At 68.7% G+C, this 222,643-nt stretch carries 224 protein-coding genes, 4 tRNA genes and 1 other RNA gene (2 of these 229 running past the window's edge); 122 read left to right on the top strand and 107 right to left on the bottom strand.

What is annotated here, in order from left to right; all coding sequences use genetic code 11:
• The 3 genes in view from purF to arfB are tightly spaced (at most 32 nt apart) and all read left to right on the top strand, a layout consistent with a single transcriptional unit that may run on beyond the window.
• Positions 1-179 carry the end of an amidophosphoribosyltransferase gene (purF, locus tag AMYAL_RS0115920; RefSeq protein ID WP_020632297.1) on the top strand. The gene continues 1,360 nt to the left of window position 1, outside the view, so the window shows 179 of its 1,539 coding nt (coding positions 1,361-1,539); its start codon lies beyond the left edge, outside the window; it ends in the stop codon at positions 177-179.
• Positions 180-209: 30 nt separating this feature from the next.
• Positions 210-1,280: a phosphoribosylformylglycinamidine cyclo-ligase gene (gene purM / locus AMYAL_RS0115915; RefSeq protein ID WP_026467128.1), complete on the top strand. Its 1,071-nt coding sequence runs from the start codon at positions 210-212 to the stop codon at positions 1,278-1,280.
• A gap of 32 nt (positions 1,281-1,312) precedes the next feature.
• Positions 1,313-1,744 carry an alternative ribosome rescue aminoacyl-tRNA hydrolase ArfB gene (arfB, locus tag AMYAL_RS0115910; protein WP_209447238.1) on the top strand — a complete coding sequence of 144 codons (432 nt, stop codon included), beginning with the start codon at positions 1,313-1,315 and terminating at the stop codon, positions 1,742-1,744.
• Here arfB and AMYAL_RS0115905 read toward each other — a convergent pair.
• The 6 genes from AMYAL_RS0115905 to AMYAL_RS0115880 form a co-directional block, all read right to left on the bottom strand.
• On the bottom strand, positions 1,733-2,467 hold the full coding sequence (locus AMYAL_RS0115905) for a GNAT family N-acetyltransferase (RefSeq protein WP_245192927.1): 735 nt from the start codon (positions 2,465-2,467) through the stop codon (positions 1,733-1,735). The two genes, arfB and AMYAL_RS0115905, sit on opposite strands and share 12 nt — an antisense overlap.
• 37 nt (positions 2,468-2,504) lie before the next feature.
• The gene (locus AMYAL_RS0115900; protein ID WP_020632293.1) at positions 2,505-3,275 is read right to left on the bottom strand and encodes a GNAT family N-acetyltransferase; all 771 of its coding nucleotides are present in this window, start codon (positions 3,273-3,275) and stop codon (positions 2,505-2,507) included.
• A 177-nt stretch (positions 3,276-3,452) separates the two neighbouring features.
• Positions 3,453-4,103: a VanZ family protein gene (locus tag AMYAL_RS0115895; protein WP_020632292.1), complete on the bottom strand. Its 651-nt coding sequence runs from the start codon at positions 4,101-4,103 to the stop codon at positions 3,453-3,455.
• Between the two features lie 223 nt (positions 4,104-4,326).
• Positions 4,327-5,226 carry a Gfo/Idh/MocA family protein gene (locus AMYAL_RS0115890; protein WP_026467127.1) on the bottom strand — a complete coding sequence of 300 codons (900 nt, stop codon included), beginning with the start codon at positions 5,224-5,226 and terminating at the stop codon, positions 4,327-4,329.
• 50 nt (positions 5,227-5,276) lie between these two features.
• Entirely contained in the window at positions 5,277-6,137 is an 861-nt protein-coding gene (locus AMYAL_RS0115885; RefSeq protein WP_084702122.1) for a 3-hydroxybutyryl-CoA dehydrogenase, read from the bottom strand.
• Positions 6,138-6,225: 88 nt separating this feature from the next.
• The gene (locus AMYAL_RS0115880; protein WP_020632289.1) at positions 6,226-6,411 is read right to left on the bottom strand and encodes a DUF3073 domain-containing protein; all 186 of its coding nucleotides are present in this window, start codon (positions 6,409-6,411) and stop codon (positions 6,226-6,228) included.
• Positions 6,412-6,618: 207 nt separating this feature from the next.
• Between AMYAL_RS0115880 and AMYAL_RS0115875 the strand changes: the two genes are divergently transcribed.
• Positions 6,619-7,518, top strand: a complete 900-nt coding sequence (locus AMYAL_RS0115875) for a DUF8083 family protein (protein WP_020632288.1) — start codon at positions 6,619-6,621, stop codon at positions 7,516-7,518.
• Here the strand turns inward: AMYAL_RS0115875 and AMYAL_RS0115870 are convergent.
• The 3 genes from AMYAL_RS0115870 to ygfZ all read right to left on the bottom strand — a co-directional run bounded on the left by AMYAL_RS0115870 (position 7,515) and on the right by ygfZ (position 10,345).
• The gene (locus tag AMYAL_RS0115870; RefSeq protein WP_020632287.1) at positions 7,515-8,462 is read right to left on the bottom strand and encodes an asparaginase; all 948 of its coding nucleotides are present in this window, start codon (positions 8,460-8,462) and stop codon (positions 7,515-7,517) included. The genes AMYAL_RS0115875 and AMYAL_RS0115870 overlap by 4 nt on opposite strands.
• Positions 8,459-9,022, bottom strand: a complete 564-nt coding sequence (locus tag AMYAL_RS0115865) for an RsiG family protein (RefSeq protein WP_020632286.1) — start codon at positions 9,020-9,022, stop codon at positions 8,459-8,461. The genes AMYAL_RS0115870 and AMYAL_RS0115865 overlap by 4 nt, the downstream gene beginning before the upstream one ends.
• A gap of 195 nt (positions 9,023-9,217) precedes the next feature.
• On the bottom strand, positions 9,218-10,345 hold the full coding sequence (gene ygfZ, locus AMYAL_RS0115860) for a CAF17-like 4Fe-4S cluster assembly/insertion protein YgfZ (RefSeq protein WP_026467126.1): 1,128 nt from the start codon (positions 10,343-10,345) through the stop codon (positions 9,218-9,220).
• Positions 10,346-10,375: 30 nt separating this feature from the next.
• On the opposite strand from ygfZ, the gene AMYAL_RS0115855 reads away from it, so the two are divergent.
• Complete coding sequence (locus tag AMYAL_RS0115855) at positions 10,376-11,230, top strand: aminodeoxychorismate lyase (RefSeq protein ID WP_026467125.1); 855 nt, start codon at positions 10,376-10,378, stop codon at positions 11,228-11,230.
• On the opposite strand, the gene AMYAL_RS0115850 is transcribed toward AMYAL_RS0115855, so the two are convergent.
• The 9 genes from AMYAL_RS0115850 to AMYAL_RS0115805 form a co-directional block, all read right to left on the bottom strand.
• Complete coding sequence (locus AMYAL_RS0115850; protein WP_020632283.1) at positions 11,223-11,636, bottom strand: hypothetical protein; 414 nt, start codon at positions 11,634-11,636, stop codon at positions 11,223-11,225. The genes AMYAL_RS0115855 and AMYAL_RS0115850 overlap by 8 nt on opposite strands.
• Positions 11,624-12,496, bottom strand: coding sequence for a 5-oxoprolinase subunit C family protein (locus tag AMYAL_RS0115845; RefSeq protein ID WP_020632282.1), 873 nt, complete (start codon positions 12,494-12,496; stop codon positions 11,624-11,626). Before AMYAL_RS0115845 ends, AMYAL_RS0115850 begins: the two co-directional genes overlap by 13 nt.
• Entirely contained in the window at positions 12,493-13,104 is a 612-nt protein-coding gene (gene pxpB, locus AMYAL_RS0115840) for a 5-oxoprolinase subunit PxpB (RefSeq protein ID WP_020632281.1), read from the bottom strand. Before pxpB ends, AMYAL_RS0115845 begins: the two co-directional genes overlap by 4 nt.
• A 9-nt stretch (positions 13,105-13,113) precedes the next feature.
• Positions 13,114-13,737, bottom strand: coding sequence for a heme-binding beta-barrel domain-containing protein (locus AMYAL_RS0115835; RefSeq protein ID WP_020632280.1), 624 nt, complete (start codon positions 13,735-13,737; stop codon positions 13,114-13,116).
• A gap of 326 nt (positions 13,738-14,063) precedes the next feature.
• On the bottom strand, positions 14,064-14,372 hold the full coding sequence (locus tag AMYAL_RS0115825) for a DUF1416 domain-containing protein (protein ID WP_020632279.1): 309 nt from the start codon (positions 14,370-14,372) through the stop codon (positions 14,064-14,066).
• The gene (locus AMYAL_RS0115820; RefSeq protein WP_020632278.1) at positions 14,372-15,208 is read right to left on the bottom strand and encodes a sulfurtransferase; all 837 of its coding nucleotides are present in this window, start codon (positions 15,206-15,208) and stop codon (positions 14,372-14,374) included. The genes AMYAL_RS0115825 and AMYAL_RS0115820 overlap by 1 nt, the downstream gene beginning before the upstream one ends.
• A 21-nt stretch (positions 15,209-15,229) precedes the next feature.
• The gene (locus tag AMYAL_RS0115815) at positions 15,230-15,664 is read right to left on the bottom strand and encodes a DUF4395 domain-containing protein (protein ID WP_020632277.1); all 435 of its coding nucleotides are present in this window, start codon (positions 15,662-15,664) and stop codon (positions 15,230-15,232) included.
• Positions 15,665-15,893: 229 nt separating this feature from the next.
• Complete coding sequence (locus AMYAL_RS0115810) at positions 15,894-16,316, bottom strand: TlpA family protein disulfide reductase (protein WP_026467123.1); 423 nt, start codon at positions 16,314-16,316, stop codon at positions 15,894-15,896.
• A gap of 6 nt (positions 16,317-16,322) precedes the next feature.
• A complete protein-coding gene (locus tag AMYAL_RS0115805; protein ID WP_020632275.1) occupies positions 16,323-17,219 on the bottom strand; it encodes an LmeA family phospholipid-binding protein in 897 nt (298 codons plus the stop codon).
• Between the two features lie 143 nt (positions 17,220-17,362).
• Here AMYAL_RS0115805 and AMYAL_RS0115800 point away from each other — a divergent pair, with 143 nt between their 5' ends.
• The 6 genes from AMYAL_RS0115800 (at position 17,363) to pstB (ending at position 23,248) form a co-directional block, all read left to right on the top strand.
• The gene (locus AMYAL_RS0115800; RefSeq protein ID WP_020632274.1) at positions 17,363-18,115 is read left to right on the top strand and encodes a winged helix-turn-helix transcriptional regulator; all 753 of its coding nucleotides are present in this window, start codon (positions 17,363-17,365) and stop codon (positions 18,113-18,115) included.
• A 66-nt stretch (positions 18,116-18,181) separates the two neighbouring features.
• Positions 18,182-19,057 (top strand): mycothiol synthase, encoded by an 876-nt coding sequence (gene mshD / locus AMYAL_RS0115795; RefSeq protein ID WP_020632273.1) that lies wholly within the window; start codon positions 18,182-18,184, stop codon positions 19,055-19,057.
• Between the two features lie 229 nt (positions 19,058-19,286).
• The gene (pstS, locus tag AMYAL_RS0115790) at positions 19,287-20,414 is read left to right on the top strand and encodes a phosphate ABC transporter substrate-binding protein PstS (RefSeq protein WP_020632272.1); all 1,128 of its coding nucleotides are present in this window, start codon (positions 19,287-19,289) and stop codon (positions 20,412-20,414) included.
• Positions 20,415-20,623: 209 nt separating this feature from the next.
• Positions 20,624-21,541, top strand: a complete 918-nt coding sequence (gene pstC, locus AMYAL_RS0115785; protein WP_026467122.1) for a phosphate ABC transporter permease subunit PstC — start codon at positions 20,624-20,626, stop codon at positions 21,539-21,541.
• Between the two features lie 2 nt (positions 21,542-21,543).
• Positions 21,544-22,461 carry a phosphate ABC transporter permease PstA gene (gene pstA / locus AMYAL_RS0115780; protein WP_020632270.1) on the top strand — a complete coding sequence of 306 codons (918 nt, stop codon included), beginning with the start codon at positions 21,544-21,546 and terminating at the stop codon, positions 22,459-22,461.
• A gap of 10 nt (positions 22,462-22,471) precedes the next feature.
• Entirely contained in the window at positions 22,472-23,248 is a 777-nt protein-coding gene (pstB, locus tag AMYAL_RS0115775) for a phosphate ABC transporter ATP-binding protein PstB (RefSeq protein ID WP_005152681.1), read from the top strand.
• Between the two features lie 478 nt (positions 23,249-23,726).
• Here pstB and phoU read toward each other — a convergent pair whose 3' ends face one another.
• From phoU to AMYAL_RS0115745, 5 genes are all read right to left on the bottom strand, one after another.
• A complete protein-coding gene (gene phoU / locus AMYAL_RS0115770) occupies positions 23,727-24,389 on the bottom strand; it encodes a phosphate signaling complex protein PhoU (RefSeq protein WP_020632269.1) in 663 nt (220 codons plus the stop codon).
• A gap of 80 nt (positions 24,390-24,469) precedes the next feature.
• Positions 24,470-26,479 (bottom strand): LCP family protein, encoded by a 2,010-nt coding sequence (locus AMYAL_RS0115765; protein ID WP_245192926.1) that lies wholly within the window; start codon positions 26,477-26,479, stop codon positions 24,470-24,472.
• A gap of 218 nt (positions 26,480-26,697) precedes the next feature.
• A complete protein-coding gene (locus tag AMYAL_RS0115755) occupies positions 26,698-27,426 on the bottom strand; it encodes a GGDEF domain-containing protein (RefSeq protein WP_020632266.1) in 729 nt (242 codons plus the stop codon).
• A 65-nt stretch (positions 27,427-27,491) separates the two neighbouring features.
• Positions 27,492-28,103, bottom strand: coding sequence for an isopentenyl-diphosphate Delta-isomerase (gene idi / locus AMYAL_RS0115750; protein ID WP_020632265.1), 612 nt, complete (start codon positions 28,101-28,103; stop codon positions 27,492-27,494).
• Between the two features lie 57 nt (positions 28,104-28,160).
• Positions 28,161-28,994, bottom strand: coding sequence for an alpha/beta fold hydrolase (locus tag AMYAL_RS0115745; protein ID WP_020632264.1), 834 nt, complete (start codon positions 28,992-28,994; stop codon positions 28,161-28,163).
• Between the two features lie 157 nt (positions 28,995-29,151).
• Here AMYAL_RS0115745 and AMYAL_RS0115740 point away from each other — a divergent pair, with 157 nt between their 5' ends.
• A complete protein-coding gene (locus tag AMYAL_RS0115740; RefSeq protein WP_245192924.1) occupies positions 29,152-29,346 on the top strand; it encodes a hypothetical protein in 195 nt (64 codons plus the stop codon).
• Positions 29,347-29,398: 52 nt separating this feature from the next.
• Here the strand turns inward: AMYAL_RS0115740 and dusB are convergent, their stop codons facing one another.
• Positions 29,399-30,544, bottom strand: coding sequence for a tRNA dihydrouridine synthase DusB (gene dusB, locus AMYAL_RS0115735; protein ID WP_026467121.1), 1,146 nt, complete (start codon positions 30,542-30,544; stop codon positions 29,399-29,401).
• A 249-nt stretch (positions 30,545-30,793) separates the two neighbouring features.
• Here dusB and AMYAL_RS0115730 point away from each other — a divergent pair, with 249 nt between their 5' ends.
• Positions 30,794-32,044, top strand: coding sequence for an ATP-binding protein (locus tag AMYAL_RS0115730; protein ID WP_039794000.1), 1,251 nt, complete (start codon positions 30,794-30,796; stop codon positions 32,042-32,044).
• Between the two features lie 21 nt (positions 32,045-32,065).
• On the opposite strand, the gene AMYAL_RS49235 is transcribed toward AMYAL_RS0115730, so the two are convergent.
• The gene (locus tag AMYAL_RS49235) at positions 32,066-32,311 is read right to left on the bottom strand and encodes a hypothetical protein (protein ID WP_143267736.1); all 246 of its coding nucleotides are present in this window, start codon (positions 32,309-32,311) and stop codon (positions 32,066-32,068) included.
• 200 nt (positions 32,312-32,511) lie between these two features.
• Between AMYAL_RS49235 and uppS the strand changes: the two genes are divergently transcribed.
• The 3 genes from uppS (at position 32,512) to AMYAL_RS0115710 (ending at position 35,759) form a co-directional block, all read left to right on the top strand.
• Complete coding sequence (gene uppS / locus AMYAL_RS0115720) at positions 32,512-33,270, top strand: polyprenyl diphosphate synthase (RefSeq protein ID WP_020632258.1); 759 nt, start codon at positions 32,512-32,514, stop codon at positions 33,268-33,270.
• 72 nt (positions 33,271-33,342) lie between these two features.
• Positions 33,343-35,313 (top strand): DUF2339 domain-containing protein, encoded by a 1,971-nt coding sequence (locus AMYAL_RS0115715; protein WP_026467119.1) that lies wholly within the window; start codon positions 33,343-33,345, stop codon positions 35,311-35,313.
• A 44-nt stretch (positions 35,314-35,357) separates the two neighbouring features.
• Positions 35,358-35,759, top strand: coding sequence for a TIGR03667 family PPOX class F420-dependent oxidoreductase (locus tag AMYAL_RS0115710; protein ID WP_020632255.1), 402 nt, complete (start codon positions 35,358-35,360; stop codon positions 35,757-35,759).
• On the opposite strand, the gene AMYAL_RS0115705 is transcribed toward AMYAL_RS0115710, so the two are convergent.
• Positions 35,756-36,307, bottom strand: coding sequence for a superoxide dismutase family protein (locus AMYAL_RS0115705; protein WP_026467118.1), 552 nt, complete (start codon positions 36,305-36,307; stop codon positions 35,756-35,758). The genes AMYAL_RS0115710 and AMYAL_RS0115705 overlap by 4 nt on opposite strands.
• A 120-nt stretch (positions 36,308-36,427) precedes the next feature.
• Here AMYAL_RS0115705 and AMYAL_RS0115700 point away from each other — a divergent pair, with 120 nt between their 5' ends.
• Both AMYAL_RS0115700 and AMYAL_RS0115695 read left to right on the top strand, forming a co-directional pair.
• Complete coding sequence (locus AMYAL_RS0115700) at positions 36,428-37,402, top strand: DMT family transporter (RefSeq protein ID WP_209447237.1); 975 nt, start codon at positions 36,428-36,430, stop codon at positions 37,400-37,402.
• On the top strand, positions 37,347-37,811 hold the full coding sequence (locus AMYAL_RS0115695) for a DUF6328 family protein (protein WP_020632252.1): 465 nt from the start codon (positions 37,347-37,349) through the stop codon (positions 37,809-37,811). Before AMYAL_RS0115700 ends, AMYAL_RS0115695 begins: the two co-directional genes overlap by 56 nt.
• A gap of 15 nt (positions 37,812-37,826) precedes the next feature.
• Here AMYAL_RS0115695 and AMYAL_RS0115690 read toward each other — a convergent pair whose 3' ends face one another.
• On the bottom strand, positions 37,827-38,327 hold the full coding sequence (locus AMYAL_RS0115690; protein ID WP_020632251.1) for a hypothetical protein: 501 nt from the start codon (positions 38,325-38,327) through the stop codon (positions 37,827-37,829).
• Between the two features lie 78 nt (positions 38,328-38,405).
• Here AMYAL_RS0115690 and AMYAL_RS0115685 point away from each other — a divergent pair, with 78 nt between their 5' ends.
• Both AMYAL_RS0115685 and helR read left to right on the top strand, forming a co-directional pair.
• The gene (locus tag AMYAL_RS0115685) at positions 38,406-40,220 is read left to right on the top strand and encodes a LamG-like jellyroll fold domain-containing protein (protein WP_020632250.1); all 1,815 of its coding nucleotides are present in this window, start codon (positions 38,406-38,408) and stop codon (positions 40,218-40,220) included.
• Positions 40,221-40,409: 189 nt separating this feature from the next.
• Entirely contained in the window at positions 40,410-42,614 is a 2,205-nt protein-coding gene (gene helR / locus AMYAL_RS0115680) for an RNA polymerase recycling motor ATPase HelR (RefSeq protein ID WP_280632806.1), read from the top strand.
• 66 nt (positions 42,615-42,680) lie between these two features.
• Here helR and AMYAL_RS0115675 read toward each other — a convergent pair whose 3' ends face one another.
• The 9 genes from AMYAL_RS0115675 to AMYAL_RS0115635 all read right to left on the bottom strand — a co-directional run bounded on the left by AMYAL_RS0115675 (position 42,681) and on the right by AMYAL_RS0115635 (position 50,829).
• Entirely contained in the window at positions 42,681-43,175 is a 495-nt protein-coding gene (locus AMYAL_RS0115675) for an Lrp/AsnC family transcriptional regulator (RefSeq protein WP_026467116.1), read from the bottom strand.
• A gap of 168 nt (positions 43,176-43,343) precedes the next feature.
• Complete coding sequence (gene lysA / locus AMYAL_RS0115670) at positions 43,344-44,687, bottom strand: diaminopimelate decarboxylase (protein ID WP_020632247.1); 1,344 nt, start codon at positions 44,685-44,687, stop codon at positions 43,344-43,346.
• Positions 44,688-44,829: 142 nt separating this feature from the next.
• On the bottom strand, positions 44,830-44,988 hold the full coding sequence (locus AMYAL_RS49870; RefSeq protein WP_020632246.1) for a DUF6307 family protein: 159 nt from the start codon (positions 44,986-44,988) through the stop codon (positions 44,830-44,832).
• A 9-nt stretch (positions 44,989-44,997) separates the two neighbouring features.
• Positions 44,998-45,177 (bottom strand): RGCVC family protein, encoded by a 180-nt coding sequence (locus tag AMYAL_RS0115660; RefSeq protein WP_020632245.1) that lies wholly within the window; start codon positions 45,175-45,177, stop codon positions 44,998-45,000.
• The gene (locus tag AMYAL_RS0115655; RefSeq protein WP_020632244.1) at positions 45,174-46,199 is read right to left on the bottom strand and encodes a fatty acid desaturase family protein; all 1,026 of its coding nucleotides are present in this window, start codon (positions 46,197-46,199) and stop codon (positions 45,174-45,176) included. The genes AMYAL_RS0115660 and AMYAL_RS0115655 overlap by 4 nt, the downstream gene beginning before the upstream one ends.
• 435 nt (positions 46,200-46,634) lie before the next feature.
• Positions 46,635-47,570 (bottom strand): dihydrodipicolinate synthase family protein, encoded by a 936-nt coding sequence (locus tag AMYAL_RS0115650; protein ID WP_039793999.1) that lies wholly within the window; start codon positions 47,568-47,570, stop codon positions 46,635-46,637.
• Positions 47,571-47,851: 281 nt separating this feature from the next.
• The gene (locus AMYAL_RS45920; RefSeq protein ID WP_020632242.1) at positions 47,852-48,940 is read right to left on the bottom strand and encodes a chitinase; all 1,089 of its coding nucleotides are present in this window, start codon (positions 48,938-48,940) and stop codon (positions 47,852-47,854) included.
• A 155-nt stretch (positions 48,941-49,095) separates the two neighbouring features.
• Positions 49,096-49,566, bottom strand: a complete 471-nt coding sequence (locus AMYAL_RS0115640) for a heme-degrading domain-containing protein (RefSeq protein WP_026467115.1) — start codon at positions 49,564-49,566, stop codon at positions 49,096-49,098.
• Between the two features lie 33 nt (positions 49,567-49,599).
• Positions 49,600-50,829: a M20 metallopeptidase family protein gene (locus AMYAL_RS0115635; protein ID WP_020632240.1), complete on the bottom strand. Its 1,230-nt coding sequence runs from the start codon at positions 50,827-50,829 to the stop codon at positions 49,600-49,602.
• A 76-nt stretch (positions 50,830-50,905) separates the two neighbouring features.
• Between AMYAL_RS0115635 and AMYAL_RS0115630 the strand changes: the two genes are divergently transcribed.
• The 3 genes from AMYAL_RS0115630 (at position 50,906) to AMYAL_RS0115620 (ending at position 52,155) form a co-directional block, all read left to right on the top strand.
• Positions 50,906-51,388: a tRNA adenosine deaminase-associated protein gene (locus AMYAL_RS0115630; protein WP_026467114.1), complete on the top strand. Its 483-nt coding sequence runs from the start codon at positions 50,906-50,908 to the stop codon at positions 51,386-51,388.
• 23 nt (positions 51,389-51,411) lie between these two features.
• Complete coding sequence (locus AMYAL_RS0115625; protein WP_026467113.1) at positions 51,412-51,864, top strand: nucleoside deaminase; 453 nt, start codon at positions 51,412-51,414, stop codon at positions 51,862-51,864.
• 84 nt (positions 51,865-51,948) lie between these two features.
• Entirely contained in the window at positions 51,949-52,155 is a 207-nt protein-coding gene (locus AMYAL_RS0115620; protein ID WP_020632237.1) for a CsbD family protein, read from the top strand.
• 48 nt (positions 52,156-52,203) lie between these two features.
• Here the strand turns inward: AMYAL_RS0115620 and AMYAL_RS0115615 are convergent.
• Both AMYAL_RS0115615 and AMYAL_RS0115610 read right to left on the bottom strand, forming a co-directional pair.
• Positions 52,204-52,291: transfer RNA gene (locus AMYAL_RS0115615), tRNA-Ser, on the bottom strand.
• A gap of 42 nt (positions 52,292-52,333) precedes the next feature.
• A complete protein-coding gene (locus AMYAL_RS0115610; protein ID WP_026467112.1) occupies positions 52,334-52,885 on the bottom strand; it encodes a DUF305 domain-containing protein in 552 nt (183 codons plus the stop codon).
• Positions 52,886-52,978: 93 nt separating this feature from the next.
• Between AMYAL_RS0115610 and AMYAL_RS0115605 the strand changes: the two genes are divergently transcribed.
• Positions 52,979-53,422 (top strand): limonene-1,2-epoxide hydrolase family protein, encoded by a 444-nt coding sequence (locus AMYAL_RS0115605; protein ID WP_020632235.1) that lies wholly within the window; start codon positions 52,979-52,981, stop codon positions 53,420-53,422.
• Positions 53,423-53,587: 165 nt separating this feature from the next.
• On the opposite strand, the gene AMYAL_RS0115600 is transcribed toward AMYAL_RS0115605, so the two are convergent.
• On the bottom strand, positions 53,588-53,770 hold the full coding sequence (locus AMYAL_RS0115600) for a hypothetical protein (protein ID WP_020632234.1): 183 nt from the start codon (positions 53,768-53,770) through the stop codon (positions 53,588-53,590).
• 124 nt (positions 53,771-53,894) lie between these two features.
• The gene (locus AMYAL_RS0115595; protein ID WP_026467110.1) at positions 53,895-55,223 is read right to left on the bottom strand and encodes a BNR-4 repeat-containing protein; all 1,329 of its coding nucleotides are present in this window, start codon (positions 55,221-55,223) and stop codon (positions 53,895-53,897) included.
• A gap of 173 nt (positions 55,224-55,396) precedes the next feature.
• On the opposite strand from AMYAL_RS0115595, the gene AMYAL_RS0115590 reads away from it, so the two are divergent.
• The gene (locus tag AMYAL_RS0115590) at positions 55,397-57,874 is read left to right on the top strand and encodes an endonuclease/exonuclease/phosphatase family protein (RefSeq protein WP_342364860.1); all 2,478 of its coding nucleotides are present in this window, start codon (positions 55,397-55,399) and stop codon (positions 57,872-57,874) included.
• Between the two features lie 314 nt (positions 57,875-58,188).
• On the opposite strand, the gene AMYAL_RS50335 is transcribed toward AMYAL_RS0115590, so the two are convergent.
• From AMYAL_RS50335 to AMYAL_RS0115540, 8 genes are all read right to left on the bottom strand, one after another.
• Positions 58,189-58,614 (bottom strand): hypothetical protein, encoded by a 426-nt coding sequence (locus AMYAL_RS50335; RefSeq protein WP_026467108.1) that lies wholly within the window; start codon positions 58,612-58,614, stop codon positions 58,189-58,191.
• Positions 58,566-58,928 carry an LLM class flavin-dependent oxidoreductase gene (locus tag AMYAL_RS50330; protein WP_026467107.1) on the bottom strand — a complete coding sequence of 121 codons (363 nt, stop codon included), beginning with the start codon at positions 58,926-58,928 and terminating at the stop codon, positions 58,566-58,568. Before AMYAL_RS50330 ends, AMYAL_RS50335 begins: the two co-directional genes overlap by 49 nt.
• 268 nt (positions 58,929-59,196) lie before the next feature.
• Positions 59,197-59,568, bottom strand: a complete 372-nt coding sequence (locus tag AMYAL_RS0115565) for a hypothetical protein (RefSeq protein ID WP_020632229.1) — start codon at positions 59,566-59,568, stop codon at positions 59,197-59,199.
• Entirely contained in the window at positions 59,561-62,302 is a 2,742-nt protein-coding gene (locus AMYAL_RS0115560) for an FtsK/SpoIIIE domain-containing protein (RefSeq protein ID WP_020632228.1), read from the bottom strand. The genes AMYAL_RS0115565 and AMYAL_RS0115560 overlap by 8 nt, the downstream gene beginning before the upstream one ends.
• A 15-nt stretch (positions 62,303-62,317) precedes the next feature.
• Entirely contained in the window at positions 62,318-62,563 is a 246-nt protein-coding gene (locus tag AMYAL_RS0115555) for a hypothetical protein (RefSeq protein WP_016337967.1), read from the bottom strand.
• Positions 62,564-62,565: 2 nt separating this feature from the next.
• A complete protein-coding gene (locus AMYAL_RS0115550; RefSeq protein WP_005167132.1) occupies positions 62,566-62,826 on the bottom strand; it encodes a hypothetical protein in 261 nt (86 codons plus the stop codon).
• A 140-nt stretch (positions 62,827-62,966) separates the two neighbouring features.
• Positions 62,967-63,051: transfer RNA gene (locus AMYAL_RS0115545), tRNA-Ser, on the bottom strand.
• Between the two features lie 72 nt (positions 63,052-63,123).
• Positions 63,124-63,870, bottom strand: coding sequence for a PP2C family protein-serine/threonine phosphatase (locus AMYAL_RS0115540; RefSeq protein ID WP_020632227.1), 747 nt, complete (start codon positions 63,868-63,870; stop codon positions 63,124-63,126).
• Between the two features lie 77 nt (positions 63,871-63,947).
• On the opposite strand from AMYAL_RS0115540, the gene AMYAL_RS0115535 reads away from it, so the two are divergent.
• The 5 genes from AMYAL_RS0115535 to AMYAL_RS0115515 all read left to right on the top strand — a co-directional run bounded on the left by AMYAL_RS0115535 (position 63,948) and on the right by AMYAL_RS0115515 (position 73,091).
• Positions 63,948-65,606, top strand: a complete 1,659-nt coding sequence (locus tag AMYAL_RS0115535) for an N-6 DNA methylase (RefSeq protein WP_020632226.1) — start codon at positions 63,948-63,950, stop codon at positions 65,604-65,606.
• Positions 65,606-66,490, top strand: a complete 885-nt coding sequence (locus tag AMYAL_RS0115530) for a serine/threonine-protein kinase (protein ID WP_020632225.1) — start codon at positions 65,606-65,608, stop codon at positions 66,488-66,490. Before AMYAL_RS0115535 ends, AMYAL_RS0115530 begins: the two co-directional genes overlap by 1 nt.
• A 94-nt stretch (positions 66,491-66,584) precedes the next feature.
• A complete protein-coding gene (locus AMYAL_RS0115525) occupies positions 66,585-67,241 on the top strand; it encodes a L,D-transpeptidase (protein ID WP_020632224.1) in 657 nt (218 codons plus the stop codon).
• A gap of 122 nt (positions 67,242-67,363) precedes the next feature.
• Positions 67,364-70,186: a PQQ-dependent sugar dehydrogenase gene (locus tag AMYAL_RS0115520; protein WP_020632223.1), complete on the top strand. Its 2,823-nt coding sequence runs from the start codon at positions 67,364-67,366 to the stop codon at positions 70,184-70,186.
• A gap of 85 nt (positions 70,187-70,271) precedes the next feature.
• Positions 70,272-73,091 (top strand): PQQ-dependent sugar dehydrogenase, encoded by a 2,820-nt coding sequence (locus AMYAL_RS0115515; RefSeq protein WP_039793996.1) that lies wholly within the window; start codon positions 70,272-70,274, stop codon positions 73,089-73,091.
• A gap of 374 nt (positions 73,092-73,465) precedes the next feature.
• On the opposite strand, the gene AMYAL_RS0115510 is transcribed toward AMYAL_RS0115515, so the two are convergent.
• Complete coding sequence (locus AMYAL_RS0115510; protein ID WP_020632221.1) at positions 73,466-74,989, bottom strand: 3-hydroxyacyl-CoA dehydrogenase; 1,524 nt, start codon at positions 74,987-74,989, stop codon at positions 73,466-73,468.
• A 170-nt stretch (positions 74,990-75,159) separates the two neighbouring features.
• On the opposite strand from AMYAL_RS0115510, the gene AMYAL_RS0115505 reads away from it, so the two are divergent.
• The gene (locus AMYAL_RS0115505) at positions 75,160-75,354 is read left to right on the top strand and encodes a hypothetical protein (RefSeq protein ID WP_020632220.1); all 195 of its coding nucleotides are present in this window, start codon (positions 75,160-75,162) and stop codon (positions 75,352-75,354) included.
• Between the two features lie 9 nt (positions 75,355-75,363).
• Positions 75,364-75,987: a TetR/AcrR family transcriptional regulator gene (locus tag AMYAL_RS0115500; RefSeq protein WP_020632219.1), complete on the top strand. Its 624-nt coding sequence runs from the start codon at positions 75,364-75,366 to the stop codon at positions 75,985-75,987.
• Here AMYAL_RS0115500 and AMYAL_RS0115495 read toward each other — a convergent pair.
• The gene (locus tag AMYAL_RS0115495; protein WP_026467105.1) at positions 75,971-76,660 is read right to left on the bottom strand and encodes a TetR/AcrR family transcriptional regulator; all 690 of its coding nucleotides are present in this window, start codon (positions 76,658-76,660) and stop codon (positions 75,971-75,973) included. The genes AMYAL_RS0115500 and AMYAL_RS0115495 overlap by 17 nt on opposite strands.
• A 117-nt stretch (positions 76,661-76,777) precedes the next feature.
• Here AMYAL_RS0115495 and AMYAL_RS0115490 point away from each other — a divergent pair, with 117 nt between their 5' ends.
• Positions 76,778-77,239 (top strand): nitroreductase family deazaflavin-dependent oxidoreductase, encoded by a 462-nt coding sequence (locus AMYAL_RS0115490; protein ID WP_020632217.1) that lies wholly within the window; start codon positions 76,778-76,780, stop codon positions 77,237-77,239.
• A gap of 79 nt (positions 77,240-77,318) precedes the next feature.
• On the opposite strand, the gene AMYAL_RS0115485 is transcribed toward AMYAL_RS0115490, so the two are convergent.
• The 3 genes from AMYAL_RS0115485 to AMYAL_RS0115475 all read right to left on the bottom strand — a co-directional run bounded on the left by AMYAL_RS0115485 (position 77,319) and on the right by AMYAL_RS0115475 (position 79,421).
• On the bottom strand, positions 77,319-77,525 hold the full coding sequence (locus tag AMYAL_RS0115485; RefSeq protein ID WP_020632216.1) for a hypothetical protein: 207 nt from the start codon (positions 77,523-77,525) through the stop codon (positions 77,319-77,321).
• Between the two features lie 67 nt (positions 77,526-77,592).
• Complete coding sequence (locus AMYAL_RS0115480) at positions 77,593-78,249, bottom strand: response regulator (RefSeq protein WP_020632215.1); 657 nt, start codon at positions 78,247-78,249, stop codon at positions 77,593-77,595.
• Positions 78,246-79,421 (bottom strand): sensor histidine kinase, encoded by a 1,176-nt coding sequence (locus AMYAL_RS0115475; protein WP_020632214.1) that lies wholly within the window; start codon positions 79,419-79,421, stop codon positions 78,246-78,248. Before AMYAL_RS0115475 ends, AMYAL_RS0115480 begins: the two co-directional genes overlap by 4 nt.
• Before the next feature lie 126 nt (positions 79,422-79,547).
• Here AMYAL_RS0115475 and AMYAL_RS45910 point away from each other — a divergent pair, with 126 nt between their 5' ends.
• On the top strand, positions 79,548-80,546 hold the full coding sequence (locus AMYAL_RS45910; RefSeq protein ID WP_020632213.1) for an ATP-binding protein: 999 nt from the start codon (positions 79,548-79,550) through the stop codon (positions 80,544-80,546).
• On the opposite strand, the gene AMYAL_RS0115465 is transcribed toward AMYAL_RS45910, so the two are convergent.
• Positions 80,540-81,169, bottom strand: coding sequence for a hypothetical protein (locus tag AMYAL_RS0115465; RefSeq protein WP_020632212.1), 630 nt, complete (start codon positions 81,167-81,169; stop codon positions 80,540-80,542). The two genes, AMYAL_RS45910 and AMYAL_RS0115465, sit on opposite strands and share 7 nt — an antisense overlap.
• 169 nt (positions 81,170-81,338) lie before the next feature.
• Here AMYAL_RS0115465 and AMYAL_RS0115460 point away from each other — a divergent pair, with 169 nt between their 5' ends.
• Together AMYAL_RS0115460 and AMYAL_RS0115455 are read left to right on the top strand one after the other, a co-directional pair.
• On the top strand, positions 81,339-82,088 hold the full coding sequence (locus AMYAL_RS0115460; protein WP_020632211.1) for a response regulator transcription factor: 750 nt from the start codon (positions 81,339-81,341) through the stop codon (positions 82,086-82,088).
• Positions 82,066-83,538: a sensor histidine kinase gene (locus AMYAL_RS0115455; protein ID WP_026467104.1), complete on the top strand. Its 1,473-nt coding sequence runs from the start codon at positions 82,066-82,068 to the stop codon at positions 83,536-83,538. The genes AMYAL_RS0115460 and AMYAL_RS0115455 overlap by 23 nt, the downstream gene beginning before the upstream one ends.
• Before the next feature lies 1 nt (position 83,539).
• On the opposite strand, the gene AMYAL_RS0115450 is transcribed toward AMYAL_RS0115455, so the two are convergent.
• Positions 83,540-84,430 (bottom strand): serine/threonine dehydratase, encoded by an 891-nt coding sequence (locus AMYAL_RS0115450; RefSeq protein WP_020632209.1) that lies wholly within the window; start codon positions 84,428-84,430, stop codon positions 83,540-83,542.
• 45 nt (positions 84,431-84,475) lie between these two features.
• Here AMYAL_RS0115450 and ffs point away from each other — a divergent pair.
• Positions 84,476-84,572, top strand: an RNA gene (ffs, locus tag AMYAL_RS48200) — signal recognition particle sRNA small type.
• A gap of 262 nt (positions 84,573-84,834) precedes the next feature.
• Here the strand turns inward: ffs and AMYAL_RS0115445 are convergent.
• Positions 84,835-85,668 (bottom strand): spermidine synthase, encoded by an 834-nt coding sequence (locus AMYAL_RS0115445; RefSeq protein WP_020632208.1) that lies wholly within the window; start codon positions 85,666-85,668, stop codon positions 84,835-84,837.
• Positions 85,669-85,698: 30 nt separating this feature from the next.
• Between AMYAL_RS0115445 and AMYAL_RS0115440 the strand changes: the two genes are divergently transcribed.
• On the top strand, positions 85,699-87,750 hold the full coding sequence (locus tag AMYAL_RS0115440; RefSeq protein ID WP_026467103.1) for a DNA polymerase III subunit gamma and tau: 2,052 nt from the start codon (positions 85,699-85,701) through the stop codon (positions 87,748-87,750).
• A 30-nt stretch (positions 87,751-87,780) separates the two neighbouring features.
• Here AMYAL_RS0115440 and AMYAL_RS45905 read toward each other — a convergent pair whose 3' ends face one another.
• Complete coding sequence (locus AMYAL_RS45905) at positions 87,781-88,629, bottom strand: N-acetylmuramoyl-L-alanine amidase (RefSeq protein WP_020632206.1); 849 nt, start codon at positions 88,627-88,629, stop codon at positions 87,781-87,783.
• 89 nt (positions 88,630-88,718) lie between these two features.
• On the opposite strand from AMYAL_RS45905, the gene AMYAL_RS0115430 reads away from it, so the two are divergent.
• Both AMYAL_RS0115430 and recR read left to right on the top strand, forming a co-directional pair.
• Positions 88,719-89,075, top strand: coding sequence for a YbaB/EbfC family nucleoid-associated protein (locus AMYAL_RS0115430; protein ID WP_007035126.1), 357 nt, complete (start codon positions 88,719-88,721; stop codon positions 89,073-89,075).
• A gap of 1 nt (position 89,076) precedes the next feature.
• Positions 89,077-89,673: a recombination mediator RecR gene (gene recR / locus AMYAL_RS0115425; protein WP_005166260.1), complete on the top strand. Its 597-nt coding sequence runs from the start codon at positions 89,077-89,079 to the stop codon at positions 89,671-89,673.
• A 269-nt stretch (positions 89,674-89,942) separates the two neighbouring features.
• Here recR and AMYAL_RS0115420 read toward each other — a convergent pair whose 3' ends face one another.
• Positions 89,943-90,233 carry a hypothetical protein gene (locus tag AMYAL_RS0115420; protein WP_157358208.1) on the bottom strand — a complete coding sequence of 97 codons (291 nt, stop codon included), beginning with the start codon at positions 90,231-90,233 and terminating at the stop codon, positions 89,943-89,945.
• Positions 90,234-90,327: 94 nt separating this feature from the next.
• Positions 90,328-91,440 (bottom strand): UDP-N-acetylglucosamine 2-epimerase, encoded by a 1,113-nt coding sequence (locus AMYAL_RS0115415; protein WP_020632204.1) that lies wholly within the window; start codon positions 91,438-91,440, stop codon positions 90,328-90,330.
• Positions 91,441-91,501: 61 nt separating this feature from the next.
• Between AMYAL_RS0115415 and AMYAL_RS0115410 the strand changes: the two genes are divergently transcribed.
• From AMYAL_RS0115410 to AMYAL_RS0115355, 12 genes are all read left to right on the top strand, one after another.
• Entirely contained in the window at positions 91,502-92,518 is a 1,017-nt protein-coding gene (locus tag AMYAL_RS0115410; RefSeq protein WP_026467101.1) for a glycosyltransferase family 2 protein, read from the top strand.
• A complete protein-coding gene (locus AMYAL_RS0115405; protein ID WP_020632202.1) occupies positions 92,515-93,813 on the top strand; it encodes a polysaccharide biosynthesis protein in 1,299 nt (432 codons plus the stop codon). The genes AMYAL_RS0115410 and AMYAL_RS0115405 overlap by 4 nt, the downstream gene beginning before the upstream one ends.
• A gap of 62 nt (positions 93,814-93,875) precedes the next feature.
• Positions 93,876-95,852, top strand: a complete 1,977-nt coding sequence (locus AMYAL_RS0115400) for a DUF6541 family protein (RefSeq protein ID WP_020632201.1) — start codon at positions 93,876-93,878, stop codon at positions 95,850-95,852.
• 59 nt (positions 95,853-95,911) lie between these two features.
• Positions 95,912-96,613, top strand: coding sequence for a glycosyltransferase family 2 protein (locus tag AMYAL_RS0115395; RefSeq protein ID WP_093976596.1), 702 nt, complete (start codon positions 95,912-95,914; stop codon positions 96,611-96,613).
• Positions 96,614-96,625: 12 nt separating this feature from the next.
• Complete coding sequence (locus AMYAL_RS0115390) at positions 96,626-97,063, top strand: DUF2304 domain-containing protein (protein ID WP_020632199.1); 438 nt, start codon at positions 96,626-96,628, stop codon at positions 97,061-97,063.
• A gap of 101 nt (positions 97,064-97,164) precedes the next feature.
• The gene (locus AMYAL_RS0115385; protein WP_020632198.1) at positions 97,165-97,650 is read left to right on the top strand and encodes a hypothetical protein; all 486 of its coding nucleotides are present in this window, start codon (positions 97,165-97,167) and stop codon (positions 97,648-97,650) included.
• 231 nt (positions 97,651-97,881) lie between these two features.
• On the top strand, positions 97,882-99,555 hold the full coding sequence (locus AMYAL_RS0115380; RefSeq protein ID WP_483413472.1) for an ABC transporter substrate-binding protein: 1,674 nt from the start codon (positions 97,882-97,884) through the stop codon (positions 99,553-99,555).
• A gap of 87 nt (positions 99,556-99,642) precedes the next feature.
• On the top strand, positions 99,643-100,644 hold the full coding sequence (locus AMYAL_RS0115375; protein WP_026467097.1) for an ABC transporter permease: 1,002 nt from the start codon (positions 99,643-99,645) through the stop codon (positions 100,642-100,644).
• The gene (locus AMYAL_RS0115370; RefSeq protein WP_020632195.1) at positions 100,641-101,576 is read left to right on the top strand and encodes an ABC transporter permease; all 936 of its coding nucleotides are present in this window, start codon (positions 100,641-100,643) and stop codon (positions 101,574-101,576) included. Before AMYAL_RS0115375 ends, AMYAL_RS0115370 begins: the two co-directional genes overlap by 4 nt.
• Positions 101,577-101,583: 7 nt before the next feature.
• Positions 101,584-102,579, top strand: a complete 996-nt coding sequence (locus tag AMYAL_RS0115365; RefSeq protein WP_020632194.1) for an ABC transporter ATP-binding protein — start codon at positions 101,584-101,586, stop codon at positions 102,577-102,579.
• Positions 102,576-103,694: an ABC transporter ATP-binding protein gene (locus AMYAL_RS0115360; protein ID WP_020632193.1), complete on the top strand. Its 1,119-nt coding sequence runs from the start codon at positions 102,576-102,578 to the stop codon at positions 103,692-103,694. The genes AMYAL_RS0115365 and AMYAL_RS0115360 overlap by 4 nt, the downstream gene beginning before the upstream one ends.
• Before the next feature lie 144 nt (positions 103,695-103,838).
• The gene (locus tag AMYAL_RS0115355) at positions 103,839-104,480 is read left to right on the top strand and encodes an SDR family oxidoreductase (RefSeq protein ID WP_084702121.1); all 642 of its coding nucleotides are present in this window, start codon (positions 103,839-103,841) and stop codon (positions 104,478-104,480) included.
• On the opposite strand, the gene AMYAL_RS0115350 is transcribed toward AMYAL_RS0115355, so the two are convergent.
• Positions 104,473-105,036 (bottom strand): CGNR zinc finger domain-containing protein, encoded by a 564-nt coding sequence (locus AMYAL_RS0115350; RefSeq protein WP_020632191.1) that lies wholly within the window; start codon positions 105,034-105,036, stop codon positions 104,473-104,475. The two genes, AMYAL_RS0115355 and AMYAL_RS0115350, sit on opposite strands and share 8 nt — an antisense overlap.
• An 86-nt stretch (positions 105,037-105,122) precedes the next feature.
• Here AMYAL_RS0115350 and AMYAL_RS0115345 point away from each other — a divergent pair, with 86 nt between their 5' ends.
• Together AMYAL_RS0115345 and erm are read left to right on the top strand one after the other, a co-directional pair.
• Positions 105,123-105,821 (top strand): SDR family oxidoreductase, encoded by a 699-nt coding sequence (locus AMYAL_RS0115345; RefSeq protein WP_020632190.1) that lies wholly within the window; start codon positions 105,123-105,125, stop codon positions 105,819-105,821.
• A gap of 184 nt (positions 105,822-106,005) precedes the next feature.
• Complete coding sequence (gene erm, locus AMYAL_RS0115340; RefSeq protein WP_020632189.1) at positions 106,006-106,734, top strand: 23S ribosomal RNA methyltransferase Erm; 729 nt, start codon at positions 106,006-106,008, stop codon at positions 106,732-106,734.
• Here the strand turns inward: erm and AMYAL_RS0115335 are convergent.
• Positions 106,637-107,560: an EamA family transporter gene (locus AMYAL_RS0115335; RefSeq protein ID WP_020632188.1), complete on the bottom strand. Its 924-nt coding sequence runs from the start codon at positions 107,558-107,560 to the stop codon at positions 106,637-106,639. The two genes, erm and AMYAL_RS0115335, sit on opposite strands and share 98 nt — an antisense overlap.
• 87 nt (positions 107,561-107,647) lie before the next feature.
• On the opposite strand from AMYAL_RS0115335, the gene AMYAL_RS0115330 reads away from it, so the two are divergent.
• A complete protein-coding gene (locus tag AMYAL_RS0115330) occupies positions 107,648-108,586 on the top strand; it encodes a LysR family transcriptional regulator (protein WP_020632187.1) in 939 nt (312 codons plus the stop codon).
• On the opposite strand, the gene AMYAL_RS0115325 is transcribed toward AMYAL_RS0115330, so the two are convergent.
• Complete coding sequence (locus tag AMYAL_RS0115325; RefSeq protein ID WP_026467096.1) at positions 108,543-109,148, bottom strand: TetR/AcrR family transcriptional regulator; 606 nt, start codon at positions 109,146-109,148, stop codon at positions 108,543-108,545. The genes AMYAL_RS0115330 and AMYAL_RS0115325 overlap by 44 nt on opposite strands.
• Positions 109,149-109,206: 58 nt before the next feature.
• Between AMYAL_RS0115325 and AMYAL_RS0115320 the strand changes: the two genes are divergently transcribed.
• A complete protein-coding gene (locus tag AMYAL_RS0115320) occupies positions 109,207-109,851 on the top strand; it encodes a peroxiredoxin-like family protein (RefSeq protein WP_020632185.1) in 645 nt (214 codons plus the stop codon).
• A gap of 337 nt (positions 109,852-110,188) precedes the next feature.
• On the opposite strand, the gene leuA is transcribed toward AMYAL_RS0115320, so the two are convergent.
• Entirely contained in the window at positions 110,189-111,946 is a 1,758-nt protein-coding gene (gene leuA / locus AMYAL_RS0115315; protein WP_039793994.1) for a 2-isopropylmalate synthase, read from the bottom strand.
• A gap of 244 nt (positions 111,947-112,190) precedes the next feature.
• Between leuA and AMYAL_RS0115310 the strand changes: the two genes are divergently transcribed.
• From AMYAL_RS0115310 to AMYAL_RS0115300, 3 genes are read left to right on the top strand one after another with little or no spacing between them, the layout of a single operon-like run.
• Positions 112,191-112,556 (top strand): hypothetical protein, encoded by a 366-nt coding sequence (locus tag AMYAL_RS0115310; RefSeq protein ID WP_020632183.1) that lies wholly within the window; start codon positions 112,191-112,193, stop codon positions 112,554-112,556.
• A 35-nt stretch (positions 112,557-112,591) separates the two neighbouring features.
• Positions 112,592-113,197 carry a chemotaxis protein CheB gene (locus AMYAL_RS0115305; RefSeq protein WP_020632182.1) on the top strand — a complete coding sequence of 202 codons (606 nt, stop codon included), beginning with the start codon at positions 112,592-112,594 and terminating at the stop codon, positions 113,195-113,197.
• The gene (locus AMYAL_RS0115300; RefSeq protein ID WP_020632181.1) at positions 113,194-115,047 is read left to right on the top strand and encodes a CheR family methyltransferase; all 1,854 of its coding nucleotides are present in this window, start codon (positions 113,194-113,196) and stop codon (positions 115,045-115,047) included. The genes AMYAL_RS0115305 and AMYAL_RS0115300 overlap by 4 nt, the downstream gene beginning before the upstream one ends.
• Before the next feature lie 4 nt (positions 115,048-115,051).
• Here AMYAL_RS0115300 and AMYAL_RS0115295 read toward each other — a convergent pair whose 3' ends face one another.
• Positions 115,052-115,810 carry an ANTAR domain-containing protein gene (locus AMYAL_RS0115295; protein WP_020632180.1) on the bottom strand — a complete coding sequence of 253 codons (759 nt, stop codon included), beginning with the start codon at positions 115,808-115,810 and terminating at the stop codon, positions 115,052-115,054.
• A gap of 129 nt (positions 115,811-115,939) precedes the next feature.
• Here AMYAL_RS0115295 and AMYAL_RS0115290 point away from each other — a divergent pair, with 129 nt between their 5' ends.
• A complete protein-coding gene (locus tag AMYAL_RS0115290) occupies positions 115,940-116,830 on the top strand; it encodes an ANTAR domain-containing protein (RefSeq protein ID WP_020632179.1) in 891 nt (296 codons plus the stop codon).
• On the opposite strand, the gene AMYAL_RS0115285 is transcribed toward AMYAL_RS0115290, so the two are convergent.
• Entirely contained in the window at positions 116,823-117,416 is a 594-nt protein-coding gene (locus AMYAL_RS0115285; protein ID WP_020632178.1) for a hypothetical protein, read from the bottom strand. The genes AMYAL_RS0115290 and AMYAL_RS0115285 overlap by 8 nt on opposite strands.
• A gap of 9 nt (positions 117,417-117,425) precedes the next feature.
• Positions 117,426-118,265: a helix-turn-helix transcriptional regulator gene (locus AMYAL_RS0115280; protein WP_020632177.1), complete on the bottom strand. Its 840-nt coding sequence runs from the start codon at positions 118,263-118,265 to the stop codon at positions 117,426-117,428.
• A gap of 103 nt (positions 118,266-118,368) precedes the next feature.
• Between AMYAL_RS0115280 and AMYAL_RS0115275 the strand changes: the two genes are divergently transcribed.
• Positions 118,369-119,838, top strand: a complete 1,470-nt coding sequence (locus AMYAL_RS0115275; RefSeq protein ID WP_020632176.1) for an MFS transporter — start codon at positions 118,369-118,371, stop codon at positions 119,836-119,838.
• Here the strand turns inward: AMYAL_RS0115275 and AMYAL_RS0115270 are convergent.
• The gene (locus tag AMYAL_RS0115270; RefSeq protein ID WP_020632175.1) at positions 119,799-120,395 is read right to left on the bottom strand and encodes a nitroreductase family protein; all 597 of its coding nucleotides are present in this window, start codon (positions 120,393-120,395) and stop codon (positions 119,799-119,801) included. The two genes, AMYAL_RS0115275 and AMYAL_RS0115270, sit on opposite strands and share 40 nt — an antisense overlap.
• Positions 120,396-120,676: 281 nt before the next feature.
• On the opposite strand from AMYAL_RS0115270, the gene AMYAL_RS0115265 reads away from it, so the two are divergent.
• Positions 120,677-121,942 (top strand): aspartate kinase, encoded by a 1,266-nt coding sequence (locus AMYAL_RS0115265; RefSeq protein ID WP_020632174.1) that lies wholly within the window; start codon positions 120,677-120,679, stop codon positions 121,940-121,942.
• Entirely contained in the window at positions 121,942-122,982 is a 1,041-nt protein-coding gene (locus tag AMYAL_RS0115260) for an aspartate-semialdehyde dehydrogenase (RefSeq protein ID WP_026467094.1), read from the top strand. The genes AMYAL_RS0115265 and AMYAL_RS0115260 overlap by 1 nt, the downstream gene beginning before the upstream one ends.
• A gap of 436 nt (positions 122,983-123,418) precedes the next feature.
• Here the strand turns inward: AMYAL_RS0115260 and AMYAL_RS0115255 are convergent, their stop codons facing one another.
• Together AMYAL_RS0115255 and AMYAL_RS0115250 are read right to left on the bottom strand one after the other, a co-directional pair.
• Positions 123,419-124,525, bottom strand: coding sequence for a DUF4034 domain-containing protein (locus AMYAL_RS0115255; protein WP_020632172.1), 1,107 nt, complete (start codon positions 124,523-124,525; stop codon positions 123,419-123,421).
• 9 nt (positions 124,526-124,534) lie between these two features.
• Positions 124,535-126,034 carry a M48 family metallopeptidase gene (locus tag AMYAL_RS0115250; RefSeq protein WP_020632171.1) on the bottom strand — a complete coding sequence of 500 codons (1,500 nt, stop codon included), beginning with the start codon at positions 126,032-126,034 and terminating at the stop codon, positions 124,535-124,537.
• Between the two features lie 239 nt (positions 126,035-126,273).
• Between AMYAL_RS0115250 and AMYAL_RS0115245 the strand changes: the two genes are divergently transcribed.
• Positions 126,274-127,464, top strand: coding sequence for an RtcB family protein (locus AMYAL_RS0115245; protein ID WP_020632170.1), 1,191 nt, complete (start codon positions 126,274-126,276; stop codon positions 127,462-127,464).
• 72 nt (positions 127,465-127,536) lie between these two features.
• Entirely contained in the window at positions 127,537-127,908 is a 372-nt protein-coding gene (locus tag AMYAL_RS0115240) for a hypothetical protein (RefSeq protein ID WP_020632169.1), read from the top strand.
• A gap of 6 nt (positions 127,909-127,914) precedes the next feature.
• On the opposite strand, the gene AMYAL_RS0115235 is transcribed toward AMYAL_RS0115240, so the two are convergent.
• Complete coding sequence (locus tag AMYAL_RS0115235) at positions 127,915-129,066, bottom strand: MFS transporter (RefSeq protein ID WP_084702319.1); 1,152 nt, start codon at positions 129,064-129,066, stop codon at positions 127,915-127,917.
• 268 nt (positions 129,067-129,334) lie between these two features.
• Between AMYAL_RS0115235 and AMYAL_RS0115230 the strand changes: the two genes are divergently transcribed.
• Positions 129,335-130,777 carry a catalase gene (locus AMYAL_RS0115230; RefSeq protein WP_020632167.1) on the top strand — a complete coding sequence of 481 codons (1,443 nt, stop codon included), beginning with the start codon at positions 129,335-129,337 and terminating at the stop codon, positions 130,775-130,777.
• Positions 130,778-131,222: 445 nt separating this feature from the next.
• A complete protein-coding gene (locus AMYAL_RS0115225) occupies positions 131,223-131,753 on the top strand; it encodes a hypothetical protein (protein ID WP_026467092.1) in 531 nt (176 codons plus the stop codon).
• 103 nt (positions 131,754-131,856) lie between these two features.
• Here AMYAL_RS0115225 and AMYAL_RS0115220 read toward each other — a convergent pair whose 3' ends face one another.
• Complete coding sequence (locus AMYAL_RS0115220; RefSeq protein WP_020632165.1) at positions 131,857-132,903, bottom strand: alpha/beta hydrolase; 1,047 nt, start codon at positions 132,901-132,903, stop codon at positions 131,857-131,859.
• A 148-nt stretch (positions 132,904-133,051) separates the two neighbouring features.
• On the opposite strand from AMYAL_RS0115220, the gene AMYAL_RS0115215 reads away from it, so the two are divergent.
• From AMYAL_RS0115215 to AMYAL_RS0115190, 6 genes are all read left to right on the top strand, one after another.
• Complete coding sequence (locus AMYAL_RS0115215; protein WP_020632164.1) at positions 133,052-133,627, top strand: NADPH-dependent FMN reductase; 576 nt, start codon at positions 133,052-133,054, stop codon at positions 133,625-133,627.
• Positions 133,628-133,763: 136 nt separating this feature from the next.
• On the top strand, positions 133,764-134,186 hold the full coding sequence (locus tag AMYAL_RS0115210) for an organic hydroperoxide resistance protein (RefSeq protein WP_005166417.1): 423 nt from the start codon (positions 133,764-133,766) through the stop codon (positions 134,184-134,186).
• A 55-nt stretch (positions 134,187-134,241) separates the two neighbouring features.
• Complete coding sequence (dps, locus tag AMYAL_RS0115205) at positions 134,242-134,718, top strand: DNA starvation/stationary phase protection protein Dps (protein WP_020632163.1); 477 nt, start codon at positions 134,242-134,244, stop codon at positions 134,716-134,718.
• Positions 134,719-135,464: 746 nt separating this feature from the next.
• Positions 135,465-136,838 (top strand): glutamate decarboxylase, encoded by a 1,374-nt coding sequence (gene gad / locus AMYAL_RS0115200; protein WP_020632162.1) that lies wholly within the window; start codon positions 135,465-135,467, stop codon positions 136,836-136,838.
• Positions 136,839-136,900: 62 nt separating this feature from the next.
• A complete protein-coding gene (locus tag AMYAL_RS0115195; protein ID WP_020632161.1) occupies positions 136,901-137,527 on the top strand; it encodes a TIGR03085 family metal-binding protein in 627 nt (208 codons plus the stop codon).
• A gap of 10 nt (positions 137,528-137,537) precedes the next feature.
• On the top strand, positions 137,538-137,723 hold the full coding sequence (locus AMYAL_RS0115190) for a 2-hydroxymuconate tautomerase (RefSeq protein WP_020632160.1): 186 nt from the start codon (positions 137,538-137,540) through the stop codon (positions 137,721-137,723).
• A gap of 189 nt (positions 137,724-137,912) precedes the next feature.
• Here AMYAL_RS0115190 and AMYAL_RS0115185 read toward each other — a convergent pair whose 3' ends face one another.
• Positions 137,913-139,757 (bottom strand): prolyl oligopeptidase family serine peptidase, encoded by a 1,845-nt coding sequence (locus AMYAL_RS0115185; protein WP_020632159.1) that lies wholly within the window; start codon positions 139,755-139,757, stop codon positions 137,913-137,915.
• Between the two features lie 39 nt (positions 139,758-139,796).
• Here AMYAL_RS0115185 and AMYAL_RS0115180 point away from each other — a divergent pair, with 39 nt between their 5' ends.
• The gene (locus AMYAL_RS0115180; protein WP_020632158.1) at positions 139,797-140,489 is read left to right on the top strand and encodes a class I SAM-dependent methyltransferase; all 693 of its coding nucleotides are present in this window, start codon (positions 139,797-139,799) and stop codon (positions 140,487-140,489) included.
• Between the two features lie 300 nt (positions 140,490-140,789).
• On the opposite strand, the gene AMYAL_RS0115175 is transcribed toward AMYAL_RS0115180, so the two are convergent.
• The 3 genes from AMYAL_RS0115175 to AMYAL_RS0115165 form a co-directional block, all read right to left on the bottom strand.
• Positions 140,790-140,863, bottom strand: a tRNA-Pro gene (locus tag AMYAL_RS0115175).
• 28 nt (positions 140,864-140,891) lie between these two features.
• Positions 140,892-141,818: a metallophosphoesterase gene (locus AMYAL_RS0115170; RefSeq protein ID WP_020632157.1), complete on the bottom strand. Its 927-nt coding sequence runs from the start codon at positions 141,816-141,818 to the stop codon at positions 140,892-140,894.
• A 285-nt stretch (positions 141,819-142,103) separates the two neighbouring features.
• A complete protein-coding gene (locus AMYAL_RS0115165; protein ID WP_020632156.1) occupies positions 142,104-144,281 on the bottom strand; it encodes a transglycosylase domain-containing protein in 2,178 nt (725 codons plus the stop codon).
• Between the two features lie 350 nt (positions 144,282-144,631).
• Between AMYAL_RS0115165 and AMYAL_RS0115160 the strand changes: the two genes are divergently transcribed.
• On the top strand, positions 144,632-144,949 hold the full coding sequence (locus AMYAL_RS0115160) for a WhiB family transcriptional regulator (RefSeq protein ID WP_020632155.1): 318 nt from the start codon (positions 144,632-144,634) through the stop codon (positions 144,947-144,949).
• 62 nt (positions 144,950-145,011) lie between these two features.
• Here the strand turns inward: AMYAL_RS0115160 and bagB are convergent, their stop codons facing one another.
• From bagB to AMYAL_RS0115140, 4 genes are all read right to left on the bottom strand, one after another.
• Positions 145,012-146,142 (bottom strand): ATPase BagB, encoded by a 1,131-nt coding sequence (gene bagB / locus AMYAL_RS0115155; RefSeq protein ID WP_020632154.1) that lies wholly within the window; start codon positions 146,140-146,142, stop codon positions 145,012-145,014.
• Positions 146,142-147,146 carry an ATPase BagA gene (gene bagA, locus AMYAL_RS0115150; RefSeq protein ID WP_020632153.1) on the bottom strand — a complete coding sequence of 335 codons (1,005 nt, stop codon included), beginning with the start codon at positions 147,144-147,146 and terminating at the stop codon, positions 146,142-146,144. Before bagA ends, bagB begins: the two co-directional genes overlap by 1 nt.
• Positions 147,147-147,168: 22 nt before the next feature.
• Positions 147,169-147,417 (bottom strand): hypothetical protein, encoded by a 249-nt coding sequence (locus AMYAL_RS0115145; protein ID WP_020632152.1) that lies wholly within the window; start codon positions 147,415-147,417, stop codon positions 147,169-147,171.
• Between the two features lie 162 nt (positions 147,418-147,579).
• Positions 147,580-148,524 (bottom strand): esterase/lipase family protein, encoded by a 945-nt coding sequence (locus AMYAL_RS0115140; RefSeq protein WP_020632151.1) that lies wholly within the window; start codon positions 148,522-148,524, stop codon positions 147,580-147,582.
• Positions 148,525-148,653: 129 nt separating this feature from the next.
• On the opposite strand from AMYAL_RS0115140, the gene sp36 reads away from it, so the two are divergent.
• From sp36 to AMYAL_RS0115105, 7 genes are all read left to right on the top strand, one after another.
• On the top strand, positions 148,654-148,815 hold the full coding sequence (gene sp36, locus AMYAL_RS49230) for a Sp36 family protein (protein ID WP_157358207.1): 162 nt from the start codon (positions 148,654-148,656) through the stop codon (positions 148,813-148,815).
• A 12-nt stretch (positions 148,816-148,827) separates the two neighbouring features.
• Entirely contained in the window at positions 148,828-149,283 is a 456-nt protein-coding gene (locus tag AMYAL_RS0115130) for a RidA family protein (RefSeq protein WP_020632149.1), read from the top strand.
• On the top strand, positions 149,283-149,912 hold the full coding sequence (locus tag AMYAL_RS0115125) for a hypothetical protein (RefSeq protein ID WP_020632148.1): 630 nt from the start codon (positions 149,283-149,285) through the stop codon (positions 149,910-149,912). Before AMYAL_RS0115130 ends, AMYAL_RS0115125 begins: the two co-directional genes overlap by 1 nt.
• A 38-nt stretch (positions 149,913-149,950) precedes the next feature.
• Positions 149,951-151,096 carry a hypothetical protein gene (locus tag AMYAL_RS0115120; protein ID WP_020632147.1) on the top strand — a complete coding sequence of 382 codons (1,146 nt, stop codon included), beginning with the start codon at positions 149,951-149,953 and terminating at the stop codon, positions 151,094-151,096.
• Positions 151,097-151,185: 89 nt separating this feature from the next.
• Entirely contained in the window at positions 151,186-151,998 is an 813-nt protein-coding gene (locus tag AMYAL_RS0115115) for an NUDIX hydrolase (protein ID WP_020632146.1), read from the top strand.
• The gene (locus tag AMYAL_RS0115110) at positions 151,995-152,765 is read left to right on the top strand and encodes an MBL fold metallo-hydrolase (protein ID WP_020632145.1); all 771 of its coding nucleotides are present in this window, start codon (positions 151,995-151,997) and stop codon (positions 152,763-152,765) included. Before AMYAL_RS0115115 ends, AMYAL_RS0115110 begins: the two co-directional genes overlap by 4 nt.
• The gene (locus tag AMYAL_RS0115105; RefSeq protein WP_020632144.1) at positions 152,762-153,013 is read left to right on the top strand and encodes a glutaredoxin family protein; all 252 of its coding nucleotides are present in this window, start codon (positions 152,762-152,764) and stop codon (positions 153,011-153,013) included. Before AMYAL_RS0115110 ends, AMYAL_RS0115105 begins: the two co-directional genes overlap by 4 nt.
• 329 nt (positions 153,014-153,342) lie before the next feature.
• On the opposite strand, the gene dnaN is transcribed toward AMYAL_RS0115105, so the two are convergent.
• The 4 genes from dnaN to AMYAL_RS0115085 all read right to left on the bottom strand — a co-directional run bounded on the left by dnaN (position 153,343) and on the right by AMYAL_RS0115085 (position 157,439).
• Positions 153,343-154,407 carry a DNA polymerase III subunit beta gene (dnaN, locus tag AMYAL_RS0115100; RefSeq protein ID WP_020632143.1) on the bottom strand — a complete coding sequence of 355 codons (1,065 nt, stop codon included), beginning with the start codon at positions 154,405-154,407 and terminating at the stop codon, positions 153,343-153,345.
• Between the two features lie 9 nt (positions 154,408-154,416).
• Positions 154,417-155,679: an MFS transporter gene (locus tag AMYAL_RS0115095; protein WP_020632142.1), complete on the bottom strand. Its 1,263-nt coding sequence runs from the start codon at positions 155,677-155,679 to the stop codon at positions 154,417-154,419.
• Positions 155,680-156,353: 674 nt separating this feature from the next.
• Positions 156,354-157,028: a Crp/Fnr family transcriptional regulator gene (locus AMYAL_RS0115090; RefSeq protein ID WP_003081747.1), complete on the bottom strand. Its 675-nt coding sequence runs from the start codon at positions 157,026-157,028 to the stop codon at positions 156,354-156,356.
• 159 nt (positions 157,029-157,187) lie between these two features.
• On the bottom strand, positions 157,188-157,439 hold the full coding sequence (locus tag AMYAL_RS0115085; RefSeq protein WP_005166943.1) for a hypothetical protein: 252 nt from the start codon (positions 157,437-157,439) through the stop codon (positions 157,188-157,190).
• 237 nt (positions 157,440-157,676) lie between these two features.
• On the opposite strand from AMYAL_RS0115085, the gene nth reads away from it, so the two are divergent.
• From nth to AMYAL_RS0115065, 4 genes are read left to right on the top strand one after another with little or no spacing between them, the layout of a single operon-like run.
• Positions 157,677-158,360 carry an endonuclease III gene (gene nth / locus AMYAL_RS0115080; RefSeq protein WP_020632141.1) on the top strand — a complete coding sequence of 228 codons (684 nt, stop codon included), beginning with the start codon at positions 157,677-157,679 and terminating at the stop codon, positions 158,358-158,360.
• The gene (locus tag AMYAL_RS0115075) at positions 158,357-158,953 is read left to right on the top strand and encodes a TlpA family protein disulfide reductase (RefSeq protein WP_020632140.1); all 597 of its coding nucleotides are present in this window, start codon (positions 158,357-158,359) and stop codon (positions 158,951-158,953) included. The genes nth and AMYAL_RS0115075 overlap by 4 nt, the downstream gene beginning before the upstream one ends.
• Positions 158,950-159,657, top strand: coding sequence for an NUDIX hydrolase (locus AMYAL_RS0115070; RefSeq protein WP_020632139.1), 708 nt, complete (start codon positions 158,950-158,952; stop codon positions 159,655-159,657). The genes AMYAL_RS0115075 and AMYAL_RS0115070 overlap by 4 nt, the downstream gene beginning before the upstream one ends.
• Positions 159,658-159,663: 6 nt before the next feature.
• Positions 159,664-160,848, top strand: coding sequence for a MarP family serine protease (locus AMYAL_RS0115065; protein WP_020632138.1), 1,185 nt, complete (start codon positions 159,664-159,666; stop codon positions 160,846-160,848).
• Here the strand turns inward: AMYAL_RS0115065 and AMYAL_RS0115060 are convergent.
• The 4 genes from AMYAL_RS0115060 to nhaA are packed head-to-tail and all read right to left on the bottom strand — an operon-like array spanning position 160,841 to position 163,919.
• Complete coding sequence (locus AMYAL_RS0115060) at positions 160,841-161,248, bottom strand: DnaJ family domain-containing protein (protein WP_020632137.1); 408 nt, start codon at positions 161,246-161,248, stop codon at positions 160,841-160,843. The genes AMYAL_RS0115065 and AMYAL_RS0115060 overlap by 8 nt on opposite strands.
• Positions 161,245-162,168, bottom strand: coding sequence for an alpha/beta fold hydrolase (locus AMYAL_RS0115055; protein WP_020632136.1), 924 nt, complete (start codon positions 162,166-162,168; stop codon positions 161,245-161,247). The genes AMYAL_RS0115060 and AMYAL_RS0115055 overlap by 4 nt, the downstream gene beginning before the upstream one ends.
• A gap of 11 nt (positions 162,169-162,179) precedes the next feature.
• On the bottom strand, positions 162,180-162,668 hold the full coding sequence (locus AMYAL_RS0115050) for a phage holin family protein (protein ID WP_020632135.1): 489 nt from the start codon (positions 162,666-162,668) through the stop codon (positions 162,180-162,182).
• Positions 162,669-162,719: 51 nt separating this feature from the next.
• Complete coding sequence (gene nhaA / locus AMYAL_RS0115045) at positions 162,720-163,919, bottom strand: Na+/H+ antiporter NhaA (protein WP_020632134.1); 1,200 nt, start codon at positions 163,917-163,919, stop codon at positions 162,720-162,722.
• Between the two features lie 207 nt (positions 163,920-164,126).
• Between nhaA and AMYAL_RS0115040 the strand changes: the two genes are divergently transcribed.
• Positions 164,127-165,587, top strand: coding sequence for a peptide MFS transporter (locus tag AMYAL_RS0115040; RefSeq protein ID WP_020632133.1), 1,461 nt, complete (start codon positions 164,127-164,129; stop codon positions 165,585-165,587).
• Positions 165,588-165,673: 86 nt separating this feature from the next.
• Here AMYAL_RS0115040 and AMYAL_RS0115035 read toward each other — a convergent pair whose 3' ends face one another.
• The gene (locus AMYAL_RS0115035) at positions 165,674-166,393 is read right to left on the bottom strand and encodes a VIT1/CCC1 transporter family protein (RefSeq protein WP_020632132.1); all 720 of its coding nucleotides are present in this window, start codon (positions 166,391-166,393) and stop codon (positions 165,674-165,676) included.
• A gap of 97 nt (positions 166,394-166,490) precedes the next feature.
• The gene (locus AMYAL_RS50960) at positions 166,491-166,658 is read right to left on the bottom strand and encodes a hypothetical protein (protein ID WP_342364859.1); all 168 of its coding nucleotides are present in this window, start codon (positions 166,656-166,658) and stop codon (positions 166,491-166,493) included.
• Between AMYAL_RS50960 and AMYAL_RS50955 the strand changes: the two genes are divergently transcribed.
• Positions 166,648-166,836, top strand: coding sequence for a hypothetical protein (locus tag AMYAL_RS50955; RefSeq protein ID WP_020632130.1), 189 nt, complete (start codon positions 166,648-166,650; stop codon positions 166,834-166,836). The genes AMYAL_RS50960 and AMYAL_RS50955 overlap by 11 nt on opposite strands.
• On the opposite strand, the gene AMYAL_RS0115020 is transcribed toward AMYAL_RS50955, so the two are convergent.
• The gene (locus AMYAL_RS0115020) at positions 166,833-167,513 is read right to left on the bottom strand and encodes a DUF2848 domain-containing protein (protein ID WP_020632129.1); all 681 of its coding nucleotides are present in this window, start codon (positions 167,511-167,513) and stop codon (positions 166,833-166,835) included. The genes AMYAL_RS50955 and AMYAL_RS0115020 overlap by 4 nt on opposite strands.
• A gap of 108 nt (positions 167,514-167,621) precedes the next feature.
• Between AMYAL_RS0115020 and AMYAL_RS0115015 the strand changes: the two genes are divergently transcribed.
• The gene (locus AMYAL_RS0115015; protein WP_020632128.1) at positions 167,622-168,926 is read left to right on the top strand and encodes an MFS transporter; all 1,305 of its coding nucleotides are present in this window, start codon (positions 167,622-167,624) and stop codon (positions 168,924-168,926) included.
• Entirely contained in the window at positions 168,923-169,258 is a 336-nt protein-coding gene (locus AMYAL_RS0115010; protein WP_020632127.1) for a cupin domain-containing protein, read from the top strand. The genes AMYAL_RS0115015 and AMYAL_RS0115010 overlap by 4 nt, the downstream gene beginning before the upstream one ends.
• Before the next feature lie 57 nt (positions 169,259-169,315).
• Here the strand turns inward: AMYAL_RS0115010 and AMYAL_RS0115005 are convergent, their stop codons facing one another.
• Positions 169,316-169,810, bottom strand: coding sequence for a DUF6319 family protein (locus AMYAL_RS0115005; protein WP_026467089.1), 495 nt, complete (start codon positions 169,808-169,810; stop codon positions 169,316-169,318).
• 122 nt (positions 169,811-169,932) lie between these two features.
• Here AMYAL_RS0115005 and AMYAL_RS0115000 point away from each other — a divergent pair, with 122 nt between their 5' ends.
• The gene (locus AMYAL_RS0115000; RefSeq protein WP_039793981.1) at positions 169,933-170,535 is read left to right on the top strand and encodes a PadR family transcriptional regulator; all 603 of its coding nucleotides are present in this window, start codon (positions 169,933-169,935) and stop codon (positions 170,533-170,535) included.
• Positions 170,532-170,972 carry a nitroreductase family deazaflavin-dependent oxidoreductase gene (locus AMYAL_RS0114995; RefSeq protein ID WP_020632124.1) on the top strand — a complete coding sequence of 147 codons (441 nt, stop codon included), beginning with the start codon at positions 170,532-170,534 and terminating at the stop codon, positions 170,970-170,972. The genes AMYAL_RS0115000 and AMYAL_RS0114995 overlap by 4 nt, the downstream gene beginning before the upstream one ends.
• Positions 170,973-171,135: 163 nt before the next feature.
• Here the strand turns inward: AMYAL_RS0114995 and acs are convergent, their stop codons facing one another.
• Both acs and AMYAL_RS0114985 read right to left on the bottom strand, forming a co-directional pair.
• The gene (gene acs, locus AMYAL_RS0114990; protein WP_020632123.1) at positions 171,136-173,130 is read right to left on the bottom strand and encodes an acetate--CoA ligase; all 1,995 of its coding nucleotides are present in this window, start codon (positions 173,128-173,130) and stop codon (positions 171,136-171,138) included.
• A gap of 100 nt (positions 173,131-173,230) precedes the next feature.
• Complete coding sequence (locus AMYAL_RS0114985; RefSeq protein WP_020632122.1) at positions 173,231-173,809, bottom strand: GNAT family N-acetyltransferase; 579 nt, start codon at positions 173,807-173,809, stop codon at positions 173,231-173,233.
• Positions 173,810-173,924: 115 nt separating this feature from the next.
• Between AMYAL_RS0114985 and AMYAL_RS0114980 the strand changes: the two genes are divergently transcribed.
• The 5 genes from AMYAL_RS0114980 (at position 173,925) to AMYAL_RS0114960 (ending at position 179,169) form a co-directional block, all read left to right on the top strand.
• Positions 173,925-174,422: a phosphoribosyltransferase gene (locus AMYAL_RS0114980; RefSeq protein WP_007028464.1), complete on the top strand. Its 498-nt coding sequence runs from the start codon at positions 173,925-173,927 to the stop codon at positions 174,420-174,422.
• Positions 174,419-175,150: a Fic family protein gene (locus AMYAL_RS0114975; protein WP_020632121.1), complete on the top strand. Its 732-nt coding sequence runs from the start codon at positions 174,419-174,421 to the stop codon at positions 175,148-175,150. Before AMYAL_RS0114980 ends, AMYAL_RS0114975 begins: the two co-directional genes overlap by 4 nt.
• An 88-nt stretch (positions 175,151-175,238) precedes the next feature.
• Positions 175,239-175,997: a 3-hydroxybutyrate dehydrogenase gene (locus tag AMYAL_RS0114970; protein ID WP_020632120.1), complete on the top strand. Its 759-nt coding sequence runs from the start codon at positions 175,239-175,241 to the stop codon at positions 175,995-175,997.
• Between the two features lie 23 nt (positions 175,998-176,020).
• Positions 176,021-177,337 (top strand): MFS transporter, encoded by a 1,317-nt coding sequence (locus tag AMYAL_RS0114965; protein ID WP_020632119.1) that lies wholly within the window; start codon positions 176,021-176,023, stop codon positions 177,335-177,337.
• Positions 177,334-179,169 carry a helix-turn-helix domain-containing protein gene (locus AMYAL_RS0114960; RefSeq protein ID WP_020632118.1) on the top strand — a complete coding sequence of 612 codons (1,836 nt, stop codon included), beginning with the start codon at positions 177,334-177,336 and terminating at the stop codon, positions 179,167-179,169. Before AMYAL_RS0114965 ends, AMYAL_RS0114960 begins: the two co-directional genes overlap by 4 nt.
• On the opposite strand, the gene AMYAL_RS0114955 is transcribed toward AMYAL_RS0114960, so the two are convergent.
• Complete coding sequence (locus AMYAL_RS0114955; RefSeq protein ID WP_020632117.1) at positions 179,147-179,731, bottom strand: nitroreductase family protein; 585 nt, start codon at positions 179,729-179,731, stop codon at positions 179,147-179,149. The two genes, AMYAL_RS0114960 and AMYAL_RS0114955, sit on opposite strands and share 23 nt — an antisense overlap.
• A gap of 4 nt (positions 179,732-179,735) precedes the next feature.
• Positions 179,736-181,007 (bottom strand): alpha/beta hydrolase family protein, encoded by a 1,272-nt coding sequence (locus AMYAL_RS0114950; protein WP_020632116.1) that lies wholly within the window; start codon positions 181,005-181,007, stop codon positions 179,736-179,738.
• Positions 181,008-181,125: 118 nt separating this feature from the next.
• Between AMYAL_RS0114950 and AMYAL_RS0114945 the strand changes: the two genes are divergently transcribed.
• A complete protein-coding gene (locus tag AMYAL_RS0114945; protein WP_020632115.1) occupies positions 181,126-181,980 on the top strand; it encodes an extracellular catalytic domain type 1 short-chain-length polyhydroxyalkanoate depolymerase in 855 nt (284 codons plus the stop codon).
• On the opposite strand, the gene AMYAL_RS0114940 is transcribed toward AMYAL_RS0114945, so the two are convergent.
• Positions 181,957-182,262, bottom strand: a complete 306-nt coding sequence (locus AMYAL_RS0114940) for an ArsR/SmtB family transcription factor (RefSeq protein ID WP_020632114.1) — start codon at positions 182,260-182,262, stop codon at positions 181,957-181,959. The genes AMYAL_RS0114945 and AMYAL_RS0114940 overlap by 24 nt on opposite strands.
• A 51-nt stretch (positions 182,263-182,313) precedes the next feature.
• On the opposite strand from AMYAL_RS0114940, the gene AMYAL_RS0114935 reads away from it, so the two are divergent.
• A complete protein-coding gene (locus AMYAL_RS0114935; protein ID WP_026467088.1) occupies positions 182,314-183,483 on the top strand; it encodes an MFS transporter in 1,170 nt (389 codons plus the stop codon).
• A 94-nt stretch (positions 183,484-183,577) separates the two neighbouring features.
• On the opposite strand, the gene nicT is transcribed toward AMYAL_RS0114935, so the two are convergent.
• From nicT to AMYAL_RS0114900, 7 genes are all read right to left on the bottom strand, one after another.
• Positions 183,578-184,681: a Nickel transporter NicT gene (gene nicT, locus AMYAL_RS0114930; RefSeq protein WP_020632112.1), complete on the bottom strand. Its 1,104-nt coding sequence runs from the start codon at positions 184,679-184,681 to the stop codon at positions 183,578-183,580.
• A gap of 74 nt (positions 184,682-184,755) precedes the next feature.
• Complete coding sequence (locus AMYAL_RS0114925; RefSeq protein WP_020632111.1) at positions 184,756-185,685, bottom strand: N-acetylmuramic acid 6-phosphate etherase; 930 nt, start codon at positions 185,683-185,685, stop codon at positions 184,756-184,758.
• A 17-nt stretch (positions 185,686-185,702) separates the two neighbouring features.
• Positions 185,703-186,701: a MurR/RpiR family transcriptional regulator gene (locus tag AMYAL_RS0114920; protein ID WP_026467087.1), complete on the bottom strand. Its 999-nt coding sequence runs from the start codon at positions 186,699-186,701 to the stop codon at positions 185,703-185,705.
• A gap of 210 nt (positions 186,702-186,911) precedes the next feature.
• Positions 186,912-188,687, bottom strand: coding sequence for a serine hydrolase domain-containing protein (locus AMYAL_RS0114915; RefSeq protein ID WP_020632109.1), 1,776 nt, complete (start codon positions 188,685-188,687; stop codon positions 186,912-186,914).
• Positions 188,688-188,698: 11 nt separating this feature from the next.
• Positions 188,699-189,967: an exo-beta-N-acetylmuramidase NamZ family protein gene (locus tag AMYAL_RS0114910; protein WP_020632108.1), complete on the bottom strand. Its 1,269-nt coding sequence runs from the start codon at positions 189,965-189,967 to the stop codon at positions 188,699-188,701.
• A complete protein-coding gene (locus AMYAL_RS0114905) occupies positions 189,964-191,769 on the bottom strand; it encodes a glycoside hydrolase family 3 protein (protein WP_020632107.1) in 1,806 nt (601 codons plus the stop codon). Before AMYAL_RS0114905 ends, AMYAL_RS0114910 begins: the two co-directional genes overlap by 4 nt.
• Before the next feature lie 576 nt (positions 191,770-192,345).
• The gene (locus AMYAL_RS0114900; RefSeq protein WP_020632106.1) at positions 192,346-193,143 is read right to left on the bottom strand and encodes an HAD family hydrolase; all 798 of its coding nucleotides are present in this window, start codon (positions 193,141-193,143) and stop codon (positions 192,346-192,348) included.
• Positions 193,144-193,728: 585 nt separating this feature from the next.
• Here AMYAL_RS0114900 and ssd point away from each other — a divergent pair.
• The 8 genes from ssd (at position 193,729) to AMYAL_RS0114860 (ending at position 199,171) form a co-directional block, all read left to right on the top strand.
• Positions 193,729-194,802, top strand: coding sequence for a septum site-determining protein Ssd (gene ssd / locus AMYAL_RS0114895; protein WP_020632105.1), 1,074 nt, complete (start codon positions 193,729-193,731; stop codon positions 194,800-194,802).
• Positions 194,799-195,941 (top strand): TadA family conjugal transfer-associated ATPase, encoded by a 1,143-nt coding sequence (locus AMYAL_RS0114890; protein ID WP_020632104.1) that lies wholly within the window; start codon positions 194,799-194,801, stop codon positions 195,939-195,941. The genes ssd and AMYAL_RS0114890 overlap by 4 nt, the downstream gene beginning before the upstream one ends.
• Positions 195,938-196,678 carry a type II secretion system F family protein gene (locus tag AMYAL_RS0114885; protein ID WP_020632103.1) on the top strand — a complete coding sequence of 247 codons (741 nt, stop codon included), beginning with the start codon at positions 195,938-195,940 and terminating at the stop codon, positions 196,676-196,678. The genes AMYAL_RS0114890 and AMYAL_RS0114885 overlap by 4 nt, the downstream gene beginning before the upstream one ends.
• Positions 196,672-197,250 carry a type II secretion system F family protein gene (locus AMYAL_RS0114880; RefSeq protein ID WP_020632102.1) on the top strand — a complete coding sequence of 193 codons (579 nt, stop codon included), beginning with the start codon at positions 196,672-196,674 and terminating at the stop codon, positions 197,248-197,250. The genes AMYAL_RS0114885 and AMYAL_RS0114880 overlap by 7 nt, the downstream gene beginning before the upstream one ends.
• A gap of 15 nt (positions 197,251-197,265) precedes the next feature.
• Positions 197,266-197,439 carry a DUF4244 domain-containing protein gene (locus AMYAL_RS48415; RefSeq protein WP_020632101.1) on the top strand — a complete coding sequence of 58 codons (174 nt, stop codon included), beginning with the start codon at positions 197,266-197,268 and terminating at the stop codon, positions 197,437-197,439.
• On the top strand, positions 197,439-197,771 hold the full coding sequence (locus AMYAL_RS0114870; RefSeq protein ID WP_020632100.1) for a TadE family type IV pilus minor pilin: 333 nt from the start codon (positions 197,439-197,441) through the stop codon (positions 197,769-197,771). The genes AMYAL_RS48415 and AMYAL_RS0114870 overlap by 1 nt, the downstream gene beginning before the upstream one ends.
• A complete protein-coding gene (locus AMYAL_RS0114865; protein ID WP_020632099.1) occupies positions 197,768-198,124 on the top strand; it encodes an Rv3654c family TadE-like protein in 357 nt (118 codons plus the stop codon). Before AMYAL_RS0114870 ends, AMYAL_RS0114865 begins: the two co-directional genes overlap by 4 nt.
• A 420-nt stretch (positions 198,125-198,544) precedes the next feature.
• A complete protein-coding gene (locus AMYAL_RS0114860; RefSeq protein WP_020632098.1) occupies positions 198,545-199,171 on the top strand; it encodes a bifunctional DNA primase/polymerase in 627 nt (208 codons plus the stop codon).
• Between the two features lie 13 nt (positions 199,172-199,184).
• Here AMYAL_RS0114860 and AMYAL_RS0114855 read toward each other — a convergent pair whose 3' ends face one another.
• Positions 199,185-201,650 (bottom strand): DEAD/DEAH box helicase, encoded by a 2,466-nt coding sequence (locus AMYAL_RS0114855; protein ID WP_020632097.1) that lies wholly within the window; start codon positions 201,648-201,650, stop codon positions 199,185-199,187.
• A 320-nt stretch (positions 201,651-201,970) separates the two neighbouring features.
• On the opposite strand from AMYAL_RS0114855, the gene AMYAL_RS0114850 reads away from it, so the two are divergent.
• From AMYAL_RS0114850 to AMYAL_RS0114835, 4 genes are all read left to right on the top strand, one after another.
• The gene (locus AMYAL_RS0114850; RefSeq protein WP_020632096.1) at positions 201,971-204,265 is read left to right on the top strand and encodes a sodium-translocating pyrophosphatase; all 2,295 of its coding nucleotides are present in this window, start codon (positions 201,971-201,973) and stop codon (positions 204,263-204,265) included.
• A gap of 117 nt (positions 204,266-204,382) precedes the next feature.
• Positions 204,383-204,949 carry a hypothetical protein gene (locus tag AMYAL_RS0114845; RefSeq protein WP_245192919.1) on the top strand — a complete coding sequence of 189 codons (567 nt, stop codon included), beginning with the start codon at positions 204,383-204,385 and terminating at the stop codon, positions 204,947-204,949.
• Between the two features lie 103 nt (positions 204,950-205,052).
• Entirely contained in the window at positions 205,053-205,637 is a 585-nt protein-coding gene (locus tag AMYAL_RS0114840; protein WP_020632094.1) for a hypothetical protein, read from the top strand.
• A gap of 34 nt (positions 205,638-205,671) precedes the next feature.
• The gene (locus AMYAL_RS0114835) at positions 205,672-206,283 is read left to right on the top strand and encodes a hypothetical protein (protein ID WP_039793978.1); all 612 of its coding nucleotides are present in this window, start codon (positions 205,672-205,674) and stop codon (positions 206,281-206,283) included.
• Between the two features lie 56 nt (positions 206,284-206,339).
• Here AMYAL_RS0114835 and AMYAL_RS0114830 read toward each other — a convergent pair whose 3' ends face one another.
• The gene (locus AMYAL_RS0114830; protein ID WP_020632092.1) at positions 206,340-207,152 is read right to left on the bottom strand and encodes a S1 family peptidase; all 813 of its coding nucleotides are present in this window, start codon (positions 207,150-207,152) and stop codon (positions 206,340-206,342) included.
• A 269-nt stretch (positions 207,153-207,421) separates the two neighbouring features.
• Here AMYAL_RS0114830 and topA point away from each other — a divergent pair, with 269 nt between their 5' ends.
• The 7 genes from topA to AMYAL_RS0114795 all read left to right on the top strand — a co-directional run bounded on the left by topA (position 207,422) and on the right by AMYAL_RS0114795 (position 217,383).
• Positions 207,422-210,328, top strand: a complete 2,907-nt coding sequence (gene topA / locus AMYAL_RS0114825) for a type I DNA topoisomerase (RefSeq protein ID WP_020632091.1) — start codon at positions 207,422-207,424, stop codon at positions 210,326-210,328.
• 231 nt (positions 210,329-210,559) lie between these two features.
• Positions 210,560-211,351, top strand: coding sequence for an ESX secretion-associated protein EspG (locus tag AMYAL_RS0114820; protein WP_020632090.1), 792 nt, complete (start codon positions 210,560-210,562; stop codon positions 211,349-211,351).
• Positions 211,344-212,117: an ESX secretion-associated protein EspG gene (locus AMYAL_RS0114815; RefSeq protein ID WP_020632089.1), complete on the top strand. Its 774-nt coding sequence runs from the start codon at positions 211,344-211,346 to the stop codon at positions 212,115-212,117. Before AMYAL_RS0114820 ends, AMYAL_RS0114815 begins: the two co-directional genes overlap by 8 nt.
• A gap of 22 nt (positions 212,118-212,139) precedes the next feature.
• Positions 212,140-213,363 carry a hypothetical protein gene (locus tag AMYAL_RS0114810; RefSeq protein WP_020632088.1) on the top strand — a complete coding sequence of 408 codons (1,224 nt, stop codon included), beginning with the start codon at positions 212,140-212,142 and terminating at the stop codon, positions 213,361-213,363.
• A gap of 13 nt (positions 213,364-213,376) precedes the next feature.
• Complete coding sequence (locus tag AMYAL_RS0114805) at positions 213,377-213,979, top strand: hypothetical protein (protein WP_245192917.1); 603 nt, start codon at positions 213,377-213,379, stop codon at positions 213,977-213,979.
• Between the two features lie 144 nt (positions 213,980-214,123).
• Positions 214,124-216,178, top strand: a complete 2,055-nt coding sequence (locus AMYAL_RS0114800; protein WP_020632086.1) for a bifunctional MFS transporter/dTMP kinase — start codon at positions 214,124-214,126, stop codon at positions 216,176-216,178.
• Positions 216,175-217,383, top strand: a complete 1,209-nt coding sequence (locus AMYAL_RS0114795) for a DNA polymerase III subunit delta' (RefSeq protein ID WP_020632085.1) — start codon at positions 216,175-216,177, stop codon at positions 217,381-217,383. The genes AMYAL_RS0114800 and AMYAL_RS0114795 overlap by 4 nt, the downstream gene beginning before the upstream one ends.
• A gap of 354 nt (positions 217,384-217,737) precedes the next feature.
• On the opposite strand, the gene AMYAL_RS0114790 is transcribed toward AMYAL_RS0114795, so the two are convergent.
• Positions 217,738-219,420, bottom strand: coding sequence for a hypothetical protein (locus AMYAL_RS0114790; protein ID WP_026467082.1), 1,683 nt, complete (start codon positions 219,418-219,420; stop codon positions 217,738-217,740).
• Positions 219,421-219,560: 140 nt separating this feature from the next.
• Between AMYAL_RS0114790 and AMYAL_RS0114785 the strand changes: the two genes are divergently transcribed.
• Positions 219,561-219,634, top strand: a tRNA-Thr gene (locus AMYAL_RS0114785).
• A gap of 95 nt (positions 219,635-219,729) precedes the next feature.
• On the opposite strand, the gene AMYAL_RS0114780 is transcribed toward AMYAL_RS0114785, so the two are convergent.
• The gene (locus tag AMYAL_RS0114780) at positions 219,730-220,356 is read right to left on the bottom strand and encodes a TetR/AcrR family transcriptional regulator (RefSeq protein ID WP_020632083.1); all 627 of its coding nucleotides are present in this window, start codon (positions 220,354-220,356) and stop codon (positions 219,730-219,732) included.
• 44 nt (positions 220,357-220,400) lie between these two features.
• Between AMYAL_RS0114780 and AMYAL_RS0114775 the strand changes: the two genes are divergently transcribed.
• The 3 genes in view from AMYAL_RS0114775 to AMYAL_RS0114765 are tightly spaced (each overlapping or abutting the next) and all read left to right on the top strand, a layout consistent with a single transcriptional unit that may run on beyond the window.
• Positions 220,401-221,327 (top strand): alpha/beta hydrolase, encoded by a 927-nt coding sequence (locus tag AMYAL_RS0114775; RefSeq protein ID WP_209447235.1) that lies wholly within the window; start codon positions 220,401-220,403, stop codon positions 221,325-221,327.
• A complete protein-coding gene (locus AMYAL_RS0114770; protein ID WP_020632081.1) occupies positions 221,324-222,139 on the top strand; it encodes an SDR family NAD(P)-dependent oxidoreductase in 816 nt (271 codons plus the stop codon). The genes AMYAL_RS0114775 and AMYAL_RS0114770 overlap by 4 nt, the downstream gene beginning before the upstream one ends.
• Positions 222,139-222,643, top strand: the 5' portion of a protein-coding gene (locus AMYAL_RS0114765) for a hypothetical protein (protein WP_020632080.1). Its footprint extends 425 nt past the window's final position; only the first 505 of its 930 coding nucleotides appear in the window; it begins with the start codon at positions 222,139-222,141; the stop codon falls past the right edge of the window. The genes AMYAL_RS0114770 and AMYAL_RS0114765 overlap by 1 nt, the downstream gene beginning before the upstream one ends.

Raw genomic sequence — 222,643 nt, 5'->3', positions numbered from 1 at the left:
CGGAGCAGCCGAAGTCGCGGTTGTGCACCGCTTGCTTCTCCGGCGAGTACCCGATCGCGCTTCCCGAAGACGCGATGATCGGGAAGCACCTGCTGGAAAGCCTGGACTCGGTCAATGGCGCGGCGAAGCCCGTCAGCCCTGCCGGGTACGGTGCTGAAGACGCCATCCGGCGTCCCTAGTCCTTTCTTCCAGAGTTGGAGTCCGCTTCCGTGAGCGAGTCCACGAGCGCCACGTACGCCGCCGCCGGGGTCAGCATCGACGCCGGTGACAAAGCCGTTGAGCTGCTCAAACCACACGCCGAGAGGGCCACGAGGCCCGAGGTGATGGGTGGGGTCGGCGGTTTCGCCGGGCTGTTCTCCCTGAAGCTGGACAAGTGGAAAGAGCCGGTGCTGGCCTCGTCGACCGACGGGGTCGGCACCAAGATCGCCGTCGCGCAGGCGCTCGACAAGCACGACACCCTCGGCATCGACCTGGTCGCGATGGTCGTCGACGACCTGGTCGTCACCGGTGCCGAGCCGCTGTTCATGCAGGACTACATCGCCGTCGGCAAGGTCGTGCCGGAGAAGATCGCGGCACTGGTCGGCGGCATCGCCGAAGGCTGTGTCCAGGCGGGCTGCGCGCTGCTCGGCGGCGAGACCGCCGAGCACCCCGGCCTGATGGGCGAGCACGACTACGACCTTTCGGGCACCGGCGTCGGCGTCGTCGAAGCGTCGAAGGTGCTCGGCCCGGAGCGGGTCCGCCCCGGCGACGTCGTCATCGCGCTCGGGTCGTCCGGCCTGCACTCCAACGGTTACTCGCTCGCCCGGCATGTCCTGCTGGACATCGCGCGCATGCCGCTCGACGGGCACGTCGAAGAGTTCGGCCGCTCGCTGGGCGAGGAGATGCTGGAGCCGACCAGGATCTACGCGAAGGACTGCCTCGCACTGGTGGCCGAGGCCGACGTCCGCACGTTCGCGCACGTCACCGGCGGCGGACTGGAGCAGAACCTCGCCCGCGTCATGCCGCGCGGCCTGGTCGCCCGGCTCGAACGCGGCACCTGGACCCCGGCGCCGGTGTTCGCGCTGATCGGCCACCGCGGCAAGGTGGAGCGCGCCGAACTGGAGAAGACGTTCAACATGGGCGTCGGCATGGTCGCGATCGTCGGCCCCGACGACGTCGACCGTGCGCTCGCGATGCTGACCGCGCGGCACGTGCCGTCGTGGATCCTCGGCGACGTGCAGCCCGCGGAGGACCCGGACGGCCCGCGCGCCGTGCTCTCCGGTGACCACCCGCGTTTCTGAATCTGGTTGAGCCAAGGTGACACACTGGGTCCGTGGCTGATGACGTGGTGATCGGCACCCGGTTCGTGATCCCTGGTGCCGAATTGAGCGAACGGTTCTCCCGGTCGTCGGGTCCGGGTGGGCAGGGCGTGAACACCACGGACTCGCGGGTCGAGCTTTCCTTCGACGTGGCCGGTTCGGCTTCCGTCCCGGAACATCTCCGGGCCCGGATGCTGGACCGGCTTTCGTCGCGTCTCGTCGACGGCGTCGTCACGATCGCCGCGTCCGAACACCGCTCCCAGCTGATGAACCGGGAAGCCGCGCGGGCGCGCCTGGTGATGTTGCTGCTGGACGCGTCGGCGCCCCCGGCCGCCAAGCGGCGTCCCACCAAACCTTCGAGAGGTTCGAAGGAACGCCGCCTGGCCTCGAAGAAGCGCCGCGGCGACGTCAAGAAGTCACGCCGCGGCGGTTTTTCAGACGAGTGACAGTCGCACGCTTTCGGCCACGGTCTTGAAACCGACCGGGCCGTAGACGGGTTCCCGCTGCCCGAGAGCCGGTATCAGGAACACCGATCGGGCACCGCGGGCGTGAGCTTCACGGGTCAGATACTCGGCCATCGCCCCGGCGATCCCGCGGCTCCGGTACTCCGCGATCACCGCGATCCCCTGGATCTCGCTCGCGCCGTCGATGATCCCCGTCGCGACCCCGCCGCCGACGACCTCGCCGTTCTCGGCGACAGCCATCACCGAGGTGCTTTCGCCGCTCAGCTGACTCGGGAACGGGTCGACGTGCTCGTCGGGATCTGCCTCCCCGAAGGCCACATTCTGCGCCCGGATCATCTTCCGGAACTCATCGACGGTCTTCGGGACGACCAGGCTGATCCCGGCCGGTTTCGGTCGTTCGACGACCTGCTCCGGAGTGCAGATCATGAACGGGAGCCCCCGCTCCGGCGTGTAACCGCACTGGACAAGCACGGCTTCAGCAGCCGGAACGGCTTCGCGCAGGAAGTCCAGATTCGGCACGCGCCCGCGCCTGCGGAACGCCTCGGTGAGCCGGGCCACCTCGTCCTCGGTGGGAACGGCACCGAAGTCGGGGATCGCGTAGTTGCAGCCGCAGTAATCGCTCTCGGGGTCGAACATGGCCAGGAACGGCCCGACCCGCTCGGTTTCGTGGAACTTCGCCGCGGTGATGCGGAGGTAGGACTGCACAGAACGAATCGTCTCGGAATGCACTGGTGAGAGCCCTTCAGACGGTTTCCCGGACGACGGACAGGTGCACGCATTCGGCCGCGGTTGTGAAGCCGACCCGGCCGTAGACGCGTTCCGCCTGACCGGCGCCCGGTGTCAGGAACACCGAGTCGCCGCCACGGGCGTGGGCCTCACGTGTCAAATGCTCCGTGATCGCCGCGGCGATCCCACGCTGCCGATATCCGTCGAGAACCCCGATCCCGGCGATCTCGCTCGCGCCGTCGAGGATCGCCGTCGCGACCCCGCCGCCGACACAGTCACCGGTTTCGGTGAGCGCCATGACCGAGATCATCTCGCCGCTCAGCTGGGCGGGGGACGGTTCGACCTGCTCACCAGGGTCGGGTTCGCCGAACGCCAGGTTCTGCGCGCGGATCATCAGCCGGAGTTCGGCGGGGGTGACGGGCGTCTTCAGGACCGCCCCGGCGGGAATCGGCTGCTCGACGACCTGCCCCGGCGGGCAGACCATCAACGGGATCCGCCGTTCCAAGGTGTAGCCGCCTTCGACGAGCACGGCCTCTGCCTCGGGAACGGCCTCGGTCAGGAACTCCAGTCGCGGCGTGAGCCCGCGCGCGCGGAACGCCTCGGTCAGCTTCGCGACGTCCTGCGCGGTGGGCGTTCCGCCGTTGTCCGGGATCGCGTAGTTGAGGAACATGTGGTCGTTCCCGGTCGTGTAGGTGGCCAGGAACGGCCCGATCCGCTCGGTTTCGCGGAACTTCGCCGCGGTGGTGCGAAGGTAGGACTGCAGAGCACGAATGTTCTCGGAATGCACTGGTGAAAAGCCTTTCAGGCAAGAAGAAGGGACGCACGGGAGAACCCGCGTGCGTGTGAAGCTGGCGTGGGCGCCGGCTAGCTCGTGCCGACGCCGCTGAAGGCGTCAGACATGAGGCATCCCTCTTTCCCGATAGGCAGGGCTTTCGCGCTCACCTTCGCATGGAGGTCAATCGAATTACCGCCGCTGGGGATGCGCGATGCTCGAATACCGCTCGTCCCACACCGACCTCGGGACCCGCATCCGCACGGGGGCGTCGCACACCCGCCGGACCTGCGCCGGGATCTTCACCGGGGGCCGGACGTCCAAGCGGTGCCAGAGCCGTCTGCTCACCGCGGCGCCGATCACGGCGCCGAGGGTGTTCAGCAGGATGTCGTCGGCGGAGGTCACCCTGCCCGCCTGTATCAGATATTGCGTACCCTCCACCAGCACCGAGACGGCGAGCGCGCCCAGCGCGATCCGGCCAAGTGAACGCAGACGACGGGAGCGCAACGGGAGCAGCGCACCGAGCGGGCTCAGCATGAGGACGTTGCCCAGCACCTGCCAGAGATTGGCGCCGTCGCTCAACGCGAGCCGCAGATCGGTGCCGGGTTCGAGGTTCAGCGTGCTGCCTTTGGCACCGGTCACCGGCATCGTGACCAGGCACAACACCAGAAAACAGGTCAATGCGAGAGCCATGTCCACGGCGGCGGTCGCCGACGCGGTGAAACGGTCTGCTTGTCTTCGCCGTCGATGCGCCGCGAGCAGCGGCCACCCGAGCAAAGCGTAGGGAATCGCGGTGATCGTCAAGGGGATCATCGCGCCGAAAGCGCGGAGCAGCTCGCTCATGGCCCTTCCTTTCCGGAGCGCTCAAGATCACCTTCGCATCACAAGATCGGCTCGGCATGACGGAGCGGCCGCTCTAAGAGGTGATCTTTTCCGGTAGCGGAAAGGGGTTTCCCATGCTTGTGACCGTCCACAAAGGAACCTGTGGACAAACCTGTGGATGGCCGCGAAGTAACCGGAAGAAGGTGTTATCCCACAAGGAAAAGCCTTGTGGGTGACCTGTGTACTACTTGCCGTGTCCGGCGAGCTCGCGTGCGCGTTCGATCAGCTTCTGCAGGTGCAGTCCCCGGCGCACGTCACAGGGGTGGGACGTCGTCCCGCTCGCGGCCATCGCGGCGAAATCGTCCAGGAGCGCGGTGTACGACTCACCGGCCGACCCCGGTTTCCGTCCCAGGGTGCGATAGCCGTGCTCGCCGTAAACGGACACTTCGACGACCGTCGGCTGGATCGGCAGCCGCAACGACAGGGTCGCCGTACTGGTCGCGCCACCCGCGTGGGCGAACAGGAACTGCCACAGATCGTCATCGGTCCGGTCGGCGGCGAGCACCTCGGTGATCTCGCCGAGCGCCGCGTCCAGCAGATCGAAGGCATGCGGGCCGATGTCGGCGAGCGCGCCGGAGTCGTGCCGCCACGCCGAAGACTGATATTGGCCGCCGAGCAGCGCGCCCGAAAGCCACCGCGCCCCGCCGCCCCGCCAGCCGCCCGTCTCCTTGATCCCGTCGAGCCACTCGCGGGTCATCGGCGAAAAACGCAAGGTCAGGACCACGAGAGCGGCCACGCCGGCGGCGTCGACCGCGTCCGCGAGCCGACGCGCGCCGTCGAGATCCGCGGCGATCGGCTTCTCCAGGATCAGATGCTTGCCTGCCTCGGCCGCCTTGACCGCCAGCTCCGCCTGAACGGCGGGCGGCACGGCGAACGCGACAGCGTCCACCTGGTCGAGCAGCTCCTCGAAGCTGTCGACGGCCTGGGCGCCATGCGCGTCAGCCAGCTCTTTCGCGGCTTCGGGACGCCTGGTCCAGACCGTGCTCAACGTGGTACCGGGGTGTTCAGCGAGACCCGGCGCGTGCACCGTCTTCGCCCACGGCCCCGCCCCGACCAGACCTGCGCGCAGCTGTCCCTGTCCCACGACCCCGAGTCTAGGGCCCCGCAACCAGTCACCTGCTTGCGGTGTTCAGGTCAGGAGTAGCTGTAGAACCCGCGGCCGGTCTTCTTGCCGAGCAGGCCGGCGTCGACCATGCGCAGCAGCAGCGGCGGCGAGGAGTACAGCGGCTCCTTGAACTCGGCGTACATCGAGTCCGCGATCGCCTTGATGGTGTCCAGGCCGATCAGGTCCGACAGCCGCAGCGGCCCCATCGGGTGCGCGGTGCCCAGCTCCATACCGCGGTCGATGTCCTCCGCCGACGCGAAGCCCGACTCGATCATCCGGATCGCCGAAAGCAGATACGGCACGAGCAGCGAGTTCACGATGAACCCGGCGCGGTCCTGCGACCGGATCACCGTCTTGTGCAACGCCGTCGTCGCGTGCTCCTCCGCGCGGCGGGCGGTGTCTTCGCTGGTCAGCAGCGAGGGCACCAGCTCGACGAGCGGCAGCACCGGGACCGGGTTGAAGAAGTGGATACCGATCACCTGCTGCGGGCGGTTGGTCGCCATCCCGAGCTTCATGATCGGGATCGACGAGGTGTTGGACGCGAACACCGCGTCCTCACGCTCGACGATCTTGTCCAGCGACCGGAACACCTCGACCTTGGCCTGCTCCTGCTCCAGGATGGCCTCGATCACGAGGTCGCGGTCGGCGAACTCGCTCATCTCGGTGGTGAAGCGGAGCCGCCCGAGCGCCGAGTCGGCGTCTTCCTGCGAGAGCTTCCCGTTCTTGACGCCGCGTTGCAGCGACTTCTCGATCCGCGCCCGCCCGGAGTCCAGCGCCGGCTGGTTCACCTCGGTGATGATCACGTCCAGACCGGCACGTGCGTGCACCTCGGCGATACCCGAGCCCATGAGCCCGGCTCCGATGACACCTACCCGCGTTACGTCCGACACGGCACCCTCCTCGTATTTTGGGCAGCACGCGACACGCGAGGGTGGACCACGGGGTTCAGCCCGTCCCACCCTCGCGTGTCACGCCTGCTCAGCGGCGGTATTCGTCGTACCCGTCGTACGGGTCGTCGTCATCCCGCTTGTCGTCCTCGTGCCCGTAATCCGAGGAACTACTGGACAGCTCGCGCTGCAAAGCATCGAAGTCGGTTTCGTGCGAGCTGTACTTGAGCTCGCGCGCCACCTTCGTCTGCTTGGCCTTAGCCCGGCCGCGCCCCATGGCTCGACCCCCTCGCACAGGGGCGGGGCGGCCGGGGGAATCGGCGGCCCCGCATCGTCTCGACAATTATTTCCTGCTGACACCGTACCGTGTCCGGGGGGTTGGATGCGACGTGGCACGGTGTGCCGGTGGCGACAGTGTTCACCGAACGCCGGTTACCGGCCGGTCGGTGGCGATAGTCGCAGGTCGGCGTGTCACGATGCTCCTGTGCCCCGTCCGTTCGCGGCTTATCTCCGCGTCTATGAGCCCCTGGTCGCGCTGGGGGACCCGCCGGACGAACGCCTGCTCGAGGCCGTCGAAGCGGCCCGGCTCGATCGTTCGGCCGCGGGGATACGCGAGCAGGCACTGTGGCTCAAGTCACAGCACGTCGGGCGGCTGTTGCCCGCCGAACTCGAGGACGGCAGGGCCGCGCCCAGCCTCGTCACCGACGTTCTCGTCCTGGACCCAGAAGACGTGCCGGAGGGTGAGCACGGCGACGCCGGTCCGGGGCCGCTGATCTGCCCGATGGAGATCCGCGCCCGCTCGGCCGCGGCGCTGGTGACCTTCCTCGGCGACGCGCATCCGGCGCTGAAGAACGCGGTGCTCGACGCGGGCGGCGCTTCGTTCGACATGATCCGCTCGCGCGCGAAGTCCGCGATCGGCGATCTGTCCGCCTCGGCCTCGCACACGCTCTCGACGACGTGGACCGTCCCGCTCCCGTGGTTCGTGCTGTTCGATCCCGGAATGCGCCGGGTCAAACTGGGCAAAGGCCGCGAAGACCCCGAACGCGAGGTGTCGTGGCGGGTCTCCATCGCCGACGCGCGGCATCGCGCCCGCGAGGTCGGGGACCTGCTCGAAGCGACCTTCGGCGACTCAGCGCCCGGCCGGGTGCTGCTCGAGACGCGACGCTGGCTCGACAGCTTCCACCCAGGTTCCGCGGTCGAACTCGACTACGGCGGCCTCGTGCAACTCTTCGCCGACTCGATCCTGCAGGCCGACACGACCGCCGAAGAGGTTCACGACATCCTCGACGCGCTCCGCACCGGCAACGTCGACGAGCTGGCGGAACTGTTCGCCGACCTGCGGGACTTCTGGGGAGACCTGGCCGCGCGGGAACGCTCGAACTAGCCGAAGAGACCGGCGACGACCCTCAGCTCGCCGACCGGCTTCCCACCGCCCAAGACCGCGTTGCGAGCGAGGTCGCCTGCCTCCTCGCCAGGGTCGATGCCGAGGTGGCGCAGGGTCGCGAGCAGCAGCGGGATCCGTGCCCTGGCGTTGCCGTCGTCGATTTTCAGCGCCAGCGCGGTGCCGTCCGGGAGGGCGAACGCGTGCACTCCCTCGGCGCCGCCCTTCGAGAGCAGGCCGTCCACGCCGCGCATCAGCACGGTGTCTTCGCGGCCGGTGCCCGCGACCTGCCACGGATACGCGCGGACGGCGTCCGCGACCCGGCGGTCCGGGCCGCCCATCGCGGTGACCAGCCTTCCGAAGGAACGAGCGAGGCCGGTGAGGGAGAACGCGAACAGCGGGGCGCCGCAGCCGTCGACGCCGACGGTCTCGATCGTCTCGCCGGTGAGGTCGGCGATGGTGGCCTGGATGACCTTCTGCAGCGGGTGGGTCGCGGCCGCGTAGTCCTCGGTCGGCCAGCCGAGCTGGGCGCAGGTCGTGAGCATCGCGGCGTGTTTGCCGGAGCAGTTCATGGCGGCGCGGCGTTTCCCCGACGCGGCCACGGCCAGCATGCTCGGCTCGTGCAGCGGGAAGGCGGGCGGGCAGGCCAGCGCGTCCTCGGTCAGGTCCGCGCGGGAAAGCATCGACAAGGCGCCCTCGACGTGGCCGGGCTCGCCGTTGTGCGACCCGCAGCCCAGCGCGAGGTCCTCGTCGTCGATGGTGAGGCCGGCGCGCAGCATCCCGACGGCTTGGAGTGGCTTGTTGGACGAGCGCGGGTACACCGGGCGCTCGATGTCGCCCGCGGAGAACCGCACCGATCCGTCCGGGGCGGTGATCACGAGCGCGCCGCGGTGCGTGCTCTCCACGAAACCGGAGCGGACGACCTCGACCAGGACGGGATTCGTCACTCGAGCCCGCCGCGTTCGGTGTCGAGCAGGTCGTCGACCGACGCCGTGCCCTTGCGGTAGCGGGTCGCGATCTCGGCGTTGATCGTGTCCATCACGCCCTGCACCTCGCGGCGGTACGAAGAGACCGAGACCTCTTCGTCGGCGTACCTGTTGAGGGCGTTGACCAGCTTCTCGTCCGAGAGCGTGCTGACGTCGGAAAGGTCTGTGTCACCGATGAGCGCCTCGGCGAACCGCCGGTGCTCGCCCGCGCGGGACGGTTCCAGCCGCTGATGCCTGCCCGAACCCGTGGCCGGGCCGATCGCGTTGTCCGCCAGTATCGCGGCCAGCCGCTCGACGACGCTGCTCTCGCCGCCCGAACTCCGGCGCTCCTGCTCGGCCCGCACGATGTCGATCCGCGCGTGCAGCAGGCGCCGAAGATACGACAGGTCGGTCTCCTCCTGCGCGGCCTCGTCACGGCGCTCGCGCAGCACGGAAAGAGTCAGCTCGCCGAGGTCGCTGAGATACCCAGGGCCGAGCACGCGGTCGATACGACGGCGACCACCGGGCCGGACTTCGATCACGCGCGTAGCTTATCGCGCTCCGGCCGAAATGTTCCGGAGGGAGCGATACCACAAGGATCTCTGCCCCTCCCGACACCCTCCTTTGCGCTGCCGCTCCTTCGGACTCCGCCAGCAGGTCAGAAGGTGGCGAAGGGCCCCTTCCCTACCCTCAAGGTAGGCAAGGAGGCCTTCACGGCACGAAAGCGCAAGTAGTCCTCAGCCCCGCAGCCGCTGGGCGGCCTCCCGGCCCGGAGCGGGGGCCTCGCCCGGCACCGAGTCCGGATCGATGGCCGCCTGCACGACCCGGTCCTCGGCGCCGACCAGCAGTTCGGCTCCCGGCCGCGTCGAGCGTTTGACCAGTGCCAGCGCGATCGGCCCCAGCTCGTGATGCTGCACCACGCTCCCGACGCGCCCGACGGTCCGCTCGCCGAGAACCACCGGGTCACCGGTTTCCGGGGTGATCTCCGGCGAACCGTCCAGATGCAGCAGCGCCATGTACCGCGGCGGCCGCCCGACGTTGTGGACCTTCGCGACGGTCTCCTGCCCGCGGTAGCAGCCCTTCGCCACGTGCGCGGCGGAGTCGACCCAGTTCACCTCGTGCGGGATCGTGCGCTCGTCGGTGTCGATTCCCAGCCGCGGCCGCAGCGACTCGACCCGCAGCGCGTCGAACGTCCAGCTGCCCGCCGGGCGCGCGCCGGCGTCGGTCAGGCGGCGCCACCAGTCGGCGAGTTCGGCGCGGGGCACGGCGAGGTCGACGCTGTGCCGTCCCGGCCACGGCATCCGCCGCGCGAAACCGCCGGGGATCGGCGCGACGGAGTACGCGTCCGAGTCGAGCGAGACATCCACGGAGGCCAGCACCCGGTCCGCGTCGGGGCCGAGGACGGTCAGCAACGCCAGTTCGGCAGAGGCATCGCGGATGTCCACTTTGGACCAGAACTTCATCGCTTCGAGGTATTCGAGCAGAGTCTGCTTGCCGCCGGACGGCAACGCGCTGGACGCCACCGCGCCCCTGTCGCTGTCCAGGAAAACCGTGCCGTCCGAGTGCGCGACGACCATGTGGGTGTCGACGCGGCCTTGGCTGTCCAGCACGAGCGCCTCGGTGCCGGTGCCCTCGGCGAGCCCGGTGACGTGCTGCGAGATCACCAAATGCAGCCAGGACAACCGTTCTTCCCCGGTCACGGCCAGGATCTCGCGGTGCGAACGGTCGATCACGACCGCGCCGCGCGCCGCGGTCCGTTGCTCGGCGAACGGGTCTCCCCAATGCCACGGGACACCCTCCTCCGGATGCCCGTCGGGTGCCGCGATCGGTCCGGGAAGGTCGAGCAAGGGGGAGCGGTAGGGCATGAAACCCATGCTAGTGAGTACCGTGTCCCCATGCGCGTGCTTGCCTTTCTCGACGGGACCCTGGCCGACCCCGAAGCCGCTCACCTGCGGGTAGACGATCTTGGACTGCTTCGCGGCGACGGCGTGTTCGAGACGATCCTCGTCGTCGACGGACGCCCCCGTGAGCTCCGCCCGCATCTCGAGCGGCTGGCCCGTTCCGCGGCCATGCTCGACCTGCCGGAGCCGGACCTCGCGGACTGGGAACGCGCCGCGCAGGCGGTCATCGACAACTGGTCCGGCCCCGCCGAGATCGCCCTGAAACTGGTGTACACCAGGGGAATCGACGGCGATCCGGAAGCGAAGCCGTTCGGGTTCGCGCTCGGGGTGGAGATCGACGAGAAGGTGCTGCGGGCCCGTGTCGAAGGCGTCGCGGCGATCACCCTCGAGCGCGGTATCGAGCCCGAACTCGCCGAGCGCGCGCCGTGGCTGCTGCTGGGCGCGAAGTCGATTTCGTACGGCGTCAACATGGCCGCGCTGCGTGAGGCAGGCCGCCGTGGCGCGAGCGATGTGATTTTCACCGCCGCCAACGGTTCGGTCTTCGAAGGGCCGACTTCGACGGTCGTCCTCGCGAAGGACAAGACGCTCTACACGCCGCCGGCGACCATCGGCATCCTGCCGGGGACGACGCAGGCCGCGCTGTTCCGGGGTGCCGAGCGGGCGGGCTGGTCGGTCAAGGTCGAGCCGCTTCAGGTCTCGGACCTCACCGAGGGCGAAGGGCTGTTCCTCGCCTCGTCGGTCCGCAAGCTGACCAGGGTGCACACGCTCGACGGCGTCGCGCTCACCGACTCCAGCGCCATCCATGCCGAGCTGGCCGCCGCGTACGAGAGCGAGTACGCGATCAGTTGAGCTGACTGATGATCAGCAGATGCGGCAGGATCTCTTCTTCGCGGTAGGCCGCGATCTTGTGGTGCCCGTCGAGGATCACCGCCGCGTCGGCGGTCTCCAGTACGACCGCGACCGGCCGGTGCCCGCTCTTGATCGCCGTCCGGTAGTAGCCGACCCGTGAGACGTCGGCGGGCGGCCAGTCGGCGCTCGGGGTCAGGTAGCGGTCCTCGGCCAGCCGTTCGGGGCCGGTGACCTGGTACTCGCCGTCGGAGAAGAGATCGAGAAGCGGGCGGAGCGTGTCGCCGAGCGGACGCCGCATCTGACCGGTGGCCAGCGCGATCCGCAGCGACTGCGGCAGTTCGGGCTGCGAAGGGACCGAATTCGTGTCGATGACACCTGTGCCACCGTCGACCTTTACCTGTTCCACACTCTCGTGGACGAGTGAAAGCGGAGAAGGGTTCCGGGACGGGCCTGCGCGAGTGCCGGGAGTGACGCCCGTCTCACCACCGCCGCCACCGGATAACCACCGGTAGTCGGATGATCCGCCAGGAAAACGACCGGCAACCCGTTCGGCGGAACCTGGATGGATCCGGTCAGCAGGCCTTCGCTCGGTAGCTCCTGCTCGACGTACTCGTCCTCGCGAGCCAACGCGGAGCCGTCGAGCCGGAGCCCGACGCGGTTGGACTCCGCCGTCACCGTCCACGTCTTCGCGAGCCCGGCCGCCAGGTCCGCGAACCAGTGCGCCCGCGGTCCAGGGTCGACAGTCACGGCCAGCTCCGCCGGAGCGACCGTGGGCAGCACGACGTCGGCGCCTCCGGGCAAGGACGGTGTGCCGAGCGGGAGGACGTCGCCCGTCTTCAGCGGCGTGGGCCCGATCTCCGAAAGGACGTCCCGCGACCGGCTGCCGAGTTCGGCGTCCACCACGATCCCGCCGGAAACCGCCAGGTAGCACCGCAATCCGGTGGCGGGCGCGCCGATCGCCACGACCTGGCCCTCGGCCAGCCACACCGGAGCGTGCGAGCCGACGGCGCGCCCGTCGACCTCCACGTCGACGGCCGGGCCGGTCACCGCGATCGTGCAGGACGCCGTCGCGCGCAGCCGCAGCCCGCCGAATAGGCACTCGACGCCCGCGGCGCCCTCGTCGTTGCCGACGAGCCGGTTCGCCAGTCGCAGCGCCGGGACGTCCAGCGCACCGGACGGCGGGACGCCGAGATGCGCGTAGCCGGGCCTGCCGAGGTCCTGGACCAGCGCCAACGGGCCAGGCCGGACCACTTCGAGCGCCCTCATCGGGCACTCCGGAACCGCACCCGGTCGCCGGGCGCCAGCAGCGCGGGCGGATCGGCGCGTGAATCGAACAGGACGGTCCGGGTGTGGCCGATCAGCCGCCAGCCGCCGGGCGAGACCCGCGGGTACACCCCGGTGAACTCGCCCGCGATCCCGACCGAACCCGGCGGCACACGGGTGCGCGGAGACGGCAGCCGCGGCTGCCGGAGTGGTCCGGGAAGTCCGGTCAGGTAACCGAAACCGGGCGCGAAGCCGGTGAAGGCCACGGTGTAGACGGTGCCGGTGTGCAGCCGGACGACGTCCTCGGCGGACACTCCCGCGTCCCGCGCGACGAGTTCGAGGTCTTCGCCGTCGTAGGTGACGTCGAGGGTGATTTCGCGGGCTTCGCCTTCCGGCGGATGTTCGAGATCCGCGTCGGAGAGGAGCTCACGGACGGCGGCGAGGGCGCCCGAGCCAGGGGTTTCCACCACGAGCAGGCTGCGGGCGCCGGGGACGAGTTCGGTGATCCCGGACGGGCGCGCGGACGAGATCGTGGCGTGCGCCGCGATCGTCTGGGTCAGGGAATCGCAGTCGAGCAGGGCGGCGTGCTCGCCGTAGGCACGCCACCGCACGGGAAACGGTCAGCCCACCACGCGACGCAGCAGCGCCGACGTGTGCGGCTGCAGTTCCTGGCCCATCATGGCGCGCTCCTCGACGTAGCCGAGTTCGCCGTTGACGATGCCGTAGAGCCGCGAAGAGGCCGTGACGTCCTTGGCCGTCGAAGTGCGGACGACGGCGTCGGTGCCCAGCTCCCAGGCCGGAACCGAGGCCTGGCCGCGCGGCTTGCCGTAGAAGAGTTCCACGATGCCGGTGTTGTGGGTCAGCAGCAGTTCGATCGTGTCGTCTGCCTGCGGGCGCCAGAACCCGGATTCGCGCGCGGCGGGACGGATGACCTTCCCGTCCTCGTCGAGCAGCCAGGCGCGCGCCTCGTGCGTGAGGAACGGGCGGCCGTCGTGCGCGATGGTCAGCTGCATGCCGAACCGGTACGGGCCGTCGATGGTCGGGTAGTCGACCTCGCCTTCACCGCGCCACACGCCGACGAGCGGCAAGAGCGCCAGGCAGGCGTCATTGAGGTTCGGACCCTCGCGCAGATTCGCCGTGTCGCCCGGAATGGGCATGTCGTCGAACTGGGGAAGGTTGCGCTCGCGCGTGCTTTCCGCGCGCTTCTCCGCGGCCTGGATGGCCTCGTCGCCACTCGCCGTCATGGGTCAGCGCTGGTCCGCGTAAAGCCGGTAGACGACGTACACGGCGAACCAGGTGATCGCGACGCCCGCGAGCACCAGCAGGGTCGTAAACAGGATCTCCACGCCACGCACTTTAGTCGCTACCTGGAAGCACAGCCCCGCGAAGGGGTGGTGGTAGTGCCCACACGGTCTCCCAAAGGGCGCTCCGCGCCCGGCGGAGACTTCACGTCGCGCGCCTCTTTTGGGCCGGAGGCCCACGGAAACGCGATGAAGGGGCGCCCTCCGCGCTCACCGTGAGGTGAATGCGGAACGACGCCCCTTCGGCGCGTTTTCCGTCAGCGCGCGACCTATGACACAGCGATGGCCAGCTGGTGTACGCCGGGACCCTGGGCGGTCACGGACGCTTCGCCGTTGCCGGAGCGGTGCAGCGCGCGCACCGTCCAGTCACCGGGGGCCGCGTAGAAGCGGAAGTCGCCGTCGGCCGACGAGACGACTTCGCCGGTGAAGTCGCCGCCGCCGTCCAGCAACCGCACGAAGGCGCCGCCGACGGGCCCTTCCGCGCCGGTCACCTTGCCTGCCAGCACGACCTGGCCGCGGGTGTCGTAATCGGCGGGCGTGGCCTCCTGGACCGGTGCGCCGCAGCTGTCGTCAGCCATCACTTAGCTCCCAACTCGACCGGCACGCCGACGAGCGAGCCGTATTCCGTCCATGAACCGTCGTAGTTCTTGACGGCGTCGTAGCCGAGGAGCTCGTGCAGCGCGAACCACGCGATGGACGAACGCTCCCCGATGCGGCAGTACGCGATCGTGGACTTCGACTCGTCGAGGCCCTCGTCGGAGTACAGCTCCTTGATCTCGCCCTCGGTCTTGAAGGTGCCGTCCTCGTTCGCGACCTTCGCCCACGGGACGTTCAGCGCGCCGGGGATGTGGCCGGGGACCTGCGACTGCTCCTGCGGCAGGTGCGCCGGGGCGAGCAGCTTGCCGGAGAACTCGTCGGGCGAGCGCACGTCGACGAAGTTGCTGGCGCCGATGGCCTGGACGACCTCGTCACGGAACGCGCGGATCGAGAGGTCCTGCTCCTTGGCCTGGTACGTGGTGGCCTCGCGCTTGACCTCTTCCGAATTCAGCTCGCGGCCGTCGAGCTCCCACTTCTTGCGGCCGCCGTCGAGCAGCTGCACGTTCTCGTGCCCGTAGAGCTTGAAGTACCAGTACGCGTACGCGGCGAACCAGTTGTTGTTGCCGCCGTAGAGAACCACGCGGTCGTCGTTCGAGACGCCCTTCTCCGAGAGCAGCTTCTCGAAGCCCTCCTTGTCGACGAAGTCGCGGCGCACCCCGTCCTGCAGGTCCTTGCGCCAGTCGAACTTCACCGCACCGCGGATGTGTCCGTTGTCGTACGCGGTCGTGTCCTCGTCGACCTCGATGAACACGACACCCGGCGTGTCCAGGTTCTCCTCGGCCCACTGGGTGGTGACCAGGACGTCTTCACGGCTCATGGAGCTGACTCTCTTTCTGGGTTAGGACGCGCGAGGGCTGGGGCTGAAACGCTTGATGAGCAGGTACATCTCGCAACCGAGACAGAAGTTGAACGCCGCGTTGAGGAACGCCGCGAACAGCGCGAACGCCGTCGCGACCAACCCGAGCGCGGGCAGGTCCGCGGCGAAACCGACGGTGCCGACGACGGCGAACACGAAACCGACGGCCTGCGCGAACCGCAGCGGGGCGGCGTCCTCGCGTTCCGTCGCCGGGCCGAGCCGCGGCGCGATCAAGTAGCGGTAGACCAGGGAATACGGCGCCGGCTTCAGGCCGACGAAGGCGCCGATCGCGAACACCACCGCCTGCGCCGCGAGCAGCGGCCACCACTGGGTGACGAGCACGACCGCGAGCACGACCGTCGTCAGGATGGCGGCGAAACGCGGACCACGGGGGTCGACGGCCGGTCCTGCGGACATGGTTCCTCCTGCGAACGAGAGGGAAAGAGATGCGTGCCGGGCACGCGCGGCGGCTTCGAAGGCGCGATCAGCAGGCCGGACACAGGCTGCTGCGAACGCGGCACAGATCCACTGCGCGGCGCTGGGTCAGCAAGGTTCGGGGCAGCCTGTTCACGGGTGCGAGGGTACGCAGAGCTCCCTCAGGTTGGGAACCGTGTTCACACCTTGGGACGCTTCCCAAAATTCGGGATCAGGCGTTCGCCAGATGGGGCTTCAGGGCTTCGAGAAGCTCCTGACCTCGGGGAACGCCGCCGACACGGAAGACCTCCCGGCCGTCCGGCGTCAAGGCCAGCGTCGTCGGAGTCCGCAATACCGAAAGTGCCTGTGCGACTTCGGGGGTCTCGGTGACGTCCAGATCGACGTGCGTGAGGCCGTCGGTCTTCTCCGCGAGCGCCGACAGGATGACGCGGGTGTGGCGGCACGGCGCGCAGAACGTGGTGGAGATCTGGACCAGGGTGACACCTTCGGCCGCGAGGGCGCCCGAGACGCGCTCCGGGAGGTTCTTCACGTCAGACGCCTTCGCGGCCCTGATCCGGCCGTTGCGCGCTTGCAGCAGCGCGCCCGCGACCCCGCCGAGCACCAAGACGCCCAGCAGCACCCACACTCCGGTCAAATCCGCTCACCCCTGGGGCTTCGCTCCGCTGAAGGCGACGTTCTTGCCTTCGCCCTTGATGGTCACCGAACCGCTGTTCACGCGCACCGACGTCGGGGTCACCGAGAACGGCATCGCGCCGGTGTCGATGGTCGCGTTGAAGTTCGGCAGCAGCGCGTCCTGCACCGCCTGGGGAACGACGGTGGTCTCCTTGTCATTCCCGAACTGCAGCCGCTTCGGCTCGAGACGGATCTTCTGCCCGTCCAGTTCGATCATCGCGAAGCAGAAGATCTCCACCTTCTGCCCGGCGATCTGCACGTTGCCCGAGACCCGGATCCCGGCGCTGGAGGAGTCCACCGGCTCGCCGTTCTCGTTGGTGGTCGTCGTGGGCTTCGTCTCGCCCTGCCCGCTGTCGCCGTTGCGGACGTAGTCCTCGGTGACCGGCTCGATCTTCAGGTTCTCGATCTTGTTCAGCGGCGCCTGCCTGGCGATGTCGGCGGCCTTGACGATCACCTCGCCCTTGAGCGTGCCGATGGTGATCGCCTTGGTGTTGCCGGACGTCAGGTCCGAGAGCGGCGCCGTGACGTCGCTCATGTCGGCGTTGAAGTCCACGTCGTTCAGCTTCGGCGGGACGGCGACGCCCTGGGCGTTGATGGTGATGTGACTGTAGTCACCGGAGAGGGCCTGCGTGAGGAACGGGAAACCGTGCACCGTGACCGCCGGATCGTTGGCCAGCTTCAGCTGTTCACGGGCCTTCTGGGAGATCGTGTGCTCCGCGAACGCGGCCGCCCCGAAATCGGCCCCGACCAGCAGGACCAGCAGGACGGCGAGGGCGATCAGCCAACCCCGGCCACGCCGCTTCGGTCGCTTGGCGGACCGGCCGGGGGACGGTCGGTCGTCACGCGCCACGGGCCTGCTCACCATCGCGTCAAATCTCCTTCTTGAACCTCTTTGGCCAGGTGTGATCGATCCAGCACAGGGTAGGTACCCGGCTGTTCACCCGCTATTCTCACTAAGCACCGGCTGTAGCCACGTACGAGGCGACTACGAGTTAGGGCGGTGCGGCGATGAGCCTGGACCTTCTGGTGTTGACTGCGGAACCCGATGCGACCGCGGTGCTGCCCGCCCTGGATCTGCTGCCCCACACCGTACGCGTCCGCGCTCCAGAGGTGACCGCGCTGCTCGACGCCGGCCACCGCGACGTCATCGTCCTCGACGCGCGCACCGATCTCGCCTCCGCGAAGAGCCTCTGCCGCCTGCTCAAGGGCGCCGGTGAGGACGAGACCTCCACGCCGGTCATCGCCGTCGTCGGCGAAGGCGGGCTGGTCGCGGTCAGCGCGGAATGGCGCACCGACGACATCCTGCTTCCGACGGCGGGGCCCGCCGAGGTCGACGCCCGGCTGCGGCTGGCCACCACCCGCGACGGCGGCGTCCCGCAGGTCGACGCCGAGCTCCGGGTCGGCGAACTGGTCATCGACGAGGCGACCTACACCGCGAAGCTCCGCAAGCGCACTCTCGAACTCACCTACAAGGAGTTCGAACTCCTCAAGTACCTCGCGCAGCACGCCGGCCGGGTGTTCACCCGCGCCCAGCTGCTGCAGGAGGTCTGGGGCTACGACTTCTTCGGCGGCACGCGCACGGTCGACGTCCACGTCCGGCGCCTGCGCGCCAAGCTGGGGCCGGAGCACGAGCAGATGATCGGGACCGTGCGCAACGTCGGCTACAAGTTCGAGCGGCCGTCCAAGGGGGCCGCGGCCAAGCCGCAGGCCATCGCCCCGGACGCGAGCGTCTACGAGCCGAGCGGGTTTTCCGCGCACTGAATCCCTCCCCTTCTTGTCTGACAAGACGTCCAGGCGGTGACCGGGTTCCCCGGTAGGGTCGATTTCATGCTCGATCTGACTTGGACCGGTGAACCGGAAACGGAAGAGGTCCACGACTTCCTCCTCGCCGTGCGCGAGGCCGACGGCGATCCCCTGGACACCGGTTTCCCCGGTGGACAGCATCTTCTGGGTCATGTCGACGGCGAGCTGGTCGCGTACGCGCACCTCGACACCGAAGGCGACTCGCACGGCAACCAGGTCGCCGAACTGTTCGTCCACCCCGCGCACCGGAGAGCCGGTCACGGCAGGGCGCTCACCAGGGCGCTCGTCGAACACGTCGACGGGAAGCCGCTGCGTGTCTGGGCGCACGGGGATCACCCCGCCGCCGTCCACATCGCCGGGACCGAAGGCTTCGAGCGTGCCCGCGAACTGCTGATCCTGCACGTGGACGTCGAGACGGCCGACTGGCCGGAACCTGCGACGCGCGAAGGGGTCACGCTGCGCACGTTCGTTCCCGGCCAGGACGAGGAAGCGATGGTCCGCGTCAACGCGCGTGCCTTCGATTGGCATCCCGAGCAGGGCGCTTTGACCGCCGACGAGGTCCGTGCGACCGAGAAGGAAGCCTGGTTCGACCCCGAGGGCTTCTTCCTCGCGGAGTCCGGCGGCGAGGTCGTCGGCTTCCACTGGACGAAGATCCACGAGGCGGTCCCCGGCCGGTTCGGCGGCGAGCCCGCCGGTGAGGTCTACGTCGTCGGCATCGATCCGGACGCCCAGGGCGGCGGCCTCGGGAAGGCGCTCACCCTCGCCGGGCTGCGGTATCTCCGTGATCGTGGACTGGGGCAGGTGATCCTGTACGTCGAGGGTGACAACGTTGCCGCCCTCGCGGTCTATTCGAAGCTCGGCTTCACCCGATACGAGGTCGACGTCCAGTACGCTCGGTAACCGCGTTCACACGTGCGGCACTTGACCGGTCACGGAGAGCAGACGCGCAGGTCACGGCCGGGACACGGCCCACTTTCGGAGTAGTCGCGCTGCTCACATCGGCCGCCTTGTTCACTTGTCGTTCATCCTTAGACGGTCGCCTGTCCACTGTCGGTGCTTAATGTCCGGGTCCGGAAGGAACGCTCCCGTTCCACCGATCCGGCGAAAGTCTCCCAGTGGAGGAAATGCAGTGAAGATCATGCGGCCCGCAGGCGCGATCGGCATCGTGGCCACCGCCGCCCTCGTGCTCGGCGCGTGCGGATCCGACCCGTCGGCGACCAAGCCCCAGAACTCGGGTGCCGCTTCCGCGCCCAACGGGACGGCCGGCGTCGAATGCGGCGGCAAGAACCCGCTTTCGGCCGAGGGTTCGTCCGCGCAGAAGACCGCGGTCGACATCTTCGTGCAGCAGTACGCCGCCAAGTGCGCCGGCCAGAAGGTGAACTACAACCCCAGCGGTTCCGGCGCGGGCATCAAGCAGTTCAACGCGAACCAGGTCGACTTCGCCGGTTCGGACTCGCCCCTCAAGGACGGCGAGGAGGCCGACAAGGCCAAGGCCCGCTGCGCCTCGGACGCGTGGAACCTGCCGCTCGTCATCGGCCCGGTCGCCGTCGCGTACAAGGTCTCCGGTGTCGACAAGCTGACCCTGACCCCCGAGGTCACCGCCAAGATCTTCAACGGCGGCATCACCAAGTGGAACGACCCGGCCATCAAGGCGGTCAAGGGCAACGAGGCCGTCAACCTGCCGGACAAGGCGATTCAGGTCATCTCGCGCTCTGACGAGTCGGGCACCACCGACAACTTCCAGAAGTACCTGAAGGCCGCCTCGAAGGGCGCCTGGACCCAGGGCGACGGCAAGAAGTTCGCCGGTGGCGTCGGTAACGGTGCCGAGAAGTCCAACGGTGTGGCCAGCGCGGTCAAGGCCACCGACGGCGCCATCACCTACGTCGAGTCCGCGTTCGCGAAGGACGGCATCAACGCCGCCCTGATCGACAGCGGCTCCGGCGGTGTCGAGCTCACCGCGGCGAACGTCGCCAAGGCCCTCGACGCGGCGAAGTTCAAGAAGGAGGGCACCAACGACCTCGCGCTGGACCTGAACGCGATCTACTCCAGCAACGTCGCCGGTACCTACCCGATCATCCTCGCCACCTACGAGATCGTCTGCTCGAAGTACGCCGACGCCGAGGTCGCCAAGGCCGTCAAGGCGTTCCTGAACGTCGCCGCCACCGACGGTCAGAAGCCGCTCTCGGACAAGGGCTACGTGCCGATCCCGCAGAGCCTGCAGGACAAGGTCCTGACCGCCGTCAAGGCCATCGCCTGACCCTGTTGCCGATCTTCCGGTTGATCAGTAAACAGGCTGGACAGAAGTAGTCGATGAGCGATTCGTCTTCGCCCAGAACGCCCACCGGCGACCCCGGTGGGCGTTCTGGCGTCCGCGAGACCTTCACGGAGGACCCGATTTCGGAGCAACCTGCCGCGTCACCGCCCGAGAAGTCCTCGGTGCCACTCGCGAGCCCCAATTCCCGGACGGTGCGGCCCGGTGACCGCATCTTCCAGTTCCTGACCACCGGAGCCGGCGTCTTCGTCGTCTCGCTGATCGGCCTGATCGGGCTGTTCCTGCTGGTGCAGGCCATCCCGGCGCTCCAGGCCGACAACGTCAACTTCCTGACCAGCCAGGTCTGGCAGACCGAGCCGAACGACATGAAGTTCGGCATCATGGGCCTGCTGCTGGTCACGGTCTACTCGGCGCTGCTGGCCCTGATCATCGCGATGCCGATCTCGCTCGGGATCGCCCTCTTCCTCACCCAGTACGCGCCGAAGCGGCTGGCGAAGCCCTTCGCCTACGTGATCGACCTGCTCGCCGCGGTCCCCTCGATCATCTACGGCCTGTGGGGCCTGATGGTCTTCGCGCCGACCATCGAGCCCTTCTCCCAGTGGGTCAACGACACCTTCTCGTGGATCCCGCTCTTCGCGGCGGGCAACGTCTCGCCGGACTTGCGCGGCACGATCTTCACCGCGGGCATCGTGCTCGCCGTGATGATCCTGCCGATCATCACCTCGCTGTCGCGTGAGGTGTTCGAGCGGACCCCGACCCCGCACATCGAAGGCGCGCTGGCACTGGGCGCCACCCGCTGGGAGGTCATCCGCACCACGGTGCTGCCGTTCGGCAAGGCCGGCTACATCGGCGCTTCGATGCTGGGCCTCGGCCGCGCGCTCGGCGAGACGATCGCGCTCGCGATCATCCTGACCGGCGCGGTGGGCCGCGAGTTCACCTGGAGCCTCTTCGACGGCGGCGCCACCTTCGCCTCGAAGATCGCGGCGGACTACGCGGAACTCAACAACGAGATCTCGGCGGGCGCGTACATCGCGGCCGGTCTGGTGCTGTTCCTGCTGACGTTCATCGTCAACTTCGCCGCGCGATCCATCATCGCCAAGAAGGGGGACTGAGCATGTCCACCACGCTCGAGAAGACCCCTGCCACCACCCCCGCCTTCCAACAGGTCAGCCTGGCGAGGAAGACCAAGAACGGCCTCGCGACCGTCCTGATCTGGATGTCGTTCCTGGTCGCCGTCGTGCCGCTGGTGTGGCTGCTGGCGACGGTGGTCATCAACGGCATCAAGCGGATCCCCTACAGCAACTGGTGGACCGAGGACTTCGGCTCGGTGCTGTCGGACGAGGTCGGCGGCGGCGTGCTGCACGCCGTCATCGGCTCGGTGCTGCAAGGCCTGGTCTGCGCGATCATCGCGGTCCCGATCGGCATGCTGGTCGCGATCTACCTGGTCGAGTACGGCCGCGGCAGGCTCGCGAAGATCACGACCTTCATGGTGGACATCCTCTCCGGTGTCCCCTCGATCGTCGCCGCGCTGTTCATCTACGCCCTGTGGATCACGACGTTCGGCCTCCCGCGCAGCGGTTTCGCCGTGTCGCTCGCCCTGGTGCTGCTGATGATCCCGGTGGTCGTGCGTTCGTCGGAGGAGATGCTGCGGATCGTCCCGGACGACCTGCGTGAGGCCTCCTACGCGCTCGGCGTGCCCAAGTGGAAGACGATCATGAAGATCGTCCTGCCGACCGCGCTGTCCGGCATCATCGGCGGCATCATGATGGCGCTCGCCAGGGTCATGGGCGAGACCGCGCCGCTGCTGGTCCTCGTGGGCTACTCCGCCTACGTGAACTGGGACATCTTCGGTGGCGAGCAGGCCGCACTGCCGCTTCTGATGAACAACGAACGGGTCAGCAACCCGTTCGACGAAGGTACCGTCGCGTTCGACCGGATCTGGGGTGCCGCGCTCACCCTGGTGCTGATCATCGCGATCGTGAACCTCCTCGCCATGCTCTTTGCCCGTCTTGTCGCCCCGAAGAAGAAGTGAGCTGTTTGAGATGGCCAAACGAATCGACGTCAAAGACGTGGACATCTACTACGGCAAATTCCACGCCGTGGACGGCGTCACCCTCTCGGTGCCGCCGCGGAACGTCACCGCGTTCATCGGCCCGTCGGGCTGCGGCAAGTCGACGGTGCTGCGCACGCTGAACCGTATGCACGAGGTCATCCCCGGCGCCCGCGTCGAGGGTGAGGTGCTGCTCGACGGCGAGGACATCTACGGCGCCGGGGTCGACCCGGTGCAGGTCCGCCGCACGATCGGCATGGTGTTCCAGCGGCCCAACCCGTTCCCGACGATGTCGATCCGCGACAACGTCGTGGCGGGCCTGCGCCTCGGCGGCACCAAGGGCAAGAAGGAGCTCGACGAGGTCGCCGAGCGTGCCCTGCGCGGCGCGAACCTGTGGAACGAGGTCAAGGACCGGCTGAACAAGCCCGGCGGCGGCCTCTCCGGTGGTCAGCAGCAGCGGCTCTGCATCGCGCGGGCGATCGCCGTGCGGCCGGACGTGCTGCTGATGGACGAACCGTGCTCCGCGCTCGACCCGATCTCGACGCTGGCCATCGAGGACCTGATCGGTGAGCTCAAGAAGGAGTACACGATCGTCATCGTGACGCACAACATGCAGCAGGCGGCGCGGGTCTCGGACCAGACCGCGTTCTTCAACCTGGCGGGCGTCGGCCAGCCGGGTCGCCTGGTGGAGCTGAACGACACCGAGAAGATCTTCTCGAACCCGGACGAGAAGGCCACGGAGGACTACATCTCCGGCCGGTTCGGCTGAGTCGCGCGGCGGGTGCCCGCTCGCGCGGGTCGTGAGTGGCGTTTCGGGTTCTCTTGGGCAGGATGGCCAAGTTGTCCTGTCGGATGGCCAGGTCAACGCTTGTCGGGGTGACCGCTACTGCCGGCTGGGCAGGTGGTCTCGCCGGACGGTGTTGTGAAAGCCACTTTCGCAACCTTCAGCGTTGCGAAAGTGGCTTTCACAACATCGCCCCCGGCTCAGCGCGCTCCGACGGGTTCGGGTGTCGCGAAAGCCACTTTCGAGACATCAGGCGTCCCGAAAGTGGCTTTCGCGACACCCGCCGAAGCCGCCAGACGCACGAGCAGCCGGGCACGCCACGTTTGCCTCACCCCTCAGTAACCTGAATCGCCGCTCACGACCAACCCGCCCCATGCCGACATGCCGAAGGGGCCCTTCACCGCATCTGATGCGGTGAAGGGCCCCTTCGGCACGTCTTATGCGGGGAAAGCCCCCTCAGCCCCTACAGCTCGTCGGGGCCGTAGCCGGGCATCTTGCCGGTCACCACGAAGATCATCCGGCGCGCGACCGAGACGGCGTGGTCGGCGAAGCGCTCGTAGAAGCGGCCCAGCAGGGTGACGTCCACGGCCGCGGCGACGCCGTGGTCCCAGTTCCGGTCCATGATGACCGTGAACAGGTGCTTGTGGATCTCGTCGACCTCGTCGTCGTCCGACTCGATCGTGCGGGCGGCCTCGACGTCCTTGGACTTGATGACCTGCTCGGCCTGCCGGGCCAGCTTGACGGCGACTTCGCCCATCTTGGCGAAGTCGCCTCGCACGGCCTCGGGCAGCACGGGGTCGGGGTGACGGCGGCGCGCGGCCTTGGCCACGTGCAGCGCCAGATCGCCCATCCGCTCCAGGCTTTCCGCCGCGTGGATCGCGGCGAGGACGGTCCTCAGGTCGGTCGCGACGGGCGCCTGCAGGGCGAGCAGCGCGTACGCCTGCTCCTCGCATTCGGCGCGCGCGTCGTCGACCTTCGCGTCGTCGCTGATCACCTGTTCTGCGAGTCCGAGATCGACCTCGAGCAGCGCACGGGTCGCCCGCTCCATCGCGTCGGCGACCTGGAGGGACATGCTCGCCAAGTTCTCGGCGAGCTGTTCGAGTTCGACATGGTAAGCCTCACGCATGGCCCAACCCTACGGGGAAGAGGGTCCAAAAGCCGCATCCCAGAGTGAACCTGACGTGAACCCGGACTAACGAATGATCCTCAGCCTGAGCTGCCGCTCTTCTTGGGGTCGCCGGACTTGGCGGAGCCGCTCGAAGCGCCCTCGGTGTTGCCCGCCGGGGGTGCCGGGGCCTTCTCTTCCAGCGGCGTGTTGTTGATCAGCGCCTGGAAGAGCGTTTTCGACTTGCTCTGCAACAGCACCTCGTTGCCGCGCTTGTTCGCCTCTTCGGTGGTGGGCACGGTGAGGAACTTGACCTTGTCCGAGCCCATCCCGTTCATCGACTTCGCCAGCGTCATCATCTGCTTGATGCCGAGGTTCTCGCCGAAGGTGGCCTTGGCGAACGCGTCGATGAAGCCGCTGAGCTTGCCGGTGTCGAGGATGACGTCCTTCGACATCACCGTCTTCAGCAGCGCGCCGAGGAAGGCCTGCTGCCGTTTGATCCGGCCGTAGTCCGACGTCGGGTCGCCCTTGACGTGCCGCGCCCGGACGTAGTTCAGCGCCTGGTCGCCGGAGATCCGCACCTCGCCCGCCTGCGGGATGACCATGCCGAGGGTGTCGTCGTCGATGGGCTTCTCGTTGTAGACGGTGACGCCCTGCACGGCGTCGACCATGGACTTGAAGCCGTTGAAGTCGATCCCGACGAAGTGGTTCATCTTCATGCCGGTGATCTGCTGGATGACCTTCGTGACGCACTGCGGGCCGCCGACCGCGTAGGCGGTGTTCAGCTTCGTGATCTTCTGCGCAGGCGAGGTCTTGTCCGTGTACGACGACGTCGCCGGGTCCCACCGCTTGCATTCGGGACGGCTGATCTCGAGGTCGCGCGGGAAGGACACCATGACGACGCGCTGCCGGTCGGCGGGGACGTGCGCGATCATGACCGTGTCCGAACGGGCGCCGGGGTTGCTTTCCGCGTCGCCGACGCCGTCTTCGGCGGACGCGCCGTCACGGCTGTCGGAGCCGACCATCAGGAAGTTCTCGTCGCCGGTCTGGCCCGCCGCGTCCTGGATGTCGGCGGAGTCCTCGTCGAGCGAGGCGACGGTGTTGAACTTCGCGTCGAACCAGGTCTGGGCACCCCATGCCGAGCCGATGGAGAGGAACACGAGCGCGGCGGCCACGGCGGCCGTGATCCGGCCCGCTTTGGCCGACTGCCTGGTCTTGCGTTCCTTCTTCTCCTGCAGACGGGTCTGCGGGGAGGACTGCTCGGCGGCTTCGGCAGGCTCGGAATCGGTGGTCGTGACCACCCGCTGCAGCGCGGTGCGCGTCTGCTCCAGCAGCGCGGCTGGACGGGAAGCGAGCCGTTCGCGGCGCTCGCGCTTCTTGGCCTCTTCGGCTTCGAGCTCGTCGTGCGCGGCGGAGAACCGGGCGAGCGTGTGGTCGATCTTGCGCTTGGTGATCGTCGCGTCGTCGATGGCCTCTAGCTCGTCGGTCATCGTGAGCCGGTCCATCTCGGACCGCGGCGGGACGCCGGGTGACAGGGACGGCGCCGGTGCCGGTGCCTGCTGGACCGGTCGCTGAGCAGGGCGGCGGGGACGACGCGGTGGTGCCGGGACCGCGGGCTGCTGCTGCGCGCCGGGGTTCACCACCGGAGGACGACGCTGCGTCGGTGCCTCGGGGCTGGGCGCTGCCTGTGGGGCGCGGCGCGGCTGGCGCGCCCGAGGCGGGCGCTGGGCGTCGGCAGGCGGCGGTGTCTGGGCCTGAGGTGTCTGAGTCTGGGGTGTCTGGGCCTGCGGCGCGGCGGGAGGCGCCGGGGTGTCGGCGGGAGCGGCCGGACGGGGGCGCCGCGGTGCGGGCGGTTCCGCCCGGTTCGCGCGCGGGGCGGGTCTCGGAGGCTCGGGCGCGGGCTCGTCCTGCCGGAGACGGCGCGGAGCGGGAGCCTCGGCGGCGGGGTCGAAGATCGGGCGTTCACCCGTATGACGTGCGACGACGTCGGAAACGCTGATCCCGCCGTGGGTTTCCATCGAGCGTCGACGGCTCCGGCGGCCTCGCTCACCGGCACTTCTGTCGGTGTGGCTGTGGCGACCGGTCCCCGTGGTGTGGTGCTCGTCGGGCACTCGGTCTCCTTTCACATGCTGGCGTCGAAGCTCTTTCGTTATCGTACGGACACCTCAGGTTCGTGACGACAACCATCCCGGAATTTTCTTCACCCAAGGTACCGATAAGCGCCGAACGGTCCATGCGATCGGGTGAGCGGTCCCGGTTAAAGCTGCGTTAAAAGGTTCGAAACCGTCACGCAGAGTGCGACTTGTGTCGGTGTTGCCCCAGTGAGTGGCTACGCGCCCGCGGACTCGGCGGCGTTCATCGGTTGAGGAATCATCCGCGAAGATTCTTTATCCTGATACGCCACTTTGTTCCGGCCGGCCCGTTTCGCCATATACAACAAAGCGTCGGCGTGGCGCAACTGTCGTTCCGGTTCCACCGCGCGACCGGGTTCCGTGCGGCCCTCGTGCGCTAGCCCCACGCTGATCGTCACCGAAAGGCCGCGCCGGATCCGGCGCCACGGATGGCGGGCCACCCGGATGCGGGCGGTGTCGGCGATCCGCACCGCGCGGGCGGCGTCCACATCCGGGATGACCAGCGCGAACTCTTCGCCGCCATAGCGGGCGCAGAACGCTTCCGGCGGAAGTCCCTGCTGAAGCAGGTCGGCCACTTCGCGCAGCACCCGGTCGCCGACCAGATGCCCGAAAGTGTCGTTGACGTCCTTGAACAGGTCGAGGTCGACCAGTGCGATCGCGATCCCCGGCGGGCCGCGGTGGTCGACGGCCGGGCCGTGCAGCCACTGGTCGAGGTAGCGGCGGTTGTAGCTGGACGTCAGCGTGTCCCGCAGGCTGCCGGCGCGGGCGAGGTCGAAGGCGGACTTGAGGTGGTGGTAGGCGCGCCGCCAGTCACCTTGGGTGGCGAGTACTCCGGCGATCGACTCGTGGAGGCTGAGCAGATCGGTGGACGGCGCGCTCGGTGGGAGCGCGGCCTCGTCGTCGGCTACCACGCCCACCTCCGCCACGAATTGGTTTTCGTCGTATAGGAGGGATCTCTTGAGGTGTGAGTACGGGCCAAAGTGAATATCGCTCAAGAGGACGACGGATCCGCCCCATTGTCACGCACCGAAGTACCGTTCTGTAAGGCCGAAAACGGCTCGAAGTCTTTGAGCTGCGAAAACTGATCCTTCGCCCAGTAACTCACGTCAGTCACATCGTCATTCAGCAACAGTGCGTAATCGTTCCAGCTCACCCAGCGCCAGTCGCCCACTTCATCCGGATGCGGTCGCGGGTCTTCGTCGACCCAGGCGACGAAGACCGGGCAGAACTCGTTCTCGATCACGCCTTCGAACGGTGGCGTGGAGTAGCGGTACGCCGGAAGGACACAGCGGAGCCCGGCCAGCCGGGGCAGCCCGAGCTCGAAGGCGGCGCGGCGCCGGACGGCCTCCTCGATCGGCTCACCCGGCGCGGGGTGCCCGCAGACACTGTTGGTCCAGACGCGGGGCCACACCTTCTTCGACGCGGCGCGGCTGGTGATCAGCAGGGCCTGGTCGCTGCTGCGCAACAGATAGCAGGAGAACGCCAGGTGCAGCCGGGTGTTCTCGTGGTGCGCGGCCAGTTTGGGCGCGGTTTCGCCGGTCGGCTCGCCCTCTTCGGTCACGTAGACGATGCGTTCGGTGTCCACTTCGGTCGTGTTGTTCACCGGGCCACTGAACCACCAGGCTCGCTGTAACCGGTACCGCGACCAGAGTTACCCCTGTTAGTGGGATGAAAGGTGCTCCACTAGCAAAGAAGTGACGGCCTCGGGTGCCTCTTCCACCACCCAGTGTGAGGCGTCCTCGATCATCTCGAAGCGGTACGGGCCGGTGACCCGGTTCGCGGTGTCGAGCGCGGCCGTCGAACCGAAGGCGGCGTCCTCCGTGCTCCAGATGTAGAGCGTCGGAACCTCGATCGGGCCGATCTTCCCGCCGGGACGGCCGGCGCGGTACCAGTTGAGCGCGGCGGTGAGCGCGCCCGGTTCGGACAGGCGCTGGACGTACTCGTCGATCTTGCTCGGCGGCACCTTCCAGTCGAAGATGCGGCGCAGCGCGTCGGCGTTGTTGTCGAGCATCCGCCGTTCGGTGACGCGGGTCTGCCGCCATTCGGTCATGTACGCCGAGCGGAGATGCTGGTCCTCGTCGGTCTTCATGGCTTCCGCGAGCGCCGCCGGATGCGGCGTCGAGACGACGGCGAGGCTGCGAAGCCGACCGGGATGCGCGTCGGCCGTCCACCACGCGACAGCGCCGCCCCAATCGTGCCCGACGAGATCGAATTCGTTCCACCCCAAACGATCCGCGATCGCGAGGACGTCGCCGACGAGGTCGTCGATCCCGTATTCCGACGCCTGTTCCGGCCGGACGTCGGGTGAGTAGCCACGCTGATCCGGTGCCACCGCGCGATAGCCGAGCACGCCGAGCGTCGCGACCTGGTGCTCCCATTCCACCGCGGCCTCGGGAAACCCGTGCAGCAGCAGGACAGGACGGCCGTCTTCGGGGCCGGCCGCGATGGCGTCGAAGGAACCGGCGGCGGTGGGGATGCTGAGCTGCTCGATCACGAGGCCGACTCTACGGGCCACCGGTTTCGGGCAGGCGGCAAGGGATTGACGGCGGATGTCCGATTCGTTCTCATGAGCGCCGCGGCCGATCTTCGGCCGCACTGGGGAAACTGGGGTAATACATGTCGAACAGTTGGAGGCGCCGGCGAATGTCGCGGTGGCCGAAGGGGCGCCGGTTTCGGTCGCCGGGGTCTGTGACGGGAATCCGGGCTGCCGGCTCGGGCCGTATTCCAGCCTGAGCAGTTGCCAGATCGAGCAGAGCAATATGGCCCGGTACTACACGATCACCATGCGGTGCTTCGAGGTCGACACCGGCCAGTGGAAGTTCGCCTACAAGACCAGGGGCACCTGAGTCGTGAACGAAAACGCTCCCGCCGGCCGGTCCGGCGGGAGCGTTCTTCGGTTCAGCCCCCCGAGTGCATGTCCTCGGTCTCGGGGACGCAGTCGTCGTCCGGGTCGTCGAGCCAGCCGTGCGGCAGCGTGACCTTGCCCGGCGACCCCTGCCGCCCGCGCGGTCCGTCGGCGTTGTCGGGGAACGGCGCGTCGTGGTCAAGGCGGCCGATGAGATCGTCGAGTTCGGCCAGGCCGGACACCATCGCGAAGCCGCGGCGCAGTTCGGAGCCGACCGGGAAGTTCATGAAGTACCAGGCCATGTGCTTGCGGAGGTCGCGCAGTGCCTTGGTCTCGCCGTCGTGCTGGATGAGCAGTTCGGCGTGCCTGCGCAGCACCTTCGCGACCTCGCCGAGATTCGGCGGTGTCGGCAGCGGGCGCCCGGCGAAGGCGGCTTCCAGCTCGCCGAACAGCCACGGCCTGCCCAGACAGCCGCGGCCGACCACGACACCGTCGCAGCCGGTCTCGTCGACCATGCGCAGCGCGTCCGCGGCAGAGAAGATGTCACCGTTGCCGAGCACCGGAATGGTGGTGACGGCTTCCTTGAGCGCCGCGATCTTCGTCCAGTCGGCCTGGCCGGAGTAGCGCTGCGCGGCGGTGCGCGCGTGCAGGCTGACCGCCGCCGCGCCCTCGGCCTCGGCGATGCGCCCGGCGTCGAGATACGTCAGGTGGTCGTCGTCGATGCCGACCCGGAACTTGACCGTGAACGGCACCCCCGCCTCGGCCGCGGCCTTCGACGACTCGCGCACGATGTCGGCGAACAGCTTGCGCTTGAACGGCAACGCCGCGCCGCCGCCCTTGCGCGTCACCTTCGCCACGGGGCAGCCGAAGTTGCTGTCGATGTGGTCGGCGAGCCCTTCGCCGGTGATGATGCGGACGGCCTCGGCCATCGTCTTGGGGTCGACCCCGTAAAGCTGCATCGACCTGGGCTTTTCGTTCTCGCCGAAGGTCATCATGTGCATCGTGCCGGGGTGGCGTTCGACCACCGCGCGGGCGGTGATCATCTCGCAGACGTAGATGCCCGCGCCGTACTCCTGGCACAGCTGCCGGAACGCGACGTTGGTGATGCCCGCCATGGGAGCGAGCACGACCGGGGGATCGACCTCGTAGGGGCCGATCTTAAGGCTGGGCTTGCTCAGGGTGGCAGTCACGTCCTCCATTGTCGCCTGTGGTGTCTGTCACTCGCAGGTGGGCCGGTCTCCCTCGCGTGAGACTCAAGGTTCGGCTTGGCACGGCCGATACGAACGGAAGTCCGGTGTGAGCGGGTCCGGCTGCGTGGTCGGCCGCTCTTCAGCGTGAAGACGCGTCGGCAAATTCACGAGCGGTCTGTCGGCAGATCAGCGACCAGAGCTTCGGCAGATCAGCGGAGAACTGTTCGGCAGATCCACGGAATACTGTAGGGTCGAGTCGTGCATGGACCTGATGGCTACCTTCCGCGCAAGGCCGCTGACATGGTCGCGGAAGCTCTTGGTGACACCCGTGTGGTCATCCTCAACGGGGCACGTCAAACGGGTAAGAGCACTCTTGCCGAGTGGTGTTTGCGCGATCATCCGGACGGCGTGCGGCGCTATCTGGATGATCCTCGGACGAGGGCTTCGGCCGCGGCGGATCCAGTGGCTTTCCTGGACGCGCCGGGAGCCATGCTCATCGATGAAGTCCAGCGAGTCCCGGAACTGTGGTTGACCATCAAGCACATAGTGGACCGCGATCCTCGCCCAGGGCGTTTTCTGCTGACCGGTTCTGCCCGGCTCCTCGGATTGAGCCAGCTTCCCGATTCCCTGCCAGGACGCTCGGAGACGATCGAACTGTTCCCCTTGTCCCAAGGGGAGATCGGCGGCGGACCTGACGGTTTCGTCGACGCCGCGTTCGCGCACGGCAGTCGATTGCGAGCAACCTCCTCTCCGGCATTGCGCCGACGCGACTATCTGGCTCTCGCCACTCGTGGCGGATATCCCGAAGCCGTTCGTCGCGAAACTCCACGGCGACGTGCTCAGTTCTTCAGGTCGTATCTCGACGACATCATGAGCCGGGATGTGCATCAAGTCGCGGACATCCAACGCGTCTCCGACATGCGGCGTCTCATCGGAACGCTCGCGGCGCAGTCCGGCGGCTTGCTCAACTACAGCCGTCTCTCGTCGGATCTGGCGCTTCCAGCGTCGACTGTCCGCGATTACGTCGGACTCCTCGAACTGATTTACCTGATCCGGCTGATTCCAGGATGGTCGGCGAACGCGACGACCAGGGCGGTTGCCACACCGAAGCTGGTGTTCAACGACGTGGGCCTCGCCGGGCACTTGATCTCCGGCGTCACCAACGACGTCACGACAGGTGGACTTGTCGAGACATTCGTCATCGGCGAACTCGCGCGCCAGATCACCTGGAGTCAGACGATGCCCCGTCTGTATCACTACCGTGATCGTGACGGCTACGAGGTTGACGCGATTTTGGAGGACAACGCAGGTCGCGTGGTCGCTATCGAGGTGAAGGCCGCCGAAACCGTCCGCGCCGATGATTTTCGTTCGATTCGGGTCCTTCAGCGACGACTGGGTGATCGGCTTCGTGCCGGTTTCGTCCTCTACTGCGGCGACCAGCAGCTTCCTTTCGGGGACAACCTCGCTTGCTTCCCGATCAGCGCGCTATGGACCACTCCGCCGGAGTGAGCCCTGGATGGCGAGGGCTCCTCAGGACGACTTGGCCAACTGGCTGACCCGCTGGAACGACATGCCGAGGACTTCACCGGCTTCGCACTGTGAAACGCCGAGCGCGAGGAGTTCCTGAACAGCCGCACGGTGTTCAGTGGCGGCCTCGGCCTGCTTTCGCTGAGCCTCTTCGCGCAGGACTTCAGCGCGGGCTTGGTGGTCCTTCACCGAATTCGGCAGATGTACTTCGAGGTGCAGGTCGTACTCGTGGCCCTTGGCGCCGTCCATGATCTCGTTGGCCCTTCCCGCTCGCGTTGCCGCCTGGCGGCGACCGCGATCTTCTTGATGACCTCTCGTCTCTTCATGACAGATGTCTCGGCGGGGCTGGACGCAACCGTCAAGGGCGGACTGGACAGTTCGTGAGATGAGGTGAAAATCGTCCACTTGTCGCCGCCGCGCAAGTCTCCGATTTCGGTAGTTTCGCTTCCATGAGCGTCCGAACCAGACTCGACGACCTCTACGCGCGACGCCTCCGCAACCGCCTCCGCCAGGGCCCGCTGCCCCGGCACATCGGCGTGATCATCGACGGCAATCGCCGGTGGGCCCGGCAGATGGGCTTCGAGGACGTCCGTGAAGGGCATCGGCACGGCGCCCAGCAGATCGCGCGGCTGATGTCGTGGTGCGAGGGCCTCGGTATCGGGCACGTGACGGTGTACCTCGCCTCGGTCGACAACCTGACGAAGCGCGCGTCGCCGGAGATGGCCTTTCTGATGCAGGTGATCGAGGACGTCGTCCGTGACCGGCTCACCGCACCGGGCGCGAACTGGCGCGTCGAGCCGGTGGGGCGACTCGACATGCTGCCGTCGTCGACGGCCGAGGTGCTGAAGCGGGCCGAAGAGGACACTCGCGGTGCGACGGGGCCCGAGCTGACCCTCGCCATCGGGTACGGGAGCCGCGAGGAGATCGTCGACGCCGTCCGTGACCTCGTGCTCGAAGAGGCGGCGAGCGGCAGGTCACTGGCGGAGATCGCCGAAACGGTTTCCGTGGACGCACTCGACGAGCATCTGTACACGGCGGGCAGTCCCGAACCGGATCTGATCATCCGGACCAGCGGGGAGGTCCGGCTTTCCGGGTTCCTGCTGTGGCAGGCCAAGGATTCCCAGCTGTACTTCTGCGACGCCAACTGGCCGGGCTTCCGGTATCTCGACCTGCTGCGGGCGCTCCGAAGCTGGGCGCGATCACGATGATCTTGCAGGTCGCGACCACATCGTCATCACGATTGAGTAGTGCTACGGATCCCTCGGCGGCCCTCAAGCCGCATGCTGATCGCCATGACCACCGATGGGGATGTGCTCCTCAGGCTCGCCGGGGAGATCGACGACCTTGGGGCCCGCCTCGCGCGGGTCGGTACGGAGCTGAGGACAGTCCGGCCCGGAGCGGAGCCGGCGCGCGAAGAGACAGCTGAGCAGGCGCCCCAAGAGCCCGCCGCGCAGCCCGAGCCCGCCGCACAGCCGCAGCCCGAGCAGCCCGCCGCACAGCAGGCCCCGCCGCAGCAGACACCGCCGCACCAGGCAGCGCCGCACCAGGCACCGCAGCCGCAGGTGCCGCCGCAGCAGCACCAGGTGCCCCAGCAGCCGTACCCGCGCTACTTCACACACCCGCAGCACCCGCAGTACCAGTCCCAGTACCAGCAGGCCCAGTACGCGCAGTGGCAGCGCCAGCAGCCACAGCAGCCGTACCGCCCGTATCAGCCTGCCCCGAGGGTCACGCTCGCCGAGAAGCTGAGCAAGGAAGGCGCCGGCAGCAGGCTGCTGGCCTGGGTCGGCGGCGCGATCACGCTGCTCGGTGTCGTGCTGTTCCTGGTGCTCGCCATCCAGCGCGGCTGGTTCGGCCCGCTGCCGCGGGTGATCGGCGGCGCCGTGCTCGGAGCGGCACTGGTCGGGATCGGCCTGCGGCTGCACCGCACCCCGGCGGGCCGGACGGGCGCCTTCGCGCTCGCCGCGACCGGGATCGGGGCGTTGTACCTCGACGCCATCGCCGCGACGACGATGTACGAATACCTTCCGGCCTACGCCGGTCTCGCCATCGGGCTGCTGATCGCGGTCGGCGGGTTGCTGCTGGCCGTGAAGTGGAAGTCTTCGCTGCTCGCGACGGCCGTCGTGCTCGGCTGTGTGATCTGCGCGCCGATCATCACGCAGGGGTTCATCCCGGAGCTGGTCGCGTTCCTGCTCGTGGTCCAGATCGCCTCGACGCCGGTGCAGCTGCGCCAGTCGTGGCCATCGGTCGCGGTCGCCGCCGGGATCCCGCCGCTGGTCGCGTCGGTCTTCAGCACCGCGTTCACCGGTTTCGGCGGCAGCACGGCCAACACCGCCGCCGCGCTGGCCGCGGGCGCCGTGGGTCTCGCGCTCGCCCTGATCGTCACCCTCAAACGTCCGGGTGACGCCGCCGCGTTCGCCTTGCTCGCCGTCGCCCCGGCGCCGTCGTTGCTGGCCGCGCTGTTCCTCCCGAAGACCGCGGCCGTGCTCGTCACCGCGTCGGTCACCTTGGTGCTGCTCGGGGTGTGGGCGGCCGGGCAGTGGCTCGACGGCTGGATCGGCGAACTCGCGGGTGCCGCCGGGCTCCTCGCGTCCTTGCAGACGACGATGACGCTCTTCGACGGCAGCGCCCGTTCCGCGATCCTGATCGGTGAAGGTGTCTTGCTCGCCCTGGTCGCGCTGTGGACGAAGAAGCACGTGGCGCTCGCCGGCGGGCTGGTCTTCGCGGTGATCGGCGGCCTGAACGCGCTGGCCTTCGACGTCCAGCCGACGCTCTTCTTCGTGATCTGGGACCGGCCTGCCGGCCGCCTCGCCACCGGCTTGCTGGTGTCCGTCGCGATCCTGGCCGTCTCGATCACGCTTCCGTGGGTCGCGCACCGGCTCGGGCTGTTCAAGGCCGCGTCGGAGAACCTCGTGCCGTGGCTCTTCGCCGGGGTCGTCGCGCTCTACGGCGCCGCCGCGATGGTGCTGTGCGGCGCGTTGCTGGCCGTGCCCGGCCGCTCGGGTTTCCTGCTCGGGCACGTGGTGATCACGGTGTCCTGGACGGTCGCCGCGCTCGTGCTGCTCATCCGCGGCATCTCGGTGGTCGGCCTGCGGGTGATCGGCCTGGTGCTGGTCGGCGCGGCGGTGCTGAAGCTGGTCCTGTTCGACCTCTCCGCGCTCGACGGCCTTGCCAGGGTCGCCGCCTTCCTCCTCGCCGGTCTGGTGCTGCTCGGCGCGGGGACGCGGTACGCGAAACTCGTCGCATCTCGCTAGGCGGACGCGGAAGAAAAGCCGCCGGGTCGCGGTTGGTCGCTTTTATGAGCTACCAACCCGACCCGCGGCTCGCCGAGCGGGCGAAGGAGAGCGTTGCCTGGCTGACCACCATCAGCCCGAAGGGCCGTCCTTCGCCCCGACCGGTGTGGTTCGTGCTCGACGGTGAGGACATCGTCCTCTTCAGCCAGCCGGACACGGCGAAGACGCGGCACATCGAAGCCAATTCCGAAGTCAGCCTCCACTTCAACAGTGACGAGCACGGCGGCTCGATCCTGGTGATCGGCGGCCGGGCCGAGATCCTGCCGGACGGTCTCCCCTCGGAGCAGCCGGGCTTCCTCGCCAAGTACGAGAAGCACTACCCGGCGATCGACTACGACGTACCGAAGTTCGACCGGGAGTACCACGTCCGGATCAGGATCCGGCCCGAACGGTCTTGGGGCTTCTAGAAACCGACGGTGACACAGGCCAGCCGGGCCCCCGCGGTCCCGGCGTGGCCGGGGTCGGTGTGCGTATGCGTTTCGTGGATCACGATCGAACCCGCCCGCCGGTCGGTGAACGTCCAGTCCACTTTGGACACGGCGGCGCCGCGGCCGGTGGCGTCGGTGGTGAGGTCGAGCCAGATCTCGTTGCGGGGGTTGGCGTAGGCCGGATCCACCGACGGCTTCACCGGGTCTTCGACGTTCTGGTAGTGCGGTCCGGCGAGATCACCGGTGGCACCACACGGCTTCGTGTGCGCGTGGGCGCCGTATTCGCGGTTGGGCAGCAGACCGGTCACGAGTACCGCGGTCGAGGTGCCGTGAGCCTTGGAGGTCAACCCGAAAACGTGCGCGCGGGAGCCTGCCGGCACCAGGTCCGGTTTGTAGATCGTGAGACCGCTCTTGGCGGTGATGACGTGAACACGGGATCCGGGGGTGGCGGTGGCCGCCCCGGCGCCGGAAGTGAGCGCCAGTGCGGCGGTGGACAGGGCCAAAACTAGTACGGGGACGGGGCGCATGCCCCTTGCCTAGTCCGCACGAATCGGACACGCCAGACAGGTCACTCGGTCGGGCGATCATTCTCAAACTATGAGCAGAGTGCGCGCCAGCGTCCGTTGAGGGCGGTGGCGGGGGCATGGATGGAAGGACAAGTGAGTAGCAACCCTCCGGATCGTACTTGGCTGGTCGCGGTGGCCGCCGCACTTTGGGGCACAGACGGGCTTTTGCGGCTCCCGCTCGCCGAGGCGCTCCCTGCGGCCACGGTCGTCTTCTGGGAGCACCTGCTCGTGGTACTCGTGCTGAGTCCCCTCATTCCCGGTGCTTTCCGCGCACTGCGCCGGTGCGGGCCGCGGGAATGGCTGGCCGTGCTTGCCATCGGCGGCGGTTCCTCCGCGCTCGCGACGGCGATGTTCACCGCGGCTTTCAAACTCGGCGACCCGGTGACGCCGTTGGTGCTCCAGAAGCTCCAGCCGGTTTTCGCCGTGCTGGCGGCATATTTCGTACTCCGTGAGCGAGTCCGTCCGGGGTACGCGTTCTTCGCGATCCCGGCGCTGCTCGGCGCTTGGCTGCTGGCGTTCAAGGATCCGCTGAACATCCAGCTGGCCGCCGCGAAGGCGGCGCTGCTGGCGATCGGCGCGGCCGTGCTGTGGGCGGCGGGCACGGTGCTCGGACGGCTGCTCTCCACCGAGCTGGCGCCGAAGGAGGTCACCACCCTGCGCTTCACCGTCGGTCTTCCGGTCGCGGCGGGCATCGTGGCGTACCAGGGCGGCGGGTTCGCGGTCGGCTGGGACAACGCGCTCGGCCTGATCCTGCTCGCGCTGGTCCCCGGCCTGCTGGCGCTGAGCCTGTACTACCTGGGCCTCCGGTCGACACCGGCCGCCAGGGCGACACTGGCGGAGCTGGCGTTCCCCGTCACGGCCGCCGTGATCGGCGTATCGTTCCTGAACGCGCAGCTGTCCGGTACGCAGTGGCTGGGCCTCGCCGTCGTGGTCCTGTCGGTGACCTCGCTCGGCTGGCACGAGAAGGTCACGCGTCAACCGATGGTCTTGGAGCCGCCGCATGGTCGAGCACACCGGCGAGACGAAGAACGAACGCCTGACCCGCAACGTCAGTGAGCTCCTGCAGGAACTCCGCGTCGCGCAGGCGGGCGTCCAGATCCTCTTCGGTTTCCTGCTCACGGTGGTGTTCACCGACGAGTTCCACGAGGCGAGCGGGTTCGAGAAGTCCGTTCACCTGGCGGCGGTCGTCCTCACGGTCTGCTCGACGGTGCTCCTGACGGCGCCCGCCGCGTGGCACCGGCTGCTGTTCCGCACCGGCAACCGCGAGCGGATCCTCACCTACGGCAACCGGTCCGTCCTGATCGGGCTCGGCTGCCTCGCGGCCGCGATCACCACGACCGTCGCGCTGATCGCCAAGGTCGTCTTCGGCCCGGTCGCCATGACGATCCTCGGCGTGGTTTCGGGCGTGCTGTTCGTCGGCATGTGGTTCGTCGTGCCGAAGCTGATCGACGGGAGCGGCGGCTGATCGCGGGGTGTCGTCCTACGGCAGGCCGAACGCGGCCCGCGACACCGTTCCAGGGTCGTCCGGGCTCGCACCGTCGATCACCCGGCGGGCACCGACCCACGAGAACATCGCCTTGACCGAACGCGAGTAGCCCGCGCCGCCCTCCGCGATCTTCCGGTCGATCACCCGGTACCCGCCGGGAGTGCGTTCGACGCGGTAGACCATCGGCTGTCGGCGGAATCCACCGCGCGTGACGAGCCCGTCGCCTTCCTTCGCGACCTCGTCGCAGTTCGCGACCAGGCCTACCCTGACCTGATCGCCGTCCGTGCGGGTCTCGATCACCTTCTGTGTGCACACCCAGCGGATCTCCGCGCCGCCGGAACCGGCGAGCGCGCGCAGATGCTCGTCGATCGGAGGCAGCGCCTCCCGCGCGACGGTGTCGTCCACCGACGGCATTTCGTCCACGATCCACCAGGCGGCCGCGGTCACCACGACACCGACCCCGGCGAGCACGGGCCAGCGTTTGACGTTCCCCATGGTGACGAAGCTACCGAGCGGGGCAAGTGTTCACCCGCGGTTCGGGACGCGTTGCCTGGGCGACCGTAGGTTTCGGCCGTGAACGACTCCTCCAGACGGACCTTCCTGCGCGGTGCGGGCCTGCTCGGCGCCGGTGCGGCGGCGTCCGCGTTGCCCGTGCTCGGCGCCCCGGCGGCTTCGGCGACCTTCGGCCGTCACGGCCCGGACGCCGAAGACGGCTGCTTCACCCTCGCGGTCCTGCCCGACACCCAGTACCTCTTCGACGCCGACCGCGGCGACCCCGCTCCCTTGGACGCCACGTTGCGCTACGTCACCGGCGGTGACGAGAACATCGTCTTCCTGGCACATCTCGGCGACCTCACCGAGAACGGGCAGCGGGGCGAGTTCGACCAGATCAGCCGGTCCTTCCAGCAGCTGGACCGGTGGCGGTTCCCGTACAGCACCCTGGCAGGCAATCACGACATCAAGTCCTCGACCGACGACCAGCGCGGCCGCACGCCGTACCTCGACGCGTTCGGACCGCAGCGGCAACGGGGTTCGCGGACCTTCCGCGGCGCGAGCCCGGACGGCTACAACAGCCATCACGTGTTCCGCGCGGGCGGCCGTGAGTGGCTGCTGCTCGCGCTTGACTGGCGGCCGTCGGCGGGCGGGCTGGAATGGGCGCGGTCGGTGCTGGCGCGGAATCCGCGGCTTCCGGCGATCCTGACCATCCATGAATTGGTATGGGCCGACGAGGCCGGTCAGGCGCAGCTTTCCGAGTTCGGGCAGAAGGTGTGGGACGAGCTGATCGCCGGGAACGACCAGATCTTCCTGACGCTCAACGGGCACTACTGGCCGCCGGGCCGCGCGGTGAAGCGGAACAAGGCCGGCAACGACGTCCATCTGCACATCACCAACTACCAGGACCGCTACTACGGCGGCAGCGCGATGATCCGGCTCTACCGGTTCGACCTCGCGCGGAACGTGATCGACGTCCGCACGTTCTCGCCGTGGCTGGCCGATCAGGCGCCCCGGCTGAACGAGCTGCAGCGACAGGAGATCGAGCGCACCGGCCCGTCGGACTACTTCAGCCTGGAGATCGACTTCGACACCAGGTTCGCCGGTTTCGCGCCCGTCCCGGTCCCGCCCGCGCGGCCTGCCGAACGGCAGCTGATCCGCGGGACCGTGGCGTACTGGCGGTTCGAAGGCCGCGACGGCGCGCCCGTCGACGGGGTCCGCGACCTTTCGGGCCGGGGCAACGACCTGGTCCGGGTGACCCTGCCCGGCAGCGCGGCGGAAACGCTGCGGTTCTCCGGTGAGTTCTCCGGGCGGCAGCCGTCGAGGTCGAGCCTGAAGTTCGACGGCGGCAAGAAACCGGCCCGCGGCGCGTATCTGCGCACGGCGGACTCCGCGCCGATGAACGCGGAGACGTTCGCGCGCGGCTACACCGTCGAGGCATTCGTGAAGCTGCCCGAGGATTTCAAGGACGGCAAGCATTCCTGGGCCGCGATCTTCGGCAGGCAGGGCTCGGGCGGCAAGGCGGGCAAGACCGGCGACGATCCCGGCGAGCCGTCGGCCACACTGTCCCTTTCGGACGGTGCGGCGTTCCAGTGGGCGGTGTTCCCGGTGAACCAGAACGGGATCTCGACCGCGTGGGGACATGAGCTGGCCTTGAAGGAATGGATCCACGTCGCCGCCGTCAACGACGGCAGGCGGACGACGCTCTACGTCGACGGCTGCCCGGTGCTGCGGAACCCGAAGACGGCCGCGGCGGGGATCGCGAACCCCGGTGGCTCCTGGCTGATCGGCGCCTACGCCTACGACTCGATCGTCGAGCAGGCGTTCCACGGCTGGCTGGGTGACGTCCGCGTGGTGGGGAGGGCGCTGGAGCCGCGCGAGTTCATGCTCGGCTGAGCGCTGCGGATCGTGCGCGGTAATGGTGGATGTCCGTCCCCATTATCGCGCACGATCGTTTCCCGAGGAATGCGGGGTCCCTCTTGACAAGGGGTGGACAATAAAAAATCGGCGTCCGATCAGCAGTGCTCGTTCAAACACTGATCAGTACGCCGAATGTGTTGTCAGTCTAACCGCTGTGAGGGGAACTTGTCAAATCAGGGGTACGACGAGGAATTGCGATCCGAACAGGAGTACATCACGTCGCTCTACGAGCGGCTCGACACCGAACGTACGCGGGTGAGCGACGCGTATGCCGGTGCACTGCGGGGAGAAGGCCTCGCACTGTCCGACCGGGAAGTCTCCGTCGGCACGAAGGCACGCGAGATGGCCAGGCTGAAGATCGCGGACGAAGGCCTTTGTTTCGGCCGTTTGGACGCCCTTTCGGGAGAACGGACGTACGTCGGCAGGATCGGCCTTTTCGACGAAGGCGGCGACTACGAACCTTTGGTGCTGGATTGGCGGGCGCCGGCGTCGCGCCCGTTCTACTGCGCGACCGGCGCTTCCCCTGAAGGAATGTCGCGGCGCCGCCAATTCCGCACTCTCGGCCGCAAGGTCCTCGAGTTCAGGGACGAGGTCTTCGGCCGACCGGACCCGGCTGGGGAACGGGGCGACGTCGCGCTGCTGGCGGCGGTCAACGCGCCGCGCGGCGAGGGGATGCGGGACATCGTCGCGACGATCCAGGCCGAGCAGGACGAGATCATCCGGCTCGACCACGCGGGCGTCGTCGTCGTGGAGGGCGGCCCCGGCACCGGCAAGACCGTGGTGGCGCTGCACCGGGTGGCGTACCTGCTGTACACGAAACGGGAGCGCATGGAACGCCGCGGCGTGCTCGTGGTCGGGCCGAGCACCGGCTTCCTCGACCACATCGGCCGCGTCCTGCCGTCGCTCGGCGAGACCAGCGCCGTCTTCGCGACGCCCGGCGGCCTGGTTCCCGGCCTGCGCACCGAACGCGAGGATCCGCCGGAGGTGCAGCGGATCAAGGGTTCGCTGGCGATCCTGGACGTGCTCGCGGCGGCGGTGACGGACCGGCAGGAACTGCCTGCCGTGCCGGAGCCGATCGAGCTCGACGACGTCACCGTGCCGCTGGACGCCGAGGTCGTGGCGGCCGCGCGCGAGGTCGCCCGTGACAGCGGCCTGCTGCACAACGAGGCGAAGGCCGTCTTCGAACGCGAGGTCATCGCCGCGCTCACCACGCGCGCCGTCGACCGGATCGGCGCGGGCTGGCTGCCGAAGGACGACAAGCACACCCGCCCGGAAATGCTCAAGAACCTCCGGCGCGACCTGGAGGGCAGCGTGGCGCTCGGCGCGGTGCTCGACCGCCTCTGGCCGGTTCTGACGCCACAGCGGCTGCTCGCCGACCTCTACGCCTCGCCGGAGCGGTTGCGGGCGGCAGGGGCCGATCCGGCGCTGTTCCGCGAGGACGCGGCCGCGTGGACGGTGTCCGACGTGCCGCTGCTGGACGAAGCCGTCGAACTGCTCGGCTGGGACGATACCGCCGGGCGGCGGGCCGAAGAGCGGCGGCAGCTGGCACAGAAGGACTACGCCGAGCGGGTACTGGAACTCATCGAGGTCGAAGAGGACCACGACGACTACGAGTTCGCGCTTCGCCCGACGGACGTGCTGAAGGCCGAGGACCTGGCGGAGCGGTTCGCGAAACGCGACGATCGGGACCTGGCCGAACGCGCCGCCGCCGACCGGGAATGGACCTACGGCCATGTCGTGGTCGACGAGGCGCAGGAACTGTCCGAAATGGACTGGCGGGTGCTGATGCGGCGCTGTCCCAGCCGGTCGTTCACCGTGGTCGGCGATCTCGCGCAGCGTCGTTCGCCGTCCGGCGCGCGGTCGTGGGACGCGATGCTCTCCCGGTACGTCGCCGATCGGTGGGTGTACCGGAAGCTGACCGTCAACTACCGGACGCCGTCGGAGATCATGGCGGTGGCGGCCGCGCTGCTGGCGAGTTTCGCCCCCGATGTCGTCCCGCCGGAATCCGTGCGGTCGTGCGGCGTGCGGCCGTGGGCCCGTCGACTGTCCGAAGTGGACATCGAGGCGGCGGTCGCGGAGTTCGTCCGCGAGGAATCGGGACGTGCGGGGACAGCGGTCGTCATCGGGCCGCCAGGAGTGCCGGGTGCCATCGCGCCGTCCGCGGCGAAAGGGCTGGAGTACGACGCCGTCCTGGTGGTGGAGCCGGAGCGGATCCTCGCGGAAGGCACGGGCGGTGAGGCGGAACTGTACGTCGCGTTGACCCGTGCGACGCAGCGGCTCGGGGTCCTGCACGGCGGCCCGCTGCCGAAAGTCCTCCGCGGTCTTGATTCCGGGCGGCGGACTCCCGACGCGTATCTGCGTTGCGTCTAGGGGGTGCCAAGGCGCCGTGAGTGTTCTGGCGACCCCAGAACACTCACGACTCCCCCCCCAACGGGGCTACCTGGTCAGATTTCCCCAGGCGTATGTCTGTTTTGCGAGTTTCAGGTAAACCAGTGTTTCGGTGCTGACGACACCCGGAATGGGCCGGATGTCGTCGTTCAGCACACTCAAGAGATGCTCGTCGTCCCGGCAGGCGACCTCGGCGAGCAGGTCGTAACCTCCCGCTGTGAGCACGACGTAATGGACGTCCGGCAATCCGGAGAGCTGGTCGGAGACAGCTCGCGGATCGCCTTGGACTCTGATCGCGACCATCGCCTGACGGCCGAGCCCGACGTTCGCCGGATCCGTGACCGCGACGATCTGCATCGTCTCGTCCCGCAGCAGCCGCTGGACGCGCTGCCGTACGGCACCCTCCGACAGTCCGACGGCCTTGGCCAGTGCCGTGAACGAGGCCCGCCCGTCGACTTGCAACAGGGCGATCAGAGTGCGATCGGTATTGTCCAAACCTCTAGGTGTGCGCTGCTCCATCTGCGCGCGTGGTTCGTCACCCATGCCGTCCCTCCCTTTGTTTCGGCATGCGATTCTTGTCGCGCAGCGTATCGATCAATGTCCAGAATGCTACCGCCGTTAAGTTGTTTGTCGCGATTCTCTTTCCCGGCACTCTCGTGCGAAGGATTCTGTCGCCTGACAGGGTGGGTGCCGAGGTTTTCGGACGACGAGTCAGCCCAGATCGCGTTTCAGCAGGTCTTCCTCGGTTTCACGGCGTACGAGCAGGGTCGCCGTGCCGCGGGAAACGCCGACGACGGGCGGCCTGCCGACGAGGTTGTAATTCGACGCGAGCGAGTGGTGGTATGCCCCGGTGCACGGGACGGCGAGCAGATCGCCGGGGTGGACGTCGTCGGGGAGCGCGAGCCCGTCGGCGAGGACGTCGCCCGATTCGCAGTGCCGTCCGACCACCGTCATCGGCCGCCTGACCGAGCGGCTGCGCCTGCCGATCAGGCGCGCGGTGTACGCCGCTCCGTAGAGCGCGGGCCGCGCGTTGTCGCTCATTCCGCCGTCGACGGCGACGAACGTGCGCGAACCGCGTTTCACCGCGCAGACCCGGTACACGGTGATCCCCGCCGGGCCGACGATCGCGCGGCCCGGCTCGATCGTCAATTTCGGCGACGGGAAGCCGTGCGACGCGCATTCGTAGGCGAGCGCGACCCGGAGGCGGCGCACATAGCCGTCGATGTCGAATCCCGTGTCGCCGGGCAGATAGCGGACGGCGTGCCCGCCGCCGAGGTCCAGCTCCCGCAAGGTGACGCCGTGGGTCTCGCGGAGCCCGGCGAGCACCCCGATCATCTTGCGGGCGGCCAGTTCGTAGAAGTCCACACGGGACACCTGCGAACCGATGTGGCAATGCAGCCCGACGAGGCGCAGCCCCGGCTGCGCGAGCACGGCGGAAACGGCGCGGCCGAGGTTGTCACGGACCTCCTCACGCAGCGAGAAGCCGAATTTCTGGCCTTCGGTGCCGGTGGTGATCGCCGCGTGCGTGCCTGCCGAGACGTCGGGTGTCACGCGGATCAGCACCTGCTGCGCGCCGGTGGCCAGCGCGCCGAGCTGCTCGATCTCGTCGAGCGAGTCCACCACGATCCGGCGGACGCCGTAGGACAGCGCGGCCTTGAGGTCTTCGGGGGTCTTCGCGTTGCCGTGCAGCAGGATCCGCTCGGCGGGGAAGCCGACCGACCGCGCCACCGCGATCTCGCCCGCCGAGCAGGTGTCGAGGGAAAGGCCCTCCTCAGCGACCCAGCGCAGCACCGCGCGGGTGCACAGCGCCTTGCTCGCGTACGCCACCTCGGCGTCCGGAAGTGCCCGGCGGTACGCGCGGGCGTTCTGCCGGACCTCGTCCTCGTCGAGCAGATACGCCGGGGTCCCGAACCTCGCGGCCAGATGGGACACCGGCGCGCCGGCGAACAGCAGTTCCCCGCCGGGCCCGAGCCGGGTGCTCCGCGGCCAGACACCGGGTTCGAGGAGGTCGGCGGCCTCGCAACCGAGGCTGGGCAGGAGCTCGCTGAGCGTCACGGTTACCTCCGTGTCGATCGGTCAGTGCTCGCCCCAGCACAACTCCGATCGGCCCGGCCCGGCCGCTCCGGCAACGTCTCCCTGACGCGTTCCGGGTGCTCGCTGACGCCTTGTTAACGCGCGAGTAACCCCGGCCACACCGTCAGCGGACGTGCTCCGGGACGGTGTCGAGCGCCCGCACCATGTGCACGGCCAAGGCGAACGCCGCCTCGTTGTCGAGGTCGGTGTGCTCGGTGACGATCTTCTTCACGGTGTCGACCCGGATCTCGTAGCGGGAGACGGGGACGGTGTCGGCGTTCATGGTGATCCCCTATTCGGTTGTTTCGGGTTTCGTGGCGCAGGTACAGCCGCGGCTGAAGCTGCCTGCCGCGGTGGCGAGGCAGAACCGCCTCGCGATCACGTCGTGCAGGGACAGCGGATGCGGGCAGCACGGGCACCGGTCGTCGGCCGCGGGCTCGGCCACGTCGCCGAGGGACCGGACGGAGGTCATCGCACCGCCACCGGTTGAGCGCGCAACGGCGCCCCGACTTCGTGCAGGTGCCGGAGGACGTACCCGTAGGACGCCGCCCAGCCGCACTGTGCGTAGTCGATGCCGTGCTTCGCGCAGAACTCCCGGACGATCACCTGCGCGTGCTTGAGGTTCGGCCGGGCCATGTTCGGGAACAGGTGGTGCTCGATCTGGTAGTTGAGGCCGCCGAGGGCGAAGTCCACGACCGGACCGCCGCGCACGTTGCGCGAGGTGAGCACCTGCTTGCGCAGGAAGTCGAGCTTGTGCCCTGCCGACAGCGTCGGCATGCCCTTGTGGTTCGGGGCGAACGAGCAGCCCATGTACACGCCCCAAAGGCATTGGTGCACGGCGATGAAGACGAAGCCGACCCCTGGCGAGAGGACCACGAACACCGCTGTCAGGTACGCGGCGAGGTGAGCGAGCATCAGCGCCGATTCGAGCTTCCGGCGCTTGAAGCCGCGTTGGAAGATCGCCGTCACGCTCGACACGTGCAGGTTCAGGCCTTCCAGCAACAGCAACGGAAAGAACAGGAACGCCTGGTACTTGGCCATCCAGCGCAGGAAACCGCGGCGTTCGGCGCCCTGGGCCTTGGTGAAGATCAGGGCCGCGAGGTTGACGTCCGGGTCCTCGTCCTCGTGGTTGGGATTCGCGTGGTGCCGGTTGTGCGTTCCGAGCCACCAGCCGTAGCTGAGGCCGGTCAGTCCACCGTGGACGAAACCGGTGACGTCGTTCGCCTTGCGGCCACGGAAGATCTGTTTGTGTCCCGCGTCGTGGCCGATGAAGGAGAGCTGGGTGAACATCATCGCGAAGAACGCGGCGAGGAACAGCTGCCACCAAGAGTCGCCGAGGTGGGCGAAGGCGACCCAGCCGCCCGCGAAAGCGAGCAGGTTCAAGAAGATCTTCGTCGCGTAGTACACGCGCCGCCGTTCGAGCAGACCGGCCTCTTTGACCAAATGGGACAGTGCGGCGAAGTCGCTGCCCTGCCTCGTCTGTGTGGAGGTCATGGGAGATCACACCGTTCTGGTTCGTGAAAGTGGGCAATCCAGCAACGGTTTTCAGAACACCGAAAGGGTCCGGTCCGGCCGAGAAAGGCACTGGTACCACAACACGCCACGGACGCTCCGTGGTCTTCTTCCAGCGTCCCACGCCGGCGGTGCGGAAAGCAATTCACCGAAGCAGCACGATCTGGCGTACAGTCGAGGTCATCGAGGGAAACTTCCCCCGGTTCCGTCCGGTCGCGAGGCTCGACCGGAGGCAGGAGCGCCGGCCAGAAATCGATCCTCCGCGTTCATGGTCCCGCCGGCTCCGCCGGTGAGCAGCCGCCCGCCGCGCCTCACAGCGCGCCCCGAGGCGCCCATCAGGGCCACGCCGCGCTCATCGATACCCGGTCTCTGACCTGTCGCCGTGTGCACGTCCGTTCCCGGCGGGCGTGCACACGGTCAGAAGACATTCCGGTGCGGCGGCCGGTTTTCGAGCGCTTCGGCGACCTTCCCGCGTTCTTCACCGGTCAGCGGGCGGCTCGGCGGACGGACGTCGCGGCGGCACAAGCCCAGCTGCGCCAACGCTTCCTTCACCACGCTCACGTTGTTGGCGTTCCCGTCCGCGGCCCGCAGTTCCTCGAAGGGCCGGACACGTTCCCAACAGGCCATCGCGGCGCCGAAGTCTCCGTCCCGCAGCGACCGGAACATCTCCAGCGAGAGCGACGGCGCGACGTTCACCAGTCCCGAAGTGAACCCGGTCGCGCCGACGGCGAAGTAGCCCGGTGCCGACAGCTCCGCCAGCCCGGCGATCCACACGAAGCGCGCGAGCCCCGCGTCCCGCGCCACCGACGCGAACCGCACCGGATCCGGCACCGCGTACTTCACCCCGATGACGTTCTCCGCGGCGTCGCCGAGCCTGGCCAGCTGCTCGCCCTCGATCCGCGCGTCGCGTACGTACAGCACGACACCCAGTTCCGGGACCGCGGCCGCGATGGCGCGGTGGTATTCGACCCAGCCCTCCGCCGAGACGTACGGGTGCACCGGCTGATGGATCATGATCAGGTCCGCGCCCGCCTCCCGCGCGTGCCGTGCCGCGCCGATCGCGGTCCCGAGGTCGTGCCCGACGCCGGCGACCACACTCGCCCGCCCGGCCGCCGCCTCGACCGTCAGTTCGAGGCAGCGCCGCGCCTCGGTCACGTCCAGCGCGTAGAACTCGCCGGTGTTGCCGTTCGGTGTCACGACCTCGACGCCGGCGGTGATCACCCGGTCCACCAGCTTCACGTAGGTCTCCGGAGCCACGGCGCCGTCGGCGTCGAACGGTGTCACCGGGATGGCCACGACCCCGGACAGCCGCCGTTTCCGCTCGTCGAACCGCGCTGAGGAGATCACTGGCATGTCCGATCTGATATATGATGTGACGTCTCACGGTAGCACGGTGAGGTATTGGGGCGGGCGTCCTGAATCTTGGGACGGGTGACTCGATGTCGTGTCCCGAAGGGTCCCTTCAGGACGTTCAACGTCTTAAAGGGGGCTTTCAGGACAGCCGGCGTAGCGGCTCAGGACACCTGGCATGTCTGTAGACGGTGTCGGTGACTCTGCGCGACACTGGGCCTGTTGGCGTCGACCCTGTGGATTTCGGTGCGTTGGATGACCAGAAATCCACACACCTCGCGGACTCAGCCGAAGTAGGAGTTGAAGTTCTTCGAGAACTCCCAGCCGCTGAACTTGTCCCAGTTGATCGACCACGTCATCAGCCCGCGAAGCGCCGGGAAGGTGCCGTGCGGCTTGTAGGCGCCGCAGCCGCTTCCCTTGATCAGGCAGTCCAGCGACGCGCGCACGTCGGACGGCGTCGTGTGCCCGTTGCCCGCCGAAGGGGCGGCGGGCAGGCCGATCGCGACCTGTTCCGGCTTCAGCGCGGGGAAGACGTTCCCGGCGTCGCCCGCGACGGGGAAGCCGGTGAGCACCATGTCGGTCATCGCCGTGTGGAAGTCCGCGGTCCCCATGGTGTGGTACTGGCCGTCGAGCCCCATGATCGGGCCGGAGTTGTAATCCTGGACGTGCAGCAAGGTCAGCGAGTCCCGTAGCGCGTGGATCACCGGGAGGTACGCCCCCGACCGCGGATCGGCGCTCCCGCTCGCGCCAGGGCCGTAGAACTGGTGGCCGAGCTGGACGAAGAACGTCTCCGGCGCCATCGTCAGCACGAAGTCGTTGCCGTACTTGGCTTTCAGCGTCTTCAGCGCGGAGATCAGGTTGGCCACCACGGGGGTCGTCGGGTTCTTGAAGTCGGTGTCGCCCGCGTTCAAGGACAGCGAGTGGCCCTCGAAGTCGATGTCGATCCCGTCCAGGCCGTACTTGTCGATGATCGCGCTCGCCGAACTGACGAAGGCGTCCCGCGCGGCGGCGGTGGTCAGCTGCACCTGGCCGTTCTGGCCGCCGACCGAGACGACCACCTTCTTGCCCTTGGCCCGTTGCGCCTTGATCCCGGCGATGAACTCCGCCTCGGATTCGACGCCGGGGCATTCCGCCGCCGGGCAGAGACCGAACCGGAGTTCGCCCGAGGTCACGGAGGTCGGCTCGGCGAAGGCGAGGTCGATGATGTCCCAGTCATCGGGCACGTCGGCGATCCGGGTGTAGCCGGAACCGTTCGCGAAGCTCGCGTGCAGATAGCCGACCAGGGCGTTGGCCGGGATCGAGGCCTGGGCCGTGGCGGGCATCAGCAGGCCCAGCAAGAGGAAAACGATGCCGACGGCGGCATTCCGGCGCATGGGGACTCCCTCGGGTGTGGTTCAGGTCACGTCAGGGATTGGACTAGACCACTACGAGTTTGTCAAGAAATCACCGGAGCTCGTCCGGTTTTGCCGCCATCGCACGGAGTTGTCCACACGTGAACAACCTGTGGACAACTCCGTGGATTGTCCACTTAGGACAGTGTGGCGAGGAAGGTTTCCAGTTGCTCGACGACGAACGCGTGATCGTCGGCCTGCGGCAGTCCTGAGATGCCGACCGTGCCGACCGGGCCCACGCCGTCGACGATCACCGGGAACACGCCGCCGTGCGCGGCGTAGAGGTCCGGATCGAGGCGGGAGTCGGCCTCGAACGTCGTGCCTTTCGCGCGGAACCGCTCGCCGACGAGGAACGAGCTGTGCCCGTAGCGGTCGACGACGCGGCTCTTGCGGTCGATCCACGCGTCGTTGTCGGCCGACGTGCCCGGCAACGCCGCGTGGAACAGCCGCTGGCCGCCGCGGCGCACGGAGACCGTCACCGGGAGGGCGCGGTCCCGTGCCGCCGCGAGCAGGTGGGCGCCCAGCTTCAGCGCGGTCTCGTTGTCGAACCGGCGGAAGACCAGGCGCTCCTCCTGTGCGGCCAGGACGGCAAGGGTGTCATCGCTCATGACACCCATTAAATCAACACTGTTGTGTAATGGCTACCGAAGTGCGTCCAGCGCGAACGCCGCGTACATCGCGACACCGTTGGCCATCGCGTCCTCGTCGAAGATCACGCGGTTCGAGTGGTTCGCCTCGACCGTGGCCGGGTCGGATCCGGGCGGGGCGGCGCCGAGGAAGGCGAAGGCACCCGGAACGCGTTGCAGGACATACGAGAAGTCCTCCGCGCCCATCACCGGGTGCTCCATGAACTCGGAGTTCTCCGCACCGAGGACCTCGGCCGCCAGCTCCAGTACCCGGCCCGCGACCTGCGGATCGTTCACCGTCGTCGGGTAGCCGGCGGGCACTTCGGCGTGCACGCGGACGCCGTGCGCCGCGCCGATCGCCTCGCACACCTTCGGCAGCTCCTCGCGCACGAACGCCTGCGTCCGCTCGGACAGCGTGCGGATCGTGCCCTCCATGAACGCTGTCTCCGGGATGATGTTCGTCGCGGTCCCGGTCTCGATGCGGGTCACCGAGACCACGGCGGGCTCGAACACGCTCACCTTGCGGGTCACCATCGTCTGCAGCGCGGTCACCATCGCGGCCGCCGCCGGCACCGGGTCGATCGCCTGGTGCGGCGCCGAGCCGTGCCCGCCCCGGCCGGTGACGGTGACGTGGAAGGTGTTCGCCGACGCCATGATCGGACCGGGCCGCGTCTGCACGACGCCGGTCGCGGCCGAGGTGAAGATGTGCAGGCCGAACGCCTTCACGACCCGTTCGCCTGCGGCGTCGAGCACGCCTTCGTGGATCATGTGGCGCGCGCCGTGCTCGCCCTCCTCGCCGGGCTGGAACATGAACACCACCGACCCGGCCAGCTCGTCGACGTGCTCGCTGAGCAGCCGCGCGGCCGACGCCAGCATGGCGACGTGGGTGTCGTGCCCGCAGGCGTGCATCGCTTCGTCGTCTTCGGAGGCGAAGCCGAGGCCGGTGTCCTCGTGCAGCGGAAGCGCGTCCATGTCGCCGCGGAGCAGGATCGCCGGGCCCGGCTTCCCTCCCCGCAGGACGGCGGTCAGCGAAGTGGTCGATTTGCCCTCGACGATCTCCAGCGGCAGGCCGTCGAGGGCTGCTTTGATCGAGGCCTGGGTCTTCGGCAGATGGAGGCCGATCTCCGGATTCCGGTGGATCTCACGGCGGAGTCCTACGGTTTTCGTCTGAAGAGCGCGGGCTTCGTCCAGCAAACCGGCGAAGCGCGCATCGGGGAGCGTGGGCAGGTCGGTCGGTCCGGTCATGTCTCGATAGTGGCGCATGCGGCGCTTCGGGCGCACCGTGCGTGCGTTCCGAATGCGGGCGGAATACGGTGTGCGCATGGCGGTGCAAGAGCCGATCACGGGGTTCGCGGTGGCCGTGGTGCGGGAGGACGGTCGGTGGCGGTGCAGCTCTCTTGATCCGGGGGCACTCGCCGAGCTCGACGCTGCGATCACCGAGCTGGGAAAACTGCGTTCGACCGGTGCCGCGTTCGGCCTGCTGGCGATCGACGACGAGTTCTTCGTGATCGTCCGGCCGAGTCCGAGAGGACCGTCGCTGCTGTTGTCCGACGCCGCCGCGGCGCTCGACTACGACATCGCCGCCGACGTGCTCGACGTGCTGAGAGTCGACCCCCCGGACGAGGACGACGACGCGGTCTGGCCGGAAGGCGATCTGGAGATCCTGGCCGATCTCGGCCTGCCGGGGGCGGAGCTGCAGGTGATCGTCGGCGAGGTCGACCTCTATCCGGACGAACAGCTCCAGATGGTCGCGCAGCGGTGCGGATTCGCCGCCGAGTTCGCCAAGATCCTGGACGAGATCTGAGCCCCGCCGCCTCCGCCGCCGACATCGCCGCCGTCCAGGCGGCGATCGATGCGGCGCGAGGTGCGGGCGACGACGTGCCGATCGGCGCCGTCGTCCTGTCCCCGGACGGGACCCCGCTCGCTTCCGCGCGCAACGCCCGCGAAGAGCTCGGCGACCCGACGGCGCACGCGGAGATCCTCGCGCTGCGCGCCGCGTCCGAGATCTACGGCGACGGCTGGCGGCTCGAAGGCTGCACGCTCGCGGTGACGCTGGAGCCGTGCACGATGTGCGCCGGGGCGCTCGTGATGGCCAGGGTCGCGAAGCTCGTCTTCGGCGCCTGGGAGCCCAAGACCGGGGCCGTGGGTTCGTTGTGGGACGTCGTCCGCGACCGGCGGCTCAGCCACCGCGCGGAGGTCGTCGGCGGCGTGCTGGAGCCCGAATGCGCGGCCCTGCTCGAAGACTTCTTCCACGGGCGACGGGGTAACCGCACCGGGTGACAGATGTGTCGGTCCCGGTAGGACGGGTAACCCTCCGATAGGCGGCCGCAAACGGTGGCCGCGGTCGAAGGAGGAACACCCGCCATGAGCGTTTTCGACAAGGCGAAGGACAAGGCCGAGCAAGCCATCGGCGCCGCCAAGGAGAAGCTCGGCGAGAAGACCGGCAACCAGGACCTGGAGAACTCGGGCCGGGCGGACCAGACCGAAGGCCAGGTCAAGGAGGCCGGACACGATCTGCGCGACCGCGCCGAGAGTGGCGTCCAGGACCTCAAGGACAAGTTCACCAAGTAGCCCTCACGCGGAAGAGCCCGGTCTCCGTGGAGACCGGGCTCTTCGCTGCGGTGGCGGTGGGATTTGAACCCACGGACGGTTATTAGCCGTCACACGATTTCGAGTCGTGCTCCTTCGGCCGCTCGGACACGCCACCGCCGAGAACAATACCGGAGGGCTCTCCGGGACCTTCAGGGGGTCAAGAAAGCTGCGCGGTGATCTCGTCGATCGCCGCCGTCTGGTTCTCCACGATCTCCTGCGCGAGCGCCTTGGTCTCGGCGTGTTCGCCCGACGACAGCACGGTTTTGGCCATCGCGACGCCGTTGCGCAGATGCTCGGCCATCAACGGGAGCCACGTCTTGTCGAACTCGGCGCCGGTCAGGTTCTGCAGCGAGGCGACCTGCCCGGCGGTGATCATCCCCGGCATCGCGTGCCCGGCGTGGCCCGCCGCCGGGAGTACGGCCGCGTTCCACGACTGCAGCCAGCCGGTCATCGTCTGGACCTCCGCGGACTCGGCTTTCACGATCTTGGCCGCGGTCGCCTTCACGTATTCGGAAGCCGACCGTTCCGAGGCGAGGTTCGCGACCTGGATCGACTGCTGGTGGTGCGGGACCATCTGTTGGGAGAAGGTGACGTCGGCCTGGTTGGCGCCCGGAGCATTCGTCGCCGGTGCCGCGCCCGTGGCCGTCGAGCAGCCCGCGAGCACCCAGACGACCAGCCCGAACAGTGCCATCGGCAGTCGCCGTCGCATCGATACCTCCGTAGTCAGGGGAAACCGGGCCCTCCGTTCTGTGATACGGCTGTGACCTTCCGGCGGTTCAAAACCGGATTAGCCTTGGGCGGCATGACGGATCCGAAGACCGTGGTGACCGGTTTCCTTCAGGCCCTCGAAGAGCTCGACATCGACCGCGCGCTGGGCTTCGTGGCGATCGATATCGTCTATCAGAACGTCCCGCTTCCCGCCGCCCGTGGCCTTTCGGCGGTGGAGAAACAGTTGCGCGCCATGGCCCGCTACGGCAGCGGGTTCGAGGCGCGCACCCACCACCTCGCCGCGGACGGGCCGATCGTGCTCACCGAGCGCACCGACGTCCTCCGGCGCGGTGCGTGGGAGGCGGAGTTCTGGGTGTGCGGCACGTTCGAGGTGCGCGACGGCCGGATCGTGCTGTGGCGCGACTATTTCGACTGGACGACCTTCCTGGCCGCGAGCGCGAAGGGCGCGGGCAAGGCGGCGGTCGCCGGGGCGAAGTCGCTCATCGGGAAGTACAAGGCGCGGCACGAACTCACGTGACTCGCGTGTGCGGCGGTTGATCACGCGAGATCCGTCTCTGATCACGCGAGTGCGGCGAGGCGTGAAACGACACACCGCCGGTGTACGGGCTCCGTCCTCCCCCGACGGGTCCCGTGCACCGGCGGTGCGCCCCCAGTTCCCCCCGCTCACTCTCCCCGGTGAGCGTCAGAAACTCATGTGCCGATCCGCGAGCCGCTCGCCCATGTCGGCTTCGCGCAGTACGGCGTCCAGTCTCGCTCCGCCGAAGTGGGCCACCGGACGGCCCCCGCGTTTCCGGTCGCGCAGATCGACGGCCAGCGCGATGCTCAGCAGCAGAACCAGTGCCGTACCGACGATGAGCCAGCCCATCGGACACCTCCTCCGGCGACATGAGGGAGGATTTGTGTCCTCGCTCACGTCGCCAAGGTAGCTCCGGAAATGCCAGGTTGAACCCGGACTTGAGGTTCATTTAAGGCAGCGGAACACCAATGGGCTATTTCCGGGGTGTCCCCGCCACGTAAATGTCACCGTCGGCCACGGAGACGTCACGCGCGCTGGACGCGCCGGTCGCGAGAATGCGCGCGGGGTCCCGGAAGCCGGCGATCACCTCGACGCGCTGGACCGGTTTCGGTGTGGTGATCACGGTTTCCGGCTTCCAGACCCGTCCGTTCTCGAGCAGGAACGTCTCGATGCCCGGTTGCCCGTCGCGGGTTCCGTAAACGCGCCAAGTGCCGCCGGTGAGCGGTTCGATCTCGCGCAATCGGAGTCCGTTCGCGACTTCGCGCACTTCCCAGTTCCGGCCGTTCCAGGCGCCCGCGAAATCGCGCGGCGAGCCGGCGGCGTCGAACTGGAACCAGGTGACGAACGGTTTGCCGTCGCGCTGGGTGCCTGCCTGCAGGATGTAGTCCGGCGACTTGAGCCCGCCGGGCAGTTCGAGCGGGGTTTCGACGACCTTGAGGTACCGCTCCTGCTCGGCGTCGTCGACCTGGGTGCCGAGGTCGCGGCCCGCCGCGGAGAAGAAGCGCAGGGTGTGGACGTCGAACGACAGGTAGTAGACGTTCCGGTGGTAGACGTCGTGCTTGTGCTGGTCCGGCCCGCCGCCCGCGAGCGTGTAGACGAACTGGATCCGCCCGGACGACGGCAGGTAGCGCAGCTGCCCGACGTAGACCTCGTCCATGTGGTCGGCCCGGCCCAGCGAGCCGAACGCCCACTGCTTACCGGTCAGCTGCACGGAGTTCTTCCACGTCTTCCCGTCGTCGCGGGAGACGATGTACTTCATCGGACGGAAGTCCGGGGCGGCTCCGGGATCGAGTTCGTTCGTGGTTTCGCGGTAGAACATGAATAGCGTGCCGTCGGCGGTCTTGACCGGCATCGGGTAGCTCGCCGAGTCACCCGCGGCGACCTCGGTGTCGGTCCAGGTGCCGTCGAGTGAATGGGCCAGCGACGCGCGGCTGATCACGGTCCGCGTGTTGTGCATGCCGCGGAAGATCAGCAGGTGGCCGTCGCCCGCCAGCAGCATCGTCGGGTAGTTGTGCGGGTCGGACTCGCCGTCGGCGATCTTCTTCGGCGCGGTCCAGGCGCCGGTCCGGTGGTCGTAGGCCTGGACGTAGGTGTCCGCGGCCTTGCCGGACCACGAGATGAACGTCTTGCGTGAGACCGGGTCGAAGACCCCGCCCGCGTTCGGACGGCGGTCGGTGCGGGACGCGACCGTGCTCGCCGGGATCATCACCTCGAACGCGGTCTTTTCCGGCGGCTTGGCCGCCGCCTGGGGAACCGGGATGACGAGACCTGCCATGACGAGCGCGCAAAGAAGTCCGCGCATGAAGACGCCTCCTGGTGTATCGCAGGCGGCGGACTTTGATCTTCTCACGCGAGAACACGGCGGAACCAGCGGCCGAACGGGCTAGCGGTGACGAATCGTTGTCTTGTCGTCTTCCTCATTTCACTTGTTCGGGGGAGTATTCCTCGACCGATCTTGCGAAAAGGGGACTCAGCGTGACCATTTCCCGACGTGCTGCCCGGAGACGGGCCCTGACCGCGGCCGTTGCCTCCGGGCTGGTCGTGAGCGGTGTCTCCGCTCCGGCCGCGCTCGCCGCGCCCAGTGCCGACGCCGTGATCGCCGAGGTCTACGGCGGTGGCGGCAACTCGGGCGCCACGCTGACGAACGACTTCGTCGAGCTCGCCAACCGCGGCGCGGCCGCGGTCAGCCTCGAAGGCTTCAGCGTCCAGTACGCGTCCGCGTCGGGGAACAGCTGGCAGGTCACGCCGCTGACCGGCACTGTCGCGCCCGGCGCGCGGTACCTCATCGCGCAGGCGAAGGGCGCGGGCGGCACCGTCGCGCTCCCGACACCGGACGCCACCGGCTCGCTGGCCCTGTCCGCGACCGCCGGCACCGTCGCGCTCGTCCAGGGCGCCACGGCCCTGACCTGCAAGACCGCCGCCGACTGCGCGGCCGACAGCCGGATCAAGGATCTGGTCGGCTTCGGCCCGGCCGCGGTCATCCGTGAGGGGACCGCGGCGCCCGCGCCGTCGAACACCGCGTCCGTCGCCAGGGGGACGACGCTCGCCGACACCGACGACAACGCCGCCGACTTCACCTCCGGCGCGCCCACCCCGACGAACAGCAAGGGTGAGACGCCGGGTGAGACCGGCCCGCCGGCGGTGACCGCCAAGATCCACGACATCCAGGGCACCACCCGGATCTCGCCGTTCAAGGACCGGAAGGTCGCCGGGGTCACCGGCGTCGTGACCGCGATCCGGAGCTTCGGTTCGGCCCGCGGGTTCTGGATCACCGACACCGCCCCCGACGCCGACCCGCGCACCAGCGAGGGCCTGTTCGTCTTCACCGGCTCGACCACGCCCGCTGTGGCCGTCGGCGACGCGGTGACCGCCACCGGCACCGTCCGCGAGTTCTACCCGGACGCCCCGGCGACCTCGCCGTACCAGTCGCTCACCGAGCTGACGAGTGCACAGTGGACGGTCGATTCGAGCGGGAACGCGCTTCCCGCGCCGACCGTCGTCACGCCGGACTCGGTCCCGGACACCGTCGCCCCCGCGCCGGGCGGCAGCATCGAGCCGCTGCCGCTGGAGCCCGCGAAGTACTCGCTGGACTTCTGGGAGTCGCACGAAAGCGAGATGGTCAGCGTCTCCGACGCGCGCGTCGTCGGCCCGACGTCGTCGTTCAACGAGCTTTACGTGACCACCAAGCCGAAGCAGAACCCGAGCGTTCGCGGCGGCTCGGTGTACCTGGACTACGACCGGCTCAACACCGGCGTGCTCAAGGTGGCGTCGCTGATCCCGTTCGCCGAGCAGCCGTTCCCGAAGGTCAACACCGGCGACGTGCTCACCGGCGAGACCTCCGGCCCGGTCGAGTACAGCAACTTCGGCGGCTACACGCTGTTCGCGACCAAGCTGGGCGCCGCCAAGGACAACGGGCTTCAGCGCGAGAGCACCCGTGCGCAGCGCAGCGGTGAGCTTTCCGTGGCCACCTACAACGTCGAGAACCTGTCTGCTTTGGACAGTGACGAGAAGTTCGGCGAGCTGGCGAAGGCCATCGCCACCAACCTGGCGAAGCCGGACATCCTGAACCTGGAAGAGATCCAGGACAACAACGGGCCTGCGAACGACGGCACCGTCGTCGCGGACCAGACCCTGAAGAAGTTCGTCGACGCGATCGTCGCCGCCGGTGGCCCGCGCTACGAGTGGCGTCAGATCGACCCGGAGAACGGCAAGGACGGCGGCCAGCCGGGCGGCAACATCCGCGTCGGCTTCCTGTTCAACCCGGCACGGGTGTCCTTTGTGGACCGCAAGGGCGGCGACGCGACCACCCCAGTCGACGTGGTCAAGGAGCGCGGCAAGACCCACCTGACCGTCTCACCCGGCCGGGTCGACCCGCTGAACGAGGCGTGGGAGGCCAGCCGCAAGCCGCTCGTCGGCGAGTTCGTCTTCCAGGGTCGCACGGTGTTCGTCATCGCGAACCACTTCAACTCCAAGGGCGGCGACCAGCCGACCCACGGCCGCAACCAGCCGCCGGTCCGGAGTTCCGAGGTGCAGCGGGCCAAGCAGGCGACCGTCCTGCGGGGCTTTGTCGACAAGCTGCTCGCGTCGGACAAGAACGCGAACGTCGTCGTGGCCGGTGACCTGAACGACTACCCGTTCTCGCCCGCCGTGAAGACGCTGACCGCCGGCGGTGCGCTGAAGGACCTCATCGCGTCGCTGCCGGAAAGCGAGCGGTACAGCTACGTCTTCGAGGGCCAGTCGCAGGTGCTGGACCACATCCTGGCGTCGAAGGCGCCGCGCGGGGCCGACTACGACGTCGTCCACCTGAACGCGGAATTCGCGAAGCAGGCGAGCGACCACGACCCGCAGGTGCTGCGGTTCCGGCCGAGCGCGGGCAACCCCGTCCAGGACGCGTTCTACGACCTGGCGGACTACCTGGAGAAGGTGCTCGGCCCTTACCTGCCTAAGCCCTGACCCACCCGCGTTCAGTCATCTGTTTGCGTAGTCCGTGAAGGCCTCCTTGAGAGACTCAGAGTCCCTCAAGGAGGCCCGGTATTCGTTCACCTGTGCCTGACCTGCGCGAGGGTGATGGTTGCGCGGGTGTATTCCGGTCACCGACCTTGATCAACGGAGGATTCGGGACACTCAACGTCCCCGATCCTCCGTTGATCAAGGTCGTGCCTGCCATGCCTGTGGCAGACAACCCGACGGGGGAGGATTCCGGACGTTCAACGGCCGGAATCCTCCCCCGTCGACCAGAGCCCGCCTGTGAAGGATTGAGACGCTCACTATCCCAAATCCCTCATCAACGAGACCGAGCGTGGAAGATTCAGGACGTTGAACGTCCCAAATCCTCCACACCCGACCGCCAACCGCACCAATGGGTAAGCAAATACTGGTCCCTCAAGGAGGCCTTCACGGACTTCAGGCGTACTTTCAGGTGCCGCGGAGTTCGGCGACCGCCGGAGCGAAGGCGTCGAGGGCCGAGCGTTGATCTTCACGTACGAGAGGCTCAGCGTCTCCCGCCGGGAACGCAGCACGTCGGCCGCTTCGGCGGGATCGCCGGGCAGTACGGTGACCGCGCCGGCGGCGGCGAGGTCGGGTGCGTCGACGCCGAGCGCCTGCCGCATCCACGGGGTGGGCTCGGCGCCGATCGCCAGCAGATTCAAACCCAGCTCGATGTCGCCGAAGCGGTCTCCCGCCGAGCTGCGCACGAGGTCCACAATGGACTGGCGACGGCGGCGTCGCTCAGCGGCGGCAGGGCGGGCGAGATGATGTCGGCCTTCCTGGCCGCGAGATCCAGCACCTTGGGGCCCGCTCCGCTGATCAGCAGGGGCGGCCGGTCCCGTGCGACGGTCAGCTGGTCCACCGTCGCGGCGAGTTCGGCGAGCCGCTGGGAGCCGGTACCGAACGGGCGTTTCAGTCCGGCGGCGACGGTCTCCGCTCCCGGCCGCCCGGTGCCGATGCCGAGTTCGAACCGGCCGCCGGACAGGGTGTGCAGGCTGCCAGTCCAGCTGGTATCGGTCACGGAAGGCGTCGGCCAGCACGAACGTGCCGAAGCGCAGTTCCGAGGTCGCCGCGAAACCGGCCGGAAGCACGGCGAGCGGGTCGAGTCCGCCGATCGGGTCCGGGACCAGCATCGTGTGGTAGCCGAAGGACTCCGCCCGGCGCGCGAGGTCGGTGAACGACCCGAGTTCCGGGTTCACCGCGGCGACGACGCCGAAGCGGAACGGTCTGGTGGTCATGACCACCATCGTGCCCGCGTCCGGTCCTGGAAGCCCTTCGCCCGGAGCGAACTAGGAGCGTTTCGCGCGCCACCCCAGGGAAAGGACGGCTTTCACGAGTTCCTGGTAGCCCGGTTTGACCTCTTCCAGGTACTTCTCCAGGTACGCGGCTCGCGCGGTCGGCACCGGCTGCGGGTCTTCGCCATCCGGCAGCCAGGTCAGGCCTTCGACGTTGTGCTGCGCCATCTTCCACCACCGGGAAGCCCGCTCGGCGGCGCGCTGCTCGCGTTCGGCGGCGTCCGCGACGGCCTGGTGTGCCTCGGCGAGCCGGGCCTCCAGGTCGTCCGCGCGGGCGATCTCCCAGCTCCGGAGGTTCTCCGCCGAGGCGCGGGCGAGGCCGACGATCTCCTTGTACCGCATGGCCGCGGTGGTGCCGTCATCCATCGAGAAGCCCTTCCGGACGCTGGAACGGGATGATCACCTCAGGGGCGCCGTGGGTGGTGCGGTCGAAGAACAGGGCCCGCCCCGGCCGCGGCGACCAGTGCACGACCTGTCCGGCGGCGAACGGTGACAGCTCGTTGCCCTGGACGTCCAAAGCCGCCCAGGTGCCGATGTCGTCCGTGCCCGCGAAACCGAGCGTGTCCTTCAGCCGCGCGATGCTGCGCCACCAGCCGATGGTGTGGACGCCGTGCGTCGGCCCCTGCTTCAGCAGCACCCGCAGCTGGTCCAGGCCGCTCTTGAGCTGTCCTGGCGCCTTGGCCTCCAAGGCGGGGATCGACGCGTCGACGCCGTACAGCAGCAGCACCTGCGCCCTGTCCAAAGAGGACAGGTTCTCCGCGATATCGATTACCCGGCCGGGCAGATCGTCGACCAGTTCCGCGCGGTGTCCTTCCGCCTCCAGTCGCTCGGCCAGTTCTTGCACCGCCGGGACCGACGCGTCGATGGGGCACGACAGCACGAAATCCACCGACCCCTCAGCGTGCTGTTTCGCCAGGGATCGCGCGGCGGAGTCCATGATGGACAGTGCCTCCGCGGTGGCCGCGCCGAGGACGGCGATGTTCCGTCCCGGCGCCTTCGGCAGGTCGACCCCGCAGGCGGCCTCGTCGACGTCGATGGACTGGCCGAGCAGCGCGCGCGGCTTGCTCGTCAGCTTCAGGTCGGTGAAGGCGGGGAACTGTTCCAGCACCGGGAAATGCGCGCCGTCGAACAGCCGGGGCCGTTTGAACGACTCCGAGTACCGCTCCCAGAGCCGGTGCTGCAGCTTGTTGAAGACGTCCTTGCTGCTCGCGTCCGGTACGTGGGCCAGCTGGTTCCCGTGCGCCACCCCGGAATCGTGGTTGATCACCGCGTGCCACTTCGGCGCCGAAACGGCCGCGTTGTTGGTCTCGGACAGCACGCGCCGCGCCTTCGGCATCGCGATCCGCAGTGTGCACTGCTCGAATACGGCGGGTTTGCCCCAGAACGCCTCGATCCCGGCGACGTCCTGGCTCGCCAGCACCAGATGGATGCCCTGCGACCGGCCTCGCCGCGCGATGTCCTCCAGCAGCTGGGTCGCCGTCGCCGTGACGCCGTCGCGGCCGGCGAACAGGTACTGGAATTCGTCGATCACCGCGACGATCCGCGGCCAGTGCCCGCCGGGGTCCTGTTCGCGCAGGTCCGCGAGGTTGGTGACCTCGTGCAGTTTCGCCGCGGCCGACCGGCGGCGCAGCTCGTCGGCGAGGTAGCGCAGCAGCGCCAGGCCGAACTCGCGGTCGGTGTTGACGTTGACCCCGATGAGCTTGGCGTGCGGCAGCCAGCTGGCGTCCCGCCGCCCCGGCGCGAGCCCGGCGAACGACACGCCCTCCTTGAAGTCCAGCAGGTACAGCGCGAGCTCGTCCGGCGAGTACCGCGCGGCGAAGCTGCCGAGCAGCGAATACAGGAAGTTCGTCTTCCCCGAACCGCTCGGCCCGCCGATGAGCACGTGCGGGCTGGCGTCGCCGATGACGACCTCCACCGCCTCGCCCTCGAAGAACCCGACCGGCGCCCGCAGTTCCCGCGCCGAACTCTCCTTGCCCAGTTCGGTGGGCAGGAGGTCGGCGAACGCGCGGGGCCCGCCCTGTTTGGCGATCAGGGCCTCGGCGATCCGCCCGGCGGCCCGGATGACCTGCCCGGACGGCATCGGCGGATCGAGGTCGACGGTGAGGTCGGGGCCGGTCATGCTGCTGATCGCGCGGCGGTCGTCGAGCAGGCTCAAGGTTTCCACCGACGTCGACAGCATGGTCGGCACGTCGATCAGGATCAGGCAGATCCCGGCGGCCAGCGCCCCGGTGGCGACGCGTTTCAGTTCGCGGGCGCGCTCCGGTTCGAGGGTCTCCCCGTTGCCGTAGAGCACCGCGACGCGGAAGGGCTCGACGCGCTGGCCGCTCGCCCGCCGGATCTCCCGCAGCGACGTGTGCCCCGCCTGCATCCCGGTCGCGTGGATGCGGCGGATGTGCCCGGCCAGTTCGTCGAGGAGGTCTTCGAGCCGCCCTGGGTCGTACAGGGTGAGCGCGCTCGTGCGGCTCAGCGGGTAGAGGTCGGGCAGGATCGCGGTCAGCTGCCCGACGTCCCACAGGTGGATGCGCACCGCGCCGGGTTCGAACGTGCTCAGGACCCGCATCAGCAGGTTCTGCACGATGCCGTCCACCGCGGTTCTGGTCTTCGGCGCCGACGTGATGAACAGATGGGACTCGTCGAGCAGGGGCATCGCGACGTCGAACGTGCGCGGGACGTCCGTGCCCGGCACGGTCGCCGACCCGACCCGCCACAGCCCCGGCGCGGTGATGCCGGGATTCCCGCCGACCCGCCCGAGCCAGTTGCCCGGCTGCTGGCTCGCGGGGCCCGGCGCGTTGTGCGCGACGAGCTCCCGCAACGCGTTCGGGCCCGCTTCCCACTCCGCGTAGAACTGGCCGCGCACGCTGGAGAGCAGGCCGAACACCTCGGTCGAGGCGGGATGCCGCGCCCATTCGGCGTACTGCTCCGAGGTGGAGTTGTTCATCCCCACCCGGACTATGTGCTGTTCGAGTTCCAGTTTGGCCAGTTCCGCCTCGGCCGCTTGGCGGGTTCCGGCGGCGGCGCCGAGGACGAGCCCGATCTGGTGCCGGACCCGATCCAGCGCCGTGGTGACGCGATTGCGCTGTTCACTCGCTTTGCTGCCCATACCGGCTCGCCGATCTCAGAGGCGTGATTGGTAACCGCTGACCAGGTCGTCAGCGGCGGAGAGGCGCGTCAGGAGGTTCTCCATTCCCTCGTCGGCCTGTGCCAGCTGTGGAGGCACCCAAGGGACGGCTTGGGCCTGCGGCTCCACGATGGCGCGCCGGGACTCCTCCAGCAGGCTCCTGGCCCGCTCGGCATGGGCACGGCCGTCGGCGAGGCCGGTTTGGACGGCCGTCAGCAGCTGGTGCAGCTCTTCGAGGTACATCGTCAGAGGCGGGTCGAGTACGACTCGGCCGACGAGATGCCGGCCTGGATGGTGCTCTGCATTCCGGTGATGCCCTGCAGGGCTTCGGCGAGAAGCCCGTGCGCCTGGCTCACCTCGTGCTGGGTGCTGCCTTGGGTGGCCTGTGAAAGGGAAAGCTGGGCTTCTTCGAGAGACTGCGCTGCCTGCTGAAGTGCGGCGATACTCGCGGATGCCTTCTCGTTCGCGAGCGCGATACCAGCGCGGATCTCTTCGACTCCGGCCATTTTGGCGGACTCCTTGGGACGTCGGGGGCTGGAACGACCACACTTAAACTTAGCGTGATCATCTGACTCTGTTAAGTGAAGGTCCTGCGAAGTAATCAACAAGGCCCCGGACATCGAGACGTCCGGGGCCTTGCCGAGGGCGGAGGATACAGGATTCGAACCTGCGAGGGCGTGAACCCAACACGCTTTCCAAGCGTGCGCCTTAGGCCGCTCGGCCAATCCTCCGTGGGGAACTTTACCGGATGCCCGTTCGCCCCTTCGAAGGCGGGTCTGACCTGGCTTTCCGGCTGGTAGGGCTCATGCGGGCGAGGGGGCGAGCACGTCGGCGACGACGCAGGTGATGTTGTCCGGTCCGCCGCCTTCGTTGGCCAGGTCGATCAGCCTCGGGACGGTCTCGGCGGGGTCCTGGAAGGCGCCGAGGACGTCCTTGATAACGGTTTCGACAACCGTTGCCGTCAACCCATCCGAGCACAGGAGAAGACGGTCGCCGGGGGCGGCGTCGAAGGCCCAGATGTCCGCTTCGCCGCTTCCGGTGCTCAGAAGGGCCTTCATCAGAAGTGAGCCGCGAGGGTGTCCCTCGACCTCTGAGGGGTCGATGCGCCCGTCGTCCGCGAGGGCCTGCGCGAGGGTGTGGTCGCGGGTGAAGCGCTGAAGCGTGCCGTCGCGGAGGAGGTATCCCTTGGAGTCGCCGATGTGGACGGCGGTGAAGTGCGCGCCGTCGAACAGCAGGGCCGTCAGAGTGGTGCCCATGCCGTGGGTCTCGGGCTGTTCCTCGGCCGTCGCGGCCAGCCGGTCGTCGATGGCGCGAAGGCCGCCGGAGAGCACCTCGAACAGGTCGACCTCCGCGAGGTCGAAACCGCGGAGATCCAGGTCGAGCCGGGACAGGACGCCCACCGCCTCGGCGCTGGCCACCTCGCCGTGCGGCTGGCCGCCGATGCCGTCGGCGACCGCCAGCATCCTCGCGCTGGCGTAGACCGAGTCCTGGTTGACCTGGCGACGCTGCCCGATGTCCGAGCCGGCGGCGTACCGAAGGGTGTACCTCATGGTCCCCAGTAAAGCAGTTGTGTACTGAGTTCACAAACATAGGGCTGGAAAGGTCAACTGTCGGCTACGATACGGCGATGGAGGAGCAAGCCGCCGTGAGCGCGGCGGACATCGCCCGGATCGCCGGTGTCGGCCGCGCCGCCGTGAGCAACTGGCGTCGACGTTACGGAGATTTTCCGCCGCCCGTCGGCGGGACGGCGTCGAGCCCCCTCTTTTCCCTGGTCGGCGTCGAAAACTGGCTGCGTGAGCGCGGCAAACCGTTCGAAATATCGCTCGGTGACCGAGTCTGGCAGCGGCTGCGGAACCTCGGCGACGACCTGTCGCTCGGCGACCGGGTCGGCCGGGTGGCCACCTTCCTGTCGCGGCGAGGTGCCGAGGAATGGACCTTCTCGCCCCGATACGACGACGCCGAGCTGCTCGAACTGCTGGACCGCTTCGCCGGGGAACGGGGCGCGCGCGAGGCTCTCGAGTTCCTGTGCGAACGCTATGTCGAGGCGCACTCCCGTCAGCTGTCCGTCACCCCGGAGCCGGTGGCCGCCTTGATGGCCAGGCTCATCGGTCCCGATCCCGGCGTCGTCCTCGATCCCGCGTGCGGGCTCGGGACCCTGCTCCTCGCCTCCGGCGGGACCCGGCTGCTCGGCCAGGTCGACGACATGACGACCTCGTGCATCGCCGCGCACCGGCTGCTGCTCGCGGGCGCGGACATGGAGATGTACGGCGCGGGCGCCCTCTTGTCGGACTCCTTCGAGGGGCTCCTCGCGGACGCCGTCGTCTGCGATCCGCCGTTCAACGAGCGGGAGTGGGGCTACGACGAACTCGTCGGCGACCCGCGCTGGGAGTACGGCCAGCCGCCGCGCGGCGAACCGGAACTGGCCTGGGTTCAGCATTGTCTCGCGCATGTGAAACCCGGCGGGCTGGTCGCGATCCGCATGCCGCCCGCCGCCGCCGGGCGCCGGACCGGACGGCGGATCCGCGGGAACCTGTTGCGGGCCGGGGCCTTGCGCGCGGTGGTGACGGTCGGCGGGGCGGATCTCTGGCTGCTGCGGCGGCCGGAACCCGGTGAGCGGCCGCCGTCCCGACTGCTCCTGCTGGCCGATCCGTCCACCGTGGAGGAACAGTGGCGGGACCACCTGCGCGGCGCCGAGGTGCCGGGCGCGGTCCGGATCATCGACCTGCTCGACGAGGAGATCGACCTTTCCCCGGCCCGGTACCAGGCACGAAACGAACACGCGGGCGAGGCCTTCCTCGAAGTGCGGCGGCATTTCGAGGGGATCCGGCCGGAACTGCCGTCACTGGCGGTGTCCGGCGGGAAGGCCGCGTTCACCACGATCGGAGAGCTGCTGAAGTCCGGTGTCCTCACGGTGCCGGAAACGGTGGAGGAGGGGGACGTCCTGGCGTCGCCCGCCGTGCCCGCGTATGTCCACAATGGAGCTTCGTTCGCGGCGGAGCCGACGATGTCCAAGTACCGCGTCGATCCCGAACGGCTGGACGCCGCGTTCCTCGCCGGCTGCCTGCGCGCGGCCGGGGCGCTGGCACCGACCTCGTCGACCAGGATCGACCTCAGGCGCACCCGGATCCCGCGCCTGCCGATCGAAGCCCAGCGGGCCCACGGGGAGGCGTTCACCCGGCTCGCCGCCTTCGAGGACGCCCTGCGCGAGGCGGCGGAATCGGGCCTGGAGCTGGTGAGACTAGGCTTGGCGGGACTCACCGAAGGACAGCTCAAGCCGGAGAACTAGTGCTGATCGCGGACCGTTACGAACTCGACGAGCTGCCGCTCGGCCGCGGTGGGATGGGCGCGGTCTACGCGGGCCACGACCGGCACCTCGGCCGCCGCGTCGCGGTGAAGTTCCTCGGGCTTCCCGGTGGCCCGGACGCCGAACTCGAACAGCGTTTCATCCGCGAGGCGCGGATCCTCGCCACCCTGGAACACGCGGGCGCGCCGACGTTGTACGACTTCGGCACCTACGACGAGCGGTTGTACCAGGTCATGCAGTTCATCGAGGGCGTGACCGTCGCCGATCTCGCCGCCGAACACGGGCCGCTGCCGGTGCCGTGGGCGGCCGCGATCGCGGCACAGGCCTGCGCCGTGCTGTCCGCCGCGCACGCGCTTTCCATCTGTCACCGCGATCTCAAGCCCACCAACCTGATGCTGTGTCCCGACGGCAGCGTGAAGGTGCTCGACTTCGGGCTCGCGATGCTGCGCGAGACCGACGTCGCCCAGTTCACCCGTGCCGGGCAGATCCTGGGCACCCCCGCGTACATGGCGCCCGAGCAGATCCAGCGCGGCATCGCCGGACCGCGCAGCGATCTGTACGCGCTGGGCTGTGTCCTGCACGAAATGCTGACCGGCAGGCAGCTGTTCACCGGTCCGACGGCGTACGCGGTGTTCGAGAAGCAGGTCAAGGACAGCCCGGCCGAAGTGGACGGTGTCCCGGACGGACTGAACGCGCTCCTCGCGGATCTGCTGGAGAAAGATCCGGAACGACGCCCCGCCGACGCGGACGAACTGTTCGGCAGGCTGGCCGTGTTCGCGCGGGACTTGCCGCCGCTGCCGGGGTATCTGGACGAAGGCGCCAATCCGGGCCGGATGTACGCGCGGGTCGTCGGCCGCGTGCCCTGAGATGTGATCGTGACCTTCCGATCAACAACCCCGGACCGGTGAGTTCCGTCTTTACCCATGTCAGACGGACCACGGACAATCGGGGGTAAGGGTTGTGAAGAAGTTCCTGGTGGGGGTGACCGCACTGGCCACGGCACTGGTGCTGACCGCGTGTTCCGGCAACTCCGGCGGTGGCGCGCCCGGTGGCGGCGCCGTCGCGCAGGGCGACCCGGCTGGCGGGACCACGACCACGTCCGCGCCGGTTCCGACCTCCTCGTCCGCCGCGCCGACCACGTCGTCCCAGCCCTCGAGCAGCAGCAGCTCATCGCCGAAGCCGACACCCTCGAAGCCCAAGCCGACGCCGAAGCCCACGCCGAAACCGGAAGTCAAGCCCGCCGCGAACGCCACCGACGTACCGTGCAAGGCCGCGCTGGCCTCGCCGGGGGTGAGCGCCTGCGTGGACCTCTCCGCGCTGAAGACGTGGCTGCTGCAGGACGGCAAGGTCATCTACGGCCCGGTCAAGCAGCTGCCCGGCAAGAAGGGGCACGTCACCCCGACCGGCGTCTTCCACGTCACGGGCAAGGTCAAGAACTACCACTCCAAGGAGTTCGACGCGCCGATGCCGAACTCGGTGTTCTTCCTGCCGGGGATCGCCTTCCACACCGGCAGCCTCTCGGTGTACTCGCACGGCTGCGTCCACCTGTCCGCGGCGGCTTCGCAGAAGTACTTCACGACCCTGCAGAGCGGCGACGTTGTGCAGGTCGTGGCCTGATCGCTCCGCCGCGTGACGATCATTGCGGTTCGATTGCTTTGAGATAAATGAAAGCTCCTGGCGGCAATAACGCGGGCTTCCCCGGCGACGTGCCATGACACGTCGAAACCGGGGAAGCGCCGATGACCAGGAGCCGGGCACTCACTCACACCTTCGCCGCACTGTCGATTTCTCTCCTGCTTCTCCCTGGATGGGTGGGCGCTCCGGAAGCGACCGGGGTGCCCACTCTGCCGTCCGGCTTCGTCCTGCGTGACCAGCCGAGCGGTCAGGCCGCCTTCGACCTGACCGATTTCGCTTACCTGCCGGACGGTTCCGTGCTCAGCACCGGCAAGAGCGGCAAGGTCGCCTGGGTGCCCGTGACCGGTCAGGCACGGACGCTGGCGACCCTGCCCGTCCACGCCGGCGGTGACCTCGGCCTGGTCGGCCTCGCCGTCGCCCCGGATTTCGCCACGTCGCGCCAGATCTATCTCGCGCGGTCGTTCGACACGAGCGGCGGCGCGTTCACCATGCGGGTGGCGCGCTGGACGGTGACCGGCACGGACGTCCCGACCGGCCTCGCGAACGAACGGGTGCTCGTCGATCTCCCCGGTTTCTACGACGTCCACGGCGTCACGGGACTTGTCGCGGCGGCCGACGGGACGTTGTGGATCTCCATCGGCGACGCCGCCGACTTCACCAGGATGGATCCGGGCGCGTTGCGCTCTCTCGACCTCGATCAGCTCTACGGCAAGATCCTGCACGTCACCCCGGACGGCGCCGGTGTCCCCGGAAACCCGTACTACTCCGTGTCGGCACCGGATTCGAACCGCTCCAAGGTCTTCTCCAGCGGGTACCGCAGCCCGTTCCGGTTCTCCCTCGATCCGCGCCTCGGCCTGCCGGTGGTCGGTGACGTCGGCTGGAACACCTGGGAAGAGGTGGACGTCGTGAAGCCGGGGGCGAACCACGCCTGGCCCTGCTGGGAAGGGAACGCCCCGACACCGGGGTACTCCGGGCTCGCGGGGTGTGCGGGTGTCGTCAACACGCCGCCGATCACCGCCTACCACCACGGTTCCGGCGCCGACGAAGGAAACAGCGTCACCGCCGGGATCGTCTACAGTGGATCGTCCTATCCGGACGAATACCGGGGCGCGTTCTTCTTCGGCGACTACGTCACGCAGAAGATCTGGACGATGACCTACGACAGCCAGGGCAGGCTCGTCCAGCCGCCGCAACGGCCGCCGAAGTTCACCGGGGTGGGCGGCCCGGTCAAGTTCGCGGCCGCGGCGAACGGCGACATCGTGTACGCGGACATCCACACCGGGAACCTGCGGCGGCTCAGTTATCCGGGGACGAACGCGGAACCGGTCGCGGTGGCGACGTCGAGCACCGACCCGTCGACCAGGACGGTGACCTTCGACGGCACCGGCTCCTACGACTTCGACGGCGATCCGCTGACCTACCAGTGGGACTTCGGCGACGGCACGAGCCAGGCCGGCGTCCGGGTGAGCCATGCCTACGGGACCGGAGTCACACGGGCGACAGCGCGCCTCACCGTCACCGACCGGCTCGGCGCCTCCGACGGCACGGACGTCGTCGTGGTGCCGGGAAACCACTCGCCGGAGCTGGTGCTGACGGATCCCGGCTCGCGGACCTTCGCGGTCGGGGAACCGGTCGTCGTCGGCGCGGTGGCGACCGACGCCGAGGACGGTGTCCTGCCGGTCGGCTGGACCACGCTGATCCGGCACTGCCCGGAAGAGGCGACCTGTCACGCGCATCCCGGTCCGCCGGGCAGCGGCCCGGTGCTCACGACGCCCTTCACCGACCATCAGGACTCACGGGTCGAGATCACCGCGAGCGTGACCGACAGTGCCGGGGTGACGTCGAGCCGGACCTATGTCGCCATGCCGCGTGAGCACCGGCTGACGTTGACCTCGAACGTTCCCGCGGCGCTGGGCATCCCGGCGGAGGGCGGGGTCGGCACCGCGATGGTGACCGAGGGCGCGACGTTCGAGGTCGTGGCGGAGGAGATCGCCGCGGACGGTGCTTCGACGTTCGCGAACTGGTCCGACGGGCGGACCTCGCGCACGGTGACCATCACCGTCCCGGCGCACGACCTGACCATGGCCGCGAACTACCTCACCCCGATCGACAAGCGCTACCGCGACGAACCCGCGCTGCGGCAACGGCTCGGCGCGCCGACCGGGCCGGAGGTCACCGACGGGACCGTGCGCTACCGGCCGTACACGAACGGCAGGCTCTACTGGAGCACCGAGACCGGCGTGAAGGAGATCGAGGGCCAGATCCTGGCGAAGTATCTCGGCCTCGGCGGGCACCGGAAGTTCGGTCCACCCGCGACCGACGAGACCGCCACCCCGGACGGGACCGGCCGCTTCAACCACTTCCCGGACTGGCCGGGCACCCTGCGGTCCTCGATCTACTGGACGCCGTCGACCGGCGCGCATCCGGTGTACGGGCGGATCCGGGTCAAATGGGAGGCGCTGGGCTGGGAGACGGGTCCGCTCGGCTATCCCACGACGGACGAGACCTCCACTCCGGACGGTGCGGGCCGGTTCAACCACTTCAGCAAGAACGCGTCGATCTACTACACGGTGCAGACCGACGCGCACGCGATCTGGGGCCGGATCCGCGTCCGATGGGAGGCGCTCGGCTGGGAGACGGGTCCGCTCGGCTATCCCACGACGGACGAGACCTCCACTCCGGACGGTGCCGGCCGGTTCAACCACTTCACGAAGGCGGGCTCGGTCTACTGGACGCCGTCGACCGACTCGCACGCGATCTACGGGGCGATCCGGCAGCGCTGGGCCGCGCTCGGCTGGGAGCGGTCGTACCTGCGCTACCCGACGACGGACGAGTTCACCATCCTCATCGGACGCCAGAACAGCTTCCAGGGCGGCTACGTCACCTGGAACCGAAGCACGGGCCAGGTGATCGACCGACGGTGGTGATCACAGTTCGATAAAGGCACTCGAAAGTGTGAAATGCCCAGCTTGACCCTGTCGATGAGACGTTCGACTGGGGAAAGGGGCTTACGTGCCTTCGAGATTCCGTGCGCTCTGTCACGCCCTCGTGACGCTGCTGATAGTGACCTTGCTGGTGCCGTTGACGTCCACAGTGGCGTCCGCGGCGCCCGTCCTGCCGCCCGGCTTCGTCCTGCGTGATCAGCCGAGCGGACAGGACCCGCTCGACCTGACCGACTTCGCCTACCTGCCCGACGGCTCGATGCTGACCACCGGGAAGCAGGGCAATGTCAGCTGGGTGTCCACCACCGGCCAGGCGCAGAAGATCGCCACCCTGCCCGTGCGCAGCACCGGTGACCTGGGGCTGGTCGGGATCGCGATCGCGCCCGACTACGCCACCTCCCGCGTGATCTACACGGCTCGCGCGATCGACGTCCCCGGTGGCATCTCGCTGCGGGCTTCGCGCTGGACGGTGTCCGGCACTGCCCAGCCGACCGGGCTGACCGCGGAGAAGGTGCTGGTCGAGGGGCCCGCGAACACCGACATCCACGGCATCACCGGCGTCGTGGCCGCCCCCGACGGCACGGTGTGGGTTTCGACCGGCGACAGCTCCCGCTTCCAGGGACAGGCCGACCCGTTCGCCCTCAATGTGCGTGACCTCGACAAGATCTACGGCAAGATCTTCCACGTCACCGCGGACGGCGCCGGCCTGCCGGACAACCCCTACTACACCGCGGCGACCCCGAACTCGTTGCGCTCCAAGGTCTTCGCGAGCGGCTTCCGCAGCCCGTTCCGGTTCAGCCTCGACGCCAGCACCGGTCTGCCGGTGGTCGGCGACGTCGGCTGGGGCACCTGGGAAGAGATCAACTTCGTCCAGAAGGGTGCGGACCACGGCTGGCCGTGCTTCGAGGGCAACCAGCCCGCCGACGGCTTCTCCGCGATGGCGGCGTGCGCATCGGCGGTGAACACCCCGCCGATGCTGGCTGTCCGCCACGGCACGGGCATCGACAACGGCAACAGCATCACCGCCGGTATTGTCTACAATGGAGAGTCGTACCCGGAGGAATACCGGGGCGCGTACTTCTTCGGCGACTACGCCACCGAAAAGCTGTGGACGGCCAAGTACGACACGCAGGGCCGGGTCGTCCGCCCGCAGGAGACGCCGCCGAAGTTCACCGGCATCGGCGGTCCGGTCAAGTTCCTGGCCGCGGCCAACGGCGACATCGTCTACGCCGACATCTACAGCGGCAAGCTGCGAAGGCTCAGCTACACCACCGGGAACAAGGCGCCGGTCGCGGTGGGCACGTCCGAGACGGACCCCGAAACCCGCACGGTCTCCTTCGACGGCAGCGGTTCTTACGACTTCGACGGCGATCAGCTGACCTACGAGTGGGACTTCGGCGACGGCACCACCGGCACCGGGGCGAAGGTCAGCCACACCTACGCGGCGGGCCTGGAGAAGTTCACCGCGAAGCTGACGGTGAAGGACGGTCTGCAGGCCGTCGGGAGCGCGGAAATCGCCGTGGCGCCGGGGAACCACTCGCCGAAACTGACCATGACCGACCCCGGTGAGCACTTGTTCGCGGTCGGCGAGCAGGTCAAGGTCGGCGCGACCATCACCGACGCCGAGGACGGCGACCTCCCGGTCACCTGGAGCACACTGGTCCGGCACTGCCCGGAGAACGCGGTCTGCCACGCGCATCCGGACCAGGGTGCCACCGGTCCCGAATTCACCATGCCGTTCACCGACCACACGGACTCCAACCTGGAGTTCACCGCGTCGGCGACCGACAGCGCCGGCGTCAAGGTCTCGAAGACCTACGTCGCGAAGCCGAAGGAACACCGGCTCACGCTGACCAGCAACGTCGCCGCGGCGCTCGGCATCACGCCGGAAGGCGGGGCCGCTTCGGCGATGGTGGTCGAAGGCGCGACCGTGGAGATCCAGGCGGCCGAGGTCGCTTCGGACGGTTCGTCGACCTTCACCGGCTGGTCCAACGGGGCCACCGGGCGGCTGACGAACATCACCATGGGCGCTGCCGACCAGACGATCACGGCGAACTACATCACCCCGATCGACAAGCGCTACCGCGACGAACCCGCGCTGGCGCAACGACTCGGCGCGCCGACGGCCCCCGAAGCCGTCGACGGCACGGTCCGCTTCCGCGCCTACGAGCGCGGACGGCTGTACTGGTCGAAGGAAACGGGCGTCAAGCAGATCGAGGGCGAGATCCTCAAGAAGTACCTCGCCGCCGGTGGGCACGTGAAGTTCGGCCCGCCCGCGACCGACGAACAGTCCACTCCGGACGGTGTCGGCCGGTACAACCACTTCCCGGTCTGGCCCGGCGTCCTCCAGACGTCGATCTACTACACCGTGAACACCGGGGCGCACCCGGTCTACGGCAGGATCCGGCAGAAGTGGGCATCGCTCGACTGGGAGCGGGGGCCGCTGGGCTACCCGAGCACCGACGAGGCGGGCACGCCGGACGGGATCGGCCGCTACAACCACTTCAGCAACGCCGCCTCGATCTACTACACCGTCGAGACGGACGCGCGGGCGATCTACGGGCGGATCCGCGCCCGGTGGGAAGCGCTCGGCTGGGAATCCGGGCCCATGGGGTACCCGACCATGGACGAAGCGGCGACGCCGGACGGTGTCGGCCGGTACACCCACTTCACCAAGGGCGGTTCCATCTACTGGTCGATGGCGACCGACTCGCACGGTGTGTGGGGCGAGATCCGCAAGCGCTGGGCCGCGCTCGGCTGGGAGCGGTCGTACCTGAAGTACCCGACCACCGACGAAATCGGCGTCACCGGTGGGCGGCAGAACAACTTCCAGGGCGGGTACGTGTTCTGGAACGCCGCCAACGGCGCGGTGACCGACCGTCCCTGGTAAGCGGTAAGTCCGTGAAGGCCTCCTTCGCTACCTTGAGGGTAGGGAAGGGGGCCTTCACGGCCTTTGCCGTGAGGTAAGGCGAGGACTGAGTACCAGCCGCTCTTCCGGCGATCATGCGGGCCCTGACGCGCGTTGCGAAAGCCACTTTCGCAACGTTGAGGGTTGCGAAAGTGGCTTTCGCAACAGCCTGCTGGTCCCTCAAGGGGGCCTTCACGGACTTCTGCCGGGCTCGCCCGTGACCGGTGTCGCGAAAGCCACTTTCGGGACATCAGACGTCGCGAAAGTGGCTTTCGCGACGTGCTTCGGTCACAGAGCCCGAGAGCGTCCCCGGTGTTCACTGGCTCGCATTGCCGTGAAGGCCTCCTTCGCGCTGCTCAGCCGAGCAGATCCGCCGGTGAGGTGCCCGCCGAAGTGAGCGGCAGCCCGAGCGCGACCCGTTCGGTGAGCCAGCCGCTCGGGCGGTAGCGCTGGTCCCCGGTGCTCGCGACGAGCCCCCGCAGGACCTGCAGCACGAGGTCCGCACCCGCTTCTTCGCCCCACGCCAGCGGTCCGCGCGGGTAGCCGAGGCCGAGCCGGACGGCGGTGTCGATGTCCTCCGGGGTCGCGAGCCGCTGCCCGGCGATGAAGCAGGCGGTGTTGACGATCGACGCCAGCAGCCGCTGCGCGATCGGCGCCGGGCCGTCGCGGACCACGGTCACCGGCAGCCCGGTCGCGGCGAGCGCGCCCCAGGCGATGCGGCCGGCGGCCGGGTCGAGCGCGGGGTGCACCGAAAGCGTCAGGCGTTTCCGGTAGCCGCCGAGCGGATCGACCCCGACGACCCGTTCCACCGGGAAGCCCGCGGCGAGCGCGGTGTCCACAGTGGACGCTCCGGTCGGGCTGACGATCAGGACCGTGTCCGGGTAGGCGGAGTGCACGACCTGGATTCCCGCCGCCGAGAGCAGCGTGCCGAGACGTTCGTCGTCGACCCACACCGGGGTGTTCGGGGCTTCCGGCGCGGCCGGTTCCGGCTCCACCTGCTGTTGCCCGTCGACATAACGGTAGAAGCCCTCGCCGTTCTTGCGCCCGAACAGCCCGGCGGCGACGCGGGGACGCGTCAGCCACGACGGCCGCAGCCGCGGTTCGCCGTGGAAACCGCTCCAGATGCTTTCCAGTACCGCGTGCGAGACGTCGAGACCGGTGAGGTCGAGCAGTTCGAACGGGCCGAGTTTCAGGCCGAGCACGTCACGCGCGACGCGGTCCACCTCGGCCGGGGTCGCGATCCCTTCGGCGAGGATCTGCAGCGCCTCGGTGCCCAGCCCCCGTCCGGCGTGGTTGACCAGGAAACCGGGGGCGTCGCGGGCGAGTACGGGTTCGTGTCCCCAGCCGCGGACGAGTTCGGTCACGGCGGGCGGCAGCCAAGCGGCGGTCCGTGCGCCGGGCACGATCTCGACCAGCCGCATCAGCGGGACCGGATTGAAGAAGTGGAGCCCGAGCAGCCTGCCGGGATCGGTCAGCGCGGCCCCGATCTCGGTGACCGACAGCGAACTGGTGTTGGTGGCGAACACGGTGTCCGAGCCGCAGACGCGTTCCAGTTCGGCGAACAGCGCGCGTTTGATCTCCAGATCCTCGCGGACCGCTTCGACGACGAGGTCGACGCCGTCGGCAGGGGCCAGCGGGCCGTCGGCGGCGATCAGCCTCCCTTTCGCGGACTCGGCGGCTTCTTCGGTGATCTTGCCCTTCGAAGCGAGCTTGCCGAGCATCGCGCTGACGTGGTCGATGGCCTCGCCGACCGCCTCGGGCCGGGCGTCGGCGAGCTCGACCTCGAGCCCAGCCGTCACGGCGAGCTGGACGATGCCCCGGCCCATCACCCCGGTTCCGATCACCCGGATCCTGCCGACCTGCTTCGCCCACTTCTCCACCGCGAGCCGCCTTTCCCTCGATGTCGTCCCCGGCGTGACGCTAGCCGCCACGCCGATATCTCGCCCGGAAGGGTGATCCGTGCCCCGCCCGGCGTAAGGCCACCGAGCCGTCGCGGTCCCATCCGCGAAAACCGAGTGTTCCGCGCACCACCCCCGAAGGGAAACCTCCCATGGCCACCGTCCCCGCCGCCGCAGCCGTCCGGACCACGCCGTTGCTCCTCGTCGCCGTCCTCTTCGGCGCCGTCGCCGCGTTCCTCGCCAGCCAGGCGTTGTGGCCGCTCACCGCGCTGGCCGTGGTGGTCGCCGTCGCCGTCCTCGCGGGCGGGGTGTGGATGACCGGCCGTAAGGAAAGCCGCGAACTCTAGGATCGACGTGTGACGGCGAAACGCTTGACGCGGGAAGAAAGCCGCGAGCAGACCAGGCAGCGCTTGCTCGCGGCGGCCGCCGAGCTGTTCTCCGAACGAGGGGTCAACGGCACGTCCGTCGAGCAGATCGCCGAACGGGCGGGCTTCACGCGCGGCGCCTTCTACGGCAACTTCGACGGCAAACACGAACTGGTCGTCGAACTGCTGCGCCGCCGGACCCAGCGTGAGGCCGAGGAGGTCACCGCGCTGGGCGAGGGTGTCGGCTCGTTCGCCGAGATGATGGACAGACTGCGCGGCTGGAACGTCGAGCGCGCGGAACACCTCGACGGCTGGCTGACCCTGCGCACCGAGCTGGCCCTTTACGCGCTGCGGAATCCCGAGGCGCGGCCGCTCGTCGGCGAAGGCGAGAAGTCGACAAGGGCGCTGCTGGAGACCTCGGTCCGGACCGAACTCGCCGCGCGGGGCGCGCAACCGCCCGCCGACCCGGCCTTCCTCGCGTTGATCCTGCACGCGCTCGAGGACGGTCTCCTGCTGCAGCGCTTCCTCAGCCCGGAGGGGACCGGCGACGAGGACGTGGTGGACGCCGTCCAGTTGCTGATGCGGTCGTGGACCGCGCTCAGCCGGTCATCCTGATCCCGGTGAACTCCGCCATCTGACGGATCCCGTGCGCGAAGAAGGCGTCCGACGGGTCGACGGAGCCGACGTACTGGCCGAACAGCTCGAAGTTGATCATCCCGAACAGCTGGGTCCACGCCATGATCAGCCGGGAAGCCGTTTCGGGGGCCAGGGTGATCTGGAGGATTCCGGTGACGGCGTCGAGCTGCTGAAGGAGCTCGGCGGGCATTTCGCCGACCTCGGTCTCGACCCGGAGGTTCGCGTCGCGCAGGACCGCGACCAGCGCGAACGCCACCCGTCCGGCGGGCGCCACGGTGTCCTGCGGGGCCTGGTAGCCGGGGATCGGCGAGCCGTAGATCAGCGCGTACTCGTGCGGGTGCGCCTTCGCCCAGGCGCGGACCGCGAGCCAGATCGACTCCCACCGTTCCAGTGACGCCTTCTCGGGGTCGTCGGCGGCTTCGGCGGCCTCGCCGACAGCGTTGTAGGCGTCGACGATCAGGGCCGTCAGCAGCTCCTCGCGGCTGGAGAAGTACCGGTAGAGCGCGGACGAGACCATGCCCAGCTCCCGCGCGACGGCGCGGAGCGAAAGGCCGAGCGCGCCGACTTCGGCGAGCTGTCGGCGGGCTTCGTCCTTGATCTCGCGGGTGAGCTCGGCGCGGGCGCGTTCACGCGCGGTCTGGGTGGCAGCCATGCTCTCACTGTAGAGCATCGCACCTAAATGAGAGCAGTGCTCTTGACACGATGCACCGCCCTGGTGTTCACTGCTCTTAACAGAGAGCACTGCTCTCCTGGACTTCAAGGAGACGAGATGACCGCCGCCACCGGTACCTACAACGCCACCCGCTACATCAAGCCCGCCAAGGCGACCAACGCGTTCCACCAGAGCGTTCTCAAACTGACGAAGCTCGGCGTCAGCATCATGGGCAGCCGGGTGCTTTCGATCCGCGGTCGCAAGAGCGGCGAGCTGCGCTCGGTCCCGGTCAACCTGCTGAAGCTGGACGGCGAGCGCTATCTGGTCGCGCCGCGCGGTGTCACGCAGTGGGTGCGCAACCTGCGTGCCGCGGGGGAGGGACAGCTCACCGTCGGCCGTCGCACCGAGACGTTCACCTACCTCGAACTCGCCGACGACGAGAAGCCCGAGATCCTGCGCGCCTACCTCAAGCGCTGGAAGTTCGAGGTCGGGGTGTTCTTCGACGGTGTCGACGCGAAGGCCTCCGACGAAACGCTCCGGGAGATCGCGCCCGGCTACCCGATCTTCAAGATCGCCTAGCCTCCGGCCCGGTCCGCATGTCTCCAGCGCCTCGCACGGGACGCTCGCCGTCTCGAACGTGGCGCTCGGGGCACGACCCTCAGTCGTCGGTAGGTGTCCGTGGGGCCCGGCGGGCGGTGGCCGCCACCAGCACCACCCCGACCAGGAACGCGACGAGCCCGATCAGGAACCACAGTTTCTGCCCGGTCATGAAGCTGCCTGTCAGCACTCCGGCGCCCTGGAGCACCCAGACGCCGCCCACCAGCAGGAAGACCAGCCCGATCGTGAGCGTCACCCAGCGTTTCATATCCGGCTCCCGGCCTCGACGTTCCCTGCGGCGATTCTGGCATCGGCGGCCCGGCCGGGCGAACCGATCACCGGCCGCCGACGAGACCGTTGCGGTAGGCGTAGACCACGGCGTGCACCCTGTCCCGCAATCCGAGCTTCGCGAGGATCCGGGAAACGTGGGTCTTCACCGTCTCTTCGCCGACATGCAGTCGCGTCGCGATCTCCGCGTTGCTGGAGGCGCCGGCGACCAGCAGGAGAACTTCGCGTTCGCGTGAGGTGAGCCGTTCGAGTTCCGCCGGTTCGGCGGCGGCAGGTTCGATGCTGGTGGCGAAGGTCGACACGAGCCGCCGGGTCACCGTCGGGTCGATCAGCGCGTCGCCGCGCGCGGCCACTCGCATGGCCGAGACGAGTTCTTCGGGGGCGAGGCTCTTCAACAGGAACCCGCTCGCGCCCGCCCGCAGCGCGCGGTAGACGTACTCGTTGGAGTCGTACGTCGTCAGCACGAGGACACGGGTGTCGTTGCCGGGCGCGGACATGATCGCCTCGGTCGCGGCCAGCCCGTCCAATTTGGGCATCCGGACGTCGAGTACGGCGACGTCCGGGCGCAGCGCGGCCGCTTGCGCGACGGCCTCGCGCCCGTCGGCGGCCTCGCCGACGCAGGCGAAATCCGCCTGGGTGTCGAGCACCGCGCGCATCCCGGACCGGAACATCGCGTGATCGTCCGCCAGCAGTACCCGGATCACTCCGCCTCCAAAGGAAATCCGACTCGAACCCGCCAGTGCCACCCGTCGTCGAGCGGCCCGCATTCCGCCTGCCCGCCGAACAACGCGACCCGCTGCCTGATCCCGGCGAGGCCGCGTTTCGTCGACTCGGCCGACGGGCGCCGGGCCGGGCGGCCGATCTCGTTCGTGATCGAGAGGACGATTTCCGTCTGCCGGTAGGTGAGGTCGATCCGGACCGTTCCGCCGGAGCCGTGCCGGAGTGCGTTCGTCAGCGCTTCCTGCGCGATGCGGTACAGCGCGATGTCCACCGAGCCGGGGAGTTCCCGCGGCCCGCCGTTGCTGGTCAGCCGCACGGGCAGGCCGGCGGTGCGGAGGTTGTCGAGCAGTTCGTCGAGGTTGTCCAGCCCCGGCTGTCGTTGCGCGTCGTCGTTCTCCTTGCCGTGCAACAGATCCAGCAGGCGCCGCAGATCGGCCATCGCGGACCGGCTCGACGATTCGACGGCCGAGAGCGAACGCCGCACGGGGGATTCACCTTCGGGCAGCCCGAGCCGGGCGGCCCCGGCGTGCACGCCGATCGCGCTGACGTGGTGGGAGATCACGTCGTGCAGGTCGCGGGCGATCGTCGTGCGCTCTTCGGCGACCGCGCGGCGCACCGCTTCGGCTTCGTGCTGCTGTCGCTGTTCCTCCGCGCGCTGGAGGTCGGCGATGTACGCGCGCCGGGCGGTCGTGTAGCGGCCGACCATCCACGGCAGCAGTCCGGTCACGCCGACGTTGATGAGCACCAGCCGCCAGTCCCGGTCACCCCGATCGGCCGGGATGAGGATGCAGGCGAAGAGCCCGGCGATCATCACGGCCAGCGCCGCCAGCGCCGGTTTGGTCGAAAGCCAGGCGCCCGCGCGATATCCCGCGATCAGCACGCCCGCGTGGGTGGCCTGCAGGTAGTGGTCGAACGGGTACAGCAGGAGCGGCGCGGCGATGAGCAGCGCGCCGTGCGCGGCCGAGACCCAGCCGGAATAGCGCGAAGGCCCGGCGAGCGCGGTGTTGGCGAGGATCCCGCCGATCAGCACCACCCACGCCTGCCAGCCCAGCGAGAGCGGCGGCCCGGAGATGAGGAACAGCCCGGCGTCGGCGACCAGGCAGACGGCCGCGACCGCGCACGCCTGTCTCGCCAGCGACCCACTGATGTCCCGCACGAACCCAACTCTGCCCTATTTCACTGGACAGGGGTTCCTAAGATCACAAGCCATGGGGATCAACAAGGCGCCCGTGCTCTGGACGACCGGCGCGCCGGGGCGGGGAAAACGACCACCGGCTGGGGGTTGTACCGCCGTCTCGTCGAAGCGGGCGGCAACGTCGCGTACGTCGACATCGACCAGCTCGGGCTGATCGGCCCGCCACCGGGCGGTGGCGAGGCCTCGCACGCGATCAAGGCGGCGAACCTGCTGCGGGTACTGGAGATCCTGCGCCACTGGGGTGCCGGACAGCTCGTCGTGTCCGGGGTCGTGGACCCCGAAAACGGTGTCGAGCGGGACTTCGAGGGCCGCGACTTCGAGCTCACGCTCGTCCGGCTGACCTGCGATCGCGACGAACTCCGGAGCCGCTTCCTCGGCCGTGGTTCGCCCGAAAGCCTTCTGCCCGATCTCTTCGCGATCGCGGACGCCTACGACCGCATGGGTTTCGGCGAGGCGATGGACACGACAGGGCAGTCTCCAGAGGAGACCGTGGAAGCCTTGTTCTCCCGCTGCGTCGCGGCAGGCGGCCCGGTCCGCCCGCCGGATCCCGTGGCGCCGCTGCCCGGCCCGGTGACCGTGGTGACCGGACCGACGGCGGTCGGCAAGTCGACGGCCGCGTGGAGTGTGCTGCGGGAGCTGTGGCAAGAGGAAACGCCGGTCGCCTACGTCGATCTCGCGCAGCTCGGATTCGTTTGCCCTGGCCCGGATCCCGCCGTGCAGGCGGCGAATCTCGCGGCCGTCTGGAGCGGCTACCGCGAGGCCGGAGCGCGGCAGCTGCTCGTGGTCGCCAGGGAATTCCTTCCTGAGCACAGGCAGGTCTTCAAGGAGGTCGCCGTCGTCCACCTCGACGCGGACGACCCGACGCTCACCGAGCGCGTCCGGCGCCGGGCCGAGGGCGGATCCGCGTTGCTGGCCGGTGACGAACTCCGCGGCGCGCCACCCGGTGTGCGGGACCGGGTGGCCGCCCGCGCGATCACCGAGGCGGCCCGGATGCGTGCCTCCGGCGGCGACCGCGTCGTCCTCGACACCTCCGGGCAGGAACCCGCCGAGACGGCCGCCGCGCTGCTCGACGCCGTGCGTCAGTAACCGGGCGGCGGTCCGCCCGGCCCGTCCTGGCCCAGCTGTCCTTGTCCTGGCTGACCCTGGCCTGGCCGGCCCTGACCCCGCTGGCCACCGTTCTGGCCGCGCTGGTTCTGCCCTGGATTGCCGATGCTCGTCGCCGTCGCGGTGTTCCCGGTGACCTTGGCGTTCACCGTCACCGTCTGACCGGTCTTGGGATCGCCGGTCTTCTTGGTCGACGCGTCGATCGTGTAGACCTGCTTGTAGCCGTCCTTGCTGGTCAGGCTGATCGACGTCGCGCTGATCTCGGTGACCTCGCCGGTCTGCATCCGTTCGGTGCTGTAGCCGCCCTTGCCGTCGGAGACGACGAAATCGCCATGCAGCGCGTCACGCGGCATACCTCCGCCGGGGCCGAAGAGCATCCGGCCGCCGCCGGGTCCGCCCGTCATCTGGCCCTGTTCGGAGCCGTTCGCGGCGGTCCCGGCCCAGATCGCGGCCCCGCCACCGGCGGCGATCACCACCGCCACCCCGGCCGCGATCGCGGTCTTGCGGCCCGACCAGGCCTTCTTCGGTTCACCGGCCGGCGCGGGCGCGCCCCAGGCGGCGGTCTCGCCCGCCGGGGGTTCGGCGGGTTTGGTCGGTTCGGTCATCTGGTCGCCTCCGTGTACTCGGTTGCGGCCATGCTCGGCGCCGTCGCTGTGCGGAAGCTGTGCCGTCGGTGGGTTCGCGCTGTGATTCCCGCCCGGCCGGGTGATCGTTCACAGGAAACGCACAGGCGGGACACAGAGAGGGCTCATCGACGCCGCCCAGGATGGCACCATGACCAGTGTGAGCGTCCCTTCGTCCGGTTCCGCGAAGGCCGGCCTGCGCCGCGCCGACGGCAGCCCCGTGCGGGTGCTGGTCGTCGACGACGAGGCGACCTTGTCCGAGCTCGTGTCGATGGCCCTGCGCATGGAGGGCTGGGACATCCGCACCGCGGGCGACGGCGCCGAGGCCGTCCGCGTCGCCAGGGAATTCCGGCCGGACGCGGTGGTCCTCGACGTCATGCTGCCGGATATGAGCGGCCTGGACGTCCTGCGCCGCCTGCGTTCCGAGGTGCCCAACCTGCCGGTGCTGTTCCTGACCGCGAAGGACGCGGTGGAGGACCGGATCGCCGGGCTCACCGCGGGCGGCGACGACTACGTCACCAAGCCGTTCAGTCTGGAGGAGGTCGCGTTGCGGTTGCGCGCGCTGCTCCGGCGCGCGGGCGGGGTCGCCGGGCCGAGCGGTTCGACGCTGGTCGTCGGCGACCTGACCCTGGACGAGGACAGCCGCGAGGTGCACCGCGGCGGCGATCTGGTGCCGCTGACCGCGACCGAGTTCGAACTGCTGCGCTACCTCATGCGCAACCCGAAGCGAGTGCTGTCGAAGGCGCAGATCCTGGACCGGGTGTGGAGCTACGACTTCGGCGGCCAGGCCAACATCGTCGAGCTGTACATTTCCTACCTCCGCAAGAAGATCGACGCCGACAGGGAGCCGATGATCCACACGATGCGCGGCGCCGGGTATGTCCTCAAGCCCGCGGGTTAGGCGGCCTTGGTCCCTGCGGCGGCGGTTGATCGCGCAGGTCGCTGGGCTGCTCGCGCTCGTCTGCCTGGTGGTGGGCGTGGTGACCGAACTGGCGTTGCGGGACTTCCTGCTCGGCCAGCTCGACGCGCGGCTCCACGAGACCAGTGAACGCGCGAGCCGCCCGCCGCCACCGGGCCGTCCCGGCGGGGAAAGGGTTCCCGAGGGCCTGCGCGCCTACGGGCAGAGCACCGGTTCACTGTTCGTGAACGTGTTCCCGGACGGCCGCGTGCTCGCCGCCGTGCTCCGGTCCAGCTACGACGCGAAGGTCGCCGAACCGTTCCCCCACGACGAGATCAGCAAGCCGCAGATCGCCGCCCTGCTGAGGTCGGGGCTGGGCAACGAACCTCGCGACGTGGATCTCGGGTCTCTCGGTGAGTACCGCTTGGTCGCGAAGCAGACGTCCAGTGGCGGGGTCGCGATCACCGGTCTGCCCACCAAGGACGTCACGGACACGTTGTGGAACCTGGGTTTCATCTTCGGCGGGGTGGCCGTCGGCGGTATCCTGCTGGCGGGCGCGCTCGGCGCGGTGACCGTGCGGCGCACCATGAAACCCCTCGACCGGCTGGCCGCCACCGCGACCAGGGTCGCCGAACTCCCGCTGGACCGCGGCGAAGTCGCGTTGTCCGAACGAGTGTCCGAAGTGGACACAGACCCGCGGACCGAAGTCGGCAAGGTCGGCTTCGCGCTCAACCGCATGCTCGGCCACATCTCGAACGCGCTTTCCGCCAGGCAGGCCAGTGAAAGCCGGGTCCGCCGGTTCGTCGCGGACGCCAGCCACGAACTCCGGACCCCGCTCGCGGCCATCCGCGGCTATGCGGAACTCACCCGGCGGTCCGGTTCCGAGGTGCCGCCGGACATCGCGTTCGCGATGGGCAGGGTGGAGTCGGAATCGACGCGGATGACCGGCCTCGTCGAGGATCTGCTGCTGCTCGCCCGGCTCGATTCCGGCCGTCCGGTGGTGCACCAGCCGGTCGATCTCTCCCGACTGGTCGCGGACGCCGTCGCCGACGCGCACGTCGCCGGGCCGGGGCACAAATGGCGGCTGGAGGTCCCGCCGGAGCCGATCACCGTCCTCGGCGACGCGGATCAGCTGCATCAGGTGGTGATCAACCTGCTGGGCAACGCGCGCACGCACACCCCGGACGGCACCGAGGTCACCGCTTCCTTGTCCATAGTGGATTCGATGGCGACACTGTCCATTGTCGACAGTGGGCCGGGAATCCCGGCGGAGATCCTCCCCGAGGTCTTCGAACGTTTCGCCCGCGGTGACGATTCGCGGTCGCGGGCGGCGGGCAGCACCGGACTCGGGCTGGCGATCGTCGCGGCCGTCGTCGCCGCGCACGGCGGGCAGGTCGGGGTCACCAGCCGTCCGGGGCGGACGGAGTTCCGGGTCGCGCTGCGGGCGGGCTGATTCAGGGAGTCCACTCGCTGTTCGCGCCGCACAGGACGACGCAGGGCAGCTCGCCCTCGGTCCGCCCGGTCAGCCACGCGGCGAAACCGACCGCGGCGGCCGGTTCGACGGCGAGGCGGAACTCCTCCCAGAGCCGGTCCCGCGCGGCGAGCAGTTCCGCGTCGCTGACCAGCACGGACGTCACCCGATCGCGGAGCACGGCGAACGGGACGCTCCCGATCCTGGTCGCGCCCAGCGCGGACGCCGCCACCGAGTCGATCTCCACGTCCACCGGTTCCCCCGCCTCCAGCGCCGCGCCGAGCGCACGGCACCGCTCCGGTTCGGCGGCGAACGTCGGCAACCCGGCCAGCGACGTCCCCGCGACCAGCCCGCCACCGCCGACCGCGACCAGGAACGCGTCGACGTCCGGCGCGTCCTGGACCACTTCCGCCGCGACGGTGCCCTGACCGGCGACGACGATGGGGTCGTCATACGCGTGCAAGTACCGCGTCCCCGGCTCAGAGGCGCTTTCGAGCGCCTTCGCGGCCGCCTCGGCGTACGTCGCGCCATGGCGGATGAGTTTCGCGCCGGCGGCCTCGATCCTGGCCGTCTTCGCCTGCGGAGCCGACTCCGGCACGTACACCGTCGCAGGCAGATTCAGCAGCGAAGCCGCCGTCGCCACACCCAGCCCGTGGTTCCCGCCGGACGCCGTCAGCACCCGCTCCGGCAACGGCCCGCTCACCAGCGCGTTCACCGCGCCCCGCAGTTTGAACGATCCGCTCCGCTGCAGATGCTCCAGCTTGAGGACCAGCGGCCGCCCGTCGACCTCCGCGCGCAACACCGGCGTGCGTCGCACGAACGGGTGGACGGCTTCGGCGGCTTTCAGGACATCTTCCCAGGTCGGAGTACTCATACCCCCCACTGTCCTCCATGTCCGGACGGGAGTGACTACACTGGTCCTCGGATCCCGCGCGGCGTCCATCTTGTGAACCTCCCCAGGGCCGGAAGGCAGCAAGGATAAGCAAGCTCTGACGGGTGCGCGGGATCCGCCTTATTTTCGGGGTGCGACCCCAAACCTGCCCGGCGGGCTTCGCCTCCGGACCCCCGCGGTTGGTCGCTCGGGCGACCGGAGTGCGGTTTATTGAGGGGAAAGGCGAAAGTGCCCTGCCGGGTTCTGGTGCCCTCGGCCGCACTTCGGGATGTCTCAAAGGGGGCCTTCAGGACGTTGAACGTCCCACAGGGGGCCTTCGAGACATGACGTCGAGTCACCCGATACCCGGTCGTCCCCAATGCCACGACACGTTGCCTTTCCCCTCATTAGAAGATCCCGAAGACGTCTTTTGGTGGGGTCGGCGACGGCAGGGCTTCGGCGTCCGTGACGGGTTTCGCCTTGCCTTGCAGGTCGCGTAGGTCGTTTCCGGCGACGCAGCGGGCAGGGTAGGCGGATGACGCGGCACGGCGGGTCAGGTCCTTGACCGGGAGTTCGATACGCGAGGCGGCGACCACGATGTTGCCGAAGCGGCGGCCCCGGAGGACGCCCGGTTCCGCGAGCAGGGCCAGGTGGGGGAAAGACGTCGCCAGTGTCGCCAGGAACCGGCGAAGGAACGGCAGGTTCGGGCCGTCCGAGACGTTGGCGACGTAGGTTCCGGCCGGGCGGAGGACCCGCGCGATCTCGTTCGTGAACTCCACGGTCGCGAGCCCGCCAGCCAGGACTCCGCGTTCGAAGGCGTCCACGATGACCAGGTCGGCCGAAGCGTCGTACCTCGCGGAGACGCCTTCGCGGCCGTCGCCGACACGGACCTTCAGCCCCTTCAGTCCCAGCTGCTCGCGTACGAGCGCGACGAGTTCGCCGTCGGCGTCGAACACCAGCTGTCGTGAGCGAGGCCGCGTGGCGGCGATGTAGCGGGGAAGCGTGCAGGCCGCTCCGCCGACGTGCAGCGCGTCGAGTGGTCCTTCGCCGAGGCAGTCGACGACGTCGGCGATACGGCGGACGTAGTCGAACTCGAGGTCGGTGGGATCGTCGAGGTTGACGTGCGACTGGGCGACGCCGTCGACCGAGATCATCCAGCCGTTGGGGCGGTCGGCGTCATGGAGCAGCTCCGCGGTGCCGAAGCGCACCGGATACGTGCCGGGGGTCGGTACCGGTCTCACCTGTCGGGCCCTCCCGGTAGTCTCGCGGCCGTGGCATTAGCTCTATACCGAAAGTACCGTCCGGCTACCTTCGCCGAGGTCGTCGGGCAGGAGCATGTGACCGATCCGCTGCGCATCGCGCTGGCCGCCGGTCGCATCAACCACGCCTACCTCTTCTCCGGCCCGCGAGGCTGCGGCAAGACGTCGAGCGCGCGCATCATGGCGCGTTCGCTGAACTGCGCGAAGGGCCCGACGCCGGATCCGTGCGGCGAGTGCAACTCGTGCCGGAACCTCGCGCCCGAAGGCCCCGGCAGTGTCGACGTCACCGAACTCGACGCCGCCAGCCACGGTGGTGTCGACGACGCCCGCGAACTGCGGGACAGGGCCTTCTACGCCCCGGCGGACTCGCGCTACCGCGTCTTCATCATCGACGAGGCGCACATGGTCACCACGCAGGGCTTCAACGCCCTGCTGAAGATCGTGGAAGAGCCGCCGGAGCACCTGATCTTCATCTTCGCGACCACCGAACCGGACAAGGTGCTGCCCACCATCCGGTCGCGGACGCACCACTACCCCTTCCGGCTGATCCCGCCGAGTTCCATGCGCGAACTGCTCGAACGCAACGTCGCGGACGAAGGCGCGAAGGTCGAGCCCGCCGTGTACCCGCTGGTCATCCGCGCGGGCGGTGGTTCGGCGCGGGACACGCAATCGGTGCTGGACCAGCTGCTGGCCGGAGCCGGGCCGGACGGCGTCGACTACTCGCGTGCGGTGTCCCTGCTGGGCGTCACCGACGTCGCGCTCATCGACGGCATGGTCGACGCGCTGGCCGCGGACGACGCGTCCGCGGTGTTCACCACCGTCGAGAACCTCGCCGAGGCCGGGCACGACCCGCGCCGGTTCGCCACCGACCTGCTCGACCGCCTGCGCGACCTCGTGATGCTGCGTTCGGTGCCGGACGCGGGTGAGCGCGGGCTGGTCTCCGCACCGGACGACGAGCTCAAGAAGATGAAGGAGCAGGCGGGCAAACTCGAGCCCGCCACGCTCTCGCGGTACGCCGATATCGTCCACAATGGACTCCTGGAGATGCGGGGCGCCACCTCGCCCCGGTTGGTGCTGGAGCTGCTGACGGCGCGGATGCTGCTGCCTTCGGTCGCCGAGGGCACCGACGCGCTGCTCGCCCGTCTCGAACGGCTGGAGCGCCGCGCCGCTTCGGCTCCGGCGCCCGCCGCCGTTCAAGCCGTCCCGGTCGCTCAAGCCGCCCAAGCCGCGCCGGTCGCTCAGGCCGCGCCGCCTGCCCCCGTCGCTCCCTCGGGTGAGCCCGTCCGGGAGTTCCAGCGGCCGTCGCAACGAGCCGCCGCGCCCGCTCAGCCGCCCGCTCCGGCACCGCAGGCCGCACCGGCTCCCCAGCCCGTCTCGCGACCCACCGCTCAACCCGTCGCCCAGCCGGTGGCGCGGCCCGAGCCGGTCGCCGAGCGCCCTGCCGCGCCCGCGCCTGCCGCGGCTTTGGCGGGCGCGACGGACGTGGACGGCATCCGCGGTCGCTGGCCGCAGGTGCAGGCCGCGATCCGCAAGGTCCCCGGCGGCGCCGTCACCGGGGCGATGCTCACGCAGGCGAGCGTGGTGAGTGTCGATGGCAACGCCGTCACGCTCACACACAACGCGGAACCCGTGGCACGCAGGCTTTCCGAGCCGCAGCACACCGAACGCATCGCGGCCGCGTTCAAGGCGGTCTTCGAAGGGGACTGGCAGGTCCGGTGCGTCCACGGTGCCGCGCAGCCCCGGCAGGCCGCCGTCCCCAAGGCGGCCGCGCCGCCGCCACCCGCGGCTGAGCGGTCCTTCACCCGCCGGTCCGTCGAAGCGCCCAGCGCCCCCGCGGCGCCTCCAGCGCCGAAGCCGGAGCCCCAGCGGCCGAAGGTGACCACAGCCGAGCCGGACATCCCGCTCCCGCCCGAGCCGGTCGAGGAAGACGAGGACCTCTACAACGAGGACGCGAGCCCCGCGCCGCCTCCTCCGCCGCTCCCGCCGGAGGAGGATCCGGAGGAGATCGCGCGGAAGCTGCTCGCCGACCACCTCAACGCCCGCCCGCTGGACGAGCGCAAGTAGCACCGCGTCCAGAGGACGGAACGCGGGACGTCAGCCCGCCAAGTAGTTCTCGATGGCCTTCGCGATGACGGCGGCGTACTGCTGACGGCCTTCTTCGCTCGACATCGCCGCGGCCTCGTCGGCGTTGCGCATGTTCCCGCATTCGACGAGCGCGGCGGGACGGGTCGAGAGGTTGAGCCCGCTGAGGTCGGCGCGCGGCGCGAGCCCGTTCGAACCGAGGTACGTCGACGTCGGGAAGCCGCCCGCGCGGATCCCGTCCCGCAACGCCGTCGCGAGTTTCATCGACGGCTCGCCCTGCTGGGCGTTCAGCGGCGGGGCCGAGTAGGCGACGTGGAAACCGTGCGCTCCGGCGGAATTCGAGCCGTCCGCGTGGATCGACACCACCGCGTCCGCCTCGGCGTCGTTCCCGATCGCGGCGCGTTCGTTGACGCACGGCCCGACGCCGGTGTCGTTCTGCCGGGTCAAGACGACCTTGATTCCCTTGGCGGTCAAGGCTTGTGAGATCCGCTGCGTGACATCCCAGGTGAACGCGTGCTCGGAATAACCGGAATTCGTGGCGGTTCCGGTGGTGTTGCACGGTTTCGTCTTGCCGCGCCCCGCCGGGACCTGCCTGTTGATCTCACCGGGTTTGGCCGCGTTGCCGCCGTTGTGGCCGGGATCCAGCACGACGACCTTGCCCGTCTTCGGCTGCTGGGTGGGCGGAGGCGGCTGGAGCGCGCTCGACGACGGCGGCGGCGCGCTCGGCGAGGAACTCGGCTGCGGAAGGGTGGTGAAGACCGTGGTGGTCCCCGGAGCGGAAGGATTTCCCGCCGGTGGTGCGGCGCTGTCCACGCCGCACGCCGCGAACAGCGTCAATCCGATCGCCAGCACAAGACCCATCCGTCGTCGCACGGCGCCAACGGTGCCATACGCGTGACGGCTAGGCTGGTAGGCGGCACAGGATTTTCCAGGAGAGGACCGATCGGATCATGGTGCAACCCGGTGGCGGCTTCGACCTGTCGCAGATCATGCAGCAGGCCCAGCAGATGCAGCAGAAGCTGGTCGAAGCCCAGGAAGAGCTGGCCAACACGGAGGTGACCGGCACTTCCGGCGGCGGTCTCGTCACCGCGACCGTGTCCGGCGACAGCCAGCTCAAGTCGTTGTCCATCGACCCCAAGGTGGTCGACCCCGACGACGTCGAGACCCTGTCCGACCTGGTCGTCGCGGCCGTGCGGGACGCTTCGGCCAACGCGCAGAAGCTCACCGAACAGAAGCTCGGCCCGCTCGCCGGCGGCCTCGGCGGCGGGATGCCGGACCTCGGCGGCTTCCCAGGGCTCGGCGGCTAGCTTGTACGAGGGTGTCGTCCAGGATCTGATCGACGAGCTCGGGCGGTTGCCCGGCGTCGGTCCCAAAAGCGCGCAGCGGATCGCCTTCCACCTGCTGGCGGCCGATCCCGCGGATATCGCGCGTTTGCAGGAAGTGCTCGGCAAGGTCAAGGAAGGCGTGCAGTTCTGCGAGGTCTGCGGCAACGTCTCGGAGCAGGAGACCTGCCGGATCTGCCGCGACACCCGCCGCGATCTCACGGTCATCTGCGTGGTCGAGGAGCCCAAGGACGTGCTCGCCGTCGAGCGGACGCGCGAGTTCAAGGGCCGCTACCACGTACTCGGCGGCGCGCTGGACCCGTTGTCCGGCATCGGCCCGGAGCAGCTGCGCATGCGTGAGCTGCTCGCGCGGATCGGCGGCGCGGAGATCAGCGAGATCATCATCGCGACCGACCCGAACACCGAAGGCGAGGCGACAGCGACGTACCTGGTGCGGATGCTTCGCGACTTCCCCGGCTTGACCGTGACGCGGCTCGCGTCGGGGCTGCCGATGGGCGGTGACCTGGAGTTCGCGGACGAGCTGACGCTGGGACGCGCCCTCTCCGGCCGCCGCGCTCTCTAGCTTCGAAAATCCGTGAAGGCCTCCTTGCCTACCCTCAAGGTAGGGAAGGGGGCCTTCACGCGATTCCGGAGGGCTGGGAGCCGGTCGCCCGCGAACGTGTCGCGAAAGCCACTTTCGAGACGTCAGGCGTCCCGAAAGTGCTTTCGCGACATGCTTCGACTACGGAGCCCGAGATCGCCGAGCCCTCATCGGCGGCAGTCCGTGAAGGCCTCCTTCCCTACTCTGAAGGTAGGGAAGGAGGCCTTCACGGACTTCGGCAAGCCGCAGGATCAGACGTCGCCGACCCACATCCAGAGGTGCCACTTGTACTCGCTGGTGCCGGTGTTCTCCAGCCGGCAGAGGTAGTCGGTGTACTCGGGGTGGCGGTTGAACTCCACCGTCGCCTGATAGGTGCAGTCCTGTTCGGTGTTCCAGAAGCCCGCGCTGACCCAGTACCCAGGGACCATCACCGAGGCCGAGGTCGGCTCCGGGGCGGTGGTCTGAGCGGGCTCAGCGAACGCCACGGCCGGAGCCGACAGCGCGAACGTGACGGCCATCGCCGCCAATAAGGTCTTCCTCAAATTCCTTCTCCCCAGTGAGAAATGGATATCGAGAAGGACCTTATGGGCAGGTCGGGCGGCCGGTCAGGGTTTCAGGCTCGCCTGAAACGGAACGTCAGCAGTAGCCCAGGCGAGCCAGGGTGTCGACGATGATCTCCGACGGGTGGAACTTCTCGACCCAGGACTCACCGCGGCGGTTCTGGTAGGTGTCGAGGAAGTTCTGCAGCTTGTCCCCGCGCATCTCGGTCAGCACGACGGTCTCGCCGAGGTGCTGCGGCGTCTCGGTGCGCTCGCGGTGCACGGCGCACGGCAGGCCGAGGTAGTAGCACTCGGCCGAAAGGCCGCCGGAGTCGGTGACGACGTACTCGGCGCGCGCGACCAGCGGCAGGAACTTCAGGTACCGCATCTTCGGCTGGATGATGAAGTTCTTCTCGTCGAAGAGGTTCGCCAGGCCCAGCGCGCGGATCTTCTCGCGCTCGGGCGCGCCCGCCATGTAGAGGATCGGCATCTGCTTGCTCTGCTCGCGCAGGATCTCCAGCGCCTCGCGGTACTTGTCCGCGCGCGAGACCAGCTCGAAGCGGTGCAGGGTGGCGAGGCCGAACTTCTCCGGCAGCCCCTCGATGTCGAGCGGGCCGTTGATGGCCAGCCGCATCGCGTCGATCGCGGTGTTCGCCTCGGTGTCGACGACGACGCCGCGCGCGTTGCGGAGGTTGTTCACCTCACGCGCGCTCGGCGCGAAGTGCATGTCGACGATCTTCGCGGCGATCTTCCGGTTCAGCTCCTCCGGCAGCGGCGACATGATGCTGCCCGACCGCGCCCCGGCCTCGACGTGCCCGACCCGCGACTTGAGGATCCGCTTCCCGATGAGTGAGCCGTACGGCGTGGTGAAGGTGTCGCCGTGCACCAGCACCAGCGGCGGACGCCCGTCCTCGACCAGCGCGGCCTTCAGCTCGGCGCGGCGGCTCCACGCGGTCCGCAGCACCTGCGCGGCCCAGCCCGGCACCTGCGCGGGCGACTCCAGGTTGTGCGCCTTCTCCTTCGGCACGAGCCAGACGTCGGGCTCCGGGAGGTTCAGGTCGGCGAGCACGTCCGAGACCTCGTCGACGTGCTGGGCGGTGAACCAGATCTTCGGCCGGACCCCGCGTTCGAGGATGCCGTGGTAGACCGGCGCGATTTTGATCAGTTCCGCCGTGGTGCCGAGAATGAAGGAAATCACCGGAAGAGCCATTCTGTCGGGGTCTGCGGTGCCCGAAGGATACTGGTGGGCCGCGCAAGGTAGCCTCGCCGGGGTGAGTGCGAATTCGCTCCTCCCGGCCCTGTCCGTCGTGATCCCGGTCTACAACGAGCAGAACTGGATCGACCGCAGTGTCGGCGCGCTGATCGCGTCGGCTCAGGCGGCGAACTGGCCGGTCGAGGTCGTCGTGGTCGACGACGGCAGCACCGACGGCACCGGTGACAAGCTCACCAAGCTGCAGGAGCTGTACGGCATCACGGTCCTCTCCCAGCCGAACAGCGGCCGGTTCGAGGCACGCCGGGCGGGGATCGCGAAGGCGTCCGGGCGGCAGATCCTGCTGCTCGACAGCCGCGTGATCGTGGACTCCGGCTCGCTCACCTTCCTCCGCGACCAGCTCGTCGAACACCCGGAGCGCACGGTGTGGAACGGTCACATCAACGTCGCGTCCGAACACAATCCGTATGCGGGATTCATGGCGGGGCTGGTGAAGATCCCGTGGCGCCGTTATTGCGCGAACCCGCGGTTGATGTCGTTCGGTATCGAAGAGTTCGATGTGTTCCCGAAAGGCACCGGATTCTTTTCCGCGCCGAAGGACGTTCTCGAGGATTCGTCCAACGCGTTCGAGTCACTCTTCGAAGACGTCCGTTTCGCCAGTGACGACACGGGTGTTCTGCGTTGGATCGCCGAACGTCACCGTATCTTCCTCGCTCCCGAGTTCTCCGCGACCTACCACGGCCGCGATTCGTTCAAGAAGTTCATCGGGCAGTCGTATTTCCGCGGCACCACGTTCGTCGATTCGTATCTCGCGTCGCCCGGCCCCGCCCGCAACGGCCTGTTCGCCGCGATGGCCGTCGGCGTGCTCGGGCTCGGTGTGGCCGCGAAGCGCCCGAAGACCGCTGTGACGCTGGCCGCCGTCGGTTCGACGGCCGCCGGGTTCGCGGTGACGAAGTTCGGCGCGACCAAGGCCGAGGCCAAGGCGGTCGCCCAGCTCACGCCGGTGTTCGCCGCCGGATTCGGCGCCGGAGCACTCCGGGGCCTCTTCATGGCGCTGCGTGCCCGGCTGCGTAAATGAGCACCGCGGTGAGCAGCGAGAAACTGGCGAAGGACACCGGGAAATCCGCCGGACGCATCGGCGTCTACCTGCTGATCGCGATCGCGCTCGGTTATGTCCTCACCGTGGTCTGGGGACGGACGCTGTCGACGGCTGACAACGCTGTCCTTCTGTCGTTCTGGGGCATGCTGATGGGGCTGGGCGCCGCCTTGTCTCCGCTGGAGCAGGAGATCTCGCGCCAGTCCGCGCACGCCGCGCTCGAAGGCCGCAAGGCCGGGCGGCCCGCCGTGATCGCGTTCGTCACCAGCCTGGTCGCGGTCGCCGTCGTGGCCCTGTTCACGCTGATCCCGCCGATCACGGACAAGGTCTACGGCGGCCAGTTCGCGCTCGCCGTGATCGTGCTGGCCGGCGGTGTCTCGTTCGCCTTCCAGTTCGCCGCGCGCGGGCTGCTCATCGGACAGAACCACGTCCGGTCCTACTCGTGGCTGATCCTGGTCGAGGCCGCGGTGCGGATCCTCGTGGTCGCCGCGCTGGTGGTCGCCGGGCTCACCCAGGTGTACTGGTTCGCCGTCGCCGCCGCGACCGGCTCGTTCGCCTGGCTGCTCTTCGCCCGCGGCGCCGCCCGCCTGGTCGACCCCAAGCTGGACGCCGGCGAGCCCGCGAAGCCGATCGTCAAGAACATGCTGATGCTCCTCGCGGGCGCTGGACTCACCGCGAGCGTCATCACCGGCTACCCGGCGCTGGTCAACCTGCTCGCGCCCGGCGGTGACAAGGACAAGCTCGGTGTTCTCTTCGTCGCCCTGTTCGTGGCCAGGACACCCCTCACGCTGATGGCGCCGATCCAGGCCCTCGCGGTCCCGACCGTGGTGCGCCTGTCCAGCACCGAGGAGGGCAAGCACCGGCTGCGCAGGCTGCTCGCGCTCGGTTCGGTGGGCGCGCTGGCACTCGCGGCCCTCGGCGCGCTGATCGGCTGGCTGATCGGCCCGTGGGTGGTGCGCTTCGTCTACGACGCCAAGAACGACCCGGAGGCCTGGTGGATGGCCGGACTGGTCTGGTCTTCGGTGCTGCTGGCCGCGATGCAGCTGCTCGCCGCCGTCCTCGTCGCGCAGGCCAAGGCCACGAAGGTGCTGATCACCTGGGCCGCCGTCGTCGCCGCGACCGCGCTGGTCCTGCTGTTCTTCCCCGGTGACACCGTCGTGCGGGCCGTCGTCGGGCTCGCCGCCGGTCCCACGGTCGGCCTCATGGTCGTCATGTCTTTCGTGGTGAGAGGCACGCCTGAGACGGGCAACGCGAGACCGTCCGAAACGTCTCGATAGTGTGGCCGCGCCACGAACGGGGTGGCGTTGGTAACGCCGAATAGGGTTGGACAGCGAATTCGATGAACGTTCTTTTGGTCTTGCTGGCGTTCTGGCTGCCGGGTCTCGTCTTCGGCGCCGCGATCAGGCTGCGTGGGTGGACCCTCGCCGCCGCTGCTCCGCTGCTCACCTTCGGTCTCGTCGCCATCGGCATCCCGATCCTCGGCCGGTTCGGCATCCGCTGGACCATGCTGAACGTCGGCCTGTGGGTCCTGCTGCTGTCCGTGCTCGGCTTCGCCCTCTCGTTCCTGGTCCTTCGCTTCACCGCAAAGCGTCACGCGGACTGGGCGGAGGACGAAGACGACGACGAGACGAAGCGTTCCCTCCGGGACCACCTGCTGATCGGCGCCGGTGTCGTGGTCGGCCTCGGTGTCGGCATGGTCACCTTCCTGCGCGGCTCGCACACCCTGGAGAACGTCCAGCAGGGCTGGGACGCCCCGTTCCACGGCAACCTGGTCCGCTGGATCGCCGAGCACGGCGACGCGCGCGCGTCGACGGTCGGCACCATCGCCAACCTGCCGAACCAGACCGACTACTTCTACCCGGACACCTACCACGCGCTGCTCGCCCTGGTCTTCGGCAAGGGCGGCCTGACGATGATGCCGACGCTGAACCTGGCGGCGCTCATGGTCGTGCTGACCGTCCCGCTCGGGGTCGCCGCGATGTGCCGCGCCTGGCGCATGCCGGTCCTCGCGACCGCCGCCGCCGCGGCCGTGTCCACCTGGTTCACCGCGTTCCCGTACGACTCGCTGTGGCGCGGCCCGCTCTGGCCGTACGTCGCCGGGGTGGCGCTCGTGCCCGCGATGCTCGCGCTCGCCCGGCTCCTGCTCAAGCCGAACGGCATCGCCGGTCCGATCGCGATCGGCGTCGGCGTCGCCGGGCTGGCTGGCCTGCACACCAGCCTGATCTTCGTGATCATGGTCTACTTCCTGCTGATCCTGCTCGCGGTGCTGTTCCGCTTCGAGAAGATCGACTGGCGCCGAAGCGCCGCCTCGCTGGTGGCCACGGTCGTGATGGCGGCCGTGCTCGGCTTGCCGCAGGTCCTGCCGGCGCTCTACAACGCGGGCGGCGTGACCAGCGCGTACTGGGCATCGGAGACCAGCGTGTCCGGCGCGCTCGGGCAGACCATCACGTTCTCGCCGATGGCGTCGTTCCCGCAGTGGTGGATCGGCATCCCGGCGATCATCGGGGTGTTCTTCCTGGTCCGGCACCGGCGGATGCTCTGGATGGTCGGCGCGTACGTCGTCCTCGGCGGCCTGTTCGCCGCGACGATCTCGCTGGAGACCCCGCTCATCCACACCCTGACCGGCCCGTTCTACAACGACCACTGGCGGCTCGGCGCGCTCGTGCCGCTGGCGGGCGCCGTCGCGTTCGGCGAGTTCGTGCACACCGCGTCGGGCAAATTCGCCGAGAAGATCGGCGAGCGCAGGCCGAACCTGAACCCGTTCACCGCCCTCGTCGCGGGTGCTCTCGTGATCGGCCTGGTGGTCACGGTGCTGAGCCGCGGCGGCTACATCGGCCGCAACTCGGCGCGGCTCGCGATGAACTACGGCGAGGGCCCCTCGGTCAGCAAGGGCGAGGAAGAGGCCTACGACTGGCTGGGGAAGCACGTCGTGCCGGGCGAGCGCGTCATGAACGACAAGGCCGACGGTTCGGTGTGGATGTACGCCCTCGCCGGGGTCCAGCCGGTCGAGTGGACCAACTACGGCGCCGAGTTCACCACCAAGGCGGGCTGGCTCAGCGTCTTCCTCAACGACATCAACCGCGAGCCGCGGGTGCGTGCCGCGCTCACCGATCTCAAGGTGCGCTACGTGCTCGTCGGCAAGGGCAAGGTGGCCCCCAACGCGCAGTCCGCGGTGGGGCTCCAGCGCCTCGACATCACTCCGGGTTTCAAGCGCGTCTTCCACAACCTCGACGCGTCCGTTTACGAAATCGAAGGTCAGCAAGGTGTGGTCGCCGCAGGCGCCACCACCGGGTCCGACACCGCTCACGGCCAGTAAGAAGATAGAGTGATCCAGTGTCCAGTACGTCCGTGACCACCCGTCGCGTGCTCATCGTGATGCCTGCCTTGAACGAGCAGGCCAGCGTCGGCGAGGTCATTTCCCAGGTCAAGCAGTCCTTGCCGGGCATGGACGTGCTGGTGGTGGACGACGGTTCGTCCGACGACACGGCCAAGCTCGCCCGTGCGGCGGGCGCGGAGGTGGCGCGCCTGGCGGTCAACCTCGGCGTCGGCGGGGCGATGCGCACCGGCTTCCGGTACGCGGCCGCCCGCGGCTACGACGTCGTCGTGCAGGTGGACGCGGACGGTCAGCACGACCCCGAAGAGGTCGCCGCCCTGCTGGGCGCGCTCGACGACGCCGACATCGCGATCGGCTCGCGTTTCGCGGGCAAGGGCGCGTACAAGGCGAGCGGCCCGCGGAAATACGCGATGGTCGTGCTCTCGTTCGTTTTCTCCCGGCTCGGGAAGACCAAGCTCACCGACGTGACCTCCGGTTTCAAGGCGATGGGCCCGCGCGCGATCAAAATGTTCGCCGCGTACTACCCGGCCGAATACCTCGGCGACACGGTCGAATCGCTGGTGATGGCGATCCGCGCCGAACTGAAGATCAAGGAAATCCCGGTGATCATGCGGGAACGGGCCGGTGGCACACCGAGCCATTCCCCGGTGAAATCGGCCGTCTACCTCGGCCGCGCCGGACTCGCCCTGCTGCTGGCGCTGGTGCGCCGCCGTCCCGCCGTCGACTCGTCGGATTCGGCGTAAAAGGAGCTGATCATGGCTGGCTGGCGCATTCTCAGCATCGTCGTCGCCTGTCTGGTGCTGTTCGTCGTCCTCGAGATGATGCGACGGCGGAAACTGCGGGAAAAGTACGCGGGTGTTTGGCTTGTCCTCGCCATCGGTGTGGTCGTGCTCGCCCTCGTTCCGCAGGCCGCCGACTTCCTGGCGCGCGTTACCGGCGTCCAGACGCCGTCGAACTTCGTATTCCTCTTGGCCGGTGTGGTTCTCGCGCTGGTCGCATTGCATCTTTCGACAGAGGTCGGGCATCTCGAAGAAGAGGTCCGGACCTCCGTCGAGGAGATCGCGCTGCTCCGCTGCGAACTCGCCGACGCCCAGCGTGACCTGGAAGAACGCGTCGCCGCGCTCGAAGCACGGACGGCGACGCCCGACAACGTCAAAGGGCTCCCCGAAGTGAGCCCCGCACGCGCACGCTGATCGACGCTCTTCTGGCTGCCCCGCCGAGGCTGGGGACCGTCCGCGTACTCGCGATCGACGGGCCTTCAGGGGCCGGGAAATCCACCCTGGCCGGGAAGATCGTGGCCGAACTCGCCGGTCGCGACGTCCAGGTGGCGCTGGTCAGCACGGATGAGTTCGCGACCTGGGAAGAGCCCGTTTCGTGGTGGCCACGACTGGAAACCGGTGTCCTGGCCCCGCTGCGCGTGGGCAGGACCGGCCGCTACCGGCGCGTGGACTGGTCCACCGGTGTCCCGATGCCCGGTGAAGAGGTCGAAATCGGCGTCCCCGAAGTACTGGTGCTGGAGGGTGTTTCCAGTGGCAGGGCGCGGATGCGGCCGTCTCTGTCCCTGCTGACCTGGGTGGACGGTGGGAGCGAGGCCGAGCGCCTCGACCGCGCCGCCGGGCGGGACGGCGAGGAATCGCGGGCCGATCTGCGGCGCTGGCAGCTGTTCGAACGGGGCTGGTTCGCCGTCGACGGAACCCGTGCCGCGGCGGATTCCGTGGTGTCTCTGTCCACTTCTGTCAGTGATCCAACAAGCCTAGTGGTGGACACCCATTTGAGTTAGTGGACCGGCACTCTGTGCGTTAGAGTCCCGGAATTGATTACACTAAGTGCGGAATTGCGGACACTTTGCGGTCGTATTGGCCTTCGTGTAGCGCGATCGTAACCTCGCGTGCTTAAGTGCGGGCTGAGTTCCCGCTAGTGTCGGCGGGCACACCGATCGTCCGCGGAGTTCGAGTTTCCGATCGACGCCGGCGGTGCCCAAACACCGAAATATCTCCTCAAGGGGTGCCAGATGCAGCAACTGCGGGTGACCCGAGCACGCCGTGTGGCCCTGATCGGGCTTGCCGGCGCACTCGCGGTCTCCATTTCCGCCTGTGCCGATTCGAAGCGTGAAGAAGGCGCAGGGGGTGGCTCAGGAGGCACCATGGTCTTCGGCGCCGCCGGTAACCCGAAGACGTTCGACCCGCTCTTCAACGACGACGGTGAGACCTTCCGCATCATCCGCCAGATGATGGACACGCTGATCATGAACAAGCCGGGGACCGCGGACCTCGAGCCCGGCTTGGCCGAGAAGTGGGAAGGCAGCAACGAAGGCAAGACCTGGACCTTCAGCCTCAAGAAGGGCGTGAAGTTCCACGACGGCACCCCGTTCAACGCCGAAGCGGTCTGCTTCAACTTCAACCGCATGTTCAACATGAAGGGCGCGGCGGCCCAGAGCCAGATGATCTACTACGGCGACGTCTTCGAGGGCTTCGCCAAGAACGACGGCGACGCCTCCGGCGCCCCGGTGTTCAAGGACTGCCAGGCCAAGGACGAGTCGACCGCGATCCTGAACCTGAACAAGGCCAAGGGTGCTTTCCCGGCCGCCTTCACGCTGCCGTCGTTCTCGATCCAGAGCCCGGACGCGCTGAAGAAGTACAACGCGGACAACGTCACCCAGAGCGGTGACTCGTTCTCCTACCCGGAGTACGCGCTGCAGCACCCGACCGGCACCGGCCCGTTCAAGTTCGACAGCTGGGACCAGGCCAAGGGTGAGATCACGCTCTCCAAGGCGACCGACTCGCCGACCCAGACGGCCAAGCTCGACAAGCTGGTCTTCAAGGTCATCCCGGACGAGAACGCCCGCAAGCAGGCGCTGAAGGCCGGCGACATCCAGGGCTTCGACTACCCGTCGCCCGCGGACTACGGCCTGCTGCGCAACGACGGCGAGCAGGTGCTCATCCGCCCGTCGTTCAACATCCTGTACCTGGGCATCAACCAGGCGAACAACCCGAAGCTGAAGGACCTCAAGGTCCGCCAGGCGCTGGCCTACGGTCTCAACCGCGACCAGTTCGTGAAGTCGAAGCTCCCCGAGGGTGCCGAGACCGCGACGCAGTTCGTGCCGAAGGCGATCGACGGCTACAACGAGAACGTCACCAAGTACCCGTACGACCTCAACCGCGCCAAGCAGCTTCTGAAGGAAGCCGGCGCCGAGGGCATGACGCTGAAGTTCTACTACCCGACCGAGGTCTCCCGGCCGTACATGCCGAACCCGGCGGACATCTTCACCTCGCTGTCCGAGGACATGAAGGCCATGGGCATCAAGGTCGAGCCGATCGCCAAGCCGTGGAACGGTGGCTACAAGGACGACGTGCAGAAGGCAGGCAAGCAGGACGTCCACCTGCTCGGCTGGACCGGTGACTACAACGACGCCGGTAACTTCGTCGGCACCTTCTTCGCCCGCAAGAAGGCCGAGTTCGGCTTCGAGAACGCGGAACTGTTCTCGGCGCTGGCCGCCGCGGACGCCGCGACCGCCGGTGAGGCGCACACCAAGGCGTACCAGGAAGCGAACCAGAAGATCATGGAGTACCTGCCCGCCATCCCCATCGCCTACGGCCCCCCGGCGATCGTCGTCGGCCCGAAGGTGAAGGGCCTGGTTGCCAGCCCGCTGACCGACGAGCGCTTCTACACCGTCACGGTCAACTGATCCACCACCACTGAGCCATCAGGGGGTGGGCGCTACCGCGCCCGCCCCCTGTGGTCCATTCCCAGGGCTGGCAACAAAGGAACGCACGTGCTCCGTTTTCTCGTGCGTCGGCTGCTACAAGCGATACCGACGCTCTTGATCCTGTCCATTTTGATCTTCGCCTGGCTCCGGTCTCTTCCCGGTGGCCCCGCCGGCGCACTCCTGGGTGACAAGGCGACCCCGGAGAAGATCGCCGACCTGAACCGGATCCTCGGCCTCGACGATCCGATCTTCATCCAGTACTTCAAGTTCCTCGGCCGGGCCATCACCGGCGACTTCGGCAACTCGCTGGTCTCCGCCCAGCCGGTCATGTCGGAGATCGGGAACTTCCTTCCCGCCACTCTCGAACTCGGCTTCTGCGCGATGCTCATCGCGGTGGGCCTCGGCATCCCGTTCGGCTACCTGGCCGCCCGGTTCCGCGGCGGGGCCATCGACAACGTCATCATCGTGCTGACCCTGGTCGGTGTCGCCGTACCGGTGTTCTTCCTCGGCTACATGATGCAGGACGCGCTCGCCGCCCCGCTGGGACTTCCTTCGCAGGGCCGCCAGATGGCCGGTCTCGACGCCACCACCGTCACCGGTTTCGCGGTCTTCGACGGCATCATCACCCAGGAATGGGACGCCGCCTGGGACGCGATCCTCCACCTGATCCTTCCCGCGTTCGCGCTGGCCACCATCCCGCTCGCGGTGATCGTCCGGATCACCCGCGCGTCGGTGCTGGACGTGCTGAACGAGGACTTCATCCGCACGGCCAACTCGAAGGGCCTGACCCAGCCGATCGTCCGGCGCCGTCACGTGCTCCGCAACGGCCTGCTGCCGGTGGTCACCACCATCGGCCTGCAGACCGGCGCGCTGCTCGGTGGCGCGGTGCTGACCGAGCGGGTGTTCAACTTCCGCGGCCTCGGCTTCCTGCTCGCCGAGGGCATCGAACGGCGTGACTACCCGCGTCTGCAAGCGCTGCTGCTGTTCGGCGCGCTGGTGTACGTGCTGGTGAACATGCTGGTCGACGTCTCGTACGGGCTCATCGACCCGAGGGTGCGTGTCCGATGAACACATTGCTGAACAAGAAGAAGGAGCCGATCGACAAGCTCGCCGCGTCGACGGCGAAGGGGCACAGCCTCGGTGGCGAGGCGCTGCGCCGGATGCTCCGGAGCCCGGTGGCCATCACCGGCGGCGTGATCACCGGCCTGTTCCTGCTGGTGGCGATCCTGGCGCCGTTCATCGCGCCGAAGGACCCCTACGAGCGGTACCTGCAGAGCGAGGTCATCCTCGGCCAGGGCATCATCCCCGGCGCTCAGGCCGGTTTCCCGCTCGGTGTCGACGACTTCGGCCGCGACTACCTTTCGCGGCTGCTGGTCGGTGCGCAGAACACCCTGCTGGTCGGTGTGCTCGCGACGGTCATCGGCGTCGTGGTCGGCATGATCATCGGCGGGCTCGCCGGTGCCTTCGGCGGCTGGGTCGACACGGTGCTCATGCGCCTGGTCGACGTCATGCTGTCGGTGCCGTCGCTGCTGCTGGCGATCTCGGTCGCCGCGCTGTTCCAGAAGCCGAGCCAGTGGACCGTGATCGTGGCCGTGTCGATGGTCGGCGTGCCGATCTTCGCGCGGTTGCTGCGCGGTTCGATGCTCGCGCAGAGAAACAGTGACCACGTGCTCGCGGCGACGTCGCTCGGCGTCAAGCGCGGGACGATCGTGCTGCGGCACATGCTGCCCAACTCGCTCGGCCCGGTCATCGTGCAGGCCACGCTGACCCTGGCGACCGCGATCCTCGAGGCGGCGGCGCTGTCGTTCCTCGGTCTCGGCGACCCGGACCCGAACCGGGCGGAATGGGGAATCATGCTGAGCCGCAGCGCTCGGCAGTTCCTCGACATCCGCCCCGAGCTGGCGTACTACCCGGCCATCGCGATCATCATCGTCGCGCTCGGCTTCACGCTGCTCGGCGAGTCCTTGCGGGAAGCCCTCGATCCGAAGAACAGGCGGTGATTTGAAGATGGCACTCCTCGAAGTACGTGACCTCAAGGTCGTTTTCCAGCGACGCGGCGAGAAGCCGTTCACCGCGGTGGACGAGATCAGTTTCGACGTCGAACCCGGCCAGACGGTCGGTCTCGTCGGCGAGTCCGGTTGCGGCAAGTCCGTGACCTCGCTGGCGATCATGCGGCTGCTCGCGAAACGCGGCAACCAGGTCAGCGGTTCGGTGTCGTTCGAAGGCACGGATCTGCTTCGCCTGTCGGACAAGGAAATGCGGGACCGCCGTGGCCGTGACCTCGGCATGGTGTTCCAGGACCCGCTGTCGTCGCTGAACCCGGTCATCCCGATCGGGCTGCAGATCACCGAGGTGCTGGAACGGCACCGCGGGATGTCGCGCAAGGTGGCGTCGAAGGAAGCCGTCGAACTGCTGGACAAGGTCGGCATCCCCGACCCGTCGCGGCGGCTTTCCGAGTACCCGCACCAGCTTTCCGGCGGGATGCGGCAGCGCGCGCTGATCGCGATCGCGCTGGCGTGCCGTCCGCGGCTGCTCATCGCCGACGAGCCGACCACCGCGCTCGACGTGACGATCCAGGCGCAGATCCTCGCGCTGCTGCGGGAACTGGTGCAGGACACCGGGACCGCGCTGATCATGATCACGCACGACCTCGGTGTCGTCGCCGGTCTCTGCGACGAGGTCAACGTGCTCTACGGCGGCAAGATCGTCGAGCGGGCGGAGCGGCACGCGCTGTTCGCCGAGCCGCGGCACCCGTACACGCACGGCCTGCTCGCCTCGATCCCGCGTCTCGACGCGGGCCGCGGCGAGAAACTGATCCCCATCAAGGGATCCGTCGCCGACAACATCCCGTGGGACGGCGGTTGCGCGTTCGCGCCGCGCTGTCCGAACGCTCTCGGCGTATGCCGGGAGGTTTCACCGCAGCTGACCCCCGATCGCGGTGGGCTGCTGCGCTGCCACAACCCGGTGATCCCGGCCGTGGCCGCACAAGGAGGGGCCCGATGACGCACACGGTACCGGCGCAGGAAGTGCTCCTGGAGGTCGAAGACCTCAAGGTCCACTTCCCGATCAAGCGCGGCATTGTGGTCGACAAGACGGTCGGGCACGTGTTCGCCGTCGACGGCGTCGATCTGGCCATCCACAAGGGTGAGACCTACGGCCTGGTCGGGGAATCCGGCTGCGGGAAGTCCACTTTGGGCAGGGCGATCCTCCGGCTGACCGAGCTGACGGCGGGCAAGGTCGTCTTCGACGGCACCGACGTCGCCGGGCTCAAGGGCGAGGAACTGCGCAAGGCGCGCCGCCGGATGCAGATGGTCTTCCAGGACCCGATGTCCTCTTTGGACCCTCGGCAGTCGGTGGAATCCATTCTGACGGAAGGGATGAAGGCGCACGGCCTCGACAAGGACAAGGAAGCGACCGCCAAGCGGCTGCGTGAACTCCTTGCCGCCGTCGGTCTTCCGGAGTCCTCGCTGCGGAAGTACCCGCACGAGTTCTCGGGCGGCCAGCGTCAGCGCATCGGCATCGCGCGGGCGCTCGCGGTCGAGCCGGACCTGATCGTCGCCGACGAACCGGTGTCCGCGCTGGACGTCTCGGTGCAGGCGCAGGTGGTCAACCTCCTGGAGGACCTGCAGGAGAAGCTCGGGCTCACGTATCTCGTGATCGCGCACGACCTCGCGGTGGTGCGGCACATCTCCGACCGCATCGGCGTGATGTACCTCGGCTCGCTGGTCGAGGAGGCCGACGCCGACACGCTGTACGAGAACCCGCTGCACCCGTACACGCGGGCGCTGCTCTCGGCGATCCCCGTGCCGGACCCGACGGTGGAGGACAGCCGGGAGCAGATCCTGCTCGCCGGTGACCTGCCCTCGCCGGCGCGGCCGCCGTCCGGGTGCCGGTTCCACACGCGGTGCCCGTGGAAGCAGCAGAGCCTGTGCGACACCGACCGCCCGCAGCTGCGGGAGATCGGCGCCGGGCACCGGGTCGCGTGCCACTACGCGGAGGACATCCGCGACGGGCGGATCAAACCGCACGCGGTCGAGGCGGAACTCGTCGAGGCCGGGGACCTGAACCCCGACGTCGGCGGGCTGCCGGACGTCGGCTCGGCGGCCGAGATCCTCTAGTTCGTCCCGCATTGCCTGTCCGGTCCGTGAAGGCCTCCTTGCCTACCCTGAAGGTAGGGAAGGAGGCCTTCACGGACTTGCCGCATTCAGCGGATGAAATGCGTGGGCGGCGAGGGCGGGCGTGATCAGGCAGACTCTCCTGTCATGCGGGTCACAGTGCTGGGTGCGTCGGGGCGGACGGGGATTCACGTGGTCCGGCTTCTGCGGGGACGGGGGCATCAGGTGCGGGCGGGGCTGCGCAGCCGTCGCCGCGCCGAGGAGGTCGCCGGGCTCGGCGCCGAAACCGTGGTCGCGGACGTCACCGCCGACGCGGACGACCTCGTCGAGGCGCTCGCCGGTTCCGAGGTCGTGATCAGCGCGATCGGCGCGCCCGATCCGGATCAGGCCTCGGTCGACCTCGTCGACCGCGACGGCGTGATCACCGCGATCCGTGCCGCGGAGAAGGCCGGTGTCGCGCGGTTCGTGCAGCTTTCCGCGCAGTTCGCGGATTCGCCGGATCAGGGCGACCGCCTGGTGCGCTCGATCCTGATGGCGAAGCAGATCTCCGACAGCGTCCTGCGCCGGTCGAGCCTGAACTGGACGATCGTCCGGCCAGGCACGCTCACCGACGACCAGCCCGCCGGCCGCGTCAAGCTCGGCGGTCACCTCGAACCAGGGCACATCTCCCGCGCCGACGTCGCCGCGGTCCTGGTCGCGACCCTCGACGAGCCGCTCACCGAGAACCAGGGGTTCGACGTCATCGGCGGTGAGATCCCGATCCCGTCGGCGCTCGCCGCACTCAGCTGAGCGCTTTCTTCCGTTCCCGCGACGCCCGCAGGTTCGCGACGTTCCCGCAGGTCCGGACGTCGTGCCAGACCCCGCTGTTGTTGCGCGAGACGTCGTAGAACGCCGAACGGCAGCCGTCGAGACGGCACAGTTTCAGCCGCGGCCAGATCCCGGCCTGCTGCGCGAGCAGCGTCTCCGTCCACAGCGCCGAAGCGAGCCACTGCCGTCCGGCGCCGGAGGGGAACAGCCGGACGACACCGTCGCGCAGGGCCAGGTCCGCTTTGATCGGCTTGTCGAAGGCCGTGTCGTCGCCGTCCAAGAGCGAAACGAACGACTCCCGCAGATCGCGGAGCCCGCGAAGGTCGCCTGGGCCCAGCGTGATCTCGGGCACGTCGGAGTCTCGGGTCTTCGACCATTCCGCCAGCGCCTCGGCGGCCCAGGGGCGAGCCAGATCGGCGTCGCTCAGCAGGTCCAGGCCGTGCGCCTTGATCGCTTTCGTGTTGAGGAAGTCCTGAACGAGCGCCAGCCCCGAGGGGGCGGTGCGTAACCGGTAGCGGTCCGTCGCGGTCCATGACATAGGTCAAGCGTACTTGACTCTGTCGTCCCGTGCCGCCATCCTGACGACAGAGGCAAAATCTGAACACTTCTGTCAAGGAGTAAGTCATGACCACCATCGAGGGTGCGGTCGTCCTGGTCACCGGCGGGCAGCGCGGGCTCGGCAAGGCGTTCGTCGCCGAACTGCTCGCCCGCGGCGCCGCCAAGGTCTACGCGACGGCCAGGGTTCCGCGCGAGGAGACCGATCCGCGGATCGTCCCGCTCCCGCTCGACGTCACCGACCCGGAGTCCGTCCGCGCGCTGACCACCAGGACGAGCGACGCGACGATCGTCTTCAACAACGCCGGCGTCATCGGGCTCGGCTCGCTGCTCTCCGAAGACGTCGACGCGCACCGCCCGGTCTTCGAGACGAACGTCTTCGGCGCGCTGCGCGTCGCGCAAGCGTTTGCGCCCCAGCTCAAGGATGGTGGCGCGCTGGTCAACGTGCATTCGGTCCTGTCGTGGGCGGCGGGCTCGGGGTCCTACGGCGCGTCGAAGGCGGCCTTCTGGTCGCTCACCAACTCGCTCCGGATCGAGTTCGCCGAGCAGGGCACGCAGGTCGTCGGCGTCCACCTCGGTTACACCGACACCGACATGACGCAGGGCTTCGACATACCCAAGAACGACCCGCGCGACGTCGCCCGCCAGGTCGTCGACGGCCTCGAAAAGGGCGAGACCGAGGTGCTCACCGACGAGCTCACCCGCCGGGTCAAGGCCGCGCTGTCCTGCCCGGTCGAACACCTCGGAACCAGCCGGATCGCCGGGTAGAAAACCGTTGGCGGAGGCACTCCGGCACGGGGTAGCTTCGCCGCCATGTGTGCTTCCGCGTTCACCAGGACCCGCCGCGCCTAGCGGCGGATCCTGCGTATTTAGGCAAGGAACCGCCGCCCGAGCGAGTCGTCACCGGGTCTGCTTCGTGCTGCCCGGCTCACCTCGAAGCCGCGGAGATCCCTTGCGCACACATCGTCCTGGCCGTCACGAACTCGGCCAGAACTTCCTCATCGACCGGAACACCATCGAAACCGTCGTCGGGCTCGCCGCCGCGACCGCCGGGCCGATCATCGAATTCGGCACCGGCGACGGCGCGCTCACCCTGCCACTGGAACGGCTCGGCAGGCCGCTGACCGGCGTCGAGATCGACGCCCGCCGCGCCGCCCGGCTGGCGGCACGGGTCCGGCCGTCCACGGAGATCGTCACCGCGGACTTCCTGCGGTTCACCCTGCCGGAGACGCCGTACGTGGTGGTCGGCAATCTGCCGTTCCATCTGACCACCGCGACGCTGCGCCACCTGCTAGCCGCGCCTGGCTGGACGGACGCCGTCCTGCTCGTGCAGTGGGAGGTGGCGCGACGGCGGGCCGGGGTCGGCGGCGCGACCATGATGACCGCGCAGTGGTGGCCCTGGTTCGATTTCCGGCTGGCGGGCCGGGTCCCCGCGGCGGCGTTCCGGCCCCGGCCCGGCGTCGACGGCGGCCTGCTGGCCATGGCCCGCCGCGAGCGTCCGCTGGTCGACGGGGCGGATCGTGCGCGCTACCAGGACTTCGTGCGGCGGGTGTTCACCGGGCGCGGCGCCCAGCCCAAAAGGCTCACCGCACCCCAGTGGGCTGAGGCGTTTCGGCTTCGGCGAGGAAGTCCGGCTCGCGTACGCGGCGCTTCGTCGAACCGAACAGGACACCGCCGATGACGACGGCCGCCGCGATGATCTCCACCAGGGAAGGCCGCTCGTCGAGGACCAGGAACGCCATCGACAGGCCGACCACCGGTACCAGCAGGGAGAACGGCGCGACCACGCCCGCCGGGTTGCGGCGCATCAGCGACGTCCAGATCCCGGAGCCGACGATGGTGCCGAACAGCACGACGTAGGCGAGCCCGCCGAGGCCGATCAGCCCGGTGGTCGTGCCGAGGGTGCTCAGCGAGCGCCCGATCTCGGCGGGGCCCTCCATTACCAGCGACAGCGCGAACATCGGCAGCGGCGGCACCACGGACATCCAGAGGACGAAGTTCAGCGGGTTGTCCGGTGCCGCCTGCCGGGTGCTCAGGTTGCCGAAAGCCCAGCTCAGCGCGCCGAGCAGGGTCAGGATCACTGGCAGCAGGGCGGCGCTACCGGCCTGCTGCCAGGCGATCGTCGCCATCCCGGCGACGGCGAGCAGGATCCCGGCGAGCTGCCGTCCGGACACGCGTTCCCGTAGGAAGACGGCGCCGAGCAGGACGGTGAACGGTGCCGAGGCCTGCAGCACCAGCGACGCGAGGCCGGTCGGCATGCCGGTGTCCATCGCGATGAAAAGGAAGGCGAACTGCCCGGTGCCGAAGCCCAGCCCGTAGCCGAGCAGGTGCCGGATCTTCACCTTCGGCCACGGCACGAACAGGATGGTCGGGATCGCGATGACCGCGAAGCGCAGCCCGCCGGCGAAGACGGGTGGGAACTGCCCGAGGGTGGCGTGGATGGCGAGGAAGTTGCAGCCCCAGAGGACGACGACGAGCAGGGCGAGCAAACGGTCGCGGGCGGGCATGTCTTCACTCTTACGTGGGATGACCATTTAGGACCAGCGAGAATATTTGCAGCGACCGTTCAGTTTCGCTTCACATATGCTGGCGGGATGGACATCGGCCGGTTGCGGACCCTGCGGGAGTTCGCCGACCGCGGCAGCGTGACGGCGGCCGCGAAGGCGTTGCACTGCACGCCGTCCGCGGTTTCGCAGCAGCTGCGTGCCCTGCAGGGTGACGTGGGTCTCGCGTTGACCGAACCGGCGGGGCGCGGGCTGCGGCTGACCGACGCGGGCCGCGCGCTGGTCGCCCGCGCGGACGACGTGCTCGCCGCGCTCGACCGCGCGGAGTCCGAATTGGACACCTATCGCAGCGCCCCGCGCGGCCGGGTCCGGATGGCGATCTTCCAGTCGGCCGGGCTGATGCTGCTGCCCGGACTGCTGCACCGGACGGCGGAGTTCGACGGCCTGGACGTCATCGTGCGTGACGTCGACATGACCCCGCCCGAGGTGCCGGGACTCGTCGCGGACTACGACATCGTGGTGGCGCACCGCGACGAGCACGCGCCGCCGCTGGGCTCGGAGCGGCTGGAGTCGCGGCATCTGCTGCGCGAGCCGCTCGACGTCGCGCTCCCCACCGGGCACAGGCTCGCGAAGCGCCGACGCCTCGAACTCGCCGAACTGGCCGACGAAAGCTGGATCAGCGTCAACGCCGGGTTCCCGGTCGACGACATCCTCCAGTCGCTCATCATCCGCACCGGTGTCCGGCCGCGGGTCGTGCAGCGCATCAACGATTTCCGGATCATCGAACGACTGGTGGCCGCGGGGCACGGGATCGCGCTGCTGCCCCGGTACACAGTGGACACCCGGCGCGGCAGCGGCCTGGTCTGCCGTCCGCTCGCCGGGATCAAGGCGGCGCGGCACGTCGAGGCGGTCTGCCGGCTGGGCGCGTCCTCGCGGCCCGCGGTGGCGAAGGTGCTCGACGCGCTCGCCGACGAGGTCGAGGCGCTCACGGGCGGGCGTGACTCTTCAGGTGGTCCAGCGCGATCTTGAGCGCGTCGGCGATCGGCGTGATGTCGTGCCGCAGGTGCGCCATCAGCAGGCCGCCCTGGACGCAGGTCATCGCGGCCTGCGCGAGCCGGGCCGGGTCGGCGTCCTCGGCGAGTTTTCCCTGATCCTGCAAGGACTTCAGGCCGCGTTCGAGGTGTGACTCCCATTCGCGGTAGGCCTTGTCCAGCAGTGGGGCGATCTTGGGGTTGTCGCCGAGTTCGCCCGCGAGGTTGCCGAGCGGACAGGCGATCGGGCCCTTGGGTGTGGTCTGGATGGCCAGGATCTCCTGGGCCCACTGGTCGAAGTCGGCCCAGTCGTGCAGCTCGAAGATGGTCGGCTGGTTGCCGAGGATGCTCTCCAGGAAGCGTGCGATGACCGCCTCGACGAGCTGATCCTTGTTCTTGAAGTAGTGGTACATCTGCGATTTCCCGGCCCCGCTCGCCGCGAGCACCTTGTCGACGCTCGTCCCGGCGACGCCGTTGACGTACATCAGTTCCGCCGCCGCGTCGACGATCGCGCCCCTCGTCATCCGCCCCTGCGGGGTCTTCGCCGGTTGACCACCCATGGACCGAATAGTACAGTCGGGCTCACTGTACCGATCAGTACAACGAAAGGAGCCGATGATGGGGGATCTCAACACCGACCTCGCCGACCTGCGGGTCGCCGTCGCGGAGCACGTGCCGGCGGAGGTGGCGCCGGTGCTCAAGGCCGATCGGGAGAAGTTCGTCGGGCTGGTCGCCGAGGCGGCGGTGAAGCCGGGGGCGGCGATGCCGGACTTCACGTTGCCGGACGCCGGTGGCGCGCGGGTCCGGGTCGCGGACGGGCCCGCGGTCGTGGTGTTCTACCGCGGCGCGTGGTGCCCGTACTGCAACCTCGCCCTGCGCGCGTATCAGCAGGAGCTGCTGCCGGAGCTGGAGAATCTGGGGGTCAAGCTGGTCGCGATCAGTCCGCAGCTGCCGGACGACTCGTTGTCCACAAAGGAGCTTGAGTTCGCCGTCCTGTCCGATGTGGACAATGAGCTCGGCCGCGCGCTCGGCATCACGTTCCGCCAGGACCCGAAGCTCAAACCGACCTTCGATGCGCTCATCGGCGACGTCGAGAAGATCAACGGCGCGCGGGAATGGGAGCTGCCGTACCCGACCGTCCTGGTCGTCGACGGGGAAGGCGTCATCCGCTACATCGACGTCCATCCGGACTACACCACCCGCACCGACCCGGCCGATGTCCTGGCCGCGGTGAAAGCCCTTCGCGGCAACGCGAGCCAGTAACACCGGGGACGCTCTCGGCGTCCGTGGCCGAAGCGCGTCGCGAAAGCCACTTTCGTGACGTCTGATGTCCCGAAAGTGGCTTTCGCGACACCGGTCACGGGCGAGCCCGGCAGAAGTCCGTGAAGGCCCCCTTGAGGGACCAGAGAGCTGTTGTGAAAGCCACTTTCGCAACCTTCAACGTTGCGAAAGTGGCTTTCGCAACGCGCGTCAGGGCCCGCATGATCGCCGGAAGAGCGGCTGGTGCTCCGTCCTCGCCTTACCTCACGGCAAAGGCCGTGAAGGCCTCCTTCCCTACCCTCAAGGTAGTGAAGGAGGCCTTCACGGACAAAGCCGGAAATTACCGGTTCGCCCGGTTCACCGCCGACACGACGGCCCGCAGCGAAGCGGTCACGATCGACGGGTCGATCCCGATGCCCCAGTACACCCTGTCCGAGATCGCGCACTCGATGTACGAGGCCGCCCGTGCGTCGTCGCCCGGCGTGAGCGTGTGCTCGCTGTAGTCCAGCAGCCGCAGGTCGAAGCCGACGGTCGACAGCGCGTCGAAGAAGGCCGCGATCGGGCCGTTCCCGCGTCCGGTGACCTCGTGCTCGTCACCCTCGACCCGCACGGTGGCGGTGATGTCGTACTCGCCGTCACCGTTGTCCCGTACGTGCTGGCGCACCAGCTCCAGCGGCGTCTTCAGCTCCAAGTACTCGGCCGAGAACGCGTTCCACATCGTGGCCGGGTCGACTTCGCCGCCCTCGGTGTCGGTGTGGCGCTGGACGACTTTCGAGAACTCGATCTGCAGGCGCCGCGGCAGGTCGAGCTGGTGCTCGGCCTTCATGATGTAGGCGACGCCGCCCTTGCCGGACTGCGAGTTCACCCGGATCACGGCCTCGTAGTTGCGGCCGATGTCCTTCGGGTCGATCGGCAGGTACGGGACCTCCCACGGGTGCTCGTCGACCGGCGTCCCCGCCTTGTCGGCGGCGGCCTTCAGCGCGTCGAGGCCCTTGTTGATCGCGTCCTGGTGGCTGCCGGAGAACGCGGTGAACACCAGGTCGCCTGCCCACGGGCTGCGTTCGTGCACCGGCAGCTGGTTGCAGTATTCGACGGTCCGCTTGATCTCGTCCATGTCGGAGAAGTCGATCTGCGGGTCGACGCCCTGGCTGTACAGGTTCATGCCCAGCGCGACCAGGTCGACGTTGCCGGTGCGCTCGCCGTTGCCGAACAGGCAGCCTTCGATCCGGTCCGCGCCTGCCTGGAAGCCCAGCTCGGCGGCGGCGATGCCGGTGCCGCGGTCGTTGTGCGGGTGCAGCGACAGGATCACCGAGTCGCGGCGCTCCAGGTTGCGGTGCATCCACTCGATCGAGTCGGCGTAGACGTTCGGCGACGCCATCTCGACGGTGGCGGGCAGGTTCAGGATGACCGGCTTCTCCGGCGTCGGCTGCCAGATCTCGGTGATCGTGTTGCAGACCTCGAGCGCGTACGACAGCTCGGTGCCGGTGTAGGACTCCGGCGAGTACTGGAAGCGGAAATCGGTGTCCGGCTGCTTCGCCGCGTAGTCGACGACCAGCTCGGCCGCCTGCGAAGCGATCTTCGTGATGCCGATGCGCTCCTCGCGGAACACCACGCGACGCTGCAGGATCGACGTCGAGTTGTAGATGTGGACGATCGCGCGCGGCGCTCCTTCGAGTGCTTTGAACGTGCGCTCGATCAGCTCCGGACGGCACTGGGTCAGTACCTGGATGCTGACGTCGTCCGGGATGGCGCCCTCGTCGATGATCTCGCGGACGAAGTCGAAGTCGGTCTGCGAGGCCGCCGGGAAGCCGACCTCGATCTCCTTGTAGCCCATGCGGACCAGCAGGTCGAAGAACTTGCGCTTGCGCGCGGGCGACATCGGGTCGATCAGGGCCTGGTTGCCGTCACGCAGGTCGACCGCGCACCACAGGGGGGCGGTGTCGATGCGCTTGTCCGGCCAGGTGCGGTCGGGCAGGGCGATGTCCTCGACCAGGTCGTACCAGGGGCGGTAGCGATGGACGGGCATCGAAGTGCCGCGCTGGGTGTTCCACGAAGCCTGCTCGGAAGGGGCAGGACGAGTGGGCTTGCGAATGCTCATGAGGGGACGGTTCTCCTGAAGAATCGGGTGCGACGACCGGCACCACGAAGCCCCGCGACGGGGAGCCGGTCCGATCAGGCCCCGTCGCGGCAGCGAAGCAGGAGAGCTCGAGCCACGACGCCACCTTAACCGCGAGATCGCCCGGAAGGAAACCCGGCCCGCGATCGAACCGTGACCAGAGTGGCGCCCATTCGGGTTACTCGCGGGTAGCAATCGGACCAGGGGGCGTGCCAGACTGCCCGGCATGGGCGAGCACGCTGAAGAGAAGGAAACCGCTGATCAGGAGACCAGGCGCAAGGTCGACTGGCGGGCCGGGAGCGGGCGCGCGGCCGGGATACTGGCGAGCGTCGTCCGCTGGGTCGGGCTGGTCTTCGCGGCGATCCTGGTGCTGCACGTCGTCTTCGTGATCGGCGAGGCGAATCCCGACAACGGCATCGTGTCGTTCGCCCGAGGCTGGGCCGACGGGCTCCTGCTTGGCTTCAAGGATCTCTTCATGCCCGAAGACGCCAAGCTTCGCGTGCTGATCAACTACGGCATCGCCGCGGTCTTCTGGATGGTGGTCACGGGCGTTCTCGCGAAGATCATCCGTCGTGTGGGCGGTTCCGCTTAGCACACAGCACGCCCTCGGAGCACTAGGCTCGGAGGATGCTCGGCCCCAGTCGCATCGAGGCGGCGGCCATCGAGATCGTCGCCATCGGATCCTCGGCGGGCGGAGTCAAAGCACTCATCGCGGTGCTCGGCGCCCTGCCCGCCGGCTTTCCGCTGCCCTTGGTCGTGGTCCAGCACCTGGACCCGCACCACAAAACCGTGCTCGCGGAGATCCTCGGCCGCCGGTCACCCCTGCGGATCAAGCTGGCCGAGGACGGCGAAAGCACCGAGCCGGGCGTCGTCTATCTCGCCCCGCCGAATCAGCATCTCCTGGTGAAACCCGGTGGCACACTGGCTCTTTCGGCGACCGAACAGGTGAAATTCGTGCGGCCGTCGGCCGACCTGCTCTTCGAATCCGTCGCCATCGCCTACGGTCCCTCCGCGCTGGTCTGTGTGCTGACCGGGACCGGATCCGACGGTGCGGCGGGCGCCGCCGCGGTGAAGTCGCGGGGCGGTACGGTGGTCACCGAGGATCCGGAGAGCGCCGAATTCCGGGGTATGCCACAAGCCGTGGCGAATGCCGTGGCAGTCGATCTGGTGCTGCCCTTGGCCGACGTAGCGGGCGCTCTCGTGGGCCTGGTGAAGGGAACGAGATCGTCATGACCGCACCTGATGGCGAACGCGACGAAACCGAAGATCTCGAAATCCTGCTGAATTTCATCAAGGACTCCAGGGGTTTCGATTTCACCGGCTACAAGCGGACTTCGCTCGCCCGCCGCATCCAGAAGCGCATGCAGGCCGTGCAGTTCGACCGGTACGCCGACTACCGGGATTTCCTGGAGACCAACGCCGAGGAATTCCTCGAACTTTTCAACACCATCCTGATCAACGTCACGAGTTTTTTCCGGGATCCCGAGGCCTGGGAGCACCTGCGGACCACCGTCGTCCCCGAAATCGTGGAATCGGTCGCGGACGACGAGGAGATCCGGATCTGGAGCGCCGGGTGTTCGAGCGGGGAAGAGGCGTATTCCCTCGCGATGGTCTTCGCCGAGCAGATCGGGCTCGAAGCGAGCACCGGGCGGGTCAAGATCTACGGGACCGACGTCGACGAAGAGGCGCTGCGCGAGGCACGGGCCGGGGTGTATTCGCGGAAAGCACTCGAGATGCTGCCCCCGGACCTGCTGAAGAAATACTTCGAACCGATCGGCGATCGGTTCGTGTTCCGCCGTGACCTGCGCCGCCGGGTGATCTTCGGCAGGCACGACATCACGCGCGACGCGCCCATTTCCCGCGTGCACCTGCTCGCCTGCCGCAACACGTTGATGTACTTCAACGTCGAGGCGCAGGCGAAGATCATCGAAAGATTTCATTTCGCGCTCAATGAAGGCGGTTACCTGCTCCTGGGGAAGGCCGAGATGCTGCTCTCCGACGGCGTGCGGTTCGACGCCGCCAACATCAGGAACCGGGTGTTCAAGATCCGGGCCGACGGGACGGTCGCTCCGAAGACTCCCCGGTTCGAAGGCCGGACGGGTGGGAAAATGCACGACGTCAGCCGAAGGCGGCTGGTGAGCGAACTCGCGTTCGCCTCGTCGCCCGATTCGGTGCTCGGCATCGACCGCGACGGCGCGGTCGCGTTGATCAACGGCGCGGCGCGGCTGCAGTTCGGTCTCTCCTCCCATGACGTGGGCAGGCCGTTCCACGACCTCGAAGTCTCCTACCGGCCGATCGAACTCCGGTCCGTGATCGACAAAACCCATGGCGAGCGCCGCAGCGTCCGGGTCAACTCCGTGCGACGGCAGAAGCCCGGCGGCGACCCGCAGTACTTCGACATCGTCGTGCGGCCGCTGATCACCATCGACGGCGAGGACATCGGCGCCGCGATCACCTTCATCGACACCACGGAGGCCACCCGCCTCCAGCATGAGGTCAAGCGCGTGCAGGAAGATCTCGCGGCGGCGTACGCGGAACTCCAATCCACGAACGCCGAACTCGAAACGGTCAACGAGGAACTCCAGTCGAGTATCGAAGAGCTGGAGACGACGAACGAGGAACTCCAGTCCACCAACGAGGAACTGGAGACAACGAACGAGGAACTCCAGTCCGGTAACGAGGAACTGGAGACGATGAACGAGGAGATGCGCATCCGCACGGCGGAACTCGACGAGACCCGCCTCTTCTTCGAAGGGGTGCTCTCCAGCGTCGAGGCCGGGGTGATCGTGCTCGACGGTGATCTCCTGGTGCGCAGCTGGAATCGCGGCGCGGAGGAACTCTGGGGGCTGCGCGCCGACGAGGTCTACCGTGAGGGTTTCTTCTCCCTCGATTTCGGCCTGCCGACCGAAGGGCTCCGCGACGCCGTCGAGACCTGCAACAGGACCGGGCACCGCTCGGCCAGGGTCGAGATCGACTCGGTGGACCGGAGGGGGCGGGCGCTCGTGGCCTCGGTCGGCTGTTCGCCACTGGACGGTATGGGCGGCGGAGTCGTGCTGCTGATGGAGAAGCGACCACGGCCCTGAGGGGTCACCGGCGGCGGCCTTGACCCGTCACGTGTTTCGGGACCGCGGCCACCAGTTCGGAAACCGTCATCCGCCTGGCGACCAGCTGCTCGCAAAGTGCGCCGATCCGCTGGTTGTGGCCGCGCGCGTAACGGCGCAGCAAGAGGAACGCCGCGCTGGGATCGATCTCCAGCCGGGCGGATACCAGCCCCTTGGCCTGTTCGATGATCACCCGGCTGGACAACGCTCCCTGGAGTTGCGTGGTGGTCCTCGTCAGTTCGGTGATCGCGTGGTGGTTCAGCATGGCGGTGGCGGCGACGTCGGCGAGCGCGTCCGCGATCAGGACGTCCGCGGTGGGCAGGTGGACGGTGCCGGTGGTCAGGATCGTCACGGTGCCGAGCACGTCCAGGCGGCGCCGGATCGGAAACGCGTGCACGGACAGGTAGCCGAGGGAAAGCGCGGCCGGTACCAGTTTCTCCCAGCGGACAGGTACATCGTCGAGACGCACGTTGACGATGTGCCCGCCGGTGCGGCAGTCGATACCGGGCCCCTCCTCGGCGAGGAGTCCGGTCATCTCGGGCGTACCCAGTCGTTCGTCGGTGTTCACCACGATCGGCTGGGCCGCCTGCCTGCTGTCGGCGACCAGCGAGATGGAGGACAGGGGGACCAACTGCTGGTATCTGTCGGCCACGCAAAGCCAATAGTTTTCCGGATCGAAAGCGGGTACCAGAGTGTCGGCCAGTTCGACCAACGTGTCGGCGACCCACTTTTCTCGGTTCCGCATCAAACGGCCTTTCCTGGGCGCGTAGGCGTGGGGTGACAACGCTAGACCCCTTGCGGGTGAGGTGGAACCCCGTTTCGCTCAGCCGTTCGGGTCTCTTCGGCGGGATATGGCAAGGCGTACGCTCCTCTCATGAAGGACGGCTTCGACGGTCGTTACACTCCCGCGGCGATGCGAAGGTTCGTCGAGGAGGAGCGCGGCCGCGCGATCCGTGCCGCGAGCCGCGCCGAGCGGCACGAAGGCCTGATCGAAACGGCCGGTACGGAAATGCGGCCCTTCCACCGCCGGATGGCCGGACTCCACCGGGACACGGAACGCCGTCACCGCGCCTCGGCCGAGCTGCACGCCACGCACGCCGACTCCCTGGAGTCCTGGGCGGCACGGGATTCGCGCACGCTGCCGCCGAAGTTCATGACGGCGGTCGCTCAGGCGTCCGGCAGCCGGAGCATGACCGTGACCCTGCTCGGCAGGAACAACGTCGAGGCCGCGGTCGCCTCTTCCGATCCGATCGCCGAAGCGGCGCACGACCTCGAATACGTCATCGGCGAAGGGCCCTCCAGGACGGCGATGATCCGCCCCGCCCCGCTGAGCGTCTGCGGTGAGGAGGCGCTGACGCGCGAATGGCCCACCTTTGGTCCCGCCGTGCGCGAACTCGGGATCTGGGCGGTGGCTTCGGCCCGCCTGGGCGCGATCGATCTTCCGCTGGGAGCACTCACCGCGTACCGGACCGGCGCGGAACCGGATCCCGTGTCCGCGCGATCGGTCGGTTCGGTGGCCGAAGTCCTCACAGCCACGGCGCTGCGGCTCGACGAGCCCTCCGGTGACGGGCTGCCCCCGCATCCGCTGTTCGACGAAGTGGATCAGCACCTCGTGGTGCATCAGGCCACGGGAGCGGTGATGATCTCCGACGAGTGCACCGCCGCGGACGCGCTCGCGCTCATCCGCGCGCGGGCCTTCGTCCGGAACCAGAGCATCACCGAGGTCGCGCTCGAGATCGTGGCCCGGTCGCGCGGGCTCAACTGACGGCGAGCCGTTCGTACGCCTCGACGGCGGCCTTCGGGTCGTCGGCCTGGAACTTCACGACGCGGACGGTCTCGGTCTTGCCGAGCGGGCGGGTCACCGTGACCGGGTCACGCAGTTCGGCGACCAGGTTCGTCTCGTAGAAATTGTCGCGGCTGAGCCAGGTTCCGTCGCGGAACTTCTGCGCTTTGAGCGGGTCGTGGCTTTCCTTCGAGTGCCGCAGCGCGGCGACGTTCTCTCTCGGGATCCGCACGTCGTAGAACGAGCTGTAGCGCACCCGGACCTCGCGCGACGAGACCACGTGCGGCCGGACGACGGTGCCGGCGTAGACCCCGAACACCAGCAGGACCGAGTACCCGCCCAAGACGAGCAGCACCACGTCGACGACGATGCCGAAGTCGATCAGCCAGAAGAGACCCGCCTCGACGGCGCTCGCCACCGCCAGGACGATGAAGATCGCCTTGCCGTTCGCGCCGTACGGCACCGCGACGGCGTCTCCGTCGACGCCGTCTTTGCGGCGTCTCAAATACAGCCAAAGACCCGCCATCGTGCGGGATTCGTTGCGGACAAGACAGCGCAAAGCCCCCATGACCCCAGGTTAGCGATCAAATCGGGTCAGGATCTTCAGCGCGTCGGCGGATCCCGGATCCTTCGGCGTGTAGATCTCCAGCCGGTGGCCGGGGCTGTCGGGCTGGAGCCACACCTGGTAGTCGACGTCGACCGCGCCGACCGTCGGGTGCCGCAGGCGCATGGCGCCGACGGTGCAGTCGGCGACGTCGCCGGTCGCCCAGAGCGTCGCGAACTCGTCGCTGCGCATGGTCAGTTCGCCGATGAGCCCGGCCAGGCGGGCGTCGGTGGGATACCGGCCCGCGGTCAGCCGCAGATAGGCGACGTGGACGCGGGCGAGTTCGGCCCAGTTGCCGAACAGGTTCCTGGTGAGCGGGTCGAGGAAGAACATCCGCGGCACGGACGGTCGTCGTCCGGGATCCCGCGGCGCGTCGAAGCCGACGTGTTCGGCGGTGAGCGCGTGCCCCGCGCGGTTCCACGCGAGGACGTCGCCGCGTCTGCCGAGCACGACGGCGGGCACGGCTTCGGCGAGGTTCTCCAGCAGCGCGAGGACGCGAGGATGCGGGTCTTCCGGGCCGGGGTCGGACAGTTCCGGGAGCGCGGACTGCCGGGCGAGGTTGTGCAGATGGCCGGTTTCGACGTCGTCGAGCCGGAGCACGCGGGCGAGCGCGTCGAGCACCTGCTGTGAAGCGGTTTCGGCAAGTCCCTGCTCCAGCCGCGTGTAGTACCCGGCGCTCACCCCGGCGAGCTGGGCGAGTTCCTCGCGGCGCAGGCCGGGCACGCGGCGGGAGGTGCCGTAGGTGCGCAGGCCGATCTCGGCGGGGGTCACCCGGTCACGACGGCTCTTGAGGTACACACCGAGGCTTTCCATGACTTCGAGCCTAAGTTCCCTCACGGCCGCGTGGGTGTACCCGCTGGGTGTACCCACGGCACGGGGATGGTTGCCGGTCGCGTGTTGTCACACCTTCGAGGGCATGACACGACAGCACAACCGGGCCTGGTTCGGCCTGCTGGTGATCCTCTGCCCGGTCTTCCTGGTCTCGATGGACGGGTCGATCCTGTTCCTCGCGATGCCCAGGATCAGCCAGGCGCTCACGCCGACGGCCGATCAGGCGCTGTGGATCCTCGACGTCTACGGCTTCGCGGTCGGCTCGCTGCTCATCGCGTTCGGCACCATCGGCGACCGCTACGGCCGCCTGAAGCTGCTGATGATCGGCGCCGCGGTGTTCGGCGGGGCCTCCACCGCCGCGGCGTTCGCCCCGAGCCCGGAACTGCTCATCGCCTTCCGCGCCCTGATGGGGCTGGCCGGCGCCACACTGCTGCCGTCCGCGCTGGCCGTGCTGAGCGAGCTTTTCCCCGATCCGCGACGACGGGCGCGGGCCATCGGTGTCTTCGCGGCCGCGTTCGCCGCGGGTTTCGCGATCGGCCCGGTCGTCGGCGGTGTCCTGCTGGAGCGGTTCTCCTGGGGTTCGGTCTTCCTGGTCAACTTGCCGGTGATCGTGGTGTTCCTGGCGCTCGCGCCGGTGCTGCTTCGGGAGGTGCGGGCCACGAGCGAGGGGTGCGTCGACGCGCTGAGCGTGGCGCTGTCCGCCGTCGGCCTGCTGCTCGCGATCTACGGGGTCAAGCACGCCGCCGCCGAAGGACTGTCCGCGGTCGCTGTCGCCGCGGGGATCGCCGGGGCCGGGCTGCTGGTGTGGTTCGCCCGGCGCCAGCGTGGTCTCGACCACCCGCTGATCGAGTTCTCCCTGTTCCGCGACCGGGTCTTCACGATCGCGATCGTGACCGGGCTGCTGCCCTTGGCGGCGTGGTCGGCGGCCGCCTACCTGTCGGGAGTCCACCTGCAGTCCGTGCTCGGCCTGCCCGTCCTGCACGCGGCGCTGCTGGCACTGCCCGGCGCGGCCGTGCTCACGACCTTCTGTGTCGTCACGCCCGCGCTGGTCGACCGGATCGGCAAACGCGCGGCGCTGGTCACCTGCCACTTCTCCATCGCGCTCGGGCTCGCGCTGCTGCTCATGACCGGCGTCACGGGCGGGGCGGGGTGGTACGTCGCCTCGACCGTGGTCGCCGGGGTCGGTTACGGCATCTCGTTCAGTGTGGTGGCCGACACGGCCGTCGCCGCCGTGCCTGCCGAACGGGCGGGAGCGGCGGGCGCGATCGCCGAGACGAGCAACGAGATCGGCAACGCGCTGGGGATCGCGCTCATGGGGTCGCTCGCCGCGCTGGTGTTCCGCCTGGCCGGGCCGGGTCTCGCGCCCACGCTCGGCGAAACCCTCCAGCTCCCCGGTATCGCGCCCACGGCTGCCGTTGACGCGAAGGAGGCCTTCGTCGCGGGCCTCCACACCGCCGTCGCGGTGCTGAGCCTGCTGCACGTCGCGCTCGGGATCCTCGCCTTGCGCTGGCTCCCTCAGTCGGAAAAGGCGCTCGTGCCCCAGGCGTCCGCGTAGGCGAACTCCGCCAGCGAAACGCGCTCGCGTGGCGCCTTCTCGCGCTCGATCCGCCAGTCCTCTTCGAGTACCGAGGGGTCCGCGGGGTGCCCGACGGCGATGGCGACCTTGGGGACGACGTCGTCGGGCAGGCCGAAGAAGTCCTTCGCCGCTTCGGCGGAGAAGCCGGCCATCTGATGCGCGATCAGGCCGAGTTCGACGGCCTGGAGCACGAGGTTCTCGCTCGCCAGCCCCAGCCCGTACTCGGCGTACGGAACTTCGCCCTTCTCGTTCGTGGTCACCATCACGCCGATCAGCAGCAGACCGGCGCGGTGGGCCCACGCGCGGTTGCCCGAGTTGAGCGTCGAGAGGACGCGGTCGAACGACGGCGTGCCCCGGAGACCGACCAGGTAGCGGGCGGGCTGGGTGTTGCCGAACGACGGTGCCCAGCGGGCCGCTTCGAGCAGCGCGCGGACCTGGTCGTCGGTGACCGTGGCGGCCTCGTCGTAGGCGCGAGGACTCCACCTGGCGGCCAGGATCGACGCGATCGGGGTACTCGTCTGGGCGGGTTTGTGCATGGCTCGGGAAGATACAGCGGAGCGAAGCTCCTCGTTTGAGGGTGGCGGCGGGGGCATGGATGGATAACAAGGGGTGCTCTCCGTCACTAAAGTGAAAGCCCTCCGACTATTTCGTTGGTGTCAAGGAAGATTTACTTCGAGAAGTCCCTGAAGTGGTGTTCAGGCCCACTTACGAGGGTGGCGGGCATGCGTGTCCCCGGTAGGCTTTCGCCCAAATAAGGGACGCGGGGGCTCCTCGGTGCCCACCAGGAGCACGCCCGGCCCGTCGAGGAGGTTCGGGCGTGGCCCTCGTGGTCCAGAAGTACGGCGGTTCGTCGCTGGAAAGTGCCGACCGGATCAAACGCGTCGCGGAACGCATCGTCGCCACCAAGAAGGCGGGCAACGACGTGGTCGTCGTCTGCTCCGCCATGGGCGACACGACCGACGAGCTGCTCGACCTGGCTCAGCAGGTCAATCCGGCGCCGCCGGAACGCGAGATGGACATGCTGCTCACCGCCGGTGAGCGTATTTCCAACTCGCTGGTGGCGATGGCGATTTCGGCGCAGGGCGCGGAGGCCTGGTCGTTCACCGGTTCGCAGGCCGGTGTGGTGACGACGTCCGTGCACGGCAACGCGCGGATCATCGACGTCAGCCCCAGCCGCGTGACGGAGGCCCTCGACCAGGGCTACATCGCGCTGGTGGCGGGGTTCCAGGGCGTGTCCCAGGACACCAAGGACATCACCACCCTCGGCCGCGGCGGCTCGGACACCACCGCCGTCGCGCTGGCCGCGGCGCTGAACGCCGACGTCTGCGAGATCTATTCCGATGTGGACGGTGTGTACACCGCCGATCCGCGCGTCGTGCCCGACGCCCGCAAGCTCGACACCATCGCCTACGAGGAGATGCTGGAGCTGGCCGCTAGCGGGTCGAAGATCCTGCACCTGCGCTCGGTGGAGTACGCGCGCCGCTACGGCGTCCCGATCCGAGTCCGTTCTTCCTACAGTGACAAGCCGGGCACCACCGTGACCGGTTCTATCGAGGAGATCCCCGTGGAACAAGCGTTGATCACCGGTGTGGCGCACGACCGCTCCGAAGCCAAGATCACGGTGACCGGTGTGCCCGACCACGCCGGCGCCGCCGCGAAGATCTTCCGGGTGATCGCCGACAACGAGATCGACATCGACATGGTGCTGCAGAACGTGTCCAGCACGTCGTCGGGCCGCACCGACATCACCTTCACGCTGTCGAAGGCCAACGGGGCGAAGGCCGTGCAGTCGCTGGAGAAGATCAAGGGCGAGATCGGTTTCGAGTCGGTCCTCTACGACGACCATGTCGGCAAGGTGTCGCTCGTCGGCGCGGGGATGCGTTCGCACCCCGGTGTCACGGCGACGTTCTGCGAGGCGCTCGCGCAGTCGGGCGTGAACATCGAAATCATCAACACCTCGGAAATCCGGATCTCGGTCCTGATCCGGGACGCGCAGCTCGACGACGCGGTGCGCGCGATCCACGAAGCATTCGAACTCGGCGGCGACGAAGAAGCCGTCGTCTACGCGGGGAGTGGTCGCTGATGGCTGAAGGTCTGCGAGTAGGAGTTGTCGGGGCGACCGGTCAGGTCGGCGGTGTCATGCGCCGTCTGCTGGCCGAACGGGGTTTCCCGGTCGCCGAAATGCGGTACTTCGCTTCGGCGCGGTCCGCGGGCTCGAAACTTCCCTGGCGTGACGGGGAAATCGTCATCGAGGACGCGACGACCGCGGATCCGTCCGGTTTGGACATCGCGCTGTTCTCGGCCGGTGGCTCGACCTCCAAGGCGCAGGCGGAGCGGTTCGCCGCGGCCGGCGCCACGGTGATCGACAACTCGTCGGCGTGGCGTATGGACCCCGAGGTCCCGCTGATCGTCAGCGAGGTCAACCCGGAGGCGGTCAAGGAAGCGCGCAAGGGGATCATCGCGAACCCCAACTGCACCACCATGGCCGCGATGCCGGTGCTCAAGCCGCTGCACGCCGAAGCGGGCCTGGTGCGGCTGGTCGCCAGCACCTATCAGGCGGTGTCCGGCAGCGGGCTCGCCGGTGTCGAGGAGCTGGAAGGCCAGCTGGCCGCGGCGGCGCCGAACGCGGGCGCGCTGACCCACGACGGCGCGGCGGTCACCTTCCCCGAGCCGAAGAAGTACGCGCGGACCATCGCGCACAACGTCCTCCCGATGGCTGGGTCCATTGTGGACGACGGCGAGTTCGAGACGGACGAAGAGAAGAAGTTCCGCAACGAGAGCCGCAAGATCCTGAGCATCCCGGAGCTGCGCGTCTCCTGCACCTGTGTGCGGGTGCCGGTGTTCTCGGGGCACTCGATCTCGATCAACGCGGAGTTCTCGCAGGCGCTTTCGGTCGCCCGCGCGACCGAACTGCTGTCCGGCGCTCCCGGCGTCGAACTGTCGGACATCCCGACGCCGCTGCAGGCCGCCGGCCAGGACCCGTCGTACGTCGGGCGCCTGCGGACGGATCCGGGTGTCGACGGCGGTCGCGGTCTGGCGCTGTTCCTGTCGAACGACAACCTGCGCAAGGGCGCGGCGCTCAACGCCGTGCAGATCGCGGAACTGATCGCCGCCCACTCCTGATGTGGGCTGAAGGGGCCTTTCGCCGCATGCGATGCGGTGAAAGGCCCCTTCGCTGCGTCAGATGCGTGAAGGGAGCTTTCGGCCCTGCCGCCGCTCCCCTTTGCGGCTATCGCCTGCTCGTACGGCGGCCGGTTTCGGTGTCGCGAAAGCCACTTTCGGGACATCAGACGTCTCGAAAGTGGCTTTCGCGACACGGGGTGCCGCCGGAACGCACTGGGCAGGGTGAGTCGTGAGTGGGCAGGTGAGAACCGGCGGGAGCTGGTGTCGCGAAAGTGGCTTTCGCAACCTTCAGCGTTGCGAAAGTGGCTTTCGCAACGCTTCCGGCGGGCCAAGTGCCCGGCGGCGGCAGCGGTCACCCGGACAAGCGCTGTCCCGGCCGCCGACACGACGACTTCGTCTTTCCGTCACCGCCGGCAGGTGACCGAACGCGTCAGGGTCAGGGTTGCGTGGCCCCGAAGCAGGCCGCGTACCGCGTCGCCAGGAACTCGCCGCGCGCGTCCCCGCTGTAGGCCCAGATCCCGGCGTCGGCCCGCGTCCCCAAGTGCCGGAACTGCTCGACGGCCTCGTCGAAGCGCCCGTTCTCCACGAGCGCCTTCGCCGCGTACGCCCGGTCCGTGCGTGTCGACGGGTGATCCCGCCCTTCGCCGTTCAGCCACGCGACGATCCCGTCGAGCGCGCCGGACACCCGCGGGTCCCGCCACGCGGGCACGTCCTGGAACTCGGATTCGTGCGCGGCGATCAGCAGCAGCGGAGCCAGCTTCGGCGACTTCGCCGCGGCGGTCTCGGCGAACTCCCACATCCGCTCGTTCGAGCCGAACCACTTCGCGCACCAGTACTGCAGTGCCCGCGTGTGCGCCCCGCGATGCTGCGGGTCGCGGTCGGCGAGTTCCGCCCAGATCTCCAGGTACCGGTCGTTTTCGTACTGCCGCCCCATCGCGACCGCGAGCGCGGTCACCCAGGGCGTCGGGTCCTCGGGAGCGAGCTCGGACGCCTTGCGCGCGGCCTCCTCGGCCTGCTCCAGCACCCGGAAGAACGCGGCGAACTGCTCTTCGGTGACGTGTTTCGCCTGCAGCCCGCTGCGCACCTCCCACGCCACGTGCACCAGCGATTCCGCGTCGACCAGTGTCACGTCCCGGTCACCGGGGCGGGCTTTGCGCCACGCGCGCAGCCACTCGTCGTCCTGCGCGGCGGCCTCGCCGAGCGCGCCGGTCACCAGGTTGCGACGGTCCCAGTTCCCCCAGGTCGACGCCAGCAGCGCGGCGGCGCCTTCCCATTCGCCGTGAGCGGTCGACGCCTGGACGGCGAGGATCTCCTCGTCGGTCCAGTACTCCTTGGTCGACACCTCGCCGTCGGCCGGGAGGCCCCAGCGCGTGACGTCCGGGATCTTGCCCTTGAACTTGGGCTTCTTCGGCGGCAGCAGCGCGGCGAGCTCTTCCGGCGTCATGGTCGCGGTGAGCTCGTCGACCTCGACGCCGCGCCGCTTCGCCTCCTTCATCAGGGCGAAGACGGCCTTGCGTTCACGGGATTTGAGCAGCCAAAGCATGGGAACTCCTTATGAGCGAACAAGAGTGGGTGACGGCCGGTAACCGGCAGGCACCCCGGTGGCCGTCAGCAGCGCGCGCAGCGGCGCGGTGTCGGATTCGGCCGCGGCGGCCTGGTCGAGCGCGGGTGCCAGCTGGTCCTCCAGCGGCTCGTCGAGGGCGAACGGCGCCGGACCCGACCACGACAGCGACCATCGCCCCGCGCCGACGTCGGTGAGCGCCGCGTGCACCACGACCGCCAGCCGCCCGCGGACGGAGGTGGCCGCGAACTCCCGGCGGGCCCGTGGGCCGACACCGGCGGGCGGCTTCGAGTCGGGATCGGCGAGCTCTTCGTGCCTGCCCGCGTCCAGCAGGTCCAGCGCCATGTCCAGGGTGCGTTCGCCGAGGATCTCGGCGGCCACTTCGGCGGCGGCGTGGCGACGGCCGATGGCGACCAGCGACTGCCAGTCCGTCCGCCGCTTCGCGAGCGCTTCGTCGGAGAAGACGGTGAACAGCGCCTCGTCGAGCATCTTCTCGGCGCCCGTCAGCAGTTCGGTCGCGGGGCGCTCGCCGCCGGGGCGGACCGGGATCCGGTCGCCCGCTTCGAGCGTCGCGACGCGGTCCCGCGTGGCCGGATGCGTGTCCCAGCGCGAGGTCTTCTCCTCCGACGGGTTCCGCCGCATCTCGTCCATCTGCTCGGCCCTGGTCGGGTCGGTGAGCAGTGCGCGGTAGCCCTCGCCGAACCGGTCCGGGAGGTAGCCCGCGTCCCAGCCGATCGCGGCGTAGTTGTTCATGAAGAACCGCCAGGTGACGGCCAGCGCCTCGATCTCACGCAGCGCCGAAGCCGCCGCGTCGGTACCGGCGAGCCGCGCCGAGACGGCGTCGGCCGCGAGTTCCTGCGCCCGGCAGACGCTCATCGAGACCATGAAATACAGCTTCGCGTACTGCTTGAACAGCCAGCCGACGAAGCGCTCGAAGTAGCCGTCGCGACCCAGGCCGTTGACCACCCGCGCGATGGACTTGCGCCCGCGATAGGTCAGCGCGGAGAACCGGGTGTCCTTGTTGCTGTAGTGCCCCAGTTCGTGCGCGAGCACCGCGCGGAACTGGTCCTGGCGCAGACCCATGATCAACGGGACCCCGATGATCATGCGCCGCCGTAGCACCCGCAGGCCGAGCCACGAGGTCCGCTCGGTGACCGCGGCGTTGACGTCGGCGTCGAGATAGATCTCGTCCGGCGGCCGGGTGCCCGCCTCGTCCGCCAGCTCCCGGACCAGCGCCCACAGTGCGGGCTGGGACTCCGGTGTCACCGCGACACCGGGTACGTCGTCGTCGGTGGCCCGCTCGACCGTGAGCAGGGTCTTGAGCAGGATCCAGCCGACCGGAACCGTGATGATGCCGAGCTTCACCGCGGTGAAGACATTGTGTTGCAGCGCCACTACCTCGAGCGTGACGATGCCGCCCACGAACGCCAGCACGAGCAGTGGAAACCCGGCGAGCAGGACGGCAGCGAGCAGCCCACGTGAAGACTTCACTGTGAAACGGACCTTCCCCAGAGTTGGTGTACCCCCGACACCGAGCGCTCATTGTGCCCGAAGCACCTCCCGCGGCCGATCACTTTTCGAATACGATCGAAGACTTCGCGATGAACATCACCTCACGCGTGGTAGTCGCGTGTGGACTGTCCACTGTGGATCGAGATAATTGCGTTGTCCGGCCCGTCCGGCCAGTGCATGCTCGAGAGCGACAAAACGTTTTCCACGAAAGGAAAGTCATGTACACGGCGGTCGAAGGCTCGCGGGTTCCGATCCGGATGTGGGCCGACCCCACGTCGGTCGAGGACCAGGCCATGCGGCAGCTGCACAACGTCGCCAACCTGCCGTGGGTGCACGGCGTCGCGGTCATGCCCGACGTCCACTACGGCAAGGGTGCGACCGTCGGCAGCGTGATCGCGATGCGCGACGCCGTGTCCCCGGCCGCCGTCGGCGTGGACATCGGCTGCGGGATGAGCGCGGTGCGGACCTCGCTCACCGCCGCCGATCTGCCCGACGACCTGCTGAAGCTCCGCCGCCGGATCGAATCTGCCGTCCCGGTCGGCTTCGGCCTGCACAAGACCCCGGTGAACCCGGCGAAGGTGCACGGTGTCGGTGGCTGGGACGCGTTCTGGAAGTCCTTCGGCGACCTGCACTCCGGCGTCCAGGACCTGCACGACCGCGCGGCGCGGCAGATCGGGAGCCTCGGTGGCGGCAACCACTTCATCGAGGTCTGCCTCGAACAGGGCGGCGACGACGAAGGCCGCGTGTGGCTGATGCTGCATTCGGGTTCGCGCAACATCGGCAAGGAACTCGCGGAACGGCATATGGCCGTCGCGCGGAAACTGCCGCACAACGCGGACCTGCCGGATCCGGACCTCGCGGTGTTCGTCGCGGGCACCCCGGAGATGCAGGCGTACCGGCGCGACCTGTTCTGGGCGCAGGACTACGCGGCGCGTAACCGCGCCACCATGGTCGCGCTCGTGAAGCAGGCGCTGAAGGACGTCGTCCCGCAGACGACGTTCGACGACGCCATCTCCTGTCACCATAATTATGTAGCCGAAGAGACCTACGACGACGTCGAACTGCTGGTGACCCGCAAGGGCGCGATCCGCGCGGGTTCGGGTGACCTCGGGATCATTCCCGGCAGCATGGGCACCGGTTCGTACATCGTGCGCGGTCTCGGGAACGCGTCGTCCTTCCAGTCCGCGTCGCACGGCGCCGGCCGCCGGATGTCGCGGAACAAGGCCAAGAAGCTGTTCACCGCCGAAGACCTCGCCGCGCAGACCGCCGGGGTGGAATGCCGCAAGGACTCCGGTGTGGTGGACGAGATCCCGGCCGCGTACAAGGACATCGAAACGGTGATCAAGGCGCAGACGGATCTCGTCGAGGTGGTCGCGCACCTCAAGCAGGTCGTCTGCGTGAAGGGCTGAATTACCCGGTGATTCGTGGGTGGTGGTCAGGGGAACCCGACATACCACCCACGAAATCGCTACGCTGAAAGCATGAAGAGGTTGGGATTCGCGGCGCTCATGGCAGTCGCCGGACTTTCGCTGGCGGGCTGCACCGAGGTCACGAACGCGGTCGATCAGACGAACAAGGCCGCGACGAAGGTCAGCACCTGCGCCGAGGCGCTCAGCCTCGCCGATCTCAACCCGGACCCGGCGACGCTCAAGGAGCGGGCCGCGGACAAGGAGCGGCGCCTGCGTGAGCTGGCGAACAACGTCGGCGAGAAGGACGTGGCGGGCGCGCTCACCGGCATGGCCGATTCGTATCTGCAGGCCCAGAAGGAGAACATCCACGACGCGGGCAAGATCGCGGACTGGACCAAGCGCAACCTCGACAAGCTGGACGCCCTCCGCAAGGTCTGCGCCTGATCCGCGTCAGGGGGAAGTGAGCTCGGGCACCTGGGCCGGGGTGGCCGGGGTGCGGGACCGCCGCCAGAACAGGCCGACCGAAGCGATCGCCAGCGCACCCAGCGCCGACGCCGCGAATCCCCAGCCGGGGCTGGAGTGGTCGATCACGAACCCGATGATCGGGCTCCCGATCGCCAGCCCGATCCGGCCGGCCGCGTCCAGCAGGCCCATCGCCTCGCCGCGCACCCGCGCGGGAGCGGCCGCGCTGACCGTCTCCGTGCTCGCCGCGAGGGTCGGCGCGCACAGCACGTTGCTCGGGAAGAGCACGATCGCCAGCAGCCACCACGGGTGGTCGACCAGTCCGACCGGCAGCGTGAGCACCGCGAGCAGCAGCATCAGCGTGCCCTGCGAAAGCGATCGCCGGACGGCGCCGTGGATCGCCCCGCCGAGGACGGACGCGACGCACATCAGCGTGATCAGCAGCCCCGACCAGGTGATGTCGCCGCTCGCGCGCAGCGTCGCCAGCGCGGCGAGTTCCATGCCGACCAGGCAGAACAGCGCGCCGGCGGCGATGAACATCGCCATCACGAGCCGTCCGGTGAGCCAGCTCCGCACGGTCGGGCGTTCGCTGGTGAACACCTCGGCGTCGGCCTCGGCGCGGATCGGCGGGTTCTGCCGGTAGATCAACGTCGCCGAAAGCGCGAAGCAGACTCCGATACCGGTGAGCGCGTAGACCGCGGGCAGCTGCGTGATCGCCATGATCCCGGCCGACGGCCCGATCATGAACGACGCCTCCACCAGGATCGTGTCCAGCGAGTAGGCCGCCCGCCGCTGCTCCAGCGGCACGAGCGCGGTGAGCACCAGCCGCGCGAGCGTCCCGGCGGGCACCGACAGCACGCCCGCGGGGAGCGCGACCGCCAGCAGCACCTGATACGGCAGATGCGGCGCGCTGATCCAGAACGCCGACGAGGCCAGCCCGCAGATCGCGACCACCGGCCGCAGCCCGAAGCGGTCGACGTACCGGCCGACGAGCGGTGCCCCGAAGGCGCTGCCGAGCGTGGTGGCGGCGCCGATCAGGCCTGCCGCCCCGTAGCCGCGGCCCAGGTCGTTGACGACGTACAGCGTCATCGTCACGCCCATGGCGGTCATCGGGAGCCGTGCCAGGAACATCAGCAGCATCGAGCTGGGAACACCGGGCACGGCCAACACGCGACGGTACGGAGCCAGGGCCATGATCCGATGAGAACGCAACTTGGTACGCGCGTGCAAGTTTATTTCGCGCCCGGCGGACGTCGCGACGGTCACCCGCGCCGAGAGTTATCTTGACTGATTCCAGATTACGCGAGAGGGTGGGTGAACCAGGTCGTCCACGACGTGCTGAGCGCGCGCACTCGGGCGAAGCTGGTGTGGCTGACCGCTTGACCACCACGAACCAGGAGGCACCGGCGTGACCTTGCCGACCACGAACAACGTGGGCATCCCCGTCGCGAGCGACAACGACTCGCTGACGGTGGGCGCCAACGGCCCGATCCTGCTCCAGGACCACTACCTGATCGAGAAGAACGCCCAGTTCAACCGTGAGCGCGTCCCGGAGCGTGTCGTCCACGCCAAGGGTGGCGGCGCGCACGGCTTCCTCGAGGTCACCGAGGACGTCAGCCAGTTCACGAAGGCCGCTCTCTTCCAGCCGGGTGTGCGCACCGAGAGCCTGGTCCGCTTCTCGTCGGTCGCCGGCGAGAACGGCTCGCCCGACACGTGGCGTGACCCGCGCGGTTTCGCGGTGAAGTTCTACACCTCCGAGGGCAACTACGACCTCGTCGGCAACAACACCCCGGTGTTCTTCATCCGCGACCCGATCAAGTTCCCGGACTTCATCCACTCGCAGAAGCGCCGCGCCGACAACCACCTGCGCGACCACGACATCCAGTGGGACTTCTGGACGCTGCGGCCCGAGTCCGCGCACCAGGTCACCTGGCTGATGGGTGACCGCGGCATCCCGTCGAACTGGCGCGAGATGGACGGCTTCGGCTCGCACACCTACCTGTGGGAGAACGCCGGCGGCGAGAAGTTCTGGGTCAAGTACCACTTCAAGACCGATCAGGGCATCGGCTACCTGCCCCAGGCCGACGCGGACCGCATCGCGGGCGAGGACTCGGACTACTACATCCGCGACCTGTTCAAGAACATCGAGAAGGGCAATCACCCCAGCTGGACGCTGTACGTCCAGGTGATGCCCTACGCCGAAGCCGCGGACTACCGGTTCAACCCGTTCGACCTGACCAAGGTGTGGCCGAAGGGCGACTACCCGCTGATCAAGGTCGGCCGCTGGGTGCTCGACCGCAACCCGGCGAACTACTTCGCGGAGATCGAGCAGGCCGCGTTCGAGCCGTCCAACCTGGTGCCGGGCATCGGCCCGTCGCCGGACAAGATGCTGCAGGGCCGCCTGTTCGCGTACCCGGACGCGCACCGCTACCGGATCGGCGCGAACTACACGCAGCTGCCGGTCAACGCACCGAAGTCCCCGGTGAACAGCTACTCGCGCGACGGCGCGATGCGCTACAACAACCCCGGCGACCCGGTGTACGCGCCGAACTCCAAGGGCGGTCCGCACGCGAACGCGGAGATCGCCGCCGAGACCGCTTCGGGCTACGGCGTCGAGGACGAGGTCATCCGGTCGGCGTACAAGCTCCACGCCGAGGACGACGACTTCGGCCAGCCGGGCACGCTCGTGCGCGACGTGATGGACGACGAGCAGCGCGAGCGGCTCGCGAACAACATCATCGGCCACGCCTCGAACGACGTCTCACAGCCGGTGCTGGAGCGCGTCTTCGAGTACTGGCGGAACGTCGACAAGGACCTCGGCGACAAGGTCGCGGCCGCCTTCCGCAAGTAGAACGACCTCTCACCAGAGGCTGCTCCCACCACCGGAACGCACCCGGTGCGCGACATCCCCGCGCACCGGGTGCGTTTCCATGTCCCCACTCGCATGTGAAACCAGAAGACGGCGGGGCGTGCGTGGGGGACACCCCGAGTGGAGCAGTGCGACACGCCTGTCCGACGGAGTGATGAAGCCAAACGATCACCGTTTACACCGCTGTGGGTGAACGAAACGCACGGCCGGGTCGCCCGGTCACGGCCAGTCATAAAACAGCGGGAAAAGGGTGATCTTCAGGGGGAGGCACAAGATTTTGACGTTAATCAATTGTGGGGGTCTTCGCCGGGAATGAATCCGGCACGTAAGGGTTGGAAAACGGTTCCAACCGGTGATCGGGTGGTGTTCGGCCGATACGGCGGGTATCGATTACCTCGTCAGGTCCCAGAGGCCAGGAGGTAAGGGAATGAAAGGCAACATTGCCCGGACGATTGCCGCGGTAGCCGCGGGCAGTCTGTTGGCGGTGGCCTCAGCCGGCGCCGCGACGGCTAGTACCGATGGTGGAAAGGGTTCGTCGAATACGCAGGCGCTCGCCGCGCAGGTGCTGCAGATGCGAGACGGTCTCACCAAGGTGGCCTACGGCGGTGACGTCGCCAAGACGCGGGCGGACTTGGACAAGCTGAGCCCCGTCCTCGGTGACATCGCCGCAGGCAAGCGCTATCAGATCCAGACCGAAACGCAGAAACTCGGCGACCTGGCCAAGGGCCGCTCCGACGAGTCCAGCAGGCTGCTGGCCGACCCGACGGCCAAGGCGCGCCAGCTGCCGCCACTGCCGGTGCCGATCCCGTCGCTCCCGGACCTGCCCGGACCGCTGAAGATCGTCAGTGACCTGGTGAAAGCCCTGTTGACAGCGGTGACCGGCATCCTCGCCGGCCTGCTCGGCGGACTCCCTGTCCCGCCGCTTCCGGTCCCGCCGGTGCCCCTCCCGACGCCCTAGGGAGACCACAGGAGTCATCCGGTTCCGCTGTGCAGGGCGGCGGGCCACGATATGGGGGCCGGAGCCCGAGCTGGGACATTTCTCCCCGCTCGGGCTCTGGCCGTCACTTCGGGGCGAGGCCCAGCCGCAGCGCCCCGGCCGCTTCGGCGGTCGCCTCACGGAACCGGCGGCCGACGCCGAGGAAGTTGATGTACCCGTGGATCAGGTCGGGCTGGCGGCTGAGCGCCACCGGGACCCCGGCCTTCCGCAATTTCTCCGCGTAAGCCTCGCCCTCGTCGCGTAGCGGATCGAAACCGGCCGTCGCGATATACGCGGGCGGCAATCCGGAAACGTCGCCGTGCAGCGGGGAAAGTTTCGGGTTGTACAGATCGGTGCCCTTCGGCACGTAATGGCCTTCGAACCAGGTCATATCCGAATCGGTGAGGAACAGATCCTCGGCGAACAATTCGCGGGAACGGCGGCGCACGGTGAAATCCGTCGCCGGATAGAACAGCAGCTGGAACGCCGGGACCCCGCCGCCGCGTTTCACCGCCTGCTGCGCGGTCACCGCCGCCAGGTTCCCGCCCGCGCTGTCGCCGCCGACGGCGATACGGGCCGGGTCCGCGCCCAGATCCCGCGCCTTCGCGAAGGCGTACTCGAAAGCCGCGATCGCGTCCTCGGTGGCGCCGGGGAACCGCGTCTCCGGCGCGAGCCGGTACTCGACCGAAAGAACCCGCACGCCCGCCTGTTTCGCCAGGTAGCGGACGGTGTTGTCGTGGGAGGCGCGGCTGCCGACCACCCAGCCGCCGCCGTGGAAGAACACCAGCAGCCCGGACGGGTCGGGAAGGCCGGCCGGTGTGTAGAGCGTGGCGGGCACGTCGCCGTCGCCCGTCGGGATCAGCAGCTCCCTGGTGGCGACCGGTTCGATCGTCGGTCCGCTGACCAGATGCCTGCTCGCCAGGAGCAGGCGGCGTGACTCTTCGACGCTTCCCCGCACCAGCGATGCCTTCGCCAGCTTCTGCAGGCGAAGCAGGAGCTGGGCGTCGAGGGCGAGTTCCTGTCCGTCCAGGCGGAGCGGCGATCCGGCGATGGCCCTTCTGAGCGGGCTCGGGAGCCAGAACGCCAGCTGCGAGAACGCGGCCTCGGCACGGATCTGGAGCGGGATCGCCATGCTTCCTCCTGGGGGCTTCACGTCAGGTTACTTGCGAGTAGGTAAGCCGTCCAGCGGGAACGGGGGCCGTTGCGGCGAACGGGTGTGACACAGGACTCCGTTCCAGATCCTGGTCCTCCACTTAAGTCGAGGGGCTAGCCTCGAAAGCGTGACTTCGACGAACGCGGTTCATGTCCTCGGTATCGGCGGCTCACTTCGACAGGGCTCGCAGTCGGAACGCGCGCTGCGCATCGCTTTGGGCGGCGCGGCCGAGGCCGGGGTCACCACGGAGTTGATCCCCGGACCCGAGCTGGTGCTGCCGTTCTATGACACCGCGTTGGCGGAACGGCACGAACGTGCCCAGCGTCTCGTCGAGGCGATCCGCCGCGCCGACGGGATCATCGTGGTCTCGCCCGGCTACCACGGAGCGTTGTCGGGTCTGGTCAAGAACGCCCTGGACTACGTCGAGGACCTGCGTGACGACGCCCGTCCGTACCTCGACGGCCGCGCGGTCGGTCTCGCCGCCGTCGCGTTCGGCTGGCAGGCCGCCGTCACGACGCTGGACCAGCTGCGCACGATCACGCACGCGTTGCGGGGATGGGCCACCCCATTGGGTGGTTCGATCAACAGCGCGGAAACGAAGTTCGACGAAGCCGGCGGCGCCTCCGATGACAAGACCGTCCGCACACTTCGCCTGATCGGGAGCCAGGTCGCCGAGTTCGCGATCAGCCGGGCGGGCCGTTAGGGGTTTGCCTCGTCGTCGTCCGGGTATTCCCGGACGTGATGCCTGCCATGGGGTGGCAAGGTTTCGCGGTTGCGGGACGTTGGCACCACAGAGACGCTCACTGGGGCGTGTCTTGAAACCAGGAGGTAGGCGAAGAATGGCTGAGGCTCTCTACACCGCTGTTGCCACCGCTCGCGGCGACGGCCGCAACGGTGAGGTCACGTCCTCTGACGGCGTCATCGACGAGTCGCTGGCGATCCCGAAGGAGATGGGCGGACCGGGCGGGGACAAGACGAACCCCGAGCAGCTCTTCGCCGCCGGCTATTCCGCCTGTTTCCACTCCGCGCTCCAGGTCGTCGCACGCGCGGCCAAGGTGAAGCTGGAGGGTTCCACCGTCTCGGCCGAGGTCAGCGTGCTCAAGCAGGGCGAGGGTTTCGGTCTCGCCGTGGCGCTCAAGGTTTCGCTGCCCGGTCTGGAGCAGGCGCAGGCCGATCAGCTCGTCGAGCAGGCGCACCAGGTGTGCCCCTACTCGAACGCGACCCGAGGGAACATCGAAGTCGCCCTGTCGGCGACGGTCTGATCCTCTCGCGCGGCAGCTCCACTCGTACCGGCAATTTCTGAAAGGAAGACCGAAGATGGGCAAGTCCCCGATCAAGAGTCCGCTGAGCGAAGCCGACAAGGAGATCACCGGTAACGCCTTGCAGGCCACGCTGGTCGATCTGGTGGATCTGTCGCTGATCGCGAAGCAGGCCCACTGGAACGTCGTCGGCGCGAACTTCCGCAGTGTGCACCTCCAGCTCGACGAGCTGGTCGACACCGCGCGCCAGTACACCGACGAGGTCGCCGAGCGCGCCAACGCCATCGGTGTCTCACCGAACGGCCAGGCGAAGGCCGTCGTAGAGAGCTCCGGGCTGCCGGGCTATCCCGACAACTGGCAGTCCGTCGAGTCCACGGTGGCGGCGATCGTCGACATCCTCGCGGCGCTGATCGAGCGCCTGCGCAAGCGTATCGACGAGACCGACAAGAGTGACCTGGTCACCCAGGACCTGCTGATCGCGATCACCCAGGAGCTCGAAAAGGCGCACTGGATGTGGCAGGCGCAGCAGGCCTGACGCTGTCTCCTCGTGAGTGGCAAGGACGGTTCTGGCCGTCCTTGCCACTCATGACCCCAATGTGAGGCTGGCTGTCTCACGTGACTGCCCGGACGACACGCGTGATTGAACGGACGACACGCGTGAGCCAACGGACGACTCACGAGACGTCCCACCAGACACGCGTGTCGTCCATCCCGTCACGCGTGTCGTCCTGCTGGACACACGACACCGCCATCCGCGCACCACGGCAGGTACCTAAGACATCCTTGGTCTTAGCCGTCCTGACCGCTCACGACCGCCGAGAGACTGCGCGGCCCGGATAGAGGCCGCGTGTCGCGAAAGCCACTTTCGCGACGTCTGATGTCCCGAAAGTGGCTTTCGCGACACCATCGCCGGGTAGCGCCCAGGGCACACAGGGCAGGCGTCTAAGGCGTGACTCGCGTGATCCGTCTCTGATCACGCACGATCGCCCACCTCACCCGAACGCGACACCGCCACCTGCGCACCACAAGTAGGTACCTGAAACACCCCTTGGCTCTCACCGTCCTTGCCACTCACGAGACCCGCGATCCCCTGGGGTCCAGTGCGGTCTGGCGGGGAGTGCGTGTTGCGAAAGCCACTTTCGCAACTTTCAACGTTGCGAACGTGGCTTTCGCAACGCGACCAGCGGGGCGCGTGCTTGGTGACCGTCGGTAGGTCTCCTCGTGCGTGGTGAGGACGGTTCTGACCGTCCTCACCACGCACGAGGCGCTACTTTTCAACCCATGGTGCTGCACAAGGGAACCTCGACCGACCCGGACCGCAAGAGCGGGGCCAACCCGATGTACGTCGGCGCGTATCCCGCGCTCGCCGCGGGCATCCGCCTCCCGCACGAACGCCTCGCCGAGGATCCGCTTCCGCCCGACACCGCGCTCCAGCTGGTGCGCGACGAGCTGATGCTCGACGGCAACGCCCGGCTCAATCTCGCCACGTTCGTCACCACGTGGATGGAGCCGCAGGCGCGTGAGCTGATGGCCGAATGCGTCGACAAGAACATGATCGACAAGGACGAGTACCCGCAGACCGCGGAACTCGAACGGCGCTGCGTGAACATCCTCGCCGATCTGTGGCACGCGCCGGAGCCCACCGAGGTCATGGGCTGTTCCACCACCGGGTCGTCCGAGGCCTGCATGCTCGCCGGGATGGCGTTGAAGCGCCGCTGGTCGAAGCTGGGGCGCACCGGGAAGCCGAATCTGGTGATGGGCGCGAACGTCCAGGTGTGCTGGGAGAAGTTCTGCGAGTACTGGGAGGTCGAGCCGCGGCTGGTGCCGATGGACGGTGACCGTTTCCATCTCACCGCGGACGAGGCGATCGCCCGGTGCGACGAGAACACCATCGGTGTCGTCGCGATCCTCGGGTCCACTTTCGACGGCAGCTACGAGCCGGTCGCCGAGATCGCGGCCGCGCTCGACGGGCTGAAGGATCGGTCCGGCTGGGACATCCCGGTGCATGTCGACGGTGCTTCGGGCGCGATGATCGCGCCGTTCCTCGATCCGGATCTGGTCTGGGACTTCCGCCTGGCGCGGGTGGCGTCGATCAACACCTCCGGGCACAAGTACGGGCTGGTCTATCCCGGTGTCGGCTGGGTGTTGTGGCGTGACAAGGCGGCGTTGCCCGATGAGCTCGTCTTCAACGTCAACTATCTCGGTGGCGACATGCCGACTTTCGCGCTGAACTTTTCGCGTCCCGGTGCCGAGGTGGCCGCGCAGTACTACACGTTCGTGCGGCTCGGGCGTGAAGGTTTCCGTGCGGTGCAACAGGCTTCACGTGATGTGGCGACGCAGCTGGCGGACGGGATCGCCGGGCTGGGCCCGTTCGAACTGCTGACGCGCGGCGATCAGCTGCCCGTGTTCGCCTTCACGACGAAGGCGGATGTCGAGGGCTTCGATGTCTTCGACGTGTCACGGCGGCTTCGGGAGCGTGGGTGGCTTGTCCCGGCGTACACGTTCCCGGAGCACCGGACGGATCTCGCGGTGCTGAGGATCGTGGTGCGCAACGGGTTCACGCACGACCTCGCGGATCTGCTGCTCGACGACCTCCGTCGGCTGTTGCCGGAGCTCGATCATCGCCCTGGACGGCGGACCGCGTTCCATCACTGAGCCGGGTGCCCTGCGTCACGCCGGATTTCCCCCGGCCCTACTGGCGCGTAACGTCGGGGGGTATGGGAGTCGCCGGAGACGAACGTCGTGCGTTGAGCGAGCTTTTCGAAGAGGTCGGCCCGGACGCGCCGACCTTGTGCGCGGGCTGGAAGACGCGGGATCTCGCGGCGCATCTGCTGGTGCGTGAGCGGCGGCCGGACGCGGCGCCGGGGATCCTGGTGCCCGCTTTGGCGTCGTACACGCAGCGGGTGCAGGACTCCTATGCGGCGCGGCCGTGGTCCGAGGTGGTCGGGAAGGTGCGGTCGGGTCCGGCGTGGTTCTGGCCGACGTCGATCGGCGCGCTCGACGAGCTGACGAACAGTGCGGAGTTCCTGGTGCATCACGAGGATGTCCGCCGGGGTCAGCCTGGCTGGGAGCCTCGTCCGGCGGAGTCCTCGCGGGACGCGGCGGCGTGGAAGTCGGCGAAGCAGGCGTCGAAGCTGAACCTGCGGAAGTCACCGGTCGGCGTGGTCCTGAAGACTCCCGAAGGCCGCGAAGCGCGGGTGAAGGAAGGCCCGGACACGGTGACCGTGGTCGGTGCGCCGATCGAGCTGCTGCTGTTCGTCTTCGGCCGCGACGCGGCCCGGATCACCTTCGAAGGTGACGCCTACGCGGTGGACAAGCTCCGGAAGCACGACCGCGGACTCTAAAATCCGGGTCATGCCGATGATCAATGTTTCGATGTTCCCCGGCCGGACGGCCGAACAGAAGCAGGCCCTCGTCCGCGAGGTGACCGACGCCTTCGTCCGCACCTGCGGCGGCAACCCCGACGGCGTCTGGGTGACCATCAACGAGATCCCCGCCGAACACTGGGCTTCCGGCGGCACCCTCTTCTCAGACCGCTGACCCCCCACACCTCGCCGCCAAACCACCCCACCCCACCCCAGCCCCCCGCCCTCCCTGGGGGACGGCCCCGCACCCAGCGTATCGAGGGGGTAGGACTTTTCCGGTCGATCGTGGGCTGGGAGGGGCCGGTTGTCCACAACGGGGTCCCGCTGTGGACAACCGGCCCGAAGGTCAGCGAAGCTGCGAAGGTCAGCGAAGGCCGACGGCCCGCAGTGCGAAGAACACCTCGATCGCCGTCTGCTTGATCGTCTCGGCGATCACCAGCGACCCGTGGCCCGCGTCGAAACGGTAGAACTCGAACGGGATGTCGCGCTTCGCGAGCCTGTCGAGGTAGTTCTCGACCTGCCGGATCGGGCAGCGCGGGTCGTTGTCCCCGGCGAGCACCAGCACCGGCGCCGTCACGGCCTCGACGTAGGTGATCGGCGAGCATTCCCCGTACACCGCCGGCACTGTCTCCGGCGAACCGCCGAACAGTGCCCTGTCGAACGAGCGCAGCTGCTCCATCTCGTCCTCGTACGCGGCGACATAGTCCGCGACGGGAACCCCGGCGACCCCCGCCGCCCACCGCGCGGGCTGGGTGCCCAGCGCCAGCAGGCTCAGGTAGCCACCCCACGAAGCCCCGTTCACCACGCACTTTTCCGGATCCGCGAGTCCACTTTGGACGGCCCAGTCGTGCACTGCGGCGACGTCTTCGAGTTCGGTCAGGCCGGGACGTCCTTCGATGGCGTCGCGCCATGCCGAGCCGTAGCCGGTCGAGCCGCGGTAGTTGACCTCGACGACGGCGAATCCGGCGTCGAGCCAGACCGCGCGGTACGCGGAGAACCGGTCTTCGTCGGCTGAATGCGGTCCGCCGTGCAAGGAGAAGACCGTCGGAAGCGGGCCTTCGGGAGCGTCTGCCGGACGTGAGACGAGTGCGTGGATCTGCCCGCCGATCCCGTCGACGAACGCGTCGGTGACGGGCGCGGATTCCGGAGCCCGCTCACCCGGCGGTTCGAGGAGGACCGAGTCGGTGCCGCCGGTCGCCCGCGCACGCACCGCCGTCGGCTGCGCGGCACTGGACCACGAGTACTCGACGGTGCCGTCGGGCCGCACCCCGGCGCCGCCGATCCGGCCGGGCGGAGTGTCCAAAGAGGACAGCTCGCCACTCGCGAGGTCGTACCGGTGAAGGGAACTGCGGCCCTGGTGGAACTGGACGACCAGCAATGCTCGCGCGTCCGGGTACCAGCCCGCGACCACTTCGCCGGGCAGGTCGAGTTCGATCTCCCGCTCGGTGTCCTCGGCCGTGTCCCAGATCAGCAGCTCTTCACGGCCACGCCGCTCGTGCAGCACCAGCAGCCGCTGGTCGCCCGCGACCGGTGAGAACTCCAGCGCGCCGAGGCCCTTGCCGTCACCGTCCCATTTGTCGGCAACCGTGGTGAAGCCGTCGGTCGACAGGACGCGCAGCGCGGGGTGTCGCGAATCACCGTGTTCGGAATGGGAGATCGCGAGCAGCGACTCGTCGCGGGAAAGCGAGGCGATCCCGGCGTCGTCCTCGTGCCGGTAGAAGCTCGTGGTCTCGCCGCCGATGGTGGCGAAGAGTTCGCTGCCGTCGTCGGTCGAGACGCCGACGGCGGTCACGCGGGTGCCGATCTCGAGCCCGGCGGGGTAGCCGTCGTGGACGTCCGGCACCGCGCGCTCGGCGGCGGCTCCCGCGGCGAACGGTTCGCGGACCCAGGAACCGAACTCGTCGCCGTCGGTGTCGTTGAACCACCAGATCCAGCGGCCGTCGGGGGACGGGGTCGCGTGCAGGGTGCCGTTGGGCCGGTCGGTGACGCGGCGGTGCTCGCCGGTCGACCGGTCCCAGGAGTAGACCTCCCAGACGCCGCTGGCGTTGGAGACGTAGACGTTCGCGTCGGGGGCGTCGATGGCCCACTCGGGCACCGAGATGCGCGGCGCGTGGAAGCGGGCCCGCCACCTGGCCTCGGCTTCGGCGTCGTCGAACAGACGGTCCGGGACCGCCGCGGACGGATATTTGTTGCCTGGCTGCGTGCTCACCCCTCGATCCTGCCACCCCGGAGCCGTACTGTGTGCGGGGTGCTGGAGGGAAACGCGCCGCGCGCCGCGGTGTCCGCGCGGTCCGCGCGCCAGACGGTCGAACGGGCCGTGTTCGCGCAACCCCTGTTCGGACCGGGGATGGGGTTCGTCGACGTCGGCTGCGGGCCGGGTTCGATCACCCTCGGTATCGGCGACGGACACAGAAAGTCCACAGTGGACTTCTTGGTGGCGGAGGCGTGCGCGTTGCCGTTCGCCGAGGCTTCGGTGGATGTGGTCTTCGCGCACGAGGTCTTCGAGCATCTGCGGGAACCGGATGCCGCGCTGGCGGAGCTCCGGCGGGTGCTCAAACCGGGCGGAGCGCTCGCACTGTCCACATCGGACTGGAGTCGGGCGAGGCTCCGGCCGAAGACGGCGAACGTCGACGCCGCCCTCCGTGGTCACTATCTGCTGTGCCGCCGCGCGGGCGGCGACCCGTTCGCCGGACGCTCGATCTCCGCCGCGGTCACGGCCGCCGGTTTCGTCGACGTGCGAACGAAAACCCGCTACCGCACGGACGCGACGTACCGGGCGCTGGCGACCTATGTGGAGGCGCGGCTGGTGACGGCGCTGGAAACCGCGACGACCCCGGACCGCGACCAGCTCGCTTCGGCCGCGCGCTCGGCGTGGTCTTGGGCGCGTTCGGGGGATGGCGATTTCGCCCAATGCTGGACCGAGCTCCTCGCCACTCGCTGACGGGGCTGCTCGAGTGTTCCCAATGCCCCATTGGAGACGCTCAGCGTCCCAGATGAGGCGCGCTGGTCCAGGTTGTCCACACTCAGCCGCCGTTGTGGACAACCGGCCCCCGTGACCCCTGCTTTCCCCAGTTCCGACAGCCCTGGGCGATACGCTGGGCACGGGGTCGCCCCCCTGGGAGCGGCGGGGGCTGTGTGGGGGCGGCTGTGTGGGGACTGAAGGGGGCTTCGCCATAGCTGCAGAGCAAAGCAAGAAGGCCCTGCTCGCGTGTTCTGCGAGAAGGGCCTTCTTGATCTAGCGTCGGGGTGGCGGGATTCGAACCCACGACCTCCTCGACCCGAACGAGGCACGCTACCAAGCTGCGCCACACCCCGGATACTTCTTAGCGGGTCGAGGAGAAGTTTAGCGGACGGTGTTTCGGGCTTTGCGGGGGGCTGCTTTCCGGTGATTGTCGCTGGTCGTGCCCCGTGGGACGAGGGTCAGCAGGCTCGCCTCGGGCGGGCACGCGAAGCGGGCCGGAGCGTACGGCGAGGTTCCCAGGCCGGCGGAGACGTGCAGCCACATCTGGGCGCCCCAGCGGGACGCGCCGCGGGCACGGGTCCGGTCGAGTTCGCAGTTGGTGACGAGCGCGCCGTAGCCGGGCACGCGGAGCTGTCCGCCGTGGGTGTGACCCGCGAGGACGAGGTCGTAGCCGTCGCCGGCGAACTCGTCGAGGACGCGGGGCTCCGGGGAGTGCGTGACCCCGATGCGGACGGCGGCGCCCCGGTCCGCCGGGCCGGCGATGTCGGCGTAGCGGTCTCGGCGGAGGTGGGCGTCGTCGACGCCGGCGGTGAACACGTACTGGTCGGCGACCTCGATGGTGCGCCGGACGTGAGTGAGGTCGTCCCAGCCGTGTTCGACGAAGGCCGCGCGCAGGTCGCGCCAGGGCAGGTGCTCGCCGTGGATCCGCTTCTTCTTGCCCTTCGGCATGAGGTAGCGCGCGGGGTTCTTCGGCTTCGGTGCGTAGTAGTCGTTGCTGCCGAAGATGAACACGCCGGGCCTGTCGAGCAGGGGGCCGAGCGCGCGCAGCACGGACGGCACGGCCTGCTGATGTGACAGGTTGTCACCGGTGTTGACCACGAGATCCGGAGCGAGCTCGTCGAGCGCGGCTACCCAGCGTTGCTTGCTCACGTGACCGGGGAGCATGTGCAGATCCGAGATGTGGAGGATCGTGAAGGGTTTCGCCCCTGCGGCGAGGACAGGGAGTTCCGCGGTGCGTAGCGTCCACCGGCGCCTTTCGATGCCGACCGCGTAACCGAGGGTCGCGGCTCCCAGGACGACGGTTCCCACGGCCAAGCGCCGTACCGTCGCCCCCGAAGTACTGTTGTTACTGAGCGTGCTCACAATGTCCAGTTTACGTGCTCATCCAGGGTGATCGTCCGCCCCCATTTCGGCGAAGCCGCAGAATCGCTGGAATGGCCTCTTTTCTTCACTTTCCGTGGTCGGCTCGGGATGTCGTGATCAGTTGACATGATCCCGTCGACCACTGTTCCCCGTTAGGCCGCCAGGCGCTCACTCAAAGTTAGATTCGTGTGACTCATCGTGATTTGCGCTGGTGAATACGGCCCTGGACGATCAGCGTCCGCCGCCCATGTACTTCGGGTCCGGCTGCGGCAACGGCAACGCTTCCTGGCCTTCGAGGATCTTCGACATCGCCCCGAACCAGGTCTGCGCCGGCGTCTTGCCGCCCCACATGTTTTCGCAGCCGCGAGCGGACACGTTACCCGGACCGAGGTAGCAGAGGCCGCCACTTCCACCCTTCGGGCGGAACACCATCGCCGCGCCCGCGAGCTGCGGGGTGGCCCCGAGGTACGAACCCGCGCCGTTGCTCTGTGTGGTCCCGGTCTTGCCGATCACCGGCCGGGTCCACCTGGCGCCGTTCGCGGCGCCGAACGACGTCCCACCGGGCGCGCTGTCCCTGCTCATCCCGACCGCGAGGGTGTTGGCGAGACCTTCGGGCACCACCTGCTCGCAAGCGGCTTCCTTGACGGGAACAGGCTTTCCGTCCCGGTCGGTGACACCCGCGAGCGGGGTCGGCGGGCACCAGACGCCGCCGCTCATGATCGTGGCACCGACGTTCGCCAGTTCCAGACCGGACAGCGGGCTCACGCCGAGGGTGAACGCACCGGATCCGTTCCAGCCCGGCTTCGGGCCGTACGCCTGGAGCTGATTGACGTTGACGCCGTCGTCCTTGGAGTTCGGGTCGACGGCGCCGCCGCCCCGGTTGCTGGCCATGGTGTCGCGCATGCCGAGCTTGCGCGCCATCTCCACGACCGGCCCGGTGCTCCCGAGCCTGTCCTCCAGGGCCACGAACGCGGTGTTCGGCGAGGTCGCCAGCGCCTGCTGCATCGACATGGCGCCACCGGCGGGGTTGTAGTCACCCGCGTTGCCGACGCAGTACCAGTTACCGCCCGGCCCGGCAGGGGGCCGGGGAGCCACGGGGCATTTCTTCGGGCCACCGGCGAACACGTTGGAGGTGTAGAGATCGGGCACCGGGAGTGAGCTGTTGATCCCGGCCACGCCCGCCTCCATCGCCGCGGCGGCGGTGAAGACCTTGTAGGCCGAGCCCGCGCCGGCGGTGTTGTAGACGCCGGAAGGCAACGCGAACGTCGTCTGGCCCTGGTCTTCGTGCAGCCCGTAGTCACGGTTCGCCGCGAGCGCCACGACTTCGTGCCGGTTCTTGCCCGGCTTCACCAGCGAGAGCGTGTTCGCGACGTTGTCCTGCGTCTTCTTGACCTGGGCTTCGGCCGACATCTTGGCTTCGTGGTTCGCCCGTTCGTCCAAAGTGGTCTTGATCTGGTAGCCGCCGGTGTAGAGATCGTCCTTCGTCATGCCGTTCTTGAGGAGATAGTCCTCGACGTACTGGCAGAAGAAGCCGTTTTCCGTGCCGGCGCCGGTGCAGTTCGACGCGGGTTTCTGCGGGCCGCCCTCGACGACGCCGAGCGGCTCGGCCTTGAACCGTTCCGCGTCCGCCTTCGCGAGCTTCTGGTTGTCGACCATGCGGTCCAGCACCAGATTGCGGCGTTCGGTCGCCTTCGCCGGGTTCTTCCACGGGTCGTTGACGATCGGGTTGTTCACCAGACCGGCCAGCAACGCGGCCTGCGGCACCGTGAGCTTCTCGACGGGCGTGTTGAAGTACGCGTTCGCGGCCGCGCCGACGCCGAAGATCTCACGCGAGAACTCGACGACGTTCAGGTAGCCGGTCAGGATCTGCATCTTGTTCAGCTTGGTTTCCAGCTGGATCGCGATCCGGGCTTCCTTCAGCTTCCGGGCGACCGACTGCTCCTGTGCGCGCTTCTGGCCCGGCTTGTCGTCCCGGTAGACGACGTTGATCAGGTAGTTCTTGACGTACTGCTGGGTCAGCGTCGACGCGCCCTGCGTGTCCCCGCCGGTGGTGTTGCTGACCGCCGCGCGCAGCGTGCCCTTCCAGTCCACCCCGTTGTGCTCGTAGAAGCGCTTGTCCTCGACCGAGATCAGCGCCCACTTCATGGCGTCGTTGATCTGCGTCTCGTTGGTCGGGATGCGGAACTGCTTGTACAGCGTCGCGATCTGCTTGCCGGTGTTGTCGGTGATCGTCGTCACCAGTGGCGGCGGAATGTCCGCGAGGTCCGAAGATGTCTTGTCGACGGTCTCGCTCGCCTGGTTGGAAAGCACCCCGGCGGCGCCCGCCACCGGGAACAACATCCCCGCGACCAGCACCCCCGCGAGCACACACAGGCCAATGAGCTTCAGCAGACCGTCCGTTTTGCGCACGCGGACCAGGGTACGCGGATCCCGTTAGCCCACCGTGACGTCACCTAGCTGTCGGTGTGGATCCGGTCACGAAAACGACCCCATGAGGTGACGGATGGTGACGGCAGGCATTCTAGGGCTTGGCGGAGGGAACCGAGGGCCCTTACAGTCCGTCAACGTCTCACGTATGAAAAAGCCGACAGACGGGTGAGTGCGAGCGGCAGTCGCATTCGACCGAACGGAGGCACCCGGCACCGGGGAGGTGCCGGCTCAACCGACGTGAGCACAAGGGAGACACGCTCATGGGGGCAGGAGCGCAGGCTTTTCGTCCCCCCGTGGTGTGTCGAACACCAGGGTAGGGAGCTGGGGGTATGGAAACCAACCAGTCGAGCTGGCGAGTCAATGCGTCGTGCCGCGACACCGATCCGGACGGCCTGTTCGTCCGGGGGGCGGAACAGAACCGGGCCAAGGCGGTCTGCCTCGGTTGCCCGGTCAGGACGGAATGCCTCGCCGAAGCGCTCGATGGCCGGATCAACTTCGGCATCTGGGGAGGTATGACCGAACGGGAACGGCGGGCGCTGCTGCGGCGGCGGCCGGATGTGACCAGCTGGGCGGATCTGCTCGAAGCGGCGAAGCGCAGTTTCACCGGGATTGACGAAGAGGAAGACGTACGCGTCCGAGTCTCGTGATCATGATTCCGTGAAGGGCCCTTCTCTGAGTCCAAGGCAGGGAAGGTGCCCTTCGCGGAAGATCAGGACTGGGTGGCGAACCTGGTGCCGATGTCGCGCAGGCCTTCGAGATCGTGCACGTCACCGGCGAGCGCGGGCACCCGCACCAGCGGGACCTCGGGATGCGCCCGCGTGAACCTGGCGAGCAGCCGCGTCTCTCGTTCGGCCAGCGCGACCCGGTCCGCGTGCAGGCGGAGGACGGCTTCGGCCAGCGGTGCGCTGGTCTCGCCCTTCGCCAGCTGCTCGGCGGCCGCGACCGCCTCCGCGCTGGACAGCGGGGCGAGCACGGGATGCGTCCGGTTCGCGACCAGTCCGGCCAGCGGCATGCTCTCTTCCGAAAGCCGCTCCACGAAGTAGGACGCCTCGCGCAGCGCGTCGGGCTCCGGCGCGGCCACCACGAGGAAAGAAGTGCCGCCGGACCGCAGCAGTTCGGAGGTCTTGCGCGCGCGTTCGCGGAAGCCCCCGAACATGCTGTCGAAGGCCTGCATGAACGCCGAAGCGTCGGTCAGCAACTGGCCGCCGATGATCGTCGAGACGGCCTTCGCGAACATCGAGAACCCGGCGTTGACGACCTTGCGCAGACCCCAGCCGCCCGCCTTGGCCGGACCGGTGAGCAGCCGGATCATCCGGCCGTCGAGCGCGCTGGAAAGCCGCGTCGGCGCGTCGAGGAAGTCCAGCGCGGACCGGCTCGGCGGCGTGTCGACGATGATCAGATCCCACTCGTCGGTCGCCGCGAGCTGACCGAGTTTCTCCATCGCCATGTACTCCTGCGTGCCGGAGAACGACGTGGAAATGGTCTGGTAGAAGGGGTTCTGCAGCAGCTGCTCGGCGCGTTCCGGGCCGGCGTGCACGCGCACCATGTCGTCGAAGGTGCGGCGCATGTCGAGCATCATCGCCCAGAGTTCGCCCTTGGGTTCGAAGCCCTCGACCTGCACCTGCTTCGGGTGATTGCCCAGTTCGCGCAGGCCGAGCGCCTGCGCCAGCCGCCGTGCCGGGTCGATGGTGAGGACCACCGTCTGCCGTCCGCGTTCGGCCGCGCGCAACGCCAGCGCCGCCGCGGTGGTCGTCTTGCCGACCCCGCCGGATCCGCAGCAGACGATGACCCGGCTTTCGGGATCGTCGATCAGCTTGTCGATCTCCAGGATGTCCGACATCAGCGCACTCCCTGCTCGGTCAGCGCTTCGGCGAGGTCGTAGAGCGCCGCGACGTCGACGCCGCCGGTCAGCTCCGGCAGTTCGAGACCCGGCAGATCCGCTTCGGACAGCTGCTCGCGGGCGCGCTGCTCCGCGGCGACCCGGACGGCGTGCTCGACGGTCTCTTCGACCAGCGCGTCGAGGGTGCTTTCGGGCAGGTCCAGCCCGGCCGACACGAGCCCGGCGCGGACGCGTGAGGCGTCGACACGGCCGTCCGCGGCGGCCGTCACCGAACGGGCGGGCAGCCGCGGCGGGCGGACCCGGTTGACCAGCACCGCGCCGGGACGCAGATCGGCGCCGTCGAGTTCGGCGACCGCTTCGACGGTCTCCCGCACGGGCATCTCTTCCAGCAGCGTCACCAGGTGGACGGCGGTCTCGCCGGAGTGCAGCAGCCGGACGACGCCGTCGGCCTGGCCGCGGATCGGGCCGGTCTTGGCGAGATCGGTCAGCGCCTTGGTGACGTCGAGGAACTTCACGACCCGGCCGGTGGGCGGCGAGTCGACGACGACGGCGTCATAGGTGTGGCGGCCGTCCGATTCGGTGCGGCCGACGCATTCCTTGATCTTCCCGGTGAGCAGGACGTCGCGCAGACCCGGCGCGAGTGTGGTCGCGAACTCGATCGCGCCCATCCGCCGCAGCGTCCGCCCCGCGAAGCCGAGGTTGTAGAACATCTCGAAGTACTCGAGGAGCGCGGCTTCGACGTCGATGTGCAGTGCGCGCAGCTCACCGCCGCCGGGGACGGCCGCGATGCGCTGCTCGGCGTACGGCAGCGGCTCGGTGTCGAAGAGCTGGGCGATGCCCTGGCGGCCTTCGACCTCGATCAGCAGGACCCGGCGCCCGCCCTTGGCGAGCGCGAGGCCCAGCGAGGCGGCGAGCGTGGTCTTGCCCGTCCCGCCCTTGCCGGTGACGAAATGCAGCCTGGCTCTCGCGAGTTCGTCGGTCCAGCCGGCAAGGGGTGTGCTCACCGGTCCCACCCTAATTGAGTGGTCAGCTTGCCAGCATCATGACGCCGAGCGCGGCCGTGACCACGGCGACGATGCCCCAGGTCAGGACGCCGGGCAGCACCGTGAGCATCACCACACCGAGCAGCAGGAGGACGACGAGGGTCACCGCGCCGGTGATCGCGACCGTTCCCGAGCTGTTCCGGCGGTCCCGTGCCTTGGCCATCAGGACCAGCACCAGCGGCAGCCCGGCCGCGGCGAGCAGGACGGTCGCGACCACACGCCAGGTCTCCACAGGCCCACCGTAGCGCCCGTCATGCGCGTGATCGGGCACCGATCTCACGTGCTTGAGCACCGATCTCGCGTGCTTGGGGCCGGATCACGCGAGTTCCGCCTTCAAGCACGCGAGTTCCGTCTTCAATCACGTGAGATCGGCGTCTGATCACGTGGGAGCGGGTCAGCTTCCGATGGGGGTCGCGGGCACGCACGGCACGGGCTTCGCGTGCGTGGGGTCGAGCGCGTTGAGGACGTGCCCGGCCGCGTTGCGGTCGGCGGCGACCCCGGCGTGCTCCGCCAGGTCCAGCAGGCAGCTGTCCTGGAGGACGATGTTCTTGACGTTGGCGCCCTTGCCCATCCCGCTCGTGTACGGCACGACGGCTTCGTCGTAGCGGGTCATGATGTTCGTGTACGTCACGCCGGGCTGGAAGATCCCGTTGCCGGAGCGCAGGTTCGTGAGGAATTCCGAGCCGCGCAGGAACGGGCGGCACGATCCGCAGACCGGGTCGAGGATGCCGTTGAACCCTGGCGCCAGCCCCAGCACGCCGGCGAGCGCGTACAGCTGCGACGCGCCGAACAGTGTCGTGCCGTCCCAAAGCGGGGTCAGGCTGACGTACTTGTCCACTTTGGACGCTCCGCCGAGGAACTTCACGTAATAGGAAGGCATCAGCGTGCCCTCGGAATGTCCGAGGAGGTCCACCTTGGACGCGCCGGTCGCGCCGAGCACCTTGTCGACGAACGCCGAGAGCTCCTTCGCGCTCTGTTCCATCGGAAGGAGTCCGCCGGGCTGATAGATCGGCAGCGGCTCGCCGGGGACCCCGTAGGTCAGGGAGAAGACGCAGTACCCGTTGTTCTTGAGCAGGGGGCCGAACGTCTGCCAGTTCACCGTCTGGTTGGCGCCGAGGCCGTGGGCGAGCACGACCGGGTTCGGATGGGCGTCGCCGGGACGGCAGCCGAAGTCGTTCGCGCCGGGTGGCGGGCCGCCGGGGTTCGCCGCCTGCGCGGGCAGTGCCGCCGCGAGGGTCCACGGAACGGGAAGTTTCCCGTCGGCGCCCGCCGGTGAAGCGCAGATCAGGGCAAGGGCCGCGGCCAGGAAGGCGACGGCAAGGGACTTCGTCGTCCGCATGTCAACGTCCTATCTACTCCCGAGTAAGTGTGAAGTGAAACACATCGACGGGAAATCGGCGAGCCGGTCGCGAGAGGGTTTTCCGCATGTGTGTCGGGCGCCCTTGCCGGTTTGGCTACGCTCCCGGACATGAGCGACGCCAAGTGGGAGTACGCGACCGTCCCCCTGTTGATCCATGCCACCAAGCAGATCCTCGACCAGTGGGGCGAGGACGGCTGGGAGCTCGTCACCGTGCTCCCGAACCCGACCGGGGAGCAGCACGTCGCCTACCTCAAACGAGCCAAGAACTGAGGGATTGAAGCCATGACCTGGAGCGATCGACTCGCCGAGCTCGGTATCGAACTGCCCGGCGTCGCCGCGCCGCTGGCGGCCTACGTGCCCGCCGTCCGCACCGGTTCGTACGTCTACACGTCCGGGCAGCTGCCCTTCGTCAAGGGCGAGCTCGAAGCGACCGGCAAGGTCGGCGCCGAGGTCAGCCCCGAAGAGGCGAAGCAGTACGCGCGGACGTCGATCCTCAACGCCCTCGCCGCGGTCGACTCGGTCGCCGGGATCGACAACATCGCGCGGGTGGTCAAGGTCGTCGGGTTCGTGGCGTCCGCGGAGGGCTTCACCGGCCAGCCCGCGGTGATCAACGGGGCGTCCGAGCTGCTCGGCGAGATCTTCGGTGAGGCGGGTATCCACGCCCGTTCGGCCGTCGGCGTCGCCGAGCTGCCGATCGGGGCGCCGGTCGAGATCGAACTGATCGTGGAGGTGAAGTGATGGACCCGGACATCGAGAGGTCCTCGCACGAGCTCCTGCTCCGGCTGGCCGGACGGCTGCCGGACCAGCTCCTGTGGCGGTTCCGCGACTGGCTGGGCGAGGGCGCGATGGGCACGCTCGCGCGGACCCTTCCCCGGTCTTTGCTTAAGCACAGGATCGATCTGGACCAAACCGAGTATCGCCTGCTAGTCGCCGGGCTTATTCCTCACGGGGCCGACTGGCATCAGGTGAGTTCCACCCTGGGGGTAGACGACGTCACCGAGACCAGGTACACATTCACGCAGAGTGCGCCCGAATGGGTGAACTCCGTCGACTCTGTGTCCGTATTGATCCACGCAACGTTGCGGGGGCGGCCGGACGTGGGTGAAGTGCGGCAAAGCTGGCGACACCTCGGTGTGGTCGGCGAGGGTGGGGCGAAACGAGTCCTCCTGGTCACGGCGCTCAACGGTCTGCCGAGGCTGACGGGCGAACTGCAGCGCGTCCTGCGCGTGCTCGGTGACGAGGAGCCCGGCGTCGAGGTTCTCCCGCCGAGCATCGATCTCACCGGCTATCACCGCACCGCGCTCGCCAGCTCCGAACTGGTCTGCGTGGGCGCGGTGGACACCGGAAGTCGGCTGGTCGCCGCTTAACGCTCGCACCACCAGGCGAGCCGGGAGGGAGCAGAGCAATGGTGGAGGTCCACGACGGCCCGCCCATGGACGGGTTCTCGGTGCCCCTGCGCCTGCACAACCTGTTACTGGCCCTGGCGGGTCGAATCGACGACAGTGCTTTGACCGAAGCGCGTGAGCTGATCGCGCGTGCGCACATCGACGAAGCGGTGGAGCTCACCACCGGCACCCTGATCGCGGGGAAGATCCCGGTGAGCTCGTCCGAACAGCGTGAACTCGCGCTCGTCCTCGAAATGAGCCGGTCCGACGCCACCCTGGCGAACGACCTGCTCGTCGAGGAGGACGAGTCGGTGCTCACCCACCGGTTCACCGGTGAGAACACCCCCGAATTCGGCCTCGCCGAGGCGCTCGACCGCACCCTGCAGGTGCTGCCGGACGTCCGGTCGGTGCACGCGGTGTGGCGGAACACACCCGCGGGCAGCGTGCCCGGCGCGTTGCCGCAGCGGGTCGTCCTGGTCGAGATCGGCCCGGAGGGCAACCCGCCCGCGGTCGCGTTCCGCGTGGACACCGCGCTTCGCCGCGCGGGCATCCGCTCGGTCGTCGAGGTCGCGGGACCCGGCGTCGCCCGGTCCGCCTATCACCAGGCCGCTTCGTCGGCCGCGAGTCCTGTCTGGGTCACCGGGAGTACCCACTCCAGTGACTTTCGGTCCGAGCCGGTGACTCCGCCTGCCGCGCCCGCCCCGGCTCCCGAGCCTGCCAAGGAGCAGCCGAGCAGGCACGGGTTGCGGCCGGTGGGCAGTGGTGGCCACGAACCGGTCGAGCCGATCGCTCCGGTGGTGCCGATCGTGCAGCAGGCGCCCGCGCCCGCCGCACCGCTGTCGTCCCAGGAGCCGGCGCTGCCGCGCAAGTCGCGGGCGGAGACCCGCGCCGAGCGCACGGCCGACCTGACCCCGGCCGAGGTGGCGCAGCTGCGCCAGGCGCTCAAGGAGGACCCCGAAAAGGGTCGCGAGATCGCCTCGGGCAAGCCGAGCATGCACGAGGTCGTCGAGCTGCCCGCTCTCGACCTCGACGATCCCAGCCTGAGCGAGCGCGACCGCGCGCTCCTGCGCGAGCTGCACGCCGAGCTCGCCGAACGGGAGCGCGCCGAAGCGGCGAAGATCAGGCTGAACGGCGCTTCGCGCAGCAGCGGGAGCAGCTGGTCCTAGCAAGTCCCACGCGATTCGTCCTCTGGATGCGGTGGTTGCACGCGCAACTATCGCAACTGGAGGACGAATTGCGATGTTAGGTTGCGGGTGTGGCTGAAGAACTGACATTCGACATCCCGGTGGGGGCCGGGGTGGGCACCCGCGCCAACGCCGGCGGCGAGCCGGTGACGCCCAAGGACGCGGCGACCGTGATCCTCCTCCGTGACGGCGCGCGAGGCGTCGAGGTCTTCCTGCAGCATCGGGTGAAGGGCATGCCGTTCGCGGGCGGGATGACCGTCTTCCCCGGCGGCGGCGTGGATGACCGCGATGTCGACGCTTCGGTGAGCTGGGCGGGCCCGGAGCCCGCCTGGTGGGCGGAACGCTTCGGCTGCGGGGAACCGCTCGCCCGCGCGCTGGTGTGCGCGGCCGTGCGGGAGATGTTCGAAGAGTCGGGCGTGCTGCTCGCGAGCATCGGGGACGCCGTCGTCACCGACACGACGCCGTACCAGGACGCCCGCGAAAAGCTGGTCTCCCGCGAACTCTCGCTCGCCGCGTTCCTCGAGGCGAACGGCCTGACGCTGCGCGCGGATCTCCTGCGCCCGTGGGCGAACTGGCTCACGCCGCCCCAGGAACCGCGCCGCTACGACACCTGCTTCTTCGTCGCCGTGCTGCCCGAGGGGCAGGAGGCGGACAGCGCCACCTCCGAGGCCGTCAGCACCGGCTGGCAGCGCCCGGAAGAGGCCATCGCCGACGCCAAGGAAGGGCGCCGCATGCTCATGCCACCGACCTGGATCACCCTCGCCGAACTGGGCGAGTTCGACTCGGCGGCCACGGTGCAAGCCGTCGAACGCGAGATCGTGAAGATCATGCCGACGCTGGTGCGCGACGGTGACAAGGTCCGCGTCGTCATGGACCCGGCATGAGCGCCCCCGCGTACGGCGTACTGCGCCAGGTGACGCCGACGGCTTCCGTGCTGCTGGAGCACAACCCGTCATCGATGACGTTGGAAGGCACCAATTCCTGGGTGCTGCGCGGGCCGGGCGCGTCCGGTTCCGTGGTCGTCGACCCCGGTCACGAGGACGTCGAGCATCTGACCCTGCTGGCGGAAACCGGCGCCGTCGAGCTGATCGTCCTGACCCACCACCATCCGGACCACGCCGAGGGCGCGCCCTGGTTCGCCGAGCGGGTCGGCGCCCCGGTGCGGGCCTTCGACGAGTCGCTCTGCATCGGCGGGAAGTCCCTTGTGGACGGTGACGTGATCGAGGCGGGCGGCGTGCGGCTCTCGGTGCTGCACACGCCGGGACACACCGGCGACTCGATCTGCCTGGTGTCCGACGGGCAGATCCTGACCGGTGACACCATCCTCGGCCGCGGCACCACCGTGCTGCACGACCTCGGCGATTACCTGCGCTCGCTGCGCAAGCTCATCGAACTGCCCGAGGGCACCACCGGCCTGCCGGGGCACGGCCCCGAACTGCCGGACCTGGCCGCGACCGCGCGCGAGTACCTGGCGCACCGGGAAGAACGGCTGGGCCAGGTGCGTTCGGCATTGGAGACACTCGGCGCGGATGCCACCCCGCGCCAGGTGGTCGAGGTCGTCTACGCCGACGTCGACAAGGCTTTGTGGGCGCCCGCCGAGTGGAGCGTGCGGGCACAGTTGGACTACCTGAGGTCGGAGGACGGCGAATGAGTGACGTCGAGGTCGAGTTCTACTGGCGCCCCGGATGCGGGTTCTGCGCCGCGCTGGAGCGGCCGCTGGAGAAGAGCGGCTTCAAGGTGAAGCGGGTCAACATCTGGGAGGACCCGGACGCCGCCGCGCGTGTGCGTTCGGTGGCGGACGGGAACGAGGTCGTGCCGACGGTGTTCGTGGGCTCGACGGCGATGGTGAACCCGTCGTTCGGCGAGATCGAGGCTGCCGTGAAGGCCGCTTCCGCCTGACTTTCCCCGTGAGTGGCCGGACGGTTCTGTTCGAGGGGTAAGCCGGCTTCGAAGGTTGCGAAAGCCACTTTCGCAACGTTGAAGGTTGCGAAAGTGGCTTTCGCAACACCGCCGTCCCACCAGACCGCGCTGGGCCAAAGGGTCGCGAGGGTCAAGGGGTCGCGAGGGACAAGGCGAAGGTGGCGCCGGGTCTGAGCCCGCGGTGTGCGAAGGCGTGACTCGCGTGATCAGGAACGGAACTCGCGTGATCAGACGGCGAACACTGTGAACGCCGCCTGATCACGCGAGTTCCGTCTCTGATCACGCGAGATCGCCGCTCGGGACCGGTGTCAGCGCGGCAGCATCGGCATCACGTAGTACGTGAGTTCCACGTCGCCCGGCTCGACCGCGCGGATGACGCAGGCCCGCATCCCTGGCTGGATGTCGAGCCGCACCCGTTCCCCGGCGAACCCCTGCAACGCGTCCAGCAGGTAGCGCGCCTGGAACGAGGGTGACGTCCGGCCGCCGGACACCTCGGCCTTCAGGGTCTCCTCGGCTTCCCCGGTGTCCTGCTTCGAACTGGCCAGCCGTAGCTGAGAGTCGCCGACCTCCAGCGTCAGCACCCGGCGATCGTCCGCGTAGACGCCCACCCGGCGCACGGCGGCGGCCAGCGCGTCGGCGGCGATCTCGACCGAAGTGTCCACAGTGGACGACTCGATCAGCTTCTCCGACAGGAATCCCGCGTCGAGTACGGCGGTGGTGACGGTGACGCCCGCCCAGCTCAGCCCGAACCGGGTCCCGTCGCCGTGCAGGCCGACGGTGCCGCGCGCCTGCTTCGCCGTCTCGGCGAGCAGGCCCGCCGGGACGAGCGCGTCGATCGGCTCGCCTTCGGCGCGCAGCGGGAGGGTGGCCACGGCCATCCGGTACCTGTCGGACGCCGTCAGCCGCAGCTCACGGCTGAAGCTCTGCACGCGGACGCCGGTGAACATCGGCAGCGCGTCGTCCTTGGCCGCCGTGCCCGCGACCGTCCGCAGCGCCGTCGCGAGCGCTGGACCGTCCACTTCGGACACCTTGGGTGGCATCTCCTGCAGCCGCAGCTCGCGGCTCAGCAACGGCAGCGCGAACCGGCCGCCCTCCACCCGCACGGCCAGCCGCGATCCCTCGACGACCAGGCGCACCAGATCGTCTTCGAGCATGCGCAACGTCTCCGCGAGCGGCCCGGCCGGGACGAGGACTTCGCCGTCGGTGTGCGTGACGGCGTCACACGTCAGGCGGACCGCTCGTTCGCTGTCGTTGCCGCCGACGGTCAGGCCGTCGCGCCCGGCTCGCAGGAGCAGGCCGGAACGGGCCGTGAGCAGCCTCGCGGCGGCGGAAACGGCGGCCGAGAGGGAGCGGGTGGGAGCAGTCAGGTCCATGCCCGCAAGCTAGCGGGAGGCACCGACAAGTTCGGGGGCGTCGGTGACGGCTCCGGACGGCTTCGGGCGGAAGGTGCCGCGCAGCAGCCACACCACCGCGGCGAGCGCGAACCCGACGGCGCCGGCGGCGAGGAACGCCGCTTCGTGCCCCGCGTGCTCGACGAGGTAGCCGCTGATCGACTGCCCGAACGCGAGACCGAGGGTCACCGCGGTCAGCACCCAGCCGAACGCCTCGGCCGCCGTGCCCTTCGGCGCGGCGATCTCGATGGCCGCCGAATGCGTCGTCGACTGCGGCGTTATGAGCGCGCCCGCGGCGAGCATGGCGAGCGCGAGGCCCCAGAGCGAACCCGGCAGCGCGAGCAGCGCCACCAGCGCGCCGAACCCGGCCAGCAGCACCGGCAGCCGCAGGCCCATCTGGCGCGGCCACGGGCGCAGGCTGTACGCGACCCCGAACGCGACCGAGCTGACCGACCACGCCGAGAGCAGCAGCCCGCCGATGGAGGTGTTCCCCGCCTCGGTGGCGGCCGCCGGGACGGCGACCTCGACGAAGCCGATCACGGCACCGAAGCCCAGCGCGGCGATCGCGAGCGTGCGCATCCCAGGGCTGGCCAGCGCGCCGAGCAGTTTGCCGCCCGACGACGGCGCCGGTCCCCAGGCGCGCACCGTCGGGCTCAGCGCGAACAGCACCGCGCCCGCGATCATCGTCAGCGCACCGGCCACGATGCCGGTGCCCGCCCACGGCGCGGCGATCAGCAGCCCGGCGAAACCGGGGCCGAGGATGAAGAAGACCTCCATGCTGATCGCCTCGTAGGAGAACGCGGCGTTCCGCGTCGGCCCGGCGGGCAGCAGACGGGTCCACAGCGCCCGCGAGGCCGAACCGACCATCGGTTCCGTGATGCCGGTGCCGAAGGCGAGCGGGACCAGCACGAGCGTCGGCGCGTGCGCCTCGATCGCGAACACCAGCCCGGTCATCGCCAGCGCGAAGAGCACCGTGGTGGTCAGCAGCGGCCTTGTCGGCCCGAAGCGGTCGATGAGCCGCCCTTGCACGACAGCGCCGACCGAAACGCCTACCAGCGACCCGGCCGACACCAGTCCGGCCGAGGCGAAGGAGCCCGTCTCGCGCTGGACGTAGAGCAGCGCGGAAATGCCGATCATCGCGATCGGCAGGCGGGCGAGCAGGGACGCGACGACCGCGCCGCGGGATCCGGGCGCGGTCAGCGCGGCTTTGTAGTCGGCGAGGGAGGTGCGGTGACTCTCGGCGGAAGCGGACACAGACTGGGACACGCGTACCAGTATGAACCACTTTGGTACGCGAGTACCAGATCTGTCCCGGTAAGGTTTGTCACCCCCCGCTTTCGGGTAGTACGGGCCCGGAAGCACGCAGGTTCGTCACGATCGGGTAACAGTCAGTCGATTTTGAGTCGTTCGGGGCAACAAATCGACGCAGATGGCGTCCTTGAGAGTGAAAGAACTTGAATCCACGGCCGACGGCCGTGGATGGTTGTACGACAAACACACAGTCTCCAGCTCCCTCCGGCGTACGGGTCGGGGCCTTGTTCCGGAGGGCGGGGAGCGCGGATCGTCGGGGGATGGTCCGCGCACAGCGAAGAGCCGGTGCGCCACGTCGGGGGTGGCGCCCGGCTCTTCTGCTGCCCGCGCGCTGACGGAAACATTTCGCAGGGCGCAGCCATGCGAAATGCTTCCGTCAGCGTGAAGGGCGCCCTACAAAATGTTTCCGTGGGCCTTCGGCCCGAAAGAGGGCGCGCGGGGTGAAGTCTCCCCGTCGCGCTGGCGCGCTTCCGGGGAGACGGTCCGCCGGTCACCTTCTAGGGCGGGCGCGTTCGGTCACCTTGCCGGGCGCGTTTTCGTATCTGGGGACGGTGCTTGAACGCGCAACTGCCGCAAGTAGGGGCTACTTGCGGCAGTTGGCAGTTCGGCTTGGTGACCTAGCGGGCGCGGCGGGCCAGGCGCTCCGGGTCCAGGATCAGGACGCTCTTGCCCTCGAGCCGCAGCCAGCCACGGTGCGCGAAGTCGGCGAGAGCCTTGTTCACGGTCTCGCGCGAAGCGCCGACGTACTGGGCGATCTCTTCCTGCGTCAGGTCGTGCGTGACCCGCAGCAGGCCGGCTTCCTGGCTGCCGAAACGCTGCGCGAGCTGCAGCAGCGCGCGCGCCACCCGTCCGGGGACGTCGGTGAAGATCAGCTCGGCGACCATGTTGTTCGTCCGGCGCAGCCTGCGGGCGACCACGCGCAGTAACTGCTCGGCGATCTCCGGGCGGGTGGAGATCCACTGCCGCAGCGCCGGGCGGTCCATCGTCACCGCGCGGACCTCGGTCACGGTCGTCGCGCTGGACGTCCGCGGGCCGGGGTCGAAAATAGACAGTTCGCCGAACATGTCGGACGGTCCGAAGATGCCGAGCAGGTTCTCGCGGCCGTCGGGTGACTTGCGGCCGATCTTCACCTTGCCGGACTGGATGATGTAAAGCTTGTCGCCGGGTTCGCCCTCGTTGAAGATGACATGCCCGCGAGGGAACTCCACGGATTCCAAGGTCTGTGCCAGCGCCTCGGCGGCTGCCGGCTCAACACCCTGGAAAATGCCCGCTCGGGCCAGGGTTTCGTCCACCTCGGGTGCCTCCTCATCGAGATACGACGTCGATCCTCATCGGTCGAGGATCGTGTCGTCGATCACTTTTCGCGTCAGTCTAGGTCGTGCGGGCGAGTTCGCTCGTCGGCACGCCGCAGGCGCGCGCGGGCCGTGAACGATCTCGCTCGAACGTGGAGCCTAACTCCGCACGCGCCGCGCGCGAAGCCTGGCCGCCTTCCCGCCCAGCCTGCGCAGCCGGAACAGCTCGAGCGCGCGCCCGATGCCGTGCCCGTAAAGGGCCCTGACCTCGTTGGGCTGCGCCTGCTCGAGGAACTCCTCGACTTCGTTCTCCTGCACCGCGACGTGCTTGAGCCTGGTCTCCACGCGTTCCATGAACAGCGCGAAGAACATGATCACCAAGGGGACGAGGATGACGAACCAGACTGTCATGAGCCCTGCCCTGGGAATTCCGAAAGTTTGTGCATTACTCCAGATCCTCGCTCATGGCGTCCTCGATCGAAGCGCCGAGGTGGTGCTCTGGCGTGTCGGACGACGACCGGCGGGTGCTCCCACTGGCTCGTCCGATGGCGCCCGTAGGCTATCGGGGTGCCTCCTGCCCTCACCAATGCCCCCCGCGCGGGGGGTGCGGGTGAAAGCCGGCTCGCATTGGTGAGACGCGCCAGGCGGATGAAGCGTTGCCTCGACGACGAGTTCCCGGACGCCCACTGTGAGCTTGACTTCACCAACCCGCTCGAATTGCTGGTCGCGGTCGTGCTTTCGGCGCAGACCACCGACGTCCGCGTGAATCAGGTCACCCCCGCGCTCTTCGCGCGCTACCGGAGCGCCGCCGACTACGCCGGCGCCGACCGCGCCGAACTCGAGGAGTACCTCCGGCCGACGGGTTTCTTCCGCGCCAAGGCGAACTCGGTACTGGGCCTGGGCGCCGCGCTGGTGGAGCGCTACGACGGCGAAGTGCCCGGAAAGCTGAAGGACCTCGTCACGCTGCCCGGTGTCGGCCGCAAGACGGCCAACGTCGTGCTCGGTGACGCCTTCGGGGTTCCGGGGATCACCGTCGACACCCACTTCGGCCGCCTGGTCCGCCGCTGGGGCTGGACCGAGGAGGAGGACCCGGTCAAGGTCGAGCAGGTAGTCGGCGAGCTCATCCCGCGCAAGGAGTGGACGCTCCTCTCGCATCGGACGATCTTCCACGGCCGCCGCGTCTGCCACGCCCGTAAACCCGCCTGTGGCGCCTGTCCGCTGGCCAGGATGTGCCCCTCGTACGGAACCGGCCCGACGGGCTTCGAGGAGGCCGCGAAGCTGGTCAAGGGCGAAGAACGCGATCACATCCTCGAGCTGGCGGCCCGCCGGTGACGAGAGTCACCAAGATCGCCCTCGGCGCCGCCGTGCTGGTGGTGGCCTTGATTGTCGCGTTGCTCACGACCCGTGACGGTCAAGGGCCGGCGAAGACCTCCGGTGACCTGACCGCCGCCCGCGCGAAGGCCGGGCTCGCCGCGTGCCCGCCGCCTGGGCCTGGCGAGGTGGCGAAGCTGCGCGGGGTCGACGTCGAATGCCTCGGCGACGGCTCCAGGGTCGACCTCGCCAAAGTGCTCTCGGGCGGCCCCGTGGTGGTCAACCTCTGGGCGTCGTGGTGCCAGCCGTGCCGCGCCGAGCTGCCGCTGCTCCAGGAGTACGCCGCGCAGCCGGGGGCCGCTCGGGTGCTCCTCGTCCAGGTCGCGAGCTCCGGGGCCGACGGTCTGGCGATGCTGGCCGAACTCGGGGTGCGGCTGCCGTCCGTGTTCGACGGTGACGGTCAGTCAGGGCCCGCGAGGACGGCACTAAAGGTCCCTTCCTCTCTTCCGGCGACGTACCTGGTCACGGCGGCGGGCGAGGTCCGGCTCATCGAGAACCCACGCGTTTTCCTGAACACTGACCAGGTGCGCGCCGCTGTGGAAGGGACACCATGACCGGCCCTCTCGTGGACCCGGAGGACGTGCCCGCCTGGCTGCAGCCGCTGGTCAAGATCAGTGGCGACGTCGGCGCGGACACCTTCAGCCGGTTCAGCGTGCCCGCCGACGCGAGCTACCGGCCCGCGGCCGTCCTGATGCTTTTCGGCGAGGGCCCGCAGGGGCCGGACGTCCTGCTCCAGCGCCGTGCCGACACCCTCGGCGCGCACGCGGGCCAGGTCGCCTTCCCCGGCGGCGGCGCCGAGCCGGGTGACGGCGGGCCGGTCGGGACCGCGTTGCGCGAGGCGGAGGAGGAGACCGGCCTCGTGCCTTCCGGTGTGCAGCCGGTGGCCGTCTTCCCCGAACTGTTCGTGCCGGTGTCCGGATTCGCCGTGACGCCCGTGCTCGCCCACTGGCGGACGCCGTCCCCGGTGCACGCCGTCGACCCCGGCGAGACGGCGGCGGTGGCCAGGGTGCCGATCGCCGAACTGGCCGACCCGGCCAACCGGTTCCAGGTCGTGCGCAAGGGTTTCGGCTGGAAGGGACCGGCGTTCGACGTCGGCGGGATGTTCGTCTGGGGTTTCACGGGCGGCCTGCTGGCGATGACGTTGTCGCTCGGCGGCTGGGAACGGGACTGGGACCACGGCGATGTCCGGGAGCTTGACGTAGCGTTGGCCGAACATCAGGCGCGGGTCGACGGGCGGCAAGTGCCGGAGAAGGAGTAGGCGCCGGTGAACTGGGTTGACGTACTGGTGATCCTGCTCGCGTTGCTGGCGGGCGTGTCCGGGGCGTTCCAGGGGGTGATCATCGCGCTGCCTTCGCTGGTCGGGGTGGTGCTGGGTGCCCTGGCGGGGATCAAGATCGCGCCGCTGGTCGTCGAACTCTTCGAGCATCCAGCGGCGAAGGTCGCCTTCGCGGTGGCGACCGTGGTGTTCCTGGTCGCGCTCGGCGAGACCCTCGGCGTCTGGGCAGGCCGGAGACTTCGGCAGAAGATCAACCCGGACAAGCTTTCCGGGGTCGACAAGACCCTCGGCGCGGTGGTGCAGGCCGCCGTCGTGTTCGTGGTCGCGTGGCTGATCGCGACGCCGCTCACGGCCGTCTCGGGAGTGCCGGGGCTGGCGAAGTCGATCAACAGCTCGGTCGTGCTCGGCGGCGTCAACGACGTCATGCCGGAAGCGGCGCAGGGTTTCCCGAGCGAACTGCGCAAACTGCTGGACGCGTCGGGCTTCCCGTCCATTGTGGACCCGTTCCAGAAGCCGAACGTCCCGGACACCAGCCCGCCGGACACCGCGCTGCAGGCGAGCGCGATCGTCAAACAGGTGCACGGCAGTGTCGTGAAGATCCGCGGCAACGCGACTTCGTGCTCGCGGGCGCTGGAGGGCAGCGGATTCGTCATCGCGCCGCAGCGCGTGATGACGAACGCGCACGTCGTCGCCGGTACCGACGAGGTCGCCATCGAGTCGACCTCGGGCAAGTTCCCGGCCAGGGTCGTCTACTTCGACCCCGAGGCCGACGTCGCCGTGCTCGCGGTGCCGAGGCTGCAGGCGCCGGTGCTGCCGTTCACGCCGCGGGTCGCGCGGGCGGGCGACAACGCGATCGTGCTCGGCTACCCGCTCGACGGTCCGTACACCGCGTCGCCCGCCAGAGTGCGCGGCCGGATCAACCTGCGCGGACCGGACATCTACGAGTCCAACACCGTGCAGCGCGACGTGTTCACCGTGCGCGGGCAGGTCCGCAGCGGTAACTCGGGCGGGCCGATGATCAACCCGGACGGCGAGGTCATCGGGGTCGTCTTCGGCGCGGCCGTGGAGGATCCGGAGACCGGCTTCACGCTGACGTCCGAACAGGTGCGGCCGGTGGTGGAGACGGCTCCGGCGCTGAGCGCGAACACTTCGACCGGTCCCTGCGCTAACTAGCGGCTTCGCGCCAAGAGGCGACGGTCTCCTCGACGTCCAGCGGGCGGGCCCGCAGCACCGGACCGCCCGTGGGACGCCGGTGCTCCTCGCGGATCCGTTCGTTCAGGTCCTCGACGATCTCCCTCACCCGTGCCTCCCGGCGCACACGCGCGAGCGTGTCCGGCAGGTCGTCGAGTTCCTTCGCGATCGCCAGCGAAGGCGGCAGGAGAGCCGAAACGTCGTGTCCCTCCGTGCGGACCTTGTTCACCACCCAGGCCAGGGCCGTGTCCTTGCCGTCCGTCTTCGGCAGCGGCTTCCCCGCGCCGGGAAGGTCGTCGAACTCGCCCTTCGCCTCCGCGGCGCTGATCTGCCGATCCACCCAGGACTCGAACGACACGCCCGTCGGTTTGCGCTCGGTCATGCCCCCAGGATACGGAAGAACTCCACCAGGGCGGCCGAAGTGCGCTCCGGGGCCTCCAGATGCGGGAAGTGCCCGATGCCGGGCCAGCGCTCAAGACGCGCGTCCGGGGCCCAGCGACGCGACGCCGCCGCGGTCTCGGGCAGGACGCATCGATCTTCCTCACCGTGCAGTTGCAGCACCTGTGGAGCGAAGCGGCCTCGCAGCGCTTCGCTGAACCGGCGGCCTTCGCCTCGGAACTGCGCGCGGAACGCCCATCGGTAGTACTCGAGCGCGCTGTGCGGCACTCCCGGCACGAGCATCGCCTGCCGGAACGCCCGCACGGTCTCGTCGAAGTCCGAAGTGTCCGTCCATTGTGGACCTGACCAGTCCCGGAACAGCTCCTCGACGGCGAGCGCGTCGTTCTTGACCAGCCATTTTTCCGGCGCCATCGGCACCTGGAAGCGGAACAGATGCCCCGAAGCGCGCAGCTGCCCCGGCCGCCGGACGGCCCGGCGCAACGCCAGTGGATGCGCGCCGCCCAGCACCGTGACCGACGAGACCAGCCTGGGGTGCAGTGCGCCGACCGTCCACGCGAGCATGCCGCCCCAGGCATGTCCGACGAGGTGCGCCTTGCGCGCGCCGAGTGACTTGACCAGCCCGCCGACGTCGCCCGCGAGAGTCCAGGCGTCGTAACCACGCGGGGGTTTGTCCGAGTCGCCGTAGCCGCGCAGATCCACCGCGACCGCGCGGAAACCGGCGTCGGCGAGCGCACTCAGCTGGTGGTGCCAGGTCCACCAGAACTCGGCGAACCCGTGCAGCAGCAGGACCATCGGCCCGTCGCCGAGTTCGGCGACGTGCAGCCGGATGCCGTTCGCCGAGACGTCGCGATGGGTCCACGGACCGTCGATCCGGACGATCGACGGGTCCGGTGTCGCCTGCACCGCCCGAAGACTCAGTCTTGTTCGTCGGCGTCGTGCCGCGGTTTGAACGCGGCGGCGGTGTCCTTGAAGCTGTTGATCGTGCGCTCCGGCGCCTTGATCTTCTTCACCTTGCGGTAGCCGAGGAAGCCCGCGACCGCCGTCGTGGCGAGCATCAGCCCGAACACGATCGCGAACGCCGCCCAGCGCATCAGCCACTCCGACAGCAGCTCGCCGAGGAAGAAAAAGAAGAAGAACGAGCTGTACAGCCCGACGACCAGCGCGACCAGGAAGAAGATGGCGCCCTTGAGGCCCTTCTTCGCCTCCGCGACGACCTCGGACTTGGCCAGCTCGACCTCGGCGCGGATCAGCGTCGAGACATGCTGTGTGGCATCGCCGACGAGTTTCCCGAGGGACTGCTCGCTCGCTACCACGTCGTCATCGCTCGACAGGGGGAGGTAGGGCACGGCCCCCACGCCGTCGGGGCCGGTACGTTCGTGCTTGGGGCTGCTCACACCGGCCATCGTGCCACGTGCCCTCATCACGGGCGCGGCGGACCGGCGAGTGTCGCGCGCTCAATCCTCCCGCGCGTGTACGCGGCTGCGGTGCAGCAGCATCGCGGCGGCCGAAAGCGAGGCGATGGCCGAGGCGATCAGCACCGCCGTCTTCGCCAGTTCGACGGCCTCCCCGTCGAGCGCGAGATCGGCGATCAGCAGGCTCACGGTGAACCCGACACCGCCGAGCATCGACAGCGCGCCGATGTCCCGCCAGCCCATTCCCCTGGGTTTTTCCGCGAGTTTGAACTTCACCGCGAGCAGGCTGGCACCGAAGATCCCGACCAGTTTCCCGCCGACCAGCCCGATCAGCACGGCCAGCGGCAGCGCCGTGGTGAACACCGTGCCGAGCGACTCGCCGTCCACTTTGATCCCGGCCGCGAACAGCGCGAACAGCGGCACCGCGACCGCGGCGGACCACGGCTGGAGCCGGTGTTCGAGCCGGACCGCGGGCGAATGCTCCTCGCCGGAGTCGGCGCGAACGCGGGTCAGCAGGCCGAGCGCAACGCCGGCGATGGTGGCGTGGATACCCGCCGAGTGCACCGCGACCCAGGTGATCAGGGCCAGCGGCACGTAGATCCAGGCGCTGCGGACGCGACGGTGCTGCAGGTAGGCGTACAGCGCGAGGGCGGCGACGGCGACGCCCGCGGCGACGAGGTCGAACTTCGCGGTGAACAGGATCGCGATGACGAGGATCGCGCCGAGGTCGTCGACCACGGCCAGCGAGAGCAGGAATACGCGGGCGCTGCTCGGCAGGTTCGACGCGGTCAGGGCGAGGACGCCGAGCGCGAACGCGATGTCCGTGGCGACCGGGATGGCCCACGCGCGTTCGATGCCCGGCGTTCCCCAGCCGACGTAGAGCGCGACCAGCGCCGGGACGATCATGCCGCCGATCGCGGCGACCACCGGCAGGATCGCCTGCTTGAACCGGGAGAGCTCGCCGACCACGAGTTCGCGTTTGAGTTCGAGTCCCGCGACGAAGAAGAACAGCGCGAGCAAGCCGTCCTTCGCCCAGTCGCCGATCGTCAGATTCAGGTGGAGGAATTCGGGACCGAGTCGGAAATCGCGGATGGCGCGGTAAATGTCGTCAATGGGTGAATTCGCCCAGAGCAGGGCTATCGCGGTGGCGCCCAGCAGGATCAGCCCGCCGGTGGTTTCGGTGCGGAGATAGCGGGCGAAGTCGGCGACGACGGCTTTTGCAGGGCGATGGGGGCCGGACACGGCATCCTCCGGGTTTTCGGCGACACGAATACTGTTGCCGACCAGACTTCCCGGCGCACCTTGACGTCATTTTAACGTCTGGAGCTGCGGATTTCGCCCCTTCATGACGGCGGCCACAAGGTCCATCCGGATGTCGGTGTCAGTTCCACATGGTGGACTTCTAGCATGTGAGCGGAAAACGACAACGATGTCTTCGATAAGGACGGCATGGTGAGTACCTCTACCGAGGTCCAACAAGACACGAGGTTCTTCGGGCACCCACGAGGGCTGGCGAACCTCTTCGGCGTCGAGATGTGGGAGCGGTTCTCGTACTACGGGATGCTCGGCATCCTCCCGATCTACCTTTACTACGAAGTCAGTCAGGGCGGCCTCGCGCTGCCGAAGGCCTCCGCACTCGGCATCGTCGGCGCGTACGGCGGCATGGTCTACCTGTCGGCGGTGATCGGAGCCTGGGTCGCGGACCGCGTGCTCGGCTCCGAACGGACGCTGTTCTACAGCGCGATCCTGATCATGATCGGCCACATCAGCCTGGCCGTGCTGCCGGGATTGGCGGGCATCGGCGTCGGTCTCGCGTGCGTGGCCATCGGCAGTGGCGGGCTGAAGTCCAATGCCACCACCATCGTCGGGACGCTGTACGCGAAAGGCGACGAGCGCCGTGACGGCGGTTTCACGATCTTCTACATGGGCATCAACCTCGGTGGCTTCGTCGGGCCGCTGCTGACCGGGCTCGCGCAGAGCGAGATCGGCTTCCACGTCGGCTTCGGGCTCGCCGCGTTCGGTATGGCGCTCGGCCTGATCCAGTACACGATCGGCCGCAAGAACCTCGGCGAGAAGGCGAGCGAGGTCCCGAACCCGCTGCCCGCCTCGAAGCGTTCGCTGGTCTTCGGCGGCACCGTGGTGGGTGTCGCGGCGATCGTGCTGCTCGTGGTCTTCGGCGTGATCAACCCGGAGAACCTGGTCGACGTCGTCGTCTGGGCCGTCGCGATCATCTCGGTGATCTACTTCGTGGTGATCATCACCAGCAAGAAGATCACCTCCGAAGAGCGCAGCCGGGTGTACTCGTTCATCCCGATGTTCATCGCGAGCGCCGCGTTCTTCTCGCTGTACCAGCAGCAGTTCACCGTGGTCGCGGCCTACACAGACGAACGGCTGAACCGGACGATCTTCGGCTGGGAGATGCCGGTGGCGTGGGTCAACTCGATCAACCCGGTGTTCATCATCCTGTTCGCGCCGGTGATCGCCGCGATCTGGACGAAACTCGGTTCGCGGCAGCCGTCATCGCCGGTCAAGTTCGTGCTCGGCACGGTGACCATGGGCGTGGCGTTCCTGCTTTTCCTCCCGATGGTCGGCAGCGGCAAGAACGCCAGCCCGCTGCTCGCGCTGGCGGGCATCCTGTTCGTGTTCACCATGGCGGAACTGATGCTTTCGCCGGTCGGCCTCTCGCTGTCGACGAAACTCGCGCCGGAGGCCTTCCGGACGCAGATGGTGGCGCTGAACTTCCTGTCCATTTCGCTGGGCACGGCGATGTCCGGGAAGCTGGCCGAGTACTACACCGTGGAAGACGAAGCGCCGTACTTCAGCATCGTCGGCGGTGTGGCCGTTGTCGTCGGTGTCGCGCTTCTGGTGGCGACGCCGATGATCCGCAAGCTGATGAAGGGCGTCCACTAGACGCTCTTCTTCCCGCGCCGCCGGGCGACCCTCGGAAGTGCTGAAAGGGCCCTTCACCGCGTAGGACGCGGTGAAGGGCCCTTTCGCTACCCGACGGTCGTCCCGAACAGCACGCCGACGTAGTACGTCACCAGCATCGTCAGCGCGCCCACGCCGACGTTCCGCGCGATCGCCCGGCCGACGCGGGCGTCGCCGAGTTTCGCGCTGATGAACCCGGTCAGCACCAGGCCGACCACGACCGCCGCCGCGCACGCCCAGACCCGCGCCGAGGTCGACGTCCACGCGATCGACAGCAACGGCAGCAGCGCGCCGACGGTGAACGCCACCAGTGACGCCCACGCCGCCTGCCACGGGCTGGTCAGATTGTCCGGATCGATGCCGAGTTCGGCCTCCGCGTGCGCCTGCAGCGCGTCCTTTTCGGTCAGTTCACGGGCGACCTGGGCGGCGAGTTCCGGGGAAAGGCCCTTCGCCTCGTAGATTTCCGCGAGTTCCCGTTCTTCGGCCTCGGGCATCTCCTTCAGTTCGCGCTTTTCGAGCCGTAACTGCGCGCGTTCGGTGTCGCGCTGTGTGCTCACCGAGACGTATTCGCCGCCCGCCATGGAAAGCGCGCCGGCGACCAGTCCCGCGATTCCCGCCGTCGCGATCGCGGTGGAATCGGTGGTCGCGCCCGCGACGCCGACCACGATGCCCGCCACCGACACGATCCCGTCGTTGGCGCCGAGGACACCGGCGCGCAGCCAGTTCAGTTTGCCGCTCAGATCCGCGTGCGGTTCGTGGGGATGTGCTGTCGACACGGTTTCGGTCACCGTTTCAGTGAAACACAAAGAACGGTAATCGGCGACAGGGAACAGTTTCGGTCAATGCAGGCAATCCTTATTGACTATTGCCTTACCTAAGTCGTCTTCAGCCGGTCCGATAACGCAGCAGCGCGGCGGCGCCGCCGACGTCGGCACTCTCGTCACCCTGCTCACCGAAGACGCCGTCCTCGAAATGCCGCCCGTGCCGCTCTGGTACTCCGGTCGGGACGGCTACGGCCGGTTCCATCGCCAGGGTCTTCGCGATGCGGGGCACCGGCTGGCGGATGGAGCCCGCGGAGGCCAACGGGCAGCCCGCGCTCGCCGCCTACTGCCCGGACGAGGCGGGCGTGCTCCGCTTGCACACCTTGCAGGTCTTCACGGTCACGCCGTCGGGGATCTCCCACAACGTCGTGTTCCAGGACCCCGAGGTGTTCGAGGCTTTCGGGCTCTAGCCGATCGGTTCGGGCAGCCGCCGCACGCGGTAGGAGAGTGCGATCGTTTCGCCGGTCGCCGGGTCGCCCAGTTCCACGCGCCAGGAGTCGGCGAACTGGTCGACGCCGTGCACCATCGGGATCGTGCCGGAGATCAGCACGGTGCCCGTGGCGTACAGGTCGCGTTCGCGCAGCACGTCCAGCCAGTACGACGGCGGCAGCAGCTCGGCGAGTTTCCCTTGCTGGATCAGGGTTTCCCCTGCCCAGGCGGACAGCGTGAGCTCGTCGAGCCGGTCCTGGACGTCGACGAGACGCCAGGCCTTGGCGGCGAGGACGTCGGGGCCGGCGTTCTTGCTCCACGCGACGCCGTGCGCTTCGAGCGCGCGGTCGGTGTGGTCGCAGGCGGCGGTCAGGAGGACGTCCTCGGGTGCGGGACCGGTGATGACGATGGCCCACTCGGCCTCGCCGGAGGTCTTCTCGTGCTGCACCGGGACCTCTTCGGTCTGGCTCGCCAGGTACGGCGCGACCGGGTAGAGCGCCGGGATCACCGAGGGCGCGGGGACGCCGAGTTCGGCCAGTTCGGCCACGTGGGCGGCGACGTCCTCCTGGCTGCGACCGGCGTATCCGGCGTTCAGCAGCGTGTGGACCTCGGTCCGCCGCTCCTGGCCGTCGGGAAGGGTGAAACGCAGCTCAGGCATCTGTCCTCCGAGATTGGGGGTTGCGCATACAGCTTGTATACAAGGAGTATATCCGCAATTCAACCCCTCCCGGCGGGGTTGCGGACCTACTGCGGACGGGATGTGGACATGACCTCACCAGCCGGTGACCGGCGCTCGCTGCGCAAGGCCTTCGCGGCCAGCCTCTCGGGGACAGCGCTCGAGTGGTACGACTTCGCGGCCTACTCGGTGGCGGCCGCGACGATCTTCGGGCATCTCTTCTTCCCCTCGGAAGACCAGCTCGCGAGCACGATGGCGGCGTTCTCGACCTACGCTGTCGGCTACCTCGCCCGGCCGATCGGCGGGTTCCTCTTCGGCCGCCTCGGCGACGTGCTCGGCCGCAAGCGCATCCTGGTCATGACCCTCGTGCTCACCGGCGTCGCGACGTTCCTCATCGGCGTCCTGCCCACGTACGAGAGCATCGGCGGCTTCGCGGCGGTCCTGCTCGTGGCGCTGCGATTCGCGCAGGGTGTCGGCATCGGCGGCGAATGGGGTGGCGCCGTCCTGCTGTCGAGTGAGTTCGGGGATCCGGGCAAACGCGGCTTCTGGGCATCGGCCGCGCAGATCGGCCCGCCTGCGGGCAACCTGCTCGCGAACGGTGTCCTCGCCGTCCTGGCCGGGCTGCTCACCGAAGACCAGTTCAACAGCTGGGGCTGGCGGATCGCGTTCCTGCTGTCGGGCGCGCTGGTCGGGTTCGGCCTGTGGATCCGGCTCAAACTGGAGGAGACGCCGGTCTTCAAGCAGATCCAGGAGCGCGGCGAACGCTCGTCGGCGCCGATCTCCGAGGTCTTCCGCACCGAACGCCGCGCGCTCGTCGCGGCCGTCCTGATCCGGGTCTGCCCGGACGTGCTCTACGCGCTGTTCACCGTCTTCGTCCTCACCTACGTCACCACGCACACCGGACTCTCGCGTGGTGCCGGGCTGGCCGCGGTGATGATCGGTTCGGCGTTCCAGCTGGTGCTGATGCCGCTGTTCGGCGCGCTCTCGGACCGGATTTCGCGGCGCAAGATGTACCTGTTCGCGACCATCGCCGCCGGGATCTGGCCGTTCGTGTTCTTCCCGATGGTCAGCGGCGGCTCGTTCGCCATGCTGGCGATCGGGATCGTGTTCGCGCTCGTCATCCACGCCGCGCTCTACGGTCCGCAGGCCGCGCTCGTCACCGAGCAGTTCTCGCCGCGCCTGCGCTACACCGGCAGTTCGCTGGCCTACACCCTCGCCGGGGTGATCGGCGGGGCGCCCGCGCCGTTGCTGTTCACGGCGCTGCTCGCCGGCTTCGACAGCTGGCTCGCGATCGGGATCTACTTGCTCGCGACCGCGGTGGTGACCATCATCGGTGTCCTGCTCGCCCGTGACCCCGACCGCGAGGAGACGACGGCCATGGAGTCCGTGCGATGACCTGGCAGCCGATGTCCATTGTGGAGGGTCTGCCACTGATCGGCGGGCAGGGCCGGTTCCGGACGCTCGCGACGGCGGAAGGCGGTCTGGCGTACGAGATCTTCTATCCGGCAGGCGTCGCTTCCCCGGTGCACAGCCACGATCACGACAGCATCGTGTATCTGCACACGGGCTCGCTGCGCGGCACGCTCGACGGCCGGGAAGTGACGCTGGAGGCGGGCGGCACGATCGTGCACCCGCGCGGCGTCCCGCACAGCGTCGAGGCCATTGTGGACAGTCAGTGGGTCGAGTTCAAGACACCACTGCCCGCGCGGCCGCCGATCGACGGATGAAAAGAACCGGGGCGGGCACTGAAGGTTCCAGCGTCCGCCCCGGTCAGGAGGAAAGTCTTACGCGTCCAGCTCGGCCAGTGCCAGCTTCGCCTTCTCCAGCTCGGCTTCGAGCTGGGCCACCTTCGCGGCCTGCAGCTCGCGGGCGGCGTTGATGACCTCGTCGATCGGGCCCGACAGGTCCGCGTGCAGCTCCTTGGCGGCGCGGGACACGGCGGCGGCCGGGATCTCCAGGCCCTTCGCGACCCACTTGGCGCCGTTCTTGAGCTCGGCCTGCCACTCGCCGTCGGCGGTGCCGGTGACCGTGAGGGTCAGCTCGACGGTGCGGGTCTTCTTCGCGGTGGTGGCGACCTTCGGGCGGCCACGCTTGGGCTTGGGGGACTCCGCCGCTGCCTCTTCGGCGGGGGCCTCCGGGGTTTCCGAAGCCTCGGGGGCCTCGGTCTTGGCCTCGGTGTTCTCCGAGGTGGTCTCCGCCTGCGGCGTCGAGTCGACGGGCGCTTCGGTAGCCGCTTCTTCGGACACGGCGTCAGTGCGTGTCAAGGCATCCACGGTCATCGTCGGTGTCGCTCCTTGCCCGGTATGGGGTGGTACCCGGCACATCCTAGAACAGGCGTTCGACCATGGCCATCCGGGCCTATAGTCGACGTCGACTAGTCGAGTTCGGCTATGCTTCACTCATGACATCGCGATCCCGTGCCGCCCGCACTCCCCTCGTGCTGGCCGTGTTGAGCCTGCTCAACGAAGCCCCGCGGCATCCCTACGAAATGCAGTCGCTGATCAGGCAGCGCCGGATCGGCGATGTCGTGCGGATGCGGGGCGGGTCGCTCTACGACGCGGTCGTCCGGCTGGAAAAGCTCGGCCTGGCCGAGGTGGCCGGGACGAGCCGGGACGGCGCCCGTCCCGAACGGACCGTGTACGGCATAACCGAAAAGGGGCGTGCCGAGTTGCGCTCGCTGCTGAGCGAATACCTGGGCGAACGGGCCGACGAATATCCGGTTTTCCCGGCGGCGCTGGCGCACGCCCATCAGCTCGGGCGAGCGGAGGCGGGCGGCCTCCTGCGGGAGCGGGCCGCCGAGCTGGCGGTGCTGATCGACAAGGTCGAGGAGGACCTGCGATCGGCGCGGGAGGCCGCGGTGCCGCGAGCGGTGCTGCTGGAGACCGAGTACGCGCAGGTCCTGCGCCGGGCAGAGCTGGGCTGGCTGCGGGGAGTTCTCGCCGATCTGGAGACCGGCGATCTGGAGTGGGTCGAACTGGAGTGGGTCGAACTGGAGGAAGCATGAGCGAAGTGTCGTTGCCGCCAGGGCTGAAGACCATGAACCGCATGGTGCGGCTATTGCAGCGGCTGGGACTGGACTTGGGGCCAGTGTCCGTGCTGACCGTGCGGGGCCGGAAGAGCGGGCAACCCAGGAACACTCCGGTCGCGCCGTACGAGGTGGCGGGAAGGCAGTACGTGCTCGGCGGGATTCCGGGCGCGGACTGGGTGCGTAATGCCCGTGCCGCGGGTGAGGGAACGCTGAGGCAGGGCAAGCGAGTCCGGCGGGTGCGGCTGATCGAGGTGCCCGAGGACGAGCGCGGGCCGATCCTGCGGGAGTTCGCGGTCCAGCGGCCCAAAGGGGTCGAGATGGTGGTCAAAGCCGGTGTCGTGCGCGACGGGACACCGGAGGAGTTCGAGGCGGCGGCGGACCGGCTGACCGCTTTCAGGATCGAAGCCGCGTAAGCGAGGTTCGTGAAGGCGCGCAGCCGCGCGGACCGTCCGCCGTCGCGTAGCCCCGCCAGTCAGGACGTCGCGAAAGCCACTTTCGAGACATCAGACGTCTCGAAAGTGGCTTTCGCGACACGGCTACCAGGCAGTCAGGCGGCCTTCACGGAACGTGGAGCGGCTACTCCTCGGACTTGCCGGTCTTCAGGCCCGTGGAGATCAGGTCCATCACCGACGAGTCGGCCAGCGTGGTGACGTCGCCGACCTGGCGGTTCTCGGCGACGTCGCGCAGCAGGCGGCGCATGATCTTGCCGGACCGCGTCTTCGGCAGCTCCTGCACGACCAGGATCTGCCGCGGCTTCGCGATCGGCCCGATCTCCTTGGCGACGTGGTTGCGCAGCTCCTGCACGGCGTCCTGACCAGCACTGTCGCCGCCACTCTTCAATGTCGCTGCCGCGTTGCCGCGCAGGATGACGAACGCGACGATGCCCTGCCCGGTGGTCGGGTCGGTCGCGCCGACGACGGCGGCCTCGGCGACCGTCGGATGCGAGACCAGCGCGGACTCGACCTCGGTGGTCGAGATGCGGTGCCCGGACACGTTCATCACGTCGTCGACCCGGCCGAGCAGCCAGACGTCGCCGTCGGCGTCGTACTTCGCGCCGTCACCGGCGAAGTAGTAGCCCTGATCGCGGAACCGGGACCAGTAGGTGTCGCGGAAACGCTCCTCGTCGCCCCAGATGCCGCGCAGCATCCCCGGCCACGGCTTGTCGAGCACCAGGTAACCGCCGCCACCCTTGCCGACCTCGACACCCTGGTCGTCGACGACCTTCGCCGAGATGCCCGGCAGCGCCTTCTGCGCGGAACCCGGCTTCGTGGCGGTGACGCCCGGCAGCGGCGAGATCATGATGCCGCCGGTCTCGGTCTGCCACCAGGTGTCGACGATCGGCGCCGAGTTCGCGCCGACGTTCTCGCGGTACCAGATCCACGCCTCGGGGTTGATCGGCTCGCCGACGCTGCCGAGCACGCGCAGCGAGGAGAGGTCGTACTTCTCCGGGATCTCGTTGCCCCACTTCATGAAAGTGCGGATCAACGTCGGCGCGGTGTAGTAGATGGAGACCTTGTGCTGCTGCACGATCTCCCAGTGCCTGCCCTCGTGCGGGGTGTTCGGCGTGCCTTCGTAGACGACCTGCGTCGTCCGGTTCGCCAGCGGCCCGTACACGATGTACGTGTGCCCGGTGATCCAGCCGATGTCGGCGGTGCACCAGTAGACGTCTTCGCCTGCCTTGTGGTCGAAGACGTTGTGGTGCGTGTACGCCGCCTGGGTCAGGTATCCGCCGGAGGTGTGCAGGATGCCCTTCGGCTTACCGGTGGTGCCTGAGGTGTAAAGAATGAAGAGCGGGTGCTCGGAGTCGAACGCCTGCGGCGCGTGCTCCGCGGACTGGCCGTCGACCAGTTCGTGCCACCAGAGGTCACGGCCTTCGGTGATCGGCACCTCGTCGCCGGTGCGGCGGACGACGATGACTTTCTCGACCGATTCGGCGCCTTCGAGCGCTTCGTCGACGTTGACCTTCATCGGGGCGGCCTTGCCGCGGCGGTACTGGCCGTCGGTGGTGATGACGATCCGCGCCGCCTGGTCGTCCACCCTGGATCGCAGTGCTGTCGGGGAAAAACCACCGAAGACGACACTGTGCAGAACGCCGATGCGGGCACACGCGAGCATCGCGAAGATCGCTTCAGGCACCATCGGCATCTGGATGGCGACGCGGTCTCCCGCGGTGAGCCCGAGGGACTCGAAGGCGTTCGCCGCCTTGGAAACCTCGTCCTTCAGCTGGGCGTAGGTGATGTCACGGTTGTCGCCGGGCTCGCCGACCCAGTGGATGGCGACCTGGTCGCCGTGCCCGCCGTCGACGTGACGGTCGACGCAGTTGTACGCGACGTTCAGCTTCCCGCCCACGAACCACTTCGCGACCGGCGCATTGGTCCAGTCCAGTACCTGTGACCACTTCGTGTCCCAGTGGAGGCGGTCGGCCTGCTTGGCCCAGAAAGCTTCCCGGTCCGCGTCGGCCTCGGCGTAGAAGTCGGCGGTGGCATTCGCTTGCGCGCTGAAAGCCTCACTCGGGGGGAAGGTCCTGCTCTCCGTGAGCAAATTGTCCAGCGCCGGCGACTGCTCGGTCATGGTGCGATGCCTCCTGTGTTTCGCGTGTCTTCACGCCCGTTGGCACGCTATCGACGTTACGACGCGAAGTAAAAGGTTGCATCGTGGTTGCGGTCCGCATTCACACGCTTGAGGACAAGGCGGTACGGACCGCCGGCCATTCTGGTCCGGTGAGGGAGTAGACAACGGTGTCACGGATGCTTCCGTCGGGCCGGACGCGATGCGCGCGCAGCACCCCTTCCCGTCGCGCGCCGAGGCGTTCGATCGCCTTCTGCGACTTCTGGTTGCGGATGTCGGTCTCCCATGAGACGCGGTTCGCGCCGAGGTCGTCGAAAGCGTGTCGCAGCAACAGGAGTTTCGACTCGCGGTTGAGGCCGGTCCGCTGCCATTCGGAACCGATCCAGGTGTAGCCAACGGAAAGGATCTTGTGGCGCGCGTTCATCGCGTAGAACGACGTCGTGCCCGCGACCTCGCCGGTGCGCGCGTCGATCTGCGCCCAGGCGCGGCGGTCCGGGTCGGCGAGGATGGCGTCGACCATGGCTTCGGCGGCGGCGAGGTCTTCCGGCTGCCGGAGGCTGAGCCAGGTCCAGATCGCGGGGTCGGATCCGGCTTCGAACAGGCCTTTGGCGTGGTCACGGGTGAGGGGTTCGAGGCGGACGCGTTCGCCGGTCAAGGTCGCATGGATGTTCCAGTCGGTCACGATCTTGACGCTACGGACGGCAATGGCCTTGCTGGATAGCCAGTTTCGAAGCATTCGAGAAGGCCACTAGGGCGTTGCCTATGCTCGCGGGAACGATCGACGGAGGCGAGGCAGCATGGCCGAGGAGCGGGAAGAGCTCACCTGGGAGTTGTTCGGGACGGCCAGCAGGGATCTGGCGCAGGCCGTCGCCGACGACGGCTTCGAGCCGGATCTGATCCTGTCGATCGCGCGCGGCGGGCTGTTCGTCGCCGGCGCCCTCGGCTACGCGCTGGACGTCAAGAACCTGCACGTGATGAACGTCGAGTTCTATACCGGGGTGGACCAGCGCCTCGACCTGCCCGTGATGTTGCCGCCGGTGCCGAACGTCGTCGACCTGACGAAGAAGAAGGTGCTCGTCGCCGACGACGTCGCGGACACCGGCGCGACCTTGAAGCTGGTCCGCGACTTCTGCGCCGACCACGTCGCCGAGGTGCGCTGCGCGGTCGTCTACGAGAAGCCGCGCTCCGAGGTCAAATGCGAGTACGTCTGGAAGCACACGGACCGGTGGATCAACTTCCCGTGGTCGGTGCAGGCGCCGGTGGTGCGGCGCGCGGGGCAGGTGCTGGACGCGTGACGGATCCGCTGAAGCCGCTGCTGGACCTCGAAGGGGTCGCGGCGGCCGCGAAATCGGCGCAGGACGCGGTGTTCGCCGTCCACCGGCTGCCCGCCAACCTGCGCGGAGGCGCGGCGACGGCCGCCGAAGCGTCCGTGCGGTCGGCGCGGGCGTCGGCCGGGATCGAAGGCGCCGCGCCCGAACTGCCCGAATCCGGTGAGGTGACCGATCCGGTGCTGGCGGGTGCGCTGCGCGTCGCGGAAGCGCTCGAAGGGCTGCTCCCGACTTGGCGGCGCGCGCCGTTGCAGGCGTTGGCGCGGTTGCACGTTCTCGCCGCGTCGGACCTGGTGAAGGATCTCGACGCGCTCGGACGGCCGAGGGCTGCCGGTGACGTCGGGCCGCGGTTGGAGATGCTGGCGCAACTGGTCACCGGCGCGACGTCGGTGCCGGGGCCGGTGCTGACCGCCGTCGTGCACGGGGAGCTGTTGGCGCTGAAGCCTTTCGGCTCCGCGGACGGTGTCGTCGCGCGGGCCGCGGCACGGCTTTCGGCGGTGGCGACCGGGCTCGACCCGAAGGCGCTGACGGTGCCGGAGGTCGCGTACTTCCGGCGGGTGCCGAAGTACCTCGAAGCGTCCGAAAGCTTCTCTGGCGGGACTGCCGAGGGCGTCCGGGCCTGGCTGCTCTTCTCGTGTGAAGCCTTCGAGGCGGGCGCCCGCGAGGCGAAGTCCATCTCGGACGCGGCCGGCTGAACCTGGCGAGATCACACATGGGATCTTGCTCAGGTGTGGTGATTGACCACATGGCTTAAGCGGGCCGGGCGACCTAACGTCGTCCGGCATGAGTGGTGCGTATCACAGCGATCTGGCCGGTAAGTCCGCGCTGGTCACGGGTGCGGCGAGCGGGATCGGCCTGGCCTGCGCCGAGGCCCTGGCCGGGGCCGGGGCCACGGTCCACCTCGTCGACATCGACGACGCCGTCGAGCGGGCGGCGGCCGACGTCAACGGCATCGCGCACGTCGCCGACCTCACCGACGCCCAGGCCATCGAAACCCTCCCGGCCGAGATCGACATCCTCGTCAACAACGCGGGCTTCCAGCACATCGCGCCGATCCACGAGTTCCCGCCGGAGACCTTCGCGCGGATCCAGGCGCTCATGGTCACCGCCCCGTTCCTGCTCATCCGCCGTGTGCTGCCGTGGATGTACGACCACGGCCGGGGCCGCGTGGTCAACATGTCCAGTGTCCACGGCCTCCGCGCGAGCCCGTTCAAATCCGCGTACGTCACCGCGAAGCACGCGCTCGAAGGGCTCTCCAAGGTCACCGCGCTCGAAGGCGCGGAACACGGCGTGACCAGCAACTGCGTCAATCCCGGCTACGTCCGGACCCCGCTCGTCACCGGGCAGCTCGAGGCGCAGGCCGAAGAACACGGACTCGAACGTGACGCCGTCATCGAACAGGTCCTGCTGCGGCGTTCGGCGATCAAGCGGCTCATCGAACCCGAAGACGTCGCCGCGTGCGTGCTCTGGCTGTCCGGCGATCACGCCGCCCATGTCACCGGTACCTCGATCCCCCTCGACGGCGGCTGGACCGCCGCATGAACCCCCAGGAAAGGACCTCCCCGGTGACCACCCAGAACCGCGGCTCGATCGCGAAAGTCGTCAGCGCCAGCCTGATCGGAACGACGATCGAGTGGTACGACTTCTTCCTCTACACCTCCGCCGCGGCGCTGGTGTTCGGCAAATTGTTCTTCCCCACCAACGATCCGCTGACCGGCACGCTGCTCGCGTTCCTGACCTACGCCGTCGGTTTCCTCGCGCGGCCGATCGGCGGGCTGGTGTTCGGGCACTTCGGCGACCGGGTCGGCCGCAAGAAACTGCTGGTGCTGAGCCTGCTGCTGATGGGCGGCTCGACCTGCTTGATGGGTGTCCTCCCGACCTACGCGACCGTCGGTGTCCTGGCGCCGATCCTGCTCACGCTGCTGCGGCTGGTGCAGGGTTTCGCGCTCGGCGGCGAATGGGGCGGCGCGGTGCTGATCGTCTCCGAACACGGCGACGACGAACGACGCGGTTTCTGGGCGTCGTGGCCGCAATGCGGTGCTCCGGGCGGGAACCTGCTCGCGACGGCGGTGCTGGCGATCCTCGCCGCGACGCAGTCGGACGAAGCCTTCCTCAGCTGGGGCTGGCGGATCCCGTTCCTGCTTTCCGGTGTGCTCGTGGTGATCGGGCTGTGGATCCGGCTCGCGGTCAGCGAATCGCCGGTCTTCCTGGCGGCACAGGAAAAGAGCAAGCCCGAGCACGCCCCGGTCGTCGAGGTGTTCCGGAGCAATTGGCGCGCGGTGCTGATCACGATCGGCTCGCGGATGGCGGAGAACGTTTCGTACTACGTGATCACCGCGTTCATTCTCGTTTACGTCACCACCGGATTGAGCCTGCCGAAATCGATGGGACTCAACGCGGTGCTGATCGGTTCGGCCGTGCATTTCGTGACCATTCCCTTGTGGGGCATTCTTTCCGACCGGATCGGCCGTCGCCCGGTCTATCTGTTCGGCGCGATCGGCATGGCGGTGTGGAGTTTCGTGTTCTTCGCGATGCTCGACACGAAGAATTCCGGCGTCATCATTCTCGCGGCGACCGTCGGGCTGGTGCTGCACGGCGCGATGTACGGGCCGCAGGCCGCGTTCTTCTCCGAACAGTTCCCGACGCGGGTGCGCTACACGGGCCTTTCGGTCGGCGGGCAGCTGTCGTCGATCGCGGCGGGCGCGGTGGCGCCGCTCATCGCCGTCGCGCTGTTCAAGGAGTTCGGCAGCACGGTCCCGGTCTCGCTCTACGTCGTCGCGATGTGCGCGCTGACCGTGATCGCGCTGCTCGCCGCGCGTGAGACCAAGGGGCGGTCCCTGCACTCCGAAGTTCTCGCGGAGCGCGGTCACGTGTCAGCATGACCGTTGTGGACAGTGCGGAACAGCTACGCCGGCTGCTCGAACTGCTCGCCTCCGGGGCGGGCAGCGAGCAGCTGGCGCACGTCCCCGTCGATCCGAAGGCCACCGAGCTGGCGCTGCGGATCCGGGACACCGTCGCCGAGCACCGGCGGCGGGAGGCGGAGCTGGCCGCGTTGTTCGACACCGCCAGCGACCTCGCCCGGCTCGACGATCCGGACGCCGTCCTGCGGTCGATCGTGCGCCGGGCGCGGGCGCTGCTCGGCGTGGACGTCTCGTACCTCAGCCTGAAGAACGAGGCCGAGGGCAACACCTATGTCCGGGTCACCGACGGTTCGGTTTCCGCGCTGTTCCAGGACATCGTGCTGGGGATGGGTGAGGGGCTCGGCGGGCTGGTCGCGCAGACCGCGCGCCCGTACGCGACGGCGGACTACTTCCACGACGAGCGGTTCCATCACACCTCGTCGATCGACACCGGCGTGCTCGACGAGGGGCTGACCGCGATCCTCGGGGTGCCGCTGGCGATCGGCAGCAAGGTCATCGGAGTGCTGTTCGCCTCGGACCGGACCGCGCGGGAGTTCAGCGCGGAGGAGGTCGCGCTGCTGTCGTCGCTGGCCGACCACGCGGCGATCGCGCTGGACAACGCGCATCTGCTCGACGAGACGCGCCGCGCGGTCGCCGAGCTGAACGACGCCAACGCGACGATCAGCGCGCACAACGACGCGATGCGCCGCGCCGAGGACGCGCACGACCGGCTGATGGATCTCGTGCTGCGCGGCGGTGACCTGGCCGAGGTCGCCGCCGCGGTCGCGGACGTGCTCGGTGGCGCCATCGCCGTCTACGACACCGACGGTGTGGTGCTGGCCCAGACCGGCGGGGAGCTGCGCCTCTCGCGCGCCGCGGTGTCGGCGTCACGGGCGAGCGGGCGGGCGGTGTCCACTGAGGACGGTTGGTTGTGCGCCGTCCAGGCGGGGCAGGAGTTCCTCGGCAGCCTGGTGCTGGGCGGCGGCCGGTCGCTCGGCGAAGCGGACCGGCGGCTGTTCGAGCGGGCGGGCGTGGTCACCGCGGTCCTGCTGATGCAACGGCGTTCCGTCGCGCGGGCCGAGGACGAGGTGCGCGGGGAGCTGCTGTCGGACCTGCTCACCGCGCCGGGCCGCAATCCCGCGGCCTTGATGGCACGAGGACGTCGACTCGGGGTCGATTTGTCGACATCGCATGCCGTGCTGATCGCGCACTCCGACGACGTCTCCCGGCGGCGGCTGGCCGCGGCGGCGGCCCGGCACGCGGCGCTGGTCGGTGTGCACGCGGACGAGGTCGTCCTGCTGGTCCACGGCGCGGACGCCGGCGTGCTGGCCCGATCCGTCGCGGCCGAGCTTGCGTCCACAATGGACTGTCCGGTGACGGTGGGCGCGGCAGGCCCGGCCACCTCCCCGCAGGAGCTGGCCGTGGCACACGCCGAAGCCGCGCGGTGCGTCGCGTCGCTGCTGGCGCTGGGCCGGGCGGGCGAAGGCGCGAGCATGGCCGACCTCGGTTTCGTCGGGCTGCTCCTGGGCGAGCACGCCGATCTCGACGCGTACGTGACGGCGACGATCGGCCCGGTGCTCGACTACGACGAACGCCGCGGCACGGATCTGATCGGCACCCTCCGCGCGTATTTCGCCTGTGGCGGCAACCTGACGCGAGCGAAGGAACGGCTTCACGTGCACGTCAACACCGTCGTGCAGCGGCTGGACCGCATCGCGTCACTGCTGGGCGACGAGTGGCAGTCGCCCGAGCGCGCGCTGGAACTTCAGCTCGCGCTCAGGCTGCACCGCCTCACCAGCGACCGAAACGGATGACGTCCTCGAAGCCGCGTCGAGCGATCTTCGTCGCCGAAGATCCGGGGGAGGGGCCGGTTTCGGCGCCGTGCCCGAGCGCCACGACGCCGATCGGGTCGTGATCCTCCGGCACGCCGAACTCGCTGTGGAGGCGCTCCACGCTTTCCGGCGCGAGCCCGAAGAACACCGCGCCGAGATCCTCGTCGACGGCCGTCTGGAGGATCAGCAGCGTCGCCATCCCGGTGTCGACGTCCCAGTACGGAACGCGCCACCACGAGTCGTCACCTTCGGCGAAACCCTTGTCCGGCTTGGCGTAGCGGTCGAGATAGGCGTTCTTGACCGAGAGCGGCACGATCGCGACCGGTGCGGTGGTCACGGTTTCCGGCGCCCAGCTCGCTCCGAACTCCCAGAACTTCGCGAGTTCTTCGCCGGTGAGGACGAGAAATCCTTGTCCTTGTGAGAAACCGGCCGAGGGACCCTTCAGCGCGTTGCGCAGGATGCGCTGAAGGCTCGCCTCGTCGACGGGCTCGTCGGTGAACTTCCGGACCATGCGACGGCGTCGTACGACGTCCTGGAATTCCATACGATCAGTTTAGTGCGCAACTGGTCGCGAGATCACCGTCTCCGCGGGGGATGGTCGCGGAGACCGGCGGGCGAACGCCGTCGATCCAGCCTTCGAGAGCGGTGAAGGCCGTCCGGAAACACGGGCCGATGGGCCGCAGTTTGTCCGGGAAAGCGTCGTACAGGCCGTCGACGTGGTTGCCGTCGACGATCCGGTAGTAGCGCTGCAGCCCGGCGCGGCCCTGCTCGGCGATCATCCGCTGGTAGACGTCGGAATCGCGGGTGATCGGCAGGAGGGTGTCGAGGGTGCCGTGCAGGGTGATCAGCGGTTTGCCGATCCGGCCGGTCAGCGAGATCCGTTCGACCGCGCGGCGCGCCGACGGCGGGCGAGTGGCGTAGTCGTAGTCGGTCCCGGTGAACGCTGGATCGAATTCGGCCTGGTAGATGCGCTGGGTCAGTCCCCAGTAGACGTCGTTGTGGTACTGCCAGAGGAATTCCGAGCCCGGCGCGAAACCGGCGTCGAGAATCCGCTGGTGCGCTTGCGGTGAACCGGCGACGTACGCGGGGTAGGCCTTGATCGCGGGCGGCAGGAAGGTGAACAGGTTCGGGCCGTCCGCACGCCAAAGCGTGCCCTCCCAGTCGATGCCGCCGTCGTAGAGCCACGGCCGGTTCTCCAGCTGCCAGCGGACGAGGTAGCCGCCGTTCGACATCCCGGCCGCGAGCGTGCGGCTCGGCAGACGTCCGTAGCGGTGCGCCACGGCGGCCTTCGCGGCGATGGTCAGCTGCGTGACCCGCGAATTCCACTCGGCGAGCGCGTCGCCGGGCCGTCGTCCGTCGGTGTGGAAGTCCGCGCCGGTGTTGCCCTTGTCGGTGGCGGCGAACGCGTAACCGGCGGCGAGGACCTGGTCGCCGATCGCGCGGTCGTTCGCGTACTGGCGCCGCACGCCGGGGGAACCCGTGACCACGAGCCCGCCGTTCCAGCGATCAGGCAGCCGCAGCACGAACTGCGCGTCGTGGTTCCAGCCGTGCGCGGTGTTGGCGGTCGAGGTGTCCGGGAAGTAGCCGTCGATCTGGATACCGGGGACACCCTTGGGGGCGGGGAGGCCTGCCGAGGTCAGCCCGGCCCAGTCGGCCTGGACGGTGTGGCCGGTGACGAGCGTGCCGGTGGTCGTCAGATCGTCCAAACAGGACAGTTCTTGTTTCGAGGCGCCGGGAACGCGCACGTTCCCGCAACCGCTCGCCGCCTGGGCGGGCGTGGCCAGGGCCAGCATCATCGCGAGGACCAGAATGAGCCGCATCGGCCGACGGTAAGCGCGGTTCGCGTGTGCCGGTACCCGGCGTGACCACACAAAACGGGCCGCCGCTGTGGTGGTCGTCCACGTGGGAACCGGGCTTCTGCGGTTTTAGCCTGAGGTGATGCGAAAACTCCTCATCGGCGCGGTGGTTTCGACATTGGCCCTTCTCTTCGCGACTCCGGCACAGGCGGCGACGATCCGCCCGGTGACCGGGTTCGGGAGCAATCCCGGTGCTTTGCAGATGTTCGAATACGTTCCCGACGGGCTGCCGTCCGGACGTCCGGCGGTGGTCGTGCTGCACGGCTGCACTCAGGACGCCGCCGTGTACGCGCGTGGCTCCGGCTGGGTCGGGCTCGCGGACAAGTTGCGATTCAAACTCGTTCTGCCGCAACAGGTTTCGGCGAACAACTTCAACAAATGCTTCAACTGGTTCCAGGCGGGCGACATCAAACGCGGATCCGGTGAGGCCGAATCGATCGCGCAGATGGCGCGGTTCTCGGCCGGGAGCCGGACGTACGTGACCGGTTTGTCGGCGGGCGGCGCGATGACGTCGGTGATGCTGGCGGCGTATCCGGACCTGTTCTCGGGCGGTGGTGTCGTGGCGGGACTGCCCTACGCCTGCGCGACCTCGATGATCGACGCGTACTCCTGCATGAATCCCGGCAAGGATCTGACCCCGAAGCAGTGGGGCGACAAGGTTCGGGCCGCGAGTACGGGTTCGCGGTCGCCGGTCAGCGTGTGGCACGGCACCGCGGATTACACGGTCGCTCCGATGAACCTGCGTGAGCTTTCCGAGCAGTGGACGGATGTCGGCGCCGCCGTCGACACGCACGCCGTCACCGGGATGGGACACGGTCAGCCGATCGCGCCAGGGTCCGGTTGCGGGCAGGCGGGGCCGTATCTGCTCGACGTCGGCGTGTGCGCCGCTGCGGAACTCGCGGCGAAGTGGCGGCTAGGCGAGGACGGCGTCCAGTAGGCCGGGGAACCGCTTGTGGATGTCCTCGATCCGTAGTTCGACCCAGCGGGTCCGGCCCTCGACGAACGTCGTCGTGAGGCCGGCCTCGCGAAGGACCTTCCAGTGGTGGGAGAGCGTCGGCGCGCTGATCTCGACGTCGTACTCGGTGATGGCGCAGCTTCGCGGCGAAGGGTTGCTTCGCAGGGCGCGGATCAGCTCCAGGCGTACGGGGTCCGCGAGCGCCTGGAGGACCGGCACGATCTCGATGTCCTCGGTCGCCGGTTGCGGCAGCGTGCTGCTCACTTCGCTCCAACTGTTTGACAGGCATCGAATAGTCCGGCCACTATACCTCCCATGACGATTCGACGATCATCTAATGATCGGCTCGCCTTGGGGGCTCTGCTGGTACTCGCCGTCGGGACGTTCACCGTCGGCACCGACGGGTTCGTCCTGAACGGGCTGCTGCCCACCATCGCCGCCGACCTGCGCGTTTCCGAAGCCGTCGCGGGCCAGCTGACCACGGTCTTCGCGGTGACCTACGCGATCTCTTCGCCGCTCATCGCGGCTTTCACCGGACGGCTCGACCGGCGCTGGGTGCTCGGCGCGGGGATGGTGCTGTTCACGATCGGCATGGCCGGTCAGGCGATCGGCGAGTCCTTCGCCGTGGTCGCCGTCGCTCGCGTGCTGGCCGCCCTGGGCGCCGCCGCGTTCCAGTCCAACGCCTACGTGCTCGCCGGCGCGCTGGCGTCCGACGAACGGCGCGGCCGTGCGTTGGCCACGGTTTCGTTGGGGATGAGCGTGTCGATGGTGCTCGGCGTGCCGATCGGGGTGCTGGCGGGCACCTGGTTCGGCTGGCGCGCGGTGATGTGGGGGATCGGCGCGGTCGCGGTTGTCGTGGCGCTGCTCGTGCCACTGCTGCCGGGCCTTCGGGTTCCGACGGTGTCCTTGCGCGACAGGCTCGCCGTCGTCGTGCGGCCGCCGATCGCGCGCGTGCTCGGCGTCAGCGTTCTCGGCACCGCCGCGGGCTTCGCGGCCTTCGTGTACTTGCCGGTGCTCGTGGCTCCGGTGGCGGCGGGCGCGATGATCTCGTGGCTGCTCGTCGGGTTCGGGATCGGGCAGATCGCGGGTAACTCCTTCGCGGGCCGGGCGACCGACTCGCTCGGCCCCGCGCGTGTCCGGTCCCTCTCGCTCATCGGCACGGTCGTGACGCTGGCGCTGCTGGACGTCGCCGTGCTGAGCCTGCCCGGCGCGGTGGTTCTCGCGCTGGCTTCGGGGGTGTTCGGCGGGATGCTGATGGTGCCGCAGCAGCACCGGCTGTTCTCGCTGGCGCCTGACGCGCCGACGGTCGCGCTGGGACTCAACGGATCCGCGATCTACGGCGGTGGTGCCCTCGGTGCCGCGCTGGGTGGCGTCGTCCTGTCGTCGGCGGGGGTCTGGTGGGTTGGCCCTGTTGCCGCCTTCGTCGCTCTGCTGGGCTTCGCGCTTTCGGTCCTTTCGCGGACGCGAGTGCCCCAGCCCGCCTGACCAAAGTGAGAGCAAGGGACCTTTGCTATCGCCTCTCTTAACGTTGAGAGAAGTGGCAGCAAAGGTCCCTTACTCTCTTTTCGCAGGTCAGGGGCTATTTCGCGGGGAATCGGGCCGACCAACGCTCCTCGATACGCCCGAAGCGCCATACGAGGAGCGCGAAGAGCCACGTAAGCACGAAGAGCGCTACGACCGCGTAGCCGACGTAGTCCAGGCTAAGCGACCCGATCGCGGCGAGCGGACCGCTCGTGATGCCGAACCGTTCGGTGACGATCGAGATCACCTCGATCGTCCCGATGAGCAGCGCGACCGCGACGGAAAGCGCCGTCACCGTCAAGTTGTAGTAGATCTTCCGTACCGGCTTCGCGAAGGCCCAGCCGTACGCGTAGTTCATGAAGCAGCCGTCGGCGGTGTCGAACAGCGTCATCCCGGCGGCGAACAGGATCGGCAGCACCAGGATCGCGTACCAGGGCAGGGAGAACGCGGCCGCGCCGCCGGCGAGCACCAGCAGGCTGATCTCGGTCGCGGTGTCGAAGCCGAGGCCGAACAGCACGCCGATCGGGTAGATGTGCCAAGGCTTGCGCACCGCCTTGGTGGCGCCGCGGAGCAGGCGGTTCATGAAGCCGCGATTGTCGAGCTGCCGCTCCAGCGCCGCTTCGTCGAACTCACCCCGCCGCATCCGCCGGAACACCTTCACGATGCCCACCAGCACCACGAGATTCATGATCCCGATGAGGTACAGGAACACCGCCGAAACGGACGTCCCGATCAGCCCGGTCGCTTCGTGCAACGCCGACGTGTCGTCCTCGACGGCGCCGGCGAGCGCCCGCACGCCGAGCGACAGCAGCAGGCACAACACGAAGACGATCGTCGAATGCCCGAGGGAGAACCAGAACCCGACCGAAAGCGGCCGTTGCCCGTCGGCCATCAGCTTGCGGGTGGTGTTGTCGATCGCGGCGATGTGGTCCGCGTCGAACGCGTGCCGCATCCCGAGCACGAAGGCCGTGACGCCCAGGCCGACCCCGAACACACCCGTGGCGCCGAGCTCGTACTGGCGCGGCGCCACGAAAAGCGTCAGGACCCCCCAGCCCACGACATTGAGGAACAGGATGAATCCGGCCATCCCGGCGACGGACACCCGTTCGCGTCGCGTGAGCGCGAGGCGTCGGGATGAACGGGGTCGTCCGCCGATGTTCATGGCCCCCCGGTCTCTCGGTCGCGAATATCCGAGAGCCTAGGGAGATGAGCAGGTGATGGGCAATAAGTGATCTTTCAGCTCGCGCGCACCCGCAGGGAGTCGAGAGCCTTCCGTACGTGGCCGTCGTTGGCCGTCAGCGCCTTCGCCGCATTCGCGACGTCCTCGCCGGACAGCAGATGGACCAGCGCCACCTTGAGGTCGCCGTCGGCCTCGGTGAGCGCGTCGGAGCAGTCCGCCATGCTCATCCCCGTGGCCTCACGCAGGATCCGGATGGTCCGCCCGCGCAGCTTCGCGTTGGTCGCGCGCATGCTGACCATCAGGTTCGAGTACGTGCGGCCGAGCTTGATCATCGTCGCCGTGGAAAACGCGGTGAGGATGATCTTCTGCGCCGTGCCCGCCTTCATCCGCGTCGAACCGGCGATCGCCTCGGGGCCGGTGTCCACCGCGATGAGGACATCGACACCCGGCGGCGTCACCGCGGCCGGATTGCCCGAGACCAAAGCGGTCCTGGCACCGAGACGGCTGGCCGCCGCCAGCGCGCCGAGCACGTAGGGCGTCCGGCCGGAAGCCGTCAGCCCGAGCACGAAGTCGCCGGGCGCGACGGACTCGGCCACCTCGGCGGCGCCTGCCTTCGCGTTGTCCTCGGCGTCTTCGACGGCTTGGCGCAGAGCGCGCGCGCCGCCCGCGTGATGCGCGATGAACCAGTCGGAGGGCACGTTGAACGTCGGCACGAGCTCCGCCGCGTCCAACGTCGCCAGCCTGCCGGAGGTACCGGCCCCGAAGTAGTGCACGCGGTGTCCCGACCGCAGCGCTTCCACGGCGAAGTCGACCGCCCGCGCCACCTGCGGCAGGACCGCGGCGACGGCTTCGGGGACCCGGCGGTCCTCGGCGTTGATCGCGCCGAGGATGCCCATGGTCGACATCAGGTCGATGTCGGTCGTCCGTGGATTGCGCTGTTCGGTTGGCGAATCGACGTGCACCACCTGGCGTGGGACGGTCATCATGCGCCTCACTTTTTCGCTCATTTGCCGGTTTCCCGCGGCCGCCGCCTGCCGTCGGGCCGTACGCCCAGCCGGTGCGAGCCAACCGCGTCCCTGGTCGCGTCGAGTGCGTTGACCGACGCGTCCATGTGCCGCTGCGCGACACCGATGAACAGGCAGTCGATGACGGTCAGCTGCGCGATGCGACTGGCGGTCGCACCGGAACGGAACGTCGTCTCCCGCGCGGCCGTGGTCAGCACGTGGTCGGCGACCTCGGTGATCGGCGAACGCGGGAAGTTCGTCACGGCGACGGTGATCGCGCCGTGTTCACGGGCCACACGCAGCGCCTCGACGGTGTCCGTGGTCGCGCCCGTGTGCGAGATGCCGATCGCGACGTCTCCGGGGCTCAGCACGGCGGCCGAGGTGAGCATGATGTGCGTGTCCGACCAGGCGAAGCTGACCCGCCCGATGCGGTGCAGCTTCTGCTGCAGATCCGCGGCCACGAACGCGCTCGCGCCGACGCCGTAGACGTCCACGCGGCCCGCGCCCGCCACGATGTCGATCACGCGCTGTAGCGACGGGACGTCAAGCTGGTCAGCGGTCTCCTCCACGGCACGTGCGTCCGCGAAGCTGACCTTGCCGATGACCGCGGCCAGGTCGTCCTCCGGCCCGATCTCGCCACCGAGGTTGCGGCTCGACCGCGCCTCGGACCGGGCGGTGTCGGCCGCCAGGGCGATCCTGAGCTGCGGATATCCACCGACGCCGACCGCCTTGCAGAACCGCGTGACGGTGGTTTCGCTGGTGTTGGCCGCGAGCGCGACCTCGGTGATGCTGCGCCGCGCGACCTGCGCGGGGTCGTCGAGGACGACCTTCGCGACGCGCTGCTCGGCCCGTGCGAGCCCAGGCAGGAGGGAGCGAATCCGGACCAGCGGGCTCGCGTCAGCGTCCCGTGTCGGCTGCGCCGGCACGGCCTCGGACGGTGCGGCCGCGATTACGGATTCGGTATCGCCCACCGTGGGAAAGTTACTAACCGTTGGCATCTGCGACAAGGCTACCCACACCCTTCGGGAAGATCGCAACCTATCCGTGTCTGCGGATTCGATTTGCGATTAATCGTTGACCAGAAAGTCGCTAACCAGGTCGCAGCCGTTAACGAGGTCGAGCTAACGACTTGGCAACTTAGTGTCGCGATGCAAGGGGCTGTGTCCCGGTCAACGGGGCAGTTTGGTCAGCGATATGAAACCGCCTGACTACCTAGCGCTCAACTTCCACCCGGTAGCTGCGAAAGTAGGGGGATTATGCTCACTGTCCAGCAGTATGCGGCCCCGTTCAGTGACTTTCACACCGTCCAAGGAAATTCCGCGCCCCGTGTAACGGGCGTCGGTCGTGTAACGCCACCGGAGGGTGATTTGTGAGCTTTGCGATACCTCGGCGGCGGCCCGCCACCAAGCCCGGTGGCCGTGACCGCCGAGGCCGGTCAGGTCCCCAACAGGTGCGCCTGGTCCGCTTGCACGCAGAGTAATCGTTTTCCAGGTGGCGCCGGCGTCGGTACTTATTTCCAGGAAGAGCGAATCAGAGGGGCCTTCGGTGTCCACGAAGGTGTCGAAGGAGACCTTCAGCGGACCACCACGGCTCTGTAACGGCGGCGTCGTGAGCGTGGCCGTGGAGACGTCCCCGACACCGCTGAACCACGCGTCGCGGCCGTGCACCGGACGGACGGCCATCGCCTTCGCGAGCGAGCTCGCCCACGTCTCCCTGGCGAGGTTGATCGAGCCCCAGTTCCGCGTCGGGTGCACGCGGTTGGTGAGCAGGATCGCGAACGACCTCGACAGCGGGTCGATCACCAGCGAGGTCCCGGTGAACCCGGTGTGCCCGGCCGTCGAGGGCGCCGACAACGCGCCCATGTACCAGGGCTGGTCGAGCTCGAAACCGAGCCCGTGGGCGTTGTCGGGGAACTTCTGGTTGTAGTTCGTGAGCATCGCCCGCACGGTCTCCTGGCGCAGGATCCGGTGACCGCGGTACGCGCCGCCGTTGAGGATCGTCTGCGCCAGCACGGCCATGTCGGTGGCGGTGGAGAACACGCCCGCGTGCCCGGCGACGCCGCCCAGTGACCAAGCGTTCTCGTCGTGGACTTCGCCGCGTACGAGCCCTCGCGGTGGCTTCACGGCGTACTCGGTCGCCGCGACCCTGGCGAGCTTCGAGACCGGCGGGTTGTACCCGGTGTCGACCAGGCCGAGCGGACCGGCGATGCGATCCTGGACGACCTTGTCCAGCGGTGCTCCGGCCAGCTTCTCGACCAGGAAGCCGAGCGTCAGCAGGTTGATGTCGGAGTAGAGGTACGTACTGCCCGGCGGGTTCTTCAGCGGGCTGTCGAGGACGGCCTTCCGGCGCGACGGGATGTCCGGGTAGCCCTCCCACAGCGACGGGAGCGGTGTCGCGGCGAAACCCGAGACGTGGGTGAGCAGCTGCTGGACGGTGACGGCTTCCTTGCCGTTCACCCCGAACTCCGGCAGGTATCGCACCACCGGCGCCGAGATGTCCAGCTTGCCCGTCTCCGCCAGCTGCATCACCGCGATGGAGGTGAACAGCTTCGAGATCGAGGCCATGTCGAAGATGGTGTTCGCGCGCATCGGCACCTGCTGCTCCGGCGGCAGTTCCGTACCGTTCGCGTCGGCGTAGCGGACGGCGCCGCCGACGGCCTGACGCTCGACGACCACACCGTCGTGCGCGAGCAGGCCGACCGCCCCGGAGAAGTGCGGATGCCCGGTGGCGTCCGGCTTCGTCCAGCTCTCGACGAACCGTTCGGCCGCTTTGATCGGCTCAGGGTCGAGGCCGACGTCGGAGGGCGCGCCGTCACGCAGGACGGTGGAGGCGGGCGCGAAACCTTCGCGCGGCCTGTCGAACCGGCCCGCCGCGCGGTCTTCCTGTTGTCCGGTACCCGGAATCGCCTGTGCTCCCGCCGTCGACAGCGTGGTCGCCGCGACCAGGACGGAAACAGCCGCGATCAGGATCTTCCTAGCATGCAAGGTCGTTCCCTTCAGCGGTAAAGAAGATGGCGACGGCGTTTCCGGTCGAACTCGGCCAGCTCGGCCTGCCAGGACCCGACGATCTCGTCCACCCCGGCGCCCTTGTCGATCATCGTGCGCAGCCTGTCGGAGCCCGAGAGCTTGTCGAGGAAGTTGTCGGGCCGCCACTTGAACTTGTCCGGATGCACCTGTTTCGCGGTGACGAACATGGTGACCGCGGTGCGGATGGCGTCGAAGGCCCGCGCGTCCGTGATCGTCACCTGCACGCCGCCGCAAGGCTCGTTGACGAACTTGCCGAACGTCGGCACGAAGTACGCCTCACGGAACTTCACACCGGGAAGCCGTAGCTCGCCGAGCTTCTCGCGCCAGCGCCAATCGAGGCCCGGTGCGCCGATGATCTCGAACGGCCTGGTGGTGCCGCGGCCTTCGGAGAACACGGTGCCCTCGAACATCCCGGTGCCGGGATAGAGGAGCGCGGTGTCCGGCGTCGGCATGTTCGGGCTCGGCGGGACCCAGGTCAGCCCGGTGCGGTCGAAGAGCTGATCACGCCGCCAGTCCCGCACCTCGACGATCTCGAGCTTGCCCGGCGTGACCCCTTCGGCGGGCAGGAACTCGGCCGCGAAATACCGCGCGAGTTCGCCGACGGTCATGCCGTGCTGCTGCACGATCGGCTTCCGGCCGACGCCCGAGGCGTACGCCGGGTTCAGCATCGGACCGGCGGCCTTGCCACCCAGCGGATTCGGCCGGTCCAGCACGACGACCGCCGCGCCGACCTTCGCCGCCGCGACCATCGCCGTGTAGAGCGACCAGATATAGGTGTAGAACCGCGCACCGACGTCGGCGATGTCGAAGACGAGGGTGTCGACGCCCGCCTTCGTGAACATCCCGGCGAGCTTCGTCGCGTCGGCGCCGTACGCGTCGTACACCGGCACGCCGGTGCGCGGATCGGTGTAGTCGCCTTCGGAGCCGCCCGCCTGCGCGCTGCCTCGGAAGCCATGTTCCGGCCCGAACGCGGCGAGCGGCCGGACCCCGGCGGCGACCATCGAGTCGACGATGTGATCGCCGCTCACCAGCACCCCGGTGGGATTCGACAGCACGCCGAGCTTGCGCCCGGCCAGTGCCGCCCAGCCGCGGGCGGCGAGCAGGTCCGCCCCGGTGCGGGTGCGCGGGGGACCTTTGCTCTCGCTTTCCGGCTGGGCCGTCGCGACCGAGGAGCCCGCTGTCAGCGCGGGGACCGCGAGTGCTCCGGTGGCGAGGAAGTGGCGGCGGTTGAGGTTCACCAGGTCAGCCCGTGGCCGAACGGGTACTTCACCGTGCCCACGTCCTTGCCGGCGGGGATGTCCACCGGGAGCTTGCCCTGCGGCTTCACCTTCCCGAGGATCACCTTCGCCAGCGCTTCGAGCGAAGGCGTGATGTAGCCGTACGTCGCGAGCCACGTCTTGATCGGGTTCTCGTAGCCGGCGTCGTAGGGGATCTGGGCGGCGACCGCGACCACGGGCTTCCCGGTGTCGGCCAGCGCCTGCAACAGCTTGCCCTGCAACGGATACGTGCCGACGTTGTTGGTCAGCACGACGACAAGGTCGGCGTTCTTCGCCGCCGCGACGGCCTGCGCGATCTGCGCGTCGGTCGGGGTCTGGCCGGTCTGCAGCGCGGTCGCCTGCGTTCCGTGCGCGGTGAGTTTCGAGGCCAGCGCGGTCGTCGTGCTGACGCCCCAGCCGGTCACGAGGGTCTTCGCGGGCTGCTGTGCGAGCGGCAGGACGCCGCCGTCGTTGCGGATCGCGGTGACCGACCGGTCGGCGATGCCCTGCGCGGTCGCGAGGTTGGCCGGGGTGCCGACCTTCGACATCACCTTCGCCGGGTCGACGAACGGCGAGGTCAGGATGCCCCGGTTCAGCTTGAGCTTGAGCACCCGCAGGACACTCTCGTCGATCCGCCGTTCGGTCAGCTCACCCTTGCGGACCGCTTCGAGCACCGAATTGATCGCGACTTCGAGATGCACCGGCATGAGCAGCTGATCGATGCCGGCCTTGAGCGCGAGTACCGGGATCTCCGCGTCGGTGTGCATCGCGCGCACCGCGTCCATCTCGAGCGAGTCCGTGATCGCGACGCCGCGGTAGCCCAGTTCTTCGCGCAGCTTGCCGGTGAGGATCGGCTTCGACAGCGTCGCGGGCTCGCCCGACGGGTCGAGGCTGGGGAACTGGATGTGCGCGCTCATGATCGAGTCGATGCCCGCGCTGATGGCGGCCTTGAACGGCGGGACGTCGGTCTCGCGCCAGCTGGCTTCGCTCCGGTCGATCCGGGGCAGTTCGAGGTGACTGTCCGTGGCCGCGTCGCCGTGGCCGGGGAAGTGCTTCGCGGCGGCGGACACCGTTTCGGAGCGCCGTCCGGAGTTTTGGAAGCCCTTGACCTGTGCCCCGACGAACTGGCTCGCCAGATCCGGGCGGCCGGAGAAGGAACGGACGCCGATCACCGGGTTCGCCGGGTTCGAGTTCACGTCGGCGTCGGGGGCGAAGTCCTGATTGATGCCGACGGCGCGCAGTTCGTGCCCGAGGATCCGCGCGGCCTCCTGGGCGGCCTTGGTGTCGCGGCCCGCCGAGATCGCCATCGCGTTCGGCAGTTCGGTGGCGGGGGCACCCATGCGGGTGACCGTGCCGCCTTCCTGATCGGTCGCGATCTGCAACGGGATGTGGGCGCCGCTGCGGATCGCGGCCCGCTGGAGCCCGTTCGACAGCTTGGCGACCTGCACCGGGTCGTCGAAGTTGTCGCGGCTGTCGTTGTTGAAGTAGATGACGCCGCCCAAGTGGTACTTCTCGATCACCTGCGCGGGAGTGTCCACTCCGAAGTCGGCCTTGTTCTTGGCGTTGACCTCGTCGGCGGACTTCCCGTTCACCCACGTGACGAACAGCTGGCCGACCTTCTGTTCCAGGGTGAGCCCGCGCAGCGCCCGCTGCGCCTCCGCGTCCGCTGTCACCGGCTGCGCGGTCGCCGGGACGCCCGCGACGGCGAGGGTGAGCAGACCCGCGAGGGGCAGGGCGAGCGCATGGATCCTCCGATGACGGGCGTGCGCGGTTCGGGTCGTCACCTCAAGCCTCCCAGATTCGTGCCTGACTCTCAGGTGGAAAGAAGTCCACCTGGAAGCACTGATATCCGGAAGCTACCCACGGGCACTTTGCTTGTCCATCGGCCAGGCGCACGAACGGTCCGTTCATACACAAAGGGACGCGAACGGGCCTGTCACGCTTGAAAACGGGGGTAAAACACTGGCGGCGCCCGTCGGCAAGAAGCCGGCGGGCGCCGCCAGTCGGTGCGGACCACTCGGGCGACCAAGCGTGCAACTCTGGTCGTACCTTCATGGACTCGGCGTCCGGCGTCCCGGTACGCAGTCCCTAGACGACGAGCCTCCCGCGGCGCGCTGCGCGTGGGTACCCGGTGTCCGCACACGGAGATTCGCCGGGGTGGAACAGGCTTCTCTTCTACCTGTTCCCTGGCCGACCGAACGTCCGCACCTACTTTCTACGCCGTGAGCCGGGTCACTTCAAGTGCGCAGACGGGTGCACCGGTACAGAGGCTCGATCTAGTGACACGGGCACGCTGGGCGACGGACAATTCGCCGCCCTGGCTGCGAAAACCGGTTCCGTACCGCCGTCCGGGTTCGCGTTCAGCGGGTGCGTTTGCGCCGGTTGTAGCCGTACCAGGTGGCGCCCGCGGCGACGGCTCCGAGCGCGACCAGGCCCGCCGACCGGGCCGGGATCCGGGTCCGCAAGGACATCGGATGTTCGAAGGCGAGGATCTCCCAGCCCTGTTCGGTCGCGTGCTTGCGCAGGACGCGGTCGGGGTTGACCGCGTGCGGCCGCCCGACGACCTCGAGGAGCGGGATGTCGGTGCTGGAGTCGGTGTACGCGTGGCACTGGGTGAGGTCGTAGCCGTACGTCGCCGCGAGTTCCTTCGCGGCGATGGCCTTGTTCTCGCCGTAGCAATAGAAATCGACTTCGCCGGAGTAGCGGCCGTCCACGATCTGCATCCGCGTGGCCACGCTCCGCGTCGCGCCGAGCATTTCGGCGACCGGGGCGACGACCTCTTCACCGGTCGCCGACAGGACCACGACGTCGTGGCCGTCCGCGCGGTGCGCGGAGATCAGCTCGGCCGCCTCCGCGTAGACGAGCGGGTCGACGACGTCGTGCAGCGTCTCGCGGACGATCGCGGACACCTGCGCGACGTCCCAGCCGGCGCACAGCGCGGAAACCTCGGCCCGCATCCGCTCGGTTTTCGCCGCGTCCGCGCCCGCGAGGGAGAAGACGAGCTGGGCGTACGCGCTGCGAAGCGCTGCGCGGCGGTTGATCAGCCCTTCGCGCAGAAGAGGTTTGCTGAAGGCCAGAGCGCTCGAGGACGCGATGATCGTCTTGTCGAGATCGAAGAACGCCGCGACCGGGCTCGGTGTCGTGCTGGGTCGGTCCACCGGTCAAGGATAGGAGAGTCCGGCGTCCGTCCGCCCGTTGGTCGACCACGACCGGGATACGGCGGTGGAAAATTCACGACCGTGCCCCCGATCGGGCGCGGCGTGCCGTTATCGAATTGTGGGTACCGGCGTCGCCCGCAACGGGCAGGTATCGGAGTTACAGTGAGATTGTCCGGTGTAGCACCGGACCATGGTTCAGTCCGACCCCCCGGGACTGAACCCCGGGCGACCCTCGTCCCTCCCCCCTGGCGAGGGTCGCCCTCTGACTTCCAGCCCTGTCAATGGTTCAGACTTCATTGGGTGCGGAAACCTCGTCAGGGCAAGGCTAAATAGGCCGAATGTTCGTAAACTTTCTTTTCTCCCAACACTTTTCGTGACCGACCCGGCTGGAAAACGGTACGCGCGGAAAAGCCGGGAAGTGTTCCGTAAAGGTCCGACAAGAACGATGGGAAACCGGTTTCCCGTGGCGGAGTTGTCCACAACACCCCGGTTGTCCACAGGCGGGGCGGAATGGCGTTGTGCGCGGCGGGGGGTGAGGTGACCGTGGAGTCACAGCCCGAATACGACCGAATCCACGGGGGAGTCATGACCGAAGAACATCCGCTCGTCATCGCGGGAGACGACATCCTGCTCGACGAGATCCTGCGCGTGGCGGCGGCCGCGGGCTGCGAGGTCGAACGCGCACCCGATCTGGACGCCGCACGGGGGAGATGGGCCCGCGCGCCGCTCGTGGTGCTCGACGAGGAGGCCGCGAGCGCGCCGAACCGCCTGCTGCGGCGGAACAAGGTCCTCCTCGTCTGCAAGGGCGCGCCGACCCCGGTGACGTGGGAGCGCGCGTTCAACACCGGCTCGGAGAAAGTGCTTTCCCTGCCGGACGAGGAAGGCGATCTCATCGGCGAGTTCGCCGACGTCGTCGACGGGCCGGCCCGTGACGACGGCGTCGTCATCGGGATCATCGGCGGTCGCGGTGGGGCAGGGGCCTCCGTGCTGGCGGCCTCCGTCGCGTACCGGGCGGAGAAGTCCGGAGGCGGCGGTCTGCTCGTCGACTGCGATCCGCTCGGTGGCGGCGTCGACGTCCTCCTCGCCGCCGAACGCGATCGCGGGCCGCGCTGGCCGGAACTCGATCTCGGCGGCAGGGTGTCCATGACGGCGTTGAGCGAAGCCCTGCCGCGGAAGAGATACGCGACCGGCTCACTGTCCTTTGTGTCCTACGGAAGGGAAGGGCGCGGTCCGGAGCCGGACGCGATCGAGGGCGTGCTGTGCGCCGGACGGCGGGCGGGACGGACGGTCGTCTGTGATCTGCCGAGGTATTTCGGCGCCGAAACGTCCGCCGTGATCGGGCTGGCCGATCTGATCGTGGTCGTCGTCCCCGCCGAACTCCGTGCCTGCGCGGCGGCGAAACAGGTCCTCACCAGGCTCGAACCCCACGCGACCCGGATCGGCGTCGCGGTCCGGGGGCCGTCACCCGCCGGACTGATCCCGCAGGAGATCGCCGACGCCGTCGGAGCTCCGCTCATCACGTCGATGGGCCGGGAACGGTCCTTGTCGGTGGCCCTCGACCGAGGTGAGTTCATCCCCAGGCATCGCGGGCACCTGGCGACGGCCGCCGCCGAGGTCCTCGCCGCCGCGCGCGGGAATCTGGCCGGTGCCTCGCGATGAGCGACGAACTGGTCGAGCGGGTCCGGTGGCGGCTGGCCGCGTCGGACGCCCCGACGGATCCGGTGAGCGTGGCGCGGGCGGTCCGCGCCGAAGCCGGCGGAGCGCTCGGTCAGGACGCGGTCCTCGGAGCCGTCCGGCTCGCCCGCGACGAGTTCGTCGGGGCCGGTCCGCTCGCGCCGCTTCTCGGGAAGCCCGGCGTCACCGACGTCCTCGTCACCGCTCCGGACGAGGTCTGGGTCGACACCGGCGAAGGTCCTGAACGGACAGAAGTTCGCTTCGCCGACGAGGAAACCGTCCGCAGGCTGGCTCAACGGCTCGCCCTCGCCGGAGGGCGGCGGCTGGACGACGCGCACCCGTTCGCCGACTGCTGGCTGCCGGGAATGGGGCCGCGAGGCCGGATCCGGATGCACGCGGTTCTTCCACCGCTCGCGCCAGCCGGGACCGCCCTCTCGCTCCGGGTGCTCCGGCCCGCCACCCACGATCTCGCCGAACTTCGGCTGCGCGGGGTTTTCGGCACCAGCGGCGCGGAACTGCTCGACTCGGTCATCCGGCAACGGCTCGCGTTCCTGGTTTCCGGTGGCACCGGGGCGGGCAAGACGACGCTGCTTTCCGCGCTGCTCGGCGCGGTACCCCCGAACGAACGAATCGTTTGCGTCGAAGACGCCGGAGAAATCCAACCGGACCATCCGCAGTTCGTCAGCCTGATCACCCGCCCGGCCAATGTCGAGGGCGCGGGCGAGATCGGCCTCGGCGAACTGGTGCGGCAGGCGCTGCGCATGCGCCCGGATCGCCTGGTCGTCGGCGAAGCGCGCGGCGAGGAGGTCATCGCGCTGCTCAACGCGATGAACACCGGACACGAAGGCGGAGCCTGCACCGTGCACGCCAATTCGGCGGCGGAGGTACCGGCGCGGATGGAGGCGCTGGCCGCGCTCGGCGGGCTCAAACGGGACGCGTTGCACAGCCAGCTGACGGCGGCGGTGCGGGTAGTCCTGCACATGCGCCGGCTGCCGGGCGGGATCCGGCGGCTGGACGAGGTCGGTGTCCTCCGGTCGTTCCGGGGCGAGGCCAAGGTGGTCCCGGTCTGGAGCGAGGGCGACTGGATCGGCGACGAGACACCCTTCGAGGAGATGGCGGCATGAACCCCTGGTTCCTCTTCTCCTGCGGAGCGGGGCTGGCCTGCTGGCCGAGGCCGTCGATGCGCGTCCCGTTCGCCTGGCGCCTGCCTCAGGCCGCTCGCGCGGGCTGGTGGCCGCTGCCCGCGTTGCTCGTCCTGCCGCTCCTCGGGATCGGCTGGGCCACGGCGACACTGGTGCTCACCGTGACCGTCCGCCAAGAGCACCGGTGGCGGGCGCGGGCGAAGGCGGCGCTGGCCGAAGCCGAACTCACCGCTTCCGTGCTGCGGGCGATGATCGGTGAACTCCGGGCGGGAGCCCATCCGGTGGCGGCGGCCGAGGCCGTGGCGGAAGCGGTACCCGCCGCGTCCGGACGGCTGCGCGGGCTGGTCGCGGCCGCCCGGCTCGGTGGTGAGATCTCCGATCCGGACGTGCCGCCGTCCCTGGCGAACGCGTGGACGCTCGCGGGGAGATTCGGGCTTCCGATGGCCGACGTGCTCGACGCCGCGCGACGGGACGCCGAGGCGGAGATCGGTTTCCGGCGTCGTCTCCAGGCGAAGATGGCCGGTCCGAGAGCGAGCGCCGCCGTACTCGCCGTCCTTCCGCTGGTCTGTCTGGTGCTCGGCGAGGCGATGGGGGCGAGCCCGCTCGGTGTCCTCACCGGGACGGGTGCCGGCGGGCTGCTGCTCGTCGTGGGCAGCGGGCTGATCTGGGCGGGCACGGCCTGGTGCCGGGCACTCACCGGAAGGGTGGCGCGGTGCTGACCGCGGCGGCGTTGGTCTTGCTGGGCGGTGCTGTCTTCTCCTGGCCACGCGTCGGACCAGGGAAGGCCGCGAGGCCAGGTCGTCTCCTCACCTGGCTTCGCGGGCGGACGGCCAGGGAGAACGAGGTCTCCGAACTCCTCCGGTCGGCGGCCACCCTCGATCTTCTGGCCGCGTGCCTCGCGAGCGGGCTGCCGGTGTCCGTCGCGCTCGAAGCGGTCGTCCCGGCAGCGTCGCCGAAGACCGCGGTGGCGCTGCGTTCGGTGGCGTCGCGTCTCGCCGTCGGGATCGGACCCGCCGAAGCCTGGGCGCCGGTGCGAGACCGGCCCGGTCTGACGGAACTGTCCGTCGCCGCCGTCCGCACGGTGAGGGCGGGCACCGCGCTCGCGACCCACGCGAAGGACCTCGCGCGAAGGCTGCGCGAGTCGCTTTCCGCCGAAGCCGAGGAACGCGCCGAACGGGCAGGTGTGCTGCTGGCGGCACCGATCGGCCTGTGCTTCCTCCCCGCGTTCCTCTGCCTCGGCGTCCTGCCCGTCGTGCTCGGCCTCGCCGGTCGTCTCGACGGCATCCTCTGATCGAAAGGCGATTCCATGAGCAAGCTCCCCACCTTCCGCGAAGACGACGGCATGGCGACGGTCGAGTACGCCATCGCCACCTTGGCCGCCGCCGCGCTGGCAGGCGTCCTCTATCTGATCGTCAACGGTGAAGCCGTCGTCGCCGGGCTCACCGCGCTCATCGAGCGGGCCTTGTCGGTGAAGTTCTGATGCCCCGCGACGACCGTGGATCCGTCACGGTGGAGGCCGCGCTCGGCATCGGTGCGCTGACCTTCGTCTCGGCCCTGCTGCTCGCCGGGATCGGGGCCACCGCCGACCAGCTCCGCTGCACCGACGCGGCCCGCGAGGCGGTCAGGCTCCTGGCCCGAGGCCAGCCCGCCCGTGCCGAACAGGCGGTGCGGGAGATCGCGCCGCCCGGTGCGCGGCTGGACGTCGTCCGCGATGGCGACACCATCACCGCCGGCGTCGAAGCCGAACCGGTGGCCGGACTCTTGCCGGGTATCCGGTTGCGTGCTCACGCCTTCGCGGTGGCCGAGCCGTGAGCGGGGACGATCGCGGCGTCGCGACCGCGTGGACGGCCTCGATCGTCGCCGTCCTGGTCTGCGCGGCGGCGTTCGCCTTCTGGATCGGCGCCGCCGTCACGACCCGGCATCGCACCGAGGCCGCCGCCGATCTGGCGGCGCTCGCCGCGGCCTCGCACGCGCCGGACGGGCCCGGCGCGGCCTGCGAACGGGCGCGGCAGGTCGCCGTCCGGATGGCGGTCACGCTGCTGACCTGCCGGTGGGAGCGAGGCGATGCCCTGGTCGAGGTGCGGTCCGAGCCGACGGGACACCTGGGGGCCGTCGGCCGGGCGGAGGCACGGGCCAGAGCGGGTCCCGTCGACCGGCCACCGTGACGGGCGTCGCACGGTGAACGGTCGCCCAGCGGTGACCGGCGGGTAGTACGGGCGAGTAACCGCCGGGCGCGAGCAGCGGTCGTTGAGGCGCGGCGAGCGGTCGAAGTCATGATCAGCGCTCCGCCGAACGGTCGCGCACCGCAGGTCGTGAGCATGGTCACAGGGACAGGGAAGCCCAGCTCGGCTGCGACGAACGGCCTCGAACCGGTCGAGCACGCCCGTTAATCGGACGTCGGGCCTTCAGTCCGTCCTGTCGGACTACCGCGCGTTCATCGCTAAGTAACGGCCGGTTGTCGCGTGAGGTCTTCTCCCGATGTGCAACTTGCCGTTTATTGAGATGTGCGCCACCTCGAGAAGGTCGCCGGGTGGCAGCAGCGCAAGACACACACAGGACAGAGTTGACCTGAGGCAGGGACAGTAATGTTGGACGCGAATTGGCCGGACAGCTGGCGGGGCGCCTTCCGCATCGAGATGCGGGCGGAGGCGATCGGCCTCGCATGGCGTGGCTGGCCGGTGCTCCCCGGTGCGGAGCCCGCCGCGGTCACCGCGGAGGGTGACGACCTCACCTGGCGGCGTCCCGTCCCGGCCCAGGACAACTGGCGTGAACTGACCGAGACCCACCCGCACGAGGTCGCCACCTGGTTCGGCGACGACACGCACAGCCTGCTCGTGGCCACCGGCACCGTGCTGGACGCCATCGAGGTCGACGACGAGCTCGGCAAGGCCGCCGCCCGGCTGCTGCGCACCGGCGGTCACCCCGCCCCGATCGTCGCGATGCCGAACGGCCGCTGGCTGTTCCTCACCACCGTCGCGACGAGCATCCCGCGTGAACTGGCCGAGCACGCTTCGGTCCAGTGGCACGGTGCGAACGACTACATCCCGCTGCCCCCGTCGCCTTTCCAGCACGGTGTCGTGCACTGGCGGGTCAAGCCCGAGGTCTGGGGCTGGCAGCTGCCCGACGCCGCCGAGGTGCACGACGTGCTCGTCCGTGCGCTGGCAGGCGACAAGGCCGCCGCCCCCGTGGCGAGCCTGACCACCGCCGCCTGATCACCCCACAATTTCACAGCTCCAAGTGGCCTGACCGGGACCCGTGCTGACGCAACGCCCCGAGCACGGTGTCCAAAATGGCCACTGCCCCCGCCTTGTCCAGCGGATCGTTGCCGTTCCCGCACTTCGGCGACTGGACGCAGGACGGGCAGCCGGCCGGGCACTCGCAGGAAACGATCGCCTCCCGCGTTGCGGCCAGCCAAGGGACAATTGCGGCAAACCCGCGATCGGCGAATCCCGCACCCCCGGGATGGCCATCGTGCACGAACACCGTTGCCTCCCCGGTGTCCTCGTGCCACGCGGTAGACACCCCGCCAATGTCCCAGCGGTCGCAAGTAGCGAACAGCGGTAGCAGGCCGATCGCCGCGTGCTCGGCGGCATGCAGGGCACCGGGGACACGCGCCGGATCCAACTCGGCGCCTGTCCCCGGTGCTCCGCCAAGTTCCTTGGTCCCCACCCTGGAGCCTCCGGTCCCCACCGGCTCCAGAACCTCGGTCTCCGGCCGATGGCCCCCGGTCCCCGCCAAGCCATCGGAAGGGCAGAGCAGCTCCGCCGAGATCGTGTACCAGACGGCGCGGGTGTGAAGACTCTGCTCCGGCAGGTCCAGCGGAGTCTGGTCCAGCACCTCACCCGACGGGCGTCTCCGCAAGTAGCCGACCACTTGCGAACTCACCGACACCTCGCCGAGGTTCACCGTGATCCCGCCGTGCACACGGGTCTCCTCGGTGCGGAGCACGCTGATGTCGACGATCTCGCGCGGTGACGTCGTCCAGTCCGGATCCTCCGCGTGCACCAGGGCGAGCCCGGTCTCCAGATCGAGTTCGTCGACCACGTAGGAAGAACCTTGGTGCAGGTACACCGCGCCGGGATGCACCGCGTAGCAGGCGGAACCAGGGTCGACAGTGCCGAGCATCCGCCCGGAATCGGCTTCCACCACGGCGATCTGCTCACCGCCGGAACCGCGGATGCCGACTTCCGCGTGCGGCCGGTCGCGTGAAGTCCAGTACCAGCCGCTCGGGCGGCGCCGGATGATCTTCTCCTTGACCAGATCGGTGAGCACGGCACGCGCCGCGTCACCGCCGAAGGCCGCGACTTCCGGTTCGGTCAGCGGAAGTTCGGCGACGGCGCACGCCAGCTGCGGCCCCAGCACATACGGGTTCGACGGGTCGAGGACGGCGGACTCCACCGGCCGGTCCAGGATCGCGGCCGGATGGTGCACGAGATAGGTGTCGAGCGGATCGTCGCGGGCCACGAAGACGACCAGCGCCGCGTCTCCCGCGCGCCCGGCCCGGCCCGCCTGCTGCCAGAACGACGCGAGCGTTCCCGGATACCCGGCCAGAACCACCGCGTCCAGCCCGGCGATGTCGACACCGAGTTCGAGCGCGTTCGTCGTCGCCACGCCGAGCAGCCGCCCGGACAGCAACGCCGCTTCGAGGGCGCGCCGCTCCTCTGGCAGGTACCCGGATCGGTACGCGGCGACGGATTCCGCCAGCTCACTGTCCACTTCGGACAGAATGCGCCGGGCGCCGAGAGCCGTCAGTTCCGCGCCTCTTCGCGACCGGACGAAGGCCAGCGAGCGGGCCCCCTCGATGACCAGTTCGGCGAGGATCCGGGAAGCTTCGGCGCCGGCCGAGCGCCGCACCGGCGCCCCGTTCTCCCCCGAAAGTTCCGACAGCAGCGGGGGCTCCCACAACGCGACCGTGCGGGCGCCGCGCGGCGAGCCGTCCTCGGTGACTGGGACACAGTCCTGTCCGGAGAGTTTCGAAGCGAACGCCGCCGGGTCCGCCGTCGTCGCGGACGCGAGCACGAAGACCGGCGAAGCGCCGTAGTACGCCGCGACCCTCCGCAGCCTCCGCAGCAGCAACGCCACGTGGGAGCCGAAGACGCCGCGATAGCTGTGGCATTCGTCGACCACGACGAACGAGAGCCGCCGGAAGAACCGGGACCAGCGCGCGTGCGACGACAGGATCCCGCGATGCAGCATGTCCGGGTTCGTGAACACCCAGTTCGCGTGCGCGCGGACCCAGTCCCGCTCCTCCAGCGGAGTGTCACCGTCGAACGACGCCGCCCGCGCCTTCTTGATGTCCAAAGAGGACACGGAACGCAGCTGGTCGGCGCCGAGGGCCTTGGTGGGGGACAGGTACAGCGCCGAGGCCCGCTCGTCCTCGACCAGCGCCGACAGCACCGGCAACTGGTACGCGAGCGACTTGCCCGAAGCCGTCCCGGTGGAGATCACGACGTGCTTGCCCTCGCGAGCCAGCGACGCGGCTTCGGCCTGATGCCGCCACGGCGCCTTGACGCCGTTCGCGGTCAGCGCTTCGACGACCGGAGCCGCCGCCCACTCCGGCCAGTCCACCGAATCCGCCTCGCGAGCCGGCAGTTCGGCCACATGGGTGACCGGGTACAGCGAAGCCGGGATCCCCGCCGTCGCGCGGTCGAGAAGCCGCCGCCCCTTACCGGATTCCGCCGTGCCGTCCACCTTCGGAAGCTTCGCACAGCGCACCGACAAAAACGGACCGCCGCCGGAGGGGAACGAACGCCGGAACAGGCCTCCGGATGATCGATACAGTGATCAGACTCACAAGGTTACGGAACGTGCGGTGGCAGGGACGGCTTGCCGCCCGCCATCCCACTACCAATACACTCCCGCAATCCACACCGTCTGTGGCGAGCGTCATGTGAGACGTACCTTGCAGTGCGACTAGCGTGACATTCGGCTCAGATCCCATGCCAACGTCGGCACGTCGGTTCCATCGGCGGATCGCTCGTTGGCCAACGGCGACGTCTCCAGGAGGACGAATGTCCCGGCAGTTCCTCGCGGCGGGCGATCTCACGCTCACCGGAGGTGGTTACACCATTGTCGGTGTGATCGCCGTGGTCGCCCTTGCCGCACTGGTCATCGGCTACGTTCTGCTCAAGGAGGTGCTGGCCGCCGGCCAGGGCACCACCAAGATGCAGGACATCGCGAAGGCAGTGCAGGAAGGCGCGGCTGCCTATCTGAAACGGCAGCGCAACACCCTCGTGATCTTCGGGGGAATCGTATTCGTGCTGCTCTTCGCTTTGCCTGCCGATGACTGGAACGAGAAGATCGGCAGGTCCATCTTCTTCCTGGTCGGCGCGGGCTTCTCCTTCGCGATCGGCTACCTCGGCATGTGGCTGGCGACGCAGGCGAACCTGCGGGTCGCGGCCGCTTCGCGTGAGTCCGGCGGTCGCGAGAAGGCGATGCGCCTGGCCTTCCGCACCGGTGGCGTGGTCGGCATGATCACCGTCGGTCTCGGCCTCTTCGGTGCCGCCGTGGTCGTCTTGGTCTACACCGGGCAGGCCCCGAAGGTGTTGGAGGGCTTCGGTTTCGGTGCCGCGCTGATCGCGATGTTCATGCGTGTCGGCGGCGGTATCTTCACCAAGGCCGCCGACGTCGGCGCGGACCTGGTCGGCAAGGTCGAGCAGGGCATCCCCGAGGACGACCCGCGCAACGCGGCCACCATCGCCGACAACGTCGGTGACAACGTGGGCGACTGCGCCGGTATGGCCGCCGACCTCTTCGAGTCGTACGCGGTCATGCTCGTGGCGGCGCTGATCCTGGGTAGCACCGCCTTCGGCGTGCACGGCCTGATCTTCCCGCTCATCGTTCCCGCCATCGGCGTGATCACCGCGGTCATCGGTGTCTACATCACCAAGGCCAAGGCGGGCGAGGGCGGCCTCGTCACGATCAACCGCTCGTTCTACATCTCCGCGGGCATTTCCGCGGTGCTCTCGACGATCGCGGCGTTCGTCTATCTGCCCGGTTCGTTCTCCGAGCTGACCAGCGGTGCCACGAGCGAGCCCGGTAGCCCGGCGTTGATCGCGACCATCTCGGTGATCATCGGCATCGTGCTAGCGGCGATCATCCTGAAGCTCACCGGCTACTACACCGGCACCGAGCACAAGCCGGTCAAGGAGGTCGGAAAGTCCTCGGAAACCGGTGCGGCGACGGTGATCCTGGCCGGTATCTCGGTCGGCTTCGAGTCCGCCGTCTACACCGCTCTGGTCATCAGCGCGGCCGTCTTCGGCGCGTACCTGCTCGGTGGCGGCGTCGCGCTGTTCGCGGTGGCGCTGGCCGGTACCGGTCTGCTCACCACCGTCGGCGTCATCGTCGCGATGGACACCTTCGGCCCGATTTCGGACAACGCCCAGGGCATCGCCGAGATGTCGGGCGACGTCGACGAGGACGCCGCGCAGATCCTCACCGAGCTCGACGCGGTCGGCAACACCACCAAGGCCATCACGAAGGGCATCGCGATCGCCACGGCGGTCCTCGCGGCGACGGCGTTGTTCGGGTCCTATCAGGACGCGATCAGCAAGGCGCTGAAGTCGATCCCGGAAGCGGCCGAAGCCAGCATCTCGACGCTGAACTTCTTCGTGAACTCGGTCGTCAGCCCGAACACCCTCGTCGGCGTGATCGTCGGCGCGGCGGTCGTGTTCCTGTTCTCCGGTCTCGCGGTCAACGCGGTGTCCCGTGCCGCCGGCGCGGTCGTCTACGAAGTGCGCCGCCAGTTCCGCGACATCCCTGGGATCATGGAGGGCACCACCCGTCCCGAGTACGGCCGCGTGGTCGACATCGTCACGCGGGACTCGCTGCGTGAGCTGACCACTCCGGGTCTGCTCGCGGTGTTCGCCCCGATCGCGGTCGGCTTCGGTCTCGGCACCGGCGCGCTCGCCGGTTACCTGGCAGGCGCGATCGCGTCCGGCACCCTGATGGCGATCTTCCTCGCCAACTCCGGTGGAGCCTGGGACAACGCGAAGAAGCTCGTGGAGGACGGAAGTCACGGCGGCAAGGGTTCGGACGCGCACGAGGCCACCATCATCGGTGACACCGTGGGTGACCCGTTCAAGGACACCGCCGGTCCGGCGATCAACCCGCTGATCAAGGTGATGAACCTGGTGTCGGTGCTGATCGCCCCGGCGGTCGTGCAGTTCTCGATCGGCGCGGACGCCAACACCGGCGTCCGGATCGGGATCTCGCTGGTCGCCGTCGCGATCATCGTCGCGGCGATCGTCGTTTCCAAGCGTCGTGCGTCGGTTCTTTCCGACACCCCCGCGGAAGCGAAGGCATAACGCCGAAAAGTTCCCTCCGCCGGGCCCGCCACGGTTCTTCCGTGGCGGGCCCGGCGGCTGTCCGCGGCAGGCTAATCTCTGCGCGTCACGCTGATCCTGATCCGGGGAGTCCCTGCCATGAGGCGTTCGACCATTCTGTTCGCCGCCGCTTTCCTGCTGGCGGGCTGTGGCGGCGCCGAACCGGCGGCCACCGCTCCTTCTCCTTCTCCTTCTCCTTCTTCTTCCGCTCCCGCGGCCGGAGGCTCCTGGATGGACGGCTTCTGTGGTTCGCTGATCGATTTCGCCAAGATCGGCGACTTCCGGATGCCCGACTTCGAACAGAACGACCCCGCGAGCGCCCGCAACGCGATGGACGAGGCCTTCGGTGTTTTCGCGCCCGGTTTCGACAACGCCGTCACGGGCCTGAAAGGGCTCGGTCAAGCGCCGAGCGCGGAGGCCGAGAGCGTGCGCAAAAGCATCGTCGAAGCGCTGACACCGATCCGGGACCAGGTCGTCGCCGCGAAAGCGAAACTGGACGCGGCGCCCAAGGACGACAAGCAGGCGACGGCGGAGGCCGCGATCGCGTTCCGGCGGATCGGGTCCGACATCAACGACATGCCCGACCCGTTCCAGCAGCTGGAAACGAACGCTTCGTTGAAATCCTTGGCCGCACAGGCCCCGAACTGCAAGAAGCTGCCCTCTTGACCATTCTTTTCGCCGCGTCGATCGCCCGGCGATTTGCAATGCCCCCCGGTATCGGTACCGTCGGGGGCCAGCTGGGAAGTCGTGGAGTTCGGGAGGTGTTTTCGTGCGGCCGCGGTTCACCGTCCTTGCCGCGCTAGCAACAGGTATCGGGCTCGGCGTCGCCGGGTGCGGGCAGCAGCCCGCGGTGACTTCCCACGCCAGACAAGAAGGTCTCGCGACGGTCAGCGCGTCGGAGGCCGACCCCACTTCCGCCTGGGCGGAGGGATACTGCGGCGCGGCGGGTGGCCTCGTGCGGACGCTGGCGACGTTGCCCAGCGTCGATCCGAGTACCCCGCAGCAGGCCTCCCAGACCTCCGGTGAGCTGATGGCCTCGGTGTCCGAAGGGCTGAAGCGCACGTCCGCCGCGCTCGGGAATCTCGGTCCGTCCCCGGTTGCCGGCGGCGATGCCTCGCGGACGGCCGCTGTCGCCCAGCTCGACGCGATCCGCGCCCGCGCCGACGACGTCCGGCACCGTCTCGGCTCCTCAGCCGACCCCGAGACGACGAAAACGGCACTTCGCGACGCGAGGACCTCCCTCGACGAACTCGACCGCCTCGACCTTCTCAGGGGCCTTAACGACGTGCCTCAGCTCGCCTCGGCGAGCAGCCGGATCCCGATTTGCCAGGATTTGGTCAAGCAACCTCGCTGAGTCACCGCGCTATCACTGGCCATGACTCGAACTTGTGTTCTATTGTGTCGGGGTGGACGGGACGATCTCGCTCTTCTCGGCGGAGGCGAGCGGGCCGGGGCTCGCCGACCTCGCCGGGGTGCTGTGCGGGCCCGGACGGATGACGGGCTTCGGGCGGACGGCCGCGCGGCTGTCCGCCGTGGTCGACGAGCCTTGGCGGGCGAGTGCCCTCGCCAGGGAATGTCGTCGTCGCGGCGCGGACGCGCAGGTCTCGGCCGCCGAATGCGGGCGGCCACTCGTGAGAACGCCGTTCCGGGTCGATCTGCTGCCGCTGGAGCAGCGTTGGACCCGTGGTGAAGGGAAGGTCCTGCCGGACGGGTTCCGGCTCGACGGGGCGATGCTGAGGATGTGGGCGCTGGCGGCGGGAAGCCCTCAGGGCAACGGCTACCTGCTCGCGCTCGATCCGGAGGCACCGGAGACATATGAGCCGCTGATCGCGGCGCTGGCTCAGCTGGGCGTACCGGCGAAAGCGCAGAAAGGTGAAGAGGCACTGCTTCGGGTCACCGGACGGCGGCGGCTCGCGCACGTCCTGGAACTGATCGGGGACGCGCCCGCAGGAGCGGAGCCGGCTTGGCCCAGCCTGGTGCCGGTGGTGCGTGCCGTCTGAGTCTCGTGAGTGGGAAGGACGGTTCTCACCGTCCTTCCCACTCACGAGAACTTTCGTCAGGGTTTCGGCGCCTTGCAGTTCGGGTTCGCCAAGTCCAGTTCACTGTGTGCGAGACAGGAGGTCAGCTGATAGGTCTGTTCCCCGTAGTTGATGCCCTTCCGCACGGTCACCTTCCCGGCGGCGTCGACCTCGCACGGGTTGTTCATCGTGCATCGCTGGCCGCTCTCGTTGCCGGTGTTGTTGACGCCGACGACCTTCCCCGTCGAGGTTTCGACGATCGGCGACCCCGAGGTCCCGCCGATCGTCTTGCACGCCGAGGTGTACCGGATCGAGTCCTTCCAGACCCAGTTCGCCTCATGCAGCTCGTGGACGAAGCCGTCGATGTTGCAGGAGTAGATCTTCTTCCAGTAGCCGGAGACGACGTCCATCGCGACGCCCGCCGACGGACGGGTCGGCGAGAGCGTCAGCGGGGCGATACCGTGGCTCGACTGGATCTTGGCGTAGCTGGTGTTGAGCTGGTAGAGCGAGACGTCCGTGTCGGTCATCGTCGCGTAGAGCAGCTTCTTCGCCTTGAGCGTGGCCAGCGACGAGCGGCCGTCCTTGGACAGCAGGCTGAAGGTCCGTGATGAAGGCTGATTGACGATTACTTCCCCTGGGTCCGGGAAACCTTCTTGCAGGCAGTGCCCGTTGGACAGGACGAGGGCGGGGTCGTCGAGGCTCGCCTCGGGCGGTTTGACCACCGACCCGGAACAGTTCGACAACGCCACGGTTCCGGCGAAGGTGGTCGTCGCCGCCTCGGCCGGGGCGGTTCCGACCAGGGCGGATGCGGTCAGCATGGCGAACAGGGTGCCGAGGAGTCGTCGCGTCACGTGGGGTCCTTTCGAGTCGGCGTGGATATCAAGTGAAGCGTTGGCGGCCACGGTGTCACCACCGTCGAACGGAGGGTGTTCACCCCGTCACGCGGGACCCCAGGCGGACGTGTCCGACATCACGTGCTAGGTGTTGAAAGGAAACATCGACGAGGTCAGCGGCGATGCGCTGAACACACGATCGGCGGCGTGTTGCACCACCTAGCCGTGGTCCGGGCGGTGCGAGCGTGCACACTGACTGGTCGAGAGGCGGCGCGAAGGCGCCGAGGATGAGCGGAGAGCAGGACAGCGTGGCAGGAGCACGGACGAAGAAGACCGCGGCGTCGGACGACGGCGCCAGCCGTCGTCGGCTGGTGATCGTCGAGTCGCCGACCAAGGCCCGCAAGATCGCCCCGTACCTCGGCGGTAACTACGTCGTGGAGTCCTCGGTCGGACACATCCGCGACCTTCCCCGCGGCGCGGCCGACGTGCCTGCCCAGTACAAGGGTGAGTCGTGGGCGCGGCTGGGGGTCGACGTCGACAACGACTTCAAGGCGCTCTACGTCGTCACGCCGGACAAGAAGTCCAAGGTCACCGAGCTGAAAAGCCTGCTGAAGGACGTCGACGAGCTCTACCTCGCCACGGACCCCGACCGCGAGGGCGAAGCCATCGCGTGGCATCTGCTGGAGACCCTCAAGCCGAAGGTCCCGGTCCGCCGGATGGTCTTCCACGAGGTCACCGAGCAGGCGATCCGCGCCGCGGCCGACAGCACGCGTGAACTCGACGGGGACCTGGTCGACGCGCAGGAGACCCGCCGCATCCTGGACCGGCTCTACGGCTACGAGGTCTCGCCCGTGCTGTGGAAGAAGGTCATGCCGAAGCTTTCGGCCGGCCGTGTGCAGTCCGTGGCGACCCGGATCGTGGTCGAGCGGGAACGCGAGCGCATGCGGTTCACCTCGGCGTCGTACTGGGACATCTCCGCGACGATGGACGCGGGCGCGGAGGCGTCGCCCCGGAACTTCCCGGCCAGGATGATCGCCGTCGACGGCGCGCGCCTGGCCACCGGCCGCGACTTCGGCCCGGACGGGCAGCTCAAGACCGGCACCTCCTCGAACAACGAGATCCGCGTGCTGGCCGAGGCGGACGCGGTCCGGCTCGCCGAGGCGCTGAAGAACCGTGACTTCAAGGTCGCGAGCGTCGAAGAGAAGCCGTACACGCGGAAGCCGTACGCGCCCTTCATGACCTCGACCCTGCAGCAGGAGGCAGGCCGCAAGCTGCGGTTCACCTCCGAGCGCACCATGCGGATCGCGCAGAAGCTGTACGAGAACGGTTACATCACTTATATGCGTACCGACTCCACGACGCTGTCGGAGTCGGCGATCTCGGCGGCGCGCAGCCAGGCGACGCAGCTGTACGGCAAGGAGTACGTCTCGCCGTCGCCGCGCCAGTACACCCGCAAGGTGAAGAACGCGCAGGAAGCCCACGAGGCGATCCGTCCCTCTGGTGAGGTCTTCCGCACGCCGGGCCAGGTCGCGAAGGATCTGGACACCGACGAGTACCGCCTTTACGAGATGATCTGGCAGCGGACGATCGCGTCGCAGATGGCGGACGCGAAGGGCACCACGATGTCGGTGCGCATCGTCGGCACCGCCACCAGCGGCGAAGAGGTCACCTTCGCCTCGTCGGGCCGCACGATCACCTTCGCCGGGTTCCTCAAGGCGTACGTCGAGGCCGTCGACACCGAGAGCGGTGGCGAAGCGGACGACAAGCAGAGCCGTCTGCCGCAGCTGGTCAAGGACCAGGCGCTGACCGCGACCGACCTGAGCCCGGACGGGCACACCACGTCGCCGCCGGCGCGCTACTCGGAGCCGAGCCTGGTCAGCAAGCTCGAAGAGCTGGGCATCGGCCGCCCGTCGACGTACGCGTCGATCATCAAGACCATCCAGGACCGCGGTTACGTGTGGAAGAAGGGTTCCGCGCTGGTCCCCTCCTGGGTCGCGTTCGCCGTGATCGGCCTGATGGAACGGCATTTCGAGCGGCTGGTCGACTACGACTTCACCGCCGGTATGGAGGACGAGCTCGACCGCATCGCCGCCGGTGCCGAGCACCGGACGCAATGGCTGTCGAAGTTCTACTTCGGCGGGGACATGGGCGTCGACGGTTCCATCGGCCGTCTCGGCGGGCTGAAGAAGCTGGTCGGTTCGGGCGTCGAGGACATCGACGCCCGCGAGATCAACTCGATCCCGCTGTTCAGCGACGCCGACGGTCACACCGTCGTCGTGCGCGTCGGCCGCTACGGCCCGTACCTCGAGCGTGAGGTCGACGGGACGTCGCAGCGGGCGAACCTGCCCGAGGACCTGCCGCCGGACGAGCTGACCCCGGCCATCGCGGAGAAGCTGTTCGCGACGCCGCAGGAAGGCCGCGTGCTCGGCAAGGACCCGGTCAGCGGGCACGAGATCGTGGCGAAGGAAGGCCGTTTCGGCCCGTATGTCACCGAGCTCCTGCCCGAGCCGGAGCCGCTGCCCGAAGGCGCGACAGCCGCGCAGAAGAAGGCCGCCAAGGCGAAGCAGCCGAAGCCGCGGACGGGCTCACTGTTCAAGTCGATGTCGATCGAGACGATGAACCTCGAAGACGCGCTGAAGCTGCTTTCGCTGCCGCGCGTGGTCGGCAAGGACCCGGAGTCCGGCGACGAGATCACCGCGCAGAACGGGCGCTACGGGCCGTACCTGAAGAAGGGCACGGACTCGCGTTCGCTCACGACCGAGGATCAGCTGTTCTCGATCACTCTCGAAGAGGCGCTGAAGATCTACTCGGAGCCGAAGCAGCGTGGCCGGTCCGCGACCGCGAAGCCGCCGCTCAAGGAGCTGGGCGACGACCCGGTGTCCGGTAAGCCGATGGTGGTCAAGGACGGTCGCTTCGGTCCGTACGTGACCGACGGCGAGTACAACGCGACGCTGCGGAAGTCGGACAGCATCGAGGAGCTGACCGCCGAGCGCGGTGCCGAACTCCTGGCGGAGAAGCGCGCGAAGGGCCCCGCGCCCAAGCGCAAGGCTCCGGCGCGGAAGCCGGCGGCCGCCAAGACGACAGCGGCCAAGAAGACCACCGCGACCAAGACCACCGCGACCAAGACAGCGGCTGCGAAGACGACGACGGCCAAGAAGCCCGCTGCGCGCTCGACGGCCACGAAGACGAAGTAGCTCTCGCACCGCAAGTGCCAAGAAGGGTCCCCGTAGGACGGAATTCCGTCCTACGGGGACCCTTCTTGGCATCCGGGGTGATCGGTCGGTGGTGACCGTCGCCCAGGCCGTGACCCGGCAGGCGATCGGCTCTCAGCCGAAGCGAATCTGCCGACCGGCGACCGCTCACCGACCGCTCGCAGACCAGCCTCACTCGTTCGAACAAAAGTTCTAAAAATTGTCGGTACCAGGGTGTTCAATGGTCAGGTGAGCACTTCAACGACCGCTGTCTTCGACGTCATCGACGAGGTCATCGCCCCGCTGTCCGCCGAGGTTCCGGAGCGTCCCTCGGTGATGGAGTTCTACGACCCGGAGCTCTCCGTGCCGCCGGTGCTGGCCGACGAGGAGCCGACTCCAGGGCTCACCCTTGCCGAGGAGGTGGAGCAGTACACCCGGTTCGTGAGCGGGATGGCGACGATCGGGCTGGCCCCCGGCGGTGAGGTCACGCCCGAGGCCGTCGGGCTGTATCGCGCGCTGCGCGGCGGGTTCATCCGCGGCGTGGTGACCGGGGTGTTCCCGTCGCGGGAGGAGCCGTGGGAGGTCCGGTTCTTCGGCGACGAGGACTACACCACGGTGCTGAACAAGCTCGGCAAACGAGCGCGGCTGCGGTCCGGTTTCCTCAGCGCGCTGCCGGGCTGGGTGTTCGACGGGCTGCCCGACCATCCGACGGGTCCCGGCGAGACCGTGCGCATCGAGACGGACGCGGGCGGGTTGATCCCGGTGAAGGCGCGGGAAGCCGTCGAGGTGATCCGTGAGGGTGCTTCGCGGCCGCGTCACGGCACGGTTCTCGTCGATCTCGCGGTGCGGAACTCCATCCTCGCCGAGTACCCGCACGGCGCTTTCGGCCTGGTGGACAACGACCTCGGCCGATACCAGTTCAGCGCGGCGATGGACGCCGACGGCCGCTGGACGCTCACCTGGGGCCCGGCCAGCCGGTCGATGGCCGAGCAATGGATCGTGAAGGCGGTGCAGAACCATGCGTGAACCGGCGACGGTGAAGGAACTGATGAGGCGCGCCGCCGAGCCGGTGCTGCGCGCGGTGCCCGAGCGCCGGAGCGTGTATCTGGGCTACGACCCGGAGATCACCGACGACGAGATCCGTCGTCTGTGCCCGTCCTACGACGAGCCGGCGGATCTCGTCACCCAGGCCGAGCGGTACGCGGCGAAGGCGGCGATGCTCGAGGAGGCCGGGCTGATGGAGAACGGCGAGATCCATCCCGCCGCGATCCGGATGCACGGCGTGATGCTGCGGGGTTCGGTGCGAGGCGTCCTCACCGGCGTCTTCGCGTCCGAGCCGCGGGCGGTGCGGGTCGATTGCTACGGCGACGGGCAGCAGGCGGTCGTCTGGCGGATGCGGTCGGGGCGGCGGACCACGTTCAGCCTGAGCGACTTCGGTGAGCTGGGTGCCCGCGTTTTCGGCGGGCTCCCGCACGTTCCCGCCGGTGAGACGGAGCCGATGCGCATCAAGATCGACGCGCACGGCGTGCCGCTGCCCGGTCAGGACGAACAGGTCGGCCTGGTCGCGGACCTGCTCGGCCGTCCCCGGACCGGGACGGCGATCCTCGACCTGGTCGCCTTCGGCGGCCTGAACGCCGAGTACCCGGACTACGGATTCGTGATCGTCGACAACGATTTGGGGAGGTTCGTGATGTATGCCGCCCCTTCCGAAGGGTGGCTGATGTTCGGTGGAATGGACCGCCGGGCATTGGCGGGCTGGCTGCACGAGGCGGTGGACCTGAGCCGGACGTAGCCGCTGGGACGAGGGGGCGGGTATGGATCTGGATCGGCGGGCGGCCGACGCGTGGTTCCGGCGGCGAGGGCTGCCGATGGTCATCCACCGGCGGAGGCGTGGAGCGGGCATGTTGCGCCGTTCGACGCCCGGCGTGGTGTTCCTGTGCCTGCTCGACCTGCTGCTGGCGGGGCTGCTGAAACTGCTCGACCTCCCCGAGGACGTGCTCCAGGCCCGGATGCGCGAAAGCGGTCTCGCGTACGTCCTCGGCGTCCTGGCGCTGACGTTCGCCGTGATCGTGGTCCCGGTGATCGCCGGCCGCCTGATGGTGAAGCTGCTCCGGGCGCTGCGACGCACCCGTGTCCGGCTGGCCGTCATGGCGGTGACGATCGGGTTCTGGGTGCTGGTGCTGCCGCTCGGCGAGCGGCTCACCGGGCTGGTGTCGTGGGATCACCCGTTGTGGGTCGCCGTGCTCACCAACGCCGTCGCGCTGGCAGTGCTGATGCTGCTGGTGCGGATCGGTGTCGGCTCGATCCTGACCTGGGCGGCGAGGAGCGCGGTCGCTCAGATCAGGGCCATCGGCACGCTGGCTTCGAGGGCGCTGCCGCTGCTTCTGCTGGTGGTGATGTTCAGCTTCTTCACCGCCGAGCTGTGGCAGGCCGTCGACGGCCTGAACCCAGGGCGGTTGTGGCTGGTCATCGGCTTCCTCGTGCTGATCGGCGCGGTCTTCCTGGCGTCGATGCTGTCCGACGAGATGAAGGAGCTGAAGTCCTGGACCGCGGAACCGGGGGCCGCCGTCCTGCGCGGCACGCCGTTCGACGACGACACCGGACCGGTGAAGCGGCGGCGCGCGCTGGCGAAGACGGAGCGGTTGAACATCGCGCTGGTGCTGTTCTTCGCTCAGGCGGTGCAGATCGTGGCGTTCGGGGTGCTGGTGTTCGCCTTCTTCGTCGTGTTCGGGGTGCTGATCCTCCGGCCGGAGGTCGTGACGGCGTTCGCCGGCCGGGCATCGGCGCCGGGGACACTGCTGGGGGTCCCCCTCCCGGTGAGTTCCGCGCTCATCAATGTCTCCCTTTTCCTTGCCGTTTTCTCCGGTTTGTACTTCGCCGCGTCGACGGCGACAGATGCCCGCTACCGGCGTTCTTTCTTCGAGCCTTTACTGGAAGATGTGAAGATCAGCCTCGCGGCGCGTGACATTTATCTGGCCCATTGGGCGGATGTGCGACGGGCCGAGGTGGTTACCCTGGAAGCAGAGGACATTCCGTAGTGAGGTGGTCACCATGAGCGGGAAGGGCGAAACCCCCTTCTTCGATGCCCCCGAATTCGTGAAAGGCGATGGCACTCAGGCAGATCCTCCGGGCGACACGTTCGCCGATCCCCTGTCCGGGCTGGTCACGACCGGCACGACGGCTCAAGCGAACTCGCCTGCCGGTGCCGACGAGATCCGCGTGCAGGTGCCGGGACCGGTCCAGCACGACCCCGAAGTGGTGAGCAGGATGGTCGACGCGGCCATGCTCGCGGACGACAAGTCCGCCGAAAACCAGGACTCGGGCCAGCAGCCGTCCAAGATCGTCAGCACGGTGGGTGAGCAGGGCGCTGCGCCGATCGGGATCCTGCCGCAACAGCGCACCTGGCCTTCCAGGCCGTCTCAGCTGATCCGTCAGCCTCGCCGGGTGAAGCAGGAAGAGCCGGTCGAGGTCGACGAAGAAGACGAGTTCGAAGTACGGCGGGCCAAGCGATCGATGCAGATCCCGAGGATCGGCAAACCGTCGTCGAACACCGCCGGGGTGATGATCGCGATCGCCCTCATGATCGTCTTCGCGGTTCTCGCCATCCAGCTGCTGGCCAGCCTGTTCAGTAGCATCGCGGGGATCTTCGGGTAACCCGTCCGGCGGTAGCGCCGGACGGGGCCGTCCACCCTCACGTCACCCATCGGGCTACCCTGGCCATACGGTCGGGGGACTCGGTGTTGACCCGTGTCGCTCCCGGCGCCGCGTGACTAGTGGGGTGGGCGTATCAGCGAGGGCGTGCAGTCGGTGCCCGAAGCGGGCACGGATGGTTCGGCGGGGCGTGACGCTTCCACCATGCATCGGGTGCGGCGGGTGCTGGCGATCAAGCCGTTCCGCCGGATCTGGGGTGTCTCGTATCTGTGCAGCGTCGCGGACTGGCTGAACCTGCTGACGCTGACCGGCCTGGTCACCAAACTGACCGACAACTACGCCGCGCAGAACTTCGCGTTCGTCGGTGTCGTGCTGACCTCGCTGCTGCCGGGGCTGTTGTTCGCCCCGATCGGCGGGCTGCTCGCCGACCGGTTCGACCGGCGCAAGGTGATGGTGCTCTGCGACCTCGGCCGGTGCGGGTTCCTGCTGTCGATCGCGTTCGTCGGCACGCCGTGGTGGGTGTTCGTCGGCAACTTCCTGGTCGGCTGCTGCTCGATGATGTGGATCCCGTCGAAGGACGCGGCGGTGCCGAACCTGCTGCGCCGCCCGGACCAGGTCGAGACGGCCAACCAGCTCGGCATGGTGATGACCTACGGCCTCGCGGTGATCACCGCGGCCGGGGCGAACGCCGTGCTCACCGGCAGCAACACCACGTTCCACTTCTTCCAGGGTGACGCCCAGCTCGGCATCGCGAAGGTCGCCGTCGTCATCACCGGTCTGCTGTACCTGACCAGCGCGATCGTGATCGCGACCAGGATCCCCGAGCTCTCGCTGCGCAACGTCCACGCGGTGGAGAAGCCCAAGGTGAAGGCCGCGGACGAGGAGAAGTTCGGCTTCCGCCAGATGATCGCCGACGGCGCCCGGTTCGTGCGGACGACGCCACTGGTGCGCGGCCTGATGATCGGCGCTTTCGGCGCTTTCGCCGCCGGTGGCGCGGTGATCGGTTCGGCCAAGCCGTACTCGTCCAGCCTGCTCGCCGGTGACGCCGCGTTCAACCTCCTCGTGCTCGCCGTCTTCCTCGGGCTCGCCACCGGGATGGCCGTGGCGCCGAAGCTCGCCAGGCGGCTCGCGCACGACCGGCTGTTCGGCCTCTCGATCGTCGCCGCGGGGCTGTGTCTCGTCGTCGTCGCGCTGTCGCCGCACCTCGCCGTGTCGCTGGTCGCCGTCGCCGCCGTCGGTGTCTGGGCCGGGACGGCGTTCCTGACCGGTGTCACGATCATCGGTTCGCGGATCGAGGACTCCATCCGCGGCCGGATCAACGCGATCTACCAGTCGCTGATGAAGATCGTGCTGTTCGGTTCGACGGTGCTGGTGCCGGTGCTGATCAGCGCGGTCCAGACGACCGAGGTCGAACTGTGGGGCGGCACGATCACGATCGACGGCACGCGGCCGGTGATGATCGGCGGCGGTGTCCTCGCGTTGCTCGCCGGCATCTTCGCGTACCGGCAGATGGACGACAGGCGGGCCGAGCCGATCCTCGCCGACCTTCGCAACGCGCTGCGCCGTAGCCCGCGACGCGTGAACGGGCTGCTGATCGCGCTCGAAGGAACGCGGGCGATCAACACCGAGAAGCAGGCCGAGCGGCTGGCCGAATGGCTGCGCGGGGGTACGCGTCCGGTCGTGCTGGCGGCGGACCCGGCGCTGGACGACCAACGGCTCGCGAAGCTCGTCGCCGGTGCTTCGCTGTCCGGTGCGCGGGCGCAGGCGCTGGCCGCCGCCGCGGTGCGGGCGGACATCGTCGAACGGGACATCCAGCCCGCGCTCGACGCCGGTTCGGTCGTGGTGATGGAGCGGTTCGTGGATTCGCCGCTGGCGCATCTGTCCGCGGTCGCCGGGCTGGACAGTCAGGAACTAGAGGGGCTCGCCGACTGGGCGACCGGCAGGTTGCGACCCGACATCACGGTTCTGCTCGACGCCGATCCCGGCATCGTGATGCGGAAGTCGGAGTCGCTGGACGCGCAGTGGCGGGTGCAGCATCTGCTCACGGAAATGGCCGCCGCCGACCCGGACCGGTATGTGGTGGTCGACGCGGACGGTACCGAGGAAGAAGTGAGCGACCGGGTGCGGACCGCGGTCCGCGCGGTGCTCGTCGGCAGGCTCGCCGGGCTCGCTCCGGCGGAGGAAAAGGTCGAGGCGAGATGACGGAAGCCCCTGTGCTGATCGGTGTCTGGAAGCAGCTCGTCGGCCAGGAGCCCGCGGCGCGCACGCTTTCGTCGGCGTCGACGGCGGCCGCGCGGATCATCGAGAACCAGCCTGTCGCGCCTGGGGCGATGACGCACGCTTGGCTGGTCACCGGTCCGCCCGGTTCGGGGCGCTCGACCGCCGCCAGGGTTTTCGCGGCGGCGTTGCAGTGCAGCACCGGGACCGGCTGCGGGGAGTGCCCCGGCTGCCGGACCGTGGTCGCAGGCACGCACGCCGACGTCAAGCTCGTCGCGCCGGAAGGTCTTTCGATCTCCGTCGCCGAAATGCGTTCGCTGGTGCAGGCCGCCGCTCGCCGCCCGACCACCGGGCGGTGGCAGGTGGTGATCATCGAGGACGCAGACAGGCTGACCGAAGGCGCGTCGAACGCGCTGCTGAAGGCTGTCGAGGAGCCGCCGGACCGGACGGTGTTCTTGCTGTGCGCGCCGTCCGATCATCCGGACGACGTGTCGGTGACGATCCGCTCGCGGTGCCGTCTGGTCACGCTGCGGACGCCGCCCGCCGAGGCGATCGCGCAGGTGCTCGTGGAACGGGACGGTATCGATCCCGAACGCGCGAAGTGGGCCGCGTCGGTCTCGAGTGGACATGTCGGCCGCGCGCGGCGGCTCGCCACCGATGAGGCGGCCCGGCAGCGGCGGTCGACGGTGCTGCGGATCCCGCTGGGCCTGCGGCGTCCGTCCGATGTGTTCACCTGTGCCGATCAGCTGATCAGCGCGGCCGAGGCCGACGCGGGCGAGGAGAGCAAGGTCCGCGACGAGGCCGAACGTTCCGAACTCCGGACCGCGATGGGCGGCGACGGCGTCGGGAAGGGCGTCGCCGGGGCGAAACGAGCCGCCGAAGCCGCGGTGAAGCAGCTCGAGAAGCGCCAGAAGTCACGCGCGACCCGGACGCAGCGGGACACGCTCGATCTCGCGCTGGTGGACCTGGCCGCGTTCTACCGGGACGTACTGGTGACCAAGAGCGGCGCGGGCGCGACCCTGAACCACCCCGACCACGCCTCGGAAATCTCGCAGGCCGCCTCCGCCTGGGCGCCGGACTCGATCCTGCGGCGCCTCGAAGCCGTCCTGGAATGCCGCGAGGCCATCGACCTGAACGTGAAACCGCGAATCGCCGTCGAAGCCATGGTCACCACCCTGCGCCAAGGCTGACCCGCACCCCACCCTTAACGCCCCTACCCCAGCCCCCCGCCCGTCCCAGGGGGGCGACCCCGAGTCCAGTCTACCGGGGGGAGGGGCGGAAAAGTGCTGGTCGGGGGAGTTGTCCACAGGTGGGGGTGGTTGTGGACAAGTGCTGTGGGTAAGTGAAGCGGCTTCGGGTTTCGTGGGGCTCGACCTTGGCGTGATGTCCCGAGCGCCACGCTGGAGACGTTGAGTGTCCCCAGCGTGGCGCTCGGGACATCACGGGGCCATCGGGTGAAGCGGCGAAGTGAGTGAAGGGCACGAACGGGCCTCTCACGCGGGGGCTAGGCGTGAAAGGACCGTTCATCACCCTCCTCGCCCCGTCTAGTCCTCCGAGCGCGGACGCGGCGAAGGCTTGAAAGGTTTCTTCTCGACGGGAACGGCAACCATCGAGAGCCGGCGCCGTCCCGGCATGGCGGCCACGAGGACCACCCCGATCAGCAGCATCGCGGTCCCCGACCAGAACATCGGCACCGTGTCGTAGGCGGCGTTGGTGTAGGCCAGGTTCTTGACCGGCCCCTTCGGCGCCGCGCCACCGTTGTTGCCCGCGGGCGGCGGGGTCACCGTGCCGCATTCGACACCGCCGGCAGGCGCGTGCGCCCTGGCGATCTGCTCACCGAGCGAGATCTGTGCCAGCGACGACGGCAGTTTCTTCGCGGCGTCCGGCGGCAGCGCCTTCTGCAGCGCGGTGGTCGGCAGGATCTGCAGGTCCAGCAGCCGCGCCGAAGCGCCCAGCTGGAAACCCTTGAACGGCGAGGTCGTGTCGCTCGACTTCTGGTTCAGCCCGGCGATCGACAGCTTCAGCACCCCGAGGTCGAGGGTGAGCCCGTTCCCGGCCTCGCCGCCCGGAAGCTGTTTGGTGGCACCGTCCAGCATCTCGGCGAGTCCGCCGATGACCGGCACGTTCTTCAGCTGCTCGAAGCCGGGGACCTGCTTGAGCGACGGCAGCGGGATGCCGATCGGGATGTCCTTGGCCGGGTTGTTCGCGTCGAGGGTGAACAGCACCTTGTCACCGCGGACGATCTGCAGCACCGGCGCCGTGTACTCGACCTTCGACGTCTTCTTGTCGCCGGTCGAGGTGACCCGCAGCGTCGGCTGGCTGGCGACCTTGATCGTCAGGCCGAGCGGCGTGCCCTTCAGCAGTTCGATGCTGGCCGCCTGCAGGGTCGACGTCGATTCGACGGCCTTGTTCTTCGAGCCGGGGATGTCGACCAGCCGCACGACCGAACGCGACGACAGCGTGTTCGGCAGGCTCAGCACCGCGCCCTTACCGTCGCCACTGGTGCTGGTGCCCGAAAGCAGCCCGCCCAGGCTCGCCAGGGGACCCGGCAGAGCCTTGAGACCCGCCGTGAGCTGCGCCGAAGCCTGAGACAGTTGTTCGGCATCAGGGATGTTCGGGATGGTCGGCAGCAACGCGAGGTTCGCGATCGACGTGCTCGAGTCGGCGATCGTGCCGACACACGGCCCGAGTGTCGGGCTCCAGCGCGCGTGCGCCTCACCGTTCAGCAGGCCGAGGTTGAACAGCGGGTTCGTCGGCGCGTTGAGGCCGCCGCTGATCGGCTTCGGGTTGTCCGGCAACGCCGTCTGCACGAGGCTGCCCGGCGTCTGCGGAGCGTTGCCCGCGGCGGACAGGCCGAACGGCGACGACTGCGCGATCGACTTTTCGTAGTTCAGGTACGCCTCGGAGTTGGCCTGCGCGCTGGAGAGTCCCATCCCGGCTTCGAGCGCGGACTGCTTCGGCAGCAGTTTGTCCGCTCCGGGCAGGATCGCGCTCGTCGGCACCGCGTTGGGCAGCAGCCGCAGCACGCCGAGTGCCGCCCCCGCGTCACCCACCGCCCTCCCGAGCGGCTGGGGGCCGATCGGCGCCGACATCGGCGGCTGTCCCGGATTGGCCGGATCGGGGATCGGCGTGGTCGGGATGTCCTGTGCGGTCGCCGGGGCCGCGGTCAGCAGAAGCAGAGCCGCGGCGGCCGGAAGCGCCAGCACACGGGGCAGTCGTCGCCGCATGAACAGGTCCTCCAGTGGGGATGGGCCGATCTTGGGGGACTGAGACCGGCGTCATAGGACCCTAACGACGGTGGCCCCGGAAGGTGACGTTCAAGCCTCCGCTACACTTGTCCTCGTCATCGGGTGCGAGCCCGATGTCTGCCGCCTTAGCTCAGTCGGCCAGAGCGATTCACTCGTAATGAATAGGTCAGGGGTTCGATTCCCCTAGGCGGCTCCGCAGGTCAGGGCCCCATTCGGCACACACCGGATGGGGCCCTGATCCGTTTCCGGACCGGCGGCGAAGGCGCCGCGAAAATTCACCCGTTGGTGTCAGCCCTTGAGGAACATCCGCGACAGCGAAGTGCCCACGCCGGTGAGGTGATCGACGAGCGTGTCCGCGTCCGCGTCGAGCAGGCCGGAGCGCCACGCGAGCATGATCTCCACGAAGCCGCCGATTCCCAGCAGGACGTTGACCCGGAACTCCAGGTCGTCCACGTCGGGCTTCAGATGCGGCCGCGCCAGCTCGATCAGCAGCCCGGTGGTCTCCTGGACGGTCTGCCGCCGCAACTGTTCCAGCACCGCGCTCCCCGCGTGGTCGCCGAAGAGGATCTGCGCTCGCGCGGGCTCTTCCTGCACGTGGTGCACGACGACGTCGACAGCGGCGCGGAGCTGATCCAAAGCGGGTTGTTCGATCCGGGAGGCGACGGCGTCGAGGACCATCCGCAGGGTTTCGTCGCGGACCTGTTCCCAGGTGGTGGCGAGCAACGCGTCGCGGTTGGCGAAGTTCTCGTAGAAGTACCGGTCGGTCAGGTTCGCCCGCGCGCAGACGCCCCGCATGGTGACGGCCGCCCAGCCTTGTTCCTGCCAGATGTCCAAGGCGGCGCCGAGCAGGGCGAGCCGTCGTTCGGCTCGGCGTTCGTCGGCGGTCTTGCCGCTGTAGCGGCGGGACGCGGTCACCTCTCCATCTTGACAGCAGATGCCCTCGGACTCATTCTGAGGGCATGCGACCGCAGAATGGCCTGCGACCCGGTTTGGCCGCCGCGCTGACGTCCGCTTTCGTGCGGCCGATCGCCAACGCGATCCCGGCGAACCGGGCCGGTATCGCGTTCTCCCGTGCCTTCATCGCGAGCAGTTTGTGGCTGGCTTCGCCGCCGTTGAAGGGAAGCCGCATCGAGCCGGGTGTCCGCGGCGAGTGGGTCCGCGGCCCCGAAGTGACCGAAGGCAACGCAGTCGTCCTCTATGTCCACGGCAGCGGTTACGCGCTCTGCTCGGCACGCACGCATCGCGGGCTGACCACGCGGGTCTCCGGCGGCACCGGGCTGCCGGTCTTCGCCTGCGAGTACCGGCTCGCGCCCCGGCATCGCTTCCCGAACGCCGCCGACGACGTCCGCGCGGCTTACGAAAGGCTCCTCGACCAGGGATATCGGCGGATTCTCGTCGCGGGAGACTCCGCGGGCGGGCATCTCGCGGTCGACCTCGCGGCGCAGCTGATCCGGGAACGAAAAGAACCTCCTGCCGCGCTCGCGCTCTTCTCGCCCCTGTTCGACGTGACGTTCTCGCTGGCCGCCCAAAGAGAACGCATGAGCCCGGACCCGATGATCTCCGCCGCCGCGGCCGCGCGGCTCGTCGGTCTGTACACAGTGGACGCTGACCTCGACTCGACGCGGCTGCGGTTCGCCTTCGACGACATCAAGGGCTTCCCGCCGACGATCATCCAGGCGGGCGGTCTCGAAATGCTCGCCGCGGACGCCATCGAGCTGGCCAGGGCGCTGCGCCGGGCGGGCGCGGAGTGCGAACTGGACGTGGTCCCCGGCCAGATGCACGTCTTCCAGGCACTGACCCGCTTCATTCCCGAAGCGGCGCCGGCGATGGAGCGGGCCTGCCGCTTCCTCACCGAAAACCTTCCAGCGATCGCGAGGGCGGCATGACCAAGCGGACTCACGGAGCGCACGCCGTCGTCACGGGCGCGGGCAGCGGGATCGGGCGGGCGATCGCGGCCGAACTCGTCCGGCGCGGGAGCCGTGTCGTCTGCGCCGACATCGACCTCGAAGCCGCCGAAGAGACCGCGAAGTCGCTCGATAACGCGGTCGCCATCGCCTGTGACGTGTCCACTGTGGACGAGGTCGGAGAACTCGCGAACCAGGCCCGTTCCTGGCTCGGCCGCGAGCCGGATCTCGTCGTCAACAACGCCGGGATCGGCGCCGGCGGCAAGGTCGTCGGGGAGAGCCCGCTGTCCGATTGGCACCGGACCCTCGGCGTGAACCTCTGGGGCGTGATCCACGGCTGCCACACCTTCGTCCCCGCCATGCGGGCGGCGCGAGCGGGCGGTGTCATCAATGTCGCTTCGGCCGCGGGCTTCACGGCCGCACCGCGAATGGCCGCCTACAACGTGAGCAAGGCCGGGGTCGTCAGTCTCTCCGAGACACTGGCCGCCGAGCTGTCCGGCACCGGGGTCGCGGTCACCGTGCTGTGCCCGACCTTCGTCCGCACCAACATCTTCGAGGGCGAACTCATCGACGCCGAGGCGCGCGGTCTCGCACGGAAGGTCTCCGATCTGGTCGGGTTCTCCGCCGAAAAGGTCGCCAAGATGACGCTCGACGCCCACGATCGCGGACGCCTCTACGTCGTTCCGCAGCCCGACGCCCAGCTTCTGTGGCACGCCAAGCGGTTCGTGCCCGTCCCGTACACGCGGATCGCCGGTCTGCTCGGCCGGTTCCTGCCCGCCGAAAAGGAGAAGTGATGGCCTACGACTTCGCGGCGATGCTCCAGACCATCAAGGACAAGCAGTGGTCGCTCGCCGACATCGACTGGGACGCGCCCGGCGCGGAGACGATGACCGACGAGCTCCGCGCCAAGATGCGGCCGTTCATGGCCGACCTCGTGTGGATCGAGCACGTCGGCGCCCGCGGGTTCGCCTCGCTGGCCAAGAAGGCGCCGACGCCGGTGATCCAGGAGATCTACCGCTACTTCCACGCCGAGGAACAGAAGCACGCCAACGCCGAGCTGGCGTTGATGAAGCGCTGGGGCATGCTCGACGAGCACGGTTCGATGCCCGAGCCGAACATCAACGTCAAGCTCGCCATCAAGGTCCTCGACGACTACGGCGACTCGCTGCCGCTGACCGCGTTGGCCACCCTCATCCCGCTGCTGGAATGCGCGCTGGACGGCGCGCTGGTGAAGTTCCTGCTGGACGAGGTCTCCGATCCGGTGTGCCACCAGGTGTTCCGGCACATCAACTCCGACG

The sequence above is a fragment of the Amycolatopsis alba DSM 44262 genome (assembly GCF_000384215.1).
GTDB classification, from domain to species: Bacteria; Actinomycetota; Actinomycetes; order Mycobacteriales; family Pseudonocardiaceae; genus Amycolatopsis; species Amycolatopsis alba.
Note: the sequence above shows the minus strand (reverse complement) of the source record. Positions and strands in the feature narration are given on the sequence as shown.

Coding starts and splice junctions, on each gene's coding strand:
- AMYAL_RS0115535 (WP_020632226.1), top strand. CDS start 63,948: ATGGAGGAGCAAGCCGCCGTGAGCGCGGCGGACATCGCCCGGATCGCC.
- AMYAL_RS0115700 (WP_209447237.1), top strand. CDS start 36,428: ATGGAAGGACAAGTGAGTAGCAACCCTCCGGATCGTACTTGGCTGGTC.
- AMYAL_RS0115350 (WP_020632191.1), bottom strand. CDS start 105,036: ATGTCATGGACCGCGACGGACCGCTACCGGTTACGCACCGCCCCCTCG.
- AMYAL_RS0115220 (WP_020632165.1), bottom strand. CDS start 132,903: ATGGCGATCCCGCTCCAGATCCGTGCCGAGGCCGCGTTCTCGCAGCTG.
- AMYAL_RS0115330 (WP_020632187.1), top strand. CDS start 107,648: ATGGACATCGGCCGGTTGCGGACCCTGCGGGAGTTCGCCGACCGCGGC.
- AMYAL_RS0115190 (WP_020632160.1), top strand. CDS start 137,538: ATGCCGATGATCAATGTTTCGATGTTCCCCGGCCGGACGGCCGAACAG.
- AMYAL_RS0115360 (WP_020632193.1), top strand. CDS start 102,576: ATGACGCACACGGTACCGGCGCAGGAAGTGCTCCTGGAGGTCGAAGAC.
- AMYAL_RS0115710 (WP_020632255.1), top strand. CDS start 35,358: ATGAGCTACCAACCCGACCCGCGGCTCGCCGAGCGGGCGAAGGAGAGC.
- AMYAL_RS0115715 (WP_026467119.1), top strand. CDS start 33,343: ATGCTGATCGCCATGACCACCGATGGGGATGTGCTCCTCAGGCTCGCC.
- AMYAL_RS0115460 (WP_020632211.1), top strand. CDS start 81,339: ATGACCAGTGTGAGCGTCCCTTCGTCCGGTTCCGCGAAGGCCGGCCTG.
- AMYAL_RS0114955 (WP_020632117.1), bottom strand. CDS start 179,731: ATGGAATTCCAGGACGTCGTACGACGCCGTCGCATGGTCCGGAAGTTC.
- AMYAL_RS0115820 (WP_020632278.1), bottom strand. CDS start 15,208: ATGAGCCGTGAAGACGTCCTGGTCACCACCCAGTGGGCCGAGGAGAAC.
- AMYAL_RS0114790 (WP_026467082.1), bottom strand. CDS start 219,420: ATGCGGCGACGACTGCCCCGTGTGCTGGCGCTTCCGGCCGCCGCGGCT.
- AMYAL_RS45920 (WP_020632242.1), bottom strand. CDS start 48,940: ATGCGCCGGAATGCCGCCGTCGGCATCGTTTTCCTCTTGCTGGGCCTG.
- AMYAL_RS0114980 (WP_007028464.1), top strand. CDS start 173,925: ATGGCCGAGGAGCGGGAAGAGCTCACCTGGGAGTTGTTCGGGACGGCC.
- AMYAL_RS0114995 (WP_020632124.1), top strand. CDS start 170,532: ATGAGCGAAGTGTCGTTGCCGCCAGGGCTGAAGACCATGAACCGCATG.
- AMYAL_RS0115650 (WP_039793999.1), bottom strand. CDS start 47,570: ATGCCAGTGATCTCCTCAGCGCGGTTCGACGAGCGGAAACGGCGGCTG.
- AMYAL_RS0115880 (WP_020632289.1), bottom strand. CDS start 6,411: ATGGGGCGCGGCCGGGCTAAGGCCAAGCAGACGAAGGTGGCGCGCGAG.
- AMYAL_RS45905 (WP_020632206.1), bottom strand. CDS start 88,629: ATGGGTCTTGTGCTGGCGATCGGATTGACGCTGTTCGCGGCGTGCGGC.
- AMYAL_RS0114970 (WP_020632120.1), top strand. CDS start 175,239: ATGAGTGGTGCGTATCACAGCGATCTGGCCGGTAAGTCCGCGCTGGTC.
- AMYAL_RS0115675 (WP_026467116.1), bottom strand. CDS start 43,175: ATGGGTGACGAACCACGCGCGCAGATGGAGCAGCGCACACCTAGAGGT.
- AMYAL_RS0115195 (WP_020632161.1), top strand. CDS start 136,901: ATGGGAGTCGCCGGAGACGAACGTCGTGCGTTGAGCGAGCTTTTCGAA.
- AMYAL_RS0115260 (WP_026467094.1), top strand. CDS start 121,942: ATGGCTGAAGGTCTGCGAGTAGGAGTTGTCGGGGCGACCGGTCAGGTC.
- AMYAL_RS0115560 (WP_020632228.1), bottom strand. CDS start 62,302: ATGGGCAGCAAAGCGAGTGAACAGCGCAATCGCGTCACCACGGCGCTG.
- AMYAL_RS0115605 (WP_020632235.1), top strand. CDS start 52,979: ATGACGGATCCGAAGACCGTGGTGACCGGTTTCCTTCAGGCCCTCGAA.
- AMYAL_RS0115805 (WP_020632275.1), bottom strand. CDS start 17,219: ATGGTGAGCAGGCCCGTGGCGCGTGACGACCGACCGTCCCCCGGCCGG.
- AMYAL_RS0115595 (WP_026467110.1), bottom strand. CDS start 55,223: ATGCGCGGACTTCTTTGCGCGCTCGTCATGGCAGGTCTCGTCATCCCG.
- AMYAL_RS49870 (WP_020632246.1), bottom strand. CDS start 44,988: ATGAACGCCGACACCGTCCCCGTCTCCCGCTACGAGATCCGGGTCGAC.
- AMYAL_RS48415 (WP_020632101.1), top strand. CDS start 197,266: ATGAGCAAGCTCCCCACCTTCCGCGAAGACGACGGCATGGCGACGGTC.
- AMYAL_RS50955 (WP_020632130.1), top strand. CDS start 166,648: ATGCGGGGCACCGGCTGGCGGATGGAGCCCGCGGAGGCCAACGGGCAG.
- AMYAL_RS0115020 (WP_020632129.1), bottom strand. CDS start 167,513: ATGCCTGAGCTGCGTTTCACCCTTCCCGACGGCCAGGAGCGGCGGACC.
- AMYAL_RS0115295 (WP_020632180.1), bottom strand. CDS start 115,810: ATGCGGAACCGAGAAAAGTGGGTCGCCGACACGTTGGTCGAACTGGCC.
- AMYAL_RS0115160 (WP_020632155.1), top strand. CDS start 144,632: ATGGAAACCAACCAGTCGAGCTGGCGAGTCAATGCGTCGTGCCGCGAC.
- AMYAL_RS0115285 (WP_020632178.1), bottom strand. CDS start 117,416: ATGGGGGCTTTGCGCTGTCTTGTCCGCAACGAATCCCGCACGATGGCG.
- AMYAL_RS0114945 (WP_020632115.1), top strand. CDS start 181,126: ATGCGAAAACTCCTCATCGGCGCGGTGGTTTCGACATTGGCCCTTCTC.
- AMYAL_RS0115495 (WP_026467105.1), bottom strand. CDS start 76,660: ATGGCTGCCACCCAGACCGCGCGTGAACGCGCCCGCGCCGAGCTCACC.
- dusB (WP_026467121.1), bottom strand. CDS start 30,544: ATGGAGGACGTGACTGCCACCCTGAGCAAGCCCAGCCTTAAGATCGGC.
- AMYAL_RS0115085 (WP_005166943.1), bottom strand. CDS start 157,439: ATGACAGTCTGGTTCGTCATCCTCGTCCCCTTGGTGATCATGTTCTTC.
- AMYAL_RS0114850 (WP_020632096.1), top strand. CDS start 201,971: ATGTCCCGGCAGTTCCTCGCGGCGGGCGATCTCACGCTCACCGGAGGT.
- AMYAL_RS0115455 (WP_026467104.1), top strand. CDS start 82,066: ATGTCCTCAAGCCCGCGGGTTAGGCGGCCTTGGTCCCTGCGGCGGCGG.
- nicT (WP_020632112.1), bottom strand. CDS start 184,681: ATGAACATCGGCGGACGACCCCGTTCATCCCGACGCCTCGCGCTCACG.
- AMYAL_RS0114810 (WP_020632088.1), top strand. CDS start 212,140: ATGGATCTGGATCGGCGGGCGGCCGACGCGTGGTTCCGGCGGCGAGGG.
- AMYAL_RS0115365 (WP_020632194.1), top strand. CDS start 101,584: ATGGCACTCCTCGAAGTACGTGACCTCAAGGTCGTTTTCCAGCGACGC.
- bagB (WP_020632154.1), bottom strand. CDS start 146,142: ATGTCGGACATCCTGGAGATCGACAAGCTGATCGACGATCCCGAAAGC.
- AMYAL_RS0114795 (WP_020632085.1), top strand. CDS start 216,175: ATGACGGAAGCCCCTGTGCTGATCGGTGTCTGGAAGCAGCTCGTCGGC.
- AMYAL_RS0115505 (WP_020632220.1), top strand. CDS start 75,160: ATGGCCACCGTCCCCGCCGCCGCAGCCGTCCGGACCACGCCGTTGCTC.
- AMYAL_RS0115395 (WP_093976596.1), top strand. CDS start 95,912: ATGCCTGCCTTGAACGAGCAGGCCAGCGTCGGCGAGGTCATTTCCCAG.
- AMYAL_RS0115415 (WP_020632204.1), bottom strand. CDS start 91,440: ATGGCTCTTCCGGTGATTTCCTTCATTCTCGGCACCACGGCGGAACTG.
- AMYAL_RS0115660 (WP_020632245.1), bottom strand. CDS start 45,177: ATGACCTCCGTCCGGTCCCTCGGCGACGTGGCCGAGCCCGCGGCCGAC.
- AMYAL_RS0115555 (WP_016337967.1), bottom strand. CDS start 62,563: ATGTACCTCGAAGAGCTGCACCAGCTGCTGACGGCCGTCCAAACCGGC.
- AMYAL_RS0115405 (WP_020632202.1), top strand. CDS start 92,515: ATGAGCACCGCGGTGAGCAGCGAGAAACTGGCGAAGGACACCGGGAAA.
- gad (WP_020632162.1), top strand. CDS start 135,465: ATGGTGCTGCACAAGGGAACCTCGACCGACCCGGACCGCAAGAGCGGG.
- AMYAL_RS0115320 (WP_020632185.1), top strand. CDS start 109,207: ATGGGGGATCTCAACACCGACCTCGCCGACCTGCGGGTCGCCGTCGCG.
- topA (WP_020632091.1), top strand. CDS start 207,422: ATGAGCGGAGAGCAGGACAGCGTGGCAGGAGCACGGACGAAGAAGACC.
- ygfZ (WP_026467126.1), bottom strand. CDS start 10,345: ATGCCCTACCGCTCCCCCTTGCTCGACCTTCCCGGACCGATCGCGGCA.
- AMYAL_RS0115490 (WP_020632217.1), top strand. CDS start 76,778: ATGACCGCCGCCACCGGTACCTACAACGCCACCCGCTACATCAAGCCC.
- AMYAL_RS0115815 (WP_020632277.1), bottom strand. CDS start 15,664: ATGTCCGCAGGACCGGCCGTCGACCCCCGTGGTCCGCGTTTCGCCGCC.
- AMYAL_RS0115655 (WP_020632244.1), bottom strand. CDS start 46,199: ATGACCTCCACACAGACGAGGCAGGGCAGCGACTTCGCCGCACTGTCC.
- AMYAL_RS0115550 (WP_005167132.1), bottom strand. CDS start 62,826: ATGGCCGGAGTCGAAGAGATCCGCGCTGGTATCGCGCTCGCGAACGAG.
- AMYAL_RS0114920 (WP_026467087.1), bottom strand. CDS start 186,701: ATGCCAACGGTTAGTAACTTTCCCACGGTGGGCGATACCGAATCCGTA.
- AMYAL_RS0115635 (WP_020632240.1), bottom strand. CDS start 50,829: ATGACCGGACCGACCGACCTGCCCACGCTCCCCGATGCGCGCTTCGCC.
- AMYAL_RS0114805 (WP_245192917.1), top strand. CDS start 213,377: ATGAGCGGGAAGGGCGAAACCCCCTTCTTCGATGCCCCCGAATTCGTG.
- AMYAL_RS0114860 (WP_020632098.1), top strand. CDS start 198,545: ATGTTGGACGCGAATTGGCCGGACAGCTGGCGGGGCGCCTTCCGCATC.
- AMYAL_RS0115540 (WP_020632227.1), bottom strand. CDS start 63,870: ATGAGGTACACCCTTCGGTACGCCGCCGGCTCGGACATCGGGCAGCGT.
- AMYAL_RS0115210 (WP_005166417.1), top strand. CDS start 133,764: ATGGCTGAGGCTCTCTACACCGCTGTTGCCACCGCTCGCGGCGACGGC.
- AMYAL_RS0115690 (WP_020632251.1), bottom strand. CDS start 38,327: ATGGGGAACGTCAAACGCTGGCCCGTGCTCGCCGGGGTCGGTGTCGTG.
- AMYAL_RS0115015 (WP_020632128.1), top strand. CDS start 167,622: ATGACCTCACCAGCCGGTGACCGGCGCTCGCTGCGCAAGGCCTTCGCG.
- AMYAL_RS0115140 (WP_020632151.1), bottom strand. CDS start 148,524: ATGCGGACGACGAAGTCCCTTGCCGTCGCCTTCCTGGCCGCGGCCCTT.
- AMYAL_RS0114890 (WP_020632104.1), top strand. CDS start 194,799: ATGAGCGACGAACTGGTCGAGCGGGTCCGGTGGCGGCTGGCCGCGTCG.
- AMYAL_RS0115565 (WP_020632229.1), bottom strand. CDS start 59,568: ATGGATGACGGCACCACCGCGGCCATGCGGTACAAGGAGATCGTCGGC.
- AMYAL_RS0114960 (WP_020632118.1), top strand. CDS start 177,334: ATGACCGTTGTGGACAGTGCGGAACAGCTACGCCGGCTGCTCGAACTG.
- acs (WP_020632123.1), bottom strand. CDS start 173,130: ATGACCGAGCAGTCGCCGGCGCTGGACAATTTGCTCACGGAGAGCAGG.
- AMYAL_RS0115430 (WP_007035126.1), top strand. CDS start 88,719: ATGGTGCAACCCGGTGGCGGCTTCGACCTGTCGCAGATCATGCAGCAG.
- AMYAL_RS0115640 (WP_026467115.1), bottom strand. CDS start 49,566: ATGAGCGATGACACCCTTGCCGTCCTGGCCGCACAGGAGGAGCGCCTG.
- AMYAL_RS0115050 (WP_020632135.1), bottom strand. CDS start 162,668: ATGGCCGGTGTGAGCAGCCCCAAGCACGAACGTACCGGCCCCGACGGC.
- ssd (WP_020632105.1), top strand. CDS start 193,729: ATGACCGAAGAACATCCGCTCGTCATCGCGGGAGACGACATCCTGCTC.
- AMYAL_RS0115280 (WP_020632177.1), bottom strand. CDS start 118,265: ATGGAAAGCCTCGGTGTGTACCTCAAGAGCCGTCGTGACCGGGTGACC.
- AMYAL_RS0115610 (WP_026467112.1), bottom strand. CDS start 52,885: ATGCGACGGCGACTGCCGATGGCACTGTTCGGGCTGGTCGTCTGGGTG.
- AMYAL_RS0114845 (WP_245192919.1), top strand. CDS start 204,383: ATGAGGCGTTCGACCATTCTGTTCGCCGCCGCTTTCCTGCTGGCGGGC.
- AMYAL_RS0115255 (WP_020632172.1), bottom strand. CDS start 124,525: ATGCTTTGGCTGCTCAAATCCCGTGAACGCAAGGCCGTCTTCGCCCTG.
- sp36 (WP_157358207.1), top strand. CDS start 148,654: ATGAGCGACGCCAAGTGGGAGTACGCGACCGTCCCCCTGTTGATCCAT.
- AMYAL_RS0115390 (WP_020632199.1), top strand. CDS start 96,626: ATGGCTGGCTGGCGCATTCTCAGCATCGTCGTCGCCTGTCTGGTGCTG.
- AMYAL_RS0115400 (WP_020632201.1), top strand. CDS start 93,876: ATGAACGTTCTTTTGGTCTTGCTGGCGTTCTGGCTGCCGGGTCTCGTC.
- AMYAL_RS0114950 (WP_020632116.1), bottom strand. CDS start 181,007: ATGCGGCTCATTCTGGTCCTCGCGATGATGCTGGCCCTGGCCACGCCC.
- AMYAL_RS0115235 (WP_084702319.1), bottom strand. CDS start 129,066: ATGCTGCTGATGTTCCTGGCACGGCTCCCGATGACCGCCATGGGCGTG.
- AMYAL_RS0115120 (WP_020632147.1), top strand. CDS start 149,951: ATGGTGGAGGTCCACGACGGCCCGCCCATGGACGGGTTCTCGGTGCCC.
- AMYAL_RS0115620 (WP_020632237.1), top strand. CDS start 51,949: ATGAGCGTTTTCGACAAGGCGAAGGACAAGGCCGAGCAAGCCATCGGC.
- AMYAL_RS0114815 (WP_020632089.1), top strand. CDS start 211,344: ATGCGTGAACCGGCGACGGTGAAGGAACTGATGAGGCGCGCCGCCGAG.
- phoU (WP_020632269.1), bottom strand. CDS start 24,389: ATGCGTGAGGCTTACCATGTCGAACTCGAACAGCTCGCCGAGAACTTG.
- dnaN (WP_020632143.1), bottom strand. CDS start 154,407: ATGGACCTGACTGCTCCCACCCGCTCCCTCTCGGCCGCCGTTTCCGCC.
- AMYAL_RS0114935 (WP_026467088.1), top strand. CDS start 182,314: ATGACGATTCGACGATCATCTAATGATCGGCTCGCCTTGGGGGCTCTG.
- AMYAL_RS0115380 (WP_483413472.1), top strand. CDS start 97,882: ATGCAGCAACTGCGGGTGACCCGAGCACGCCGTGTGGCCCTGATCGGG.
- AMYAL_RS0115600 (WP_020632234.1), bottom strand. CDS start 53,770: ATGGGCTGGCTCATCGTCGGTACGGCACTGGTTCTGCTGCTGAGCATC.
- AMYAL_RS0115855 (WP_026467125.1), top strand. CDS start 10,376: ATGCGCGTGCTTGCCTTTCTCGACGGGACCCTGGCCGACCCCGAAGCC.
- AMYAL_RS0115245 (WP_020632170.1), top strand. CDS start 126,274: ATGTACACGGCGGTCGAAGGCTCGCGGGTTCCGATCCGGATGTGGGCC.
- AMYAL_RS0115355 (WP_084702121.1), top strand. CDS start 103,839: ATGCGGGTCACAGTGCTGGGTGCGTCGGGGCGGACGGGGATTCACGTG.
- nth (WP_020632141.1), top strand. CDS start 157,677: ATGAAGCGTTGCCTCGACGACGAGTTCCCGGACGCCCACTGTGAGCTT.
- AMYAL_RS0115705 (WP_026467118.1), bottom strand. CDS start 36,307: ATGCGCCCCGTCCCCGTACTAGTTTTGGCCCTGTCCACCGCCGCACTG.
- AMYAL_RS0115010 (WP_020632127.1), top strand. CDS start 168,923: ATGACCTGGCAGCCGATGTCCATTGTGGAGGGTCTGCCACTGATCGGC.
- AMYAL_RS0115105 (WP_020632144.1), top strand. CDS start 152,762: ATGAGTGACGTCGAGGTCGAGTTCTACTGGCGCCCCGGATGCGGGTTC.
- AMYAL_RS0115240 (WP_020632169.1), top strand. CDS start 127,537: ATGAAGAGGTTGGGATTCGCGGCGCTCATGGCAGTCGCCGGACTTTCG.
- AMYAL_RS0115335 (WP_020632188.1), bottom strand. CDS start 107,560: ATGCCCGCCCGCGACCGTTTGCTCGCCCTGCTCGTCGTCGTCCTCTGG.
- AMYAL_RS0115000 (WP_039793981.1), top strand. CDS start 169,933: ATGACATCGCGATCCCGTGCCGCCCGCACTCCCCTCGTGCTGGCCGTG.
- AMYAL_RS0115300 (WP_020632181.1), top strand. CDS start 113,194: ATGACCGCACCTGATGGCGAACGCGACGAAACCGAAGATCTCGAAATC.
- AMYAL_RS49235 (WP_143267736.1), bottom strand. CDS start 32,311: ATGGACGGCGCCAAGGGCCACGAGTACGACCTGCACCTCGAAGTACAT.
- AMYAL_RS0115485 (WP_020632216.1), bottom strand. CDS start 77,525: ATGAAACGCTGGGTGACGCTCACGATCGGGCTGGTCTTCCTGCTGGTG.
- AMYAL_RS0115800 (WP_020632274.1), top strand. CDS start 17,363: ATGAGCCTGGACCTTCTGGTGTTGACTGCGGAACCCGATGCGACCGCG.
- AMYAL_RS0115325 (WP_026467096.1), bottom strand. CDS start 109,148: ATGGGTGGTCAACCGGCGAAGACCCCGCAGGGGCGGATGACGAGGGGC.
- AMYAL_RS0115695 (WP_020632252.1), top strand. CDS start 37,347: ATGGTCGAGCACACCGGCGAGACGAAGAACGAACGCCTGACCCGCAAC.
- AMYAL_RS0115520 (WP_020632223.1), top strand. CDS start 67,364: ATGACCAGGAGCCGGGCACTCACTCACACCTTCGCCGCACTGTCGATT.
- AMYAL_RS0115835 (WP_020632280.1), bottom strand. CDS start 13,737: ATGACGGCGAGTGGCGACGAGGCCATCCAGGCCGCGGAGAAGCGCGCG.
- pstB (WP_005152681.1), top strand. CDS start 22,472: ATGGCCAAACGAATCGACGTCAAAGACGTGGACATCTACTACGGCAAA.
- AMYAL_RS0114925 (WP_020632111.1), bottom strand. CDS start 185,685: ATGATGACCGTCCCACGCCAGGTGGTGCACGTCGATTCGCCAACCGAA.
- AMYAL_RS0115125 (WP_020632148.1), top strand. CDS start 149,283: ATGGACCCGGACATCGAGAGGTCCTCGCACGAGCTCCTGCTCCGGCTG.
- mshD (WP_020632273.1), top strand. CDS start 18,182: ATGCTCGATCTGACTTGGACCGGTGAACCGGAAACGGAAGAGGTCCAC.
- dps (WP_020632163.1), top strand. CDS start 134,242: ATGGGCAAGTCCCCGATCAAGAGTCCGCTGAGCGAAGCCGACAAGGAG.
- AMYAL_RS0115465 (WP_020632212.1), bottom strand. CDS start 81,169: ATGACCGAACCGACCAAACCCGCCGAACCCCCGGCGGGCGAGACCGCC.
- AMYAL_RS0115270 (WP_020632175.1), bottom strand. CDS start 120,395: ATGCACAAACCCGCCCAGACGAGTACCCCGATCGCGTCGATCCTGGCC.
- AMYAL_RS0115225 (WP_026467092.1), top strand. CDS start 131,223: ATGAAAGGCAACATTGCCCGGACGATTGCCGCGGTAGCCGCGGGCAGT.
- AMYAL_RS0115345 (WP_020632190.1), top strand. CDS start 105,123: ATGACCACCATCGAGGGTGCGGTCGTCCTGGTCACCGGCGGGCAGCGC.
- AMYAL_RS0115005 (WP_026467089.1), bottom strand. CDS start 169,810: ATGACCGTGGATGCCTTGACACGCACTGACGCCGTGTCCGAAGAAGCG.
- AMYAL_RS0114770 (WP_020632081.1), top strand. CDS start 221,324: ATGACCAAGCGGACTCACGGAGCGCACGCCGTCGTCACGGGCGCGGGC.
- AMYAL_RS0115040 (WP_020632133.1), top strand. CDS start 164,127: ATGGTGAGTACCTCTACCGAGGTCCAACAAGACACGAGGTTCTTCGGG.
- AMYAL_RS0115370 (WP_020632195.1), top strand. CDS start 100,641: ATGAACACATTGCTGAACAAGAAGAAGGAGCCGATCGACAAGCTCGCC.
- AMYAL_RS0114775 (WP_209447235.1), top strand. CDS start 220,401: ATGCGACCGCAGAATGGCCTGCGACCCGGTTTGGCCGCCGCGCTGACG.
- AMYAL_RS0115895 (WP_020632292.1), bottom strand. CDS start 4,103: ATGAGCGAGCTGCTCCGCGCTTTCGGCGCGATGATCCCCTTGACGATC.
- AMYAL_RS0115290 (WP_020632179.1), top strand. CDS start 115,940: ATGAAGGACGGCTTCGACGGTCGTTACACTCCCGCGGCGATGCGAAGG.
- pstA (WP_020632270.1), top strand. CDS start 21,544: ATGTCCACCACGCTCGAGAAGACCCCTGCCACCACCCCCGCCTTCCAA.
- AMYAL_RS0115845 (WP_020632282.1), bottom strand. CDS start 12,496: ATGAGGGCGCTCGAAGTGGTCCGGCCTGGCCCGTTGGCGCTGGTCCAG.
- AMYAL_RS0114870 (WP_020632100.1), top strand. CDS start 197,439: ATGCCCCGCGACGACCGTGGATCCGTCACGGTGGAGGCCGCGCTCGGC.
- AMYAL_RS0115310 (WP_020632183.1), top strand. CDS start 112,191: ATGGGCGAGCACGCTGAAGAGAAGGAAACCGCTGATCAGGAGACCAGG.
- leuA (WP_039793994.1), bottom strand. CDS start 111,946: ATGAGCATTCGCAAGCCCACTCGTCCTGCCCCTTCCGAGCAGGCTTCG.
- AMYAL_RS0115275 (WP_020632176.1), top strand. CDS start 118,369: ATGACACGACAGCACAACCGGGCCTGGTTCGGCCTGCTGGTGATCCTC.
- AMYAL_RS0115450 (WP_020632209.1), bottom strand. CDS start 84,430: ATGAGTACTCCGACCTGGGAAGATGTCCTGAAAGCCGCCGAAGCCGTC.
- AMYAL_RS0115305 (WP_020632182.1), top strand. CDS start 112,592: ATGCTCGGCCCCAGTCGCATCGAGGCGGCGGCCATCGAGATCGTCGCC.
- AMYAL_RS0115630 (WP_026467114.1), top strand. CDS start 50,906: ATGGCGGTGCAAGAGCCGATCACGGGGTTCGCGGTGGCCGTGGTGCGG.
- AMYAL_RS0115070 (WP_020632139.1), top strand. CDS start 158,950: ATGACCGGCCCTCTCGTGGACCCGGAGGACGTGCCCGCCTGGCTGCAG.
- AMYAL_RS0115060 (WP_020632137.1), bottom strand. CDS start 161,248: ATGACCGAGCGCAAACCGACGGGCGTGTCGTTCGAGTCCTGGGTGGAT.
- AMYAL_RS0114885 (WP_020632103.1), top strand. CDS start 195,938: ATGAACCCCTGGTTCCTCTTCTCCTGCGGAGCGGGGCTGGCCTGCTGG.
- AMYAL_RS0115130 (WP_020632149.1), top strand. CDS start 148,828: ATGACCTGGAGCGATCGACTCGCCGAGCTCGGTATCGAACTGCCCGGC.
- AMYAL_RS0115110 (WP_020632145.1), top strand. CDS start 151,995: ATGAGCGCCCCCGCGTACGGCGTACTGCGCCAGGTGACGCCGACGGCT.
- uppS (WP_020632258.1), top strand. CDS start 32,512: ATGAGCGTCCGAACCAGACTCGACGACCTCTACGCGCGACGCCTCCGC.
- AMYAL_RS0115825 (WP_020632279.1), bottom strand. CDS start 14,372: ATGGCTGACGACAGCTGCGGCGCACCGGTCCAGGAGGCCACGCCCGCC.